The organism is Cellulomonas sp. Leaf395, from assembly GCF_001424125.1.
GTDB lineage: Bacteria > Actinomycetota > Actinomycetes > Actinomycetales > Cellulomonadaceae > Cellulomonas.
This window is the reverse complement of the sequence record NZ_LMQI01000001.1, coordinates 281,940-511,737: the sequence shown is the minus strand read 5'-3', so window position 1 is coordinate 511,737 and position 229,798 is coordinate 281,940. Positions and strand designations below refer to the sequence as shown.

Genomic DNA, 229,798 nt, shown 5'->3' with positions numbered 1-229,798 from the left:
GCAAGGCGTACGCCAACCGCGGTGGCGAGGACGAGATCGCCAGCGCGCGTCTCGCCTACGACGAGCTGATTGCCCTGGGTGTCCCGGAAGCCCGCGCCCAGCGCGTGCACGACCTTGTCGTCGCCCTCGTCCGGCACGCCCCGAACCCGTCGGACTTCGACTGCGCGGTCCTGTGCGACGCCGACCTTGCGATGCTCGCCACCGAGCCGCAGAAGTACAAGGCGTACGTGCAGGACATCCGCACCGAGTACTCGCACCTTCCGGTCGAGGACTACGTGCGCGCGCGCGTCCGCATCATCCACAAGCTCCTCGCCCGGCCCTCGCTGTTCGTCAGCCCGCTCGGGTCGGCGTGGGAAGAGGCCGCGCGGCAGAACCTGTCGGGCGAGCTCCAGCGGCTGGAGAAGGAGCTGCGCGGGATCGACGCCGCCGCTGCTGAGGCGGCCTCGAACCACACGGGTCGCGGCACCGTCGACGAGAGCTCGAACGCCGCTCGCACCTGAGGTGTCCCGGACCGGCACCGCTCGATGCCGTCGCCGGGGCTGAACGCGCAGGTCGCCACCGCAGGGCGTGGGCACCCCCGTCGACCCGCCCACAGCCCACCAACGCGATCGCCCCTCCCCCGGCCTTGCCGACCGACGATCGTCGCGAGACGCGTCCTCCTAGCGTCGGGAGGCATGAGCCGGGACCGCCCGGCCCCCTCACCGATGGAGGTCCTATGAGCAGGTACGAGGTCGACAGTGCGCAGGTCGCGACGGCGGCGGCGAGCGTCCAGGCGCGCGCTGGAACGATCCGCAGCGAGGTCGCCGCGATGCACCGGCAGCTGGCCGAGCTGCAGGGGTCGTGGCGCGGCGCGGCGGCGACGGCATTCACCGGGGTGCTGGCCGACTGGACGGCCACCGAGACCCGCCTCGACGCCTCGTTGGAGCAGATCGTGGCGGCCATGCAGTCGGCGGCGCGCACGTACGCCGAGGCCGAGACGCAGGCATCCCGGCTGTTCACCGTGTAGCCACCACCGTGTGAACCACGCGGGGACGCGCCTACGCTCGGGCGGTGACCGTGCTCGTGGACCCCCCGATGTGGCCGAACCACGGCATGCTCTGGGGGCACCTGGTCAGCGACTCGTCGCTGGAGGAGCTGCACGCGTTCGCCGCCCGGGCGGGCATCCCAGAGCGCGGGTTCGACCGGGACCACTACGACGTGCCGGACCAGCGGATCGAGGAGCTGGTCGCGCTCGGGGCGGAGCTGGTGAGCGCGAAGGAGCTGATCCGTCGGCTGCGGGCGTCCGGTCTACGGGTGCCGGCACGGGACCGCGGGCGGCACGGATAGACGTCGCGGGCACCGGCTCGGTTCGCTTTTCGGGCTCGGGACGTTCCGCACGGAGAACGATGCGTCACGCGCCCGTCGTGGGTGGCTCCGCCGGCCGCCGCGGAGCGGTCAGCTGCGCAGCGACCGCCCCGACGTAGCGCGCGAACGTCGAGCGGTCCGGGGCGGGGAACGGCTCCTCAGACACCAGCACGTGGTGCATGGCGGCGGTGAGGACGAAGGCGAACGCTTCGACGTCCACGTCGTCCCGCACGTCGCCGTCCCGCTGCCGCGCTGCGAGGAACTCCCTCATGACGGTTGCCCAGGACCGCGTGGCGCCCGCGTCGACCGCAGCCTGGAGCACCTCCGCGCGCCGTGACCACTGGCTCACATGGAAGACCAGACGTGGCGCGTCGGAGGCCGCGTTGAGGTCGGAGAACTCCATCAGGCGCTCGGCGAGGTCGCCCCCCGGGCGTGCGGCCCACTCGTCGACCTGGCGAGCCAGGTCCGCGATCGCGCGCCACGTCAACTCCCGCAGCAGGTCCTCCCGCGAGGTGAACGCCTTGTAGGACATGCCGACGGCCATGCCCGCCTCGGTCGCCAGCGCGCGCATCGTCAAGCCGTCCACACCGTCGCGGGCGACAACCGCCCTGGCGTGCGACAGCAGGGTCTCGCGCAGGGCGCCGACGTCGAGCGCGGGTCGAGGAACCATCGGTCTCCCAATTCCGTTGACGCCCGAATCTAGCATGAACTAGCGTTCATGAACGCGAGTTCACGGAATGCGTGCGGCCGTGCATCGCCCTGGAACGACGCACGCGAGGAGGGATGTCCAGTCATGACGACCGCAGAATCTCAGGTTGCTGAAGAACGCTCGACCGATGGCGGAGCCGGGAGGCGCACGGACCTGGCGACCGGACGGCCCGTGCGGACGTGGGCGCTCGTGGCATGGGTCGCGCTGGGAGGAGCCACTGGCGCGCTGGCGGTCATGTCGAACGGCGACGACGACGGCCCCTCGGCCACGCAGCCGGTGACGATCATCGGTATCGCCGTCCTGAGCTACCTCGCGGCGTCCGTCGTCGGCCGCCGCCGGTTCGGCTGGGTCGCCGCGGGCATCTTCGCGGTCCTCGTGGTCCTGGCCGACCTGGCGGACATCCCGAAGACGGTCGTCTTCCTCGTCGCGGCCGTGCTGCTCACCGTCGTCGGTCTCGTGGTCCGACCCAGAGCCACGGTGCCCCAGGCACTGGCGCTGGTCGGCTACCTGGGCGCCGCAGCCGGTGCCCTCCTGCTCGCGCCCCGCATCGGGCTCGCGATCGCCGGTATGGCCCTGGCGGTGCACGTGGTCTGGGACGTCATCCACTACCGCCGCGAGGCGGTGGTCGACCGGTCGCTCGCGCTGTGGTGCATCGGTCTGGACCTCGTCGTCGGCGGCACCTGCGTCATCGCCGCCGTCGCCGGGTAGGGTGCCGGCCGGAGAGCGCCGCACGGGCGATCGACTGCGTCGCGATGCCCCGCAGCTCGAGCGTGGTCCGCGCCCGTGCGGCGTACTCTCCCTGACATGCCGCAGCACCGTCCGCTGGACCAGTCGTCGAAGCTCAAGAACGTGCTCTACGAGATCCGCGGGTCCGCCCTCGACGAGGTCGTCCGCCTCGAGGCCGAGGGCCACACGATCCTGCGGCTGAACACCGGCAACCCCGCCGCGTTCGGGTTCGAGGCACCCCACCAGATCGTCCGGGACGTCATCGCCGCCATCCCCCACGCGCACGGCTACACCGACTCGCGCGGCATCCTGTCCGCCCGCCGCGCCGTGGTCACCCGGTACGAGACGGAGCCCGGCTTCCCCGAGATCGACGTCGACGACGTCTACCTGGGCAACGGCGTCTCCGAGCTCATCACGATGGTCATGCAGGCGCTCCTCGACGAGGGCGACGAGGTGCTCATCCCCTCGCCGGACTACCCGCTGTGGACCGCGATGACGTCGCTGTCCGACGGCGTCCCCGTGCACTACCGCTGCGACGAGTCCGCCGGCTGGGAACCCGACCTGGAGCACATCCGCTCGCTCGTGACCCCGCGCACCAAGGCGATCGTCGTCATCAACCCGAACAACCCCACCGGCGCGGTCTACTCGCGCGAGGTGCTCGAGGGCATCGCGGCGATCGCCCGCGAGCACAGCCTCCTGCTGCTGTCCGACGAGATCTACGACCGCATCCTGTTCGACGGTGCGCGGCACATCCCCATGGCCACGGTCGCCCCGGACCTGCTCTGCCTCACGTTCAACGGCCTGTCCAAGACGTACCGCGTGGCCGGCTACCGCTCCGGCTGGCTCGTCGTCACCGGCCCCCGGGAGCACGCGACGGGCTTCCTCGAGGGCATCACCCTGCTGGCGTCCACCCGCCTGTGCCCCAATGTCCCGGCCCAGCACGCGGTCCAGGCCGCCCTCGGCGGGATCCAGAGCATCGACGCCCTCATCGCACCGGGCGGCCGCCTGCACGAGCAGCGCGACGTGGCGTGGCGAGGGATGACCTCGATCCCCGGCGTCGACTGCGTCCGCCCCGACGGCGCCCTCTACCTGTTCCCCCGGCTGGACCCGGACGTGCACGAGATCCGCGACGACGCCCGCCTGGTCTACGACCTGCTGGTCAGCGAGCACATCCTGCTGGTCCAGGGCACCGGCTTCCACTGGCCCACCCCGGACCACCTGCGGATCGTCACGCTCCCGGAGGCACGAGTCCTGGCCGAAGCGGTCGAACGCATCGGCAACTTCCTGTCGAGCTACCGCCAGTAGCCCCGACGCCCGTCTTCGCCCGCGGTCGGGGCGCCGAACTCGTCAGTCGCGGCCGAGCTCGACCGTTGCAACCGACGAGTTCGACGCGGACCGACTAGTTCGGCGCGGACCGACGAGTTCGGCGCGGGGGGATCAGTTCGGCGCGGAGGGACGAGTCGGCGGCCCGCTGGATCCGAGGCTCCGGACAGCGAACGGGCCGGCCACCCGAAGGTGACCGGCCCGTCCAGAGACTGCTAGCGCCTCAGCTGCGGATCAGAACCCGCCGCCGAAGTCCTCGCCGCCACCGCCACCGGCCGGCGCCTGGTTGCGCTCCGGCTTGTCGGCCACGACGGCCTCGGTGGTGAGGAACAGCGCGGCGATGGAGGCCGCGTTCTGCAGGGCGGAGCGCGTCACCTTCACCGGGTCGTTGACGCCCGCGGCGAGCAGGTCCTCGTACGTGTTGGTCGCGGCGTTGAGGCCGTGACCCACGGGGAGGTTGCGCACCTTCTCGGCGACGACGCCACCCTCGAGACCGGCGTTGATCGCGATCTGCTTGAGGGGAGCCTCGATCGCGAGCTTCACGATCGCGGCACCGGTCGCCTCGTCGCCCTCGAGCTTGAGGCCCTCGAACGCGGTCTTGCCGGCCTGGATGAGCGCCACGCCACCACCGGCGACGATGCCCTCCTCGACGGCCGCCTTGGCGTTGCGCACGGCGTCCTCGATGCGGTGCTTGCGCTCCTTGAGCTCGACCTCGGTGGCCGCGCCCGCCTTGATGACGGCGACGCCACCGGCGAGCTTGGCGAGGCGCTCCTGGAGCTTCTCGCGGTCGTAGTCCGAGTCCGAGTTCTCGATCTCGGCGCGGATCTGCGAGACGCGGCCCTGGATCTGGGCGGCGTCGCCGGAGCCCTCGACGATGGTGGTCTCGTCCTTGGTGACGACGATCTTGCGCGCCGTACCGAGAACCTCGAGGCCGACCGTGTCGAGCTTGAGACCGACGGTCTCAGAGACGACCTGGCCACCGGTGAGGATGGCCATGTCCTGCAGCATCGCCTTGCGGCGGTCGCCGAAGCCGGGCGCCTTGACGGCGACCGACTTGAACAGGCCGCGGATCTTGTTGACGACGAGCGTGGCCAGGGCCTCGCCCTCGACGTCCTCGGCGACGATGAACAGCGGCTTGCCGGCCTGGATGACCTTCTCCAGGAGCGGCAGCAGGTCCTTGACGTTCGAGATCTTCGACTCGACGAGCAGCACGTAGGCGTCCTCGAGGACGGCCTCCTGGCGCTCCGGGTCGGTCACGAAGTACGCCGACAGGAAGCCCTTGTCGAAGCGCATGCCCTCGGTGAGCTCGAGCTCGAGGCCCAGCGCGCTGGACTCCTCGACGGTGATGACGCCTTCCTTGCCGACCTTGTCGAGCGCCTCGGCGATCAGGTCGCCGATCGCCTGGTCGCCGGCGGAGATGGCGGCCGTGGCGGCGATCTCCTCCTTGGTCTCGACGTCCTTCGCCTGCGCGAGCAGAGCAGCGGTGACGGCCTCGACGGCCTTCTCGATGCCCTTCTTCAGCGCGATCGGGTTGGCGCCGGCCGCGACGTTGCGCAGGCCCTCGCGCACGAGCGCCTGGGCGAGCACGGTGGCGGTGGTGGTGCCGTCGCCCGCGACGTCGTCCGTCTTCTTGGCGACCTCCTTGACGAGCTCCGCACCGATCTTCTCGAAGGGGTCCTCGAGGTCGATCTCCTTGGCGATGGAGACGCCGTCGTTGGTGATCGTGGGGGCGCCCCACTTCTTGTCCAGGACGACGTTGCGGCCCTTCGGGCCGAGGGTGACCTTGACGGTGTCGGCGAGGATGTTGAGTCCCCGCTCGATGCCGCGGCGGGCCTCCTCGTTGAAGGCAATGATCTTGGCCATGGGGCTGTGATCCTTCACTGGGTTCGGGTCGGCCGAGGGTGCCCGCGACGGACGGGACGCCACGCGCGGTCTTGTCCCGCGTGCGACGGCCCTCACCGGACGGCCGGGATGATTCTGTCACTCTCCACCGGAGAGTGCTAAGTCCAATGGTTAGCACTCGACCCCCGAGAGTGCAAGCAGCGTTCGCCCAGGGCGCCACCGCACGACGCCTCGATCACCTCGCTCCAGGCACGTGCACGCACCTGACGCGGCTATCGTGCGCGTGTGCACGATCACGACGAGGAGGTCGACGACCACGGCCGACACGCCGTGGTCACTGTCGCGCGCGCGCACCGCCGTCGTCGCACGAGCGGGCTCGTCGCCACCGCGCTCGTCGCCGTCACGACCCTGCTCGTCGCCACCGCGCCCGCGGGAGCGCTCGCCACCGAGGCCCACGCCGAGCCGGTCGTGATCGCTGAGCGGACCGTCCCCGAGTACGCGGCCATCCCGCTCTACCTCGAGGGCCTCACCACGATGCCCGGCGGTCGACGGCTCCCGCTCGAGGTCGGCACCGACGCGACGTTCCTGGCCGGCACGCACGTCGTCGACCCCGCAGCCTCCACCCTCGCGCGCGTGGTCGCGGGAGCGGCGGCGAGCGAGCGCGGACCGACCGTGAGCGCCGCCGCCTCCGTCGCGGGCCGGCAGCGAGCCTGGCTGGCCGAGGGCACGGTCCCCGGCACCGGCGGACCGTACGAGGACATGTCGCGTGCCGCCCTGCTCGACCTGCACGCGCTCCTGCTCCCCGACGGTGCGGCGGTGGCGGCCTGGTCCGAGAAGTGGCGGTACGTGTGGCCGCGCGACGCGTCGTTCGTCGCCGTCGCCCTGGCCCGCACCGGGCACGTCGACGACGCCCTCGAGATCCTCGGATTCCTCGACCGGGTCCAGTCGCCCGACGGCTCGTTCCAGGCGCGCTACCTGCCCGACGGCTCAGGCCCGCCGGACGACCGCGGCGTGCAGACCGACGGCACGGGCTGGGCGATGTGGGCCTCCGGGCTCGTGCTCGCGGAGATCGACGACGCCGACGAACGTGCGGCGGCCGCGGAGCAGCTCCTGCCGATGGTGCAGCGCTCCGCCCGGCACGCGATCTCCCTGGTCGCGCTCGACGGTCTGCCGCCGGCGTCGCCCGACTACTGGGAGGTACCCGAGGACACGCTGACGCTGGGCACGGTCTCCCCCTTGGTCGCGGGGCTCCAGCAGGCCTCCGTCGTCCTGGCCCTCGCCGACGAGGATGCGCTGGCACGGTCGGCGTTCGACGCCTCGATCCGCTCCAAGGTCGCCGTGATCGAATCGTTCGGCGCCACCGGGTTCGCGCGGTACGCCGCCGGGGGCCACGCGGACGCCGCCAGCGCGTTCCTGCTGCCGCCGTTCCTGAGCAGCGCGGTTCCCGGTGTCGAGGAGGCGTGGCGGGCGTCGGCCACGACAATGGTGCGGCCGGCGAACGGTCTCGCGCCGGGCGCGGGGTGGCGCGACGACGGCGTCTCGTGGACCCCGCAGACCTCCCTCTACGCGTGGGTGGCGGCCGAGGACGGCGACGTCGAGCTCGCCGACGGCTGGCTCTCGTTCCTCGACAGCCATCGCACCCGGTCGGGGTCGCTCCCGGAGAAGGTGCTCGCCGACGGGTCCCCCGCCGCCGTGGCGCCGCTCGGCTGGAGCGCGGCGTGCGTCCTGCTCGCGCTCGACGCGCTCGAGTCCGCACCCGCCGAGTCCTGACACGCCGACGGGCCGCGCCCCCGGGGTGGGGTGCACGGCCCGTGCGACGACGGTCAGATGGCGCGGACCTGCTCGGCCTGCGGCCCCTTGGTGCCCTGGCCGACCTCGAACTCGACGTCCTGGCCTTCCTCGAGGGACCGGTAGCCGTCCGACTGGATGGCGCTGAAATGCACGAAGAGGTCCTGGCCTCCCCCGACCGGGGTGATGAAGCCGTACCCCTTCTCCGCGTTGAACCACTTGACGATGCCCTGAGCCATGCGCACTCCTCGACGTCCGGTGCCGAGCGCTCCGCCGGCGCTCGGTGCGCGAGAGCCTAGTGTCCGCGTTCGGGCTCCGACCAGGGCCGATACGGGTGGGTCAGGCGTCCGGGTCGCTGACCAGCAGCACGGAGATGCCCGCGTTGTCGCCTGCCTGCAGGACGACCTCGGTCAGGCCGAGGGTCTGGGCGACCAGGTCCGCTGTCGGCCTCAGGTCCTCCGACGTGTAGGAGACGGTCGAGGCGTCGACGGTCGGCTCCGCGTTGCCGGTGGTGACCGCGGTGAAGCCTGCGGCGGTGAGCTCCGCTGCCTGCTCAGCGGCGAGGCCACCGATGCTGGCCGCGTTGAGCACCTCGACCGGCGTGCTCAGCACAGGGGCGGGCGCGACCGGCTCGTCGACGGGCGCCGTCTCGGTGTCCGTCGGGACCTCACCCTCGGTCGCGGCGTCCGTCGGGGTGTCGTCCTGCGCCTCGGGCGCGGTCGAGGTGCCCGGGAGCGAGGGGAGGTTGCCGTCTCGCGCCGCGAGGTTCACCAGCGCGAACGCGAGCACGGGCAGGAGGGCAAGGACGACGAGGAACTTCCACCACCTGCTCCAGGCGGACCGGGGTGCGCGATGCACCCCCCGGGGGACGTCGGGGTTCGACGGGACATCGAACTCGTCCTCGGGGTAGGAGTACTCCGCCTTGCTCACGCCGGACAGGCTAACGGCTCAGATAGTGCGAACGGGTCCACCTCGAGCACGACGTGTGCCGTGTCACGTGCGAGGACGTCGGTCGCGACCGCCCACCGGGCGGCGGATCAGACGTCCCCGAGCCGGCGGGCCGTGCGGGCGCGCTGCCGGGAGGAACGCATCCGACGCAGCCGCTTGATGAGCATCGGGTCGTGCGCGAGGGCAGCCGGGTCGTCGATCAGGGCGTTGAGCACCTGGTAGTACCGGGTGGCCGACATGTCGAACAGCTCACGGATCGCCGACTCCTTGGCACCTGCGTACTTCCACCACTGCCGCTCGAACGCGAGGACCTGCTCGTCGCGCTCGGAGAGTCCCGCATCCGAGGCCGGGTGGATGCTGCGGGGCTGCTCGAGCGATCCGATGACGATCGTCGCGGCGTCCATGCGTCCTCCTGTGCTCTCGTGGTGCTGCACTCTTCCGACGGCCTGGGCGGTGTACCGCCGGCGACCTCGGTCATCGTACGACCGTAATGACACGCATGTCATTCCCGACGGCGCGTCGTCCCCCGTGTGCCGCGACCGGCCATCAGGAGGACGCGCGACGGCATCGGCACGGGCTCCGGCGACCGCCCTTCGGTACCCTCGCCCGCGTGACCGTCGCACCCCTGGACCAGCTCGTCGCCCCCGACTGGGCGGTGGCGCTCGCGCCCGTCGAGCCGCAGCTCCGTGCCGCGGGCCAGTTCCTGCGCGACGAGGTGGCCGCCGGGCGCGGCTACCTCCCGGCCGGCGACGCCGTCCTGCGCGCGTTCCGCCGGCCCCTGGCCGACGTGCGGGTGCTGGTCGTCGGTCAGGACCCCTACCCCACGCCGGGGCACCCGATGGGGCTGTCATTCTCGGTGCAGCCCGACGTCCGCCCGCTGCCGCGCTCGCTGACCAACATCTTCACCGAGCTGGTGGCCGACGTCGGCGTCGCGCCTCCGCGCAACGGGGACCTGTCCCCGTGGGCGGACCAGGGCGTGATGCTGCTGAACAGGGTGCTGACGGTCCGTCCCGGCGCGCCGGCGTCGCACCGCCGGCAGGGGTGGGAGGCGGTGACCGACCGGGCGATCGCAGCCCTCGTCGAGCGCGGTGGACCGTTGGTCGCGGTGCTGTGGGGGCGCGACGCGCAGTCGCTGAAACCGGCTCTCGGCGACGTGCCGACGGTCGAGAGCGTTCACCCGAGCCCACTGTCCGCCAGCCGCGGCTTCTTCGGCTCACGGCCGTTCTCGCGCGTGAACGAGCTCCTGGTGGCACAGGGGGCGCAGCCGGTGGACTGGTCGCTCGGGTGAGCGTCGGGGCAGGATGTCCGTCGTGCTAGACGCCCCGACCCCCCGCTGGTCCCGCTACGTCGCCATCGGCGACTCGTTCACCGAAGGTCTCTGGGACGACCCCGACGGCCGTGAGGCTCCGCAGCGCGGCTGGGCCGACCTGCTCGCCTCGCACCTGTCCGCTCGCCGCAGCGCCGCGGGCGAACCGCCGCTCGAGTACGCGAACCTGGCCATCCGGGGGCGGCTGCTGCGCCCGATCCTCGTCGAGCAGCTCCCGGCGGCGCTGGCCCTCAAGCCGGACCTGGTGAGCCTGGTGGGCGGCGGCAACGACCTGCTCCGGCCCGGCGCCGACGTCGACCGGATGGCGCGCAACCTCGAGGCGGGCGTCGTCCGGCTGCGCGAGGGCGGGGCCGACGTGCTGCTCGGCACCGGTGTCGATGCCGCCGACAGCCCGCTGGTGCGAGCGATCCGGAGCCGCGTCGGGATCTACAACTCCCTCATCTGGTCCATGGCCCGTCGTCACGGCGCGTACGTGGTGGACCTGTGGGGCATGCGCTCCCTGCGCGACTGGCGGATGTGGGCCGAGGACCGCATCCACCTGACCACCGACGGGCACGCCCGCGTGGCTCAGGGTGCCCTCGTCGCGCTCGGCCTGACGCCCGACGACGCCGCCTGGGACGACCCCCTGACTCCCCTGCCGCCCACGCCACGGATGCAGCAGGCCCGCCAGGACGCCGCCTGGGCGCGCGAGCACGTCTACCCCTGGGCGACGCGGCGACTGCGCGGAAAGTCGTCCGGGGACGACCGGGCGCCCAAGCGCCCCGACCTGTCGCCGGTGGAGTGAGCGGAGCGCGCGGCCAGTTGACCCGTCGGTCGGCGCCGTCCTCCATGATCGACGCATGACCGAGCACCGCGGCGACGCGACTCCCACGACAACCACGATGACGGTCCGCGGGGAGGACTGGTACGCGCGGGACCTGTCCGGCCAGGAGTTCCGCAACGTCGAGTTCGTGGACCTCGACCTCACCGAGTCGTTCGGCGTCGGCGCCGTGTTCGAGGAGTGCGTGTTCCGGCACGCCAAGCTCAACGCCTCCGTGCACACCGACGCCGCGTTCATGAACTGCACGTTCGTGCGGTCCACGTTCTTCGACGTGCGGTTCGAGCGGTGCAAGGTGATCGGCTCCCGCTTCGAGGACTGCACGTGGGACATCGCCAAGGTCGAGGGCGGCAACTGGTCGTTCGTCTCGCTGGCCAAGGCGGACCTGCACTCCGCGTCATTCACCGGCGTACGCCTGCGCGAGGCCGACCTGACGGGCGTCCGCGCCACGGGCGGCACGCTGCGCGACTGCGACCTGTCCGGCGCGTGGCTGGACCGGGCCGACCTGACCGGGTGCGACCTGCGCGGCAGCGAGCTGACCGGGATCGACCCCTCGGCGGTGACGCTCGACCGGGCGATCATCACGCTCCCGCAGGCCGTGACGATCATCGAGTCGATGGGCCTGGACCTGCGGGTGGAGTGACGGCACGGGCCGTGCGACCACCGGCCGCGCGCCTGGTCACGACTCGAGAGAGAGGCCCTCGAAGCTGGCGACGATCGTCGGTCGGAGGTCACCCTCCGGAGGTACCCATGATGCCGGGTCGAGGTCCACCTGCACCCCGGAGCGGATGTCCTTCACCTGCGGCGCACCGCCTCCGACCGACGGGAACGCCACGAACGGGATGCTCCGGCGGTCGGCGAAGCGGATCTGCTTGCCGAACGGGGTCGGTGACGGCGCGACCTCGCACGCGATCCCCCGGGCACGCAGCTGGTGGGCGAGGTCGACGCTGGCCGGCCGCTCCTCCTCCGAGACGAGAGCGACCAGCACGGCACTCGGCACGGGCCGGGTGCTGGAGAGCAGCCCGCGCGCCACGAGCGGAACCACGCTCCGCGAGACGCCGAACGAGATGCCGACGCCGGGGTAGGTGGTCTTCCCGTCGGTCGCGAGCGCGTCGTACCGCCCGCCGCCGCCGACCGCCTTGAGGTGCTCGAACCCCTGCATGTAGATCTCGACGACGGTCCCCGTGTAGTAGTCCAGACCGCGCGCGATCCGCAGGTCCGCGACCACCCGCACGTTCTCGGTGGTCACCGAGCGGGACGCGCTGATCACTGCGCGCAGCTCCTCGAGCCCGGTGTCCAGGAGCTCGGACCGGACACCCAGGGCCATGACCTGATCCACGAACGACTCGTCCGCGCTGGAGATCGTGGCGAGCTCCAAGGCCCGTCCGGCCGTCCGCTCGTCGAGGCCCACCTGCTCCACGAGCAGCCGGACCACCTCGGACCGGTCCACCTTGTCGAGCTTGTCGAGCATCTTCAGCGTCGAAGGGATGTCCTCGACGCCGATCCCCTCGAGGTAGCCCTGGATCAGCTTGCGGTTGTTGAAGCACAGGGTGAGGGGCGGCAGCGGGAGCCGCGCGAGCGCCTCGACCATGACCGTGACCACCTCGACGTCGTGGTGGAACGGAAGGTGGTCGACGCCGATGATGTCGACGTCCGCCTGCGTGAACTGGCGGAACCGACCCTCCTGGGGGCGCTCGCCCCGCCACGCCGGCTGGATCTGGTAGCGGCGGAACGGGAAGGTCAGGTGACCCGCGTTCTCGACCACGTAGCGTGCGAGCGGCACGGTGAGGTCGAAGTGCATCCCGAGCGCTCCGCGACCGCTCGCCGAGTCGTCGGGACCGTCGGCGCTCAGCCGGTTGAGCAGGTAGATCTCCTTGTCGATCTCCCCGCCCTTGGCCAGCCGGTCGAGCGGCTCGACGACGCGAGTCTCGATGTTGGCGAAGCCGTGGAGCTCGAAGGTGGACGCCAGAGCGTCGATCACTCCGCGCTCGACGACCCGTCCGGCAGGGAGGAACTCGGGAAACCCGCTCAGCGGGTCGATCTTGGCCATCTCATCCTCACGGCGTCGATCCCGCCCTCGCCGGACGGGGGTTCACACGATGGAGCCCCCTATCGGATTCGAACCGATGACCCCCTGTTTACAAGACAGGTGCTCTGGCCGACTGAGCTAAGGAGGCGGGCGCGCCCAGGATAACCGGGCGCCCCGTGCTGGGGCGCCCGGTCATCACGGGTCAGGACTTGGCGGCGTCGACCGCCTGCTTCAGCGCGCCGGGGGTCTGCCACCCCTCGAACGGCTCACCGTTGATGAGCACGGCGGGCGTGGAGAGCTTCGGCAGGTCGGTGCCCGCCTGGTTGGTCGCCGCGGCGCTCCACGGGGCGAAGGTCCGCCAGGTGCCCTCGACGGACTCCTCGTCCTGCGTGGCGAAGGTGCCGTCCACCGTGTCCGTGAAGGTGGCTGTGACCTCAGCCGGGACGCCGAGGTCCTCGGCGAGCTGGGCGATCTCGGCGTCCGTCAGACCCGAGGTGCCTTCCTCCGGCTGGTCCTTGTACAACGCGTTGACGAACGCGGTGAAGTGCTCCGGGGACTTGTCCGCGACGATCGCCGTGGCGTTGACCGTGCGGGTGGAGTACGAGCTGCCCGCGGAGAGGTGGTCGAGGATCGCGACGGGGTGGTACGAGATGGTCACGCCGCCCTCTTCCAGCATCGCGTCGAGGTCGCCGGCGTTGGTCTCGTCGAACTGGCCGCAGAAGGGGCACATGTAGTCGAAGTAGATGGTGAGGTCGACGTCGCCCTCACCGGCCGTGCCGACGCCGTCGGCGCCGGGACCGCTGACGGGGATCCCGCCCTTGTCGTTGGCGGGGGCCGGTGCGGTGACGTCGTCGAGCGCGGGCGCGATGACGTTCTCGGCGCCCTGGCCGTAGGCGACGTTCGAGTTGGCGGCCTCGTTGGCCTTGTTCTGGTTCAGGATCGAGAAGACGACAGCGACGAGCGCGACGACGGCGACGACGAGGCCGCCGATCGCGAGGAGCCGGTTCCGCTTGGCCTTGCGCTCCTGCTCCTTGCGCATCTGCGCGGCCTTGGCGCGGGCTTCGTCGCGTCGGACTGCCTTGGTGGGACGCGGGTCGTTGGTAGGCATGGGTGCTCCTGGTACGTGGGTCGGACAGCGGTTGACTTGGCCGGGCTGGGCGTCAGGCCACTGCCGGCGGGCCCCGTCGCGCGATGCTGCCCACGAGCACCCGGTCCGTCCACGCGGGAACGGACCGGCCCGGCGCGAGCCGGACACGGACGCCGCCGTCGACCGGCAGCGGCCGCACGGTACGCAGCGCGCCCCGCAGCGCCCGGCCGACCAGCAGCCGCACCTGCCGCGCGGCCCGGACGAGCAGGGCCGACAGCCCGAGACCGCACGCCGTGATCAGGAGGTACAGGGCGGCGACGGGGGCAGCCACGCTGAGCAGGACGACGGCGCCCTGCGACATCGTGCCCAAGCCGTAGGCGCCCTCCGGGCAGTCCGCGGCGTCGCGGAGGACCGACAGGCGCAACCCGAGCGGGCCGAGGACGCCGCCGGCGCTCACGCAGTCGTGCAGCAGGACCCGGCCGTGCACGGCGACGACCGCGGCGAACCCGGCGAACGCGGCCGCGGCGACCAGCGACAGGCGCGGCGCGGCCAGGTGCGGCCCTCGTCGCGCGGTCATGCGGCACAGCGTAGGGGGCGCTGCTGTGGGTCGACGTGTGCTCACGAGGATCGGGGGGTCCGGACGACCTCGACGTCGAACCCGAACGACCGCTTCCACTCCTGCGCCAGCCGCCCGCCGGCCCGCCGCACGATCCCGCGCAGCCACCACTCCTCCGGGTCGATCCCCGGGAACGCGTGCTCGACGAGCAGCGGCTGGAACCGTGCGTCGATCGCCATGACCTGGCGCCGGAACCCCTCCATCTCCGGGTAGCCGGTGAGACCCGGGTGGCGCATCGCGGCCTCGATCGTGGTGCGGGACATCGCCTCGTTGCCGTACGCAAACTCGTCGCCCCGGTACCCCCGCTCGCACTCCGCCACGAAGCTCGCCCAGCGTTCGAGCAGTTCCGCGGGGGTGTCGTCGCGCCACACGCCGCGAGCGCGGACCACCGCGGTGAAGGCGTCGTCGAACGCCGTCACTTGGCGATCTCGCGCAGGAAGTACTCGTAGCCCTCGTCGGGACGGAAGTAGGCCACGATCACGTCTCCGCGGAACACCCCGAGCGCTCCGGTGCGGCGGTCGTAGCGGACCACGTCCCCGTTGCTGCGGCGTCCTGCCACGACCTCGGGACCTGGCTCTACCCCTGCCTCTGCGGCCATGTCTGCGCCTCCCCCGGTCACCGAGCTTTCACCCCAGAGTGTGGGGGAAGGACACGCCAGGTCCCGCATCGCGAGACAGGAAACGGTGCCGAATCGGTCAGGGCAGCACCGGGGTGGGTAGCGGCGCCCAGGTGATGGGCTCGCCGGTGAGGATCTGCGCGAGAAAGACGGCGGACGCGGCCAGGAGGACGACCGTCGCGACGAGGGCACCGAGGCGCCCCGGTGCCACGACGGCCAGCACGCGCCGGGCACCGGTGCGGGTCATGAGTGACAACGGCCCCCACCAGACGACGGCTGCGCCGAACAGGACGAGCCCTCCGACCAGGATCGTGGCCGTCAGGCCCTGCGGCTCCTGGCCGGACGGCGAACCACCCACGACCCAGTGGTCGTTGCCGATGAGCCACCAGGACACCCCGAGCAGGATGATGACGACGCTGCCGGCGACCACGAGCGACGGCACCAGCCCGACGACCGAGCGCAGCAGGTGCCACGGGGCGGTCGCGAGGGCGACGGCCCCGTCCGAGCGTCGGACCCCGGCCCGCTCCCGCCGCCCGTACATGGCCTCGACCGCGGAGCCCACCGTCCGCACGACCACGACGAGGAGCACGAACACCACGAGCGCGACGCCGGGGTAGAGCGCCCCCGCGGAGCCCAGGAGCAGCGCGGCCGCGAGCAGGGTCCCCCAGCGCCGCAGGGCCGGTGGGCGCTCGTAGCCGGACCCCTCGGGCTCGGGCTTCTCGGACGCGTCGAGGTCCTCCTCGATCCAGTCGACGCTCTCCGGGTCCTCGTCCCAGTCCTCGTCCCCGTCGCCGACAGCGTTCGGGTCGAACGCGCGTGTGTGCCCGTCGTTCACGGCGACGACGGGCGCGACGGCGGCCACCGGTGCCGCCACCGGCGCGACGGCCACGCTCGCCGGCTCCGGACCCTGCACGGCGGTCGCGGCGCGGTCGTCGGCGGTGAGCACCGTCGTGCCGGTCTCGTCGGCGATCGGCTCGCCCTCCGCGACGACCAGCGTGAGCGCCGCCACCACGTCGTCCGGGGACGTGCGGTCGGCCGCGGCAGGCGCGAGCGCGCCGCGCAACGTCGTGGCGGTGAGCGACCCGACGCCGTCGAGGTCCACGTCGCCCGAGCGTGCCCGCGCCAGCACGGCTTCGAGCGGGCGGGTGCCGAACGGTGGCCGGCCGGTCGCGGCGAACGCCAGGATCGCCGCCCAGCCCCAGAAGTCGGACGCGTCGTCCGGCTCGGCGCCCTCCAGCAGCTCGGGCGCCAGGTACCCGGGGGTGCCCAGGACCAGTCCGTCGGCGGTCAGCTTGGAGTCGTCGGCGGCCTGCGCGAGGCCGAAGTCGATGAGCACCGGGCCGTCATCGCCGATGATGACGTTGGAGGGCTTGAGGTCACGGTGCACCACCCCGGCACCGTGCACCGCGACGAGCGTGTCCCGCAGACCCTCCGCCAGGCCGAGCAGCTCCTCGGCGTCCAGCGTGCCGCGCTCGCGCACGTGCTCCTCGAGGTTGTCGCCCGACACCAGCTCGGTGACCAGGAACGCCTCCGTGGAGTCGGCCTCGGCGTCCAGGACCGCGGCGACGCCCGGGTGGCGGAGCTTCTGGAGGGCGTGCACCTCACGGCGCAGCCGGTCCCTGGTCGCCGCGTCGGAGCCGACGTGCGGGTGCAGCAGCTTGAGCGCGACGGCGTCGCCGCCACCGTCGACCGCCCGGTAGACGGTCCCCATCCCGCCCGAGCCGAGGGGGGCGACGATGGTGTACCCGCCGATCTCCGACCCCGGCTCCAGACCGATCCGCTCCATCCCGGCACCGTATCCGCGCCCCGTGGACGCCGCTGGGCAACGCGCGGTGCGACCTGCACGGATAGGGTCGGACCCGACCCGAGGAGTTGATCCCTTGCCTTCCGACGCGCCCGCGCACGGCTACGACTTCGTCGTCGTCGCGAACCGTCTGCCCGTGGACGTGAGCCTGGACGACGACGGCGAACCGACCTGGACCCGATCCCCCGGCGGTCTCGTCACGGCCCTCGCGCCCGTGATGGCGAGCACGAGCGGCGCGTGGGTCGGCTGGGGCGGCTCGCCGGACCTCGAGCTCGAGCCGTTCGACGTGGACGGCACCGAGCTGATCCCCGTGGTGCTCACCGAGGACGACCTGGAGAAGTTCTACGAGGGCTTCTCCAACGACACCCTCTGGCCGCTCTACCACGACGTCATCGAACCCCCGGCGTTCCACCGCCACTGGTGGGACTCCTACCAGAAGGTGAACCGGCGCTTCGCGCAGGCGGCCGCGGACCAGGCCGCGCAGGGCGCGACGGTGTGGGTGCACGACTACCAACTGCAGCTGGTCCCGAAGATGCTCCGGGAGCTGCGGCCCGACCTGCGCATCGGGTACTTCCACCACATCCCGTTCCCGCCGCTGGAGCTGTTCGCCCAGCTGCCGTGGCGCGTGCAGGTGATCGAGGGTCTGCTCGGTGCGGACCTGGTGGGCTTCCAGCGAGCAGGCGACGCGGCGAACTTCGTGCGGATCGTCCGTCGGCTCACGGACCTCACGACGCGCGGCCAGATGGTCACGCTGTCGGAGGCCGAGGGGCACACCGGGCGCGGTCGGCACGTGCGAGCCGCGGCGTTCCCCATCTCGATCGACTCGCACGCGTTCGACGCGCTGGCCCGCACCGACGCCGTCCGCGAGCGTGCCCTCCAGATCCGGCGCGAGCTGGGTGACCCCGAGTTCCTGCTGCTCGGCGTGGACCGGCTCGACTACACCAAGGGCATCCGGCACCGGATCAAGGCGTACGGCGAGCTCCTGCTGGACGGCCGGCTCTCCCCGCAGAGCACGACGCTCGTCCAGGTGGCCAGCCCGAGCCGGGAGAACGTGGGCGCGTACCAGCAGCTGCGCGACGACGTGGAGCTCCTGGTCGGGCGGATCAACGGCGACTACGGGCAGGTGGGCCACGCGCCCCTGCAGTACCTGCACCAGTCGTTCCCCATGGAGGAGATGGCGGCCCTGTACCTCGCGGCGGACGTCATGCTGGTGACCGCGCTGCGCGACGGCATGAACTTGGTGGCCAAGGAGTACGTCGCGGCCAGGTCCGACGACCGCGGAGCGCTGGTGCTCTCCGAGTTCACGGGCGCCGCCGACGAGCTGACGGGATCGGTGCTGGTGAACCCGCACGACATCGACGGGATGAAGGACGCGATCACGTACGCCGTGCACATGGACGCCCGCGAGTCCCGCAAACGCATGCGCCGGCTGCGGAGGCGTGTGCTCGGGCACGACGTCGTCGCCTGGTCCGAGGACTTCCTCGCCGCCCTCAACGCCGTCCCCGTGCGAGCCTCCCGTGACTGACGCGCTGACGGACGCGCTCACGGTTCTTGCGGGCGACACGGCGCGCCGCCCGCTCCTCGTGGCCCTCGACTTCGACGGCACCCTCGCCCCGCTGCAGGACGACCCGTCCGCGTCGCGCATCCTCCCGGCCGGCGTGGAGGTGCTCGCCCGGCTGGCGGGGACCCCGGGGGTCGCGCTCGCGCTGGTGTCCGGTCGGGCCATGCACGACCTGCACGTCCTGGCGCACGTGCCCGGCGGCACGTTCCTCATCGGCAGCCACGGGGCCGAGCGCGCGCGGGTCACCACGTTCGGGCTCGACCGCGACGTCGTCCAGCTGACCGACGAGCAGGCCGACCGCTTGGCGTACCTCGGCGCGCAGGCCGCACGGATCGCCCGCGGCCGGGACGGTGTCTGGGTGGAGACCAAGCCGACCGCCGTGGTCGTCCACACTCGCCTCGCGGAGGCCGTCGACGCCGAACCCGCGGAGCAGGAGGCGATCACCCTCGGGGAACGGCTCGGCTCCGGCGTCCTGCACGGCAAGGACGTCGTCGAGATCTCGGTCCTGCGCGCGAGCAAGGGCGAGGCGCTCACGGCGCTGCGCGACGAGCTCGGCGCACCGGTGGTCCTGTACGCGGGCGACGACGTCACCGACGAGCACGCGTTCGAGGCTCTCCGCGACGAGGACGTGACGGTCAAGGTCGGCCACGGGACGACCTCCGCGCGGTACCGCGTCGACAGCCCGGAGGACCTCGTCGAGGCGCTCGCCGTGCTGGCCGACGGACTGTAGGGGGCCCTCACAGTCCCCTGCTGGTCGACCCCCTGGTCGAGGCGTAGCGTGCGCCTCATGCCCGGCCGGATGCGTGAGGTCGAGCTCGTCGAGGCTGCGGACGAGCCCGTACGGTCCCGCTCGGCCCCGGACCCGGCACCGTGGCCTCCCGCGGCACGACGGATGTCCGTCGAGCTCGACGACGACCCCGGTGACGAGCGCCCCGACGACGTCCTGACCGCGCGGACCTGGCTGCGGCGGCACGCCCACTGGATCGGCGGAGCGGTCGCGGTCGTCGTCGGCACGCTCGTCGTCACCCAGGTCACGCTCGACCACCGTGAGGCCACCCGCGTGGCGGCGCTCGCCGCCATCCCGGGCGTCGTGCCGCCGGTGGACGCGTCCATCGGGGTCCTGTGGCGTGCCGACCCCCTGCTCGCGCCCGCGCTCCGGTCCGGCGCGATGGTGGACGGTGTGCTCGTCGGGGGGACGCAGGACGCGACCGGCGCCCCGGCGATCGTCGGTCTCGACCCCGACACGGGCGTCGTCGCGTGGCGCACCCCCGTCGACCTGCCCACCCCGCAGCCCACCCCGACGAGCGCGTCGCCGGAGCTGTGGATGTCGTGCAACGACCTGCCGAGGGACGGGTCGCACGTGGCTGCGTGCATCGCGCAGCAGGTCGGCGAGGAGGTCCGGGGCATCCCCTCGTCGTCCGTCTGGGTGCTCGACCCGTCCCGCGGTGAGCTGCTGTCGGAGCGCGAGGTCGACGGGGGCTGGGGGCTGACGTTCGCGGACGGCGCGCTCGTCGTCGCGCAGCCCGTTTCCGCCGACGGCAAACCCGCGCGCACCGACGCGGGCTCGGTCCGCTGGAAGGTCAGCGCCCAGGACGTCGTCAGCGGCGAGCCTCGGTGGACGTGGACCACCCCCCCGACGGACGTCGTCGGCCGCGAGGACGGTCCCGAGGGGGCGCCCCACACCGCGACGGCGTGGTTGCAGTCGTCGTCGGACGACCACGTCGTGCTCGGCGTCGACAACCACGCCTGGGTACTCACCGTCGACGGCGAGCCGCTCCTGGACGTCCCCCTCGACCCCGCGTCGTGGCTGGAGACGGCCCGCGCCGGGGTGTTCATCGAGAGCACGTGGACGTCGTCGACCTACAGCGGCACGCTGCTGCTCCCCGACGGCTCCCGGGTCCCGATCGACGAGACCGCGGGCTGGCTCGCCGTCGACGACGGGTCCGCCCCCGACGTCATGTTCACCGTCGGGCAGGCTCCCGGCGGCGCCGACGGCCTCAGCGGACGGTCGGCGCGCACGGGTGACCGGCTCTGGCACGTCGACGGGACCATCGTGACGAGCCTCCTGCTCGACGGCACCGTGTACGTCGCGACGTCGGACACCCTGGTCGCGGTCGATGCAATGACGGGTGAGGTGCACTGGACGACCGAGATCGACCACATGCCCCAGCAGCTGTCGACCGACGGGCGCTACCTGCTGGTGCCGGGTCTCGGCGTGACGCTCGAGGCGTACACGCTGACCGACGGCGGGCTCGCGTGGACCGCGGACCTCGCTGACGCCGTCCGCGGGGACAGCGCCGGGCAGTCGACGGTGTTCGTGCGGGGCTTCCAGTCGGGCTGGCACGACCCCCGGCTCTACGTGTGGACGGACACCGGATCGATCGCAGTCCTGGGCTGACCATGACCGTCGCGCACGCGCACCTCGCTCCCGTCGAGCTCGACGACCCGACCGACGCCGGCCCGGCGGACGCCGGCGCACCATCCGGTCGCCTGCCGGCCTGGGTGCGGCGGCACGCGGGGTGGGTGGCCGGCGCGAGCGCGGTCCTCGTCCTCACCCTGGTCGGGGTGCAGTCGTCCCTCGACGAGCGCGAGCGCGAGCGGCTGGCGTACCTCGCCGACGTGCCCGGGGTGCTCAGCCCCTTGCACGACCCACCCGCCGCGCTCCGGACGTGGACTCCGAGCGCGGGCGCTCTGGTGGCGCAGGACCCGACCGGCCACTGGGCCATCGGCGCCCGGTACCACCTCGGCGGCGTCGACCTGCGCGGCACCGACCCGGACACCGGCGACGTCCTGTGGTCCGTGCCCTTCTCGCTCGACGCCGCCCTGCCGCCCGGCGGCCGCTCCGAGTTCCCCTCGGTCTGGGTGCGCTGCACCACGACGACCTCCCCCGACGGCCCTCGGGCGGTCTGCGCCGCGGAGGTCTCCCCGGCGCGCGCCGACGGTGCCGTCACCCCGCTGCTCGTGCTCGACCCGGCCTCCGGCAGGACGCTGGCGACCCCCAGCCTCGAGGCCGGTGCACTGTGGTCGGCGACCGGGTCGTACCTCGTCGTCGCGAGACCGCATCGCGACGCCGCCGGCGCGGTGCGCTGGATCCTCTCCGCGACCGACCCCGCGACCGGCGCGCTCCGGTGGCAGCGACGGACACCCTGGGTGCCCGAGGTGCACGAGGTCCGGTTCGGCGACCAGGTGATCCGCTCCCAGTCCGACCTGACCAGCGACGACGACCGGGTCCTCCTCACCGACAGCGGGCACGCGTGGCTGTTCAGCGCGGACGGTGAACCGCGCGGCGACGTGACGGTCCAGACCGACGGCTGGGCCGAGCTGGCGCGCTCCGGCGCGCTCGTGTGGACGCCGTGGCAGACCTTCGCGGTCCCTGCGGGCGTGCTGGTGACCCGCGACGGCACCCGCGTCGCGGTCGGCGAGCGGCCCGCCCGGCTCGCGGTCGACGACGGCAGCGCCCGCGACGTCGTGCTGCTCTCCGAGCGGAGCGCCAGGGGCGAGGCCCCGCAGGACGGCACGCTCGTCGGTCGCGACGCCACCTCCGGCGAGGAACTCTGGCGCCTCACCGGCACCACCGGCGAGCCGCTGCTCGTCGACGGTGTCGTGCACGTCGCCCAAGGTGACGGGGTCCGAGCCGTCGACGCCCGGACGGGCGAGTCCCGCTGGCTCGCGCACGTCGGCGCGCCACCCGTCTACCTGGGCACCGACGGCTCGCTCGTCGTGGTCGTCACCGCCGACCGCACGCTGCGCGGGCTGCGCAGGGCCGACGGGCAGCTGGCGACCGTGGCCGACGTCGCGCGGCACCTGGCCCTCGACCCGGGCGGTGTCGACCAGGTCAGCGAGTACGCCGGTCGGCTGCTCGTCCGGTTCCGGGACGGGACGGGGATCGTCGTGGGGTAAGGCGAGGTGAGCAGGGTGAGATGGGCCGAGACAGGGCGTCAGCCGCTGTGGCGTTGCCCACACCGGGGTGTGGACCGTCCACACCCGTGTGGCATGATGACCGCGGGTCGTCGGAGGTTTCCCCTTTCTGCGCCCGTGTCATCGAGGACACTCTTGACACTCTTCACTACGGATCGTCCGGCACGTACCTGCCGGTGAAGGGATTGATCAATCATGGCAACGGTCACTTTCGACAAGGCCTCCCGGGTCTATCCGGGCACGGAGCGCCCCGCGGTCGACGCGCTCGACCTGCACATCGAGGACGGCGAGTTCCTCGTCCTCGTCGGCCCCTCCGGTTGTGGTAAGTCCACCTCGCTCCGCATGCTCGCGGGCCTCGAGGACGTCAACGCGGGCCGCATCCTCATCGGCGACCGCGACGTCACCGACGTCCAGCCGAAGGACCGGGACATCGCGATGGTGTTCCAGAACTACGCGCTGTACCCGCACATGACGGTCGCCGACAACATGGGCTTCGCGCTCAAGATCGCCGGCACCCCGAAGGCGGAGATCCGTCAGCGCGTCGAGGAGGCTGCCAAGATCCTCGACCTGTCGCAGTACCTCGACCGCAAGCCGAAGGCCCTCTCCGGTGGCCAGCGTCAGCGCGTCGCCATGGGCCGCGCCATCGTGCGTTCGCCCCAGGTGTTCCTCATGGACGAGCCGCTGTCGAACCTCGACGCCAAGCTCCGCGTCCAGACCCGTACGCAGATCGCGTCGCTGCAGCGTCGTCTCGGTGTCACCACCGTCTACGTCACGCACGACCAGACCGAGGCCCTCACCATGGGTGACCGCATCGCGGTCCTCAAGGACGGTCTCCTGCAGCAGGTCGGCACGCCGCGTGACATGTACGACACCCCGGCCAACGTCTTCGTCGCCGGCTTCATCGGCTCGCCGGCCATGAACATCGGCACGTTCCCCGTGCTCGACGGTGTCGCCAACCTGGGCCGCGCCCGCATCGCCGTCCAGCGCTCGGTCATCAGCCAGTTCACCGACGACGACAAGAACCACGTCACCGTCGGATTCCGCCCCGAGTCGCTCGACGTCGTGCCCGACGGCACGCCGGATGGCATCCCGGTCATCGTGAACATCGTCGAGGAGCTCGGCTCCGACGCGTTCGTCTACGGCTCGCTGACCAACGAGTTCGGCCACGCCGACGCGGTGCACTCCGGTGCCGGCGATGCTCAGGTCATCGTGCGCGTCGACCCGCGCCAGGTCCCCGGCAAGGGCGAGACGATCTACGTCCGGATCCGCGAGGGCGAGACGCACCTGTTCCACGCGGGCTCGGGCGCGCGCATCGAGCACTGACCTTCGCACCACCCGACAGGGCGGTCCCGGCCTCGGCCGGGACCGCCCTGTTGTCGTCGGCTGACGCCTCGCCACACCTGGTCCGGCTCCTTGTCGCTCTCGTCAGGCTGCCCGTCGGCGTTCTCTGAGAGGATCGAGTCCATGAGCCCGACGCCGCAGCGCCTGCAGATCACCGCGGCCTCGCCCGACCCCGCACTCCTCGACCTGCCGTGGCACATCCCGCTCGAGGACTGGCCGGCCGAGACGCTCGCCGCCCTCCCCCGCGGCATCTCCCGGCACATCGTGCGGTTCGCCAAGATGTCCGGCCGGGTCATCGCCGTGAAGGAGATCGGCGAGACGGTGGCCTATCGCGAGTACGAGCTGCTGCGCCAGCTCCGACGCCTCGACGTCCCGAGCGTGGAGCCCGTCGGCGTCATCACCGGCCGCTCCGACCCCGACGGCGAGCGACTGGAGGCTGTGCTCATCACCAAGCACCTCTCGTTCTCGCTGCCGTACCGCGCGCTCTTCAGCCAGTCGCTGCGCCCCGACACCGCGACCCGGCTCATCGACGCGCTCGCGGTCCTCCTCGTCCGGCTGCACCTCGTCGGCTTCTACTGGGGCGACGTGTCGCTGTCGAACACCCTGTTCCGCCGGGACGCCGAGACGTTCGCCGCGTACCTGGTCGACGCCGAGACGGGCGACCTGCACGACAAGCTCTCCGACGGCCAGCGCGGCTACGACCTCGAGGTCGCGCGCGTCAACATCATCGGCGAGCTCATGGACCTGCAGGCCGGCGAGTTCCTCGAGGAGGACGTCGACGCCGTCGCCATCGGAGACGCCCTCGCCGAGCGGTACGGCGAGCTGTGGCGCGCCCTGACGGAGTCCGAGTCGTTCACGTTCGGGGACCGCTGGCGGGTGCAGGCCCGCATCGACCGCCTCAACGACCTCGGCTTCGACGTCGGCGAGCTCGACATCACCACGGACGTCGACGGCACCAGCGTGCGCATCCAGCCGAAGGTCGTGGACGCCGGACACCACTCCCGTCGGCTCATGCGCCTCACCGGGCTCGACGTGCAGGAGAACCAGGCCCGCCGCCTGCTCAACGACCTCGACGAGTTCCGTGCCGCCACCGACCGGCAGCGCGAGGACGAGTCGTTCGTCGCGCACGACTGGTTGACGGACATCTTCGAGCCGGCCGTCCGCAGCGTCCCCCGGGACCTGCGCGGGAAGCTCGAGCCCGCGCAGATCTACCACGAGCTGCTGGACCACCGCTGGTACCTGTCCGAGCAGCAGGGCCACGACGTGCCCATGAAGCAGGCCGCGAAGAGCTACGTGAAGAACATCCTGCCGACGCGTCCCGACGAGCAGTCGATCCTCGGCGTGCAGGCGGGCGAGATCCCGGACACGGACACGTTCCCGGTGGTCGACCCGGACCAGATCATCGGCTGACCGGGCGAGCTAGACAGCGCGCTGGCGGGCCACCTCGAACAGGGCGATGCCCGCGGCCACGCCGGCGTTCAGCGACTCCACGGCCGACGCGATCGGGATCGACGCGATGGCGTCGCACTGCTCGCGGACCAGCCGCGACAGACCCTTGCCCTCGGAGCCCACCACCAGCACCAGCGGGTCCGTGGCGTACGGGAGGTCGGTGATCGACACGTCGCCGCCGCCGTCCAGCCCGACGACGAACACCCCCGCCGACTTGAGCCCCTGCAACGTCCGCACCAGGTTGGTCACCCGGGCGACCGGGACGCGCGCCGCCGCACCCGCGGACACCTTCCACGCCGACGCCGTCACGCCCGCCGCCCGCCGCTCCGGAACGAGCACGCCGTGGGCGCCGAACGCCCCGGCGGACCGCAGCACCGCCCCGAGGTTGCGCGGGTCGGTCACGCCGTCGAGCGCCACGATCAGCGCCGGGCGGTCGGACTCGGCGGCAGCGTCGAGCAGGTCGTCGTCGTCCGCGTACGCGTAGGGCGGCACCTGGATGGCGACGCCCTGGTGCACGGACCCGTCGGTGAGGCGGTCCAGCTCGGAGCGGCTGACCTCGAGCAGGGGGTAGTTCGAGTTCCCGGTGGCGCTGATGATCTCGCGCGTGCGGTCGTCGGCCTCCAGGCGGGAGGCGATGTACACGGTCGAGACGGGGATGCCCGCGCGGAGCGCCTCGACCACCGAGTTCCGGCCGGAGACGATCTCGTGGGTCGAGCTCTTGCGCCCGCCCTTGGACCCGGCGGCGCTGCGGCTCGCTCCGGCCGACTGACGGCCGGACGTGCCACGGGTGCCCGCGACCGCCCGGCGCTCTGCGGCGAGCTTCGCCTTGTGCGCGGGGTGGTACTCGCGGTCCTCCGCCTTCGGCGTCGGCCCCCTGCCCTCGAGGGACCGGCGGTTCTTGCCGCCCGTCCCCGCGCTGGCGACCTTCTTCGAGCTGCCCTTGCGGACGGCCCCGCGACGCTCAGAGTTTCCGGCCATGTTCAGTTCTCCTTCTGATGGTCGAGCTGCGGGGTCTGATCCGGCGCTCCACGACGGGTGCGCACGCTGATCAGCTCCCCTCGGTGGTGTGGTCTCCTGCGGGCCGGTGCACCGCGATCAGTCCTCGGTCCGCGCGGCCAGTGACCAGCGCGCGCCGGACGACGAGTCCTCCACGACGATGCCGGCCGCGGCGAGGCGGTCGCGGATCGCGTCGGACGTGGCGAAGTCCCGGGCGGCGCGCGCCTGGGCCCGGGCCTCCAGCTCGGCGGCGACCACGGACTCCAGCGCCCGGGCGTAGCGCGCGTCGCTGCCGTGGGCGCGCCACTGGCTGCCGCCGGGGTCGAGGCCCAGGACGTCGAGCATCGCCCGCAGCACCACCATCGCGTCGCGGGACTCGTCCAGGTCGCCGCGCGCGAGCGCGGAGTTGCCGGTGCGCAGGTGCTCGTGGACGACCGCGAGCGCGGCGGGCACATTGAGGTCGTCGTCCATCGCGGCGACGAACTCGGCGGGCAGCTCGACGCCTGCGACCTCGGCGTCGTCGGCCACACCCACCTTCTCGGCGGCGCGCTCGACGAACCCCGCGAGCCGGTCCCAGGTGGCCTCGGCCTCGCGCAGGGTGTCGTCGGTCCACTCGAGCATCGAGCTGTACTGCACCGCTGTCATGGCGTAGCGCAGGACGGCCGCGCGCTCCTTGGCCAGCACGACGGTGACCAGCAGCCCGTTGCCCAGGGACTTGCTCATCTTGGCGCCGCTCTGCGTCACCCAGCCGTTGTGCAACCAGTACTGCGCGAACCCGTAGCCGGCGGCGCGCGACTGGGCCTGCTCGTTCTCGTGGTGGGGGAAGCGCAGGTCGAGCCCGCCGCCGTGGATGTCGAAGGACTCCCCCAGGTACCGCTGCGCCATCGCCGAGCACTCGAGGTGCCAGCCGGGCCGGCCGCGGCCGAACGGGGTGTCCCAGGAGGCCGTCCCCGGTTCGCCGGGCTTGGCGGCCTTCCACAGCGCGAAGTCGCGGGGGTCGCGCTTGGCGTCGTCGTCGACGGTGCCGTCCGGCGCGGGGATCATGTCGTCGACCCGCTGGTTGGTCAGTGCGCCGTACTCGGGGTAGCTGCGCACGTCGAACCACACGTCGCCGGGGCCGGTGGTGTACGCGTGACCGGTCTGGACCAGCCGGTCCATCAGCTCGATCATCGCGGGGACGTGGCCGGTCGCGCGCGGCTCGTGGCTGGGCGGCAGCACACCGAGCGCGTCGTAGGCCGCGGTGAACGCCCGCTCGTTCGTGGTCGCCCAGGCCCACCACGGCTCGCCGGCGTCGGCGGCCTTGGCCAGGATCTTGTCGTCGATGTCGGTCACGTTGCGCACCAGGGTGACGCGGTGCCCCGTGCGACGCAGCCAGCGCACCAGCACGTCGAACGCGATGCCCGACCGGAGGTGCCCGATGTGCGGTGGCGCCTGCACCGTGGCCCCGCACAGGTAGATGCCCACCTCGTTCGGCACGAGTGGGACGAAGTCACGCACCGTCCGGGTCGCGGTGTCGAAGAGGCGCAGGGTCACCGGTCAAGGCTACCGGCGCGGAACCCCCGCGCCTTTCACGGGGTCAGCCGAAGGTGTGCTGCTCGCCGCGGTACGTGGGGACGGTGGTCTCGATCGTGGTGCCGCGGACCAGGTGGACCTGCTCGAAGCGCTCCATGACCTCGCCGGACTTGGCGTGCCGGAACCAGACCCGGTCCCCGACCCGCAGGTCCGCTCCGCTCGAGAGCCGCAGCGGCGTCTGCACCTCGCCCGCGCCCTCGCGGCTGGTCAGCGCCAGCCCGGTGGGCCAGACGGGCCGGGGCTGGCGGGACTTCGTGGCGGGACCGGACGCGATGTACCCGCCGCCGAACGCGGTCGCGAAGCCAGGGCCGGGGACGCGGACGACGTCGAGCCCGAAGAACGCGGCCGGTCGAGGGGTGAACGAGCGGTACGCGTCGAAGAGGGTCGGCACGAACAGGCCGGAGCCGGCGGTGACCTCGGTGACGACGGGGTCGGCGGCGCTGGAGGCCACGGACCCGGAGCCGCCGGAGTTGACCAGTGACAGCTGGTGACCGGCGGCGGACTGCACGGCGTCGACGACGGCGGCGCGACGGACGGCCAGGTCCCTGATCGACAGCCGTTTGACCGCGCGGACGGCGGGCGAGGAGTCGGGCAGCCCGGCCACCTGTGCCTCGTAGAACATGACTCCGACCACGTCGACTCCGGACCGACGGGCGATCAGGGCGGCGAGCGCGCCGGCGTCGGCGGCGGAGTGCACCGGTGAGCGCCGGACGCCGAGGTGCGCGGCGATCGGACCGATCTTGACCCTGAGCGAGGCGTCGACGTCGAGGCACAGGCGCAGGGTCGTGCCGTGGGCGTCAGCCGCGCGGGCGGCGAGCTCGACCTGGGCCGCGTCGTCGACCATGAGCGTGACGGCCCCGGCGGCGGCGGGGTCGGCGGCGAGGGCGTCGAGCGCGCCCGTGTCGACGCTCGGGTAGCCCAGCAGGACGTCGTCGACGCCCTGCGACACGAGCCAGAGCGCCTCGCGCACGGAGTAGGCCATGACGCCGGCGAACCCGGGGAGCGCCAGGACGCGTTCGAGGACGTGCCGGACCCGGACGGACTTGCTGGCCACCCGGATCGGCGTCCCGCCGGCCCGCTCGACGAGGTCGGCCGCGTTGGCGTCGAGCGCATCGAGGTCCACCACGACCAGGGGCGCGGCCAGGCCCCGCGTCGCCTCGTCGAGACGCTCGCCGAGGGTGCGGGTCATGCGTCTGCTCCAGCGGTCAGGACGGGCTCGTCGCGCCTCACGACGCCGAAGCGGCCGGCGAAGACCGCCACGGCGATCACCAGGACGGCCGGCACGGCGAACCCCCATCGAAGGTTGGACTGGCTCCCGATCACGCCGACGAACACCCCGCCCAGGACGGCACCCACGTAGTTGAAGCCGTTCAGTCGCGCGACCACCGCGTCCGCGTGGCCGGGCGCCAGCTCCCCGGCGGCGGAGAAGCACAGGGGCGCGATCAGGCCCAGGCCCGCACCGGCGACCGCGAAGCCGAGCACGGCCTGCTCGGGCGCCTGGCTGGTGATCACCAGGAGCAGCCCGGCGGCACCGACGAGCGATGCGACCCGCACGACGGCCGCCCGGCCCCAGCGACGGACGCACGGGTCACCGGCGAGGCGCGAGACGAGCGTCATGGCGAGGTAGGCCGCGTACCCGAGCTTGGTGATGGTCCCCGTGGTGTCGAGCACCTCGTGCATGAAGATCGGGCTCCACGTGGAGATCGCCTGGTCGTTGACGTAGTACGCCACGACCCCGAGCCCCAGGAGCACCAACGGCGCCCACGGGATCACGGGCTTGACCGGGTCGATGCGCGGCTCGGCAGGCGTGGCGACCGCGCCGGCGGGAGCGACCCTCTCGCGCCAGGCACCGCGCCACACGGCGACCGACGTCAGGGCGGCGACGATCGTCCCGAGGAGCAGCGTGAGCGCGACGGGGTCGGTGGAGACACGCCCGGTCGAGACGGCGATGAGGACCGTGCCGATGATCCCGCCGATCGACCACGAGGCGTAGAAGCCGGTGAGCAGCGACTTCCCGTAGACGCCCTGGATGGCCACCGCCTGCATGTTGGTGCCGGCGTCGACCATGCCGAGCCCCGCGCCGTACAGGGCGAAGCCGCAAGCCAGCACCGCGAACGTGGGCGCGACGGACACCACGACCACGGCGGTCGCGACCACCACCAGCCCTGCGCCGAGGACTGCCCGACTACCTCCGGGGGTCCGCGCGATCCGGTCGGCGGCGAGCGTGCCCACGCCGGCCATCACGCAGACGCCGAGGATGACCGCGGAGATGGTGAGGTCGTCGATGCCGTAGCGGTCCTTGAACGAGTCGAGGCTCGTGAGGATCATCGCGAAGACGAAGCCCTGGGAGGCGAACCCGGCGGAGACCGCGATCCGGGCGCGCCTGGCCGGCGCCGCCGGCGGGACGCTCACGCGAGAGTCGCGGCGGCGTCAGCCTCGAGCGAGGCGGGGATGGCGACAGTCGCGAGGAACCGGCCGAAGCCCTGCAGCCCGTTGCGGGCCGCTTCGCTGTCACCGTCCACGAGCCAGGCCAGGGAGAACCCGTCGACCACCGCGACGATCGTGCGCGCGAGCGTCCCCCGCGGGACCGACCAGCTGACGTGCGCCGACCGCTCCACGAGGTCCAGGACCTGCTCGGCAGCCGCCCACTGGCCGCGGTACTGCTCGATGGCGACCTGGTTGAGCTCGGCGTGCCGCAACGAGGACGTCGTCAGCTCGTAGCTCAGCAGCTGCGGACCGCGGGACTCGCGGATACCTGTCCACAGGGCGTCGATGACGCTCTCGATGACGGACTCGGGGTCGGTGGCCTCCAGGGGCAGCTCCCCGAGGCTGCGTTCGAGGTTGGCCGACGTGATCGCGTGGGCCATCGCGCGCAGGAGCTCGTCCTTGTCCTGGAAGCAGTAGTGCACCACCCCCAACGAGACCCCTGCCTCTGCGGCGACAGCGCGCACCGTGGCAGCATCGATGCCGTCCCGGCTCGCGACGGCGAGTGCAGCCTCGATCAGCTGCTCGCGCCTCTCGGCCACAGGCAAGCGGTTCATGACAGGGTTCCCCTCCCTCGAGCGACGGCCCCACCGGCCGACCATCGCCGGTGGGCGAGGCCGACGCCTCCCCCAGTGCACAGTTCAATAGCACTTGTCACGATAGTCAAGGACTTGACGCACTTGACTTGGACAATCGACCAGGACAACCTTTCACCATTATGGGACGACTCCGCGCATCCGTCGACTGGCAGAACTGGGCTCGCACCGCTCGTGCGACGCCTCGCCGGGTGCTGCAACCGCGTGACCTGGAGGAACTATCCTCCGCCGTGCGCGACGGCGCCGCCGACGGCCTCCGCGTCCGCGCTGTCGGCGGCGGGCACTCGTTCACCCCTGTCGCGGTCACCGACGGCGTCCACCTCCGCCTCGACTCGTTGGACGCGCTCGAGCGTGTCGCGCCCCAGGAGGACGGCACCACGCACGTCACCGTGGGGGCCGGCATCCGTCTGGGCGCGCTGAACGCCCTCCTGGCGGACCACGGCCTGGCCATGCGCAACCTCGGCGACATCGACAAGCAGTCGATCGCCGGGGCCATCTCGACCGGCACGCACGGCACCGGCGCGCAGCTGGGCGGACTGTCCACGCAGGTCGTCGGCGCCCGGCTGGTCATGGCCACGGGCGAGGTCGTCGAGACCTCCCAGGCGATGCGGCCGGAGCTGTTCGAGCTGGCCCGCCTCGGCCTCGGCAGCGTCGGCGTGCTCGCCGCCGTGACCCTCGAGGTGGTCCCCGCGTACCGCCTGGAGGCCCGCGAGGAGCCGTGGCCCCTGGAGGACGTCCTCGAGCAGCTCGACGGACCCGACGGCCTGGTCGAGAGCAACGACCACTTCGAGTTCTACTGGTTCCCGCACACGCGTCGGGCGCTGACCAAGCGCAACAACCGCGTGCCCGACGACGTGGTGGTCCCCTTGCCGCGGCTGCGCGGGTGGGTGGACGACGAGCTCCTGTCGAACGCGGTGTTCTCGGTGGCCAACAGCATCGCGACCCTCGCACCGTCGACCACGGCGTCGATCAACGGGCTCGCCGCACGCGCGCTGTCGTCGCGCCGGTACACGGCACCGTCGGCGGACGTGTTCGTCTCCCCCAGACGGGTGAAGTTCCGCGAGATGGAGTACGCCGTCCCGCGCGACCAGCTGGTCCACGTGCTGCGCGAGATCGACACCTGGATCGAGTCGAGCGGTGAGCGCGTGCCGTTCCCCGTCGAGGTGCGGTTCGCGGCGGCGGACGACCTGTGGCTCTCGACGGCCCACGACCGCACGACCGCGTACGTCGCGGTGCACCAGTACCTGCGGCTGCCGTACGCGCGGTACTTCGCGGCCGTCGAGCGGATCGTCGCCCAGGTGGGTGGCCGGCCGCACTGGGGCAAGATGCACTGGCTCGAGGCCGAGCAGCTGGCGGCGCTCTACCCGCGCTTCACCGACGCCCAGCGCGTCCGCGCGGAGGCCGACCCCGAAGGCGTGTTCAGCAACGAGTACCTGGACCGCCTGCTGGGACCTGCGCACCGCGCGGCGTAGCCCTGCGCGGGTAGTCGGTACCGCGCGGCGTAGCCCTGCGCGGGTAGTCGGTACCGCGCGGCGTAGCCCTGCGCGGGTAGTCGGTACCGCGCGGCGTAGCCCTGCGCGGGTAGCGGACACCTCGCCGTCTTACCGTTTCGCGACGGTCGAGCCGCGGATCACCAGGCGTCCGGCCACGTACTCGGTCCCGGACCCGGTGTCCACACCGTCGAGGGCGGCGAACACCCGCTGCGCGGCAGTCCGTCCGAGCTGCTGCAGGTTGGCGTCGATGCTGGTCAGCGCGGGCCGCGAATTGGTGGTCAGCACCTCCCAGTTGTCGAACCCCATGACCGCGAGGTCGTCGGGGACGGTCCGGTGCAGGTCGCGGGCGGTGTCGAGGGCGCCGCGGGCGATCTGGTCGGAGCCGCACAGGATCGCGTCGATGTCGGGGTGCCGGGCCAGCAGCACGGCGGCCGCGTCGCGACCCCACCCCTCGGACCACTCGCTGTACATGACGTCGCCGACGAGCTCGAGCCCGGCGGCGTGCAGGCCGTCGCGGACGCCGTCGGCGCGGTCACGGGCGGCGGCGTAGGCGCGCTCGCCGGTGATGTGCGCGATCCGCGTGCGCCCGCACGCGAGCAGGTGCTCGACGGCGATGCGGCCGGCGCTCACGTTGTCTGGGGTGATCGACAGGTCGGACGGGTCGTCGGACGGTGCGTACGCGTAGACGACGGGGACGGGGATGGCGTGCCCGAGCGACGGACGCGGGTCGGTCTGCCGGCCGACGACGATGAGCCCGTCGACGCGGCGGCTGAGCAGGGCCCGCAGGTGGTACTGCTCGCGGATGGAGTCCCCGCGGGCGTCGCAGAGGAAGACGTTGACCTTGCCGGCGCCGAACGCGTCCTCGGCGCCCATGAGGATCGGGATGACGAACCGGCCCTCGAGGTCGCTGGTCAGCAGACCGACGGTGCCGGTGCGCCCGGCGAGCAGCCCCCGGGCGAGCGGGTTGGGGCTGAACGAGAGCCGTTCGGCCGCCTCCACGACGCGCTGCCGGGTGGTGTCCTTGACCTGGTCGCGCCCGTTGAGCGCCTTCGAGGCGGTCGCGACGGAGACGCCGGCGAGGCGCGCGACGTCGGAGAGCGTCACGGCGCGAGCTTGGTCGGCGCGGGCCACCGGGACCACCTCCTCGTGGGCGAATGCCGTTCGTGATCGAACTGTAACCGCACGAACCCGTTGACGCGCCACCCCTGGCCGCCCTATGTTCAGAAAACCTTTTCGGCTCGTTTCGGGATCGGGTCGGTTCCACGAGGAACCTCTAGGCGTGCACGTCAGGACGCCACAGGTACCAGGAAAGACCGACTGCAGCGCCCTCTCCGATCCGCAGGCGCCGACAAAGGGTTTCGCCCCATGAACCCCGGGGTGCCGACGACGGCACCCGCTCGACGAAGAGCACGAGGAGACGCCCATGAGGATCACCCGCACCCGGTCGGCAGGCACCCGCCTGGCCGCCGGGATCGTGACGGCCGGCTTGCTGGTCGGCCTGGCGGCGTGCAGCAGCTCGGACGACACCGACGGCGACGATGGTGGTTCCGCCGTCGAGGCCGGGCCCGACGGTACGGACGACGGCACCACGCTGACGCTGTGGACCCGCGCACCGCTGGAGAAGCAGGCCAACCTGCTGGTCGACGCCTACAACGAGTCGCACGAGAACCAGGTCGAGCTGACCGTCGTCCCGAACGACGACTACGTCGCGAAGGTCGGCGCCGCCGCCGGCTCGGACGGCCTGCCCGACCTGTTCGCCGCCGACATCGTCTACGTGCCCAACTGGGTGCAGCAGGGCCTGTTCCAGGACCTCACCGAGCAGATCGACGGCCTGGACTTCAAGGACGAGATCAACAAGGGCCACCTGGCCGCCGGCACCGCCGACGGCAAGGAGCACGTGCTGCCGTTCGTCCTGGACCTGTCGATGCTGTTCTGGAACAAGGACCTGTTCGCCGAGGCCGGGCTCGACCCCGAGAAGGCACCCGCGAACATGGCCGAGTACGCCGAGGCCGCCAAGGCGGTCCAGGCGCTGAACAAGCCCGACACGTACGGCACGGCGACCGGCCTGAACTGCGGCGGCTGCCTCGTCTTCACCTGGTTCCCGTCGGTCTGGGCCGACGGCGAGGAGGTCATGAACGAGGACGGCACCGAGTCGCTGCTCAACAGCGACACCGCCAAGGAGATCTACTCCACCTGGAAGGACCTCTGGGACTCCGGCGCGGTGCTGCCGTCGTCCGAGGACGAGGCCGGCCCGACGTGGACCGCCGGCTTCACCGAGGGCAAGGTCGGCCTCATGTTCTACCCGGCGACGCTGCTGTCGTCGACCACGGGCTTCGACGTCGGCGTGGCCGGCATCCCCGGCCCGGAGGGCGGCGCCTCGACGTTCGTCGGCGGTGACGGCATCGGAGTCTCCAAGGACTCCGAGAACGCCGCTCAGGCCTGGAACTTCCTGTCCTGGATGATGTCCGAGGACGCGCAGGTCGAGGTGCTGGCCAAGAACAACGACGTGGTGTCGCGCGCCGACCTGGCGGACAACGAGTACGCCGCCAAGGACCCCCGCCTGGTGACCATCAACGAGGTCGCCGGCCAGGGTGACACCCCCGTCGCGCTCAACTTCCAGCAGGCGTTCAACGCCCCGAGCAGCCCCTGGCTGACCCTGGTGCGCGGCGCGGTCCTCGGTGACGGAGCGAACGTCGACGCGGACAACGACGAGATCACGGCGGTGCTCGGGCAGTAGCCCGAGACCGGTGGGGTGCCGCAGCGCTGCAGTGCTGCAGGGCACGGCGCACCGCGCGCAGCGGCACCCCACCTCCCCCGCCCGAGACACCCGCACGAGAGGCACCCCGATGACCGTCCAGACGGCCACCTCCCCACCCCTGCGCGCACCGCGCCCACCACGCAGCCAGCGCAAGAGCAGCCACCGCCTGCGCGGCTGGGCCTACGCGTCGCCGACCGCCCTGTTCGTCCTCATCCTCTTCGTGGTGCCGTTGGTGCTCGTGTTCCGGATGAGCGCGTCGGACTGGCCGCTGCTCTCGGGTGACCAGGGGATCAACTTCCCCGACAACTTCACCGCCGCGGTGGACAACCGGTTCTTCGTCGACTCCGTGGTGTTCACCCTGAAGTACACGATCCTGGCGACGATCCTGCTGATCGCCCTCGGTCTGGGCCTGGCGCTGATGGTGCAGGAGTCGTCGCGCTGGAAGGGGCTGCTGCGCACGTCGTTCCTGGTGCCGAGCGCCCTGGGCCTGGCGTCGGCGTCGCTGCTCTTCTACGTCCTGTACTCGCCGCTGGCCGGACCGCTGGCGCCCTTCATGGAGCGGATGGGCTGGAGCTTCCTCGGCTCGCCCGACGCGGCCCTCGCCTCGACCCTGTTCCTCATCGTGTGGCGGTACGCGGGCTTCTACATGCTGCTCATGCTCGTCGGCCTGCAGTCGATCCCCGGGGACATCTACGAGGCGGCCCGCATGGACGGCGCCAACCGGTGGCACACGTTCAGCAAGATCACGATCCCGCTGCTCAAGCCGACTCTCGCGCTGACCACGATCCTGTGCGTCACGGGGTCGCTGCTGGCGTTCGAGCAGTTCTACATCCTCACCAAGGGCGGCCCGGACAACAGCACCATCACCGTGGTCCAGCTCATCTACTCGGTCGCGTTCCAGGGGCCGAACGACCTGGGCGTCGCCGCGGCCCTCTCCGTGATCGTCCTGGCAGCGCTCGTGCTCATCAACGTGGTCCAGCTCCGCGCCTTCCGCGGCTCGGACGAGAGCTGAGGGGCCGACGATGACCATCGCCAGCGTCCAGAACCACCCCGACTCCGACGTCCCGCTGATCCCCCCGACGCACCGCAAGGCGCCGCCGACGACGATCGCCGGCCTCGCGCTGCGCACGCCGTTCTGGGTGTTCTCCGGCGCGCTCGCCGTGATCTTCCTGTTCCCGCTGGTCTGGACGTCGGTGGCCTCCGTGTCGCCGCACCCGGGCACCGGGCAGGTGGACGGCTGGGGCTTCGGCAACTACGTCACGCTCGCCAACTACCAGGCGGGCATCTGGCAGTACCTGGCCAACTCCGTGTTCGTCTCGGGCCTGTGCGTGGTGCTCACGCTGCTCATCTCCACGCTCGGCGGGTACGCGTTCGCACGGTTCCGGTTCCCCGGCCGCAACGCGTTGTTCCTGCTCACGCTGGCCATCCTCATGGTCCCGTACGCGACCCTGCTGATCCCGCTCTACGTCCTGCTCAACACCTTCGGGCTCCAGAACTCGCTGGTCGGTGTGGCCCTGGTGCTCACCATGTTCCAGCTGCCGTTCTCGACGTTCATGATGCGGATCTCGTTCGAGTCGGTCCCGCGGGAGCTCGACGAGGCCGCGATGGTCGACGGCTGCACGTCGTTCTCGGCGCTGTGGCGGGTGCTGCTGCCGGCGGTCCGTCCGGGCCTGATCACGGTGGGGCTGTTCGCGTTCCTCGCGGCGTGGAACGACTTCTTCGCCCCGCTGATCCTCATCAACGACTCGAACAAGATGACGCTCCCGCTCGCGGTGTCGAACCTGCGCGGTCAGGTGCAGGGCGTCGTCGACTACGGCGCCACCGAGGCGGGCGTCGTCGTGCTGGCGCTGCCCTGCATCGTGCTCTTCCTCCTGCTCCAACGACACTACGTGCGCGGCTTCATGTCGGGTGCGCTCAAGGGATGACGATGACCAGTACCACGACCGCCGGCTCCCCCACCACACCCATCGCACCGGTCGCCCCCTCGCACGGCACCCTGCGCCCGCTCGGGCTCGGCGACGTGCAGATCACCGGTGGCTTCTGGGCGCAGCGGCAGGCCGTCAACGGCTCCGCGAGCCTCGCGCACATCGAGCACTGGATGGAGCGGGAGGGCTGGACCGGCAACTTCGACACCGCGGCGGCAGGCACCCTGTCCGACCTCGACCGCGGCGGCCGTGAGTTCTCCGACTCGGAGGTCTACAAGCTCCTCGAGGCCATGGCGTGGGAGATCGGCCGCACGGACGACGCCGCCCTCGACGGCCGGTTCCGCGCGCTCGTCGGACGCGTCGCCGCCGCCCAGGAGGCCGACGGCTACCTGAACACCACCTTCGGCCGGCCGGGGCAGCGTCCGCGGTACTCCGACCTGGAGTGGGGCCACGAGCTCTACTGCTACGGCCACCTGTTCCAGGCGGCTGTGGCCCGGGCCAGGACACGTCCCGACGCGGACGACGGCCTGCTGGAGATCGCCCGTCGCGCCGCCGACCACGTGGTCGAGGCGTTCGGTCCGGACGGCATCGCGTCGGTCTGCGGGCACGCCGAGATCGAGCCCGCCCTGGCTGAGCTGGGCCGTGCCACCGGAGACCGCCGCTACCTCGACCAGGCCGCGCTGTTCGTGGAGCGCCGTGGCACCGGGACCCTCGCCGACATCGAGCTGGGCCGGGCGTACTTCCAGGACGACGTCCCGGTGCGGGAGGCGACCGTGCTGCGCGGGCACGCCGTGCGGGCCAACTACCTGGCCGCCGGTGCGGTCGACGTCGCGGTCGAGACCGACGACACGGACCTGCTCGACGCGCTGACCACCCAGTGGGAGAACACCGTCGCGCGCCGCACCTACGTCACCGGTGGGCAGGGCTCGCAGCACGAGGGCGAGGCGTTCGGCAACGACTTCGTCCTGCCAGCGGACCGGGCGTACTCCGAGACGTGCGCGGGCATCGGCTCGGTGATGTTCTCGTGGCGCCTCCTGCTGGCCCAGGGTCTGCCCCGGTACGCGGACCTGGTGGAGCGCACGCTCTACAACGTGGTCGCCACGTCGCCGTCCCACGAGGGCACCGCGTTCTACTACACCAACACGCTGCACCAGCGGGTGCCCGGGAGCGTCCCGCCGACCGACGTCGCGAGCCCCCGGGCGTCGTCCTCGCTCCGCGCACCCTGGTTCGCCGTGTCCTGCTGCCCGCCGAACGTTGCCCGCACGCTGGCCAGCCTGGCGGCGTACGTGGCGACCACCGACGACGACGGCCTCCAGCTGCACCAGTACGCGCCCTCCCGCATCCGCACGACGCTGGCGGACGGGCGGCGCGTGGAGCTCGACGTGGAGACCGCCTACCCGCGCGACGGGGTCGTCCGCGTACGGGTGGCGACCACGGAGGACCGGCCCTGGACGCTGACGCTGCGGGTCCCCTCGTGGGCCGACGGTGCGGAGCTCCGTACTCCCGACGGCGTGCAGCGGGCGCCCCTCGGCACGGTCGCGGTGCACCGACGGTTCGCCGCGGGCGACGTCGTCGAGCTGCACCTGCCGATGGACCCCCGGGTGTCCAGCCCCGACCTCCGCATCGACGCGGTCCGCGGCTGCGTGGTGGTCGAGCGCGGTCCGGAGGTGCTGGCCCTGGAATCGGTCGACCTCGACGGCGCCGACGTCTCGACGGTGCGGCTGGACCTGAGCGCCGGACTGCGCGAGGTCGACGGGCAGGTGCTGGCCACGCTCGTCACCGCCGCCCCGACCGACGACGCCTGGCCCTACGGCTCCCCGCCCCCGCGGGCGGACGAGCCACGGACCGTGGCTCCCCTGATCGCCTACCACGACTGGGCGAACCGTGGACCGTCGACGATGCGGGTGTGGCTGCCGCTGGCGTGACGCCGGGAGGACGTCACCCGACGGGGTGATCGCCGCGCTCGGACCGGTCAGGCTCTGGCCCTGGGGCCTGGGTCAGGTGCAGAGTGTGCCGGTGGCCCACACCAGCAGGGCCGTCGTCGCGAGCGCGTACGGCGGTCCGGAAGTCCTCCGCCTCGTCGACGTCGATCCGGGCGACCCCGGGCCCGGCAACGTGCTCGTCGAGGTCCGGGCCGCGGGGGTCAACCCGACGGACTGGAAGGCCTACGCGGGCGTGTACGGCACGAACCCCGCGAACCTGCCCATGCGGCTGGGGTACGAGGTCTCCGGCGTCGTGAGCGCGGTCGGCCCCTCGGTGCGCTGGCTCTCCCCGGGCGACGAGGTCATCGCGTGGCGGGTGACGGGTGGCTACGCGGACCGGATCGTCGTCTCGGAGCAGGTCACCGTGCGGCGGCCGGCCAAGCTCGACTGGCCGGCGGCCGCCGGGCTGCTGCTTGCCGGTGCCACGGCGGTCCACACGCTCAGTGCGACCGGCGCGCGCGACGGCGACGTCGTGCTCGTGCACGGCGGCTCGGGCGGGGTCGGCCGCATGGTCGTCCAGCTGGCGGTCCTGCGCGGTGCCCAGGTGATCGCGACGGCGTCGCCGCAGCACCACGGCGACCTGCGCGACCTGGGCGCGAACCCGGTCGCCTACGGCGAGGGTCTGCTCGAGCGGGTGCACGAGGCGGCCCGGCAGACCGGCGAGGTCACGGTCGCCATCGACACCGTCGGCACGGACGAGGCTCTGGACGCGTCGGTCGCGGTGGTCACCGACCGCGATCGCATCGCGACGATCGCCGGGTTCGGGCGCGCCGGTGAGCTGGGCATCAGAGCGCTGGGCGGCGGACCCGGTGCTGACCCGGGGACGGCCGTGCGCGAAGCGGCTCGGGCGCAGCTGGCGGAGCTGGCCGCCGACGGCACGCTCGACGTCCGCGTCGCGCGGACCTATCCACTCTCGGACGTCGCCGACGCCCACCGTGCCGGACAGGCGGGACACACCGCGGGGAAGCTGGTCCTGGTGCCCTGACAGAGGGCTCCGACAGGCCCTCAGAACGGCAGCGGCGGCGGCGTACGGGTGATCTCGCGGCGGCGCTGGTCGTCGAGCGCCCGCAGGCCGGCGCTGGTCGCCTCGAGCACGTCGAGCGGGACGCGGACCCGGATCCGGACCGCCTGGGCCCCGTTGTCACGGATCGGGAGATGAGCCGGTGTGAGCGCTCCCACGATGGGGAGCCGCTCGGTCTTGGCGTCCGACGACTGTGTCACGCCCGGGACGGTACTGGACTGGGGGGCAGGACGCTACCCCAGAATTCGGACACGCCGCGGGCCGTGGGCACACGCCGGGCCGCTATGCGGTACCGATCTCTACCGCGAGGGCACGGAGCTCGTCGAGGACCCTGCGGACCACGAGCCGCTCGGCGCGGTCGCGTCGCAGGAGCGCGTCGATCCGCCGGCCCGCCCGGACGCCGACGAGGGGAACCAGGCGCACGCGTCCCTCGCCACCGAACGTGTATCGCGGCAGCAGCGACACCCCGTGACCGGCCTCCACCAGCGCCTCGACCACGTGGAAGTCGTTGACGCGGTGCACGATCCGGGGCGCCGACCCCGAGCGCGCACCGACCGCGCCGAGCACCGTCGCGACGGGGAACCCCTCCCGCACCGCGATCCACGGCAGGTCGCGCAGGTCGTCTGGGTGGACCTCGGTGCGGTGCGCCAGCGGATGGTCGATGGGGACCGCGACGTCGAGGGGCTCGCGCAGCAGCGGCACCACCTCGACCGCCCCGCCGCCGGCCCAGCCGAGCCCGTCGTCGGGCCGGTGGGCGACGACGACGTCCATCCGGTCCGTCAGCGCCACGAAGTCGTCCTGCGCGACGTCCTCGTCGGTGCACTCGAGCGTGATGCCGGCGAGCAGGGGTGACCGGGCGACCCGGGTGAGCAGGGCGGGCAGCAGCAGCTGGGCGCCGGTCTGGAACGCGGACACCCGCACGACGCCCTGCGGCCGCACCAGGAACTCGTCGCACGCGGCGCGCGCCCGTTCGAGGGCGACCGCGACGTCCATCGCGGCCTCGGCCAGCGCCTCGCCAGCCGGGGTCAGCCGAAGGCCGCGCCCCACCCGCTCCGTCAGGTGCACGCCGACCTCGCGCTGCAGCAGCGCGACCTGCTGCGACACCGCCGACGGCGTGAGGTGCAGCACCGCCGCGGCGGCCGTCACCCCACCCTGGGTGCCGATCGCGCGGAGCGTCTCGAGCGTGCGCGGATCCATGCAGTGACGCTACATCGTCACGTCATCACTATTCGATGGTGCTGCACGATCAGAGGTCGCATGCTCGGAGCCATGCCCACCCGCGACCGCCTGATCGCCGCCCTCGTTGCGGTGCTGTGGGGTCTGAACTTCCCGGCCATCCACCTGTCGCTCGAACAGTTCCCGCCGTTCTTCCTGGTGGCCCTGCGGTTCGCGCTCATCGCGATACCGACCGTGCTGCTGGTTCGCCCGCCCACCGCGCCCTGGCGCTGGATCGGCCTCTATGGACTGGGGTTCGGCGTCCTGCAGTTCGTGTTCCTCTACCTGGCGATGTCCACCGGCATGCCGGCCGGCCTGGCGTCGCTGGTGCTCCAGTCCTCCGCGCCATTCACGGTGATGCTCGCCGGGGTGTTCCTGCGGGAGCGGATCACCGCGCGGCAGGGTGCCGGGATCCTGCTCGCCGTCGCCGGCCTGGCGGGGATCGCCGTGCACCGGGCGGGGCTGGCCGGGGGCGCGACCCTGATGCCCGTCCTGCTGACCCTTTGCGGCGGGCTGGGCTGGGCGATCGGCAACCTGGGCAGCCGGCGCGCGATGCAGGCTTCACCGGGCGAGCCGTTCCGGCTCCTGCTGTGGATGTCCGTCGTGCCGCCGCTGCCGATGCTGGCGCTTTCCCTGGTCGTCGAGGGCCCCGCGGCGATCGCCGGCTCGTTCCATGGGCTGACCAGCACCCAGGGGCTACTCGCGCTCGGCGGCCTGCTCTTCACGGTCGTCGTCGCGACGCTCGTCGGCAGCGGGCTGTGGACCGCGCTCATGGGGCGGCACCCGTCGAGCACGGTGGCGCCGTTCTCGATGCTCGTGCCCGTGGTCGGCATCGCCGCGTCGTGGCTGCTGCTCCGCGAACGCACGTCGCCGACCGAGCTGGCCTGCGGTGCGCTGGTGCTCACGGGCGTGCTGCTGGGCAGCATGGGGCGGCGGCGCGAGCCGCGGACGACGCAGCGGCGTCAGCCGGAGGAGCTCGCGACGAGCGCCGTCGCGATCGCTGCGACGCCCTCGCCGCGACCGGTGAGCCCGAGCCCGTCGGTGGTGGTCGCGGAGACGCTCACGGGCGCCCCGACGGCCTCGGAGAGCACGGCCTCCGCCTCCGCTCGCCGCTGACCGATCTTCGGACGGTTCCCGATCACCTGGACCGTGACGTTGCCGATGGTGAACCCCGCGTCGCGCACCCGCCGGGCCGCCTCGGCGAGGAGCGTGGCACCGGCAGCACCGGCCCACTGCGGCTCCGACGTGCCGAAGTTCGACCCGAGGTCGCCCAGGGCCGCCGCGGAGAGCAGGGCGTCGGCAGCAGCGTGCGCGGCGACGTCCGCGTCGGAGTGCCCGGCGAGCGGTCGCTCCCCCGGCCATGCGAGCCCCGCGAGGTGCAGCACGGACCCGGCCTGAGGGTTCGCGTCGTAGGCGTGCACGTCGACGCCGATCCCCGTGCGGGGCAGGGTGCTCACTCGTCCTCCGTCGGCAGGGCGGCGACCGCGAGGTCCCGCGCGGTCGTGATCTTGGCGGCCCGCTCGTCGCCGGCGACCACCCACACGGTCTCGCCGAGCCGCTCGACCAGGCCCGCATCGTCCGACGCGGCCAGCGCCTCGTCGTGCGCGTCGTCGGCGCCGTGGGTGTGCGCCCGCAGGAGGAGCTCCAGGGCAAACCCCTGCGGTGTCTGGACGGCGCGCAGCTCGCCGCGCGGGACGGTCTCGAGCACCGGCTCGACGGTGACGCCGCGGTGCGGGGCGACGCGCTTGATGGTGTCCGTCACCGGCAGACCGGGGACCACCGCGGGGTGCCCGTCACGCACCGCCTCGATGACGCGGGCGACCAGCGACGGTGGCGCGAGCGGGCGGGCCGCGTCGTGCACCAGGACCACGTCGACGTCGGAGGCCCGCGGGTCCGCGGCCAGCGCCGCGAGACCGGCAGCCACCGAGGCCTGCCGGGTGGCACCTCCGGCGACGACCAGCAGGACGATCTCGCCGTCGGGGCCGTCGGGGCCGTCGAGGCCGTCGAGCTCGCGTGCGATGGCGTCGAGATGGAACGCGGGTGCGGTGACCACCAGCACCCGGACGCGATCGTCGCCCGCCGCACGCGCTGCCAGCAGGTTCCGGGCAGCGTGTGCGACGAGCGACTGTCCTCCCAGAGGCACCAGTGCCTTCGGGAGGGAATGACCGAGCCTGCTGCCGCTCCCGGCGGCAGTCAGGACTGCAGCGACGCTCACCGTGCTGGTGACGTCAGGACGCGAGGACCTCGTCGAGGATCGCTTCGGCCTTCTCCTCTTCGGTGTGCTCGGCGAGTGCGAGCTCCGAGACGAGGATCTGGCGGGCCTTGGCGAGCATGCGCTTCTCGCCCGCCGACAGGCCGCGGTCGGCGTCCCGGCGCGACAGGTCGCGCACGACCTCCGCCACCTTGATGACGTCGCCCGACGCGAGCTTCTCGAGGTTCGCCTTGTAGCGACGCGACCAGTTGGTGGGCTCTTCGGTGTACGGCGCCCTCAGGACCTCGAACACCTTGTCGAGACCTTCCTGACCGACGACGTCACGTACGCCCACCAGGTCCACATTCTCAGCCGGGACCTCAATGGTGAGATCTCCCTGAGCGACCTTGAGCTTGAGGTAGAGCTTGTCCTCTCCGCGGATGGTCCTGGTCTTGATCTCTTCGATCAATGCCGCACCGTGGTGCGGGTAGACAACGGTCTCCCCAACAGTGAAAGTCATCTGCAGGTGTCCCCTTTCGCAGAGGGGTATCTTATCACGGCGTTTTTCGCCTTTTGCCGCGTGGATATCGCCATCTGCGCAGGTCACAGGCAGGTCCGTGACCCCGCCCGCGACGAGGGTCGGCCCGAGCCGGTCACGCGTCCTGCAGCCCGGTGCAGGCGTGCGCGGCGGCTAGGCTGTGGCCCGGCGGAGATGCTCCGTCCACCAGCCCAGCCCCGCCCGCAGCGCCCGACGTCCCGAGGAGTCACCGTGACCTCGCCCCGCCCCCGCACTCTCCGGGCCGCCGCCCTCGTCGTCGGGGCCGCCGTCGCCGGGCTCACGCTCGCCGGCTGCTCCGCCACCAACCCGATCACCACCCAGGACCAGTACTCCGCGTCCGACGGGGTCACCTTCTCGCTCGGCAACGTGCGAGGCAGCAACCTCCACGTGCTCGTCGCGGCGCAGGGCGACCCCGGGACGCTCCAGGGCGCGCTCATCAACGACGGCCGCGAGGACCGCTCGGTCACCCTCGCGATCGGCGACGAGGAGACGACCGTCGAGCTGGGCCCGAAGGAGACGGTGCTCCTCGGGGTGAGCGACGCCGGTGAGGAGGGCTACGCCGAGGTGACGTTCCCCGCCGTCGACGCCCCGCCGGGGGGCCTGGTGGCGGTGACAATCTCGACGCCCGAGGACGGCTCGATCGACGTCGAGGTGCCCGTGCTCGACGGCACCCTGCCCGAGTACGCCTCGCAGGTGCCCACCGCCCCCACCGAGGACTGACCACGACGCACCGAAAGGGGGCCGTCCGGATCGGACGGCCCCCTTCTTCGTGGGCGGGATCAGCCGAAGCGCCCCGAGATGTAGTCCTCCGTGGCCTGCACGCGCGGCGAGGAGAAGATCGTCGCCGTGTCGTCGATCTCCACCAGCCGGCCCGGCTCGCCCGTGGCGGCCAGGTTGAAGAACGCGGTCCGGTCGGAGACGCGAGCGGCCTGCTGCATGTTGTGCGTGACGATGACGATCGTGTAGTCGGCCTTGAGCTCGGCGATGAGGTCCTCGATCGCGAGCGTCGAGATGGGGTCCAGCGCCGAGCACGGCTCGTCCATGAGGAGCACCTGCGGCTTGACCGCGATGGCGCGGGCGATGCACAGACGCTGCTGCTGGCCGCCCGAGAGCCCCGAGCCCGGCCGGTTGAGCCGGTCCTTGACCTCGTTCCAGAGGTTGGCTCCGCGCAGCGAGGCCTCGACGACGTCCTGGGCGTCTCCCTTGGAGATGCGCTTGTTGTTCAGCTTGATGCCGGCCAGCACGTTCTCCGCGATCGACATCGTCGGGAACGGGTTGGGGCGCTGGAACACCATGCCGACCTGCCGGCGCACGGCAACCGGGTCGATGTCGGACCCGTACAGGTCGACGCCGTCCATCGCGACGCTGCCCTGCACGTAGGCACCCGGGATGACCTCGTGCATGCGGTTCAGCGTCCGCAGGAAGGTCGACTTCCCGCAGCCCGACGGGCCGATGAACGCGGTCACCGAGCGGGGCTCGACCGCCATCCCCACGTCGGCCACGGCCCGGAAGTCGCCGTAGAAGATGTTCAGGTCCTTGACGTCGATGCGCTGTGCCATGGGTCTGTCTTTCAGCCGAGGTTCTTGGGGGCGAAGAAGCGGGTGATCAGGCGGCCGATGAGGTTGAGCAGCATGACGATGATGATCAGCGTCAGCGCCGCGGCCCAGGCCCGGTCGTAGTTGATGGTCGGGATGCACTCGAGGTCGCCGGGCGTGCAGGGCACGAGGCCCTGCGAGTACTGCCGGTAGACGTAGACCGGGAGCGTCATCATCCGGCCCTCGAAGAGGTTGAAGTTGATCGAGTCGATGACGCCGACCGTGATGAGCAGCGGCGCGGTCTCGCCGATGATGCGGGCGATCGCGAGCGTGATCCCGGTACCGATCCCGGCGATCGAGGTGCGCAGGACGACCTTGATGACCACGAGCCAGCGGGGCACGCCCAGCGCGAGGGCGGCCTCGCGCAGCTCGTTGGGCACCAGCCGCAGCATCTCCTCGCACGAGCGCACGACGACCGGGATCATCAGCACGCTGAGCGCGACGGAGCCGACGACGCCCATGCGGACGCCCGGCCCGAGGACCACGGCGAACAGCGCATAGGCGAACAGGCCGGCGACGATCGACGGGATCCCTGTCATCACGTCGACGAAGAACGTCACCGAGCGGGCGAGCGAGCCGCGGCCGTACTCCACCAGGTAGATGGCGGTGAGCAGGCCGATCGGGACCGAGATGAGCGTCGCGAACAGTGTGATCTCGAGCGTGCCGATGATCGCGTGGTAGATGCCGCCCGCGTCCATGCCGCCGTACACCCCGCGCATCGAGTGCGTGAGGAAGTAGGCGTTGAAGCGCTCGATGCCGTTCACGAGCACGGTCCAGGAGACCGAGATCAGCGGCAGCATCGCGAGCACGAAGGCGCCGTAGATCAGCCCCTTCATCAGGCGGTCCTTGCGGTGCCGGCCCTTGTCGACCTGGCGCAGGAGCGCACGCAGCTCGGCGTTGCCCTCCGGGAGCGTGGTGGCGGTCATCAGTTGGCTCCCGAGAAGTCCTTGCGGCGCGCGACGATCGCGCGGGCGGCCATGTTGACGACGAGCGTGATGACGAACAGCGCGAGGCCCGTGGCGATCAGCGCGGAGACGCCCAGCGGGTTGGCCTCGGGGAACTGCGCGGCGATGTTGGCCGCGATCGTCTGCTGCTGGCCGGCCTCGAGCAGCTGGAACGAGTAGAGGAACCCGGGCGACAGGATCATCAGGACCGCCATCGTCTCGCCTAGGGCGCGACCGAGGCCGAGCATCGAGGCGGACACGATGCCGGAGCGGGCGAACGGCAGGACCGCGACCCGGATCATCTCCCAGCGCGTGGCCCCCAGAGCGAGCGCCGCCTCCTCGTGCAGGCGAGGGGTCTGAAGGAACACCTCGCGGCTCACGGCCGTGATGATCGGCAGGATCATCACCGCGAGGACCAGGCCCACGGTCATGAGCACGCGGGCGGTGGGCGAGACCGTCCCCGCGAAGAACGGGATGAAGCCGAGGTACTCGTTGAGCCACGCCCAGATCGGCTTGACCATCGGCGCGAGCACCAGGCCGCCCCACAGGCCGTAGACCACCGACGGGATCGCCGCGAGCAGGTCGACGAGGTAGCCGAGGCCCGAGGCGAGCCGGCGCGGCGCGTAGTGCGAGGTGAACAGGGCGATCCCCAGCGCGATCGGCGTCGCGATGACCAGCGCGAGGGCCGCGGCGAGGACCGTGCCGAAGATCAGCGGGCCCACGAAGTCGAGGAGCGAGGTCGCCTCGCCCATCCACGAGACCTCCTCGGTGAGCTCGGCCGCCGGCGTGGTCAGCGCGGGCCACGCGCGCAGCACCAGGAAGGCGGCGACCGCGACGAGCACGACGAGGATGAGCGCGCCGGCGCCGGTCGCGGTCCACCGGAACAGCCGGCTGGCGCCCTTGTCGGCCGCACGCGTGCGACGGCGGCGACCGGGGCGAGGAGGCGCGGCATCCTCGGCCGGTCGCACGCCGTCCTGCGTCGGCGGGCTCTGGGTGCTGGTCACTTCTCTCCTGCTGCTCGTGGTGGGTGGTGCGCCGCCGGCGGCGGACCCGTCCTCCCCCCCGGGGGCGGGCCCGCCACCGGCGGGGGTGGTGGGGGCGGTTTCTCGACCCCCACCGGGTGGGACGTCAGGCCGCTGCGGTGATCGAGTCGATCGCTGCCTGGACGTCGGTGCGGAGCGCGTCGGAGAGCGGCGCGGAACCCGCAGCCTCTTCGGACGCGGACTGGCCCTCGGCGCTCACCACGTAGGTGAGGAAGCCCTTGACCAGGTCGGCCTGCTCGGCAGTGGCGTACTCGAGGCACGCGACCGAGTAGGACACGAGGATCAGCGGATAGGCGCCGGCCTCCGTCGTCTCACGGTCGATCTTGACGACGATGTCGCCGTCAGCGCGCTCCTCGTCCCGCGGGGAGGCGTCCACCGCGGCCGCGGCACCCTCCTCCGACGGGGCGACCCACTCCTCGCCGACCTTGATGCTCGCCACGCCGAGCGTGCCGACCGCCGAGTTGTCCGCGTACGTGATGGTGCCGTCGCCACCCTGGACCGTCTGGATGACGCCGGACGTGCCCTGGGCCGACTCGCCTCCCTCGATGGGCCAGTTGCCGTCGGCCTCGTACGCCCACACGCCGCCGGAAGCCTTCTCCAGGTAGTCCGTGAAGTTCTTCGTCGTGCCCGACTCGTCCGAGCGGTGCACGGGCGTGATCGCGGTCGCCGGGAGCGTGGCGTCGGGGTTCTCCGCCGCGATCTCGGGCGCGTCCCACGTGGTGATCTTGCCGTCGAAGATCCCCGCGACCGTGGCCGCCGAGAGGTTGAGCTCGGTGATGCCCTCGAGGTTGAAGACGACCGCGATCGGGCTGATGTAGACCGGGATGTCGATGGCGCCGGTGGTGCAGACGCCCTTGGCCTGCTCGAGCTCCTCGCTCGTCAGCGCCGAGTCGGTGCCGGCGAACTGGACCGAGCCGTCGAGGAACTGGGTGCGACCGCCGCCGGAGCCGACGGGGTCGTAGTTGACGTTGACGTCCGGGTTGGCGCTCTGGAAGCCGGCACGCCAGGCGTCCATCGCCTTCTCCTGCGACGTGGCGCCGGCGCCGTTCAGGTCACCGCTGAGCGTGGCCGCGTCGGGGGCGGCTGCGACCTCGCCGGACCCGGTGGGGTCGTCCGATCCGCAGGCCGCGAGGGAGAGGGCGACGGCGCCGGTGAGGGCGATCGCGCCGATCCGGCCGTGGAGGGAGAGCTTCACTGTGTTCCGTCCTGTCGATCAGGTGCGCACCGATGCGTGCGCGGCGATGCTGACCGTAGGAAGTGGACGTGACCGGGTGGACGGCATCCGGTGAACCCCAGGTGAACGGTGGCCGACGAGTCGGACGGCCACCGTCGTGGCAGGTGAGCGCGCCGGACAGCACAGTGCCCCGCGCGCCGGGGGGGCGGGCGGGGCACCGTCGACGAGGTCTACTGCTCGCCGTCGTCGGTGAGCTTGTAGCCCAGACCCCGGACCGTCAGCAGGAGGCTGGGGTTGGCGGGGTCGGTCTCGATCTTGGCGCGGACCCGCTTGACGTGGACGTCGAGCGTCTTGGTGTCGCCGACGTAGTCCGAGCCCCAGATGCGGTCGATCAGCTGGCCGCGCGTCAGCACCCGGCCCGCGTTGCGGAGCAGGAGCTCGAGCAGCTCGAACTCCTTGAGCGGGAAGGCGACCAGCTCGTCACGGACCCGGACGGTGTGCCGCTCGACGTCCAGCCGCACGGGTCCGGCGACCAGCAGCTCGTCGTCGTCCTGCAGGTCCAACGGCACGGGAGCCCCGAGCCCGACCACGACCGACCCCCGACGGCGCAGCACCGCGCGGACGCGTGCAAGCAGCTCGCGCGACGAGTACGGCTTGGTGACGTAGTCGTCGGCGCCCAGCTCGAGGCCGACCACCTTGTCGATCTCGTCGTCCTTGGCGGTGAGCATGATGACGGGGACGTCACTGACCAGGCGCAGGCGGCGGCACACCTCGGTGCCGGACAGCCCCGGGAGCATGAGGTCCAGGAGCACCAGGTCGGCGCCGTGCTCGTCGAACTTCGTGAGCGCCTCCGGGCCGGTCGCGGCCGCGACCACGTCGAAGCCCTCGCGCTCCAGCTGGTACGTCAGCGGGTCCCGGTAGGACTCCTCGTCCTCGACGAGCAGGATCCGGGTCATGACGCGCTCCGGCGCACGTGCGCTCCTTCGGTGGCCGTGAGGTGCAGCCCTGGCAGCCCGGTCACGGTCGAGGCCGTGTCACCCTCCGCGCGCGGCAGGCGCAGCGTGAAGGTCGACCCGCGGCCCGGCTGCGACCAGACGGTGACCTCGCCACCATGGTCCGCCGCGACGTGCTTGACGATGGACAGGCCCAGACCTGTGCCGCCGGTGTCGCGTGAGCGTGCGGGGTCCACACGGTAGAAGCGTTCGAACACGCGCTCCTGCTCGGCCGCGGTGATGCCGATCCCCTCGTCGACCACCGMGATCTCCACCAGCTCGCCGTCGGTGCGTACGCCCACGCCGACGTGCGACGCCTCGCCGGAGTACGCGACGGCGTTGTCCAGCAGGTTGCGCACGGCGGTGACCAGCAGGTCGTGCTGGCCGAGCACGTGGGTGCCACGCACCCCGCCGATGTCGAGCCGGACGTGCTTGGCCTCGGCGGTCGTGCGGGCGCGGTCGACGGCCTCGACGAGGACCCTGTCGACGTCGACCAGCCCGACCTGGCCGAGCGCCCCGGCCACCTGGAGCCGGGACAGCTCGATGATCTCGTGCACCAGAGCCGACAAACGCGTGGCCTCCGCCTGCATCCGACCGGCGAACCGGCGGACGGCCTCCGGGTCGTCGGCGGCGTCTTGCACCGTCTCGGCGAGCAGCGCGAGCGCACCCACCGGGGTCTTGAGCTCGTGCGACACGTTGACCACGAAGTCGCGCCGGATCGCCTCGAGACGTCGCGCCTGGGTCAGGTCCTCCGCCAGCACGACGAGGTGGTCCGCGCTGACGTGCGCGACCCGCACCTGGACCATCAGCACACCCGGGCCCACGGGACCGCGCGGCACCTCGAGCACCTCGTCGCGGATCACCCCGTCGCGCCGCACCAGCGCGATCAGGTCACGGATCGCCGCCGGCGCGATGCGACCGTCGCGCACGATGCCGAGGGCGTGGGCCGGCGCGCTCGCCCGCACCACCTGGTCGGACTCGTCGAGCACCACTGCGGCCGAGCGGAGCACCGCGAGCGTGCGCACCAGGCCGTCGTCGAGCGCGGGCCGCGGCGGCTCCGGCGCACCGCGCTGCGACCGCTCGCTCCATCGGAACGCCAGGGTCGCCCAGACGCCCACCAGCAGCCCGAGGCCGCCGGCGAGGAGGAGCATGAGCCCGTCGATCCCGTCCACGGGACTCACCCTAGGACGCGCCGAACGGTGCGCCGCGCCGATGTGGCCCCTGCGCGCCACGCCGCCGTCGAGCGTTCACCGACCGTTCACCCGGGGCCGCTCGTGCGAGCGGGCCCCGGGTACCCGACCGGTCTCAGCCGAACGTCTCCTTCAGCAGCGACTTCTCGGCGTCCGTCAGGTTGGTGGCGACGAGCGTGCTGTGCAGACCGTGCATCCGCTCGCCCAGGCGGTCCATGTCGGCGCCCTCGGTCACGGCGCACAGGAGCGACGTCCCCTCCGTGATCTGCCCGCGGATGTTGTCCAGGTCTGACTCGGTGATGCCGACCGCCGAGACGGCCTTCGCGATCGCCCCGGCGGCCGCACCCACGGCCGCACCGAGGAGAGGCACGAAGAAGAGGCTGCCGAACAGCAGACCCCAGAACGCGCCCCAGCCGGTACCGCGCACCTTGTCGTCGTGCGAGTGGTGCATCTCGGGCTTCGCGGCGCCGACCGGCCAGCTGATGACCGCGTGGTCGTCGATCTTGACCAGACCGTCGCTCGCCGCACCCTTCAGCGCCGCGACCGCCTTCTGCGCGCCGTCGGCGGTCTCGAACTTCCATGCCGTGAATGTCGTCATCGTCACTGCCCTTCCTGTCGGTCGATCTGTCGAACTGAGCTCAGCGGTTGGCCCGGGCGACCTCGTCACCGTGGACGGTCAAAGCCCACAGGATGAAGAAGTCCAGGACGATGGCGGTCAGCGACCACCACGGGGTGATGGGCAGCGACACGAACTGCGCGAGCAGGTTGACGATCACCAGCACGACCGCGAAGACCCGCGCCCAGCCCCGGCCGGCGAACAGCGCGAACCCGACGAAGAGCAGCAGGACACCGAGCGCCATCTGCACCCAGCCCCACGTCGAGACGTCCACGACCGCGATCCCGTTCGGTGACCACGAGACGACCGTCTTCGGTGAGAACGCCGCCACCGCCCCGGAGATGATGTTGAACAGTCCCTGGACCATGATCGCGAACGCCGCGAACCACACCCAGCCGACCCAGGCGGTCACCCTCTGTGCCATCGTGCAACTCCTCTTGATGGGTTGTCAGATCCCTGCGATGCCATCGTCGGTCATCGTGGCCCGATGACCAGCAGCAGGACCGAGACGACACTATGTCGTGCGGCTCGGGGCCGCGCTCGACGCACGCTCACGGCGGTCGGCACCGACTCACCCATGGACGACCCCCTGTGCTGGAGACGATCTCCTCGCAGGTTAGGGCTTCGCGCGGCCCGGCAGGGGACGAATCCGCCACGGACCGCCCTTGCGAGCCGGTCCCACCTCAACGGCCGTCGTCCGTTCACCTGCACGCGCCCGTCCGTTCACCTGTCGATGGCAGCCTGACGAGGCGCGCGGCACCTGCCGTCGCGGCACGAGAGGGAGCACATGCGGGACATCTTCGACGCCGAGCTGCAGCAGCTGGGCGAGGACCTGGCGGCGATGAGCGGCCGGGTCGAGCACGCCATCACCAACGCCGGCATCGCGCTGCTCACCGCGGACCTCGCGCTCGCGGAGTCCGTGATCGCCGACGACCTGGCCATCGACGCCATCGAGCGCGACCTCGACGAGCGCTGCGTCCTGCTGCTCGCGCAGCAGCAGCCCGTCGCCACGGACCTGCGGATCGTCGTGTCGGCCCTGCGGATGAGCGCGACCCTGGAGCGCATGGGCGACCTGGCCCGGCACGTCGCCCAGGTGGCCCGCGGCCGGTACCCCCGGCACGCCGTGCCGCAGGCCCTGTCCGGCACGTTCGCCGAGATGCACGACGCCGCCGTCCGCGTCGCCCGACGCACCACCACGCTGCTGAACAGCCGCGAGATCCAGCTGGCCGAGAGCATCGAGCAGGACGACGACCTTCTCGACGAGCTGCACGAGGACACGTTCGCGGCCCTGCTGGGCGGGTCCTGGGCCGGTTCCACGCAGGAGACCATCGACGTCACGCTGCTCGGCCGCTACTACGAGCGGTTCGGCGACCACGGCGTCTCGGTCGCGCGCCGCGTGACGTACCTGGTGACGGGCGCGGCCCGCCAGGAGCTGGACCGCACCGCCGGCTGACGCCTCTCCACACAGCAACGTCCGCACTCCTGAGGTTTCCCACCTCAGGAGTGCGGACGTCGTGGTCTGTTGCGGGTCAGCGGCCCTGGTTCGCTACCGCCTTGATGGCCTCCGCGGCGGCCTCCGGGTCGAGGTACGTGCCGCCCGGGTTGGTGGGCTTCAGCGTCTCCTCGTCGAGCGTGTACAGCAGCGGGATGCCGGTGGGGATGTTGATGCCGGCGATGGTGCTGCTGTCGACGTCGTCGAGGTGCTTGACCAGGGCGCGGATCGAGTTGCCGTGCGCCGCGACCAGGACGGTCTTGCCGGACTGCAGGTCGGGGATGATGTCCGACTCCCAGTAGGGCAGCGCACGCTCGAGCACGTTCGACAGGGCCTCCGCGCGCGGGATCGGCTCGCCGGCGTACCGCGGGTCCGTGTCCTGCGAGAACTCCGAGCCCAGCTCGATGTCCGGCGGCGGGAAGTCGTAGGAGCGGCGCCAGAGCATGAACTGCTCCTCGCCGTACTCCTCGAGCGTCTGCTTCTTGTCCTTGCCCTGCAGCGCGCCGTAGTGGCGCTCGTTCAGGCGCCAGGAGCGCTTGACGGGGATCCAGTGCCGGTCGGCGGCGTCGAGCGCGAGGTTGGCGGTCGTGATGGCCCGGCGCAGCAGCGACGTGTGCACGACGTCGGGCAGCACGCCCGCGTCCGTCAGCAGCGTCCCGCCGCGGACGGCCTCCGCGGTGCCCTTCTCCGAGAGGGGCACGTCCACCCAGCCGGTGAACAGGTTCTTGGCGTTCCACTCGCTCTCGCCGTGGCGGAGCAGCACGAGGGTGTAGGTCATGGGTCCATCCTGCCGCAGTGGTCTGCAGACGTCCCGGGACGTCCGACCCACGGTCACGACCGCACGCGCGACGCCCGCTCCTCGCCGGCCACCGAGTACACCTTGAGCATCTGGTCCGCCGTGGTCTCCCAGCCGAACCGCTCGGCCACCTGCCGCGCACCCACCGCGTACCGTGCACGGTCCTCGGACGAGGCCAGCACGTCGGCGAGGACGTCGGCCCACACCTCGGGGTCGTGCCCCCGGACCAGCCGGCCCGACACGTCGTGGTCGACGATCGTGCGCAGCCCTCCGACGCACGCCGCGACCACCGGGACACCGCTGGCCTGGGCCTCGGCGGCGACGAGGCCGAACGACTCGCTGCGCGACGGCATCGCGACCACATCGGCCGCGTGGTACCAACGCGCGAGGGTCTCGCGGTCCGCCGGCGGGTGCACGACGACGTCGTCGGGGACGCCGCTCAGGGCCGCGAGCGCCTGGAGCTCCTTGACGGCGCTGGACCGTCCCGACGGGCCGCCGAGCACCACGAGGAGCGGGACCGGCCGGCCGGTGGCCCGCAGCACGCCCAGCGCGCTGACCAGCACGTCCGGGGCCTTCAACGCCTGGACGCGGCCGGCGAAGAGCACGATCTGGCGGTCGGTCGGCAGGCCCAGCGACCGCCGCGCCTCCAGACGGTCGCCCGGCACGAAGCGGTCCAGGTCCACACCGGGCTCGACGACGTGCACGCGGGCGGGGTCCGCGCCGTAGAGCTCGACCAGCTCCTCGGCCTCGACCGGGGTGCTGGCCACCAGCGCGTCGGCCTCCTGCACCAGCTGCTCCTCGCCGACCACGCGCTGGGTGGGCTCGGCCGTGTCGCCGGGGGCCAGGGACGCGTTCTTCACGCGCGCCAGCGTGTGGGCGGTGTGCACCAGCGGCACCTCCCACCGGTCGGCCGCGATCTGGCCGACCTGGCCGGACAGCCAGTAGTGGGAGTGCACGACGTCGTACCAGCCGGGCCGGCGCGCCGCCTCCCAGCGGAGCACGCCTGCGGCCATGCCGCACAGGACGCCCGGCAGGTCGTTCTTGTCGAGCCGCTCGAACGGGCCGGCGGGCACGTGGTGCACGAGGATCGGCGGCGTCACGCCGGGGCCGACCTGGTCGGCCAGCAGGACCGTGCGGGCGGCGTCCCCGACGATGGGACGCCCGAGCGCGTCCGCACCGGGCAGCAGCACCGTCTCCGGCTGGTCCGACGACGTCGCGCGCGTGAAGATCTCGACGCGCGCGCCGCGGGCCGCCAGGGCGCGCGCCAGCTCGAGCACGTACACGTTCATGCCGCCCGCGTCGCCGGTCCCGGGCTGGTCCAGAGGGGACGTGTGCACCGAGAGCATGGCGATACGCGGGGCGTGCTCGAGGGTCACGGGTGCTCCTGTTCGCGGACGGGTCTGCCCCCATTCTCCCGCACGGAGCAGCCGCAGGCGCGTCGCGGCCGGTGGGGGGTCAGCGCACGACGAGCAGGCGGGGTGTGGCGATCCACGGCAGGTAGGTGGGGTCGCCCGCAAAGGTGACGATGACCAGGGATGCCCTCGTGCCCTTCGGCAACGTCACGACCGCCGCGCCGCGGGGGTCCAGGGCGGCCGTCGCCTTCCGGACGCCGTTGACCCAGACGTCGACCGTGCCGGTGGGGGTGACCCCCTCGACGCCCGCGACCCGCACCTGGACGTCCTTGGGGTCGCCGCGGCGCACCGTCCAGTCGGTGCCGTCGGTGCGGACCGTCGGCACCGCCCTCGTCACCGTCAGCGACGCCGCTGCAGACGTCGAGCCGAGGACCGGCGGGGCGGCCGTCGGGGCGCCCCCGTAGACGGCGGTGACCGTGAACCGACCGGTGGCGACGTCCGCCGGGAGGCGGACCGTCGCCGTGCCGTCCGCGGCGAGCGGCACGGTGGCCACCGGCGTGCCGTCGACGAGCACCTGGACCGACCCGGTCGGCGACCCGCCCGTCACCTGGACCCTGGCGGTCACCGGGCTGCCGAGGACCGCGATGGACGACGAGAGCGACAGAAGGGTGGTCGACGCGACGGGCGGCGCCATCGAGTCGCCGACGACATCGGCCAGCAGGGGTCCTACGTCGCTCGCGTTGCCGGCGTCGTGGGTGCCGTCGCGCGTGGTCTCCGTGAGCCCGGCGATCCCCACGAGGGTCAGCGGGACGACGAGAGCCAGGGCGGCGAGGCCGGCGGGAACGGCGTTCCTGCGATCGGCTCGGCGCACGGTCACTCCCTGGTGACGTGGCCGGGCCCCAGTGCGCAGCCACTGGACGCGGGCTCCTACCAGGCCACGTTGCCTCGTCGACGCCTGCGACTGTTCGTCAGCGAATCACACAATGAGCTTCAGGGCGATCAGTCGCCGTTCGAGGCCGTCCGGCGGGGGCAGCACGCGGCTCAGCCCGTCGCTGAGTCTCCCGCACGGACCGGTCCCTCCCGGGCCGTCAGGCGGGCAGCACACAGGTGGGCGACGGAAGCTCGAGCGTGCTGACCACCGTTCCGTCGGCGGCGAGGACAGCCAGACCACCGGACACCTGCTCCGCGACGACAGTCCACCGGTCGACCACCTCGAGGTGCCGCGGCCATGCACCCGGCAGCGCGTCGTCGGCGACCGGCTCGAGCAGGCCGTCGGCGCGGATGGCGAACCGCGCGAGCACGTCCGACGCCCGCACCCCGACCAGCAGCCGGTCGCCGTCCCGGACGACGTGCGACGGCAGCCGGCGCTCCGCCGCGGGAACGGTCGTCGCCGGCACCGTCTGCACCAGCGTCCCGACGCCCCCACGCCATGCCAGCACCCGGACCGTGACGTCGAGCTCGCCGACCACGTAGGCGAACCGGCCGTCGGCGCTGAACGTCAGGTGCCGCGGCCCCTTCCCCGCAGGGAGAACTGCAGCGACGCCGTCCTCGACCAGCCGACCCTCCTCGCGGCGGTAGCGGCGGATCTCGTCGGTGCCCAGGTCCACCACCAGCACGAACGCGCCGCTCGGGTCGAGGGTGACGAAGTGCGCGTGCGGCGACTCCTGCCGGTCCTCGTCGGGACCCGACCCCACGTGCCCGAGCACCTGGGCCGGGCCGAGCGTCGCGAAACCGCCGTCCGCGTCGAGGGGCAGGACGCCAAGCGTGCCCGACGTGTAGTTGGCGACGAGCAGCGCGTCGCCATGGGCGTCCAGCACCAGGTGGCAAGGGTCGGCGCCACCCGACGGGACCGTCGCCCGGTGCACGAGCGTGTCGCCGACCACGTCGAACGCGCTGACCGTGCCGTCCGTCTGCTCGTTCACCGCGTACAGGACGGTGCCGCGCAGGGCGAGGAAGCTCGGCGACGGCGTCTCGACGGCCTGGCGCGCGTTGCTCAGCGCACCGGTCGCGGGATCGAGGTCGACCCGCCAGATCCCCTCCCCCTGACCGACGGGCGTCCCCGCGCCGGCGACGGGATAGGTACCGATCCACAAAAGTGTCTGCTGTGCGCTCACGGTCCCGGAGCCTACGGCGACACCCGTCCGCTCGCCCGTGCCGAACGCTGCTCATGCTCCGTCACGCCGGCTGACCGACCGGGACGTCCGCGTGATCGCGCGCCTGACCAACCGAACGGGTCAGGCGGTCTGGGTGCGGAGCCACTCCGCCGGATCTGTGAGGACCGTGGACAGGGCGGCCAGTGCGCCGCCGGTCATCGCCGGATACTGGCCGGCGCAGGCCCGGGAGACCTCCAGCGGCGACCAGGGCGCGAAGATCACCAGCTCGTCGAGCCGGGCGGCGACCTCGTCGTGCACGTGGTCGTACAGCTGGCCGAAGGTGCCGCCGAGCACCACCTCGCCGACGTCGACCACGTTCGCCACGTTGGCCAGCGCGACGCCGAGCGCGCGGGCGGCCTGCGCGACGGCGGACGCGGCCCGCTCGTCGCCGGCGTCGAGAGCGTCGAGCAGGGCGTCGAGGCGGGCGGTCGACGGCAGGCCCGCCGCGCGGAGCATGGCGTCCTGGCCGGCCAACGCCTCGAGGCTGCCGTCGGAGGCGTGCGGCCCGCGGAAGGCGTCGACGACGATGTGCCCGACCTCGCCGCTCCAGCCATGCCGGCCGGGGAAGATCTCGCCGTCCAGGACGATCGCGCCACCGATGCCGACCTCGCCCGAGACGTACGCGAAGCTCGGTGAGCCGCGGCGCGCGTGCGCCTCGGCGCGGGCGGCCAGGTTGGCCTCGTTGGCGACGCGCGGTGGGAACGCGCCGAGCGCCGGATGGGCGGACAGGGCCGCGACGACGTCGACGTCCCGCCATCCGAGGTTCGGCGCCACCCGCAGCGGACCGGTGACGCGGTCGACCAGGCCGGGCAGGGCAAGGACCGTGCCGGCGACGCGGACCCCCCTGCCGCACAGGCCGTCGATGACGGGAGCGACGAGCGCCGCGAGCCGGTCCAGGACGGTGCCGGCGTCGGCTCCGCGCAGGTCGTCGAGCTCGACGTGCTCGGCCAGCACGTCGCCGGCGAGGTCGATCGCGCGGACGCCCAGGTAGTCGACGTTGATCTCCATGCCGACGCCCCCGACCGTTCCCTGCGCGGGGGCCAGCGGGACGGCGGGGCGGCCCGCGCGCTGCGTCTGGGTCGGGTCGAGCTCGCGCACGAGGCGGGCCTCGATGAGGTGGTCCACGAGCCCGGAGACGGTCGCCCGGGCGAGCCCCTCGGAGGCGGCCAGCTGGGCCCGGGACGGCGGCTGCACCGCGTCGACGATGCCCCGCAGAGCGACCCCGAGGTTCTGGTCGCGCATCTGCGCCTGCCGGGCCACGCGCGACGGGTCGCGGGGTCCGGGTGTCGGCATGCGCTTGACCCTACCGGTTTCTCGGGATAAATTCATCCGGCAAACTAAACCGGATTCATCTCGATGAGGAGACGCGTGATGGCAGCGCAGCCCACCCGTGCAGACAAGTTCTCGTTCGGCCTCTGGACGGTCGGCTGGAACGCCCAGGACCAGTTCGGCTCGGCATCGCGCCCGTGGCTGGACCCGGTCGAGTCGGTCCACAAGCTGGCCGAGCTGGGCGCAGCGCACGTGACGTTCCACGACGACGACGTCGTCCCGTTCGGCTCCGACGACGCCGAGCGCGACAAGATCCTCGCCCGCTTCAAGGGCGCCCTCGACGAGACCGGCATCACCGTCGAGATGGTCACCACCAACACGTTCAGCCACCCGATCTTCAAGGACGGCGCGTTCACCTCGAACGACCGCCGCGTGCGCCGCTACGGCCTGCGCAAGGTCGTCCGCAACGTCGACCTCGCCGCCGAGCTGGGCGCGGACACGTTCGTCATGTGGGGTGGCCGCGAGGGTGCCGAGTACGACTCGGCCAAGGACCTCAACGCCGCGCACGACCGCTACGCCGAGGGCATCGACACCGTCGCCGCGTACATCAAGGAGAAGGGCTACAAGCTGCGCATCGCGCTCGAGCCCAAGCCGAACGAGCCCCGCGGCGACATCCTGCTGCCGACGATCGGCCACGCGATCGCGCTCATCGACCGCCTGGAGCACGCGGACATCGTCGGTCTCAACCCCGAGGTCGGGCACGAGCAGATGGCGGGCCTCAACTACACGCAGGGCATCGCTCTCGCGCTGTGGGCGGGCAAGCTCTTCCACATCGACCTCAACGGTCAGAAGTCCATCAAGTACGACCAGGACCTGGTCTTCGGCCACGGCGACCTCTTCTCCGCGTTCGCCACGGTCGACCTGCTCGAGAACGGCTTCCCGTCGGGGGGTCCGACGTACGACGGCCCGCGTCACTTCGACTACAAGCCGTCGCGCACCGAGGACTTCCAGGGAGTGTGGGACTCCGCGGCCGCCAACATGGCGACGTACCTGCTGCTCAAGGAGCGCGCGCAGGCGTTCCGCGCCGACCCCGAGGTGCAGGCGGCATTCGAGGAGTCCGGCGTGCTGGAGCTCTCGCAGCCGACGCTGGCCGAGGGCGAGACCCTGGCCGACCTGCTGAACGACCGCTCCGCCTACGAGGACCTCGACGTCGACGACGTCGCCGAGCGCGGCTTCGGCTTCGTCCGCCTCAACCAGCTGGCCCTCGAGCACGCCCTCGGCGCCCGCTGACCCGTCGCTCCCCCGGCGCCGCCCGCACCTGTGCGGGCGGCGCCTCCCACCCCTCTCGTTGCGTCCGCACTCCGTCGGGTTCCCACCCGCACGAGTGCGGACGTTGCGGGTTCGCCTGGAGGTACACATGGCTCTCGTCGCCGGCATCGACTCGTCGACGCAGTCCTGCAAGGTCGTCGTGCGCGACGCCGAGACCGGTGCGCTCGTGCGCACCGGGCGCGCGTCGCACCCCGACGGCACCGAGGTGGCGCCCCGGCACTGGTGGGACGCCCTGCAGTCCGCGATCGCCGGTGCGGGGGGTCTCGACGACGTCGCGGCGGTCTCGGTCGGCGGCCAGCAGCACGGGATGGTCGCGCTCGACTCCGGCGGCGAGGTGGTCCGTGACGCGCTGCTGTGGAACGACACGCGATCGGCACCGGCCGCCCTCGACCTCATCGAGGAGCTGGGTGGGCCGCAGGCGTGGGCCGACGCGGTCGGCTCCGTGCCCGTCGCGTCCCTCACCGTGACCAAGCTGCGCTGGCTGCGGGACGCCGAGCCGGAGAACGCCGCCCGCGTCGCCGCCGTCGCCCTCCCCCACGACTGGCTCACCTGGCGCCTCGCCGGGGCAACCGGCCTCGACGCGCTCGTGACCGACCGCTCCGACGCCTCCGGAACCGGCTACTGGTCCCCCGCGAGCGAGGACTACCGGCACGACCTGCTCGAGCTGGCGCTGGGGCACGACGCGCTCGTCCCCCGCGTGCTCGGTCCGGCCGACGCGGGCCCCCGGACCGTCGGCGGCGCCATCCTGGGACCCGGTGCGGGCGACAACGCCGCTGCGGCCCTCGCCCTGGGTCTGTTGCCAGGAGACGTCGCCGTGTCCATCGGCACCTCCGGCGTGGTGTCGGCGATCGCGTCGGCGGCGACGGCCGACGGATCGGGCCTGGTCACCGGGTTCGCCGACGCCGCCGGCGGGTTCCTCCCGCTCGCCTGCACGCTCAACGCCTCACGCGTGCTGGACGCCGCCGCCCGGATGCTCGGCGTCGACCACGCCGGCCTGTCCGCGCTGGCCCTGTCCGCACCCGCAGGCGCCGACGGGCTCGTCCTCGTGCCCTACCTGGAGGGTGAGCGCACCCCCAACAAGCCCGACGCGACCGGGGCGCTGCACGGCCTGCGCCTGGGCAACACGACGCCGGCGCACGTCGCGCGCGCCGCGGTCGAGGGCATGCTGTGCGCGCTCGCCGACGGCATCGACGCCCTGCGCGCGCAGGGCGTCGCGGTCGAGCGGCTGTTCCTCATCGGCGGAGGTGCGCAGTCCGCCGCCGTGCGGGAGATCGCGCCGTCGGTGCTCGGGCTCGACGTCCGCGCCCCGACGCCCGGCGAGTACGTCGCCGACGGGGCCGCCCGCCAGGCCGCGTGGGTGCTCTCCGGGTCCGCGACGGCGCCGTCGTGGAGCTCGGCCTCCGAGGCGACGGTGTTCACCGGCGAGCCGGTCGCGCGGGTCCGCGAGCAGTACGCCGCCGTGCGCGAGCTCACGGGCGTCCGACCCGCGTGACGGCATGACGAGAGCCCGGCACGGGGGGATGTGCCGGGCTCTCGTCGTGCCTGCGATGCGTCAGTGCGACGCGTCGTACGCGGCCTTGACCTCAGCGGAGATGCGGCCACGCTCGGACACGTGGTGCCCGTGCTCCTTGGCCCACTCACGGATCGCCTGGGCGTCGCTCGACGACGAGCGCCGCCCGCGAGCCGACGACGACTTCGCGGCGGTGCGGCCGCCGACCTTGCGTGCGTGACCGACCCACTGGGCAAACGCATCACGCAGCTCGCTCGCGTGACCGGCCGTCAGGTCGATCTCGTAGGTGACGCCATCGAGCCCGAACGTCACGGTCTCGTCTGCAGTTCCGCCGTCGAGGTCATCGACCAGCAGGACCTGGACCTTCTGCGCCATTGCGTACTCCATCTGACAGATGCGAGGGGGAAGAATGCTGTCCCGTTCACTATCGCATCGGCGCATTAAGGCGTCAAACCGCCGGAGGCGTTTCCTCTTTAATGCGTCGGGCCGCTGCAACTTCTGACTGCCGTTCGGCGGCGTCCATTCTTGCCATTGCCTGCCGCTCGGTGCGGTCGGCATTGACCAGGGCGCGGATGGCGAACCAGAACAGCAATCCCACGCCGATGGACGGGAGCAGGGCCGCCAGGGCTGTGAACAGGGGGTTCATGAGCCGAGCGGCTTCACGAGCGGGAACAGGATGGTCTCGCGGATTCCGAGCCCGGTGAGTGCCATGAGCAACCGGTCGATGCCGACCCCGATGCCACCCGTGGGCGGCAACGCGTACTCCACCGCCATGAGAAAGTCCTCATCGATGCGCATCGCCTCGTCGTCGCCCGCAGCCGCCAGCAACGCCTGCGCCTCGAAGCGCTTCCGCTGGATCACCGGGTCGACGAGCTCGGAATAGCCGGTCGCGAGCTCGACCCCGCGCACATAGAGATCCCACTTCTCGACGACTCCCGGGATGCTGCGGTGCTCGCGCACGAGCGGGCTCGTCTCCACGGGGAAATCACGCACGAATGTGGGCGCAAACAGATGGTCACCCACCTGGTTCTCCCACAGCAGCTCGACCAGCTTGCCGTGGCTGACGCGCTTCGGGTCCGCCTCGACCCCCAGCTTGTCCGCGTACACCGAGAGCACGTCGAGGCTGGTCTCCGGCGTGATCAGCTCACCGAGCGACTCCGACAGCGACCCGTACATGCTCAGCTGGGCCCACTCGCCCCCGAGGTCGTACTCCTCGCCGTCGGGCATCACCACCACGGAGGTGCCGAGCACGTCCTGGGCCGCCGTCTGCACCAGGTCCTGGGTCAGCGCCGCCATCGTGTCGTAGTCGCCGTAGGACTCGTACGCCTCGAGCATCGCGAACTCCGGCGAGTGCGTGGAGTCGGCACCCTCGTTGCGGAAGTTGCGGTTGATCTCGAACACCCGCTCCATGCCGCCGACCAGGGCCCGCTTGAGGAACAGCTCGGGCGCGATCCGCAGGTACAGGTCCAGGTCGAACGCATTCATGTGCGTGACGAACGGCCGCGCCGTGGCACCGCCCGGCTGCGTCTGCAGCATCGGCGTCTCGATCTCGATGAAGTCGCGGCCGTGGAGGTTGTCCCGCAGCGACCGCATCAGCGCCGGGCGCTGGCGGGCCGTCTCGCGGGCCTTCGGGCGCACGATGAGGTCGACGTAGCGCTGCCGGACCCGCGCCTCCTCGGTAAGCTCCACGCCCTCGTACAGGTTGGGCAGCGGACGCAGCGACTTGGCGGCCAGCTGCCACTCGTCGGCGAACACCGAGAGCTCACCGCGCCGGGACGCGATCACGCGACCGTGCACGAACAGGTGGTCGCCCAGGTCGACGTCGGTCTTGAACGCCGCCAGCCGCTCCTCGCCGACCGCCGCGAGGCTGAACATGGCCTGCAGTCGGTTGCCCTCGCCGTCCTGCAGGGTGGCGAAGCACAGCTTGCCGCCGATCCGTACGAACACCACCCGGCCGGCGACACCGACCTCGTCGTCCGTCTCCTGCCCCGGCTCGAGGTCCGGATGCTCCGCGCGCACCTGCGCGATCGTGTGGGTGCGCGGCACCCCGACCGGGTACGCCTCGACGCCTGCCGCGAGCAGCCGGTCCCGCTTCTCGCGCCGCACCCGGATCTGCTCGGGTACGTCGTCAGTGGCCGGGGTGCTCTGGGGGGTCTCGCTCACCGGGTGATCTTACCGGCGCTCTCCTGTGAGTCCGGGCTCGAGGTCGAGGGCCAGGTCGAGGATCGGCGACGAGTGCGTGAGGCCGCCCACCGACAGGTAGTCGACCCCCGTCGACGCCACCTCCCGGGCGCGGTCGAGCGTCAGGTTGCCCGTGGCCTCCAGCTCGACGCCCGCGTCGACGGCTCGCACCGCCGCGACGACCTCGGTCAGCAGCGGCGTCGGCATGTTGTCCAGGAGCAGGAACCGCGCGCCGGCCGCGACGGCTTCCAGCGCCTGGTCGAGCGTGTCCGCCTCGACCTGGACGGTCACGTCGGGGAACCGCTCCTGGACGGCCGCGACGGCCGCGGAGACGGATCCCGCGGCGACCACGTGGTTGTCCTTGACCATCGCGACGTCGTACAGCCCCATGCGCTTGTTGGTGCCACCCCCGCAGCGCACCGCGTACTTCTCCAGCGCCCGCAGCCCGGGAGTCGTCTTGCGGGTGTCCAGGACGAGCGCGCCCGTGCCCTCCAGCGCGTCCGCCCAGCGGCGTGTGTGAGTCGCGACGCCCGACGCCCGCGACGCGAGGTTGAGCAGCGTCCGCTCCGCGACGAGGAGCACCTGCACCGGACCGGTCAGCACCGCCAGCACGTCACCGCGCGACACCCGGGTGCCGTCCGGGACACGCTGATCCACCGTCGGGACGGGCAGCCCGAGTCGTGCGGCAACCTGTCCGACAACCTCGGGGGCCACCACCAGACCCGCGACGACCCCGTCCTGCCGAGCCACGAGGTCCGCGGCACCGACGGCCTCCGGCGGGATGGTCGACTGAGTCGTCACGTCCCGGCCCGGCGCCGGACCGAGGTCCTCGTCGAGGGCGGTCGTCACGATCCGCGCGATCCATGCAGGGTCCAGTCCGGGCTCGATCACGCCGGTCACGCTAGCCTGCCCCGCCGACCGGATCAGGTCAGGGGTGCGCGGCGTGAGACGAGGTCGCCCTTGGCGTCCAGCGAGAGCTCCAGGCGCACCCGCCACGACGGCTCCGTCTCCGGGAAGTCGCTGCGTGCGTGCCCGCCGCGGCTCTCCTCGCGCTCCAGCGCGGCAGCGGTCAGGACGGTCGCCACCTGGTGCACGTTCGTCGTCTCCCACTCGGCCACCTGCGGTGCGGCCAACCGTCGACCCTCGTCGGTGCGCAGGTGCGCGTCGGTCGGTACCGCCGCGAGCGCGGCCACCGCCCGGCGCAGACCGTCGCCGGAGCGCAGCGGGCCGGGGCCGTCGGACGCGATCCGCTGCACCCGGGCGCGCGAGGCGGCCGCGACCAGGGCCTCGTCACCGGGTCGCTCCACGGGCTCGAGCCGACTCAGCGCGCCCTGCTGCACCTGCGCGGCGATGTGCCGAGCCGCCCGCGTGGCGAACACCAGGCCCTCGAGCAGGGAGTTCGACGCGAGCCGGTTGGCGCCGTGCACGCCGGTGCACGCGGTCTCCCCCACGGCGTACAGGCCGGGCAGGCTGGTGCGCCCGACCAGGTCCGTGATGACACCGCCCGAGTGGTAGTGCTGCGCGGGGGCGACGGGGACCAGGTCGTTGGTCATGTCGATGCCGTGCTCGAGCAGGCGGTCGTTGATCGTCGGGAACCGCGCGCGCAGGAAGTCGTCGCCGAGATGCCGGGCGTCGAGCCAGACATGGTCGGACCCGGTCTCCTTCATCCGCCGCACGATCGCGTGCGCGACGACGTCCCGGGGCGCCAGCTCGGCCATCGGGTGCACGTCGGGCATGAACCGCACGCCGTCGGTGTCCAGCAGCAGCGCACCCTCGCCGCGCACCGCCTCGGACACGAGCGTCAGCTGCCCCTTCACGCCCGAGCCGAGCCAGAGCACGGTCGGGTGGAACTGCACGAACTCGACGTCGCCCACTGCGGCCCCGGCGCGCAGGGCCGCGGCGATCCCGTCGCCGGTCGCCTGCGCGGGGTTGGTGGACGAGCGGAAGACCTGGCCGATGCCACCTGTCGCCAGCACGACCGCGCGGCCCAGGGCGGCACCGACGCCGTCGCGCTGGCCCTCGCCGATCACGTGGAGCGTCACGCCGCACGCACGGCCGGGCTTGCCGTCCGGTCCGGGCGGCCCCGTGAGCACGTCGAGGACGAGCGCGTGCTCGATGACCTCGATGCCCGGGTCGTCGCGCACCGCCTCGATCTGCGCGACGAGCGCGCGGGAGATCTCCGCCCCCGTGGCGTCGCCCCCCGCGTGCGCGATGCGGTCGGCGTGGTGCCCTCCCTCGCGGGTGAGCGAGATGCTGCCGTCGGCGCCCGTGTCGAACACGGCACCGCGCGCGACGAGCTCGCGGACGCGCCGCGGCCCCTCGGTGACCAGCACCTCGACCGCGCGCGGGTCGCACAGGCCTGCGCCGGCGACCAGGGTGTCCTGCAGGTGCGCGGCGGGCGAGTCCGACGGGTCCAGCGCGGCCGCGATGCCACCCTGGGCCCACACGGTCGACCCCGACGCGAGGATGTCCTTGGTGACCAGCAGCACCCGGGGCACGCGGGTGCGCAGCTCGAGCGCCGCGGTCAGGCCCGCGATGCCGGAGCCGACGACGACCGCGTCGGCCTCGACCGTCCAGCCCGGTTCCGGGGCAGCCAGCCGGGTGGCGAGGCGGGTCACCGAGCGACCGTCGCGCGACCCTCGGCGAGCGGCAGCCCGCTCGGCTGCAGCCCGTCCCAGTCGTCCGGGACCTGGCCGGGGTCGTCCCCGACCGACACGATCCGGTTGGCGTCGTCCACCAGCACGACGTGCGGCTCGTAGGTGCGGGAATCCGCGTCGGACAGCTGCCCGTACGCGATGAGGATGACGACGTCTCCGGGGTGCACCAGGTGCGCGGCGGCACCGTTGATGCAGACCTGCCCCGACCCCGGCTTCCCGGCGATCGCGTACGTGGTCAGGCGGGCGCCGTTGGTGACGTCGACGACGTCCACCTGCTGGCCGGGCAGCACGTCCGCCGCGGCGAGCAGGTCGGCGTCGACCGTGATCGACCCGACGTAGTGCAGGTCCGCCTGGGTGACGGTGGCGCGGTGGATCTTGCCGGTCATCATCGTGCGCACCAAGGACGTCACGTGCCCACCTCCACGATCGCGTTGTCGATGAGGCGCGTGGTCCCGACGGTCGCGGCGACGAGCAGCAGGGCCTCGCCGACGAACTCCCTGGGCACCTCGGCGAACGTCTCCGGGTCCACCAGCGCGACGTAGTCCACGTCGGTCCCTGCGAGCGCCGCCCGGGCCGCCCCTCGGATCTGGTCCGCACTGCCCGTGGCGAGCAGCGCGCGGGAGAGTCCGAGCGCCCGGCGGCGCTCGTCGTCGGTCAGGTAGGCGTTGCGGCTGGACAGGGCGATCCCGTCGTCGTCGCGGACGATCGGCGCGGCCTCGACGGTGACGGGAACGTCGAGGTCGCGGACCATCCGACGCACCGCCGCCAGCTGCTGCGCGTCCTTGGCCCCGAACAGCGCCACCCCGGGGCGCGTCAGGTGCAGGAGCTTGAGCACCACCGTGAGGACACCGTCGAGATGGCCCGGCCGGCTGACCCCTTCGAGCACGTCCCCGATGCGCCCCGCGCTGACCCGCACGACCGGGTCGCCGTCCGGGTACACGACCTCGGGACCGGGGGCGAAGACGATGTCGTCGGGCCCGAGCAGCCCCGGACCGGACAGCAGCGCGAGGTCGCGCTGCAGGTCACGCGGGTACCGGGCGAGGTCCTCGGACGGGGCGAACTGGAGCGGGTTGACGAAGATCGTCACGACGACCGCGTCCGCCAGCTCCCGTGCGCGCGCGACCAGCGAGAGGTGTCCGTCATGCAGGGCGCCCATCGTCATCACGACCGCCCGCCGGTGCGGGCGGGCGGAGTGCGCGGTCCCCGCGAACCCCTCGGTGCGCGGCACCGCCTGCACGTCCTGCACGGCGAGCGCCGCGGCGAGCGCCTCGCGCGTGTGCACGAGGGTCGGCGTCGTGGTCTGCGTGGTCATTCGTCCTCCTGCGGGTCCGGCCCGTCCTCCACCTGCAACGCCCCGGCATCCTCGTTGATGCCGTCCAGAAGCTCCTGGGCGGCGGCCGGCGAGATCAGGCCCGCCGCCAGCGCGCGCCCGGTCGCCGAGCGCGCCAGGGCACGGTATCCCGCGACGACGTCGACCGCCCCCGTGGTGGCCGCGAACGTGGTGAGCGCCACACCGTGCTCCCGGACCGTCCCCGCGTCGCCGCGTCGCACCGGGCCGGTGAGGGCGGCGATCGCACCGGACCCGCCGGCCGACTCGGCGCGCAGCGCACCGTCGAGCGCCGCGTCCAGCAGCGGACCGAGCATGCGACCCGGGTCGCCGACCCCGGCGGCAGCGAGCGCCTGCGCGGCCTGCGCGACGAGGACGACCAGGTGGTTCGCTCCGTGCGCCAGGGCCGCGTGGTAGAGACCGCGCGCCTCCTCCGCCAGCACCACGGGCTCACCGCCGATCTCCACGACGAGGGCCTGGCCGATGGGCAGCACCGGCGACGGAGCCGTGACCGCGAACGAGCAGCCCACGAGCCGCGCCAGGTCCAGCGACGTGCCCGTGAACGTCATCGCCGGGTGCAGCGCCAGCGGGATGACCCCCGCCGCGCGCGCCGGTGCCAGCACGTCGACCCCGAACCGGCCCGACGTGTGCACGACGATCTGACCCACCTGCCACGCGCCCAGGTCCGCCAGACCGCGCACCAGGTCCGCCAGCGCATCGTCGGGGACGGTGAGGAGCACCAGCTCGGAGCGGCGGACCACCTCGGGGATGTCCAGCACCGGGACGCCCGGCAGCAGGGTCGCCGCACGCTCGCGGGACGCCTCGGAGATGGCCGACACCGCGACCACCGGGTGGCCCGCACCCCGTAGCGCGCTGCCGAGCACCGCGCCGACCCGGCCCGAGCCGACGACGCCGACGCCGAGCCGGCCCGGGCGGGTGGCCGGGTCCGGTGGAGTCACGCGCCTGCTCCGGCGGTCGGCGGGGTCGGGTGCGCGGTGGGTTCGGACGCCCACTCCGGCGTCGTCGGTCCCGTCGTCGGCTCCGGGCGCGGGGCGTCCGTCGCGGGGACCGTCGTGGCCACCGGGTCCGGGGCGTCGAGGGTCGGTGCGCCGACCGCGCGCATCCACTGCTCCGGCGTCGCGGACGCCCGCGCGGAGCGGGCTCGCTCGGCCTGCTCGTCGAGCAGCGCCCCGGCGACGCCCGCATCGAGGTGGTGGACCCGCGGGGAGACCGGGCCGGGCGTGGTGTGCAGGACGAACGACGCCAGCCCGAGCCGACGCTGGACGGGACCCTGCGCGAGCCCGAGGGACTGCGTGCGCTCGTGCGGCACCACGTCGACGCTTCGCCAGATCCGACCCGACCGCGTCACCAGCGCCCGCTCGGTCACCCGCACCCCGTGCCGCCGCCAGCCCACGGGATCCACCCAGCGGGCCCGGCGCGGGGCCGGGGTGAACCCACCGTCGTCGTCCATCCCGGTCAGCGCGGCCTCGACGAGCGCCGCCGGGTCCTGCACGCCCAGGTCCGGAAGCACCAGCCAGAGCGCCGTCATCGCCTCGCCGCGCGTCGCCACCGGGTGCAGCACCGTGTCGCGCTGCTGCTGGTCGCCCTGGCCGTAGCCGGCGACGTTGATCTCGACGCGCCACCAGTCCGGGCCGCGCCACAGCGGACCCTGCCGCAGCCGGATGGCCTGCACCCGCCCGGGCGGCACGGTCTGCGCGCGCGACTCCGTCAGCCCGTGCCGCAGCCGGATGCCGTCGGGCGAGATCGCGGCGCGGAAGTTGGCGCCCTGGTTGATCCGGCTCCACACGAACGTGACGCCGGCGAACAGGGGCGCGAGCAGCACGAACGCGGCGCTGATGTCTCGGGACACGATGGCCAGCGTGATCGCGCCCGCGATCAGCAGCAGCATCATCGGCACGGCACCGGAGCGCAGCGTGGCGCTCACCAGTCGACCCATCGGCAGCTCGTAGACCTGACGCTCGGGAGCGACCTCGAACGGCACGGGAGCCGGCTGCGTCGCGGTCGCGTCGACCGGCGTCGCCACCGCCGCGGCTCCCGGTCGCGGACCTGGTCGCTGCAGACCGGCTGCGAGAGCGAGCAGCTCGGCGCGCAGGGCCTCCGCCTCCGCCTCGCGCAGGAACGCCAGCGACACGGCCGAGCCGCTGCCCCCGGCCACCTCCAGCTTGAGCTCGGCCAGACCGACCAGCCGGGCCAGCAGGGGCTGCACCACGTCGACGGCCTGCAACCGGTCCAACCGCGCCTGACGCTGCTGCCGGAAGAGGATGCCGGTGCGCAGGTGCACGGCCTCGTCGGTGACCGCGAACCGGGTCACCCGCCACGCGACGGCCGAGTACCCGAAGCCGATGAGCCCGATCAGCAGGATGCCGCCGATGAGCGCGAGGAACGCCGTCCCGTGCAGGAGGTCGATGGCCTGCTCGATGTTCTCGCCCACCTGGAACCACCCGATGGCCAGCACCGCGACCAGGACCTTCCAGCCCTTGAGCGCCGGGGTGACCGGGTGCATCCGCCGCCAGCCGGTGACGTCCTCGTCGCTCACGCTCTCGACATCGGAAGCGCTCGGCGTGCTGGGTGTACCGGGCGCGCTGGGTGTGCCGGGCACGCTGGTCACAGCCCCGCCAGCCGCGCCTCGCCGCGGGAGGCCATCCGGTCGCGCAGGCGCGCGGCCTCGTGCGGCGGGAGGCCGTCGATCGACGCGCTCGTGGCGGGCGACGCCGTGTGCAGCTGGACGGACGCGATCCCGAACTTGCGCGCCAGCGGCCCCGCGTTGACGTCCACGTACTGCATGCGGCCGTACGGGACCACGACGAGCGAGCGGAACATGATGCCCCGCCGCACCAGCAGGTCGTCGGCGCGCTCCGCGTACGCCATGGCGCGCACCTGTCGCGGCACCAGCCACACGATCCACCCGACGAGCAGCGCCACCAGGGCAGGGAACACCCAGACCCAGGGCTCACCGACGACGACCGCCATGACCACCAGCAGCGCGAGGACCGGCCCGAGCACGATGGCCGTGACCGTCAGGCGCGCCCCGACGAGCCGGCTCGACACCGGCGTCCACGTGACGTCGGTCGGGTCGAACGGCTCGCGGGAGCCGGGGACGGCGTCGGAGGTCATGGGGTCATCCTTCCACCCGCTCAGGGAGCGCTCGGATCCGCCGCCGGGCGCTCGCGCGCCGCCTCGGACCCGGCCTCGGGCGGAGGCACCCGGCAGAACCACTCGACGACCAGACCGACGACGGCGAGCACCACGGCGCCGGCCGTCGCGATGCCGGCGGCGATCGCGCGCGACCCGTTCCCCGGCACGCTCAGGTCGGTGACCAGAGCCAGCACCTGGCCGCCGTACCACCCGGCGAGGAGCGCGCCGGTGTAGCAGGACGCCTTCGCCAGCACCGCGGTCCGCGCCGCCCGGATCGGGTTCAGCAGCGGCCGCTTGCCGCGCAGGAACTGCCGGACGGCCCACCCCATGGAGAACACGACCCCGGCGATGAGCAGCTCGACGGCGACCACCAGGGGCGGCACCGACGGGGGCATCCCGCCGCGGTCGGCGACAGCTCCGAGCACGATCCACGTGACGGCGGCCGCGACCGCCGTGACCAGCAGGAGCGTCTGCCAGCGCGTCCGGTGCATCACGTGTCCTGGGCCTCCGGACCCGCCTGCCCGGCCGGCACGGCGCCGGTGTCACCGCTGACCGCGTGGATCGGGGTGGTGAGCCAGTCGAGCGCCAGCCAGCGCACGCCGTCGCGGTCGGGTGCGGTCGCGGCCAGGGCACCGACCGGTCCCCCGCCCAGCCCCGGCAGCACCGCGTCCGGCTCGACCTGTGCCCACGGCTGCAGCACGAACGCGCGCTCGTGCGCTCGCGGGTGCGGGAGCTCGAGGTCGTCCGTCACGGCGAGCACCGAGCCGTACAGCACGATGTCGATGTCCAGCGTGCGAGGACCCCACCGCTCGTGCCGCTCACGCCCGTGCGCCTGCTCGATCGCCTGCACGGTCCGCAGCAGAGCCCGCGGGGCGAGCGTCGTCTGTGCCAGGACCACCGCGTTGAGGTAGTCGGACTGCTCGGGCCCACCCACCGCGGACGTGCGCGCCAGCGCCGAGACGTCACGCACCTGGATCCCCGGGGTCCGGGCCAGCTCGGTCACGGCCTCGCGGAGGGTGTCCTGCGCCGGCCCCAGGTTGGCGCCCAGGGCCAGCACCACCTCGACCGGCCCGTCGGGCTCCTGGTCGAGGGCGTCCGTGACCAGCTCGCCGACGACGACCGCCGCACCCGGCTGGATCGGCTCGAGCTCGGTCGACGGGCTGTCCGGCCCTGCCGAGAACGCACCCGGCGCGGGGGCGACCGACTCGCCCCAGGTGCCGGCCGCGAGCACCGGCGCCCCGGGTGCCGGGGTCACCGGGAACGCCGCCGTCGCCGTCGGCAGCGGGCGCGACACCGGGGCGGCCTCCGCGACCGCGCGAGCGACGTACGGCTCCGCGGCCGGCAGCTTGGTGCGGTCACGGTGGATGGCGACGACCACGTCGTCGAACGGCACCTGGATGGGTGCGTTCGGCTTGTGCACGGCCACGTCGACCGCCTGCACGACGCCCGACGCCAGGACGGTCGCCGCGATGCGCTCCGCGACCGTCTCGATCAGGTCGACGGGCTCGCCCGCGAGGACCGCCGCGACCTTCTCCGCGAGCTCGCCGTAGTTCAGGGTGTGGGCCAGGTCGTCGCGCGCGGCTGCCCGGCGCGTGTCGAGGTGGACGACGACGTCCGCGACGAACGTCTGGCCCTCACGCCGCTCGTGCTCGAACACGCCGTGGTAGCCGAAGGCTGTGATGCCCGACAGCCTGATCTGGTCGAGCCGGCGCCCGCTGGTGTCCAGCGCGTCCTGTCGGCTCTCGTCGTGCATGGTCACCGCGTGCTCCCTCCGGTTCTCGCGTCCTCGTCCACTGCCAGCTCGTCGTCGGTCTCCGACCCGTCCGCGCTCTGCCCCTGCTGCCACGCGGCGGCGACTCGCACCGCGTCGGCCGAGCCTGCCACCTCGTGCACCCGCACGCACCAGGCTCCGGCGGCCGCCGCCAGCGCAGACACCGCGGCGGTCGCCCGGTCCCGTGCGAGCGGTGGTGCCGGCTCGCCGTCCGGGCCCGCCAGCAGGTGCCCGAGGAACCGCTTGCGGCTGGCACCGACCAGCACGGGGAACCCGTCCGCCACCAGCTCCGGCAGCCGCGCGAGCAGCGGCCAGTTGCTGCTCCCCGCCTTCGCGAAGCCCAGACCGGGGTCGAGCACCACCTGCTCGTCCCGCACCCCGGCCGCACGCAGCGCAGCGACACGCACCGCGAGCTCGCGCCGCACGTCGGTCACGACGTCGTCGTAGTCGTCGAGGTCGTCCATCACGTCGGCGTGCCCGCGCCAGTGCATGGCGACGTACACCGCGCCCGTCCGGGCCACGACGCCGTACATCTCGTCGTCGGCCAGTCCGCCGGACACGTCGTTGATGAGCGAGGCACCGCGCTCGACGGCCGCCTGCGCGACCACCGCGCGCGTCGTGTCGATGCTCACGGTCGCCCCGTGCCGCACCAGCTGCTCGATCACGGGGAGCACCCGGGCCAGCTCGTCGTCGACGGCCACCCGGCGCGCGCCCGGCCGGGTCGACTCCCCGCCGACGTCCAGCAGGTCCGCCCCCTGCTCGACCAGCTCCAGGCCGTGCGCCACCGCCGCGCCGGGCGTGAACCAGCGGCCACCGTCCGAGAAGGAGTCCGGGGTGACGTTGACGACGCCCATGACGAGAGTGCGACGCAGAGCGTGCAACCGCTCGGACAGCGGTGCCGGACGGGCGGAGGTGCCGGGACCAGTCACGGTGTGAGCCTAGGGGCCGACGCGTCGGTCGATCAGTGCCCGAGCACGAGGCTCATGGCCTCGGCTCGCGTGGCGACGTCGCGCATCTGCCCCCGGACCGCGGAGGTCACCGTGCGCGACCCGGGCTTGCGGACGCCGCGCATCGACATGCACAGGTGCTCGCACTCGACGACGACCAGCACACCGCGCGGCTCCAGCTCGGCGACGAGCGCGTCGGCGATCTGCGACGTCAGCCGCTCCTGCACCTGGGGCCGGCGCGCGTACACGTCGACCAGCCGGGCCAGCTTGCTCAGACCCGTGATGCGACCGTCCGTGCCGGGGATGTAGCCGACGTGCGCGACGCCGTGGAAGGGCACTAGGTGGTGCTCGCAGGTGGAGTACACCTCGATGTCCTTGACCAGCACCATCTCTTCGTGGCCGATGTCGAACGTGGTGGTCAGGACGTCGCCGGGCTCCTGGTAGAGGCCCGCGAAGATCTCCCGGTAGGCCCGGGCGACCCGCGCCGGGGTCTCCCGCAGCCCTTCGCGGTCGGGGTTCTCCCCCACCGCGAGGAGCAGCTCCCGGATGGCGGCCTCGACGCGGTCCTGGTCGTACTGGCCCACGGCTGCACCGGTGAACGTCACCGGTCCGATGCCGGTCGGGACTCCGTTGCCCTGCGCAGCTGCGTCCACGTGCTCCCCTACGCGTCCGGCGTCTGCGACGGCGGGACCTGGATGATGTGGTCCGACGGGAAGCCGAACGCCTCGGCCGCCTCGTCCTCCGGGATGATCGGGTGGCCGTTCAGCGCGGCCAGCTCGCTGGGCGTCATGACCGGCGGACGCTCCGAGACGGCGCGCTGCTCGCTGGACAGCCAGACCTGGCGCGGCGGGCGCTTGGTGATCGGCGCGAAGATCGTGGCCAGCTGCTCCTGGTTGAGCGTCTCCTTCTCGAGCAGCTCCAGCACCAGGGCGTCGAGGACGTCGCGGTACTCGACCAGGATCTCCCAGGCCTCGTCGTGCGCGCGCTCGATGAGGGCGCGCACCTCGAGGTCGATCGACGCCGCGATGTCCTCGGAGTAGTCACGCCCATGGCCCATGTCGCGGCCCATGAAGACCTCGCCGGAGGCCTGGCCGAGCTGGATCGCCCCGAGCCGGGCGCTCATGCCGAACTGCGTGACCATCTTGCGTGCCGTCGCCGACGCCTTCTCGATGTCGTTGCTGGCACCCGTCGTCGGGTCGTGGAACACCAGCTCCTCGGCGACGCGACCGCCCATGGCGTAGGACAGCGTGTCCAGCAGCTCGTTGCGGGTGGTCGAGTACTTGTCCTCGGTCGGCATCACCATCGTGTACCCGAGCGCGCGACCACGCGGCAGGATCGTCACCTTGGTGACCGGGTCGGTGTACCGGAGCGCCGCCGCGACCAGGGCGTGACCGCCCTCGTGGTACGCGGTGATCTTGATCTCCTTGGAGTTCATGATCCGCGTGCGCTTCTGGGGTCCCGCGATGACGCGGTCGATCGCCTCGTCCAGCGTGTGGTCGGTGATGGTCTGCTGGCCGGTGCGGGCCGTGAGCAGCGCCGCCTCGTTCAGGACGTTGGCAAGGTCGGCGCCCGTGAACCCGGGGGTCCGGCGGGCGACGACGTTCAGGTCGACGTGCGGCGCCATCGGCTTGCCCTGCGAGTGCACCGTGAGGATCCGCTCGCGGCCCTTGAGGTCCGGCGGGTCCACCGCGACCTGGCGGTCGAAGCGACCAGGGCGCAGGAGCGCGGGGTCGAGGATGTCGGGGCGGTTGGTGGCCGCGATGAGGATGACGTTCGCGTTGACGTCGAAGCCGTCCATCTCGACCAGCATCTGGTTCAGCGTCTGCTCGCGCTCGTCGTGCCCGCCGCCCATCCCGGCGCCACGGTGGCGGCCGACGGCGTCGATCTCGTCGATGAAGATGATCGCGGGGGCGTTCTCCTTGGCCTGGTTGAACAGGTCACGGACACGGCTGGCGCCGACGCCGACGAACATCTCGACGAAGTCCGAGCCGGAGATCGAGTAGAACGGCACGCCCGCCTCACCGGCGACCGCGCGGGCCAGCAGCGTCTTGCCCGTCCCCGGAGGGCCGTACAGCAGGACGCCCTTGGGGATCTTGGCGCCGACGGCCTGGAACTTGGCCGGCTCCGCGAGGAACTCCTTGATCTCCTGGAGCTCCTCGACCGCCTCGTCGACACCCGCGACGTCCGAGAACGTGACCTGCGGGGACTCCTTGCTGACGAGCTTGGCCTTCGACTTGCCGAAGCTCATGACGCGGGAGCCGCCACCCTGCGAGTTCGACATCAGGAACCAGAAGATGGCCAGGATGATGATCAGCGGGAGGACGAAGCTCAGGAGGCTCGCCCACCACGCGGTCTGCGGCACGAGCGAGGTGTAGCCCTTGTCCGGGTCCGCCTCCGCGATCGCGGACACGACCGCCTCGCCCTGCGGCACGACGTAGTTGAACTGGACCAGCTTGCCCAGGTTCTCGTCACCCTTGGTGAAGTCCTCCGTGAGCGTCAGGTCGACCCGCTGGACACCCTCGGTGATCTTGGCCTGCTCGACCTTCCCGTCCTCGATCAGCGCCATGCCGTCCGAGGTGTCTATCTTGCTGATCTTCGGGGCGGCGAGGGTGGACGCGCCGATGTACAGCAAGACCACGGCAATGACGACCCACAGGATGGGGCCACGGGCTAGGCGCTTGACGTTCATGGGCGATCGGGGCATAGCCCCTCAACCTCCGCTCGCGGGACTGGTGGCCTCGAAGTTACACGGAGTTCCTGAGGGATCTGGACCGTGTTCACCGAGGGCGCACTCCGGTAGGGAGACCGCTCAGGCGCCGTAGACGTGCGGGGCGAGCGTGCCCACGAACGGCAGGTTCCGGTACTTCTCGGCGTAGTCCAGGCCGTAGCCGACGACGAACTCGTTCGGGATGTCGAACCCCACGTAGCGGACGTCGACGTCGACCTTGGACGCCTCGGGCTTGCGCAGCATCGTCGCGATCTCGACCGTAGCCGGGCCGCGGGAGCGCAGGTTGGACAGCAGCCACGACAAAGTCAGACCGGAGTCGATGATGTCCTCGACGATGAGCACGTGGCGGCCGGTGAGGTCCGCGTCGAGGTCCTTGAGGATCCGCACGACGCCGGACGACTTGGTGCCCGAGCCGTACGACGAGACCGCCATCCAGTCCATCTGCACCGACGAGTGCAGGCGGCGCGCGAGGTCCGCCATCACCATGACCGCACCCTTGAGGACGCCCACCAGGAGCAGGTCCTTGCCCTCGTAGTCGGCGTCGATCTGCGCCGCGATCTCGTCGAGCCGCTGGTGCAGCTGCTCCTCGGAGAGCAGCACCCGCTCGAGGTCGTCGCCCATGTCCGCAGGGTCCACCGCAGTTGCTCCTCTTGATCAGCGCCCGTACTGCACCAGTCACAGTGCCTCCCGCTAGGCGGGGGCCGGGCCAAGGGCAAGCCTGCCACACGCCCGCACGGCCGCGACCCCGCCCGGGAGGGCGACCGGACCCTGCCCGTGCCAGTCCGTGACGAGGGCGTCGACCGCCAGGACGTGCGTCCGGCGCAGGGAGCCGGCGGGGCAGCCGGCGGCGATCGCGGCCGACCGCAGCGCGCGGGAGCGCAGGGCGGGTGGGGCCGTGTGCAGCGTGTCGACGTCCAGGCCGTCGGCCGTTCGCGCGGCAGCCAGCAGGTCCTCCGCCAGCGCGTCGAGGAGGTCCGCGTCGTCGCGCAGCTGCGCGGCGGACCGGGCCAGCGCTTCGGCCACCCCCGGCCCGAGGACGCGTTCCAGCGTCGGCAGCGCGTCATCGCGGACCCGGCTGCGCAGCGATGCGTCGGCGTGCGAGCCGTCGTTCGTCGGGTCGTGCCAGGGCCGCAGGTGCAGCGCCGCGCAGGCGGCCAGCGTGTCGGCGCGGCGCAGACCCAGCAGGGGCCGTCGGAACCGACCCCGGATCGCCGGCATGCCGGAGAGCGCCCGGGCACCCGACCCGCGCGCGAGCCCCAAGAGCACCGTCTCGGCCTGGTCGTCGAGCGTGTGACCGAGCAGCACGACCGCCGCGCCGAGCTCGTCGGCGACCTGGTCCAGCGCCGCGTACCGGGCGTCCCGTGCAGCCGACTCGCCGCGCCCGTCCACCTCCACAGCGACCACCACCGCCGGCAGCCCGAGACCTCGGCAGACCGTCGCGGCGTCGTCGGCCACCTGCGCCGACCCCTCCTGCAGGCCGTGGTCGACGACGACCGCGTGCGCGCGCCACGGCGTCCCCGTCCGCGTGGACCGCTGCGCGACGAACGCCGCCCCCGCCGCGAGCGCCAGCGAGTCGGGACCGCCCGAGCACGCGACGAGGACCAGCGCGTCCGCCGGCAGGTCGGCGACGGTGGCGGTCACCGCCGAGCGCACTGCCGCGACCTCGCGGGCGGGAGCGTTCATGCGGTCACCCGTGAACTCTGCGCACCCAGGCGCTCGGATCGACGATCTCCTCGGGCAGCGGCAGGTGGTCGGCCGACGACCACACCGCGTTCAGCCCCTCGAGCCCGACGTCCTTGCGCACGGCCCGGACGAACGCGGCACCGTCGCGGTACTGCGCCAGCTTCGTGTCGAGGCCGAGCAGCCGGCGCAGCACCCGGTCGACCCCACGAGACCTCGACGCCGCGTCGCGTCGCGCCTCGAACGCCTTGCGGATCTTGCGCACGCTCGGCACCACCCGGGGGCCCACCTCGTCCATCGCCACGTCCGCGTGGCCCTCGAGCAGCGCCATCACGGCGCCGACCTCCTCGAACACGACCCGCTGCCGCGCCGAGAGCAGGTCGAGCACACCCACCCCGTCGTCGGCACCGCCCGTGACGGCCCGCGCCACCGCCTGCAGCAGCTCCCCCACCCGCGGGACGAGGGCCTTGTCGGCAGCCAGGTCCGTCAGCAGCTCGGCGGCCCGCGTGCGCAGGTGGTCCGCGAGCCATGGCGCCGCGGCGAACTGCAGCGCGTGGGTCTGCTCGTGCAGCGCCACCCAGAGGCGGAAGTCGGACGGGTCCACCTTCAGCCGGCGCTCGTGGTGCAGGACGTTCGGCGCGACGAGGAGCAGGCGGCCGCGTCCGTCGGTCGACGTGAACGGGTCGAACTGGCCGAGCACCTTGCCGGCGAGCAGGGCCAGCACGCTCCCGACCTGCACCGCCGCGGCAGAGCGGGCCGCGGCCGACGGAGCCGCCCCCGCCAGCGGCCCGGTCATCGCGGCGAACACTTCTGCGTTCGCCTGCGCCCAGCGCGGCCGGTCGACCACGAGGACCGTCGACACCTGCTCCGGCGCCGTCCCGTCCGCGGCCGCGAGGCCGGTGATCGCCGAGGCGTGCACGGCCGCGCGGGCCGCGGCGTCGCGCAGCTCCTCGACGAGCGCGGTCAGCTCTGCACGGTCCGCCACCGGTCCCGGCGCAGCCAGCCGGCCGGCGATCCGGGTGGCGAGCTCCCAGTCGACAGGTCCTTCGGGGGTGGTGTCCACCCGGTCAAACTAACTGCAGCCGCACCCGGACAACGCGGTGACGAACGAGTCGATGGCCGCGCGGGGGCCCCACTGGCCGCCGTCGGGGGTGGCGTCCGCGAGCACGACGAAGACCAGCTGACGCGCGTCGACGTCGAGCACCGTGCCGGCCAGCGACGTCACGTGCGGCAGGCTGCCGGTCTTGGCGCGCACGAGCCCACGGGCCGGCGACTGCGAGTAGCGGTCGCTCAGCGTGCCCGTCAGTCCGGCGATGGGCATGCCCGTCGCGACGTCCCGCAGCACGCCGTGGGCGGGGTCCGTGGCCAGCCGCAGCAGGCCGAGCAGGAGGTCCGGCGGCAGGACGGAACCTGCCCCGAGACCCGACGCGTCCGACAGGTGCGCGCCGGCGGTGTCGACGCCGGCGACGCCGACCGCGTGCAGGACGGCCGTCGTCCCGCCCTCGAACGACGCCGGCAGCCCCTGGTCGATCGCCACCAGCCGGCTGACCACCTCGGTGATCGCGTTGTCCGACGTGTCCAGGAAGTGGTGCACGATGCCGTCGAGCGTCGCGGACTGCACGACGCCGATCTGCCGCCCGTCCGGCTTCGCCGTCCGTCGCGGGGTTCCGTCGACCGCGATCCCGGCCTCTGTCAGCCGCTGCGCGAACGTGTTGGCGGCCGCTTGCGACGGGTCCGCGTACCTGGGCGGGTACTCGCCGGGGCGGATCTTCGCGGTGTCGACGGCGAGCGCCGTCACCGGCGCGACGAACCCCGCCGCGACGTCGGCCAGGTTCCACGTGGGGCTCAGCGTCGGGCCGGAGAACAGGAAGTCGTCGAAGCCGAGGCTCACCGTCGTCACGCCCTCGAGCTGCAGCTCCTTGGCCACCTGCGCGGCCAGGTCGGCCAGCCCGGCGTGGCCCTCCACCGCCGTCGGGTCGCCCGCGCCCGCGGCGAGCATCATGTCGCCGCCGCCGACGAGCACGATGCTGGCGCCCGAGCCACGCACGACGCTCGTCGGCAAGGTCACGTCCGGACCGAGGGTGCTCAGGGCGGCGACGGCCGTGACCAGCTTCGCCGTCGACGCCGGGGTGCGGCCGTCCGCCGGCAGGTGTGCCCCGAGCACGTCACCCGTCAGCTGGTCCGCGACCACCACGCCGACGCTGGCACCCATGCGCGGGTCCTTGACCAGCCCGTCGACCAGCGCCTGCACGTTCGCCGCCGCAGGGACCGGCGCCTGCGGGTCGAGGTTGGCCAGCGCGGGGACCGTGTCCACCGGCTCGACCGCGCCGGGGGCCGTCGGGAAGGGCAGCGGGTCCGGCGGCAGCTCCTCGAGCGTGACCATCCCGGGGGCGACGTCGTACGCGTCCGCCGTCACGTACGCCCCGCCCGCGAGCACGAGGACCAGCGCGGTGATGCCGACGACTCTCGCTGCTGTGGTCATCGTCACCCGCCCCGCTCATCACCCCGGTGGGACGCCCCGTCCCGCGGTGCGTCAGACTACTGTCCGAGACAAGGGCGCCCCAGACACCCCGGCGCGCCGCACGACGACGAGTGTCGCGACCGCGGGTCCCGTAACCTGGGCGCGGACGTGGGGCGGAGGAGCAGCTGTGGAGTTCGACGTCACGATCGAGATCCCGAAGGGTCAGCGCAACAAGTACGAGGTGGACCACGCCACGGGGCGCATCCGCCTCGACCGGATGCTGTTCACCTCGACCCGCTACCCGGACGACTACGGCTTCATCGAGGGCACCCTGGGCGAGGACGGCGACCCGCTCGACGCGCTGGTGCTGCTGGAGGAGCCGACATTCCCCGGCTGCCTCATCCGCGCCCGTGCGCTGGGCATGTTCCGCATGCGCGACGAGGCCGGCGGCGACGACAAGGTGCTCTGCGTCCCGACGGGCGACCAGCGCGCCGCGTGGCGCCAGGACATCGACGACGTGTCCGACTTCCACCGCCTCGAGATCCAGCACTTCTTCGAGGTCTACAAGGACCTGGAGCCCGGCAAGTCGGTCGAGGGCGCCCACTGGGTAGGCCGCAGCGAGGCGGAGGCAGAGATCGAACGCAGCCGCCAGCGCGCCATCGACACGAACTACTACAACCACTGACCTCCGCTCCACCCACAACGTCCGCACATTCGAGCGTCCTGACGCTTGAATGGGCGGACGTTGTGCTTGCTCCCGTGGTCGTCCGCAGATTCGGTGGTCCTGGCGCTCGGATGCACGGACGCTAGAAGAGGCTGACGGGCAGGGGTTTACGGGCGGCCCGCGAAGGGCATGGTCTTGCCCCAGCGCATCGAGGTCGTGCGCAGGGGGTCGCCGGGCTTCGAGGCCTCCATGATCTGGCCGCCGCCGGCCCAGATGGCCACGTGGTAGATCGCGTCCGGGTTGTTCGGGTCGGTGGACCAGAACACGAGGTCGCCGGGGCGAAGCTCGTTGTAGCTGATCTTGAGGACCTGCTTGTACTGGTCGCGGGTGGTGCGCGCGAGGTTGACGCCGGCGGTGCGCCACGCGCTCATCGTCAGGCCGGAGCAGTCGTAGCCGTCGGGACCGACGCCGCCCCAGATGTACGGCAGCCCCGTCTTCGTCTGCGCCCAGGCGAGCGCCGCCGCTCCGCCGCCTGCCGATCCGCGGGAGCGGCCGGTGCCCAGGCCGTACGGGTTCGACGGCGCGGGCGCCGTGACCGGAGGAGCGGTGACCGGCGGCGGGTTGGTCGTGACCGGGGGCGGGTTCGTGGTGACCGGGGGCGGGTTCGTGGTGACCGGCGGCGGGTTCGTGGTGACCGGGGGCGGGTTCGTCGTGACCGGCGGCGGGTTGGTGGTGACCGGCGGTGTGGTCGTGGCGGGCGGGTTCGTCGTCGCCGGCGGGGCCGTGGTCCCGCCACCGCCCGCCGGAGGTGCGGTGGTGGTCGGCGGCGCGGCGACCGGTCGCAGGGCGGCCGCGCGGGCGGCGGCCTCCTCGCGCTCGCGGCGCTGCTGGTCGACGAAGTCCTGGCGGGCGCGCTCGACCTCGGCGCTGGTCTGGCGGGCGGCTGCCAGGGCGGTGATGAGCCCGTCGCGCTCGGCGGTGGCGGCGGTCTGCGCGGCGGCGGCGTCCGTCTGCGCCTGCTCGGCGGCGGCCAACGCGTCGGCGGCCGAGGCCTTCGCGGCCTTCGCCGCCTCGGCGGCCTCGGTGGCGCGCTCGGCGAGCGTGGTGGCGACGAGCTGGGTCGCCCGGTACTCCTGGACCGCCTCGTCGGCCTTGCCGCTGATGCGGTCGAGCGCGGTCGTGCGGCGGGCGACGTCCTGGAAGCCGTCGGACGACAGGAGCGCCTGGAGCAGGTCGGTCGAGCCGCCGGACCGGGCGACCTCGCGGGCGATGGCGACGAGCTGGCGGCGGGCGTCCTCGGCGGTGGCTGCCGCCTCCGTCGAGCGGGCAACGGCGTCGTCGGAGGCCTGCTGGGCGGCGTCGGCGTCGACGACGGCCCGGTTGTACGCCTCGCCTGCCTGCTGGACCTTGAGCTCGGCGGCGTCGGTCTGCGCGCTCAGCTGGGCGAGGCGGACCTCCATCGAGGCGACGGAGCGCTCCGCGGACTGCACCGCGCCCTGCGCACGCTCGACGTCCTGCGCGGACGGGGGTGTCGGGTCGGCGAGCGCGCTGGAGGCGCCCGACGCGAGCAGGGTGGCGACGAGCGCGCCGGCGACCAGGCCCCGTGAGGCCCTGCGCATGGTCGTGCTGTGGCTCACCTGGACGCCCTCCCCGACGTGGAATGACCGGCCTTCCGGCGGCTGTTCTCGGGGGACGCTACCGGCGGAAACCTCAGAAGAGAACACGTGTCACACCAGTCCCACGAGTCACATCGATGTGCTTTGGGACGAACCGGACAGGATCAGGCAGAGATCACCCGTTTGCCGCGATGACACCTGATGAGAAGCCCGATGGTCACATTCTGAGACGGCTGTTTCAGTCGTCGGACGGATCCGCCTACTCTCAGCCCATGTCCCGCCGAATGTGTCGCTGACCCAGCGCACGCTCGGCTGTGCCCGCGGGCAGGTCGCCCACCCGGCGCCTCGACGTCCCGCCCGAGCCATGGCTCGATCCGTGCGCCACTCCACCCCTCCGCGGGACGGATGTCGGCTGCCCGAAGCCCTCCGCGGATCCCAGAGATCCCTTATCGACGACGGAGCGCAGAACGATGAGCAACGAGAGCTGGAACTTCGAGACCCGCCAGATCCACGCCGGCCAGACCGCGGACCCCGCCACGGGCGCCCGCGCGCTGCCGATCTACCAGACGACGTCGTTCGTCTTCGACTCCGCGCAGCAGGCCGCCGACCGGTTCGCGCTCAAGGAGCTCGGCCCGATCTACACGCGCATCGGCAACCCCACGCAGGAGGTCGTCGAGAACCGCATCGCGGACCTCGAGGGCGGCGTCGGTGCGCTGCTCGTGTCGTCGGGCCAGGCCGCCGAGACGCTCGCCATCCTCAACATCGCCGAGGCCGGCGACCACATCGTCGCGAGCCCGTCGCTCTACGGCGGCACGTACAACCTGCTGCACTACACGCTGCCCAAGCTGGGCATCCAGACGACGTTCGTCACGGACCCGCATGACGCGCAGGCGTGGAAGGACGCGGTTCAGCCGAACACCAAGCTGTTCTTCGCGGAGACGATCCCCAACCCGAAGGCGGACATCCTCGACATCGAGCTCGTCGCGGGGGTCGCGCACGAGTCCGGCGTCCCGCTGATCGTGGACAACACGGTGGCGACGCCCTACCTGATCAACCCGCTGGCGTGGGGCGCGGACATCGTCGTGCACTCGGCGACGAAGTACCTGGGCGGTCACGGCTCCGCGATCGGTGGCGTGATCGTCGACGGCGGCTCGTTCGACTTCGCGCAGCACCCCGAGCGGTTCCCCAACTACAACACCCCCGACCCGTCGTACAACGGGCTGGTGTTCGCGCGGGACCTCGGCGTCGGCGGCCTCTTCGGTGTCAACCTGTCCTTCATCCTCAAGGCGCGGGTCCAGCTGCTGCGCGACCTCGGCTCGGCGATCTCCCCGTTCAACGCGTTCCTCATCGCGCAGGGCATCGAGACGCTGTCGCTGCGGATCGAGCGGCACGTCGAGAACGCGGAGAAGGTCGCTGCCTGGCTGGAGGCGCGTGAGGACGTCGGCACCGTGCACTACGCGGGGCTGGAGTCGAGCCCGTGGCACGCCGCGCAGCTGAAGTACTCGCCGCGCGGAGCCGGCGCGGTGCTCGCGTTCGAGCTCGAGGGCGGCACCGAGGCCGGTCAGGCGTTCGTGTCCGCGCTCGAGCTGCACTCGAACGTCGCCAACATCGGGGACGTGCGCTCGCTCGTCATCCACCCGGCCTCGACGACGCACAGCCAGCTCACGCCGGAGGAGCAGGCGCTGTCCGGCGTGACCCCCGGCCTGGTCCGGCTCGCCGTGGGCATCGAGCACATCGATGACATCCTGGCTGACCTGGATGCAGGGTTCCGCGCTGCGAAGGGCGCCTGACCGAACATGAGCACGACGCCGCCGAGACCGTCGGACCCCGTCGCGGGGACCGACGGCTCGGCGGTGCACCCTGAGAGGACGCGCGTGCCCGACCTGACCACCCTGCCCCCCGTCCGACCGCGCACTCTCGGGTCCCGCACCCCCGCGGCCGACCGGCCACCGGTCCCGGCGAGCGCGGCCTGGCGGGAGGGCCACCCCGTGGGGCGTCGGCAGTTCGCGGACCTCGGCCCGCTCAAGCTCGAGTCGGGCGGGCGGCTCCCGGCCGTGCGGCTGGCGTACGAGACGTGGGGCGAGCTGAACGAGGACGGCACCAACGCGGTGCTCGTGCTGCACGCGCTGACCGGCGACTCGCACGTGACCGGCGAGGCCGGCGACGGGCACCCGACACCGGGCTGGTGGTCGTCGATGGTCGGGCCGGGAGCGCCGATCGACACCGACCGCTGGTTCGTCGTCGCACCCAACGTGCTCGGTGGCTGTCAGGGCTCCACCGGACCCGCATCGCCGGGACCCGACGGCACGCCGTGGGGCAGCACGTTCCCCCTGCTGACGGTCCGCGACCAGGTCGCCGCCGAGATCCGCCTGTCCGACCTGCTCGGCATCGACGCGTGGTCGCTCGTCATCGGCGCGTCGCTGGGCGGCCTGCGCGTGCTGGAGTGGGCGGCCAGCGCCCCCGAGCGCGTGGAGGCCATCGCGGCGATCGCCACGGCCGCGCAGACCTCCGGGGACCAGATCGCCGGGTTCCACACCCAGCTCGCCGCCGTCCGCGCCGACCCGCGTTACCGCGACGGCGACTACTACGACGCAGCCGACGGCGACGGTCCGCACGTCGGCCTCGGCCTGGCGCGACAGATCGCGCACCAGACCTACCGCAGCGCCAAGGAGCTGGACCAGCGGTTCGGGCGCATCCCGCAGGGCGGCGAGCAGCCGCTGGAGGGCGGACGGTTCGCGGTGCAGTCGTACCTGGACCACCACGGCGACAAGCTGAGCCGCCGGTTCGACGCGAACACCTATGTGGTGCTCACGCGGACGATGATCACGCACGACCTCGGCCGCGACCGCGGAGGAGTCACGGCCGCGCTGGGCTCGATCACCGCGCGGGCCCTCGTCATCGCCGTCGACTCCGACCGGCTCTTCCCGCCCGCGCAGTCCGAGCGGATCGCGGCGGGCATCCCCGGCGCCGAGCCGCTGCGGACCATCCACTCCGACTACGGCCACGACGGCTTCCTCATCGAGGAGGACCTGGTGGGTGGTTACGTGCACGAGTTCCTCGAGCGGGGCGCGCGCGACTGAGCACTGCGGCACCATGGGCGCTATGCCCTCCGCCGATCTCGCCGACGCCAGCACCGCCCTGCACGCCCAGTGGGACCGCCTGCGGTCCTGGGTCGCCGACGTGGTCGACGACGACGTCGCCGACGACCCGTCGGTGCTCGACGGCTGGACCGTCGCGGAGCTCGTCGCGCACCTGGGCCGCGCGATGGAGGCGCTCGCGGTGTGCGTGCCGCTGCCCGAGGGCACCGTGCCGTTCACGCTCGGCGAGTACGTCGGCACGTACGCCGACCGCGCCACGGACATCGCGGAGACCACCCGGAAGCTGGCGGCCGAGATCGCGCACGACCCGATGTCCGAGGTCGACGCCCGCGCCCGCGCAGCGTTCAAGAAGCTCGACGAGCTGGGCCCGGACGACCTCGTCGTGCAGGCCCGCCGCGGTCCGGTGCTGCTCAGCACGATGACCGTCTCGCGGGTGCTGGAGCTGGTGGTGCACGCCGACGACCTCGCGCGGTCGGTGCGACGCGGTCCGGACCCCGTGGACCCCGGCGCGCTCCAGCTGGTGGCCGACGCGCTCCTCGAGATCGTCGTGGCCCGCGGCGGCTGGAGCCTCGAGATCGCCGACGCCCGCCTGTGGGTCCGGCTCGCGGCCGGCCGCCAGGTGTACGACGTCGACGAGCTGGCCCTCGCCCTGCACCCGCGCTACACGTCCGACGGGGTGCCGGACCTCGGTCGGATGCTGCCCATCCTGTAGCCCGTCCCACGGCCGGGCGTACCGTCGACGGATGCCACTGCGGTCGGTCACGGTCCGGGTGGGCGATCTCCAGGTCGCCTATCGGCGCGCGGGCACCGGCCCGCCCCTGGTGCTCCTGCACGGCGCGTCCCACGACGGGCGGGCGTGGGCGCCGCAGCTCGACGGCCTCAGCGACGAGCTCACCGTCGTGGCCTGGGACGAGCCTGGCGCCGGCGGCTCGTCCGACCTGCCCGCGGGGTTCGGGCTGGTCGACTACGCCCGCTGCCTGGCGACCCTCATAGCGTCGCTCGGGCTCGGTCCCGCGCACGTGGGTGGGTTGTCCTGGGGCGGGACGGTCGCGCTCGAGCTCTACCGCCACCACCCGGATCTCGTCGCGACCCTCGTCCTCGCCGACACCTACGCCGGCTGGGCGGGTTCGCTGCCGGCCCAGGAGGTCCAGGCGCGGCTGGCCTGGGCTCGACGGATGGTCGCTGTGCCGCCCGAGGAGTTCGAACCCACCATCCCAGGTCTGTTCTCCGGAGACCCGCCGGCCGACGTCGTCCCCCTGCTCCGCGCGATGGCCGCCTCCGTGCGCCCCGCGACCCTGGGCGCGCAGCTGGAGGTCATGGCGAGGGCCGACCTGCGGGACCAGCTCGCCGACGTCGCGGTACCCACCCTGCTGATCTGGGGCGAGCTCGACGCCCGCTCCCCGCTGGACGTGGCCCGCCAGCTCGAGCGGGCGATCCCCGACACCGAGCTCGTGGTCATCAAGGGCGTCGGGCACGTCACCAACCTGCAGGCCCCGGAGCAGTTCAACGCCGCCGTCCGCCGGTTCTGCCGCGCGCACCAGCCGGGCGGACGCACCTGAACGTGCCGGACGGCGGGTTCGGTCCCCTGCCGGTTACGTTGGGCCCGTGATCGCCGCCTACGCCGCCCGGTTCTCGTCCGACGACCCCGTCAGCGCGCTCGAGGTGGGTGAGCAGCCGGAACCGGAGGCACGGGAGAACTGGTCGGTCGTCGACGTGCGCGCGGCCGCGCTCAACCACCACGACGTGTGGACGCTGCGGGGGGTCGGGATCCGGGCCGAGCAGCTGCCGATGATCCTGGGCACCGACGCCGCCGGGGTGACCACCGACGGGCGCGAGGTCGTCGTGCACGGCGTCATCGGCGGGGCGAGCGGGCACGGCGTCGGGGCCGACGAGCCCCGCAGCCTGCTGTCGGAGCGCTACCCGGGGACGCTCGCGGAGCAGGTCGCGGTGCCCACCTGGAACCTCGTCGACAAGCCCGCCGCGCTCTCGTTCGTCGAGGCCGCGTGCCTGCCGACCGCCTGGCTCACCGCCTACCGGATGCTCTTCCGGTCCGGTGGCGCGACCCCGGGACAGCGGGTCCTCGTGCAGGGCGCCGGCGGCGGGCTGGCCACCGCGGCGATCCTGCTCGGTGCGGCGGCGGGGCTCGAGGTGATCGTGACCAGCCGTTCCGAGGAGCGCCGGACCCGTGCGCTGGCCCTCGGTGCTGCGGCCGCGGTGGAGTCCGGCGCACGGGTGCCGCGGGCCGACGTGGTCCTGGAGAGCGTCGGGAAGGCCACCTGGTCGCACTCGGTCCGGTCCGTGCGGCCGGGCGGGACCATCGTCGTCGCCGGTGCCACCAGCGGGGACGCCGAACCGGCCGAGCTCACGCGGATCTTCTTCCAGGAGATCACCGTCGTGGGCACCACCATGGGGACGCGCGACGACCTCGGGCACCTGCTCGCGTTCGTCGCCCGGACCGGGGTGCGGCCGCTGGTCGACTCGACGTTCGCGCTGACCGACGCACGCGCCGCCGTGCAGCGGCTCGTGGACGGCGACCAGTTCGGCAAGATCGTGCTCGAACCTTGACGGGCGAGGTGTGGACCGAGGACATCCTCGGTCCGGACTACCAGGTACGGACCCTCGCGCTGCAGCCCGACGACGAAGGCGACGTCGTCGCGAGCCTGGTCCGGTACGCGCCCCCGGCGACCCTGCCGCTGCGGCCGTCCCGCGCGGTCCTCTACGTCCACGGCTGGTCCGACTACTTCTTCCAGACGGGCCTCGCCGAGTACTGGCACACACGCGGGGCCGCGTTCTACGCGCTCGACCTGCGCAAGTACGGCCGCAGCCTGCGACCGGGCCAGACGCCGGGGTACGTCGCGGACCTGCAGACCTACGACGAGGAGATCGAGGCGTCGCTCGACGTCATCGCCGGTGACCTCGGTGCGCGTGCACGCGCGATGGTGATGGGGCACTCGACCGGCGGGCTCGTCGCGGCCCTGTGGGCGAACCGGAACCCGGGGAAGCTCAGTGGCCTGGTGCTCAACAGCCCGTGGCTCGAGCTGCAGGGTTCCTCGGCGCTCCGGCACATCAGTGCGCCGGCTGTCGCGCAGATCGCCCGGTACCAGCCGAAGGCACCGCTGCCCAACATCGACCCCGGCTACTACGCGCGGACCCTGAGCGCCGCCAGCGGCGGGGAGTGGACGTACGACACCACGTGGCGGCCGAACCCGTCGTTCCCGGTTCGCGCCGGCTGGTTGCAGGCGGTCATGGCCGGGCACGCGCGGGTGGCCCACGGGCTGAGCATCGAGGTCCCGATCCTCATGTGCGCGTCGAGCCGGACGGTCATCAGCCCGCGGTGGAGCGAGGACATGCGGCACGCCGACGTGGTGCTCGACGTGGAGCTCCTCGCACGCCGGGCCGTCCAGCTGGGGTCGCACGTGACCGTCATCAGGATCCGCGACGGGGTGCACGACCTTGCCCTGTCCGCACGGCCCGTGCGCGACCGCTTCTACGCGGAGATCGACCGCTGGTCCTCCGCGTACGGGTGGGCCTGACCCTACGGACGCAGGACGCCCGTGGCCTCGGCGAGCGTCGGTCCGCCCTCGCCGAGCCGCCAGGCGCGCCAGCCGTCCACCGGGTTCTCCGCGCTGACGGCCGCCGAGGCAGCGTCGTCGGGCTCGGCGTACAGCTCGCCCGTCGGAAGCTCGATGAGCCCGTCCGCACGCAGCGTCGCGAGCAGGCGCTGGCCGCGGCGGGCGCGTACCCAGACGAGGGTCGTGATGGCGCGGCGGCTCTTGGCGAGGGTCGCCAGCTCGGGCAGGGCGCGTGGGCCGTCGGGCGAGGCATCGCGGACCGGGGCGACCTCCCCGGAGGGCGGTCCGGCCGGGGCGGGCGACTCCGGCACCGGCGGGCTGGTCGTCGGGAAGCTCGAGGAGATGGGCAGCGGGGCGAACGGCCGAGGACCGGTCACCGGCTCGATGCGCTCCCGCGGCGGAGTGCGGGGCACCACCTGGTCGGCGGCCGACCGCAGCCCGAGCACCGGGGTCAGCGTGGTGGGTGCGTCCTGGACCGTCGACGACGTGCGCGGCTTGTCCGCCGCCGGCTGCACGACGGGCGCCGGTGCCGGGTTCGGCGGGGTAGGCCGAGAGACGGGCCGCGGGTTCCCCTGCGGTATCGGCGCCGTCACCGGTGCGCGCAACGGCGTCGGTGCGGGCACCACAGGCGTCGCCGGACGCGTGACGGCCCGCAGCTCACCCGTGGCGGGAGTGCGCGCGGGCGGCGCGGGCGGGACCTCCGGCTCGTACTGGCCGCCGCCCCCTGCGAATCCCTCGCTCGACCGGACCAGCCGCAGCGCGGTCGGCTCGACGGAGCGGCGCGCACCCTCGTGCGTCGCCAACGGCGAGACGTCGAGGAGCCGACGGTCGTCCGCCCCGCGCACCACGCCGACCTGGAGCACGTCGACGTGCCGTCCGGGGCTGCGCAGGAAGCCGAGCGTGTCACCGGCCTCCGCGGCGACCTCGGAACAGAGCAGCACCAGCCGCACGCCGTCGCGCCGGTTGGTCTGCGCGCCGAAGGCCGCCTGCTCACGGAATGCGGCGAAGTCGACGGCGAACCGGCTGGGGTCCGGGTGGTAGGCACGCGCCAGGTCCGTCGTCGTCATCCGCGACGCCGCCCCGGCGTGCCGCAGCGCCGAGATGACCGCGTCGTCGTCGACCACCTGCACCACGTCGACGACGACCGCGCGTCCCGTGGCGTCCAGGGCGAGCAGCTCGGGCAGGTCGGCGTGATCGGGTGCGTTGGTCCGGGATCGGACGGCGAACAGGGGCTCACCGGCGATCGCGGCGAGGTGGTGGAGGAGCAATGAGGCGCACTCCTGGGCGAACGATCCGGTCAGCGGCTGCATCGGCTGGACGAGGCGCGGCCGGCCGTCGTCGAGCTCGAAGAGAGGCATCTGTCCCGGCCTTCCTGGGCACGCCGCCGCCAGCTGCACGTTCCCGATGTCCACCCGCGCGCCCCGACCGGCACGCGTGCGACCACACTGTCCCACAGCACGCTCAGCCCGTCAGCCCGTCTGCTTGGTGCACCCCCACGAGATCGGTCACATCACCGGCGCGTACCAGTTCTCGGGCTGCCGCCGTCCGACCGGGCGCCGTCGTCACTCGTCGGTGAGCGCCGCCTCGACCCGGTCGACCTTGCCCGTCAGCTCGCCGGAGCGGCCCGGGCGGATGTCGGCCTTGAGCACCAGGCTGACCCGGTTGCCGTGCCGGCCGACCGCCTCCGTGGCGCGCTTGACCACCTCCATCACCTCGTCCCACTCGCCCTCGATGGTGGTGAACATGGCGTCGGTGCGGTTCGGGAGCCCGGACTCGCGGACGATGCGCACGGCATCGGCGACGGCGGCGGTCACGGACTCGCCCGCACCGAGCGGGGCGACGGAGAAGGCGACGAGCATGCGACCAGCCTAGGGGCGCGTGTCGACCGCGGGGCGTGCGGGCAGGTGTGCCGCCAGCAGCTCCGCCAGGTGCACGCCCTGCACGTGGGCCAGCTGGTCGGCCTGCGTCCGGCAGGAGAAGCCGTCCGCCAGGTAGACGTCTCCGGGTGCCGCGTCGCGCAGCGCCGGGAGCAGCGCGTTCTCCGCCACCGCGACCGATACGTCGTAGTGCCCCTTCTCCATGCCGAAGTTGCCGGCCAGCCCGCAGCACCCTGCGAGCGCCGAGAACTGTGCGCCGGCGTCGGTGAGCAGGCGACGGTCGGCGGTCCACGTCATCACCGAGTAGTGGTGGCAGTGCGGCTGGACGACCGCGGTCACGTCCGAGAGGTCCGGCACCTGCCAGCGGTCGCCGGGGCCGATGGGGGCGGGCGCGGTGAGCAGCTCCGCGAGCGTGCGGGTCTCCCGCGCGACGGCGACCGCGCGGGGGTCGTCGGGCAGCAGGTCGCGCAGGTCGGAGCGCAGGACGGCGGTGCACGACGGTTCGAGCCCGACGATCGGGATGCCGTTGACCGCGAACGGTCCGAGCACGCCGAGCAGGTGGGTCAGCTGCTTCTTCGCGCCGTCGAGCTGGCCTGTGCTGATCCAGGTGAGGCCGCAGCAGGCGTCGTCCTGCGGGACCAGCACCTCGTAGCCGGCGGCGGTGAGCACCGCGACGGCGGCCTGCGCGACGGACGGGGCGAGGGTGTCGGAGAAGGAGTCGGTCCAGAGCACGACCTGCGGCTTGCGCCCGCGGGACCCCGCGCCCCCGTCCACGGCCTCCACCTCGTTGCGTCCGCGGATCTGGTCGTCCTGGCGCTCGCTCCCTCGGACGCTGCGGGTGAGGGTGACGCTGCCGCGGCCGGCGCCGCGGACCCAGGCGCGGAACGGCGTGCGCGCGAACGTCACCATCTGGCGGCGGGTGTCCATCCCGCCACCGGCGAGCACCGCGGTGGCGACCGGCCGGATGCCGAGCGCGGCGTTGGTGAGGGCCGCCAGGCCCGGGACCCGGGTGATCAGCCGCGCCCAGCGGGGCAGCCAGCCGAGCGCGTAGTGCGACATCGGACGCAGCTTCCCGCGGTAGGTACGGTGCAGCACCTCGGACTTGTACTGGGCCATGTCCACGCCCGCGGGGCAGTCCGACGAGCACGCCTTGCAGGACAGGCACAGGTCCAGGGAGTCGTGCACCTCGGGCGACGACCAGCCACCGGACACGAGCGTGCCGTTCGCCATCTCCTGCAGCACGCGCGCGCGGCCGCGGGTGGAGTCCTTCTCGTCCTTTGTCGCCAGGTACGACGGGCACATGAACCCGCCGGTCGCGGTGCTGTCCGCGCGGCACTTGCCGACGCCGACGCAGCGGTGCAGCGCGGTGGTCAGGTCGCCCGCATCGTGCAGGAACGAGAACCCGTGCCCGTCGGCCAGCAGCGGGCGGGCCCACGGGCGGCGCAGGTCGGCGTCCACCGGGCGCGGGCGGACGAGCACGCCGGGATTGAGCAGGTCGCGCGGGTCGAGGAGGTCCTTGAAGGCGCCGAACAGGTCGATGGCCTTCGCCGAGTACATGACCGGGAGCAGCTCGGAGCGAGCCCGACCGTCGCCGTGCTCACCGGACAGCGATCCGCCGTGCGCGGCGACGAGCGTCGCAGCGTCGGTCATGAACGCTCGCAGCGGGTTGCCCGAGCGCTCCAGCGGGATGTCGAGACGCAGGTGGACGCACCCGTCGCCGAAGTGCCCGTACGCGAGGCCGTCGACCCCGTGCGACGCCATGAGCGCCTCGAGCTCGCGCAGGTACGCGCCCAGCCGCTCGGGCGGGACCGCCGAGTCCTCGAACCCCGGCCACGCCTGCTCGCCCGACGGTGTCCGCCCGCCGAGGCCCGCACCGTCCTCGCGGATCCGCCACATCGCGGCGGCCTCCGGACCGGGCGGGAAGAGGCCCACCGCGGTCGTCCCCGAAGAGGCGGCGAGCGCGTGCGCCCGGTCCAGGGCCTCCTCGAGCGAGTCCCCACCGACCTCGACCATGAGCCACCCACCACCGGTGGGCAGCGGGGGCACCGCCGCGGCGCCGCGGACCCGTCGCACCACGTCGACCAACCGGGAGTCCATGCCCTCGACCGCCAGCGGGGCGTGGGCGAGCAGGGCGGGGACGGCATCGGCGGCGGTCGGCATGTCCGGGTAGCCGAGGACGACCAGCACGGGCGCGGCCGCGATCGGGACCAGACGCACCGTCGCGCCGAGCAGCGTGCCGACGGTCCCCTCCGTCCCGACCAGCGCCTTGGCCAGGTCGGTGCCCTTCTCGGGCAGCAGATGCTCGAGGGAGTAGCCGGAGACCTGTCGGCCGAACCGGCCCAGCTCGGTGCGCAGGATGTCGAGGTGTCCTCGGACGAGCGCGTCGAGCCCCGGCACGACGTCCAGCGCGCCGGCACCGGAGCGTGCCTCGAACCGTCGACCCGTGCCGTCCACCACGTCGAGGGCGAGCACGTTGTCCGCGGTCCGCCCGTACGCGACCGCGCGAGGACCGCAGGCGTTGTTGCCGATCATCCCGCCGAGCGTCGCGCGCGCCTGGGTGGAGGGGTCGGGCCCGAACCGCAGACCGTGCGGTGCGGCGGCCTTCTGCAGGCTGGCCATCACGACGCCCGGCTCGATCCGGGCCGTGCGCGCGGCAGGGTCGATGTCGAGGATCCGGTTCACGTGCCGCGAGAAGTCGAGCACCACGCCGGTCCCGACCGCGTTGCCCGCGACCGACGTTCCTCCGCCGCGCGCGGTCAGCGGGACGCCCAGGGTGCGGGTGACCTCGAGCGCGGCGAGCACGTCGTCGGTGTCCTGCGGGAACGCCACGACCTGCGGGACCACGCGGTAGTTCGACGCGTCCGTGGAGTACTCGGCGCGACGCCGGGTGCTGTCGTCGACCGCTCCGCGCAGCGCGGACCGCAGCGCCTGCACGACGTCGGCGCTGTCGGGCATGCGCGGATCCCCTGTCACGGACTCGGTCACGGCCACCACGGGGGCAGTCTCCCATCGGAAACCGGCTGCACAGCGCAGCAGGCTCAGGCGAGCGAGGCGGCCAGGGTGATCTCCGTGCCCGTCAGGGCCTTGCTCACGGGGCACGTGGTCCTGGCGTTCTCCGCGGCGGCGAGGAAGCCGGCCTCGTCGAGACCCTCGACCTCGCCGCGGACCGTGAGCGCGATCGTGGTGATGTGCAGCCCGCCGGCCGGGTCGGGACGCAATGTCACGTCGGCACTGACCTCGAGGGCGACGGGCGTGCCGCCGGCCGCCGCGATGACGCCGGACAGCTGCATGGCGTAGCAGGACGTGTGAGCGGCCGCGATGAGCTCCTCGGGGCTCGTGCCGTCGGCCTCCTCGGCGGTCCGCTTCGGGAACGTGACGTCGAACGTGCCGGCGCCGGAGCTGGTGAGCTCGACCTGCCCGCTGCCCTCCATCAGGGTGCCGTTCCAGGCGGTCCGAGCGGTGCGCGTGGACATGGTGCTCCTTTGCTGTGGGCGGTACGGGCGGATGCCCGCACCCCCCACGCTAGGCAGCCGCGGGGCTCAGCGCGCGCGTTCCAGGTGCCCGGTGACGATCTGCGCGGGTGCGCCGGCCTGGCGCAGCGCCCACGCGGCGCGGGCGTGCAGCGCACGGCGCTGGTCGGGTTCGAGGCCGTTGTAGAGCGCCTCGCGCACCAGGTCGTGACCGAACACGAGCCGGTCGCCGCGGGCCCGGACCACGCCGGCGGCCAGGCCGTGCCGCAGGGTGCGCCAGCAGTCCGCGACCGGGTCGCCGGCCAGCGAGGCGAGGTCCGCGATGACGAACGACGTGCCCAGCACGGACGCCTGGCCGAGCAGGGCGAGCACGTCGGGGCCGAGGTACTCGACACGTTGGCGGACCACCTCGTCGAGCGGGGTCATCCACCGGGTGCCGGCAGAGTCGAGCACGCCGTCGGACGCCACCAGCGCCCCCGCAGCCCGGGCGGTGCGCACGACGTCCGCGATCAGCCGCGGGTTGCCGCCCGTGGTCGCGAGCGTGCCCCGCAGCGACGGGCCGACAGGCCCGCCGACGAGGTTCTCCGCCAGCTCGACGGTCGCGCGGGCGCTGAGCGGACGCAGCTCGAGGTACCGGGCGCCGGCGCGCGTCCACGCGGCGACGAGCTCCGCGAGCTCGGGGCGGTACGGCACCGGCCGCATCGTGAGCACGACGAGCGCCCGCGGGACCGCGCCCTCGTGGGCCAGCTGGAGAAGGACCTCCAGCGACGGGGCGTCCGCCTTGTGCACGTCCTCGAGCACGAGGGCCCAGGGCCGGATGTCACCGTGGCGGCGCAGGAGGGCGGCGAACAGCTCCGCGGCACGGTCGTACCGGGCGACAGATCGTGCCGGGTCGGCGTACATCGCGTCGAGAAGGTCCGCCAGCTCGGTCTCGACCGGGCTCCTCCCGGCCCCGTGACCGGCGGCGGACGACCGCACGAGGAGCGCGTCCGACAAGAGCGCGAACGGCCAACTACGCACGTCCGAGGCCTGCGCGCTGCGCAGCTCGACGTCGAGGAGCCGGGCGGAGCCGCGCAGTGCATCGACCAGACCGGTCTTGCCGACACCTGCCTCACCCTCGAGGAGCACCGTCACACCGACACCGTCGGCAGCCGTCGACAACAGGTCGTCGAGGTCGTCGAGCTCGGCGGCACGGCCGACGAGAGGCCACGTCCGCCCCGGCTCGGCCGAGGTGCTCATGCGCCCGATCGTAAGGCCGCGACGCGGGTGCAGGACGGACCGTGCGCAGACCGGGATCAGCCGACGTACTCCCAGTGCCACGCCTCGGGCTTGCTGCCCCCCCGGGCGGCCCACGACGGCAGCTCCCAGCTGAGGTCGGGCGCGTTCGCGGCCATCCACCGGTGCTGCTTCGTCCCGAAGGACTCGATGCCACCGCCGAGGTCCACCGCGACGCCGCTGCCGTGGTTCGACGTGCCCGGCGCGGCGCACAGGTAGCCCTTGGTGCGCTTGCACGCGATCTGGCCCGCGTAGGACCGGTAGGAGTCGCTGATGACGAGGTCGGTGCCGAACTGGGCGCGGTAGGCGGAGTTCAGGACGTCGAGCTGTTCGGCGGCGTCGCACCGTAGGCGCACGCTCGCATCGAAGCTGACGCCGCAGAGCGCGGAGTCCGGGATCCTGCCGTTGGAGTACCCGAGGAGAGACTGCTTCCACGCGGCCCGCTGCGCTTCCTGCGCGGCTGCGGCGGCAGCAGCGGCGTCGGCGGCGGCCTGCGCGGCAGCGGCGGCAGCAGCGGCCTCGGCGGCGGCCTGCGCGGCAGCGGCGTCCGCGACGCGCTTGGCCTCGGCACTCTGCCGGACGGTGGTGGTGAGGGTCGCGACCGTGGCCACGGCCTCCCGCAGCTCGGCGGTCGTCGCGTCCTCCTTGCCGCTGGCCGGCGGGACCAGGGGCACCGGTGCCGGCGCGGGCGTCTGCTCGAACACGGAGGCGGGGTCGATGGGGGCCGCCGGGTCGACGGTGGTCGCCGGGTCGGTGGGGGCCGCGGGGTCGGGGGTCGGAGCGGCGGGGGTCACGACCTCCGTGTCGGGGGTTTCCTCACGCTCGCCCGAGCGGGACGCAGCCCGGGGGGCGGTCACCTCGTCACCCGTCGCCTCGACCACGAGCTCGTCGAGCCGGGCGGTCGCGGCCTGGAGCGCCTCGAGCTCGGCAGCGTCGATGGCCACCTCGGCACCCTCGGCCTGCGCGGTCTGAGCGACCTCGATCGCGTCGGCGGCGACGTCGACGGCTCCGGCCCTCGCGCGCTCGACCTGCGCCGCCTCCGGCGCGAACGCGGCGGGCATGAGACCGGTCCCGCCGTCGCGAGCGTTGGCGGACACGGTGACCATGGCGCACATGCTCAGCGCGAGCACCGTGACCACGGCCCCCTGCGCGAGGCGCACGGGATGCGTGGCCGCACGCGTGGGCGCAGGGCGCGACACGGCGTGCCGGCCACTCGTGGCTCGACCTCGGAAGGGAATCTTGTAACTCACGCGTAACACGTTAAGTTCATCGGACGACCGTCCAGGACACTTGAGGCCTCTGAGCGGGGGAGATCTCGTGAGGATTTCGTTACGGCTCCGTCACATAATTCGGGCCTCGCGACGGATACGATGCCGCCGTGCCCCCAGAATCGCCCCGCGACCAGGCTGCGGACCCGTCGGCCCAGCCGTCACCGGTGCGCGGGCTCGACGACCTCTACGACATCGCCCGGCTGGCCGACCGGCTCGGGGTCGAGCACGCCACCATCCGCGTGTGGCTCTCCCGCAAGGTGCCGTGGCTCCCGCAGCCCGACGGGCGGCTCAACGGCGGCGCGGTCTGGCGCGCGACCACCCTCGAGGGAATCGAGATGCGCCGCGAGCGGGGTCGCCCCGGCCGCAAGCCGAGGTTCGTCCCGGACCCGTCGGCGGCCGACGTGCCGCGCACCGGGATGATCCCGGTGGTCGTCGTGACCGGGTCCAGCAACTAGGTCTGGCCCGCCCTCCCTCCGGCGGGTGCCGATCGTAGGCTCGAGGCATGGACGAGGGCAGCAACAGCCCTGACCCGGCACGCGCCGCCGACGTGGTCGACGCGATGCGGGAGCTCGCCCGCGAGCGGTTCCTGCCCGCGGAACAGCGCGCCCGTGCGCACGAGGACCGCCCGCTGCCGCTTTGGCACGGACAGACCAGCTCCCAGCCGAGCACGGTCGCGGCGATGCTCCGGCTGCTCCAGGTGCCCGTCGGCGCACGCGTCCTGGACGTCGGCTCCGGCTCGGGCTGGACGACGGCGCTGCTCGCGCGGCTGGTCGGCCCGGACGGGGTCGTGCTCGGTCTCGAGCTGGACCCGGAGCTCGCCGTGTGGGGCGCGACGAACCTTGCCGCCTGCGACCTGCCCTGGGCGCGGATCGAGCCGGCGACCCCCGGTGCGCTCGGGCGGCCGGTCGACGGCGGGTGGGACCGGATCCTCGTGTCGGCGTCGCCACGGTCCCTGCCGAGCGTCCTCGTGGACCAGCTCGCCGAGGGTGGTCGCCTGGTGATCCCGGTCCGCTCGACGATGCACCTCGTGGAGCGCACCTCTGGCCAGACCCGTATCACCACGCACGGCTCGTACACGTTCGTGCCCCTGCGCTGAGGCGGCTCCGGTATCCGGACGAACCAGCGGATTCGCCAGAACGTGACGAATGGCGTACCTGCCAGTAACGTGCACCGGGCGTGCGCCAACTTGTGACTGCCGTCACGATTCGCTGCACGCATGTCGATTCTCCTCGAAGCCAGGGATGCGCACATGCCACGTCGACCCGTCCTCGCCGCCGTCACCGCCGTGTCCGTCGCGGTCACCACCGCGTTACTGGGTGCAGGCGGCGCATCGGCGGCACCTCCGCCGGCGGACGGCCCGACCGCGGGCAACGCGAAGGCGATCGACGGACGGCTCGACGGCAAGCTCGCCCGCGACCTGGTCCGGGCCACAGGCACTGTGACCGCCTTCGTCCAGCTCGACGCGAAGTCCGGCAGCGACGTGACAGCCGACGGTGGCTCCCCCGCCGAGGTCAAGGCGGCCGCCGCCGACACCGAGGCGCTCGCCGACGAGGTGGTCCCGCAGCAGGCCACCGCCCGCTCCGCCGCCACAGCCGCCCCGAAGCAGATCGCGACGCTCACCAATCTCGTTTCGGGCACGCTGGTCACCGGAGACGCCGAGCAGGTCCGGGCGCTGGCGGACTCCCCCGACGTGGTCGCCGTCTACCGCGTCACCCCGAAGACCCTGGACAACGCGCACAACGTCGAGTTCACGCGCGCGCTGAAGGTGTGGCAGGACACCGGCGAGACCGGCGCGGGCGTCCGCATCGGTGTCATCGACACCGGCCTCGACTACACGCACGCCGACTTCGGCGGCCCCGGCACGGTCGAGGCCTACGAGGCGGCGTACGGCGCCGACGGGTCGGGTCCCGTCCCCGAGGGGTCGTTCGACCCGGCCAAGTTCATCGGCGGGTACGACTTCGCCGGTCCGCTGTACGACGCGGACCCCGCCTCCGGGCTCCCGGGCGCGACCACGGTCCCGACACCCGACGACAACCCGATCGACTCCACCTACCTGTCGGACAACAGCGGCCACGGCACGCACGTGTCGGGCTCCGCGGCCGGCTACGGCGTCGTTCCCGAGGGCACGACGTTCGACGGCGACTACAGCGGGCTGACCGACGTCTCCGACTGGCTCGTCGGCCCCGGCACCGCACCGGGTGCGGGGATCTTCGCACTCAAGGTGTTCGGTGACATCGGCGGTTCGACCAACCTCACCTCCCTCGCGCTCGACCGTGCGGCGGACCCGAACGCGGACGGCGACCTGAGCGACCGGCTCGACGTGGTCAACATGTCGCTCGGCAGCAGCGGCTCCCCCGCCGACGACCCGGACAACCTCCTGGTCGACGCGCTGGTCGCGCTCGGCACCGTCATGGTCATGTCCTCGGGCAACTCCGGTGACATCACCGACATCGGCGGCAGCCCGGGCAACGCCCCGAGCGCCCTGACCGTCGCCAACTCCGTCGGCGCCCCGCAGACGTACGACGGCGTCGAGGTCACCGCGGCCGCCGACCCCGCCCTCGTGGGGCTGCACTCCGGTCAGAACTCGGTCGCCTACGGCGGCGCGGACGTCACGGCACCCGTCGGCAACCCCGGCAGCAACTTCGACGGTTGCACCGCGTTCACCGCGGCCCAGGCCGCCGCCGTCACCGGCAAGGTCGCCTACCTCTGGTGGAACGACGACGACGCCGCCCGACGCTGCGGCTCGGTCGTCCGGTTCAACAACGCGACGGCCGCCGGCGCGGTCGGCGTGCTTCTTCCCACGGAGCTGACCCCGTTCGCCGCCGGCATCTCCGGCAACGCCGCCATCCCCGGCTTCCAGATGACGGCCGCGACGACGGACGCGCTGCTCCCGGAGATCCAGGCCGGCACGCTGACCGTGCACATCGGCCCCGGACTGTCCGGCACCGTCGTGGAAGACATCGCCGGCGACATGCTGAACTCCAGCTCGTCACGCGGCGTGCACGGCTCCCTCGGTCACGGCAAGCCTGACGTCGCCGCTCCTGGCACGCAGATCCTGTCCGCCGCCTCGGGTGCCGGCAACCAGTCGAACTCCCTGTCCGGCACGTCGATGTCGAGCCCGCACGTCGCGGGTATCGCCGCCCTCGTCCGCGCGGCCCATCCCGGCTGGGAGGCCGCGCAGGTCAAGTCCGCCGTGGTGAACACCGCGACGCACGACATCTGGACCGGCCCGGACGGCAGCGGCACGGCCTACGGCCCGGAGCGGGTCGGCTCCGGCCGTGTCGACGCGTTCGACGCGGTCAGCACCGACGTCATCGCCTACAACACGCAGAACCCCGAGCAGACCTCGGTCACCTGGGGTGTGGTGCCGGTGGGTGCCACCACGGTCACCGCGGCGAAGACCGTCACGGTGAAGAACTTCGGCACCACCAGCCAGCGGTACACCACCTCGGTGTCGAGCTCGTCGACCTCCGGTGGCGCCACAATCACGGCCTCCCCGGCGTCGATCACGCTGCCGCCCGGGAAGTCCGCGGTCGTCACGCTCACCCTCACGGCGGACCCGACGACGCTCCAGCGCGAGCTCGACCCGACGTCGGAGGCCATCCAGTCCGGCGTGCCGCGTGAGTACGTCTCCGAGGTGTCGGGTCGCCTGGTGCTGACCTCCGGCTCGTCGCAGCTGCGGGTCCCCCTGCAGGCGGCTCCCCGGCTGGTCGCCGACCTCACGGCGTCCCCGGTCGCCTTCGCCGACGCTGCCGCTCCGACGGCGGACCTCGCGATCAGTGGTCGCGGTGTGGCGTCGGGCGGCTGGTACTCGCTGACCACGCCACTGAACCTCGGCGCCACGAGCCCCAAGCTCGAGTCCGTCGCAGGGCTCGTCACCTCGCCGTCGGCCACCGCCGCCGGTGACATCCGGTACGTGGGCTGGGCCTCGACGGCACCCACGATCGCCGCGGCCGGCGGTGACCCGTCCACGGGCCTGCTGGGCATCGGCATCGCGACCGACGGGGAGTGGGCCACGCTCGGCCGCTACGTGATCCCCGTCATCGACATCGACATCGACGGTGACGGCGCGTACGACCTGGAGACGGTCGTGCAGAAGTACAACGCCGACTCCGACGTCACGATCGCCGCGACGTTCGACTACACCACCGGCGAGAACCTCGACGTCCAGCTCATCAACGGGTTCTCCGGCAGCATCGAATCGGGCGTGTTCGACAACAACGTCCTGGTCGCCCCGATCGGGCTCGACTGGGCCGGGATCCCCGCCGGGTCCACACCGACCATCGACGTGTGGACCTACTCCGACTACGCGTCGGACGACTCCGGCGTCCTCGACACGGCCGAGTCGTTCACGGTGAACCCGTACGACCCGCCGTTCTGGTTCGACAACGACATCCCGGACTCGTTCTCCACGCTGGGGGGCGGCGGAGCCACCATCCCGGTGCACAAGGGCACGGGCGCTGCGGACGGTCAGCTGCTGGTGCTCCAGCACCAGAACGGCGACCCGGTCTCCCGGGTGCAGCTGGTGGACGTCACGGTCCCGGCGGCGACGCCGACGACCACGACGCTGGCCGTCACGGGCGGGAAGAAGGCGGGCCAGCAGCTCACGCTCACGGCCACCGTGGCACCGGCAGAGGCCACCGGCACCGTGACGTTCCTCGACGGGCAGACCGAGATCGGCTCGTCGGCCGTCACGGCCGGCAAGGCGACCGCCAAGGTCACGCTCGGTGCAGGTGCGCACTCGCTGAGCGCGACCTTCGCGCCGGACAGCGGGCTGTTCGCGCCGTCCACGTCGGCGGTCGTCCCCGTCGACATCAAGAAGTCGGCCTCGACGGCGGCCCTCACGTTGTCGAGCAACTCGGCCCCGTTCGGAACGGTCACCACGGCCACGGTCGTCGTGACCGGCTCGTCGGCGGCGCCGACCGGCACCGTCGAGATCAAGGAGAAGGGCAAGGTGCTCGGCTCGGGGGAGCTCACCGCGGACGGCCTCAAGGGCACCGCGACGATCGCCCTGCCGGCGGACCTTGCCGTCGGGACGCACCAGCTGACCGCGGTCTACGCGGGCAGTGCGGACGTCACGGGCTCGCAGACCCAGCGGTCCTACCGGGTGACCCCCGCGACGCCGTGATGGGGCAGACCGTGCAGCGCTGAGCCACCGGCTCATCTGACGTGGGGCCGCGTCGACCTCCTGGTCGGCGCGGCCCTCGTCTGTCTTGTGCCGACCCTCCTCCGACCGGGCGACACGACCGGTCTCAGGTTCAAGCGCCGGGCCCCCGGCGTCGATAGAGCGGCATGGGATTGTTCAGACGCGCAGCGAGGCCGTCCGACGGCCAGGTGGTGCCGCACCCCCACACGCCCGCCGACGAGAGGCGCTCGGTCCAGGTCGAGCCGCTGAACGCCGCCGAGCAGGTGTGGGCCGCGCAGCACCGCGAGATCATCACGGGCCTGTGCGCGGGCACGGTCGACACGCAGACGCTCGGCGACCTCTTCGACCGGGTGCAGGCGATCTGGCTGCAGTCCGACGAGCGCTCCCGCGGCGTCCCTGGTGCACGCGTTCGGCGTCTCGCTCGGTGACCTCGTCGCGCAGCGCGTGCCAGGGCTCCTGTGGGGCTCGGCCCGCGGAGCGAGCGCCCCCGAGCTGGTGCTGACGCACTCGGAGATCGACCTGGTCGTGTTCCCCGTCGCCGCGGTCGCCACGTCCTGGGGCGAGGCACCCGTCGGCTGGGTGGCCGAGTACGTCGAGGAGGCCTCGGGCGGAGCGCTCGAGATCATTGCCGGGGCGCACCAGCCGCACTGACGACCTCGGCCCGCCGCCAGAGCGCGCGGTCCGGGGCGAGCGACATCGGCACGGCGACTGCCGCGACGGTCAGCGGCCACGCCCAGTAGTCCAGGCCGATGAACAGCCAGATGCTGCCGTGCATCAGCGTCACGGAGACGACGAACAGCAGCCGGGTGCGTCGGACCGCGAGCCACAGCGGTGCGGTCAGCTCGAGCAGCAGGGCACCACCGGCCAGCGAGGCGCTCACCCAGCCGTACTGCGCCACCGCGTGGGCCAGGTCCTCGGCGACGGGTCGAGCCCCGCCCGACAGGTGTGCCGACAGACCCAGGCGCAGGACCCACGTCATGTTGTCGCTGAACACCCATCCCGGCCCGCTGTGCACCAGCTTCTGCGCGCCCGAGACGAAGTACGCCATCGCCAGCACCGCGAGCGCCGCCCGGGGTGGCCACCCGTAGCGGACCCGGACGTCGCGCCAGCCCGAGGCGTGCGGGGTCGACGCGAACAGGAAGACCGACGCCACCAGCACCGTCAGCACGTCGTTGTGCATCACCTTCCCGGAGCTGCCCCACAAGGCCGTCAGCGAGGTGAAGGCGATCCACAGCCCGATGAACGCCAGGTGCGGCCGCACTCGCGCGAAGACCAGCAGCGCACAGGCGAGGCCGACGACCTGCACCGCGACGAGCGCCGCGGGCGTCGGGGTGCCGGTGTACCAGCTCATCACCGTCAGTCCGTCCCGGAGCGCGGCAGGGCGCTCGGCGATCAGGCTCCAGTCGCGGGTGGCGAGCCGCAGGGCGATGACGGCCGCCAGGAGGATCTGGATCTCCGCCACCCGGAACCCCGGACCGGGCGCCACCAGTCGTTCGTCGATCCGTGACCAGAGCCGCCTCATGGGTCGACGCTCACGATCGTCGTCCGGTCGACGTCGGCCCACGTGCGGGCGTCCTCGTCGTACTCGCGCGCGATCCTGTCCAGCCGCACGGACGCGACCGTCGCCGGGTCCACGCCCGACACGGAGAGCCACGCGAGGACCATCTCTCGCTGGACCTCCTCGGACTCTCCCGGGAGGTCCCCGAACTGTCGGTCGGTGGTCACCACGACCGGGTTCGTCTCCGAGACCAGCAGGGGTTGATCGGTACCGTCCCGATGTTCGGCGACCAGCTCGAGCCTGGTCTGGTCGGCGGTCCTGGTCTCGCTGAAGAGCCGGAACGCGGTCAGCGGCCACAGCTCCAGCTGCCCGACGGCGACGACGGCCATCACCGCCAGGACGGACCACGTCACGGCGCGGCCGACCCGGGCCTCGCGCTTCTGCTCCGCGGACTGCTCCTGATCCGACACCACCGGGCTCCTAGAAGAGAACGTCCGGCTCGGGCTGCACCACAGCCGCCGGCACCAGTTCACCGTCGCGCACACCCCGGGCCGCGATGCCCGCGAGCTCGTCGGCACGCTCGTTGAACTCGTCCCCCTGGTGCCCGCGCACCCAGACGAACGAGACCGCACCGGGCCGCGCGGCGATGGCGGCCTCGATCGACTGGATCAGGGCGAGGTTCTGCACCGGACCGCCGCCCGCCGTCCGCCAGCCCTTGCGCTTCCAGCCGGCCACCCAGTCCGACGAGCACTTGATGGCGTACTGCGAGTCGGCCTGGATCACCAGCGGCTTGTCCCCGGGGTGCGAGCGGATCGCCTCGAGCACGGCCATCAGCTCGGCGATCTGGTTGGTGCCGGACGGGTGGCCGCCGCTGGCGCTGGAGCCGTCGTGGTTGGCCCAGGCCCACCCGATGGCGCCGCCGGGGTTGCGCAGGCAGGAACCGTCCGTGCTGACCGTGATCACGGAACGTGATTCTGCCGTGCCTCAGACGGCGGGACGACCAGCGGCGATCGCCCGAACGGGGTCGTTCGGTGCACACCCGCTCACGTCCGCGGCGGGATCGACCGATGTGTCCCCATGACGACGTTCGAGGACACGGACCTGTTCAGCGAGGCGTTCCACGACTTCCGCAGCGTCGGAAGCTCGAGACGTCGCCCGGCGCTCGTGACCCCCGTGGTGATGGTGGCGGCCGTGCTGCTGGTGGTCGCGGGCTTCGTGTGGGCGCGGAGCGGTCCGCTGCCCGCGGACCCGGCGGTCGACGCCTCGACGCTCCTGACCCAGTTCGCCGCCGAGCAGACCTCCCGGGACCGGTTGTCGTCGGACGACCTGAGCGGCCTACGCGTCGACGCGAGCACCACCCGGTACCTCACCGAGACGTCCACGGGCCGGCACTACGCCGCCGTCGGCACCTCGGGCACGCTCTGCGTAGTGACCGTCCGGTCGGGCGAGCTGTCGGCGATCAGCTGTGCAGCTCCCACGTCGACGGCTCACGTCGCCGTGGACGACACGCTGCTCGTGGTCGCGTCGACGGGGCCCGTCCCGGCCGCCGCGAACGGCTGGCGCGAGGCGGGCCCCGACGTCTTCGTGAACGACTGAGGACTCACTCGGGCAGACGGAGCCGCGCGCCGAGGGCCGCGGCACCGATGACCGCACCCGCGCACGCGAGCACGATGTCCTTCAGCACGTACTGGGCCGTCAGGGTGGGCCCGCCGGCGGGGAACAGCTCGCTGTAGAAGAGCACGAGCGGCGACATGATGCCGACGAGCGCCCCGGCGAGGATCACCAGGCCCGTCCGCAGGAACAGGCCCGTGACCAAGGTCAGGCCGATGACGGTCTCCATGATCGCGGTCAGCAGCAGGGCCGCCGTCGGGCCGACGAGCCCGAACGTGAGCGTGCCGATGGTCCGCTCGGCCAGCTCCGCGGCCGGGCTCATGCCGGGGAAGAACTTCAGGATGCCGAAGCCGAGGAACACCAGCCCCAGGCTGATCCGCAGCGCGGTGATGGAGTGGCGGGTGAGCACCGTCGCCAGGCCGGCGACCGCGCGGGTGACCATCGAAGGGGCGGGCGCCGCGTCGCGGACGAAGGTGTTGCTCGGCACGGGAACCGATGTTCCGGCAGCGGGTCGCGCGCTCGAGGTCTGGGTGGGGGTGGAGGACATGGTCGTGCCTTTCCGGTCAGCACCCGCGGTCGGGGTGCGGCGCCGGTCTCGTCGCCGGCGGGACGTGGCTACCGGTCGGTAACCACGTCACAGCAGGAGGACGGACACCCCTGTCTGATACGCCCGGCTTCCACCCGTTCGGCCCATTTCACCCGTCCGGGTGACCCCGTCAGCCCAGCGCGAGCGCGTCCACCACGCGCTTCACGCTCGACGAGAGACCCCATCGCTCGGCCAGAGCGACGAGCGTGTCGGCGTCCGCGACGACGTGCGGCAGCCGGTCGTCGACGTCCCCGACGGGTGCGTCCGGCGCGACCCGCACGACCGCCGGCGCGACCGTCAGGTAGTCCGCAGCCTCCACGAGACGCTTCCGCTGCGTCGCCGTGAGGCCGGGGTCGCCGGCGTCGCGCGCGGCGAGGATGCCGGCCAGCGACCCGTACCGGTGGATCAGCTGCGCGGCCGTCTTCTCCCCGATCCCCGGCACGCCCGGCAGCCCGTCGCTCGGGTCCCCGCGCAGCACCGCCATGTCCGCGTAGGCAGGTCCCGACGGGACCGCGTACTTCTCCTGCAGCAGCGCCTGGTCGACCGCCATCAGGTCCTTGATGCCACGGATGGTGTAGAGCACGCGCACCGGGACGGAGTCGTCGACCAGCTGGAACAGGTCCCGGTCCCCCGTGATCACCTCGACGGCGGCGGGGTCCTTCTTCGCCACCTCCCGTGCGACCAGGGTGCCGATGACGTCGTCGGCCTCGTAGCCGGGCACGCCGATCCGCGCGATCCCGAGCGCCGCCAGCACCTCGACGATGATCGGGACCTGCGGCGCCAGGGTGTCCGGGATCTCCTCGGCGCCCGTCGTTCCCGGCACCTCGACCGCCACGCGGTGCGCCTTGTACGACGGGATCGCGTCGACCCGGAACTGCGGGCGCCAGTCGTCGTCCCAGCACATGACGAGCCGCGTCGGGCGGTGGGCGGTCACCAGGGTCGCGATCATGTCCAGCAGCCCGCGGACCGCGTTGACGGGCGTCCCGTCCGGCGCCTTCACCGAGTCGGGGACCCCGAAGTACGCCCGGAAGTACAGCGACGCGGTGTCCAGCAGGAGCAGCTTTTCAGTGCGTTCGGCCATGGGCCGAGTCTGGCAGGAACCACCGACCAGAGGTCGTCCGGAGGGAGGACCGGCTCCGGCGCACGACGACGGCCGGTCGACGTCCCCTCCGACGTCGACCGGCCCCCGTGCGCGTCCTCCCGGGGGTCAGCCCACCGCGGAGAAGTCCAGCTGGTCGTCGACCACCGCGATCACGCTCCACGTGACCCCGTCCGCGTCGGCGAGCTCGTACGACGGCACCAGCACGGACGCACCCGTCGGCAGCGTCGTCAGCGCGACCCCGAGCCGGGCCGAGACCAGCGTGACCTCCTGCACCGGCCACGCCAGCGGGCTGCCGGGGCTCGGAGTCGGGGGGACGGTCGGCTCGACCGGCATCGACGAGACGGAGTCGTCGGCCCGCACGCCCTCAGCCGCGAGCGGCATCACGCCGCCGCCGCCCGACGCGCCGAACCGCGGGTCGCCCAGCCGGGCGACGGCCTCGGTCGGGCTGACGACGTCGTAGCTGCCCAGCTCGACCAGCGGGGCCAGCGGCGCGTACAGCGACTGCACGCCGTCGGCCACGAGCGTGACGCTGGCGGTGACCCCCGTCTGCTGGCCGTCGAGGACCTGGCTGGCCGTGACGTTGGTGACCTGGACGCTGCCCGGGTCGGTCGAGGCCGTGAACTGGTAGCCCGCGGGATCGACGCCGACGGACGACAGGGTGTCCTTCGCCTGCGCGATCGCCGCGTCACCCGTCGGGGCGGGCTCCGACGTCGTGCACTCCGCCGGCGGGTCGATGATCGCGGGCTCCGGCACGGCGACGGCACCCTCGACCGGGTCCTCGGCGGCCCCCGTCTCCGGCTCGCCGATGCTGTCGGGCGCGGACCGCACGCAGTTCCACGGGTCCCTCGTCGGGTCGTAGTAGGACAGGCTCGCGAGGCCGTCCGCCGACAGTGACACCGACGCACCCGAGCCGTCGTTCGGGCCCACGGACCACGTGCCGTACTCGAGGCGCGGCTGCCCCGCGACCCCGAGCGTCGCAGCCGCCGCCGCGACCGTCGCCTCCGAGTACGTGCCCGCCGCGTCGAACCCCCACGCGGCGCCCGAGCCACCCTCGCCGGACAGCCCGCTCGCCGTGAACACGGTCCGGCCACCCCACCACGGGTACATCAGCTTCGCGTCGGCGGCCATGCTCGTCGCGGCGTCGTCGGCCATCGGTGCCATCTCCTGCGCCGCCGCGTCCGGTGCCCCGCCGTTGTCCAGCGAGATCGCCGGCGCGGCCGTGACCGTCTCCGGCGCACTGTTCAGGCCGTACGCGTAGCTGGCGCCGCCGACGACGGCCACGCCCGCGACCGCGGCCGCGACCTGCAGCCAGCGCGGTGCGCGACGGGCCCGGCGAGCCGCGAGCTCGTCACCCGGCGTCGTGACGGCCACCCCCGTCCGGTCCGACACCGCCGCGTACAGCGCGGGCAGGTTCGGGTCCACCCCCGCCGCCGGGTCCGCCGCCTGCAGCCGTGCGAACGCGACGTCCGGCCCGCCGGCGTCCGGGGTCTCCGCGCGCCCGGCGGCCTCGACCCCCGTGCCGTCAGGGGTGGCGTCCGGCGTGCTGCTGCCTGCCTTCTCGTGCTCGGTGCGGTCGTCCACGGCCCTGCCTCCTGGTTCGGGTTGCCTGTACCCCTCCTGTGTCCCGACCAGCCGCCCCCTTGCACCCGGGCCGCCCGCGAGATCGGCAGTCTGCGACGAGATCGGCAGTTTCAACTACCGATCTCGTCGGAAAGTGCCGATCTGGGCTGACGGTCGGGCGGGATCCGGGGGGCGCGGTCCGGAGGACGGGGTCAGGCTTCAGCCGATGCCCACGCCTCGCGGAGGCGGGCTCGGGCGCGGCTCAGTGCGGCGTCGGCGCCGCCGCGGCCGATGCCCAGCACCTGGGCCAGCGCGTCGCCCGTCAGGCCCTCCCACGCGTTCAGCAGCAGGATCTCCCGGTCGCGTGGGCTCAGCGCGCCGAGCACCTCACGCACGCGCTCCTCCTGGACCGCGCGGACGGCCGGGTCGTCGGAGTCGACGTCGTCCGGCACGTCAGCGACCGGGACGGGGCGGCCCTTGCGGCGGTGGTTGGCGACGACGAACCCCGCGGTGCGGTACAGCCACGGCAGCTCGGCGCCGTCCGGCACGTCCGCGCGACGGCGCCATGCGACCGTGAGCACGTCCGCCGCCAGGTCCTCCGCGTCGTCGCGACCCGCGCGACGGACCACGAACCGGTGCACCGCGGTGGCGTGCTGACGGACGAGCGCCTCGAACCAGGCCGCGTCGTGGACGGAGCCCACCGGTTCGTCGGTCGGCGTCCGGTCGCCGTGCGCGAGCGACGTCTCGCTCTCCGGCGTGCTCGGTATCGGCGACGGCACGGTGCTCCCAGGGTGGTGTCGGTCGAAGGCCTACACCTGCACTCTGTCGCGACGACCCCGGATCTTGCAGCAGGGTGCGAGAAATCGCCGCCGCGAGCTGTCAGAGGCCGTCGGCGACCACCGCGGTCACGCGGAGCCAGGCGTCGCGCGTCGTCGTGCTCAGCGCGTCGTAGTCGATGGGGCCACCGGCGACGAGCGCCTTGTCGTGCGGCACGTCGAGCACGGCCCGGGTGAGAGCTCCGAAGTGGGAGCGGAGCCGCTTCTGGAGGTCCTTGTCGACCTTCGGCTCCGGGGCGGACAGGACCGTGACCGCGCGTCGGACGGCCTCGTCGTGCCCGGTGGCGCGGAGCGCGTCGAGCGCCCACGCGGCCGACTGCGCGGTGTCCTCGCGCACCGTGGAGACGACCACGATCTGATCGGCCGCGCCGACCGCGGCCTGCCAGTTCGAGGCCCGCATGTTGTTGCCGGTGTCGATGACGAGGACCCGGTAGAAGCGGGAGAGCACCTCGTGCAGCGACGTGAAGGAGTCCGCGTCGACGGACGACCCCGACGCGGAGTTCTCGTCGGACGCCAGGACGTCGAACTGCTCGCTGGGCTGCGTGCGCACGAACCCGTCGAGGTCCCCGATGCGCACGGCGCCCGCGGGCCCGAGCGCCGGCAGGGCGTTCAGGAGGTCGACGGCCGTGCGGGTGTGGTCGGCGTGCGAGGAGCGCCACCCGAGGGTCCCGCGGGTCTCGTTGTTGTCCCAGGCCAGCGTGTACCCGCCGCGCTGGAGGCCGAACGTCGCCGCGAGCAGCATGGTCGCGGTCGTCTTGTGGGCGCCGCCCTTGGGGTTGATGACCACGATCGTCTTGGGGCCGTCGAGCGTCCGCCGCACGGAGGCCGCGGCGATGCGTCGCTGACGCTCGTCGCGCCCGGGTCCCGGGGAGATCCCCCCGAAGGTGAGCCGCCGGATCCCGGCCCGCCAGCCGTGCTCGGCCGGTCCGCCGGCGGCAGCCGGGTGGCGTGCGGCGAGGAGGTCGTCGAGCGTCGGGAGCGGCTGGGCCGGTCCCGACGGAGTCGTCCCCGTCCCCGTGGCCGGGTCGATGTCCGGGGAGGGCGGGTTGACGGTCGTCGCGCGCGTCGCCGCAGGTCCGCGCGTCGCGGTCGGTGTCGGGCCGCTGGCGGGGCCGGACGATGCCGGGACCGGGGAGATGCCCGCGGACGGCGTCGACGACGGCGGCGCCGGGTCTCCCGCGGACGGTGGCGGCGACGGGGCGGTCAGCAACGCGGTGGCCGACGGCGTCGGCCGTCTCGCACCCGACGCGTCGGCCGTCCCGGCGCGAGCAGGACCGGGCTTCGCCGCGGAGTCGTCGGCGCCGGGCTCGGCGTCGCGGGTCGGGCCGTCGCCCTCAGTGTCGGGATCGTCGAGCGCACCGGGCGCCTCGTCCACCAGTCCGTCCGCGTGGATCACGAGCGACCAGACCCCGTCGGGGTCGCGCACCTGCACGGGTACCGGCCGCCCGACGGACCCCGCGAGCTCCGCGATCCTGGTCGTGATCGCTGCACCCGCCTCGGCGAGGTTCGCCATCCGCACCCGCTCGACGACGCCGTCGATGGAGATCTCGCCGGTCCCGTCCTCCCGCACCTCGGCCCGGATGTCGGGCAGTCGGGTGGTCGTCGTCGACGCGTTCTTGCCGTCGGTGCCGTCACTCATGTTGTGGTTGCCCCTCGCTCCCGGTAGTCCGCCCACGAAACTACGCTGCGCAGGCCCGGCGTGCACCGTGGAACCGCAGGCCAGCGCAGTACGGATGGTGCCACGCCGCCACGCGAGCAGCCGTGAGCACCGGTGAGCACCCGTGAGCAGGGCGCGACGGGCCGGTGCGTGAGATCCGGCACGTCCGGAAAACCCGGGCGTGTCGACGCGACGCGCCCCTCACTCGTAGGTGTGGACCTCGAACCAGACCGTCTTGCCGTCGGCATGGAGCTGCGTGCCCCAGGCCGACGAGAGCGCCTCGACGAGAGCCAGTCCGCGCCCGCTCGGGGCGGTCGGCTCGGGGTGCCCGACCGTCGGGGTGCCGCCACCGCTGTCCCGGACGCCGACCCGCACGACCTCGCCGTCGATGCGGACCTGCACGCGCACCGACCCGGAATGGGGACCGTGCACGACGGCGTTGGACACCAGCTCGCCCGTGAGCAGCTCGACCACCTGGTTCGACGCCCCGCCGACCCCGGCACCGGCGATGGTCCGCATCACCCAGTGCCGCGCGGTTCGGGGTGCGGAGCGCTCGGCGTCGACGACGAGCTCGTCGTCGACGACGTGCGCGTCTCGACGGCGCGCGCTCTTGGCACTTCGGAGGTCCCGCACATCACCCACGCGCCCAGCCTGCCCGACCTGGTCCGTTCCTGCTTGGGGGGACCGCCGACGCGTTCGGGTGAACGGCCTGACCAAGCCCGGACGCTCGGCCCCTAGGACAGCTGGCTGACCAGGCCGACGAGGTTGCCCTCGGAGTCGCGGACGAAGGCGTGCCACTCGTCGGTCCCCGCTGGGCCGAGGGTGTCGTCCTCGTGGCGGAAGATCACGCGCGGCTCCGACACCACGACGACGCCCTGGCCGCTCAGCCGGTCGACGGTCGCGGCCACGTCATCGACCCGCAGGTAGAGCAGGGCGGACGGCGCACCCACGTCGAGCAGCAGCCGGACGCCGTCGAGGTCGAAGAACAGCAGGCCCGGTGGGTCGAACCTCGCGGTCGGCGGGCGGCCGAGCAGGTCGGCGTAGAACGCGGCGGCGCGGTCGAGGTCCTCCGCGTGCTGGGCGACCTGCACGAGTCCCATCCGCCCATCGTGCCCCGTCGGCTCCGTCTGAGGTACCTCAGACGAGGAGCTCAGGACCTCAGGCGCCCGACCACCCACCTCAGGGCCCCCCTGGGTCAAGCTGGTCCTCAGAATCAGGTGACCTGCCCGATCCGGGTATCACCGCCTCACGACCAGAGTCTTCCTTGTCTACGAGAGCCGGGCAGATCGTCCGGCGTTCATGAGGAGGACACCATGCCTGACTTCTGGGGACCTGGCCTCGACGCCGAGCTCGCCTACCGTCACGAGCGCCTGTTCACGGCGCTGCGCCACACCCCCTACGGGGACACGCACGACCAGCGCGGTGGCGACCACGACGACCTGCTCGCGGCCACGACGATCACGAGCACGGGCGCTTCGGTGACCACCGCGCCCACGTCGGCACTCACCCCGGCGCCCTTCCCGAGCGGTGCCCAGCGGACCCCGCGCCCGCGGATGCGTGCGGCGCGTGGGTGGCTGCTGCGAGGATCGGAGTCATGGCACGTGGCTCGATGAGCACACCCTTCGTCGCCCGCGCGCAGCAGGTCGACCAGCTCTCGCTGGCGCTGCAGCGCGCGGGCGTCGGCGAGCCCGCGACGGTGCTGATCGGTGCCGATGCGGGCGTCGGCAAGACCCGCCTCCTGCGGCACGTCGCCGAGCTGGCGGACGCGGCCGGCGCACGGGTCGTCGTGGTGCACTGCGTCGACCTCGGGGAGATCGGGCTGCCGTACCTGCCGTTCGCGGAGGCGCTGGCCCAGCTCTACGCGCTCGACCCCGAGACGGTCGGCGCAGTCGTGGCCAACCGCCCCGCGCTCGCACGGCTGCTGCCCGGGCCGTCCGGCTCGGGTGCCGCCCCCGACGACCAGTCGAACCGGCTCCAGCTGTTCGACGGGCTGGTCGAGGTGCTCGGCGCGGTCGGCCGACCGGGGCACCCGCTCCTGCTGGTGCTCGAAGACCTGCACTGGGCCGACGCCTCCAGCCGGGACGTGCTGCGCTTCCTCGTCTCGCGGCTGCGCGACCAGCACCTGCTCGTGGTTGCCAGCTACCGGACCGACGATCTGCACCGGCGCCACCCGTGGCGGCCCGTCGCGACGGAGCTGAGCCGCCACCCCCGGGTCGAGCGGCTCGACCTGTCGCCGTTCACCGACGACGAGCTGCGCGAGTTCACCACCGCCCTGAGCGGCACCCCGCTGACGGAGTCCACGCTGCGCCGCGTCATCGACCGCTCCGAGGGCAACGCGTACTTCGCGGAGGAGCTCCTGGAGGCCGGGGCCGAGGCCGACGAGCTGCCGTGGTCGCTCGCGGACGTCCTGCGCGCCCGCCTCGAGCTGCTCGACCCGTCGGTCCAGAGACTCGCGCGCATCGCGTCGGCCGCGGGCCGCCGGGTGTCGGAGCCGCTCCTGCGTGCAGCTGTCGCCGCCGACGGGGACCCGCAGCTGACGGTGCCCGGTGGGCCTGGCGAGTTCGACACGGCGCTGCGCGAGGCGGTGACGCACCACGTCCTGGTGGGCGAGGACGAGCTCATCGCGTTCCGGCACGCCCTGCTGGCCGAGGCCGTGTACGCGGACCTGCTGCCCGGCGAGCAGTCGTCGCTGCACCGCGCCTACCTGCGCGTCCTGCGGGACGACCCCACGCTCGGACCGTCGTCGCAGCTGGCGTCGCACGCCCTGCGCGCCCCGGACCTGCCGACGGCCCTGCGGGCGTCGCTCGACGCGGCCACGCAGGCGCACGAGGTGCTCGCCCCCGCGGAGGAGCTGCGGCACCTCGAGGTCGTCCTGCGGCTCTGGGAGGCGGTGCCCGAGGTGACCGCGACACTGGGCAGCGACCACATCGACGTCCTGGCCTCCGCTGCCGCCGCCGCGAGCCGGGCCGGGCAGGTCGACCGAGCCGTCCAGCTCGCGCGCGCCACCGTCGAGGAGACCGCGTCCGACGTCCCCCGCCAGGCCGGCCTCCGGACCAGCCTCGCGCGGTACCTGCTGGGCGTGGAGAGCGTGCACGACGCGCTCGAGCAGGCGTCGCGAGCGCTCGCCGACCTGCCGGACACCCCGACGCCGGACCGCGCGTGGGCGCTGGCCACCTACGCGCGCGGCGCCCTGAACGCGGACCTCGACGACGAGGCGGTGGCGAGCGCGACCCAGGCCGTCGAGCTGGCGCGCGCGATCGGGGCGGCCGACGCCGAGTCGGACGCACTGACCACGCTCGCGGTGCTCGTGGTGGACGACGAGCGCCGGGCCGCCGAGCTGCTGCGCACGGCGCTGGCCCGCGCCCGGGAGGCCTGCGACTACGCCACCGAGCTGCGCACCATGTACAACCTGGCGAGCAACCGGTACTATGCCGGCGACCTCGCGGGGGCCACGCAGGTGACGGCTGACGGGGTCGAGCGGGCCAGGTCGCTGGGCATGACGTGGAGCGTCTACGGGGTCGAGCTGCACATGTTCACGCAGCTCATCCGGTACGTGTCGGGCGACCTGACCCCGGCGGCGATCGGCCTGGTCCCGGACGAGCTGGCCGACACGCTGATCGCGTTCAACCTGTACGCGGCCGTGGCCCGAGGGGACGCCGACGCAGCCGAGCGCGGTCACGCCCTGGAGCCCAGCTGGTCACGCGACGGGCTCATCGCGCTGATCGCGGGCGGCTGCACCGTCGACGCACACACGTGGCGCGGGGAGCTCGACGAGGCGATCGCGCTCGCCCTTCGCCTGCTCGAGCACCTGTGGCGTGCATGGTCGGACTACTTCCTGGGTGGAATCTGGCTGGTCGCGCTGGCCTTGAGCGCACTGGCGGACGCGGCATCGCAGGACCGGCTGCTCGGGCGCGACGTCTCGGAGCGGGTGGCACTGGGCGATCGCCTGCTGGAGCGCGCGAGGACGACGGCGGAGCGTGGACGGCCACGTGGCGGACGGCTCGGTCCCGAGGGCCGGGCGTGGCTGGCGCGCGCGCACGCCGAGCACTCGCGGCTCACCGGGATCAACGACGTGGACCTGTGGCGGGCCACCGTCGCGGAGTTCGACTACGGGTATCGCTACGAGGTGGCGCGCAGCAGGTTCCGGCTCGCGGAGGCGCTGCTCGAGGCGGGCGACCGCGACGCCGCACGTGACGAGGCCGGGCTCGCACTGACGCACGCCGACGAGATGGGCGCCATACCGCTGGCGACCGCCGTCCGCGGGCTCGCGCGGCGCGGCCGGCTGGACCTGCCCGGCGTCCGGCTCGGGGGCGTCGACGTGCTGACCGCCCGGGAGGCCGAGGTGCTCGCCCTCGTGGCGCAAGGTCTGTCCAACCGACAGATCGGCGAGAAGCTCTTCATCTCCGGCAAGACGGTGTCCGTGCACATCTCCAACCTGCTGGCCAAGCTGGGCGTCTCGGGCCGAGCGGAAGCCGTGTCGGTGGCCCACCAGCGAGGGCTGATCGGTGCGGGCTGACCTGGGCAGGGACGACAGCCACCCCCTAGGTTGAAGTGCATGTCTCCGTCGAAGACCCCCGCGGTCGAGCTCGAGGTGCGCGGTCGGACGGTCCGGGTCAGCAGCCCGGACAAGATCTACTTCCCGGAGCGCGGGCTGACCAAGCTCGACGTCGTCCAGTACTTCGTGTCCGTGGGCGACGGCATCCTCGGTGCGCTGCTGTACCGGCCGACCACGCTGGAGCGCTGGCCGAAGGGCGTGTTCGAGGGCGCCAAGCTGGCCACCCGGATGGACTCGACCGGCGACGCGTTCTACCAGAAGCGCGCCCCGCAGGGCGCCCCGGAGTACGTGAAGACCGCCCGGATCGCGTTCCCCAGCGGTCGCACGGCCGACGAGGTAGCACCCAGCGAGCTGGCCGTCGTGGCGTGGGCCGCCAACCTGGGCACGCTGACGTTCCACCCGTGGCCGGTCCTCGGCGACGACGTCGACTCCCCCGACCAGCTGCGCATCGACCTGGACCCTCAACCGGGCACCGACTTCGACGACGCCGCCCGCGTCGCACCCCGCGTCCGGGAGCTGCTGGCCGAGCACGGCCTGGAGGGCAGCCCGAAGACGTCGGGCGGTCGGGGCATCCACATCTTCGTGCCCATCGAGCCGCGCTGGTCGTTCGTCGAGGCGCGCCGGGCCACCATCGCGTTCGGTCGTGAGCTCGAACGGCGGATGCCCGCCGAGGTCACCATGAAGTGGTGGAAGGAGGAGCGCGGCCAGAAGATCTTCGTCGACTACAACCAGATGGCCCGCGACCGGACGATCGCCTCGGCCTACTCCATCCGCACCAACCCCCGCGCCACGGTCTCCGCCCCGCTGCGCTGGGACGAGGTGGCGGACGTACACCCGAACGACTTCGACGTGACGACGATGCCGGCCCGGTTCGCGGAGGTGGGGGACCTGTTCGCCGCGCTCGTCGGGCACGCGACCCCGCGGGGCTCCATCGAGTCGCTGCTGGAGCTGGCCGAGCGGCAGGAGCTCGAGGAGGGTGAGGGCGACCTGCCCTACCCGCCGGAGTACCCGAAGATGCCGGGCGAGCCCAAGCGCGTGCAGCCGAGCAAGGACCGTGACCGCCCCCGCTGAGCCCGCAGGCGCCGTCGTCTATGCCTCCGCCCGGGGGCGCTGGATCCTGTTGGCCACCGTCCTCGGCTCCGCCATCGCGTTCATCGACGCCACGGTGGTGACGATCGCGCTCCCCACGATCGCCGAGGACCTCGACGCCAGCACCGCGGACCTGCAGTGGACCGTCAACGCCTACGCCCTCACGCTGGCCGCGTTCCTGCTGCTGGGAGGCTCGCTCGGGGACCGGTTCGGGCGACGCAGGGTGTTCCTGGTCGGGGTCGTGTGGTTCGCGGTCGCGTCGCTGCTGTGCGCCGTCGCGCCGACGATCGGGGTGCTCAACGCCGCCCGCGCGTTCCAGGGCGTCGGTGGAGCACTGCTGACGCCGGGGTCGCTGGCCATCATCCAGGCGACGTTCACCGGACCGGACCGCGGGCGTGCGATCGGTGCGTGGTCCGGGCTCGGGGGCATCGCGGGGGCGGTGGCGCCGTTCCTCGGCGGCTGGATCGTCGAGGTCACCACGTGGCGCTGGATCTTCGGCATCAACCTGCCGCTCGCCGCGGTCGTCGTGTGGGTCTCCCTCCGGCACGTGCCAGAGAGCGCGGACCCGACGGCCGTCAAGAAGCTCGACGTCGCGGGGACGGTCCTGGGCGCCCTCGGCCTGGCCGGTCTGACCTACGGGTTCACGGTGTGGACCGAGCGGGGCGCCCCGGACGCCCTGGTGCTGGGCACGCTGGCGCTCGGCGCCCTCGCGATGGTCGGTTTCGTCGTCGTCGAGTCTCGCGCCACCGCTCCCCTGCTCCCGCCGGCGCTCTTCCGATGGCGGCCGTTCGCCGGGACCAACGCCGCCACCCTGCTCATCTACGCGGCGATCTCGGGGTTGTTCTTCTTCCTCGTCGTGACCTTGCAGGTGGTCGCCGGCTACTCCCCGCTCGCCGCCGGCCTGGCCCCGCTCCCGGTGACGGTGCTCATGCTGCTGCTGTCCCCGCGGGCGGGTGCGCTGAGCACGATCGTGGGCCCGAAGATCCCGATGACGGTCGGCCCGCTCGTGTGCGCGGTCGGCGCGGTGATGCTCGCCGGGATCGGCCCCAGCTCGCCCTACCTGACGCACGTGCTGCCCGGGGTCGTGGTGTTCGGCCTCGGCCTCTCGGCGACCGTCGCGCCGCTCACGACCACCGCGCTGGCCGCCGCCCCTGACCACCTGGCCGGCGTGGCGAGCGGCGTCAACAACGCCGTCGCGCGCGTCGCTGGTCTCCTGGCAATCGCGGTGCTGCCGCTCGTCGCCGGCGTGGGGTCGTCGCTCACCGACCCCGTCTCGCTCGAACCCGCCAACCGCCTCGCGATGGTGGTGTGCGCCGGGCTGCTGGCGGGGGGCGCGGTGATCGCGCTGCTGACCGTGCCGTCCAGCGCGGAGGCGGTGCGACCGGTGGACGTGACCTGAACGCTCAGCCGCGGAACTCGAAGTGCCAGTACTCCGGGTTCGAGCCGTTCCGGCCCGCCCACGACGGCGACACCCACCCGTACGCGGGTCCGTTGGCCACCAGCCAGTCGCGCTGCGGGGTGCCCCAGCCGTACTCACACGGGAGCTCGGGCACGTCGAGGGCGAGGCCGGTGCCGTGCGACGACGTGCCCGGCGTGGCAGCGACCGACCCGAGCGCGGCGCGCATCGCCACCTGGGTGTCGTAGTCGCGGTAGGTGAGGTCGAGGTCGAGGTGGTGCCCGAACTGGGCGCGGAACCCGGTGTTCAGGCGCTCCAGCGCCGCCGCCGCCGCGTTGGTCAGGTAGTACGGCGTGCCGCGCGGGTCGACGTCCCACGAGATCGCGGTGAGTGCGTCGGGGGGCAGCCTGCCGTTCGACCCGTCGCCTCCCGCCGTGGCAGGGGAGGTGTAGAACGGCGGACCCGTGTAGGTCGTGTCGCACGAGGGCGCGGCGGCGCCGCCGGTGGAAGGTCTCGCCGCGGCGCCGCCGGTGACGGGTCTCGCCGAGGGTCGGGGCGTGGTCGCCCGGGCTGCGTCGGCAGCAGCCGCGGCCGCCGCAGCAGCAGCCTCGGCCTGCAACCAGGCCTCGTGCGCGGCGGACACCGCGGCGGTGGCCGCGGCGAGGGTGGCGGCGACCGCGCGGAGCCCCGTGGCGCTGCGGGCGCCGGTCGCCCCGGCTGCGGCTGCCGGGTCCGTCGCCGCCGGGTCCGTCGCCGCCGCCGGGTCGGTCGCGGCCGCCGAGTCGGTCGTCGCTGCCGGGTCCGTCGGGGCTGTCGGGTCCGTCGTGGCGAGGGCTGCATCGGCATCTGACAGGATCGCGACGAGCGTCTGTCGCACCGCGTCGTCGGCGACGCGGTCCTGGGTCGCGGCGAGAGTCGTGCGCCCCAGCTCGGCGGCTGTGGCGAGCGCGGCGCGGGCGTCGACCCGGACGGTGGCGGCGTGGACCGCGGCGGCGTCGGCGGCCAGCGCCTGGAGGGCATCGGCGTCGCGCACCTGCGCCTCGAGGGCGTCGGCCGCACGTTCCTGCGTCGCGGCCTGCTCCGCGGCCACGCGATCCTCGTGCTCCGACCAGGCCCACGCACCACCGGCACCGCCGACCACCAGCACGGCGGCGACGACAGCGACGATGCTGCGCGGCGGTCGGCGAATATCGAGCTCCCCTACGTGCGACGGTTCTGCGACCCGCCAGCAAGGCTAACCGCCACCCCGACACCCCCGCAGAGCTCGCCGAACTCGTCAGTGCTCGCCGAACTCGTCAGTCCCCGCCGAACTCGTCTGTTGCAACGCACGATTTCGGGCGGAGGTGACGAGCTGGCGCGCGGGCTCAGCGGCACCCAACGGCCATCCGGTGGAACCGCGTCGACGCGCTCAAGGGCACCCCGCAGCGCGCCGATCCGCCCGCATGACTGATCTGCTCCCGACGCTGTCCGTCCCCGCGTCCGGCGCACACTCCTCCACGCCAGCAGGCCACGCCATCGTCCCCGGGGTCAGGCCCCTCACCGCCGCCGAGGTAGGTCATCTCGACCGGGCCCGCGCCCACCTCCGGGCCAGCGGCGTCGACCTGACGGACCCCGCGGCCGTCGGCGCCCTGCTGCACGCCACGCGGACGCACTGGGCGGCCGAACCCGGCGCGCCGGTCCCGCACTCCATGGTCATGGCACTCGGCGTCGGGGTCGGCGACCTGGTCGTGGCGCGCGTCCCGGACTCCCGGTGGGCTCTGCGCACCGCCGGCGCCGCACCCACCCCCGCGGTCGTGTCGCTCTCGGGCGAGGATGCCGCGCTGCCGCTTGCCGACGTCGCGACGCGCTGGCGGACGGGCAGCACGCCCACGTGGGTCGCCGAGTATGTCGCCGCAGCCGCCGCGCACCTGGCGGCGCCGACCGGGCACGGCGTGCCGACCCCGCGCGTCCCGACGCGCACGGCGGACGACTTCCGAGCGGACGAGCCCGCGACGCTTTCCGCCAGGGCGACCGCAGCCCAGCCGGCCAGCGCGACCGCAGTCCTGCCCGCCGTCGAGGCGACCGCAGCCGCTGCCACACCTCCCCCACCGCCTGCCGCACCGCCGGCACTCCCCGCGTACCGGGCACCCGCCGACCTGCCGCACCCGCCGTCGGCGGCCGCGCAGGACATCGCCCTGGGCGTGCTCGAGCAAGCCCTCGAGGTCGCGCTCGCGCAGGGGGGCGCAGCCGCACCGTTCGCGGTCGTCGACGGCAGACCCGCGCAGAGCCACCAGCCCCACCGGTTCGAGGGCGACCCCGCTCTGGCGTTGCAGGAGGCCCGCGCGTGGGTGCGCAGCACGGGGGCGGCGCGTGCGGCGGTCGCCTGGTTCGGGCAGCTGCCGGAGCAGGAGGGCGACGCGGTGTTCGTCGAGGCGTCGGACACGGGGGCACCGAGCCTCGTCATCGCGCACCGCTACAGCGCCGCGTCGCGCGGCGAGGGCCGGACGCGACCCGCGCTGCCCGTCGGTGACCCGCTGATCCTGGGCCAGGGCGAGCCGCTGCTCTGACCCCGTGGGACCGTGGGGCTGGTCCGGACCAGCGACCTGAGAGGAAACCATGGGCGTCCCCGTCACCGCTGTCGACCCCCGCCTGCCCACCGTCACCGGGCCGCCGTCCGCCGCCGCGACGGCGTTCGACCCCACGGCCGACGTCCGCGCGGAGCTCGACCGCCAGATCACCGCGTACGTCGAGCTGGGCATCGCCACGCTGCTCGATGAGGACCCCGCCGCGTTCCGTGCGCGGCTCGCACCGTTGGCGGAGGTCGCCACGACCCCCAAGGCACCGCCCGCCGTCGAGGGCGACGACGTGCCGTTCGTCCTCGTGCTCCCCGGCCTGGACCTCAACGACGTCGCCCCCGCGATGCGCCGCGGCACCCGCCTCGGGGTCAGCGTCATCGACCGCGACGAGGCCCCGACCTACCGGTCCCTGCCTGGCCTCGAGGTGCCCGCGGTGCCGTACCTGCTGTGGGGTGTCGACACCGGGTCGGACCTCTGCAACGTCCGGCCCGAGGACGCGCTCGTGACGATCACCGGCCGCGGGCGCACCCCGCTGACCATCGACGAGGGCGTGGCGCTCGTCGTGGTGCGTCCCGACATGCTGCGCCCGAACAAGTGCTTCTCCCTGCTGGCGTCGCGCACGGGCACCAATCAGCGGGTGCCGGCGGTGTGGATCAGCGAGCGCCGGGCGAAGCTGGGCTGGTGCTGGGACCGCAACCCGCACACGTGGCTCGGCACCGCGTCCGCCACCGACCGTGTGGTCCGCTCCGACGCGTAGCTAGGGTGGCCAGATGCGCTTTCGCAGCACGATCCGGCTGGCGGGCACGTCCGCGACGGGCATCCCGGTCCCCCCGGAGACGGTCGCCGCGATGGACCGCGGGGCGCGGTTCCCCGTCGTCGTGACGATCAACGGCCACTCGTACCGCAGTACCGTGACGCCGTACCGCGGCGAGACGATGCTGCCGCTGAGCGCGGAGAACCGCGCGGCCGCCGGGGTCGAGGCCGGCGAGGAGGTCGACGTCGACATCGAGCACGACGACGCCCCGCGCACGGTCGAGGTCCCCGACGACCTCGCGACCGCCCTGTCCGGTCCTGCCCGCGCCGCGTTCGACGCCCTGTCGTTCAGCAGGCAGCGGGCGATCGTCGAGCCGATCGAGGCCGCGAAGACCGCGGAGACCCGCGAGCGCCGGATCGCGAAGGCCGTCGCCGAGCTGAGCTAGCCAGACGTGCACGCGTGGCGCGCCGCCGCACGACCGGAGGACATCCTCGTCGTCGGGGCTGACCACGCCTCTCGACGGGCGGCGGCGGCCGGCCGCCGCTAGCGTCCCGGGATGCGCAGACTCGTCATCGCCGCCCTGGTCACCGCGGGACTGGCACTGGTCACCGGGTGCTCGGTGTGGCCCTTCGACCCGAACCCGCGCCCAGACGGCGTCTTCGAGGAGACGGACGACCGCGAGGAGCCGGTCACGGTCGACCGCGGCTTGGCGGACGAGGCCGTGCTCTCGCTGACCGGCCGCGCGTCGTCGATCACGCTCGGCACCGACGCCGCTCCGGGCGACCTGCTCGAGGTCAGCGCCACCGACCCCGACTCGCGGCCGGAGACGGAGCAGTCCGACGGCACGCACGTTGTCGTCCTGGACGGCGGCGCCGCGGTCGTCCGGCTGGCCGACGACGTCGCGTGGACGGTCGACCTGACCGCCGGCGCCGACACCGTGGACGCCGACCTGGGCGACACGAGCGTGACGGGGATCGTGCTCGACGGCGGTGCTCGCAGCATCGAGCTGACGCTGCCGACCCCCGACGGGAGCGTGCCGGTCGAGCAGCGCGCCGGCGCGGACCACCTCGTCATCCACCTGCCGGACGGCGTCGGTGCGCGAGTGCTTGTCACGTCCGGGGCGGGTGGGGTCGAGATCGACGGCGAGACCACCCAGGGCATCGGTGCCGGGACGGTCCTGACGTCCGACGGCTTTGACGAGGGCGACGACCACTACGAGATCACGGTTGCGGGCGGCCTGGGGAGCCTCACGATCGACCGGACCTGACCGTCAGGTCTGCGCGCGGACCGGGTACCAGCGCGACCCGAACCTGCGACTCACGGTCCGTCCGCTGATGTCCGCCAGCTCGTCGAGCCGCGCCAGCACCGCCCACCCGACGCGTCGCGCGGTCTGGTCGTCGTCGGCCTGGAACCGCACGGTCACCCGCGCCTGACCGCGCACGACGGCGACATCGTGGGCCTCGACGGTGGTCATGGCCTCGGCGACGGCGACGGCCTGCGGCAGCACGTCGGGCGCGGCGACGCCGGGCTGCAGCAGGCCGATCGTCGCGGTCACCCGGTAGGAAGGCATCGCGTCAGCTCGTGATCTCTGCCCCGCGCATGAGGGCGGTCAGACTCGGTCGAGGGCGACGAGGTCCGGCTGGATCGGCAGCGCGATGACCCCGGCCGTCACGATCGGCACGCCGAGGAACACCTGCAGGGCGACGGTCCATGGGCGTCACCGTAGCTGGCGGCCGTCGGCGGGCGTCGCCTGGTCCGGGCAGCACCGCCGTGTCGGTCACGCGCCGATCGTGGCAGGTCGGAGCGCTGCCTGTTCCGGGGATGACGGCGACGCGGCACCGTCGGCCGTGCCAGGCTCCCGCGGCGAGCGCGAGCGAGAACAGCACGGGGCGTCCCGCCCCACACGGCGGGACGCCCGCGGGCTCCGGAGCGATGATCAGGTGGTGTAGCGCAGGGCGTCCTCGCAGAACTGCATGGCGGTCCTCCCGCCGACGTCCTTGGTCACCGTGAAGGAGAGCTCGGTGTCGGTCGCCGGGTCGTAGACGACGGTGAACTCGCTGCGGCCGACGTTCAGGCCACCCTGGATGCCGTCCGCGCTGTACACCTTGAAGAAGAACGCGCTCCCGACGCGGATGGTGAGGATCCCCTCGTCGTCCGCGGTGATCGAGAGATCCTTCTCGTGCCACCTGTTCACCGCGGTCCAGTACAGCCCTGTGTCGACATTGGTGTACGTCGAGCTCTGCTGGCCGTCGACCGTGTAGTAGAAGAGTCCGTTCCCCCCTCGTTCGCGCACCACGAAGTCCGCGGAGCCGACGTAGTGCGACTCGATCGTGATGTCGTCCGACGTGTCGGCGGTTCCCCCGTCGCACACGTCGATGGCTGTGTCGTCCCACGTCTCCTGCCAGGTGTCGATGGGCGGGGTGGCCTGACCCGGCGCTGCCACGCCGACCAGCGCGAGCGCCAGCACGCCGACGGTGCCCATACGGATCACGCCTGCACGGAAGGTCTTGCTCATGGTTTGCCTCCGTCATCGCGGAGGTCGGTTCCTCGACGGGGCGTCCGACAACGCGGAACTACCCATCTGTCGCGCCGGAAGCCAGGACCTCGCACTCGGCTGCTCCACCCGGTTGGCCGCGGGTGACGGCGGCGGGCAACGGCGGCGACGGCGTCTCGGCGGCGAGACGATGGCGACCAGGTGTCCGAATTGTCACGATCGTCGACACCGTACTCCGCACTGCCGAGAGCGCGCCAGCCTGCACCGCTGAGGTCAGACGGCGGCCCTCTCGGCGAGTGAAGGTGCGGCCGACGACTGCAGCGCGATGCCGACCCCGGGTCCGTCCGAGGTCGGCATCGGTGTCTGCCGAGCTGCTGCGCAGCAGGCCGTGCCGGTCGCGCGGAGCGGTCAGACGACGCCGAGGGCCAGCATGGCGTCGGCGACCTTGATGAACCCGGCGACGTTCGCGCCGACCACGTAGTTGCCGGGCGCCTCGTACTCGTCGGCCGTCGCGAGGCACCGGTCGTGGATGGAGTGCATGATCCCGGCCAGGCGCTGCTCGGTGTACTCGAAGGTCCACGAGTCGCGGCTGGCGTTCTGCTGCATCTCGAGCGCGGACGTCGCGACGCCACCGGCGTTCGCGGCCTTGCCGGGGGCGTAGAGCACGCCGGCCTCCTGCAGGAGCGCGGCGGCCTTCGGGGTGGTGGGCATGTTCGCGCCCTCGGCGACGGCGACCAGGCCGGACCCGATGAGGGCGAGGGCATCGTCCTCGTCGAGCTCGTTCTGCGTGGCGCAGGGCAACGCGATGTCTGCGCCGACCTCCCACACCCGGCGGCCGGGCACGAAGGTCGCGGACGCGCCGCGCCGCTCGGCGTAGACCGACACGGGGAGGCGGTCGGCCTCGCGGGTCTGCTGGAGCAGGGCGAGGTCGATGCCGGTCTCGTCCACGACGTAGCCGGTGGAGTCGGAGCACCCGACGACGTTCGCGCCGAGCTGCTGGGCCTTCTGGATCGCGTACTGGGCGACGTTGCCCGTGCCGGAGACGAGCACGCGCCGGCCGTCGAACGACTGGCCCTTGGTCATGAGCATGCGCTCGGCGAACAGGACCGTGCCGTAGCCGGTCGCCTCGGTGCGCACGAGCGAGCCGCCCCAGGTGAGGCCCTTGCCCGTGAGCACGCCGGACTCGTAGCGGTTGGTGATCCGCTTGTACTGGCCGAACAGGTAGCCGATCTCGCGGCCGCCGACGCCGATGTCGCCGGCGGGGACGTCGGTGTGCTCGCCGATGTGGCGGTACAGCTCGGTCATGAACGACTGGCAGAACCGCATGACCTCGCCGTTGGAGCGACCGCGCGGATCGAAGTCGGAGCCGCCCTTGCCGCCGCCGATGGGCATGCCGGTGAGCGCGTTCTTGAAGACCTGCTCGAAGCCGAGGAACTTGATGATGCCCAGGTACACCGACGGGTGGAAGCGCAGGCCGCCCTTGTACGGGCCGAGGGCCGAGTTGTACTCGACGCGGAACCCGCGGTTGATCTGCACCTGCCCGGCGTCGTCGACCCACGGCACCCGGAAGATGATCTGGCGCTCGGGCTCGCACAGCCGGCCGAGCACGGCGGCGTCGACGTACTGCGGGTGCTTGCGCAGCACCGGCTCGAGTGAGTCGAACACCTCGTGCACTGCCTGGTGGAACTCCCGCTCGCCCGGGTTGCGCTGCAGCACCTGGTCGAGGACGGTCTCCAGCTGGTCCTTCATCTGTCCACTCCGCTCGTCGCGCGCCCGTGCGGCCGCACGTCATCGCGTGCACGGACACTTCCTGCAGTCCAGGTTGCGCCGGTGCTCGAGGTCTCGCCCGGGCCCTAGGTCCCTCGCGGGGCCCGTGCCGCTGTGACGTTCGCCGCTCCGGGGCGGTCGCGCGGTGTGTCAGGCGCGGCTCTGGGCCAACCAGGCCTCGTTGACGGAGCGGCGGATCGCGACCCGTTCCCGGGTCTGGGCGACGATACCGACCAGAGCCAGCACGACCAGCAGCAGGTACCAGCCCCAACCTGCGTCGGCTGCGCGGCTGACGTCGCCGTCCGTGAAGTCGGCGGAGTTCAGGGAGCCCACCAGCAGCATCAGGCCGGCGACCACGGTGACAGCACCCGCGAGGGAGCTGGCCACCGCGAGCACGATCATCGGCATGTTCCCGAGGACCGCCACCAGACCGAGGGCCGCACCGACGGCGACTCCCACGAGGATCGCGACCCAGTTCCAGTCGATCCCCAGGGCGACGACCGTGCCGGCACCGATCGCGTAGCCGAACGCTGCCATGGCCAGGACTACGGCCACGGCGTAGGAGAAGTAGGCGAGCACCGCGAAGATCAGGGCGAAGACGAACCCCGAGACCCAGCCGAGCACCGTGCCGAGGAAACGCTCGTCTGCGAGCTCAGCGAACAGCCCTGCCCCGAAGGCGAACCCGGCGAAGAATCCCCAGATCGGCAGGACGAGCCGCAGCACGAACTGGCCCGCGAAGAGCATGGCGCCCCCGGCGAGGATTGCGAGGATGCCCAAGAGGATGTCAGCCATGCCTGCAATGTAGGGGGTTCCTGCCCTCGATCCGTGCGACGACACGGACGGTTGCGCGACGAAGGCCCCGCGCCAGCGATTCCGCTGGTCACAGGGCCTTCGACGTGGAGCGCCTAGAGGAGTCCGCGGAACGCGAACCGGAACGTCAGCTCGGTATCCGTCGGCAGTCGGTACTCGGGATGGGTCTGCGCACCCCAGGAGTCGTCGCCGCCGACCCCGCGGCGCTGGAGCGCCGGCCGCAGGACCGTCTGGTAGATCGGCGGCAGCTCGGTGTGGTGCGCGGCGTTCTCGATCTCGAACGGCGTCCAGGGCAGCGCCGACAGCTCCATGCCGTGGTCCGACTCCACCCGCAGACCAGCACCTTGCTCGTCGGTCACGGTGGCCCAGCGCACGCCGGTCCGGCTGCCCGCCTCCTGCGGACGCAGGTACGGCGTGAGCGCGGTTCGGACGTCGGCCTCCCACACACCCAGCCGAGCGCCTGCTCGACGGTCGACATAGGACTCCTCGGGCCCGTCCCCGTACCAGCGCAGGCGGTGGAACGCCTTGTCGGTCGCCAGGAGGAGACCGAGCTCCGGCATGTCCGACAACCCTGCGCCGGGTCGCACCGTGAGGCTCACCTCGACGCGACCGTCACCATCCACCAGGTAGGAGAGCTCGCACTCCCCCGCCGGTGCGGTGGGCAGCTCGTACCGGAAGCGGACGCGCACGCCGTCGTCGGTCTGCTCGACCGCGGGCTCGTCGGGGCCGCGGACGGCCGTCGCATACCGGCTGGCGACGAGCCACGCGCCATCTTGCGCGGGGGCGCCCCACCCGCGCTCGTTGGAGGTGGGCGCGTGCCAGAAACTCGGCTGGGGGACCGAGCGCAGCAGCTCGCGGCCGCCGTCGTGCGACAGCCCGTAGCGGTACGAGACCAGCCCTCCGTGCAGCCGTGAGAACAGGACCGTGAAGTGCCGCCCTCGCACGCCCACGTTGTGGATGCCGTAGACGACCTCCGGCGCGGCGGCCCGGCGTGCCGGCGCGGAGCCCGCGACGACCACGACCGTCTGCTCGTGCGCCACCTCGTGCCCGGCCGACGCCCAGCGGGTGGTGCGACGCAGCCGGAAGGACACGTCGACGGTGTACTCCCCTGGTGCGGTCGGCACCGTGACGGGAAGGGCGTAGACCTGCGAAGCCCCGGGTGGGACGGCAGTCTCGAGCACCTCCTCCTGGAGCACCCGGCCCTCCCGGGCCACGGTCACCACGCACTCGTGCGCCGACGACGGGGTGGCGAGGTGACGGTTCTCGACCGTGACCTTGTCCTCGCTGACCGTCAGCCGGTAGCCCTGATAGAGGTAGCGCACCTCCTGGGCGATCGGCTTGAGGGTGCGATCGGCGAAGACGATGCCGTTGCCGCTGAAGTCCGAGTCGTGCGGCGCGTCACCGAAGTCACCGCCGTACCCGAAGTACTCGCGACCAGCGGAGTCGGTGCGCCGCAGTGCCTGATCCGCGAAGTCCCAGATGAAGCCCCCCTGGAACAGCGGCTCACGGTAGGCGAGGTCGACGTACTTGTGGACTGCTCCGAACGAGTTGCCCATCGAGTGGGCGTACTCGCACAGCAGGTAGGGCTTGTCGCGGTGCGTCGCGAGGAACTCCTCGATCTCGGCGGCCGGCGCGTACATCCGCGAGACGACATCGGTCGTCTGCGGGTGCCGCGGGTCCCAGTGGACGCCTTCGTAGTGCACCGGCCGGGAGTCCTGGCGACGGAAGTACTCCGAGACCTCCAGGATGTCCGTCCCACCGAACGACTCGTTGCCGCACGACCACATGACGACGCTCGGGTGGTTCTTGTCCCGCTCCAGCATGCTTGCGGCGCGGTCGAGCAGGGTGGGCAACCACTCGGGGCGGTCCCCGGGCAGCGCCTCCTCGACCCCCGCCCCACCGAACCGCACCCGGTCCCACATCCCGTGCGACTCGAGGTTCATCTCGTCGATGACGTACAGGCCGTACTCATCGCACAGCTCGTAGAAGTACGAGTTGTTCGGGTAGTGGCTGGTCCGCACCGCGTTGATGTTCAGCCGCTTCAGGAGCCGGATGTCGGCCTCCGTCTGCTCACGGGTCATGACGCGACCCTGCAGGCCGAAGTCGTGCCGGTTCACCCCGTTGAAGACCACGCGGGACCCGTTGACCTTCAGCAGGCCGTCCTCGATGCCGAACCGGCGCACGCCCACCCGTACAGGGACGTGCTCGGTCAGGCGGCCCGACGCGTCGTGCACGTCGAGCGTGAGGTCGTACAGGTGAGGGTCCTCCGTGCTCCACAGCCGCGGGTTCTCGATGCGGACGACGAGCTCGTCGTCGCCATCGAGCTCTCCGGCACCGTCGATCCCTGCGTCCACCCGGCCTTCGCCGGCCAGCACGACGCGCACGCGCACCGTCGCCTCGGAGAGGTCGTCGGCGACGTCGGTCACCACTCGGACGTCCTCGACGTGCACGCTGGGCCGGCGGTACAGGACGACGTCCCGGAACAGGCCCGAGAACCGGAAGAAGTCCTGGTCCTCGATCCACGACCCGGCGCTCCACCGGACCACCTGCGCCACGATGAGGTTCTCCCCGTCGACCAACGCGTCGGTGAGGTCGAACTCCGACGGAGTGAACGAGTCCGTCCCGTAGCCGACGTAGGCGCCGTTCAGCCACACGGCCACGGCGCTCTCCGCGCCGTGGAAGCTGACGCTCAGCCGCTCGCCATCCTCGAGCGGGTGCTCGAGGGTGAACGTGCGGCGGTACGTCGCCACGGGGTTGTACCGCTGGGGCACCTGCCCGGGCTCGAGCTGCTCGTAGCCGTCCCACGGGTACTGCACGTTGGTGTACTGCGGGCGGTCGTAGCCGAGCAGCTGCAGATGGGCGGGTACCGGCACGTCGTCCCAGCCGGAGTCGTCGACGTCCACCCGCTCGAAGCCGGGGACGACGAAGGCAGGGCTCTTCGCGTAGTGCAGCTTCCACAGCCCGTTGAGCGACTGCTCGAAGGAGCTCGTCCCGGTCGCCGCCTCCTGCGGGGAGGCGAACCACCGGTGGTCGGAATGCGGGTCGAGCCTGTTCTCCTTGACGTACTCGGGGTCGGCGATGCGGTCGAGGTCGAAGGTCACTTGATGGCCCCCGTGACGCCCTCGGCAAAGTGGCGCTGCAGCGCGAGGAAGACGACCATCGTCGGCACCGACACGATGAGCACGGCGAGCATGAGGCTTCCGTAGTCGGTGACGTACCCGGCGCGCATGTTCGAGAGCAGCATCGGCAGGGTCTGGTACGCGTTGTCGACGAGAATCACCTTCGGCCACAAGAAGTTGTTCCACGAGAACAGAAAGGTGATGACACCCGCAGCAGCAAGGGTTGGCTTCATCGTGGGCAGGTAGATGCGCGCGAAGATGCTCACCTCGCCCAGCCCGTCGAGGCGCGCCGCCTCGATGATCTCGTGCGGGAACGAGCGCGATGCCTGCCGGAACAGCAGGATCAGGAACGGCGTCGCGACCAAGGGCAGGATGACCGCGAGCGTCGAGTTCACCATTCCCAGATCCGCGAAGAGGCGGAACAACGGGATCATCGTTGCCGCGAACGGGATCATGATCGCCAGGAGCAGGAAGGCCATGACACTGTCCTTCGCCCGCGAGTGGTAGATCTCGAACGCGTACCCGGCGATCGAGCACAGAATCAGGGCGAGCACGGTCGTCGCGATGGCATTGACCGCCGAGTGGTAGGACGCCGACCACAGGGGTTGGGAGCTGACGAGCGTCTGGAAGTTCTCGACGAGGTGGCCGCCCGGCAGCAGCTTGGACGCCACGACGTCGTTGCTCGTGTTCGTCGCCGAGACAGCCATGAAGTAGAGCGGGAAGACCGACAGAACGACGGCGACCGACAGGAACACGTATGCGGGGATCCGGCGAAGTGTTGTCCTAGTCACGCTTGTCGCCCACCTTCATTTGAATGGCGGCCAGCACGGCCACGATGATGAGGATCGCGTAGGAGATCGCAGCCGCGTATCCGAAGTTCGGGCTGTTCCGGAACGACACGTTGTACAGGTAGTGCGACACCGTCATCGTCGTGTTCCCGGGGCCACCGTTGGTGAGGTTGTACGACTCGTCGAACATCTGCAGCGTTCCATTGGTCGACAGGATCGCGCAGAGCAGGATGATGGGCTTGAGCTGCGGCATGGTCACGTACCAGAAGGTCTTGAACCCGTTTGCACCATCGACGCGGGCAGCTTCCAGAGTCGACCGGTCGATGTTCTGCAGGGCGGCCAGGAAGAAGATCATGTTGTAGCCGGTCCAGCGCCACAGCAGGCCCAGGATGATCACCATCCGGGCGGTGCCCGTCTGGCCGAGCCAGTTGACGGGATCATCGAGGATCCCGAAGTTTATGAGCAGGTCGTTGGCGAGGCCGTCCGTCGCGAACATCTGCCGGAACACCAGCGAGTACGACACCAGGCCCACCGCGCACGGCAGGAAGATCGCCGTCCGCCAGAATCCCTTGTACTTGAGCCACGGCGCGTTGAGCAGGTTCGCCAGCACCATCGCGAGCACCAGCATGATCGGCACCTGGATGATCAGGTAGATGAACGTCGTGGCGAGCGTCAGCCGGAACGTCTCGTCCTGGAACAGCCGCTGATAGTTCAACAACAGCGGGTCTGCCCAGCTCAGCTGGGTCCCGCGTCCCGTCTGAAAAGACAGGAGGAGCGCCTCGAACATCGGCCAGAAGTTGACCAGCACGATGATGAATGCGGCGGGCACGATGAACGCCCACCCGGTCAGGCTGCGACGGCGCTGTATCGCCGACAGTGGCGTCTTGGGCAGCCTGGTTGGACGGGACTTCTTCGTCCCTTGAGGGGGCGCGTCCGGCGCGCGGCCCTCGGTTGGTGCGGTGGGAGCAGACACGCAGCATCACCTCTTCTTCGTGGTGACGGACAGGGCAGAGTGCGGGCGGCGGAGCCGTGGACTGGCCTCCGCCGCCCGCCCTAGCATCACCCCATGGCGAACTCGACGGTCTGCTGCGCCTCCTCGAGCGCGGCAGCCGGGTCGGTGCCGTTCATGATGTTGGTGATGGCGACGCTCACGGCGTCACGACCCTCGTAGTAGTACGCGCCCGTGTTGTTGCTGGGCACCTCTGCGGCGAACTTCAGGACGTCGGCGTAGATCGCCTGCCCGCCGTAGAACTCCTGCGGCTCGTTGTAGACGTCCGACTCACCCGCAGGAAGCCAGTTGGCGAGCGCGCCGGACTTCGGGAGGATCGTGTCGTAGAAGTCGGTCGAGCCGGCGAACGTCGCGTTCAGGAAGTCGCTGGCGAGCGCTTCGTTGCCATTCGGAGTGATCGCCCAGGACGAGCCGCCGTTCGCCGTGTAGTTGGTCGCGCCGTCGACGCCATCGAGCTTCGGGACGTTGGTGACGGCCCACTTGCCGGACTGGTCGGGGGCGGACTGGATGGACCCGGAGATCCAGATGCCGTTGACGACAGCGGCCGTGTTCGAGTTCACGATCGTGTTGATGTACTCGTCCCACGAGTTGACCTCGACATAGATGCCGGCGTCGACCATCTGCCCGTACATGTCGATCGCGGCCAGCAGCGCCTCGTTGTCGGTGATCGTCGGCTTGCCCTCGTCGTCGAACAGGCTCGCTCCTGCGCTCTGCAGCATCATCATGATCGTGTCGGCCGAGCCGGCCTGGCCGGTCAGCATCGGCTTGCCCGTCTTGGCGAGCACGTCCTTACCGATCGTGAGGAACTCGTCCCACGTGATGTCGGTGAAGTCGTCGACCGTGTAGCCGGCCTGCTCGAGGATGTCCGTCCGGTACGCACCGATCGCGGTCCCGTTGTCGAACGGCACCCCGTAGTTGACGTCCTCGTACGTGGAGTAGGCGACGACGGACTCGGGGAACTCGCTGAAGTCCACGTCGGAGTCCGCGAAGTCGGCGAAGATGTCCGGGTAGTTGATGACGTTCTTCTGGAATGCGTTGTTCTGCATGAGGAAGATGTCGGGCAGCTGGTCGGTCTCACCCGACTGGGCCAGCGTGGTCAGCTTGGTCTGCACGTCGTCCCACGGCGTCTCGACGATCTCGAGCTTGAAGTCCGGGTTGTCCGCCTGGAAGACCTTCTCGGCCTCCTCGAGGGCGTAGATGTTGAACGCCGGGTCCCATGCCCAGACCGTCAAGGTGTTGTCGCCGCCTTCACCGCTCCCGCTGGCCCCGTCGCCGCTCGCAGCGTCGTCGTCCCCGCCGCTGCATGCGGCGAGGGCGAGGCTCAACGACAAGACGGCGCCCAGCGCGCCGAGCGTGCGTGTCTTCTTCATCGGGTGATCCCTTCGTGCTGTTGGTCGTCCCGTGGACCGTCGCCGGCTCTCGCCGAGCCGCCGGCTCCCGCTCGCCCCACGCTACGTCGCGGCGGGTGAGCGGGATAGGTCGACTGTGCTGTTTGGAGGTCGTGCGCCGTGCTGAGGGTCAGTCGGTTACCAGCTCCGCGCCACAGGGGTCTCGTCCACACCGACCACGAGCAACAACGGCGTCACTCGACCCTCTCTAGCGTTTGGTGACGTCACCATAGCAGCGAGTTCCGATCTGCTCGGCGACGCTTTGGTAACGGTCCGGCATGCATTCTGGGCCATTGGTGACGTCACCATCGCCCTTTCCCACTAGCATCGCGCCATGACAACCGCGTCAGCACCTGGCCGCCGCCGCTCAGGTCCCTCGATCGGCGACGTCGCCCGCCTCGCGGGCGTCTCACCCCAGACAGTCTCGCGCGTCTCGACGGGCGCCGAGTCCGTCCGACCGAGTACCCGCGCACGCGTCATGCAGGCCATGGACCAGCTCGGGTACTCGCCGAACCGGGCGGCGCAGGCGCTGCGGAACGGCACGTTCGGCGCCATCGGCGTGCTCTCGACCGGCTTCCAGCGCACGGGCGAGGCCCTCACCGCCGAGGCCCTTGTCGAAGCCGCCGCGCTCGAGGACTACTCGGTCACGCTCCTGCACGTGCGCAACCCGGCTCGGGAGAGCTGGGAGAGCGCAGCACATCGCATCTCGCACCAAGCCATCGACGGCCTCGTCATCATGCGGGCCGAGCAGGCGTCGCCGGCGACGCTGGCGCTCCCCGCCGGCATGCCGGTGGCGGTGTCCTTCTCCAAGTTCGCGGGCCACTACCCCACCGTCAGCGCCGACCAGGTCCAAGGCAGCGAGGATGCGGTCCGCCACCTGCTCGGCCTGGGCCACCGCACCGTGCACCACCTCGCTGGGCCGCAGGACTCGGAGCACGCCCTGGTGCGCAGCGGCACGTGGCGCCGCTGCCTCCTGGAAGCCGGGATGCGTCCACCCGAGCCGGTGTACGGGGACTGGAGCGCGCGCTCCGGCTACGAGGAAGGCAAGCGGCTCGCGGCCGACCCCGAGGTGACCGCCGTGTTCTGCGGCAACGACGAGATGGCGCTCGGCCTCGTGCGGGCGCTGCACGAGCAGGGCCGCCGCGTGCCTGACGACGTGTCCGTGGTGGGCTTCGATGACATCGCCGTCAGCGGCTGGACCACACCGCCCCTGACGACCGTCCGGCAGGACTTCCCCGCCATCGGCCGTGCGCTCATCAGCCTCGTCGTCGGTCAGCTCCGGTCACGGTCGCTCCCGCCGCCCGCCTTGACGGTGATTCCCACGGAGCTCGTCGTCCGGGCGAGCACCGCCCCCCCGCCGCGCTGAACCGCGGTCCGGCTCACGCACAGCAGACCGACGACCGCGCGCACCCCGCGATACGCAGGACGACGACGGTGACTGCGAGCGCGGACGGGTCATACCCTGGCCAGGGAGGCCTGAGGTAGCAGGAGGCACCATGCCGTCGGTACGCCGCATGCAGGGGACTCCACCGTGACCGGCGCTCGGCTGCTCCTGGCAGCCTTCGACGCGGGCGGCACCGTGCCGCCGATGCTCGGTGTCGCCGCGGAGCTGGTGCGCCGCGGGCACGAGGTCGTCGTCCTCGCAGATCCCACCGTCGGGCCGTCGGCTCGGGCTGCGGGATGCGCGTTCACCCCGTGGACGACCGCGCCGCACTTCGACTCCGTTGCCGACCAGACGGCCGCCTTCGCCGCGCTCGAGCACGGAAGCCCACGTGAGCGGGTCCAGACGGCTCGACGGTTCGCCAGCGGTGACGCCACTGGTCGCTTCGCCGACGACGTTCTGCGGGCGGCACGGACGCACTCGCCTCACGCCCTGGTGGTCGAGTCGATGCTCCCGGGGCTGCTGATCGGGGCGCTGGCGTCGGGTCTGCCCTGCGCCGGACTGATGGCAAACCTCTATGTGCGGCCCGTGCGGGGCCGGCCACCGCTGGCGACCTCGTGGTCACCCGGGGTCAGCCCCTTGGGACGGCTGCGGGATGCGATGGCCCTCGACGGCGCCCTGCTCGCGACCAGGCTCATGGCCCGGCCGTTGAACACGGTGCGGGCCCGGTACGGCCTGCCGCCCGTGACGGACCTGTTCGGGCAGATGGACCAGCTCGACCGCCTGCTGGTGCTGAGCAGCCCGGGCTTCGACTACCCCGCCCCGCTCCCGGCGAACGTCCGCTATGTCGGGCCACAGCTCGACGACCCGGACTGGTCCAGCCGGGCGGAGGACTGGCGTCCGGACGGAGACGGACCGCTCGTGCTCGTCGCGATGAGCTCGGTGTACCAGCGACAGACCGCCATGCTGCAGACCGTCGCCGCAGCGCTCGGCTCGCTGCCGGTACGTGCGGTGATCACCACCGGCAAGGCAGTGCACCCGCGGGACGTTCCCGCACGCCACAACGTGAGAGTTGTCGCCGCCGCACCGCACCGGGAGGTCCTGCGCGAGGCGGCGGTCGTCGTCACCCACGCCGGACACGGCACGGTCATGAAGTCGCTCGCCGCCGGGGTACCGCTGGTCTGCCTACCCATGGGGCGCGACCAGCGTGCCAACGCCCGGCGTGTGGTTCGCCTCTCCGCCGGCGTACAGCTCACCCGCCGCCCGACGGCCGGCCGCATCGCCTCCGCCATCCGGTGCGTGCTCGACGAGCCCACCTTCACCGCCAACGCCCACGACGCAGCCCAGATGCTTGCCGCCGAGGCACGCGTGCAGCCCAGCGCGGCAGACGAGATCGAGGCGCTGGCGGACCAGTCCTACGACGCGGTGTAGCCGCCGTCCACCAGGTGGTAGCTCCCGGTGATGAACGACGCCGCATCGCTGGCGAGGAAGGCCACCAGTGCGGCGACCTCGTCCGGCCGCCCCAACCGCCCGAGCGCGTGCTTGCCTGCGAGGAACTCCCTGGTCGGCAGGTCGAGGCTTGTCTCCACCATCGGCGTCGCGATGAATCCGGGGCCGACGGCGTTCACCCTCACACCGTGCGCCGCATACTCGAGCGCGCCGTTCTTGGTCAGCCCGAGCAGGCCGTGCTTGGCCGTGACGTAGGCCGAGGACATGCCGAACCCGACCATCCCGAGGATCGAGGCCATGTTCACGATCGACCCGCCGCCGGCCGCCACGATGGCAGGCAGCTCAGCCTGCATGCAGTAGAAGACGCTGTTGAGGTTGACGTCGATGACCCGGCGCCAGCCCTCCACGCTGTAGTCGGCGGTCAGTGCGATCTCGCCGCCGATCCCCGCGTTGTTCACAGCGATACGAACCGGGCCGAGCTCGCCGGCCGCTGCGACCATCGCCCGGCATCCCTCCGGATCGGTGACATCCCCGATGAACGCCGATGCCACACCGCCCGCTGCGGTGATCGCTTCCGCGACAACCGCTGCGCTGTCGGACATGTCGGCGACGAGCACCCGCGCCCCGTTGGCTGCCAAGAGCTCAGCCGTCGCCTTCCCGATACCTGATCCGCCGCCGGTGACGATCGCGGCTCTCTCGAACACGTCGTAGGTAGCCATACGTTCGAACGTACGCCTGGCCGCCCCGCCGTCCAGGGTCGAAGGTCCCCTGTCAGCAACGCATGTCCGGTCGACCGCGAAGCCGACCGGGCACGACGATCATCAGTCCTCGCGGGACTCCTTGACCCGGGCGACGAGCTGCGTGGGGCTGATGTAGCGCAGGGCCACGATCAGGATCACCATCATCGTCGCCGTGTACACGACCGCCATGGACGAGATGAGCTGACGTGCCTCACCGCCTCCCGCGGCGGTCATGGCCCGGTAGATGGCGACCACGAGCGTGTCGGACTGCGGTCCGGACACCAGGAACGTGAGCTCGAACATCCCGACCGTGCGGACCAGGACCAGGATCGACGCGGCCAGCACGCCAGGGATGAGCAGGGGCAGGAGGATCTTGGTCAGGATCTGCCGCATGTTCGCCCCGGACATCCGGGCGGCGTTCTCGATGGTCGGGTTGATCTGCTCGATGAACGGCGTCATCGTGATGATCACGAACGGGATGGACGGCACCAGGTTGACCAGGATCACCGCGGTGAGCGTCCGACCGATTCCCAGGTTGTACATCACGGTCGCCAGGGGGATGCCGTAGGTGATCGGCGGCATCAGCACGGGCAGCAGGAACAGCAGGGTGATCGTCCGCTTGAACGGGAAGGTGCGCCGCGCCAGCTGGTAGGCCGCCGGGACGCCGACGAGCGTCGAGATCACGATGACGGTGAGTGCCACCGTCAGGGTGACGCCCATGATGTGCGCCATCCCGAAGCGCTGCCAGGCGTCGGTGTACCAGCTGGTCACGAAGTTCTCGGGGAGCCAGCTGTCGAACCACGGCCTGCCGAACGAGTCGACGACGACGCTGGTGAGGATGCCGACGAGGAAGATGAAGAACGCCGCGGTGCCGGCCCAGACGATCCAGGTCGAGGGTGCCGCGACGAGCGACTTCTCGCCGGGCGCGCGGGCGCCGGACCGCCGCCGGGGGTCTGGAGGTGCGTCGGGAGACTCCGCCGGCGGGGAGGGCACCGTCTGCGTGGCCATCAGCCCTTGCCTCCTGTCGAACCCTTGTACATGAACGAGCGCCAGACCAGCACGACGGCGATGACGACCAGCTCGACGAGGCCCATCATGATGGCGATCGTCGAGGCCATCGGGTAGTCGTTCTGCTCGCCGAACGCTCGGAACGCCATCAGTGCCATCACGCGGGTGGAGCCCATCGCGTCACCGACCAGCCGGGCGGACGGGAACACGCTGAACGCCAGGACGAAGGTGAGGATGAAGGTCGTCGCCAGCCCGGGAGCCAGCAGCGGCAGGATCACGCGCCGGAACCGCTGCAGCCAGTCCGCCCCCATCGTCTTGGCCGCGGCCTCGATCGACGGGTCGATCCCTGACAGGTACGACGAGATGAGCAGGAACGCGAACGGGAATCCCGAGATGATCAGCGAGAAGACCACGCCGAGATAGTTGTTCACCAGGGCCAGCGGAGCGTCGATCAGGCCGATGTCCAGCAGGAACCGGTTCAACCAGCCCTGTCGGCCGGCGAAGATCAGTAGCCCTTGAGCGGTCAGCACCGTGCCGAGGGTGATCGGCAGAACCAGCAGGATGGTCAGGAACTTCTTCCCGACGAACTTGTGCCGGAGCTTGAACGCGACCGGCACCGCGACGACGACGTTGAACAGCGCGACCGGCAGCGCGAGGCGCATCGTCAGCCAGATGGAGTCGAAGATGAACGGGTCGTTGAAGAACGCGATGTAGTTGGCGAAGATGCTCGTCCCCCACTGCGCCTGCGTGGCCGCCGAGGGTTGGAACGTCAGGCCGATCCCGTAGGAGAACGGGTAGATGAACAGGGCCACCGCGAAGATCAGCGCCGGCACCAGCATCAGGAGCGACGAGTCGATCCCCCGCTCGGCCAACCGGTGCCGCAGGCTGGCCGTCGACTTGGTCGTCTGGCCGCGGCTCACTGCCGGACCTCCGCCAGCTCCCGCTCGTCGACCGACAGGGAGTCCAGGTCGATGGCCTCGCTCGGGAAGACGAGCACGCGTGCCGGGTCCGCCGTCAGCTCGACGGTGCTGCCGACGACCGGCGGGTGGTCGGAGCGCACGTGCAGGCTGCGGCCGGTGGCGGTCGTGACACCGACCGCGAACTCCCGGCCGTGGTACTCCACGACCGTGACCGTCGCGCTGACGGTGTTGTCACCGCGAGCCGACGCCGTGGGCGGGACGACGAGGAGGTCCTCGGGCCGGATCGCCGCGCGGACCCGTGCGCCGACCGCCACCGGCTCGCAGGCCGTCCCGCGCAGGGAGAGTGCGTGGTCGCCGATGGTGACGGCGGAGCCGTCGACCGCGGTGACGGTGAGGTCGATCAGGTTGCGGTAGCCCATGAAGTCGGCCACGTGGGCGTTGGCCGGGCTGTTGTGCAGCTCCTCCGGCGTGCCGATCTGCTGGACCCGGCCCTCGCGCAGCACCACGAGGCGGTCGGCCATCGAGAGTGCCTCTTCCTGGTCGTGCGTCACATAGAGCGTCGTCAGGCCGAGCGCGAGGTGCAGGCGCCGGATCTCGGTGCGCATCTCGAGCCTGAGCTTCGCGTCGAGGTTGGACAGCGGCTCGTCCATCAGCACGAGTCGCGGTTCGACGACGACGGCACGCGCGATGGCCACCCGCTGCTGCTGGCCCCCGGAGAGCTGGCCGGGCAGCTTGGTCGCGTGCTGCTCGAGCTTCACCAGCGCGATCGCCTCGGCGACGCGTCGCTTGATCTCGGGCTTGGGCACCTTGCGCATCTGGAGCCCGAAGGCGATGTTCTTCTCCACCGTGAGGTGGGGGAACAGCGCGTAGTTCTGGAACACCATGCCGAAGTCGCGCCTCTCGGCGGGGAGCAGGTCGACGCGCTCGGCGTCGATGAGGATCTCTCCGTGCGTCAGGGGAAGCAGTCCGGCGATGCAGTTGAGCGCCGTGGACTTCCCGCAACCCGACGGCCCGAGCAGGGCGATGAACTCGCCCTGCCGGATCGTCAGGTTGAGGCCGACCAGCGCATCCTGACCACCGAAGCTGCGACCGACGTTCTTCAGCTGAAGAGAGTCGAACGTGCTGGTCGAGTGGGACATGGGCTACTTCACCTCGAACTTGCCGGAGCCGACCTCGCGGTCCCAGATGTCGAAGGCCTTGACCAGCTCGGCCGGAGGCAACGGGGTGGCCTTCGGCTTCTCCTCGATCAGGTCGTCGTACCAGTCGCGGCCGAACTCCGCGATGATGTCCTGGCTTTCCTGCGGCGCCAGGTCGAGCGTCGCGCCCTCGATCGACGGTCCGGGGTAGAAATAGCCGGCGTCGTAGGCCATGGCGTTCGTCTCCGGCTCGAGCATGTACTGCAGGAGGTTGAGGATGGCCGACACCTTGTCGGGGGTCTGCCCGACCGGGATCGCGGCGTAGTGGGCGTCCGTGACCCAGGTGAAGTCGTCGAACGGCGCGGCCTCGATGGTGGCGGGCTCCGTCGCGAGGGCGCGGGGGTTGATGTCCCAGCCGGTCGTCGTCGGGATCAAGGCCCACGTGCCGTCAGCCATGTTGGTGACGACCTGACCGGTGCCGGTCGGGTAGCTGTCGATCGTGGTGCCCAGCTCCTTGAGGTAGGCCCACGTCTTGTCCCAGCCGTCAACCGGGTCGGACGGGTCCGTGTCGCCGAGCATGTACGGCAGGCCCTGCAGGAAGGTGCGACCCGGGCCGGAGTTGGCGGGCCGGGCGTAGCCGAACTTGCCGGGGTTCGCCTTGGCCCAGTCGAGGAGTTCCTGGGGGTCGGTCGGCACATCCTTGACGACGTCGGGGTTGTACTGCAGCAGCGGTCCCGACGGGTAGTACGTCGTGACGACGCCGAAGCCCTCGGCGAGCTCCTGCATGTTCGCGGCGGGCTCGATGTAGTTGTCCATGTTGGTGATGCGGTCGCCGAAGTCGTCGACGATGGGGATCCAGAGGTTCTGCTCGATCCCGGCCGACAGTCCGTCGGTACCCGACATGACGAGGTCGATGGACAGGCTGCCCGAGTCGACCTGCGGCTTGATGGTGCCGACGAGGTCGGGTGCGCCCGCACTCTCCCAGGTGACCGCCGAGATGATGTCAGGGTTCTCGGCGATGAACGCGTCGACCATCGGGCCGGTCAGCTTGACGTTGCCGGCGACGTCCATGATGTTCAGCGTCACAGGTGCCGACGGCTTGTCGGGGACGCCACTGGTGTCGCCGGACTCGCTGGCGGCGGGGGCCGGGGCGGCCGGGGTGTCGGCGTTCGGAGCGCTGCACGCGCCGAGCATGAGGGCGAGACTCGCAAGTCCGGCAACGACGGCCAGAGGTTTCGCTGTGCGCATGGGGCCTTCTTCTCTCTGTGATGTCCGAGCGCCATCGCTCGGACCGGGGTCGCAGATCTGATCGGTAGCTAGGCGGTCGCCAGGTCGGCGAGAACTCGCCGGACCGGACCGCTGGAGTCCCGCACGACGAGCCGGAACGACAGGTCGTGATGGTGCGCCGGGACGGCTGACGGATCCCGCACGAGCTGAACCAGCATGTCGACGCTGGCCCGCCCGCACGTCACGAGCGGGATGCCGACGCTGGTCAGCGACGGGGAGGTGAGGGAGGACATCGGGATGTTGTCCACCCCGACGACGCTGATGTCGCCCGGGACCGCGACGCCGCGCTGGCGCAGGAGGTCGAGCAGGCCGAACGCGAGAAGGTCGTTGTAGGCCAGCACTGCCGTGGCGCCGCTCGCGATGACGAGGTCGGCGGCGGCTATCCCCCCGGAGACGTACGGCGGGAAGGAACCGAGGTTGACCAGCTCGATGTCGGGGTGCTCGGCCGCGACGGACTCGAGGGCCGACAACCGCTCGGTGTTGGACCACGACGTCACCGGCCCACCGACCCAGGCGATCCGCCGGTGACCGAGGGCGCGCAGGTGCACCATCGCAAGCCGGATGCCCTCGACGTTGTCGATGGCCACGGTGGGCAGGTCGCCGCACCGGCGGTTGATGAGGACCATCGGGATGTCGAGCGCGACCTCGACGATCACGCCCTCGGGGCCACGGGGTGCGCACAGCACGAGTCCGTCCACCTGCTTGGACATGTCGCGGGCGAGCTCGGCCTCCTGGCTCGGGTCCTCGTCGGAGTCGGCGACGATCACGGCAAAGCCTGCGGCGCGTGCCCGGCTCTGGACGCCCTTGGTCACCGAGGCGAAGAACGGGTTCTCCAGGTCGGGGACGATCAGCCCGATGATGCCGGTGCGGCCCGTCACCAGACCGCGCGCGGCCTGGTTGGGGCGGTAGCCCATCCCCTGTGCCGTCGCCAGGACCTTGGCCCGAGTCTCCGGGGCGACCTCGTCCGGCTTGGCCAGGGCGCGGGACACGGTGGAGACCGAGACTCCGGCCACCCGGGCGACGTCTCTCGCTGTCACTGCCACGTTCTCCACCTCCATTGGTGTCGAGCGGCCACAGCGTCGTGGCTCGTGATGCGACTCTGCGTAGTATGCAAAGGCTTGCGGCAATCCGTCAAGGGTGCGTCACGAATACGCCACGTTGTGCGCGCTGACCTGCTGTGACACCACCTTGCAACTTCACTTCGCGTGCTCAGTGGATTGCAGAAGCGGCGAGGAGGCCCGCGCGCTCGACTCCGTGCGCGATGAGCCGTAGCGCAGGCCGTCCGCGTCCAGTCGAGGATCAGCATTGAAGCGCGGCCGAGGGTGGGTCTCGGTGGCCTTCTCACCTCGGCGTCACACGACGTGGTACCCCAGGTGGCACCCGCCCGCCGCGACCGCCGCTACGGCGTGACGAAGCGCTCGCCGAGCTGCCGACGAGACGTGACCTCGAGCTTCCGGAAGACCTTGCGGAGGTGGTAGTCGACGGTGTGCGCGCTGATGAACAGCGCCGCAGCGATCTCTGCGTTCGTCTGTCCTTCGGCGGCGAGATGTGCGACCGCCGACTCCTGCGGGGTGAGCCCGTCACCGCTGCTCGGTGCTTCGTGCGAGACGCGCTCGCCGGTGGCCTCGAGCTCTCGGCGTGCTCGGTCCGCGAACGCCGCCGCGCCCGCCCGCTCGAAGATCCCGAGTGCGGTGCGCAGCTCGTCGCGCGCTTGTCGCCGTCGTCGCTGACGGCGCAGCCACTCCCCGTAGAGCAGATGTGCTCTGCCGTGGTCACCCAGCGCGGTCGATTCCTGGAGGTGCTTGATCGCGCTGCGGTAGAGATCCTCTGCTGCGTCGTCGCGAGCCAGCAGAGCCGCGCAGCGGTCGGACACGCCACGCACCCATGGGGTGCCGCTGACGGCAGCCATCATCGCGAGTCGTTCCGCCGAATCCTGGACCGCCTCGACATGACCGCTGCGCACGCCCGCCTCGATGTACTCGGGCAGCTGTTGGTACGTCACCTGGAGGAAGGGTTGCTCGACCATGGGGCGGAAACGATCGAAGGCGTCGCGGTAGTGCCCCTCGGCGATCTCGCGAATGCCGAGCCCGGTCATCGCCATGGTCCAGGCGCCGCCAAATCCGCTTGTCCGGGTTGCCTCGGCGATGGCCTCGACCTGCGCCTTGGGAGCGCCGGACCACGCCAGGTAGGACGCATTGACCACCTGCTCGGCGTCGTAGCCGATCGCTTGGCGCAGGTCGCGCACCTGCTCGACGTAGCGACCGGCCGCCAGTGCGTCACCCCGCACCAGCTCGGCGAGGCTGAGCACCCAGAGGGCCGTGTCGAGCGCTCGAAGGGCTCCGGCTTCACGCGCTGCACGGGCCATGCGCTCGAGTAGCTCGATGCACGCGCGCTCGTCCCACAGCGCAATGCTCAAGGAGACGCCGAGCGAGACGTGGGCGAGCAGCTCGTCGGCGGGTGCGTCGCGCAGCACCTGCAACGCCGCGCGGATCTGCGGAGCGGACTCGGCGTACGGGCTGAGAATGTGGGCGGCCAGCGCACGCCGCAGGACCGAGCCGGCCCCGTCCTGAAGTCGCTGCCCGAGCTCGGGCAGCGTTGCCCCTGTCATCGCCCACTCGGCCGTCAAGGCCAGCTCGAACGCGCGGAGCAACGTGTGTTCCTCGAGCTCGGGAACGATCCCGTGGAACAAGTCGGCGGCCTGCAGCAAGGTTGCCGTGGCACCGGCGACGCCGTCTGGGTCGCCGACGAACAGGGCAAGCAGGGTCCGGAGGGACAGCACACGTCCCTGGCTGACCGGGTCGATCTGGGTGGGGTCGACCCGGTCGAGGAACTCCAGCGCGAGCTGCGCGGCCCCCGCCGAGGCCGCCGCCTCCGCCGCCTCGATGAGCCGACCGTCCCGCGAGGGTCCGTCGGGCGTCAGGTCAGCAGCTCGGGCGAGCAGACGGGCTCGTGACGCGGTCCCACCGCGCCCACCGGTCTTGTCCGCGGCCTGCACCATCCGCGCGGCGACGGACTCGTCGGTTCCGACGACAGCGGCCGCCGCGTGCCACACCGCGACGTCGGCGTGGCCGTTCTCGTCGGCGACGTCCCGAAGCACCCCGTGCAGCCGGCGGCGCTCCGTCGACGGCATCCCGTTGTAGACGGCCGACCGGACCAGCGGATGGCGGAACCGAACCGTGTCGCGGCCGGCGGCGAAACGCTCAGCACCCTCGGCCGCATCTACCGCGAGGCCGAGCCGCTCGGCCGCCTCGCCGATCAGGACCGCGTCACCACTGGACTCGACGGCAGCAACCCGCAGCCACTGCCGTGCGGACCGGGGCAGGGCATCGACCTCGCGCCGGTAATGGGCCTCGAGCCGCGTGCCGACGGGCACCGGGTCCGGCGTCAGGGTCGAGGTGGTGAGCTCCCTCGCGCTGACCTCCCGGCCCAGGTCGATCAGGCTCAACGGGTTGCCCACGGACTCCCGGGCGATCTGCGCGGCGACGTACGGATCGAGCGGTTCCGCTGCGAACTGGTTCAGCAGGTGGACCGCCGACAGCGCGTCCAGCCCGCTGAGCTCCAGTCTCGCCACGCCGGCGGTGACCCGCTCAAGGCGCTCGTCCGGTCGAGTGGCCAGGATCAGCGCCAGAGACTCGGCCTTCAGCCGGCGCGCCACGAACGCCAGGACCTCGAGCGACTCCGCGTCGAGCAGGTGCGCGTCGTCGACCACGCACACGATCGGCTCGCTCTCGCCGGCCGCCGCGAACAGGGACAGCATTCCTAGACCGACCAGGAAGCGGTCGGGCGGCGGACCGCTGTCGAGGCCGGCCGCGATCCGCAGCGCGGCAACCTGCCGGTCCGGGATCTCGGGCAGGTGGTCCCGGAACGAGGTGCCGATCCGCTGCAGGGCCGCATACGGCATCGCGTCCTCGGCCTCGTAGCCATCCGCGCGCACGATCCGCATCCGCTGGGCGTGCTGCACCGCTTCGCCCAGAAGGGCTGTCTTCCCGATCCCTGCCTCGCCGCGGACCAGCAGCGCGCCAGCGCGCCCGTTGCGCGCGGAGCCGATCAGAACGCTGAGGAGCTCGAGCTCGCTGGAACGTCCAAGGAGCGCCGGCGGGTCACTGTCGATGCCGAGACATTAGCGAAGAACCCCCCGTCGGCGCAGGCGTCTGGTACTGCGACCTGCAACGACGCGGAACCCGCCACGTGCCACCGTCGTCACGACCACGCGCTGCACGTGGTGCGGGAACCGGACATTGCGGCGAACCATCGAGGCATCCCGACCTCCCGGAGGTGCCTCATGCCATTCGTCATCGCCGATGACGGCGCGCAGATCTTCTACAAGGACTGGGGGACCGGCGGCACGCCGGTGATCCTCAGCCACGGGTGGCCGCTGAACGCGGACGCCTGGGACGCCGCTGCTCTGTTCCTCGCCGCGAACGGACACCGTGTGATCGCCCACGACCGGCGCGGCCACGGCCGCTCCAGCCAGACGTGGAACGGCAACGAGATGGACACCTACGCCGACGACCTCGCGTGCCTCATCGACTTCCTCGACCTCACCGACGTCACGCTCGTCGGACACTCCACCGGCGGCGGCGAGGCCGTGCACTACATCGGCCGGCACGGCACGGCGCGCGTGGCCGGTCTGGTGCTGGTCTCCGCGGTACCGCCGCTCATGCTGGGTTCCGACGACAACCCGGGCGGCCTGCCGATCGAGGTGTTCGACGGCATCCGCGCAGGAGAGAGCGCCGACCGCTCGCAGCTGTACCGGGAGCTGGCCGACGGGCCGTTCTTCGGGAACAACCGCAACAACGACGTCTCGCAGGGCGTCCGCGACGCGTTCTGGCTGCAGAGCATGGCCAGCGGCCACCGCGGCGCCTACGAGTGCATCGCGGCATTCTCGGCCACCGACTTCCGCCCGGATCTGGCCAAGGTCGACGTCCCGACGCTGGTGATCCACGGGTCCGACGACCAGATCGTGCCGTTCGAGGTGGGCGGCAAGCGGTCCGCCGCCGCCATCGACGGCGCCACCTTGACCGTCTACGAGCACGGCGCGCACGGGCTGCCCGACACCGAACGGGACCGCCTGCACACGGACCTGCTCGCCTTCGTCGACTCACTGACCGCCTGAGAGAGGACGCACCATGACCACCATCGTGCTCGTGCACGGCCTGTGGATGACCCCGCGCAGCTGGCGCGGCTGGAAGGAACGCTTCGAGGCCGCGGGCCACACGGTCCTGGTCCCGGCGTACCCGGGATTCGAGATCGAGGTCGAGGCACTGCGGGAGAACACCGACGTCATCGCGAAGCTCACCGTGCCCGAGACCGTGGACCACATTGCCGCCCAGATCGAGGCGCTGCCCGAACCGCCGATCATTGTGGGTCACTCCTTCGGCGGGACCCTCACGCAGCTCCTGCTCGCGCGGGGGCTCGGTTCTGCGGGCGTCGTCGTCGACTCGGCACCCACCGAGGGTGTCCGCGTCAACCCGCTGTCGCAGGCCAAGTCGCTGTTCCCGGCGCTGAAGAACCCCGCCAACTACCACCGGGCCGTCGGGTTCACGCCCGAGGAGTTCCACTACGCGTTCGCCAACACGCTCTCGCGTGAGGACTCCGACGCCGTCTGGCAGGAGTTCGCCATCCCTGCGCCTGGCAACTGGGTGTGGGCCTACGGCCTGCTCGCCAACTTTACGCCCGGCCACCAGGAGACCTGGGTCGACTACGACGCCGACCGGGCGCCGCTGCTGTTCATCGGCGGCGAGGAGGACCACATCATGCCGCCGTCGGTGAACAGGTCGAACGCGAAGCACTATGCCAAGTCGCCCGCGCTCACCGAGTACCACGAGTTCCCCGGCCGATCCCACTGGATCTGCGCCGAGCCGGGCTGGGAAGAGGTCGCCGACTTCGCCCTGGCGTGGGCGCTCGAGAACGCGCGCCCCGTCTCCGTCCCGTTGGCATAGCCCGGACCCCCGATTCGACGAGCAGCTCATGCGTGTGACCCGAATCGGGCCCGTCGACCTCCCGAAACCATCCCGCACCACACCGTGAAAGGAACAATCGTGACCAGCATCAGACGCAAGCTCAGCGCGGCGGCCCTCGCCATCGCGACCACCTTCTCCATCGCCGCCCTCGGCGGCGCGGCGCTCCCCGCGGCCGCGACTGCGCCCGCTGCCCACGTCCAGACCACGACATCACCGAAGCCGACGGTCGTGCTGGTGCACGGGGCGTTCGCGGACTCCAGCGGCTGGAGCCTGGTGGCGACCGGTCTGCAGGCGAAGGGCTACCCGGTGATCGCCTTCTCCAACCCGCTGCGCGGCGTGGCCTACGACAGCGAGTACCTGCGGCAGTTCCTCAGCACGATCCCGGGACCGATCGTCCTGGTCGGCCATTCCTACGGCGGCGCCGTCATCACCAACGCCGCCACCGGCAACCCGAACGTGAAGTCCCTTGTCTACATCGCCGCCTACGCCCTGGACGAGGGCGAGTCGGTCCAAGCCGCCAACACCCTCGGCGGAGGCCACACCGAGGTCACCGACCACCTCGTGGTGCGCCCGTTCCCCGGAGCGACACCCGGAGACGCCGACGCCTACATCGACCCCGCGTTCTTCCCCCAGCTGTTCGCCGGGGACCTGCCCAAGGTCGTCGCCCAGAACATGGCCGGATCCCAGCGACCCGGAGCGTTCGCGTCCCTGGTCACCCCCTCGGGCGTGCCCGCCTGGAAGACGATCCCCAGCTGGTACCTCGTCGCCAAGCAGGACAAGATCATCCCCCCGGAAGCCGAGCGAGCCATGGCAGCCCGCGCCGGAGCCACGACCGTGGAGATCAACAGCTCCCACGTCCCGATGATCAGCCACCCCCTCGCCGTCCTCGCCCTCATCCGCGACGCAGCAAAGTAGGTCGGCCGACCTTCAGCATCGCGCCGGCCGCGCCGGCGACGACCGATCATTGTGCAAGGTCTTGCGGTGGCGACCTCAGGGTCGCCACCGCGGACCGTTTCACCACGCGCCAGCGAGCCGCTCAGAGCGTCTCGCCCCGAATTCGGTAGAGCCTCGCAACGGACGCTTCGAGCCTTCCCCGGTGCGGTGCGGCCGCTGGCCCGCGCGCGAGCTACACGCGGTGTTTGTCGTCGGACGGGCCTGGCACCCGGTCGGCTCCCGAGACCGTCGCGGACCTCCACACCTGCCCGGCGCCCGCGGTGCCGGCGCAGCGACAAGGTCGTCACGCGTGGGCCGCCAGCAGCGTGCGCACGAGCGTATCGGCCACCCAGTCCCGATAGTCCGCTGGGCTCCACCCGCGCTCGGTGACCAAGCTGTCGTAGTTGGCTCGCGAACACACCGTCACGAGAATGTCGGCGGCCTGCTGGGTCGAGAGTTCCCCGCGCAAGCTCCCCCGCTCGGCCAGTTGCGTGGCCAGCTGCCGCATGCCCTCCAGGCGGCGTGCCGCATACCCTTCCCGGACCTGCGCGAGCTCAGGGACGCTTGACGCCGCTTCGTCGAGGACCTGCAGCAGCGCCCCGGCCCGGGCATACACACCCGGCTGGGTCGCGGCGTACAGGTGGAGCTTGCGGGCCGGGTCCTTCTCCTCGATCACTCGTCGGATGCCAGGCCGCTGCTCGACGGGGAGCTCGGCGTTGACCATCCCGCCCGCCAGAGCGCTCTCGACGACCGCGGCGAGCAGTCCCGCCTTCCCGGGCGCCGCCCGGTAGATCGTCTCGACGGCCACGCCCGCCTCCGAGGCGATCCGCGGAATGGTGGCACCGGCGTAGCCGCGAGCGAGGAACACCCGGTGCGCCGCCTTCAGAACGCGTGCCCGGGTGAGCGCGGCTTGCGCGCGTCGCGATGTGGCGTCGTAGCGGCGCCGCGGCCTTGTGCTCTCTGACATTGAGGAGAATACTACTGGCATCAAATGGTCGGCGCGACCAGCGCCACGCCACAGGTGAGGAGCAGACCGTGTCCGAGACCGACATCAAGGCCATCACCGCGGGGATAGACATCGCGAGAAGCCCGTCCCACGTCTTCGGCTACATCACCGACGCAAAGCACCTCCCCGAGTGGCAACCCGACGTGCGCCAGGCCGCCTACGACCTGCCCACCGCCGTCGGCATCGGCGCCCGAGGCCAAGAAGTCCGGCACGTGATGGGAGCCGACCGCCCCATCACCTGGGAGGTCACCGAGTACGATCCCCACCGCCGTTACGGGGTACGAGGAGTCGACGGCCCGGTTCGGAGCCGCGTCACGATGGACCTGATCCCCACCGCCGACGGAGCTGGGACACATCTGGCGTACGGCATCGACTTCACGGGCCACGGGATCGGCAAGCTGATCGCGCCGCTCGCGCGTAGCGCTGCTCGCAAGGAGCTGGTGACCACACTCGAGAGACTCAGGCTCCAGCTCGAAGCGGACTGAGCTTCCCCAAGGATCCCCAACCAGGGCGGCGCCCACCTGCAGGAGTAGCGCGAGAAGCGGTTTCATGACCTTCTCACGTACGGTCAGATGTCGTGCCGGTCCGCAGCGGGCAGCTGTGGACGTCTCTGCAGGTCAGCGAGTTGAGCCGTTTCTGACGAGAAGTTCCACGAGCCTGTCGAATGCCCGACGTGGGCCCCGCATACCCCCTGCTGTGGCACCCGACGGTCGTCGCGCGGCCCCACGACAATGACCCTGTCCGCAGCGTTTCCGCTGGTGACAGGGCCTTCGTGGTGGAGCCGCCTAAGAGAATCGGACTCTTGACCTTCTCATGACGACGTGGGGACCGCCTTCTCCGGCGGTCACATGCTCGTGCGGTCGACACCGAGGATGCTCGCCCGCACAGGCGACCTCGCGCGAGGACGTCCCCGGTCCTCGCCGTGTTGTCGGGAAGCCCGATCGGACTGTCGACGGCAACTACGTCGACCGGTGGGTCGGCCCTGACGGCGTCGGTCAGGGCCGCGAAGGTCTGCGCAGGGAACACCTGTGCGTCGGCGCCGTCGAGCACGATGCCGATCAGCCGATCTTGCAGGCATCCACCACGGGGTGATCTGTCTCACCTTCGGGCCGATCGGGTGCGTTCTGGTCTCACCATGAAGAGCAAGCGGCCCTGCGCCCCGCTGGCCGCCCCTCGTGGGAGGTGTGCCATGGCCCAGGACGACACGACGCTGCACTGCCGCGAGTGCCGGACCCCCTACCCCGTCGGTCGACTCGCCCGCGAGTGCGAGCTGACGCACGGCGTCCGTCTCGTGTACGACAACTCGCATTTCTGGATGGGTTCCGGCGACGCCGGACCCCGCTACTCCCAGGCCCGCGGCTGACCGGCGCCAGTCTCTTCAGTCCTGGCCGTTCGTGGCTGCCGGAACCATGAAGCTCGGGCTCACGTCCGGCGGCGTCACCCACTGAGCATCCACGCGGCACACGTGTAGCTCCTTGAGAAGCCGTTCGCCGAGTGCCACGTGCTGATCGACCCGACGGCGCAGTGGAGCCACCCGACGTGCCGACCGAGGTCGGTGCGGGACCTTGGTGTAGGCGTCCGAGCTCATACGCAAAGCCGTGAGCGGCTGCGATTGTCCGGACGGCGTCCCACCTCGGCGCGGAGAGGCGTTTCGATGACCTTCTCACCTCGGTGAGAAGGGCCATGCCGGTCCGCAGGGGGCAGGTGCGGACGTCTCTGCAGGTCAGGAAGCCGTGCCGCTACTGACGAGAAGCTCCACGAGCCCGTATGACGCCCGCCCCTGGCCCCGCTTGGCGCCATCGTGGCTACCAGGGGTGGTTGCGCGCCCCCCACGACAAAGGCCCCGAACCAGCGTTTCCGCTGGTCACGGGGCCTTCGTGTCGGAGCCGCCTAAGAGAATCGAACTCTTGACCTTCTCATTACGAGTGAGACGCTCTGCCGACTGAGCTAAGGCGGCGTCGTCGGGACCCATGGACCCCGGCGAGCCCGCTTACTGTACCTGGCTGACCCCCGGCGCTCCAAAGCGAGGGCTGCACGCGACCGCGGCAGCGGCGAGCGCCACGACGTCCTCGGCGATCGCAGCCTGCCAGTTAGGAAACCGGTCGACCGCCCACGCCCGCCACGCCGCTCCCCCGTAGGCACCGGCGAGCCCGCCGACGGCACCCACGAGCGCGTGCGGGACGGGGTTCGCGTGGGCGCGTGCCGCGAGCATGGACGCTCCGATCGCGCCGGACGTCGCCCGGACCAGGGCGCCGCCGTGCTCCAGCCGACTCGGTGCGATCGGGAGCTTGTCGCTCACCAGCTCGGCGACCACCCCCACCGCGGCGGCCGCCCGCACCAGTGCTCCTCGGTCGCCGGTGATCGTCGGACCCGCCGGCCCGAGGGACGAGCGGGCGCCGGCGGCCCATCCGAGCAGCAGCGAGCGCACGACCAGGGCTGTCATCCCGACACCGTCACCCGGGACGGCGCTCCCGGCAACCTGGGTCAGCAGCGGGTGCCCTCCGCGGGGACTGCGCCGGTCAGCAGGTAGGCGTCGACGGTGTTGGCGATGCAGTCGTTCGAGGAGCCGTACGCGGTGTGCCCCTCGCCCTCGTAGGTCAGCAGGACCGCCGACGACAGCAGCTCTGCCAGCTGCTCGGCCCACTGGTAGGGCGTCGCCGGGTCGTTCGTGGTGCCGACGACGAGGATCGGCGCAGCGCCCTCGGCGGCGTAGGAGTCGAGACCGCCGACCTCGGGGACCGGCCACTGGGCGCACACGGTGCCGCCGTAGCCGAAGAAGTACCCGACCGTGGGGGCGGCGGCCTGGATCTGGGCCGCCTCGGCGCGCATCGCGTCGAAGTCCGCGGACGCCCGGCTGTCGAGGCAGTTGATGGCGTAGAACGCGACGAGCGAGTTGGTGCTGTACGTCCCGTCCGGCTGGCGGTCCGAGTACTGGTCGGCCAGCTGGAGCAGCAACGAGCCGTCGTTCTGGTCGATCGCGGCTGTCAGGGCTTGCGTCAGGAGGGGCCAGTACGACTGCGAGTACAGCGGGAGCGCGATCCCGTAGAACGCGAGCGACCGGGTCAGGGCGCGGTCGGTGCCGGTGGGCAGGGGGTTGGCCTCCGCCCGCTCGAACAGCTCCGTGATCTGCGCGAGCCCGTCGTCGACCGACCCGTCGAGCGGGCAGCGCGGGCCGGCCTGGCAGTCGGCGATGTAGGCGCGCAACGCGTTCTCGAAGCCGACGGCCTGACCTTCCGACGCCTCCGCGGACGGCAGGTCGGGCGGGAGAGCACCGTCGAGCACGAGCCGGCCGACCTTCTCCGGGAAGAGCGAGGCGTACGTGGCACCGAGCGCGGTGCCGTAGGAGAAGCCCAGGTAGGTGAGCGTGTCGTCGCCGAGCGCCGCGCGCAGCACGTCGAGGTCGCGGGCCGCGCTGATGGTGTCGACGTGGCCGAGCGCCGCACCCGTGTTCTGCTCGCACGCGGCCCCGAGCTCGCCGTAGATGTCGATGACCTCCTGGATCCCCGCGTCGGTCGAGTAGTCGGGGTCGTAGGCGATGAGCTCGTCCAGCGCGGGGTCGTCGATGCACTCGACGGGGCTGGAGCGCTGCACGCCGCGCGGGTCGAACCCGACGAGGTCGAACTGGCGGGTGATGTCCTCGCTCACCATGCCCTTGACCTGGGCGACGAAGTCGACACCCGAGGCGCCGGGGCCACCGCGGTTGAGCAGCAGGGAGCCGATCGGCTCACCGCCGGTCGCCCTGGCGCGGGCGAGCGCGATCCCGATCGACGGTCCCGCGGGGTCCGCGTAGTCCAGCGGCACCTGGGCGGTGGAGCATTCACCCTGCTCGCACGCGGTCCACTCCAGCTGCTGCGTGTAGTAGCTCGCGAGGTCGCCCGTCGCCTCCGCGCTCGGCGAGTCGGACGTGGTCCCGGGGACCGGTCCGGCCGCCTGGTTCTTGGGCGCCACGCACCCGGCGAGCAGCACGACGACGATGAGCACGGCAGCGATCAGCGCGACAGCGAGCCGGCTCCGCGGTTCGCGTCCGACGCTCGTGGGCGCGACGAGGCGGGCGGAGAGCGGCATGCGCACACGGTAGCCGCCGATGCTGGGCGTCCGGCCTCGCGTCCGCCGGCTGCATCGGACCGTCACCCGATCTGCACAGGGGGACCGTCATCCCTGCGGGCGGAGCGCCACCGCCATCGCCTCGACCGCGAGCAGCGGGGCGACGTTCCCGGCCAGGCGGGTGCGGGCCTGTCCGACGGCATCCATGCGTCGCAGGGTCTGCTCCGGGGTGCTCGACTCGGCGAGGACGCGCACCGACTGCTCGTGCTCGACGTTGACCAGCTCGACGCCCGCCCCCAGCTGCACGACGAGCACATCGCGGTAGAGCGACAGGAGGTCCACCATCGCGCGGTCCAGCACGTCGCGCTGCGCCCGGGTGGCCCGGCGCTTCTGGTCCTCCTCGAGCTGACGGACCTGGGTGCGCAGTGTCGGCGGCAGCGTCGCTGCACCTTCCGCGCCCATCGACCGGAGCAGCTCGGCCTTCTCCTCGGCGTCCCGCTGCTCCGTCGCGGCCTTGGCGTCGGCCTGCGCGGTCTCGACGAGCTCGCCGGCCGCGAGCACGGCGTCGCCGACCCCGCGGATCTTCGCCGCGATGCCCAGCACCGCGGACCGTCGGGCGCGCGCCTCGGGGTCCCGGGCGAGCCGACGAGCGATCCCGACGTGGCTCTGCGCCGCGCGGGCCGCGACCGCCGCGACCGCCGGGTCGATGCCGTCCCGCGACACCAGCAGGGCGGCGACCGCGTCGACCGGCGGCACGCGCAGCGCCACGGCACGGCTGCGGGAGCGGATGGTGACCAGGACGTCCTGCGGGCTCGGCGCGCACAGGACCCAGACCGTGCGGCCGGCCGGCTCCTCGATGGCCTTGAGCAGCGAGTTGCCGCTGGTGTCGTTCAGGCGGTCTGCGTCCTCGATGATGATCACCCGGTGCCGGCCTTGCGACGGCGACCGCTGCGCGAGCTCCACCAGCGGGCGGGCCGTCTCGGCGCGGATGAAGACACCCTCGGTGGCGACGACCGTGACGTCCGGGTGCAGCCCACGCAGGGTGGTGGTGCAGTCGTGACAGGTGCCGCAGCCGCCGGTCGCGCACTGCAGCGCCGCGGCGAACGCCCGGGCCGCGTTGGACCGCCCCGAGCCCGGAGGACCGGTGAGCAGCCACGCGTGGGTCATCGCGGCCGGGTCCTCGATCGCGTGCCGCAGGACCTCGACCGCGGGCTCCTGGCCGACGACGTCGTCCCAGACGCTCACGGTGCCACCCCGAGGAGGGTGGCGACCCGGGAGCGGATCTCCGACGCGAGCTCCTCGACCGGACGCGTCGCGTCCAGGACGAGCCAGCGCCCCGGCTCGGCCTCGGCGCGTCCGAGGAACGCCTCTCGGGTGCGCCGGTGGAACTCGTCGCCCGCCCGCTCCAGCCGGTCCGGGTCCCCGGTCAGCCGCGCCTTGCCGGCGACCGGGTCGAGGTCGAGCAGCACGGTCAGCGCAGGGAGCAGTCCGTCGACGGCCCACAGGGAGAGGCGTTCGACCTCGTCGGCCCCCAGGTCACGCCCGCTGCCCTGGTAGGCCACCGACGAGTCGAGGTAGCGGTCGGTGACGACCACGGCCCCGCGGGCCAGCGCCGGGCGGACGAGCGAGGCCACGTGGTGCGCGCGGTCGGTGGCGTAGAGCAGCGCCTCCGTCCGGGAATCGACGTGGTCGCCGTGCAGGACGGCGTCGCGCAGCAGGAGACCGAGCTCGGTGCCGCCCGGCTCCCGGGTCAGGACGACCTCCCGCCCCAGTCCCGTCAACCAGTCGCCGAGGAGGCGCGCCTGCGTCGACTTCCCGGCGCCGTCGCCCCCTTCGAACGAGAGGAAGAGGCCAGGAGGGTGGGTGGTCACGTGCGTCAGGGTAATCGCCGGGTCCGACGTCACTCCCCCGGGTACGTCACGCCGACCAGCGAGCGGATCGTGTCCATCGTCCGCAGCACCTCGAGGGTGTTGTCCCACGTGAGGCGCGGGCTCTCGGTCGCGCCGGCGGCGACCTGGCGGGCGACCTCCGCGGCCTCGTACTGCAGGCCCTTGGTGCCGGGCTGGTCGAAGTCCCACACCCGCCCGTCGAGGCGCTGCACGCGGAACGACGTCGGGCCGTAGAAGCTGCCGCGGACCCAGATGTTGCCCTCGGTGCCGGAGATGGTCGCGATCGTCGGCGTCTTGGCCCACAGGGTCGTGGACAGGGTCGCCTGCGCGCGCTCGCCGTAGGACAGCACGATCGAGATCTGGCCGTCGACACCGGTCGGCGTCAGCTGCCCGACCGCCTGCACCGCGTCCGGGACGCCGAGGAAGTCGTGCGCGAACGACACCGGGTAGACGCCGAGGTCGAGCAGGGCGCCGCCGGCCAGGGCGGGGTCGAACAGCCGGCTCTTCGGGTCGTACGCGAAGGCCTGACCGTGGTCCGCCGACAGGTTGATGATCTCGCCGATCTCCCCGGCGTCGATGACCTGGTGCAGCGCGTAGACGTGCGGCAGGAACCGCGTCCACATCGCCTCCATCACGAACACCCCGGCTTCACGGGCGGCGGCGAAGACCTCCTCGGCCTCCCCGGCGTTGCGGGTGAACGCCTTCTCGACGAGCACGTTCTTGCCGGCGCGGATGGCCAGCAGGGCCTGCTCCTTGTGCTCGGAGTGCGGCGTCGCGATGTACACCGCGTCCACCTGCGGGTCCTCGACCAGCTCGCGGTAGCCCACGTGGGTGGTCGGGATGCCGTGCGCCGTGGCGAACCGCTGCGCGCGGTCCCGGTTGCGGGAGCCGACGGCGACCAGCTGCGCGCGCGTGTGCGCGTTCACGGCCGAAGCGAACGTCGCGGCGATGTTGCCCGCGCCGAGGATGCCCCAGCGGATCGGTGGTGCAGAGCGGGGGTCTTCAGCGCGGTCAGCCATGAGCGACAACCTAGCGCGCGACCGGCGACCGGTCCGCCCGGGTCCGGCAGTCATCTCCCGACGACGGCCTCAGCTCGCACGAGATCGTCAGTTCGCGACGAGATCGTCAGCTCCAACTGACGATCTGGTCGCAAAGTGACGATCTCGCGGCGCGGCGCGCTGGTGGGCACTGCGCTGTGCGGAGTGGGTCGGGTGGCGTTGACGTGGGCTGCGTGGACCTTGTTGGGTGGCGGGGTGCCGGCTGTCCCCGATCGTCTCGCCGCGTGGGGTCAGCAGCTGGTGGAGACGCACGACAGGTTGCGGGACGAGCTGGACCGGCTCCTCGACGGGCTTGACGAGACGTCCGAGCTGACGCCCGACCTCCGGACCCATTGCGTGGCGTTCTGCAGCGCGGTCGGGCGGCACCACACCAGCGAGGACCGGACTGCGTTCCCGGCGCTGGCGGCGCAATACCCGGAGCTGCGGGACACCCTCGACGGGCTCGCTCGCGACCACCACGTGGTCGCGGGCATCCTGCGGAGCATCGACGCCGTGCTGACCGACAGCGACGACCTCTCGCGGGCGCGCCGCGAGATCGACGGGCTCGCCGCGATCCTCGAGTCGCACTTCCGCTGGGAGGAGCGCGCGGTCGTCGCGGCGCTGGACGGAATGACCGACCACGGCGTCGACGCGGAGCGGTTGTTCGGCCGCGACGTCTGACGGGCCACGACGGATCCGACCGGACCCGTTGCGTCCGGACGACACGGTTCCGGACCGGGCCTACTTCTTCGCGGCGGCCTTGCTCTTGGCGGGCGCCCGTCGAGCAGGTGCCTTCTTCTTCGCGGGCGCCGACGCACGCTTCTCGACCAGCAGCTCGATCGCCTGCTCGCGCGTGATCGTCTCGGGCGTGAGGTCGCGCGGGAGGGTCCGGTTGGTGACGCCGTCGGTGACGTAGGCGCCGAAGCGCCCCTCCTTCACGACGATCGGCTTCTCCGACGTCGGGTCGTCGCCCAGCTCACGCAGCGGCGGCGCCGCAGTGGCGCCACGGCCCCGCTTGGGCTGCGCGTAGATGGCCAGCGCCTCCTCGAGCGTCGTCGTGAAGAGCGCCTCCTCGGAGGCGAGCGTGCGCGAGTCCGTGCCCTTCTTCAGGTACGGGCCGTAGCGGCCGTTCTGCGCGGTGATCTCGGTCCCGGTCTCCGGATCGACGCCGACCACGCGGGGCAGGGACAGCAGCGTGAGCGCCTCGTCGAGCGTGATCGTCTGCAACGACATCGACTTGAACAGCGACGCCGTCCGCGGCTTCGGGGCGGCGGCCAAGGCACGCTTCTGCGCGGCGGCCGACAGGGACGTGTCGATCTCCGGGTCGGGCAGGATCTCCGTGACGTACGGGCCGTAGCGGCCGTTGCGCGCCACGATGGGCGTGCCGGCGACGGGGTCGGTGCCCAGCACCTGGTCACCCTCGGGCTGCGTCTCCAGCAGCTCGCGGGCCTTGGCCACGGTCAGCTCGTCGGGCGCCAGCTCCTCGGGCACGGACGTGCGACGAGTGGTGCCGTCCTCGGCGGGCTCGGCCGCCGAGTCCTCGAGGTACGGGCCGTACCGGCCGACGCGCAGCACGATGCCCTCGCCGATCGGGATCGAGTTGACCTCGCGGGCGTCGATGTCGCCGAGGTTCGCGACGAGGTCCCGCAGGCCCTCGCCCTCCTCGTTGCCCGTGCCGTCGCCGAAGTAGAACCGGGACAGCCACGCCACCCGGTCCTTGTCCCCCGCCGCGATGGCGTCGAGGTCCTCCTCCATCTCGGCGGTGAAGTCGTAGTCGACCAGCCAGTCGAAGTTCTCCTCGAGCAGGCGCGTCACCGCGAACGCGAGCCACGACGGCACCAGCGCCTGCCCGCGACCGGTCACGTACCCGCGGTCCTGGATCACGGAGATCGTCGCGGCGTACGTGGACGGCCGGCCGATCCCGCGCTCCTCGAGCGCCTTGACCAGCGAGGCCTCGGTGTAGCGGGGCGGCGGGGACGTGCGGTGGCCGTCGGCGGTGAGGTCGGACGCGGACAGCGGGTCGCCCTCGGCCATCTTCGGCAGCCGGGCGTCGTCCTTCTCGGCCGTCGCCGCCGGCTCCTCCGCCTCCTCGGCGTACCGCGAGACGTCGCGACCCTCCTCGTACGCGGCCAGGAACCCGCGGAACGTGATGACGGTGCCGGACGCGGAGAACAGCACGTCGGTGCCGTCGGAGGCCGTGGCACCGAGGCGGACCGAGGCCGTCTGCCCGCGCGCGTCGGCCATCTGCGACGCGACCGTGCGCTTCCAGATCAGCTCGTACAGGCGGAACTGGTCGCCCGAGAGCTCCTTGGCCACCTGCGCCGGCGTCCGGAAGTGGTCACCGGCGGGCCGGATGGCCTCGTGGGCCTCCTGGGCGCCCTTCGCCTTGCTCGCGTACACGCGCGGCGCGTCGGGGATGTACTCGGCGCCGTACAGCTCCGAGGCCTGCCGACGGGCGGCGTCGATCGCCTGCGAGCTCAGCGACGAGGAGTCCGTACGCATGTACGTGATGTAGCCGTTCTCGTACAGGCCCTGCGCGGTGCGCATGGTCTGCCGGGACGCCATCCGCAGCTTCCGCGACGCCTCCTGCTGGAGGGTCGACGTGGTGAACGGTGCGGCCGGGCGGCGCGTGTACGGCTTCGTCTCGAGCGACGCGACGGAGAACGCGGAGTCGGCCAGTCCCGCGACCAGGGCGGTCGCGCGCGCCTCGTCGAGGTGGGCGACGTCGGCACCACGCAGCTGCCCGGTGTCGAGGAAGTCGCGCCCGGTGGCGACGCGGCGACCGTCGACCGACGTCAGCCGTGCGCTGAAGGACGGCTCGGCCGTGTCCTCGACGGCGAACGTCCCGGTCACGTCCCAGTAGTCGGCGGCGACGAACGCCATGCGCTCACGCTCGCGCTCGACCACCAGCCGGGTCGCGACGGACTGCACGCGCCCCGCCGACAGGCCCTGGCGGACCTTGCGCCACAGCACCGGGCTGACCTCGTACCCGTACAGCCGGTCGAGGATGCGGCGCGTCTCCTGGGCGTCGACCAGCCGGTCGTCGAGCTCCCGGGTGTTCTCCAGAGCGCGCTGGATGGCCTCGGGGGTGATCTCGTGGAACACCATGCGCTTGACGGGCACCTTGGGCTTGAGCTCCTGGAGGAGGTGCCAGGCGATGGCCTCGCCCTCGCGGTCCTCATCGGTGGCCAGGAAGAGCTCGTCGGAGTCCTTCAGCAGCTTCTTGAGCTCGCTGACCTTCTTCTTCTTGTCGGCGTCGACCACGTAGTACGGAGCGAAGCCGTTGTCGACGTCCACGGCGAACTTGCCGAACGGGCCCTTCTTCATGTCCGCGGGGAGCTCGGAGGGCTGCGGCAGGTCACGGATGTGCCCGACGCTCGCCTCGACGTCGTACCCCTCGCCGAGGTACCCGGCGATCGTGCGCGCCTTGGCGGGCGACTCCACGATCACGAGCTTGCGCCCTGCAGACATCGATCAGGCCCTTCTCAGACGGCGACGGGTCGGTCGACCCGTTGCGACGTGGGGGACTCTACGGCGTGTCGTCAACCCCGCGGCAATCTCGATGCCGCGGCCTGGCGCAGCACCAGCATGATCGCGAATGCCAGACAGGACGCCATCAGGACCCCCGCGGCGCCGCCGAAGTACGCCGTGAACTTCTCCGCGCGGGCGTCGAGATCCGCCAGGTTCTGCCACGTGTGGGACAGCGCGACGACTGCCGCCGCGCCCGCCCCGGCCCCGACGACCACCAGCCCTGCGACGACGCCCCGCATGGTGGCCGGCGTCGGCGGTGGGTCGCCCGCGAGCCGGAGCGCACCGGTCGCCGTCGACGGCCACGCGGGGGTCAGGGCCACCATCGCGCACGCGATCGCGGTCCACGCGAGGACCACGAGGACGGCCGCGACGACGTCCGACGGCCGGTGCCACTGGCCGATGAGCGTCGAGACGCCGGTGGCCGTCGTGTAGCCGGCACCGAGCACCGCGGCCCACGGCCTGACCCGCGGCGGCACCACGAGGAGCAGCGCCGCCGAGACGGAGGCCGCGGCGGTCGTGTGTCCGCTGGGGAGGGTGTTGCCGTAGTCGGCCTCGACGCCGAGGTCCGGGCGGTACAGCACGAAGTTCTTCAGCAGCTGCGTCGTGAGGTTGGCGCCGATCATCAGGACGGCCACCTGGATGGCGAGCGACCAGCGGCGACGCAGGGCGGCGATGACCATCGCCGCGACGAGGACGACGGCCATGAACCCGACGGACACCACGTCCAGCACTCGCTCGGCCACCCGCCACAGCTGCGTCTGGCCGTACAGGGCGCCCTGGAACGCCGCGTTCTCCACCTGCTGCCCGGCGAGCGTGTCCACGAACACCCGCCACAGCACGAAGACCCCCGCGAACGAGAGCACAGCCACGCCGATCGCCACCGCGACCACGACCACGCGACGGTCCCGGGCGTCGGGGTCCCGACGCTCGGTCGCGGGGAGGGTCGGGGCGTCGCTCACCGGACAACGGTAGGTCACCCGCACCAGTGCGGCGGGTCCTTGGCCGACGTGCGGGCGGACGGGTCACGGGACGGGCGTCGGCTCCCCCGGCCCGACGACGACGGCGTGCCGGCAGCGGCCGAGGCAGGCCCGCACCTCGTCGTCCGCGTTGATGCACAGCAGGCATCCGCCGCGCCGCTCCAGCTCCCACCCGGCCTCGTCGATCGCGTCGGCCGCCTGCCCGCTGCGCAGGCTCACGGCCGCGAGATCGAGCACCACCATCGACGCCGACATCGACAGGGCTCCCAGCAGGTCACGGAGCCGGCCCACGTCGGCCCGGCCGAACGATCCCGCCGGTCGCACGTTCGCGGTCAACCACACAGGCGTGAGGGGTGCGGGTGCACTCGCTGCGGTGGCATGCAGGCTCATGGCTGGCCTCCCGGCTCCGTCCGTCACGCGGTACTCCGCGTGCTCGATCCCCACTTCACCCACCGTGCCTGTGGAAAGCCTGGATGTGACCGTCTCTTTACCTGTGGAGGTCGACGGTCACCACCACGCGATGAGGCTCCGGGGCGTGCCGCCGACGTGTGAGCCGAGCCCGACGCGCAGATACGTGCGCCTGAGGCGCGAGGCAGGGCTCCGCGCGAAGTCCGCCGAGCAGCCCGAGCTCGCGTTGCGTGAGAGCTGGTCGTCCTGCCACGTCACCGCGGCGGACGGCGAGACGGTGGCGATGGGCCGGGTGCTCGGGGACGGCGGCTGGTACTTCGTCGTCGCTGACATGGCCACCGCGCCCGGTCATCAGCGGCGAGGTCTGGGGCGTGCGGTGCTCGACCACCTGCTCGCGGACATCCGACTGCGGGCGCCGGCAGACGCGTACGTGACGCTGACGGCTGACGCGGCGGGTCGCCGCCTCTACGAGCAGGCGGGCTTCACGGCGTTCACTTCGGACCAGACGGGGATGCAGATCGTTCTCTGAGCACGAGCCCGTTCGATCCGGCTGCGTCGCAGATCCCTGCGCACGCCCGAACGGCCGCCCCGCCCCCGGCGAGCAGCCCTGTGGAGAGGGAGCCGGGGGCAGGGCGGGGATCAGCGGACCGACAGCTCCACGGGCACGGGCTGCGGTTCGAAGCCGGCTKCCGTCACTGCGGCGGGGTCGTGCCGCAGGCACGCGACGGAGCGGCGCGGGTCGTCACCCTCGACCAGCGGCGCGACGAGCTCCGGGGTGATCGCAGCGCACGCGTCGAACACGAAGGCGCAGCGGTCCCGGTACGGGCAGCCCGTGGGCAGGTTCGACATGTCCGGGGGTGAGCCGGGGATGCCGGTCAGCTCGCGGCGCGGACCGCGCAGTGGCGGGAACGAGTGCAGGAGCGCGTCGGAGTACGGGTGCCGCGGGCGGCGGTACATGTCCTGCGCGGAGGCGTCCTCGACGATCTCGCCGGCGTACATGATCGCGATGCGGTCGGCGATCTCGATCAGCAGCGACACGTCGTGCGTGATGAAGATGACCGAGAACCCGAGCCGGTCGCGCAGCTCCGCGATCTGCTCGACGATCTGCCGCTGCATGACCACGTCGAGGGCCGTCGTCGGCTCGTCCATGATCAGCACCTGCGGGTCCAGCGCGAGGGCCATCGCGATCATGACACGCTGCCGCATGCCGCCCGAGAGCTGGTGCGGGTAGTCGCGCAGCCGGTCCGCGGAGATGCCGACCAGCTCGAGCATGCCCGCGGCGCGCTCCAGGGCCTCGTTCTTGGTCACGCCGGGCAGGTGCGCGCGGATGGCGTCGGCGATCTGCCGGCCGATCCGGTACACCGGGTTGAGGGAGTTCATCGCGCCCTGGAACACGATCGCGAGGTCCTGCCAGCGTGTGGCCCGCAGGTCGGCGTCGCTGAGCGTGAGGATGTCGGTCTGCTGTCCGCCGCGGTCGGTGAAGATGACCTCGCCACCGGTGATCAGTCCTGGCGGGGGCAGCAGCCGGGTGGCCGCGTACGCGAGCGTCGACTTGCCGCAGCCGGACTCGCCGGCCAGGCCGAGCACCTCGCCGCGGTTGAGGGTGAGCGAGACCTGACGCAGCACGTGAGTCGGGTCCTCGTCGTACCCGTAGTCGACCGACAAGTTCTTGATCTCGAGCACGGGATCGGTGGCGGCGGCGTTCGCCCGGAACGCGCGCTGGGTGGTCACGGCGCCGGTGCTCATGCCCTGTCCTCCTTGGCCTCGTAGACGACCGGCGTGAAGCCGATGCGGGGGCGGATCTTGCGCTTGCGCATCGACCGGGCGTTGAGGCCGACCGACCGCAGGCGCGGGTTGACGAACTCGTCGATCCCGAAGTTGATGAGCGTCAGCGCCATCCCGAACAGCGCGATGAGCAGACCGGCCGGGACGAACCACCACCACGCCCCGCGCTGCAGGGCCAGCTGCGCCTGGGCCCAGTAGAGGACCGTGCCCCAGTTCCACTCGTCGGTGGGGGTGATGCCGACGAACGAGAGCGTGATCTGCGACAGGACCGCGAAGCCGACGGTGCCGACGAAGCCGGCCGCGATGATCGCCGTGAGGTTGGGCAGGATCTCCGCGGTGATGATCCGCCACGTGCTCTCGCCGTTGGCGCGGGCCGCCTCGACGAAGTCCCGTTTCCTGAGCGAGAGCGTCTGCGCCCGCAGGACACGGGCACCCCACGCCCAGCCCGTCGCGGCGATGACCAGCGCGACGGTGAGCCCGCCCGCCGACGGGAGCTGCCCGGCGATGATGATGATGAGCGGCAGCTGCGGGATGACCAGGAACACGTTGGACAGCGCGGACAGGGACTCGTCGCCGAACCCGCCGATGTAGCCCGCGGTGACGCCGACGAGCACGCCGATCACCGTGGCGACCGTGCCGGCCACGAACCCGATCACCAGGACGCTGCGCGTCCCGAGGATCAGCTGGCTCATGACGTCCTGCCCCTGGTGGGTGGTGCCCATGAGGTGCTGCCACGAGGGCGGCTGCAGGATCGCCGACGAGCGCTCGTTCGGGTCGTACGGGGCGATCCACGGCCCGATGAGCGCGATGAGGAAGAAGAACCCGAGGATCACGAGACCGGTGAGGGCCTTCGCGTTGCGCATGAACAGGAACCGGCGCTTGCCCTTGCGGGGCGTCGTGGCGTCCGGCGTGATCTCCAGGTCCTCGTAGAACGCGGCTTCGACGGTCATGTCAGCCCTCCTGACGCGTGCGGGGGTCGAGCACGCCGTAGGCGACGTCGGCGGCCATGTTGGCGAGGAGCACGGCGAACGTGATCACCAGGAAGCACCCCTGCATGAGCGGGTAGTCCTTCGCGTTCACCGCGCTGAACAGGTAGTAGCCGATGCCCTGGTAGGAGAAGACGATCTCCATGACCAGAGTGCCGCCGACGATGAAGCCGAGCGACAGCGCGAAGCTGGACACCTGCGGCAGGATCGCGTTCCGGGCGGCGTAGCCCATCATCACGGTCCGCTCCTTGAGGCCCTTGGCCTGCGCGACGGTCACGTAGTCCTCGGAGGACACGGTGACCATCATGTTGCGCATCCCGAGCATCCAGCCCGCGATCGACGAGACGACGATCGTCATGGCGGGCAGGAAGCCGTAGTAGATGACGGATCCGATGAACTCCCAGGACAACGTGGGCACCAGGCTGCGGTCGTAGCTGCCGCTGGCGGGGAACCAGCCGAGGGTCACCGAGAACAGCGAGATGGCGATCAGAGCGAGCCAGAAGTACGGCACCGCGGAGAAGAACGTGGACAGCGGCAGCAGCCCGTCCATCCAGGTCCCGCGGCGCCACCCGATCCCGGTGCCGACGAGCGTGCCGAGCGTGAAGCTGATGATCGTCGCGATGCCGACCAGGCCGATGGTCCACGGCAGGGCCTGCCGGATGACGTCGACCACGGGCGCCATGTAGGTGAACGAGATCCCCAGGTCACCGTGCAGCAACAGTCCCCAGTAGGCGACGTACTGGTCCCACAGCGACATGTCCTCGTCCAGCCCGAACAGTGCCCGCAGCGCCTCGGCGGCGTCGGGGCTGATCCGACCCTGGTTCTTGGCGATCAGGGCGCTCACGGGGTCGCCCGGCATGATCCGCGGGATGAAGAAGTTGATGGTGATCGCCGCCCACGCGGTGATCGCGTAGAAGACGATGCGTCGGGTGAAGAACCTCATCGGTCGCCCTCCGTGATCACATCGAGCAGCGCCGCGTCGACCACCGGCCGCTCCCCGTACGCATCGAGGACCGAGCCCAGCGACGGGCGGTCCGCGCGGTCCGAGTAGCCCCAGCACGCGGCCTCGCGCCCCTCGCCCACGGCGATCAGCGGCGGCACCTCGGTGCGGCACAGGTCGGTGGCGAACGGGCAGCGCGGGTTGAACCGGCAGCCGGTGGGCGGGGCCACCAGGCTCGGCGCCTCGCCACGAGCACCCCGGGCGCGGGACTCCAGGTCGTCCGGGTCCGGCGCGGAGCGCACCAGCAGCTGCGTGTACGGGTGCTTGGGGTCCTGCGTCACGGACTCGGAGTCGCCCGTCTCCACGATCCGGCCGGCGTACATGACCATCGTCCGGTCGGCGAAGTAGCGGGCCGACGCGATGTCGTGCGTGATGTAGAGGATCGCGAGCTGCAGCCGGTCCCGCAGGTCGCGCAGCAGGTTGAGGATGCCCAGACGGATCGACACGTCGAGCATCGAGATGGGCTCGTCGGCGAGCAGCACCTCGGGCTCGGCCGCGAGCGCGCGGGCGATGGCGACGCGCTGGCGCTGGCCGCCGGACAGCTCGTGCGGGAACTTGTCGATGTACCGGGCGGCCGGGCGCAGCTGGACCCGGTCCAGCAGCTCGTCGAGGGCCGCCTCGAGCTCGACCCCGCGCAGGCGACCGCGGTGGATCTTGAGGCTGCGCGTGAGGGTGTAGCGCACGGTGTGGACCGGGTTCAGCGACCCGAACGGGTCCTGGAAGATCATCTGGACCTTGCGCACGTAGCGGTGGAACGCCGTGCGGTTCTTGGCGGTGGCGTCCTGCCCGTGCAGCAGGATCTGCCCGCCCGTGACGGGCATGAGCTGCGCCAGGAGCCTGGCGATCGTGGACTTGCCGGAGCCCGACTCCCCCACCAGTGCGACCACGCGGCCGCGGTACAGCTCGAGGTTGACGTCGTCGACCGCGTGCACGACCTTGCGGTTGCGGGTGCCGCGCACGGGGAAGTGCTTGCGCAGGTCGATCGCCTGCAGCACGGGGGCGTCTGGGGGGTCTTCGTGCGGGGAGCTCATCGGGTCACCTTGGGGTCGTGTGTGCGGGCCTGGCACGGGGTGCGACGGGCGGGGAGGGCCGCCCGTCGCACCCCGTCAGCTCACTCGGTCGGGACCAGCTTCGACAGGATGAGCGCGGCCTGCGGACCCGTCGGCTGCGGGTTCGCGTACGGGTCCTCGTCGGTCGGGAAGCCCGTGTAGTTCACCGTCGAGTACTGCGCGACCGCGGGACGGGACCAGATGACGATGCCGGGGACGTCCTCCACGAAGCGCTTCTGGACGATGTCCAGAGCAGCCGCGCGGGCGGCGTCGTCGGTCCCGGCCTTGAAGTCGGCCAGCGCCGCCGTGACCTCGTCGTTCTTGTAGCGACCGAAGTTCCACGTCGCCGACTCACCCAGCGGCACGTAGGACGCGCCGTCCATGATGTTGGAGTACATGTTCCACGGCGTGCTGCCCCCGTCGGTCCAGTGCAGGGACGCCTGGAAGTTGCCGAACGGGATGATGTCGTTGAACCAGGTGTCCTGGACGACACCCTCGACGCTGGCCTCCGCACCGAGGGCTGTTGCACCCTCGCTGATGATGCCGAGAGCGTCCAGGTAGTCGGTCCAGCCCGTCGGGTTCTGCAGCGTGAAGGAGACCTTCTCGCCGTCGGGGTCGACCAGCGCGTCGCCGTCCCAGGTGTAGCCGGCGTCCGTGAGGACCTCCTTGGCACCGTCGACGTCGACCGTGAGCTCCTGGTCGGCGAACTCGTCCGAGATGAACGCGTCACCCGACGGCTGCGGCAGGCCGGTCACGCTCGTGATCTGCGGCCACACGCCGTACCCGGCGGTCTGGGAGATGTCCGCGCGGTCGACGACCATGTTCAGCGCCTTGCGGAACGCCACGTCGTTGAACGGCTTGGTCTCATTGTTCAGGTACAGCACGTCGACGCCGAAGCCGCCGCCTGCGACCTGGTGGAAGTTCTCCGGGTCCTTGGCGATGAACGTGTTCTCGAAGTCCGGGATGAACGTCCAGCCCCACTGCGCCTCACCGGTGGTGAGTGCCGTGGTCAGGCCGGCGTTGTCGTTGAACGTGTCGTACCGGAGGGTGCTCACCTTCGGGGTCTCGCCCCAGTAGTCGGTGTTCGGCTCGAGGGTCACGGCCTGCGGCGTGAACGACTTGAGCTTGAAGGGGCCGGTGCCGATCATCTCGTCGTCGGTCCACGTCACCGCGTCCTCGCTCTCCCACAGGTGCTTGGGCACGATGAGGAGCTTGAGCAGCTTGTCGCGGTTGACGTACTGGCCGGACTCGAAGTTCACCGTGACCGTGTTGCCGTCGACCGTGATGTCGCCGTACTGGTCGGGGAAGTCGGTGTTCAGCTCCTTGTTGTCCTTGCGGAGCTGGATCGAGAAGGCGATGTCCTCGGCGGTGAAGTCCGTGCCGTCGGACCACTTCACGCCCTCACGGGCCGTGATGACGGCCTGCGTCGAGTCGGGGTTCCACTCGACGGACTCGGCGAGCCATGGCGTCGGGGGGTCCGTCGGCTTGAGCTCGTTGACCTGCATGAGCGACTCGTAGACGGCGAACGCGTACCCGAGCGAGAGCGACGCGGAGCCAGTCGCGAGGGGGTTCTGGTTCGGCTGCTGCGGGCCGTTCGGCATGCCGATCGTCAGGATCTTGCCCGAGCTGCCCGTGGCGGTGTCGTCGCTGCCGTCACCACTCCCGCCGGAGCAGGCGGTGGCGAGCAACGCGAGGGTGGCCGCCGTAGCGACGACCGTCGAGAGCTTGCGGATTCTCACGAGTGCCTCCTTGCACTGATGCGGAAAATGCTGGTCGGTCCGGTTCGACGGGACTGCGGATCGCCGGACCGGGACTTGCGAGGGCCGTGCTTATGCCGACGCGTGGCTGAGCACGGCCACGTCGACGCTGAGGCGCAGGTCGCTCGAGGAGCGGCCGACGCGGATCGGGTAGGTACCGGCCGGGGTCACCCAGCCGGGCAGTGCGCTGTCCCAGGTCCGGAACGCCTTGGCGTCCACCCGGACCTGGACATCTGCGTGCGCGCCGGCGGCGGCGTGCACGACGCCGAACCCGCCGAGCCAACGGACGGGACGCGTCTCGTCCGCGCTGGGCGGCTCGACGTAGACCTGGACCACCTCGCGTCCGTCGCGGGGTCCGGTGTTGGCGACGCGGACGTCCAGCACGACGGACCCGTCGGCCTCCACGGAGTGGGACACCGCCTCGTACTCCCAGGTGGTCCAGCCGAGCCCGTGCCCGAACGGCGCCGCGGGGGTGCGGTCGAGCCGGAGCCACGAGCGGTACCCGACGTGGACGCCCTCGTGGTAGTCGATGACGCCGTCGACGGGGACCGCGTGGGGCACGGGCACGTCGGACTCGTGCGCGGGGAGCGTCCAGGGCAGCCGGCCGGTCGGCTCGGTGATCCCGGTGAGCACGTCCGCGAGCGCGTCGGGCCACTCCTGGCCACCGAGCCACGCCCACAGGACGCACGGCACCTCGTCGAGCCACGGCAGCAGCACGGGGGCGCCCGCGTTGACGACGACGATCGTGCGGGGGTTCGCGGCCAGCGCGGCCTTGACCAGCTGGTCCTGGGTGCCGGGCAGCGCGAGGCTCGTGCGGTCGTACCCCTCGGACTCGATCTCCTCGTTGGTGCCGACGACCACGATCGCCAGGTCGGCAGCCGCGGCGGCCTCGACGGCGACCGCGAGCAGCTCGTCCGGCGAGGTGCCGGGGACGCGGTGCACCAGCTCGGCGCGGGCGAAGCTGGAGTACCCGACGGGGTGGACGGCCTGCACGAGCGCGTCGATCTCGACGGTCGTCGGCTCGGTCACCTCGACGACCAGCGTCGCCGGGACGGGCTGGTTGACGCTGGAGTCGAGGATGACCTCGGCGCCGACCACCTGCTCGCTGGTGGAGAGCACCTGCCCGCCCACCGTGATCCGGTGCCTGCCGACGGTGCCGACGCCGACCTCGTGCCGGCCGGGCTCCTCGAGCCGGACGGTGGTGCGCAGACGCAGCGCGACCGCGGCGCCGGGCACCTCGCGCAGCCAGCCGTTCCACTCGGTGACGTCGGTGGTGACCAGCACGGTCCCGTCGGCGTCGACCAGCTCGCCGAGCGCGCCCGCGTGGCCGTCGGGGGTGGTGCAGCGCCCGGCCAGGTCGAGCGCGGGCGGCAGCAGGCGGGACACCGCGCCGGGGTGCACGTCGACCTCGACCTCGCCGAACGCGTGGCGGAGCGCGGCCTCGGGCGTCGAGGCGTGGTCCGGTCGCACGTACGCGGAGCCGCCGCCCTGCACGAACGGGTGGACCGCGTTGGGGCCGAGCAGCGCGATCCGGGTGACGTCGTCGGGGACGACGGGCAGGGCGTGCTCGTCGTCGCGGAGCACCACCATCGAGCGGGAGACCAGGTCGCGCAGCACGCCGCGCACGTCGACGTCGGCCACGTGGTCCCGTCGTGCACCCGCGGGCTCGAACCCGTCGAGGGCGCCGACGCGCTGGGCAAGCCGGAGCAGTCGGAGCACCTTGGCGTCGAGGAGGCTCTCGCTGACGTCGCCCGCGCGGACGGCGTCGAGGAGCCCGTCGCCCCAGGGTCCGTCGGGTCCGGGCATCTGCAGGTCGAGGCCGCCCTCGGCAGCACCGGCGACGGACGTGGTGGCCACCCAGTCGCTCATCACGACGCCGTCGAAGCCCCACTCGTCCTTGAGCACCCCGGTGAGCAGCGGGCGGTGCTCCGCAGCGGTCGCGGCGGTGGTGCCGTCGTCGATCCCGGAGTACGCGCTCATGACCGACCACGCCTGGGCCTCGTGCACCAGCTGCTCGAACGGCGCCAGGTACACCTCGCGCAGCGTCTTCTCGTCGACGCGCGCCAGGTAGGTGGTGCGCTGCGTCTCGGAGTCGTTGGCGACGAAGTGCTTGACGCACATCCCCACGCCGCGGTCCTGCGCGGAGCGCACCACGTGCACCGCGATGGCGCCGGTGAGCAGCGGGTCCTCGGAGTAGCACTCGAAGTGCCGGCCGCCGACCGGGGTGCGCTGCAGGTTCACCTGCGGGGCGAGCACGACGTCGACCCCGTGCCGGCGCGCCTCGGCGGCGAACACGTGACCGAGCTCGTCGGCGAGGTCCACGTCCCACGTCGCGGCGAGCGCGCTGGGGGCGGGGAATGACGCGGAGGTCTCGTCGGCGGAGTCGGAGACGCCGCGGACGCCGGCGGGGCCGTCGGAGACGTGCATGGCGCGCAGGCCGATGTGCGGGATCGCGGTGGTGGACCACAGGCCGGCACCGACGACCAGGCGCGTCTTCTCCTCGAGGCTGAGGGCAGCCAGGAGGGCGGCGAGGGAGGTCGAGGGCCCGTCAGCCGTGGGCGGCTGGGTGGCTGTGTCGAGTGACACCGCGTGTTCTCCGATCAGACGTCGTCGTCTACTGCGGAGGAACCTACGCGCAACTTACTTACATGTCAGTAAGTGAATGATCACAGTATGGTCTCGGTCGAAGGCGACCGATCTAAGGCACTTACTAACTTGTCAGTAACTGACGCCGTCGCAGTATGGTTCGGTCATGGACGACGCCGTTCCCCCCGCCGCAGCGCCACAGCGCCGCGCACGGCAGCCTCGCCAGGCCACCACCGAGCGACGCGCGGAGATCCTGCGGGCAGCGGCCCACACCTTCGGGTCCAAGGGGTACAAGAACGGCTCGCTCGCGGAGGTCGCCGAGCAGGTCGGCATCACGCACGCCGGCGTCCTGCACCACTTCGGCTCCAAGGAGCAGCTGCTGGTCGAGGTGCTCGAGTTTCGCGACAAGGAGGACGTCCGGGACCTCGAAGGTCAGCACATCCCGGACGGCATCGAGCTCTTCCAGCACCTCGTGCGCACCGCCCGGATGAACGTCGACCGGCGCGGCATCGTCCAGGGGTACACCGTGCTCACCGGCGAGTCCGTCACCGAGGACCACCCGGCCCGCGGGTGGGTGACCAACCGATTCACGGTCCTGCGCGGGGAGATCCAGGCCGCGATCATGGAGGTCGGCGGCGGGGACGTGCCGCAGGACGTCGCCGCGCAGGCGGCCAGCGCGATCATCGGCGTCATGGACGGCCTGCAGGTGCAGTGGCTGCTCGACGACAGCGTCGACCTGCCGGCCGCCACCAAGTTCGCCATCGAGGCGATCCTGACCGCGGCGCTGCTGGGCACGGGACGACCGCACCCGCTCGTCTGAGCGCTCAGGAAGTTCACAGGTTCGTTCCAGGCGTGTGCCAGCCAGGGACGCAACGGTGAGGTCATGACATCGACCACCACCACCCGTCGCCCGGAGGCCCTGTCCCGCGCTGACGGTTCCCCTGTCCGCGCGCTGGTGGTCGACGACGAGCCGACCCTCGCCGAGCTGCTGTCCACCGCCCTGCGCTACGAGGGCTGGCAGGTGGACCACGCGCTCAACGGGCACGCCGCCGTCCGCGCTGCCAAGGCGCTGGACCCCGACGTCATCGTGCTCGACGTCATGCTCCCCGACCTGTCCGGAATCGACGTGCTCCGCCGCGTCCGCACGACCCACCCGAACGTCCCCGTGCTGTTCCTCACGGCCAAGGACGCCGTCGAGGACCGGATCGTCGGCCTGACCGCCGGTGGCGACGACTACGTGACCAAGCCGTTCAGCCTCGAAGAGGTCGTCGCCCGCCTGCGCGCGCTGCTGCGCCGCACCGGCGCCGTCTCGGCGCGCGAGGAGGCCATGCTCGTCGTCGGTGACCTGACGATGGACGAGGACAGCCACGAGGTGACCCGCGGTGGCGAGGACATCCGCCTCACCGCCACCGAGTTCGAGCTGCTCCGGTACTTCATGCGCAACCCGAAGCGCGTGCTGTCCAAGGCTCAGATCCTCGACCGCGTCTGGCAGTACGACTTCGGCGGCCAGGCCAACATCGTCGAGCTCTACGTGTCCTACCTGCGGCGCAAGATCGACAAGGGCCGCTCGCCGATGCTGCACACCCTGCGCGGCGTCGGGTACGTGCTCAAGCCAGCTGCGTGACCCGGGCGTGAGAGTGGCCGCGCGCCCGCGGTGGACGCTGCGCCGACGGCTCGTCGTGGTCGTCGTCGCGCTCGTCGCCGTCGTCGCGGCCGCCATGGGTACGTTGTCGACCCTCGCGCTGAGCACCTCCTTGACCACGCAGCTCGACGAGAAGCTCACGGCCGCCCACCGGCGCACGGTCGACGCGCCCACCGTGGGTTCCCGCGTCTCCGGCGAGGCGTTCGGCCCGGCGCCGCAGCCCGCCGGCCCGTACCGGCCCGGTCAGGACGCCGGCACGGTGACCGTCGAACAGCCGGCGGGCACGGACCCCGCGGACCTCACGATCGACCAGGCGTACTACATCGCCGACGACGGCACCCCCACCGCGCTGGACGACGCCCAGGTCTCCCAGCTGCTCGCGGTGCCCACCGACGGCGAGCCCGTCGCCCTCACGCTCAGCGGACTCGGCGGCCACCGCGCGATCGCGAGCATGACACCGGACGGCGGTACCGCCGTCACCGCCCTGCCGACCACGTCGGTGACCAGCACGCTCACGTCGTTCGTCGCCGTCGAGGTGGTCGTCGCCGCACTCGCGCTGCTGGTCGCCGCGGCCGCCGGCATGGTGCTCGTGCGCCGCGAGCTGCGACCCCTCGATCGCGTCGTCGGCACCGCCAACCGGGTCGCCCGGCTCCCCCTCGACCGGGGCGAGGTGGTGCTCGCCGACCGCGTGCCCGCCCAGGACACGGACCCCGCCACCGAGGTCGGACAGGTGGGTGCCGCCCTGAACGAGCTGCTCGGGCACGTCGAGCAGGCACTGGGAGCCCGCCAGGAGTCGGAGTCGCAGGTGCGCCAGTTCGTCGCGGACGCCAGCCACGAGCTGCGCACCCCGCTGGCATCCATCCGCGGGTACGCCGAGCTGGTCCGCCGCTCCCCCGACGAGGTGCCCGCCAGCGCCCTGCACGCCATGGCCCGGGTGGAGTCCGAGTCACAGCGGATGACGGTCCTGCTCGAGGACATGCTGCTGCTCGCCCGCCTGGACGCCGGGCGGCCGCTGGTGTCGGAACCCGTCGACCTGACCGTGCTCGCCATCGACGCCGTCGCCGACGCGCACGCCGCCGGGCCGGACCACGACTGGCGGCTCGACCTGTCCCCGCAGGACGCGGTCGTGGTCGGCGACGACCACCGCCTCCGCCAGGTGCTGGCCAACCTCCTGTCCAACGCGCGGCTGCACACCCCCGCCGGCACCGCCGTGACCGTCCGCGTCCGCCGCACCGGCGACCGGATCGTCCTGCAGGTGACCGACGACGGCCCCGGCATCCCGCCCGCCCTGCGCGAGAGCCTGTTCCAGCGGTTCACCCGGGGCGACGCCTCCCGCAACAGCGCCACCGGGTCCACCGGCCTGGGCCTGGCGATCGTGCACGCGGTCGTCACGGCACACGGCGGCACCATCACGGTGTCGAGCGGCCCGGGCACCACGTTCACGGTCACCCTCCCAGCCGCCACCTAGCCCGCACCGTCCGCACATCAACGCGTCCCCACGCTCTTTCGCGCGGACGTTGCGGTCGCGTGGGAGCGGCGGGAGCCTGGACGGGTCCCGACGATGTCTCCGAGGAGTGGTGATGGCGGATCTCAGCAAGGCGTTCAGCGGGTTCTCGACCGACGACGTGCCGGCGGCGAAAGCGTTCTACGGCGACGTGCTCGGGCTCGACGTGACCGAGGAGAACGGGATGCTCTTCCTGCACCTCGACGGTCACGAGGTCCTGGTCTACCCGAAGGGTCCAGCCCACGAGCCCGCCAGCTACACGGTGCTCAACTTCCCCGTCGAGGACGTGCCCGGCACCGTGGCGGAGCTGCGGGAGCGCGGGGTGCCGTTCGAGAAGTACGCGGGCACGCCCACCGAGACCGACGACGACTTCGTGTTCCGCGGCGGCGGCCCGCTGATCGCCTGGTTCACGGACCCCGCGGGCAACATCCTGTCGATCATCGCGGCCAGCTGACCCGGTCATGCCCGCCGCGGCGACGACTACGCCGCGAGGATCAGCGTGACCGCCACGATGCCGAGCAGGTGGTAGCCGCCCGTGATGAAGCCGAGGCGGAACGGGTGCGGGGTGTGCGGGGTCAGGGCGTTGTTCACCGAGACGGCCAGGGCGATGCCGAGACCGACCACCAGACCGAGGACGAGGGCGTCCGTCAGCTTCTCGGTCCCCGTGGCGCCGACGAGGACCGCCATCGCCACCGTGACCAGCAGGCTGCTGACCAGCGGGACCACGTAGTACGCGGCCGAGAACCTCTCGCCGCGCTCCCTGGTGTGCCCGATGGCGGTGTCCCAGGCCACGCCGAACAGCGGCGTGAACCAGAGGGCGCCGAGCAGGTAGTAGGCGAGGGTCGCGATGCCGATCGCGAGCCAGCTGAGGTCCGCGAACGCGGCGGCGTAGGTGGTCGTCACACCTGCCATCGTCCGGAGCGACGGCACCGAGGGTCTTGGAGAAACCCGACACGTCCGGCCATCGTGGGTGCATGCCGTCCGGCACCGAGCGCCCCATCCGTCCCGACGAGACCTCCGGCGTGCTCCACCCGGACAACCTGACGCGGTACGACGCGCGGTGGATCGACCCCGACCCGGCCGTCCGCGACGTGGTCGACCAGTACTGGCATGTGCGCTGGCGACTGGATCCGGACGAGTCCATCGCCCAGACCATCGTCGACCTGCCCGCGGTCACCCTGACGATCGAGACCGGCGACGTCCCGGCGGCGCTCGTCGTCACCGGTCTGCACCACGGCGCGTGGCGACGGCGCATCTCGGGCTCCGGGGACGTCTTCGCGATCCGCCTCCGCCCGGCAGGCCTCGGCGTCCTCGGCTCGCTGCGCCCCCACGACGTCGCCGACGCGGAGGTTCCGCTGACGGCCGGGCTCGACGACCGGCTCTATGCCCTGATGACACGCCTCGCGGACGAGCGCTCGGCCGAGGCTCGGGCACGAGCCGCCGACGTGCTGATCGCGGACCGGCTACGCGACCACCCACCGCCGGCGGCGCACCTGCTGGCCAACCGGGCCCTGGACGAGCTGCGCGCCCGCGCGTACCGCCGGACCGGAACCCCGCTCGCCGCGCACCTGGGGGTCAGCGAGCGCTCCGTCCAGCGAGCACTGGCAGCGACGCTCGGCATCGGCCCCAAGCAGGCAGCCCGGCGGATCCGCCTCCAGGAGGCCGCGCGGGCCGTCGCGGTGCACGGCGACGACCTCGCGCAGATCGCCGTCGAGCTCGGCTACGCCGACCAGGCCCACCTCACGAGCGACTTCCGCGAGGCGACGAGCACCACGCCGGGCGCCTACCGACGCCAGCTCCAGCGGCTGGCGACGGGGTCACGGCCGGTGCAGCGTCAGAGCGGGAACGCGTTGTAGACGTCGACGATGTCCGCGACGGGGGCGGTCGCCTGGAAGACCGTGGTCCCGTTGACCCAGACCGCCACGCCGGTCCCGTCGCCGGCGTCGGCGATCGAGTACGTGCCGGCCACGGCCCCGCCGGCGGTGACGTCACCGCTCTGCGGGAGGGTCGGTCCCGTGGGAGACGCGGACGGGTCCGGGGTGGCGGGCGCTGCCGGGAACGCGGCGACCAGGGTGGCAGCGAAAGCGGTGGCCTCCTCCGGTGTCTCCCACTGGCCGGAGCGGACGGTGACCGTGCCGTCGCCGCCGTCCGTGTAGGTCTCGGTGTAGGCCTCGATCGCGCCGGCCGCCTGCCACTCGGTGTCCGGCACCGAGGTCGCGAGCGCGTACTGGAGCACGGTCGGCGGCAGCGCGACGGCGAAGGCGGTGGTCGCGGGCCGGGCGGCCGCCTCGACGGTGGGCGTCGGCGAGGGCAGCAGGATGGTCGTCGCGACGGCCGGTGTCGCGTCCTCGGTGTCGTCGCCGGAGCTTCGGACGATCCCGACGATGATCGCGGCGATCACGAGCACGGCGACGCCGATGATCGCGGGGATCAGCCACCGGGGTCGGCCGGACGCTGCCGACGCTGTCGACTCCGGGTCAGGCTCGGTCGCGGCTGCGGGTGTGGCCTGCTGCGCGGCGAACGCGGCCGGGATGCCGGCGCGCGGTCCCGCTGCCGGTTCGGCGGGCGGCGTCGTGGAGATCGGCGCGGTGGGGGGCTTCGGCTGCGTCGAGTCCCAGCTCGAGATGGGCGGCGTCGGCGGACCGGCAGGTCGCTCGGGGCCGGGACGGCCGGTGTCGCTCATCGGGGCTCCCCCTTGCATCACGTCGCCCGAACCCTCGCCGGACGCCCCGCAGCCTACCGACGGAAAGTCAGCCGACCACGTCACGACGCCGGAACGCGGCGAGCCCGACCGTGGCCAGCGCGACGGCGATCACGGCGAGCACGAGCACGGGCGGCCAGTCCATGGCCTCCGCGGGAAGCTGCGGCGTGTAGGTGAACGGCGACAGGGCGTCGGCGCCGTCGGGCCGGAGCGGGGCGAACAGGCCGACGACGCCGACGTACGTCACGTAGGCCCAGACCAGCCCGAACGCGCGCGGGGCGACGCCCAGGACGACGACCGCGACCCCGAGGACGATCCCCACCGCGGGGAGCGTGACGGCGGTCGCACCGATCAGCTGCCCGACGGCGTTCTCGCCCAGCGACGCCGTCGCGGTCAGGCCCATGAGCACGCCCGTGACCAGCATCATCACGGTGGCGGCACCTGCGGCGACGCCCACCTGCGACCCCAGCCAGCGCACCCGCGACACAGGCCCGGCCAGCACCATCGCGCCGCGCGTCGCGGTCTCCTCCGTCCGCGCCGCACCCACCGCGGTCGCCGCGTACGCGCCCGCCATGACCGCCAGGAAGACCGTGTAGAGCGCGAAGGCCGACGCCGCGGCGCCGTTGGGGCCGGTTGGGAACATCTGCGCGAGCTGCGGCTGGTCGGCCACGAAGTCCACGATCTCGTTCGCCAGGAGGCCGACGAACACGCCCATCACCACGATCCCGACGCCCCACGACGCGATCGCGCCGGACTGCCGCCGCAGGGTCAGCGCGACCATCCCCGACAGCCGTGCCGACGCCCGCGGACGTCCGAGCCGCTCGGCGAGCAGGCCCGTGCCCAGGTCGCGCCTGCCGACGAGCCAGAACGCGACGGCCACGAGGACAGCTGCGGCGACGACGCCGATCGCCAGCGGCCAGAACCGCTCGTCGACGTAGGCGCGCGTCGCCTGCGCCCACCCGAACGGCGACAGCCACGTCAGCACGCTGGTGCTCTCCGGACCTCGCACGTCGCCGATCGCCCGCAGCAGGAACGCGACGCCGAGCGCCGCCATGCCGAGCGAGCTGGCCGCCCGCGCGTGCGCGGTCAGCTGCGAGGCGACCGCGGAGATGCCGGCGAAGACGAGCCCGACCATGACGATGCCGCCCGCGAGCGCGAGCGACCCGACGGGGTCGAGTCCCGTCGTCAGCAGCGCCAGGAACGTCAGGCCGCCGACGACGACCGTCGCGACCGCGGCCGCGACCAGACCGGCGACCACGGGCGCGTCACGACCCACGGGTGCGGACCGCACGAGCTCGAGCCGACCGTCCTCCTCCGCCGCCCGCAGGTGCCGCGTCACGGTCAGCAGGGCCATGATCGCGACCGGGATCATGATCCAGAGCCCCAGCTCGTTGGCCGTCATGGCGCCGACCGTGTAGTCGTCCAGGCCGTAGCCGGGTCCCGCGAGGGCGGTCGCCGCGGGCGACGAGATGAGCTGCGCCCGGGCGGCCCGCGACTCGGGCGTCGAGTAGAGCCGTGACAGCGCGTCGACCGACACCTGCGTCAGGCCGGCGACCGCGACGGCCCAGATCGCCGTGCGCCACCGGTCCAGGCGCAGCGCGGCCCGCACCAGCCCACGGGTGCCGGCGAGCTCGCTCGAGCGGGGAGCGACGGCGGTGGTCGTCGTGCTCATCGTGACTCCTCGTGCACGCCCAGGGTGGCCAGCTCCTCGCTGTACTCGCGCAGGAACAGGTCCTCGAGGGTCGGTGGGTGCGCGGTGAGCGACCGGACGCCGAACCCGGTCAGCCGCGCGAGCACGTCGTTGAGCGAGGCGGTGTCGACGTCGACCGTCAGGTGGCCGTCGTCGCGCTGGACGTGGTGGACGCCGTCGAGCAGGGCGAGGGTGCGCTCGGCGTCGTCGGCGTCGCGGAGCCCGGCCGTGACGGTGGTGCGGGTGAGGCTGCGCAGCTCCTCCAGCGACCCGCTCTGTACAGCGCGGCCCTGCCGGATGATCGTGACGCGCCGGCACAGGGCCTCGACCTCGGCAAGGATGTGGCTGGACAGCAGCACGGTCCGTCCGTCGGCGGCGGCCTCCTGCACGACCTGCTGGAACACCGCCTCCATGAGGGGGTCCAGGCCGCTGGTCGGCTCGTCCATGAGCAGCAGCTCGACGTCTGCTGCGAGGGCGGCGACGAGGGCGACCTTCTGCCGGTTGCCCTTGGAGTAGGCGCGGCCCTTGATCCGGGGGTCCAGCTCGAACCGCTCGATGAGGGCGTCGCGTCGCGCGGGGTTCAGCCCGCCGCGCAGCCGCCCGAGCAGGTCGATCGCCTCGCCGCCGGACAGGTTGGGCCACAGGTTGACCTCCCCGGGCACGTACGCCAGGCGGCGGTGCAGCGCGACGGCGTCGCGCCACGGGTCGCCGCCGAGCAGCCGCACGTCGCCGGCATCGGCGCGCAGGAGCCCGAGCAGCACGCGGATGGTGGTCGACTTGCCCGCGCCGTTGGGGCCGAGGAAGCCGTGCACCTCCCCCGTGCGGACCGTGAGGTCGAACCCGTCGAGGGCGCGCTTGGCGCCGAACGACTTGACGAGTCCGCTGACCGCGATGGCGTCGGTCATGGCTTCTCCTTGTACTCCAGGTAGGCATCGAGGTACGAGCTGTCGGTGAACAGCCCGTGCGTGTACAGCTCGAGTCCCGCGAGCATCGCGCGGTCGTACAGCTGGGTGATCGCCGCGGCCGGCGACTCGGTGGGGGCGATCCCGTGGCCGGCGGCGGCGTCGAGCTGTGCCATGACGAGGAGCCCGACCTGCGTGGCCACGACCTGCCGGGCGCGCCCGGCGGGGTCGGCCGACGACCGCACGGTGCCGGCCTCCTCGCCGGCCTTCAGGTAGGCCACGGCGTCGTCGACGAGCCCGTCGACGAAGTGCCCTGCGAGGGCTCCCCCGTCCAGGAGGCTGCGCACGATGTAGGCGAACAGCGGGGCGTACTCCTGCACGCCCGCCAGCAGCCCGATGGTCTCGCTCGGCGACGCGAGGCTGATCGCGGCCGACTTCTGCTCGCGGATCACGGTCAGGACGTGCTCGTCGCACGTCGCGCGCAGCGCGTCCTTCGAGCCGAAGTGGTGGATGACGAGCCCGGCGCTGACCCCGGCGTCCTCCGCGATGGTGCGCACGGGCGCCCGGAAGCCGTCACGGCCGAAGCGTGCGACGGCCGCGTCACGGATGCGGGCGCGGGCGGTGAGGTCCTCTGAACGCACGTTTACTACGTTAAACGTCCGTTCAGCCGTGGCGCAAGGGGGTCGTGTCGGAGCCTGCGGCTAGCGTGCGGCGCGTGACCTCGACCTCCCCGAAGCGCTCCGAGCGCAGTCCTCGCCCGGCGTTCCGCTGCACCGAGTGCGGCTGGACCGCGAGCAAGTGGGTCGGCCGCTGCGGCGAGTGCCAGGCGTGGGGGTCGGTCGCCGAGGACACCGGCCCCGGCGGCGGCGCCCCGCGCACGGTCGCCACCTCCCCCACGCGCTCACCGGCGCGTCCGATCGACCAGATCGACATCGAGACCGCGCGCGCCCGGCCCACCGGGGTCGACGAGCTGGACCGGGTGCTCGGCGGCGGTCTCGTCCCCGGGGCGGTGGTGCTGCTGGCCGGCGAGCCGGGCGTCGGCAAGTCGACCCTGCTCCTGGACGTCGCCGCGAGGGCGGCCCGCACCGGTCGCAAGGTCTTGTACGTGACCGGCGAGGAGTCCGCCGCGCAGGTGCGCCTACGGGCCGGGCGGATCCACGCGCTCGACCCGCAGCTGCTGCTCACCGCCGAGACCGACCTGGGCACGGTCCTCGGGCACATCGAGCACGTGGACCCCGACCTGCTCGTGCTCGACTCGATCCAGACCATCGCGTCGGCCCAGGTCGAGGGGACGGCCGGTGGCGTGTCCCAGGTGCGGGAGGTGGCCAGCGCGGTGATCCAGGCGGCCAAGTCGCGGGACCTGCCGGTCGTGCTCATCGGGCACGTCACCAAGGACGGCTCGGTGGCCGGACCCCGGACGCTCGAGCACCTGGTGGACGTCGTCTGCCAGTTCGAGGGCGAGCGGCACTCCCGCCTGCGGATGCTGCGCGCCACCAAGAACCGCTACGGCCCCACCGACGAGGTCGGCTGCTTCGACCTGTCGGAGACGGGGATCGTCGGGCTGGCGGACCCCAGCGGGCTGTTCATCTCCCAGGCCCTGCACGCCGTCCCGGGCACCTGCCTGACCGTGACGCTGGAGGGACGTCGCCCGCTCGTGGTCGAGGTGCAGTCACTCGTCGCGCCCAGCGCGGTGCCCAACCCGCGGCGGACCACGAGCGGCGTCGACAGCAGCCGGCTGGCGATGGTGCTCGCCGTGCTCCAGCGACGGCTCGGTGCACGGCTGGCGGACCAGGACGTCTACGTGTCGACCATCGGCGGCGCGCGCGTGATGGAGCCGGGCGCTGACCTGGCCCTGGCGCTGGCCGCCGTGAGCTCGCGGGAGAACGTGCCGCTGCCGCGCGGGCTGGTCGCCATCGGCGAGGTCGGGCTGGCCGGGGAGATCCGGACGGTGTCCGGAGTCGGTCGGCGGCTGGCGGAGGCGGCACGGCTCGGGTTCACTCGCGCGATCGTGCCGGCCGGCGCGCTGGACGGCGCGACGCCACCGGCGGGGCTGACCGTCCTGACGGCCGCAGACCTCGGCGAGGCCGTCACCGCAGCCGGGCTGGTGCCGGACCTGGCGTCGGCCGCGCGTCGCTGACGCCCCGGTCCTGGCGCTCACCACGCCTCCGCGCTCCCCGCGCCTTTGCTCGCCCTCGCCGCACGAGGCGCTCAGCGCGCCGATACCCACGAGTCCTCGACCGACGCGTGGGCGCGGTGAGAATCCTGACATCAATTCTCTTGACCGGTACAGAGATCGGGGTTACTTTATCGGTACAGAAGAACCGTGAGCCGACAGGAGACTCTGATGTCGATGGACACCCCGCAGTTCGGGCTGCTCTTCGGAGTAGCCGCCGCGCAGCACGAGGTCGAGAGCGCCCGTCCGTGGGCGCCCACGGTGGACAAGCTCGTGCGCCCGCGTCGCACGCACGCACCCCGGACCCGACGCACCCTTGCCGGAGCGCTGCACCACCTGGCCGACGCGGTCGCCCCCGCGAGCACCTGCGAGGTCGGTCACCCGGCGAGATGACGTTCACCCCTCTGGGACCCGTCCCGGCGACCTACCCTGTCCCGCATGGAGCGGAACAGGGTGGTGTCGTCGTGTCCCGGGTGACGCTCCAGACGATCGCGGACCGCGTCGGCGTCAGCCGGATGACCGTGTCCAACGCGTTCTCCCGCCCGGACCAGCTCTCGGCGGAGATGCGCCGCACGATCCTCGCCGCCGCGGCGGACCTCGGGTACGTCGGTCCCGACCCGTCGGCCCGGGCGCTTGCCCGCGGGACGACCGGCGCGGTGGGTGTGCTGCTCACCGAGTCGGTCGGGACGGCCTTCCTCGACCCCATGGCGGCCGCCTTCTTCGGTGCGGTCGCCGAGGAGCTGGCCCCCACGGGCATGGCTGTCGTGCTCCTGCCGTCGACCGGCTCCGAGGGCACGATCCCTGCCCGCGACATCCCGATGGACGGCGCCCTCGTCTACGGCTGCGCGGGCGACTACCCCGCGGTCGACTGGCTGGTGAAGCGCAAGCTCCCGCTGGTGTTCGTCGACGGCGATCCCGTCGAGGGAGCGTCCAGCGTCCTCCTGGACGAACGTCACGGGTCGCGGCTCGGCGCCCAGCACCTCCTCGACCTGGGACACCGTCGGATCGCCATCCTCACCATGAGCAAGGACGCGACGCCCCGCTGGGCACCCGACGCCGCCTCGATCAGCTCGAACTTCGTCGCCCGGGAGCGCCAGGCCGGCTGGGTCGAGACCCTCGCCGGCGCCGGTGTGACGCCGATCGTCATGGGGGTCCATGACAACGTCGAGCCGGACGTCTCCGAGGGGGCGCGGGCGCTGCTCGCCGGCCCGGACCGCCCGACCGCGGTGCTGTGCTTCTCCGACCTCATGGCTGCCGCGGTCGTGCACGCCGCCGAGAACGCCGGGCTGCGCGTGCCCGAGGACCTGTCCGTGGTCGGCTTCGACGACTCCCCCCTCTCTCGCCGGCTGCGCCCCGCGCTGACCACGGTGCACCAGGACTTCGACGCCAAGGGCAAGGCGGCAGCGGCGGCGCTGACGTCGTCGATCAGCCGCTTCCGCGCCGGCGTCGCCCCGGCGCCGGAGCAGCACCGCATCCCGGTCGACCTGGTGGTCCGCGACAGCACCGCGCCCCCGCCGAGCACATGATCCGCGTCGAACGGGCGAACGCGTGATGGCGAACGGGTCCGACATGCGGGTCGCTACGACCGCAGTCAGCCCTCGTCGTTACCATGCAACCGTGCCCCACTCGCACGCTCCCGATGACCTCCTGAGGTCGACCCTCGCCGCCGTCGCGCCCGGCGGGGAGCTTCGCGACGGCTTGGAACGGATCCTGCGGGGTCGCACGGGCGCGCTGATCGTCCTCGGCTTCGACCAGACGGTCGAGAGCATCTGCTCCGGCGGCTTCGTCCTGGACGTGGAGTTCTCCGCCACACGCTTGCGTGAGCTGGCCAAGATGGACGGTGCCGTCGTGGTCGACGCGGGCATCTCCCGCATCCTGCGCGCGGCCGTCCAGCTCCTCCCCGACGTCACCATCGAGACGTCGGAGTCCGGCACCCGGCACCGCACCGCGGAGCGCGTCGCCAAGCAGACCGGCCTCCCGGTCGTCTCGGTGTCCGCCTCCATGCGGATCATCGCGCTGTACGTGGGCGGCCAGCGGCACGTCATAGAGGATTCGACCACCATCCTGTCCCGCGCCAACCAGGCCCTGGCCACCCTGGAGCGGTACAAGTCGCGGCTCGACGAGGTCAGCGGCACCCTCTCCGCGCTCGAGATCGAGGACCTGGTCACGGTCCGCGACGTCTCCGCCGTGGTGCAGCGCCTCGAGATGGTCCGCCGCATCTCCGAGGAGATCGAGGGCTACGTCGTCGAGCTGGGCACCGACGGTCGCCTGCTGACGTTGCAGCTCGACGAGCTGGTGGGCGGCATCGGCTCCGACCGGGCGCTGATCATCCGCGACTACGTCGACACCAGCCGACGCGAGGTCGACTCGGTCCTCGACGAGCTGGCGGAGCTGGACTCGACCGAGCTGCTCGACAACGCCCGCATCGCGAACGTGCTTGGTCTGCCCGGGGGTGGCGACGCGCTCGACGCGGCCGCCGGTCCGCGCGGCTACCGCCTGCTGTCCAAGGTCCCGCGCCTGCCTGGTGCCATCGTCGACCGCCTGGTCGCGCACTTCGGCGGGCTCCAGAAGCTGCTCGCAGCCGGCATCGAGGACCTGATGGCCGTCGACGGCGTCGGCGAGCAGCGCGCTCGGGCCGTCCGCGAGGGACTGTCCCGGCTCGCGGAGTCGAGCATCCTCGAGCGGTACGTCTAGCCCAGTCCGACTCAGCCCAGTCCGAACACGGCCGGCGGTGCACTCACCCCGGCGAGGTTCAGCTGTGCGGAGTACGTGCCGGCGCCGGGGGCGGGCAGGTCCGGCGGGCAGCCCTCCGCGGAGCGGATCCTGTTCCACGCGAACGGCGTCGTGTCCGTCCCGCCGCCGGCGAGCAGCAGCGTGCGGGTCTCGGTGCCGGGCACGATGCAGTCGCGGTTCGACCACACGCGGTCAGTCCCGGACGTGATGACGATCTCGCGCTGCGCCTCGCCGGCGTCCACCAGGCATGGCTCCTCGCCGGTGTTGGTGACGGCGACGGTGAACGTCGCGCTGACGCCCGGCGCGAACGAGGCGGCATCCGGAGTCATCGCGAGGGCCAGTGCCGTGGGCGCACAGTCGGCCACCCCGTCGCTGTCCGTCGGCGTCGCGGTCGGCTCAGGCTCGACGGGCGCGGACGACGTGCTCCCCTGGCCGGCCGGGTCCTCCCCCGAGTCGCGGCCCACGAGCAGCCAGACGACGACCGCGACGATGATGAGCGGGATGCCGAGCACCAGGAAGCGACGCACCCAGTAGACGCGGGCGGGAAGGGGTCGCGACGGGCTCATGCATCCTCCGGACCGGTTCGGCTGCGCCGCACGATCGGCGCGCGACCACCGTAGAGGGCAAGCTCGCGGACGGCCCGGCCGACGCGCGCGGATGCTCGCAGTGCGAGACGGACGACCCCGGTCCGGCGACTGCGCGGCGCGGCGACGCGTGGGGCAGGATGCTGCGGTGCCGCCCACCACCACCCAGCTGCGCGAGCCGGTGCTCGCCTGGTTCGGCGTGCACGCGCGCGACCTGCCGTGGCGTGCCGCGGACCGGACGGCGTGGGGGGTGCTGGTCAGCGAGGTGATGCTCCAGCAGACGCCCGTGGTCCGAGTGGAGCCGGCGTGGCGGTCGTGGATGAGCCGGTGGCCGACACCCGCCGACCTGGCGGCGGCGTCGACGGCGGACGTGCTGCGGGCGTGGGACCGGCTGGGGTACCCGCGGCGGGCGCTGCGGCTGCAGGAGTGTGCGCGGGTGGTCGTCGACCGGCACGGGGGCGTGGTGCCCTCGTCGGAACCGGAGCTCCTCGCCCTGCCTGGCGTCGGCTCGTACACGGCGGCGGCGGTGCTCGCGTTCGCCTACGGCCGCCGGTCGGTGGTGCTCGACACCAACGTGCGCCGCGTACTGGCCCGCACGGTCGACGGGGTCGCGCTGCCCGCACCGAGCCAGACGGTCGACGAGGTGCGCCGCGCGACCGGGTACGTCCCCGACGACGACGCGACGGCCGCCCGGTGGGCAGCAGCGTCGATGGAGCTCGGTGCACTGGTGTGCACCGCGCGCTCCCCGCGCTGCGAGGCGTGCCCGGTGCAGGACGTGTGCGCCTGGTTCGCGGCGGGCAGGCCGGCCGACGAGCACGTGGGCCGCCGCCGCTCCCAGACGTTCGACGGCACTGACCGGCAGGTGCGCGGGCGGGTGATGGCGCTGCTGCGCGACGCCCTCGGTCCGGTGCCGGCCGCCGCCGTCGACGCCGTCTGGCCCGACGCCCGCCAGCTGGCCCGGTGCGTCGACGGGCTCGTCGCCGACGGCCTGGTCACCCGCGCCCCGGCCGCGAGCGACGACGACCCCCCGACGTACCGGCTGCCGTCCTGACAAGGGGTCGACGTGGCAGCATTCGCGGCATGCTGACCGCGTACGACGTCCTGAACCAGAAGTTCTCCGCCACCAAGTTCCGTGAGGGCTACGACCAGGACGAGGTCGACGGCTTCCTCGACCGGGTGATGGCCACGCTCCAGGGGCTCGAGCGCGGCGAGAGCGTCCCCGACGCCGTGACGGCGGAGGAGGTCGGCACCGTCACGTTCCAGTCGTCGAGGTTCCGCGAGGGCTACGACCAGGACGAGGTCGACCGCTTCCTCGACCAGGTGCGCGAGCAGCTGACCACCCAGGTGCCCGAGGACGTCCCGGTGTGGCAGCCGAGCGCACCCGTGGTCTCCAGCGCCCCGATCTCCGCGACCGCCCTGGTCGTGCAGCTGCAGACGGCCTACTCCACCCGGCCGCCGGGGGCGCCCGACGTCGTGACCGTGCAGCTCCCGGACGGTCAGGTGCGCTCCGTCATCGACGTCCGGAGCACACCGTCCGGCGTCGAGCTGGTGCTGGGCTGACCTCGCGGGCTCAGTCGAGCTCGATGAGCATCCGCGTGTTGCCGAGCGTGTTCGGCTTCACGCGCGCCAGGTCCAGGAACTCCGCGACACCGTCGTCGTGCGAGCGCAGCAGCTCGAGGTAGACGTCGGGCGTCACCGGTGTCCCCTCGATGACGTGGAACCCGTGCGACTCGAAGAACGCCACCTCGAACGTCAGGCAGAACACCCGGCGCAGCCCCATCTCCCCGGCACGTCCGAGCAGGGCGTCGAGCAGGGCGTGGCCCACCCCGGCGCCGCGCCAGGTCCGGTCGACGGCGAGGGTGCGGATCTCGGCGAGGTCCTGCCACATGACGTGCAGCGCGCCGCACCCGATGACGGTGCCGTCCTGCGCCTCGACCACGAGGAACTCCTGCACCGCCTCGTAGTACCCGACCCACTCCTTGGCCAGCAGGATGCGCTCGGCGGCGTAGGGCTCGACGAGCGCGCGGATGGCGCGCACGTCGGCGGGTAGAGCGGGGCGGACACGAAAGCTCACCGCGACAACCTACTGGCGAGCCAGGTTCCCCAGTGCGGGCGTACCAGCCGCGAGCGCCGAGCCCGACCGCGAGAACGCCGACGGGCTACCCCGAGACCCGTGCGCGGACGCGTCGGGGATGCGGCGGCTCGGCCGCGTCGAGCAGCCCGGTGGCCGTGATCTCGTCGACCACGAGGTCTGTCACGACCCCCGCGCGCAGGGCGGCGAGCAGCGGTGCGACCTTGTTGTCGCCGGCCACCACGCAGACGCGTCGCGGGATCCGCTGCAGCTCGACGGGTGTGGGTCCGGTGGCGCGCTCGTTCAGGTGCACGTCCTGCCAGGAGCCGTCGGCGCGCAGGAACACGGTGCAGACGTCGCCGACGACGCCCTCGTCGTGCAGGTTCCGCACGTCCGCGTCGTCGAGGTAGCCCGCCGAGTAGACGTGCGACGGCACCGCCCCCGCGACCGCGCCGACGGAGAACACGGCGATGTCCGCGCGGCGCTGCATGTCGAGGACCCGTCGCACGGAGCGCTCCCGCCACATGGCTGCCTTGGTGTCGGGGTAGTCGAAGAACGCGGGCACCGAGAAGTGGTGCACGGCGGCGGCGAAGGCGGTTCCGAACGTCGAGATCAGGTCGCTGGCGTACTCGATGCCGCTGGTGCGCATGTTCGCAGCACCGTTGAGCTGGACCACCGCGGAGCCGCGTGTCGGCTTGGGCGCCAGGTAGCGGGAGACGGACGCCAGCGTGGTCCCCCAGGCGACGCCGAGCACCATGTCGGAGTCGAACCACGAGGACAGCAGGCGGGCGGCGGTGATCGACACCTGGTCCAGGCGCTCGATGTGGCTGGCCGAGTCGGGCACCGGGACGACGTACGTGTCGATGCCGAACGCCGCGGCGATCGTGCGTCCGAGGCCCGGTGCACGCGTGCTCGCCGGCCGCAGCGTGATCTCGACCAGACCCGACTGCCGGGCGCGCTTGATGAGCCGGGAGACCGTCGAGCGCGAGGTGCCCAGGTGGCGTGCGATGACCTCCATCTTGATGTCCTGGAGGTAGTACATCGACGCCGCCCGCAGCACGTCCTGCTCCCGTTCGATGTACATCGGGACCCCCTCCGGTCCACGCTCGACGGTGCACGTTTGTGCAGCCCTGTTGCGCGTACGTTCGCCTGGTGACGACGATAGCGAGCAAGCCCGCACCGGGCGAGCCGGATCCAGCACCACAGAGCGCGACAACCACCGGGGGTACGACGGATGAGGACGGCGCCGCTGACGGCCCAGGCACGACAGGACGCACTCGACGCGATGCGGCGGAGTGCTGACCGAGGGAACGAGCTCGACGTCCTCGTGATCGGAGGAGGCGTCACCGGCGCGGGCATCGCGCTCGATGCGGTGAGCCGCGGACTCTCCACCGCGATCGTCGAGGCCCAGGACTGGGCCAGCGGTACGTCGAGCCGGTCCAGCAAGCTGGTGCACGGCGGGCTGCGCTACCTGCAGATGCTCGACTTCCACCTGGTGCGCGAGGCGCTCACCGAGCGCGACCTGCTGATCAACCGCCTGGCACCGCACCTGGTCAAGCCCGTGAGCTTCCTGTACCCGTTGGAGAACCGCATCTGGGAGCGCGCCTACGTCGGCGCCGGCGTCGCCCTGTACGACACGCTCGCGTCGGTCACCGGGTCGAAGCGCGCCCTGCCCATCCACCGGCACCTGACCCGCAAGGGCATGGAGCGGCTGTTCCCGGACCTCCGTCACGACGCCGCCATCGGTGCGGTCCGGTACTGGGACGCCAGCGTCGACGACGCCCGCCTCGTCGAGACGCTCGTGCGCACCGCCGTCAGCTACGGCGCGCACGCGGCGACCCGCACCCAGGTGGCCGACCTGCAGACCACCACCGGCGGCGCGGTCACCGGCGCCGAGGTGGTGGACCTCGAGACCGGCGAGCACATCGACGTCCGTGCGCGGGCCGTCATCAACGCCACCGGCGTCTGGACCGAGCAGACCGAGTCGCTCGCCGGTGCCGAGGGCGGCCTGCGCGTGCTCGCCAGCAAGGGCATCCACATCGTCGTGCCGCGCAGCCGCATCTCCGGCGACGTGGGGCTGATCCTGCAGACCGAGAAGTCGGTCCTGTTCATCATCCCGTGGTCGCGGTACTGGGTGATCGGCACCACGGACACCCCGTGGGAGCAGGAGCTGATCCACCCCGTCGCGACGAGCGCCGACATCGACTACGTCATCGAGCACGCCAACACGGTGCTGTCCCGGCCGCTCACGCGCGAGGACATCATCGGCACCTGGGCGGGGCTGCGTCCGCTGCTCCAGCCGCAGGTCAAGGCCGGCACCAGCTCCGCCAAGGTGTCGCGCGAGCACACGGTCGCCGCCCCCGCGCCGGGTCTGACCGTCATCGCCGGCGGCAAGCTCACCACCTACCGAGTGATGGCCAAGGACGCGGTCGACTTCGCCATCGGCAGCCGCGCCACCAGCCTGCCGTCCATCACGCACGACCTCCCACTGGTGGGCGCCGAGGGCCTTCAGGTGTTCCAGCGCCAGGCCCGGGCGATCAGTCAGCGATACGGCTGGTCGCGGCCCCGTATGGAGCACCTGCTGCACCGCTACGGATCCCTGCTGGGCGAGCTCATCGACCTCGTCGACGCCGACCCGAGGCTGGCCGACCCGCTGAAGAACGCCGACGCGTACATCGGCGCAGAGATCGTCTACGCCGCCAGCCACGAGGGTGCGCTGCACCTCGACGACGTCCTCATGCACCGCACGCGGCTCAACTACGAGCAGGCCGACAAGGGCCTCGGTGCCATCGAGGAGATCGCCGACCTCGTCGCGCCGGTGCTCGGCTGGGACGAGCACACCCGCAGCCGCGAGATCGAGGCGTACCGCGCACGGTGCGAGGCCGAGGACGCCGCAGCGCAGGAGCTCGACGACGCGGAGGCCGTCAAGGTCCGCCTGCGCGCCGCGGACCTGTCGCCGATGCTCCGGGACGGCGGCGTCGACGCCGGCACCAAGCCGGGATCACCCGCCGGGAAGGGGTCCTCCGGACCCGTCGGGACCTGAAGACTCCCCGCGGCCATCCGCGGGGCGCACGTGACAACGATGTCCGTCAGAAAGGGTCGACAGTGGACTACACAATAGGTGACGCCTTCATCTCGGAGCTGTTGGGCACCGGGATGCTGATCCTGCTCGGCGCCGGAGTGGTCGCGAACGTCATCCTGCCGAAGAACAAGGGCTTCGACGGCGGCTGGCTGCTCATCAACTTCGGATGGGGTCTCGCGGTCTTCTCGGGTGTGTACGTCGCGTACAAGTCGGGGGCGCACCTGAACCCCGCGGTGACGATCGGCATCTGGACGAGCGGCGCGGACGAGTTCGCCAAGGGCATCCCCGTGACCGCGGCGAACGGCTTCCTCTACGTCACAGCCCAGATGGCCGGTGCCGCACTAGGCGCGGGTCTCGCGTTCCTCGCGTACAAGAAGCACTTCGACGAGGACGCCGACCCGGGCACCAAGCTCGCCGTCTTCTCCACCGGCCCCGCCATCCGCACCTACGCATGGAACTTCATCACCGAGGCCATCGCCACCTTCGTCCTCGTCTTCGTCATCCTCGCGTTCGCGAAGACTCCCGCCGCTCTCGGCGCGATCCCCGTTGCGCTCCTCGTGATCGGTATCGGCGCCAGCCTCGGTGGCCCGACCGGCTACGCCATCAACCCGGCACGTGACCTCGGTCCGCGCATCGCGCACGCCCTCCTGCCCATCCGGGGCAAGGGCTCGAGCGACTGGGCGTACTCCTGGGTGCCGGTCCTCGGCCCTCTCGTCGGCGGTGCGATCGCCGGCCTCGCGGCATCCGCTTACATCGTCTGACGCACAGCACGCAGCCGTCCCCGTCCGGGCGGCGCTCCCAACCCTCTGCGAGCGCCGTCCGGGCCACCCGAACCATCCGGAGGAATCTTCACCATGCCCGACACCAAGTACGTCCTCGCCATCGACCAGGGAACCACGAGCTCCCGCGCGATCGTCTTCGACCACTCCGGCCACATCGTCGAGTCCGGGCAGATCGAGCACGAACAGATCTTCCCGCGCGCCGGCTGGGTGGAGCACAACGCGGAGGAGATCTGGAAGAACGTCCGTGAGGTGGTCGGTCTCGCGCTGACCCGCGCCAACCTCACCTACAAGGACCTTGCCGCCGTCGGCATCACCAACCAGCGGGAGACGGCCGTCGTCTGGGACCGGACCACCGGCAAGCCGGTCTACAACGCGATCGTCTGGCAGGACACACGCACCGACAAGATCGCCGAGGAGCTGGGGGCGCTCGGGGGCGGCGCGGACCGGTACAAGGCGAAGGTCGGCCTGCCGCTGGCCACGTACTTCTCCGGTCCGAAGATCAAGTGGATCCTCGACAACGTCGAGGGTGCCCGGGCCAAGGCGGAGGCCGGTGACCTGGCGTTCGGCAACACCGACTCGTGGGTGCTGTGGAACATGACCGGCGGGGTCGACGGCGGCGTGCACGTCACCGACCCGACCAACGCGTCGCGCACCATGCTGATGAACCTCGACACCCTCACGTGGAACGAGGAGATCGCGAGCGACATGGGCATCCCCCTGTCGATGCTGCCGGAGATCCGGTCGTCGTCCGAGGTGTACGGCAAGGGTCGCGAGGGCGGCATGGTCCCGGGCGTGCCGATCGCGGGCATCCTCGGCGACCAGCAGGCCGCCACGTTCGGGCAGGCCTGCTTCGAGGTGGGGCACGCCAAGAACACCTACGGCACCGGCAACTTCATGCTCATCAACACGGGCACGGAGCCGATCCCGTCCAAGAACGGCCTGCTCACCACGGTCTGCTACAAGATCGGCGACCAGCCGACGGTCTACGCCCTCGAGGGCTCGATCGCCGTGACGGGCTCCTTGGTCCAGTGGCTGCGCGACAACCTCGGGCTGATCTCGTCGGCGCCGGAGATCGAGCAGCTGGCGGGCACGGTCGAGGACAACGGTGGCGCGTACTTCGTGCCGGCGTTCTCGGGCCTGTTCGCGCCGTACTGGCGGTCGGACGCGCGCGGCGCGCTCGTCGGCCTCACGCGGTTCGTCAACAAGGGGCACATCGCCCGGGCCGCGCTGGAGGCGACGGCGTTCCAGACCCGCGAGGTCCTGGACGCGATGAACGCCGACTCGGGTGTCGACCTGACCGAGCTGAAGGTCGACGGCGGCATGATCGCCAACGAGACCCTCATGCAGTTCCAGGCCGACATCCTCGGCGTCACCGTCATCCGCCCGCAGGTCGCGGAGACCACCGCCCTCGGCGCCGCCTACGCGGCCGGCATCGCGGTCGGCTTCTGGAACGGCGAGCAGGACGTCATCGACAACTGGGCCGAGGACAAGCGCTGGGAGCCGCAGATGGACGACGCGGAGCGCGACCGGCAGTTCCGGCTCTGGAAGAAGGCCGTCACCAAGACCTTCGACTGGGTCGACGACGACGTGGTCTGACGATCGACGGGCGAGGGCCGGGGTGCGACGAGGCACCCCGGCCCTTGTCTTGCCCGAGGCGGTGGTCGACGGTGCGCGCCAGGTGTCGGTTACTGGTCGGTGGCATCATGGCCGGATGACGGACCAGGACGACGGCGCCCGGGTGGATCCGCGAGTTCTGCGCACGCGACGGCTGCTCCAGGATGCCCTGCTCGCGCTCGCACGGGAACGCACCTTCGACGAGATCTCCGTCGCCGACGTCGCCGACCGTGCCACCGTGAACCGCAGCACCTTCTACCAGCACTACCCCGACACGGACACGCTGCTGGCCGACGCCCTCGACGCACGGGCTGCCCTCGTCGGCGCCGACCTCACGGACCTCCGTCCGGGTCTGCCCCTCGAGACGCCTCCCGACGTGCTGGTGCGCTACGCCACGCACGTCGCCGAGAACGTCACCCTGTACCGCAGCGCGCTCGGCGAGCACGGCTCTCCCGTCGCCGTCGCACGGCTACGCCGACGCGTCAACGCCCTCGCGCTCGCCGGCCTGGAGCTGCACGATGCACCCCCGGCCCTGCCCGGCCTGCCCCGGCCGATCGCTGCGGCCGCGCTGGCCGGGTCGGTCATCGGCGTGCTGATCGCATGGCTGGAGCGCGACCCGCTGCCTCCCGCGCAGGATGCGGCCACCTGGGCGTGGTCCGCGATCAGCGGCTGGCCGATCGGCGTCGACTCCTGACGTCCGCACGTTCGAGCGTCCCGACGACCGGATGTGCGGACGCAACCGTCGGGGTCAGGTGAAGTAGGCGCCGCCGTTGACGTCCAGGACCGCGCCGGTCACGAACGACGCGCCGTCCGAGGCGAGGAAGGTCACCGCGTCGGCGATGTCGTCGGGAGCGCCCGCGCGGTTCAGCGCGGACGCGGCGACGGCGGCCCGCTGCGCGGGCTCGGGCGTGTAGGTCGCGTGCAGCGGTGTGCCGCCGACGAACCCCGGCGCGACCACGTTCACCGTGATCCGGCGCGGCCCCAGCTCTCGCGCCATCGCCCGGGTGAACCCCTCGAGCGCGGCCTTGGCGGTGGTGTACGCGACCATCCCCGTGCCGCCGCCGCTGCGCGCCGCCTGGGCGCCGATGGTGATGATGCGGCCGCCGTCGGGCATCACCGCGAGCGCGGCCCGGCTGGCGTAGAACGCCGACGAGAGGTTCAGGTCCAGCACCCCGTGCCAGTGGGCGTCGTCCATCGCCGGGACGGTGCGCCTGTCGACCGGTCCGCCCACGTTGTTGACGAGGATGTCGATCCCGCCGCCGAGCGCCGAGGCGGCGTCGCTGACCGCCTTGTCGACGTCCCAGCTGCGTCGGGAGTCCACCTGGAAGGACGCCGCGATCTGGCCCGTCTCCTTGATCTCGGCGACGACGGCCGTGGCGTCGTGCGACAGGTGCGTGACGGCGACGTCCGCTCCCGCTCTGGCGAGCGCGAGGGCGACGGCGCGGCCGATCCCCGACGCGCCGCCGGTGACGAGCGCACGCCGGCCGGTGAGCGCGTGCTCCACCTCGGTGCCTTTCTGCTGGTCCGTTGTCCCGCACCGTACGGGAGCGGTTCGTGCCGCTCAACACCTAGATGTCCGGATCGTCGGTCGGCTCACGAGTCGGTGGCTCCGGGTAGCGTCCTGCCCCATGCGTCTGGCCACCTGGAACATCAACTCGATCCGTGCGCGAGCGGACCGCGCGCTCGCCTTCCTGGAGCGGACGGGCGTCGACGTCCTGGCCCTGCAGGAGACCAAGTGCAAGGACGACCAGTTCCCGCGCGAAGGTTTCGAGGCGCTCGGCTACGAGGTGGCGACGACCGGGTTCAGCCAGTGGAACGGCGTCGCGATCGTCTCGAAGGTCGGCATCGAGGACGTCGAGGTCGGGTTCCCCGGGATGCCCACCTGGGGCGACCCGGCGGCGGCCGAGGCCCGCGCGCTCGGGGCGACGTGCGGCGGCGTGCGGGTGTGGAGCCTCTACGTCCCCAACGGCCGCGAGCTCGAGGACCCCCACTACGCGTACAAGCTCGACTGGCTGGGCCGGCTGCGCGATGCCGCCCACGGCTGGCTCGCCGCCGACGCCGAGGCGCAGGTGGCCCTGGTGGGCGACTGGAACATCGCCCCGCTGGACACCGACGTCTGGGACATGGGCTTCTTCGCCGGGCGCACGCACGTGAGCCCGGCCGAGCGCGACGCATTCACGGCCCTCGCCGACGCCGGGTACACCGAGGTCTCCCGCGTCCACGTCCCCGCCGAGCACACGTACACCTACTGGGACTACCAGCAGCTGCGGTTCCCCCGGAACGAGGGCATGCGCATCGACCTCACCTACGCGACGCCCGCGCTGGCCGCACGGGTGAGGGGTGTGACCATCGAGCGCAACGAGCGCAAGGGCAAGGCGCCGTCCGACCACGTGCCGGTGGTGCTCGAGATCGCCGACTGACGCCGTCCGGGCGGGGTGATGTCGGTGGAAAGCGCCCTCGTGGTGGGTGCGCGGTGGGCTAGCGTGCGCGCATGAGCAACGAGCCCGGGGGGCCGGCTCCGGTTCCCGACCCCTACGCCGTCCCCGACCCGGCACCGACGGTCCCCGTCGCGCCCGGCGGGCACGAGGCCGTGGCACCCAGCGGGTACGAGGCGGTGCGGACGCCGGTCGGGGAGACCGGGCCGATGAACCCCTACGGTGCGCCGCCCACGCCCCCCTCGCCGTACGGCCAGCAGACCGAGGCGGCGGCAGCGGGATACGCGACCCCCTACGGCCAGCAGCCCGGGCCCGGGCAATACGGGGCACCGGCGCCGCAGTACGGCGCTCCGCAGTACGGGGCACCCGCACCGCAGTACGGTGCTCCGCAGTACGGCGCACCCCAGCCCCCCTACGGCGCCCCCGGGTACGAGCAGGCGCCGTCGCCCTACGGGGCGCAGCCGTACGAGGTGCAGCCGTACGGGTACGGCCAGCCCTACGCGCCGCCGCCGACCGAGGGCATGGCGATCGCGTCCTTCGTCACCAGCACGGCCGGACTGCTGATCTTCGGCGGGCTGCCCGGTGCGGTCGGTCTGGGGCTGGGCATCGCGGCGCTGCGCCGCATCAAGGCCTCGGGCAAGTCGGGCCGCGGGTGGGCCATCGCGGGCATCGTCATCGGCGCGGTCGGGATCCTCTGGATGCTCGCGATCGCCGCCTACATCGTGTTCGTCATCTGGCTCATCGGCAGCACCGGAGCCTCCTCCGGCATGTGGGAGGAGTTCGAGCAAGGGTTCGAGGAGGGCGTCGAGGAGGGCGCGACCGGCTCGGACACGGGTTCCGAGCTGCCGGACTTCGCGCTCCGGACCGACCTCACCGCGGGCACGTGCCTGACCACGGAGCCGTGGGAGTACGACATGGCGGACACCGACCCCGTCGACTGCGCCCTCCCGCACGACGCGGAGGTCGTCGGCCTGATCACGATGTCCGGCCCGGTGAGCCTCAACCCCGACGACGAGTACGACACCGCGTTCAACGACGCGTGGGGCGAGTGCGACGCCCTCACCGAGTCCCTCGTCCCCGGCTACTTCGACGACGGCAACGTCGAGCTGTTCTACCCGCACCCCGACGACTTCGCGGGCGGTGCCACGTACGCCTACTGCGTCTACTACGGCGACGAACCCGGCATGACCGGGTCGGCGGTCGTCGGGACCCTCGAGCTCGCGGGCGCTGGGGTGTAGTCCTGAGCGACCACCGCAACCCCTACGCCCACCCGGCGGTGCACTACGCCCCCGGGTGGGTGCCACCGCGCGCCCGGCTCGAGCCGACGGCGGTCTGGTCGCTGGTCATGGGGCTCTTCGGGCTCGGTCCGGCGGCCCTGGTGCTGGCGGTCGTGGCGTTCCGTCGCCTCGCGTCGCGCCACACCCGCGGGCGTGGTCTGGCGATCGCCGGCGCGGTCCTCGGCGTGCTCGGCACCGTGGCCCTCGCCGTCGGGGTGTCGGTCGCCGTGCTCACCATGATGGCCACCCGCCCTCTGCCCGCCGACGTGCCCGCCGCGCGGGAGGCTCGCGCGCAGCAGCTGGTCACGGGCAACTGCGTCCTGTCGGTGCCCGCCGACGGGCGCGTGGACAACGTGCGAGTGGTCCCCTGCGCCGAGCCGCACGAGGCCCAGGTGGTCACCGAGTTCTCGTTCGCCCCGGATGCGGTGTGGCCGGGCCAGCAGTCCGCCGACGCCCGGGTGGCCCGCGCGTGCGTGCTCGACACCGACGAGGTCGCGGCAGGCGTGCGCACGGTGACGTGGTCGCCGACCGAGCGCTCCTGGGAGGACGGCGACCGCGTGGGACTGTGCCTGGCGGTCCTCGACGGTGGCGGGGTCACGGGATCGTTCCTGGACGGCACGGCGCAGGTCCCCTGACACTTACCGCGCGGTAGGGAATCGGTTAGGGTGGCGGCGACGCACCCCACCGAGGAGGTACCCGGCAATGTCGCAGGTCTTCGACGTCGAGCATGTCCTGGCTCAGCTGACGCTCCAGGAGAAGGCGTCCCTGACGTCCGGCTCCGACTTCTGGCACACGCAGGGCGTCGAGCGGGTGGGCGTCCCCGCCGTGATGGTCGCGGACGGTCCGCACGGTCTGCGCAAGCAGGCCGAGGACGCCGATCACCTCGGTCTGGGCGACTCGGTGCCCGCCACCTGCTTCCCCACCGCGGCGGCCCTGGGCTCGTCGTGGGACGTCGATCTGCTCACCCGCGTCGGCGAGGCGCTCGGACGCGAGACGCGCGCCAACGACGTCGCCGTCCTGCTGGGCCCGGGCGTCAACATCAAGCGCACGCCCTTGTGCGGTCGCAACTTCGAGTACGTCTCCGAGGACCCGGTGGTCGCCGGCGAGCTGGGCACCGCGATCGTGCGGGGCATCCAGAGCCAGGGCGTCGGGACGTCGCTCAAGCACTACGCGGCGAACAACCAGGAGTCGGACCGCATGCGCGTGTCTGCCCAGGTCGACGAGCGCACGCTGCGCGAGATCTACCTGCCGGCGTTCGAGCGCGTCGTCACGAAGGCCCAGCCGTGGACTGTGATGTGCGCGTACAACAAGGTCAACGGGACGTACGCGTCCGAGCACCACGAGCTGCTCACCGCGATCCTGCGCGACGAGTGGGCGTTCGAGGGCCTCGTCGTGTCCGACTGGGGTGCCGTGCACGACCGGGTCCCCGCGCTCGCGGCGGGGCTCGACCTGCAGATGCCTGCCGTGGGTCCGCGTCCCGATGACGAGGTCGTGGCGGCCGTCCGCGACGGGTCGCTCGACGAGGCCGTGCTGGACGTCGCCGCGCGGCGCGTGCTCCAGCTCGTCGCGAAGGGCCTGCCCGCCGTGTCATCACCGGACACGTTCGACGTCGACGCCCACCACGCGCTGGCCCGCGAGGCCGCCGCCGCCGGTTCCGTGCTGCTGAAGAACGACGGCGGTCTGCTCCCGCTGGCCTCGACCGAGGGCGTCGTCGTGATCGGCGAGTTCGCCCGCACCCCGCGCTACCAGGGCGCCGGCTCGTCGCAGGTCAACCCGACCCGGCTCGACACCCCGCTCGACGCGCTGCGGGCGGCCGGCGGCGAGCTGCCGTTCGCGGCCGGCTTCACCATCGCGGGCGGGCCGGACGGCTCCGATGACGACCTGCTCGCCGAGGCCGTGTCCGTGGCACGCGACGCCGAGACCGTCGTCGCGTTCCTCGGTCTGCCCGGCCCCGACGAGTCCGAGGGCTACGACCGGCCGCGGCTCGGCCTGCCCGACAACCAGGTGGCGCTGCTGCGGGCGGTCGCCGCGGTCAACCCCCGGGTCGTCGTCGTGCTCGCCAACGGGTCGGCGGTCACCGTGACCGGCTGGCGCGACCTGGCCCCGGCGATCCTCGAGACCTGGCTCGGTGGGCAGGCGGGCGGGTCGGCCGTCGCGGACCTGCTGCTCGGCGTCCGCACCCCGTCCGGCAAGCTCACGGAGACCATCCCGCACCGCATCGAGGACACCCCGGCGTTCGGGAACTTCCCCGGTGAGGCCGGCGTCGTCCGCTACGGCGAGGGCGTCCTGGTGGGCTACCGCTGGTACGACACCCGCGCGATGGACGTGGCCTACCCGTTCGGCCACGGGCTGTCGTACACGACCTTCGCCTACGACGGCATCACCGCCTCGGCCGCCGGCACGGACGTCACCGTGCGCGTCACGATCACCAACACCGGCCCTGTTGCGGGCGCCGAGGTGGTCCAGGTCTACGTCCGCGACCCCGAGGCGTCCGTGCTCCGTCCGGTTCGCGAGCTCAAGGCGTTCGCCAAGGTGACGCTCGACGCCGGCGAGTCACGGGAGGTGTCCTTCGACCTGACCGCGCGGGACCTGTCGTACTGGCACCCCGGGCTGCACCGCTGGGTGGTCGAGGGCGGCGAGTTCGTCGTCGAGGTCGGTGCGTCGTCGCGCGACCTGCGCGGATCCGTGTCGCTGGACGTCGAGGGCGAGCCGCTGTGGGGCGAGCTCACGGTGATGTCGACGATCGAGGAGTGGCTCGCGCACCCTGTCGGAGGACCGCTCCTGCAGGCATCCCTGGCTCCGACCGCTGACAGGCCCCCGCTGGACGACACGATGCAGGCGATGATCCTGCAGATGCCGGCCAAGGTGATCGCGGACCTCGGCCTCGCGGGCTTCGACCGGGACACCCTCGACACCCTGGTCGCCAAGGTCACCGCCGGCTGACCGCGCCGAGCTCGTTGCTCGCGGCCGAGCTCGTGCGTCGCAACCGCCGAGCTCACGTGAGCAGGGTGGCGATGTAGGCGCGCAGGGTGGCTGCCATGTCCGGGCGGGTGGCCGGGGTGTCGACCGACAGCAGCCACTGGATCTGGAGGCCGTCCATGACCGCGACCGTGAGCCGGGCGGCGGTCAGCGGATCGATGCCCGGCCGGAGCCGGCCCTCGTCGCGCCGACGGCTGAACTCGGCGACCGCGCGGTCGACCACCCGGCGGTAGCGCTCCTGGAAGTAGGCGTGCGCGGGGTGGTCGGGTGACGTGGCCTCCGCCGAGAGCGTCGCGAAGAGCTCGACGATCCCGGGGCGCGACGCGTTGCGCTCGACGATCCGCGCCAGTGCGTCGACGTAGTCGTGCCCGGCGGCCAGATCGGCCTCGAACGCGGCGTCGTCCACCTCGTCGCGACGCTCGAGCACCGCCGCGAGCAGGACCGCCTTGCTCGCGAAGTGGTGCAGCAGGCCGGGGTGGGAGATGCCGACGCGCGACGCCACCTCGCGCAGGGACGCCGTGCGGTACCCGACCTGGCCGAACAGCTGCATGGCGACGTCGAGGATCTCCTCGCGCGTGGCGCGGCCGTTCGCGTAGCCGCCCGATCTCGTGCCGGTGGGGGCCTCGGTCGTCATGGCCCCAGGATGCCAGGCTCGCCCCCCGCGTAGGTCACACCCGGCGCCGGCCCGCTGGGCACGGTGGTCGCGATCGCCGGACGGGTCAGCTGCTCACCACCAGGCCGTCCTCGCCGCGGTCCACCACCACGGTGTCCCCGTCGTGGATCTGGCCCGCGAGGATCTGCCGGGCCAGCCGGTCGCCGATCTCGCGCTGCACCAGGCGTCGCAGCGGCCGCGCCCCGTACGCGGGGTCGTACCCCTCGAGCGCCAGCCACTCGCGCGCCGCCGGCGAGACGTCGAGCGTGAGCCGGCGGTCCTTGAGCCGCTTCGCCAGCGCCCCGACCTGGAGCTCCACGATGTGCCCGAGCTCGTCGAGCGAGAGCGGGTCGAACAGGACCACGTCGTCGAGCCGGTTGAGGAACTCGGGCTTGAACGACGAGCGCACCGCCGACATCACCGCGTCGCGCTTCTCCTCGGCGGACAGCGTCGGGTCCGCCAGGTACTGCGAGCCGAGGTTCGACGTGAGCACGAGGATCACGTTGCGGAAGTCGACCGTCCGGCCCTGGCCGTCGGTCAGGCGGCCGTCGTCGAGCACCTGGAGCAGCACATCGAACACCTCGGGGTGTGCCTTCTCGATCTCGTCGAAGAGCACCACCGAGTACGGCCGACGGCGGACGGCCTCGGTGAGCTGACCGCCCTCCTCGTAGCCGACGTACCCGGGAGGCGCACCGACGAGCCGAGCCACCGAGTGCTTCTCGCCGTACTCGGACATGTCGATGCGGACCATGGCGCGCTCGTCGTCGAACAGGAAGTCCGCGAGCGCCTTGGCCAGCTCGGTCTTGCCGACGCCGGTGGGACCGAGGAACAGGAACGAGCCCGTCGGCCGGTCCGGGTCGGAGACGCCCGCGCGGGAACGGCGGACGGCGTCGGACACGGACGCGACGGCAGGTTTCTGCCCGATCAGGCGCTCGCCCAGCACCTCCTCCATGCGCAGCAGCTTGGCGGTCTCTCCCTCGAGCAGCCGGCCCGCCGGGATGCCGGTCCACTGCGCGACCACCTCGGCGACCTCGTCGGGACCGACCTTCTCGGCGATCATGGGCGGGCCGTCCGGGGCCGCATCGTCGGAGGCCTCGTCGGCCTCGGCAGCGGCGATCTGCGTCTGCAGCGCGGGCAGCTCGCCGTACTGGATGCGCGCGGCACCGGCCAGGTCGCCCTCGCGGAGCAGCCGCTCGGCCTCCGAGCGCAGCGTGTCGAGCCGGGCCTTGAGGTCGCCGACGAGGTTGTGCCCCGCCTTCTCCTTCTCCCAGCGCGCGGTCAGCGCGGCGAGCTCCTCCCGGCGGTCCGCCAGGTCCTTGCGGCGCCGCTCCAGGCGCTCCTTGGACGCGGGGTCGTCCGACTCGGAGAGCACGACCTCCTCCATCTCGAGCCGGGTCACGGCGCGCTGGAGCTGGTCGATCTCGATCGGGGACGAGTCCAGCTCCATGCGCAGCCGCGACGCGGCCTCATCGACCAGGTCGATGGCCTTGTCGGGCAGCTGGCGACCGGTGATGTACCGGTCGGACAGGGTCGCCGCCGCGACCAGCGCGGAGTCGGCGATGGTCACCTTGTGGTGGGCCTCGTACCGTTCCTTGAGCCCGCGCAGGATGGCGACGGTGTCCTCGACCGACGGCTCGCCGACGAACACCTGCTGGAACCGGCGCTCCAGGGCGGGGTCCTTCTCGACGCGCTCGCGGTACTCGTCGAGCGTCGTGGCGCCGACCAGCCGCAGCTCGCCGCGGGCCAGCATCGGCTTGAGCATGTTCCCCGCGTCCATCGCTCCCTCGCCGCCGGCACCGGCGCCGACGACGGTGTGCAGCTCGTCGATGAACGTGACGACCTCGCCGTTGGAGCCGGTGATCTCCTGGAGCACGGCCTTGAGCCGCTCCTCGAACTCGCCGCGGTACTTGGCGCCGGCCACCATCGCGGCCAGGTCGAGCGCGACCAGCTTCTTGCCGCGCAGCGACTCGGGGACGTCGCCCGCGACGATGCGCTGGGCGAGGCCCTCGACGACTGCCGTCTTACCGACGCCGGGCTCACCGATGAGGACGGGGTTGTTCTTGGTGCGGCGGGACAGCACCTGCACCACGCGGCGGATCTCCGAGTCGCGGCCGATGACGGGGTCGAGCTTGCCGTCGCGGGCGCGCTGCGTGAGGTCGACGCCGTACTTCTCGAGCGCCTTGTAGGTGCCCTCGGGGTTCGGGGTGGTGACGCGCGCGGACCCGCGCACGGTGGGCAGCGCCGCGGCGAGCGCGTCACGGGACGCACCCTGGGCGCGCAGCGCGTCGGCGATCCCGGACTGGCCGGCGGCGAGGCCGAGCAGCAGGTGCTCGGTGGAGAGGTAGTCGTCGCCGAGCGCGCGGGCCTCGGAGGACGCCGCCTCGAGCGCGGTCGACGTGGCGCGCGACGCGGACGGCTGCGCGACCGTGGAGCCGCTGCTGGTCGGCAGGTTGACGAGCATGCCCCGGACGGACCGGCCGAGCGCGGCGCGGTCCGCGCCGACGGCGTCGAGCAACCCGTTGGCGACGCCGCCCTCCTGCTGGAGCAGTGCGTTGAGCAGGTGTGCGGGCTCGAGCTGCGGGTTCCCGGCGGCCGACGCCTGCTGGATGGCGTCGCCGAGGGCCTCCTGGGACCGGGTGGTGAACTTGGCGTCCACATGACCTCCTGTGTCTTTGCCTGTGATCAGCGTCTGCTCAACGCAACGACGGCCAGAGTTGAGTCTATTCCACTCAAGTCTGTTGGCCAGCCGGGGGCGGTGCCTCGTGGCACGATCGCGCCATGACCGACGACGCCCCCGACGTGCTCGGCCCCGGCTGGACCGCGCGCACCCTGCCCCTGCGTCCCGACGGCGGCTCCCCCGACCCCGTCGCGACGCTCGTGCACCGGACCGGATCCCCCAGCCGACGCGCGCTGCTGTACGTGCACGGCTTCGTCGACTACTTCTTCCACACGCAGTTCGCGGACGCCCTCGCAGCACACGGGTACGACGTCTACGCGCTCGATCTGCGCGACTACGGCCGGTCCATCCGCGACGGCCGACCGCCCAACCACGTCACCGACCTGGGCGCGTTCGCGGAGGAGATCGACGCAGCGATCCGCATCATCCGCGCCGACCACGACGAGGTCGTCCTGCTGGGCCACTCGATGGGCGGGCTGGTCACCTCCCTGTGGGCCGACGCGCGCCGCGGGGAGGGGCTCATCGACGCGCTCGTGCTCAACAGCCCCTGGCTGGAGCTGCGCGGCTCGCGGTTCGAGCGCACCGTGTTCACCCGCGTGCTGGACGTCGTCGGCAAGGTCGCCCCGAACCTCGTCGTCGGCAAGATCGGTCCGTTCTACGGGCGCGCACTGCACCAGGGCACCGGCGGCGAGTGGGCCTACGACCTTGCGTGGAAGCCGATCGAGGGATTCCCGGCCCGCGCCGGGCTCGCCCGGACCATCCGCCGCGGCCACGCACGGGTGGCCGCAGGACTCGCCGTCGACGTCCCGGTGCTGCTGCTCGCCTCGGACGCCTCCGGCCCGGACGACGCGTGGCACGACGCCCTGCTGACCACCGACTCGGTGCTCGACGTGGCGGACATGAAACGGCTGGCACCGAAGCTCGGGCCGGACGTCAGGTTCGTCGAGATCCCCGGCGGCGCCCACGACCTGGCGCTGTCCCCCGCGCCCGCGCGGGACACCTACGTCGCGGAGGTCCTCGCCTTCCTGGACGCCCGGCTGCCGTGACCGCCACCATCGAGCGCGCTGTCGGGCGCGCCCGCTTGCGAGCACTGCGTATCGCCGCACGCTACCGCCGCACCCCGGTGGGCCTGCTGGTCCAGCGCACGGTCGACGGTGTCGTGGCCATCGAGCCGTTCGACCGGGCGATGACGCTCGCGGCGCAGTCGTTCGTGTCGATCGTCCCCGTGATGATCGTGGTGTCCGCCCTCCGGCCCTCACAGCCGGGGTTCGGCGCGTTCATGGCCGAGAGCATGGGACTGTCGAACGCCAGCCGTGACGCCCTCGCGGGCAGCGTCACCGCCGGCGCCACCGTGGGCAGCAGCGTCGGGGTGCTCGGCCTCCTCGTGGCGCTGGTCAGCGCCACGAGCTACTCGCGGGCCCTCGAGCGCATGTACGCCAAGGTGTGGCACGTCAAGCGGCCCGGTCTGCGCACCGCGTGGCGGTGGTTGGCGACCGTGCTGGCGGTGATCCTCGCCGTCGTGGTGCTGGAGCTGACCCGGGAGGCCACCGAGGGGACACCGCTGCCCGGAGTGTGGGACTTCCTGGTTCGCCTGGTCGTCTGGACGATCGTGTGGACGTACGTTCCTTGGGCGCTCCTGCGTGCCGAGGTCCCGCTACGGGCACTCGCGTTCACCGGTACCGTGACGGCTGCGCTCGTGAGCACGCTCAGCCTGGTCGGCATGATCTACCTGCCGATCGTCCTGGAGACAGGCGCGAACCAGTTCGGGGTGCTCGGGCTGGTGTTCGCCTACATCAGCTGGCTGTTCGCGTTCAGCTTCGCACTGGTGCTCGCCACCGTGGTCGGCCGCGCGTGCGCCGAGGACGAGGGGGCGCTCGGACGACTGGTCCGCGGGCGTCGCAACGACGCCGCCACGGAACCGCGCATCGTCACGGACTGACTCCGCCCGCCACAGGCTTCGGCTCCGGCTCCGCGGGCGCCACCAGCAGCGGCCGGTTGGTGACCACGAGCCAGGCCGCGAGCGTCGCGAGCAGCAGCGGGATCAGCAGCGCGACCTGCGGCACCACGGCGATGGCCATGAAGATGCTGAGCCACCCGTTGCGGGTGGCCGCGACGACGATGCCCACGACGGCGGCCCCGACGGCGAGCCCCAGCGGCACCCCGTCCCAGAACGTGGTGATCGCGAACCCGAGCGCGACGCCGACGAACAGCGCCGGGAAGATCCGGCCGCCGCGGAACCCGGAGGTGGCGGCGACGAGCAGCGCCAGCAGCTTGATGCCGGCCATCGCCAGGAATCCGAGCGCGGTGGTCGTCGCCGCCAGGCCGGGCAGCTCCTGCATCTGCGTCAGGCCCTTGAACAGCGTGACCTCACCGCCGAGGGCGCCCAGCAGACCGAGGATCAGCCCGCCGGTGGTGAGCATGAGCACGGGGTGGCCGATGCGCCGGAACAGCCGGTGCATCGGCACGAACAAATACACCGCGACCAGGCCGAGGAGCGCGGAGGCGACGGAGATGACGACCGCGAAGCCGAGGTCCTCCAGCCCGCCGTAGGTGTAGGTGGGGACCGCGACGGCCAGGTCCATGTCCTCCAGCTGCATCATCGTCAGGGAGCCCGCGGTGGCCGCGACGAGCGGCGGGAACAGCCGGTCCCAGAGCGGGATGCGACGGTCGCCCGGGTCCAGCTCCGAGAACAGCAGGGCCGCCGCGACGGGCGTGCCGAACATCGCGCCGATCGTCCCCGCGACGGCCATCATCAGCCAGATCGGGGCGTTCACCTTCGGCAGGAACCGCATCCCGAGCGCGACCGCGAGACCCACGTTGATGCCGATGATCGGGTTCTCCGGGCCCAGGCTCACGCCGCCCGCGAGCATCAGCACGAGAGCCAGCGCCAGACCCGGCAGCACCCGCAGCGGCAGGGGGTCCGCGACGAGCTCGAGGGTCGCCGGGTCCGGGCCCGCGTGCCCCGGCACGTACCGGACGACGAGCCCGATGAGCAGGCCCGTCGCCGTCAGCACCCCGATGATCCACACGGCGGAGTCCGACGTCAGCCCGACGGCCGCGCTCAGGTCGTCCCAGACCCAGTGCTCGATCGCACCGGCCAGGCGGCTGAGGCCGAGCAGCGTCAGGGCGCTCCCGATCCCGACGACGACGGCCGGCACGGCGAGCTTGAGGAGGTTCAGCACCGGCACCCGGAACGGTTCGGCCGCAACCGTCGGCGAGGGCTCGTGCGAGGGCGTCGCGCCGGCGACGTCGGGTGCGTCCGGGTCCGCCATGTCACGTGAGTAGCACACCCGCTGCGCGATGTCTCCTGTCCGGGTGCATCTGCGCCGGTCAGCGCGCGTCCGACAGTGCCCTGGTGTTGGCTGTCCGCATGACCACGCACCGTGAGGCCTGGCCCACCGGCACCCCGGCCTGGGCCGACATCACCGTCCCCGACCTGACCGTCGCCCGCGCGTTCTACGGTCCCCTGTTCGGCTGGGAGTTCGAGGCGGGCGGCCCCGAGCTCGGCTACTACACGCAGGCGTTGCTCGACGGCCGCCGCGTCGTCGGCCTCGGCGAGCCCATGGGCGACGACCCCGTGCCGCCCCCGGCCTGGTGCGTCTACCTCGCCGCCGACAACCTCGCCGCGACGGCCGAGGCCGTCCGGGACGCGGGCGGTCAGACGGTCGTCCACCCGATGACGATCATGGACTTCGGCAGCATGGCGATCTTCGTCGACCCCGCCGGGGCCGTGTTCGGCATCTGGGAGCCCGCCGACCACACCGGCTGGGACGTCGTCGACGAGCCCGGCTCCATGGTGTGGTGCGAGGTCATGGTGCACGACCAGCCGACGGCGGTCGCGTTCTACCAGCGGGTGTTCGGGTACACCGTCGAAGACCTCAGCGCCCCCGGCTTCACCTACGCGTCGCTGTCCCTGGACGGCCATCCCGCGGCCGGCGTCGGGGGCTACGGCGCCCAGGCGGGCGTCGGCGCCCCGGCGGCGTGGACGATCTACTTCGCGGTGACGGACACGGACGCCGCGGCCGCACGCGTGGCCGAGCTGGGCGGCGCGGTCGTCAGCGCGCCGACGGACAGCACGTTCGGGCGCATGGCGATCGTGTCCGGGCCGTTCGGCGAGGTCTTCGCGCTCATCGGACCGGTCGCTGGGTCCTGAGCTGACGGCCTCTCGAGCGGACCGGGTGCACGCGGCCGCGGACAGCGGCGCCTAGGCTGGCGGATCGTGAGCCTCCCGTCCGACGCGTTCCGGCACGTGGCCGCGCGCCCGCACGAGCCGCTGCGCACGTTCCACCCGCGCCGCGCTCCCCTGAGCCGCGAGCGCGAGGACGCCCTCGAGCACCTGTGGCCACAGCTCGGGTTCTCGGTGCACGACCCGGCCTCACCGATGCCGCGGACCGCTGACGGGCTCCTGGACGCAACGGCGCTCTTCGGTCGGTCCGCGCCGCTGGTGCTCGAGATCGGTTCGGGCATGGGTGAGACGACCGCCGCGATGGCTGCCGCAGACCCGTCACGGGATTATCTCGCCGTCGAGGCGCACCTCCCGGGCGTGGCCCACCTCCTGGGGCTGGTCGACCGCGCCGGGCTCACCAACGTCCGGGTCGCCCACGGCGACGCGCTCGACCTGCTCCGGACCGCTCTGCCCGCCTCACCGTCACCCGGCACGGGCGACGGGCCCCGTCCGGGGCTGGACGCCGTGCACGTGTTCTTCCCCGACCCGTGGCCCAAGGCCCACCACCACAAGCGTCGGCTCGTCCAGCCGTCGCACGTCGCGCTGCTGCGCTCGCGGCTCCGGGTCGGCGGCACCCTGCACTGCGCCACGGACTGGGTCGACTACGCGGACGCCATGCTCGAGGCGCTCACGGCCGACCCGTTCCTCGAGAACACCGCCGACGGGTTCGTCCCACGGCCCACTCACCGGCCGACCACCAAGTTCGAGCAGCGCGGCCTCGACCTCGGCCACGAGGTCCGTGACCTGGTCTTCCGGCGGGTCCGATGAGCACCTTCCGGATCGCTCTGGTCCCCGGGGTCAACCCGGACCGCTGGCTGCGCGTGTGGCAGCAGCGGCTGCCGGACGTGCCCGTCGAGCTGGTGCACACCTCCCCCGCCGAGGCCGTACCGCTGCTGCGCACCGGCGCCGCGGACGTCGCCCTCGTGCGGCTGCCGGCGGTCGGCGACGACCTGTCGACGATCCCCCTGTACACCGAGGCCACCGTCGTCATCGTGCCGAAGGACCACGTGGTCACCGTGGTCGACGAGCTCGACGCTGCGGACCTCGACGACGAGACCCTGGTCGTCCCCCTCGACGACCAGCTGCACTGGACCGACCCGCCGGGCACCCCGTTCGGGGGCGATCCCGTGCCGACGACCGCGGACGCGGTCGAGCTGGTCGCCGCCGGCGTCGGGGTCCTCGTGCTGCCGCAGTCGCTCGGCCGCCTGCACCAGCGCCGCGGCCTCACGGCACGCGTCGTGCGGGACGCCCCCGGGTCCGCCGTCGGCCTCGCCTGGGTCACCGACCGGTACGACGACCTCACCGAGGAGTTCATCGGCATCGTCCGCGGCCGCACGGCGACGAGCTCCCGCGGCCGTGGAGCCCCGCCGCCTCCCGAGCCGACCAGCCGAGGTCGCAAGCCCGGCGGGTCGAGCACGGGCACGTCCGCGTCCGGCAAGGGTGCCGGCGCACCAGCCAAGGCCGGGTCAGGCAAGGGCGGATCGACCAAGGGCGTGTCGGGCAAGAGCGCGGGCAAGGGTGGGTCCGGACGGTCGTCATCGGCCCACTCGTCGTCGCCGAAGAAGCCCAACCCCCGCAAGCCCCGCCCGGGCCGCTGAGCGACCACCGCCGCCTGCCCGCTCGACCCGCCTCCTGCCCGCGACCCAGCCACGAGTGCCGCCATCAGGTGCTGCAACGTCACCTATGGCTCGTTCGCGCGGGATGGTTCACGACGGGACGCCCGCGTCGGCAGGGCGTTGGCGAGTGGATCAGCTCGTGCCGGATGCCGCCTTGCGGTCTGCGTCAGCCTTGCGGTCCGCCTCGCGCGACTCCTTGAGACGCTCCTCCAGGCGGACCTGGGCGGCGATCTCGCGCTCGCGGACCAGCCAGTTGGGCGGCTCGGCCTGCAGCGCCTCGATCTCCTCGGTGGTCAGCGGGTCGGTGATCCCACCGCGGGCCAGCCCGCTGATCGAGATGCGCAGCCGGCCGGCGATAACGCTGCGCGGGTGCGGCCCGTCGCGGCGGAGGTCCACCAGCCACTGCGGGGGCGTGCGCTGGAGCTCGGTCAGCTCGTCGCGCGTGATCATCCGGTTCTGGAAGTCCTCCGGGGTCGCCGGCAGGTACACGTCGAGCTTGGCGGCGGCGGTGGACGCCTTCATCTCCTGGGACTTCTTCGCGGGTGTCACGCGTCAAGGGTAGGCCCCGCCACCACACGACGACGTCCGAGGAAGTGCGCGCTCTGGCAGGCACTTCCTCGGACGTTGCGGGTCACCACCTGTTCTTTGTGGTCGCGCCCACCCTTCGCTCCACTCCAGCTCAGCGCTCCGGCAGAACGGGGTGCGTGTGCCAGATGCGCTCGATGTAGTCGCGCATGCTGCGGTCCGAGGAGAAGAAGCCCGAGCGGGCCACGTTGAGGACCGCCGACCGGGTCCACGCCTCGGTGTCCGCGTAGGCCTCGTCGACCCGCTCCTGGGCGTCGATGTACGCCTGGTAGTCGGCCAGCACGAGGAACCGGTCCTCGGAGAGCAGGTTGGACACGATGGGCTCGAACGTCGCCCGGTCCCCGCCGGAGAACGTCCCGGACGCGATGAGGTCGAGCGCGTGCCGCAGCGAGCGGTTCTCCTCGTAGTAGGAGGTCGGGTGGTACCCGCGGTCCACGATCTCGGCGACCTCGGGCTCCAGCAGACCGAACAGGAAGAAGTTGTCGTCGCCCACCAGCTCGCGGATCTCGACGTTCGCGCCGTCGTCGGTGCCGATGGTCAGGGCACCGTTGAGCGCGAACTTCATGTTTCCGGTGCCCGACGCCTCCTTGCCTGCCAACGAGATCTGCTCCGACAGGTCGGCCGCGGGGATGAGCTTCTCCGCGAGCGTCACGTTGTAGTTGGCGGGGAACGCCACGGTCAGCCGGCCCTGCAGCGCGGGGTCGTTGTTGACGACGCGACCGACGGCGTTGATCAGGCCGATGGTCTGCTTCGCCATCTTGTAGCCAGGGGCCGCCTTCGCGCCGAAGGCGAAGGTGCGCGGCGTGACGTCCTCGATCTTCACGGCACCCGAGGTCACCCGGTCGTACAGCGTGACGACGTGCAGAAGCTTGAGCGTCTGCCGCTTGTACTCGTGCAGCCGCTTGACCATGACGTCGAGCATCGTGTCCGGGTCGAACGTGATGCCGTCGCGCGCCGCGAGGACGTCGACCAGCCGGAGCTTGTTCGTGCGCTTGACGGTCCGGAACGCCTCCCGGAAGCCGGCGTCGTCGGCCAACGACTCCAGCTCCTTGAGCTTGCCCAGGTCCGTGACCCAGCCGTCGCCGATCGCCGAGGTGATCAGCTCCGACAGCCCCGGGTTGGCCAGCCGCACGAACCGTCGCGGGGTGACGCCGTTCGTGACGTTGGTGAACTTGTCCGGGAAGTGGTCGGAGAAGTCGTGCAGGACCTTGTCCTTGAGCAGCTGCGAGTGCAGGGCGGCCACCCCGTTGACCTTCGATCCGGCGACCGTGGCCAGGTACGCCATCCGGACCGCGCGCTCGGGGTACTCGGCGATGATCGACATGCGGCGCACGCGCAGCTCGTCGTCCGGATAGGCCACTCGCAGCTCGTCCATGAAGAGCTCGTTGATCTTGTAGATGATCTCGAGGTGCCGCGGCAGCAGCTTGCCCAGCAGCTCCACCGACCAGACCTCCAGGGCCTCGGGCAGCAGGGTGTGGCACGTGTACGCGAAGCACTTCTGCGTGACGGCCCAGGCCTCGTCCCACTCCCAGCCTCGCTCGTCGACGAGGATCCGCATGAGCTCGGGGATCGCGATGACGGGGTGGGTGTCGTTGAGCTGGAAGATGATGCGGTCGGGCAGGTTGCGCAGGTCGAAGTCGCGCGGCAGGACCTGGTCGAGGAAGTCGCGCAGCGAGCACGCGACGAAGAAGTACTGCTGCTGGAGGCGCAGCTCCTTGCCCTGCGGCGTCGAGTCCTCCGGGTAGAGGACCTTCGAGATGTTCTCCGCGAACGTCTGCGCCCGGACGGCCTGCGCGTAGTCGCCGGCGTTGAAGATCTCCAGGTCGAACGCACGCGTCGCGCGAGCGCTCCACAGCCGCAGGGTGTTCACGCGGCCGTTCTCGAAGCCGGGGACCATGTAGTTGTAGGGAACACCGAGGACGCTCCAGCCCGGGACCCAGCGGGACCGCGTGACACCCTCGTCGTCGTACTGCTCGGTGTGCCCGCCGAAGTCGACGGTGACGGCCGACTCCGGGTGCGGGAACTCCCACGGCGACCCGAGCGCCAGCCAGTTGTCGGGCTTCTCCACCTGCCAGCCGTCGACGAACGTCTGGCGGAAGATCCCGTACTCGTAGCGGATGCCGTAGCCGATGCACGGGACGTTCATCGTGGCGAGCGAGTCGATGAAGCACGCCGCGAGCCGACCGAGGCCGCCGTTGCCGAGGCCGGGCTCGACCTCCGCCTCGCGCAGCTCCGCCAGGTCGATGCCCAACGACGCCAGCCCTTCCTCGACGACCTCGTCCAGGTCGGCGGCGAGCAGGGCGTTGTCCAGCTGCCGGCCCAGGAGGAACTCGGCCGACAGGTACGCGACCGACTTCGCCTGGATCTTGTACTGGTGGCGCAGCGTGGCCAGCCACCGGACCATCAGGTAGTGGCGCACGGTGCGCGCCATCGCGAGGTACTTGTCGTTCACCGAGGCGCGCGTCAGGTCGGTGCCCTGCCCGAAGTTGAGCTCCCGCAGGAACTCCCTGACAAACCCGTCCACGGTGTGCTCGGGGGTGGCGATGGGAGTCGTGTTGTCCGTCACCCTCGCCACGGTAGCGGGCGACCCGGGCCAGAGCGCACTCGTGCGATCACTCGTAACAAACGGACTGGTCACACCCTGGCGGCGCGTACGGCCAGTCCCTACTGTGAGGCTCAAGGGCCGGGAGCAGTCCTGCGACCGCCACCGACGAAGGAGCGCGTGCGCGCATGGTCGTCTTTCTCATCCGGGCCTGCATCTTCCTGGCGTCGGCGGCTCTCGGGCTGTGGATCGCGTCGTTGTTCGTCGACGGGTTCACCGTGACGGCGTCGGGGTTCCTCGTCGCCGTCGTCGTGTTCGCGGTCCTGCAGAGCATCCTCACACCCTGGTTCCAGTCGGTGACCCAGAGGCACGCGAATGCGCTCACGGGTGCGGTCGGCCTCGTCACCACGGTCGTCGCGCTGTTCGTCGCGACGCTCGTCGGGGACGGCCTGACCATCAGCGGGACCAGCGCGTGGGTCGTCGGCTCGCTCACGGTCTGGATCGTCACGATGCTCGGGACGCTGATCCTCCCGCTGATCTTCCTGCGCAACCGCGTGGAGAAGCGGCGAGCCGCCGCCTGACGGGTCAGCGTGTCGGGCGCACCAGCGGGAACAGGATCGTGTCGCGGATGCCCAGCCCGGTGAGGTTCATGACCAGCCTGTCGACGCCCAGGCCCATCCCGCCCGTCGGCGGCATCGCGTACTCGAGGGCGGTGAGGAAGTCCTCGTCCACCTGCATCGCCTCCGGGTTGCCCGCGGCGGCCAGCAGCGACTGCGCGACCAGGCGGCGGCGCTGCTCGAGCGGGTCGACCAGCTCGGAGTAGGCGGTGCCCTGCTCGGAGGCGAAGATCACCAGGTCCCACTTCTCGGCCAGCCGGGGGTCGACGCGGTGCTCGCGGGTCAGCGGCGAGTTCTCCTTGGGGAAGTCGGTGTAGAAGACGGGCGTCGTCGTGGTGCTCTCGCAGAGCAGGCCGTAGATCTCCTCGAGAACCACCGCCCAGCTGGCGCCCGGCTCCAGCTCGAGCCCGAGGGCGTCGGCGTGCCGGCGGAGCACCTCGACGGGCGTGTCCGCCGTGATCTCCTCCCCGAGCTTCTCCGAGACGGCCTGGCAGACGGTCTTGACCGGCCAGGTGCCGGACAGGTCGTACTCGGTCACCGTTCCGTCGGCGTCCGCACGGCGCGCGATCGGTGACCCGTACACCGCGGTGGCAGCCTCCTGGATCAGCTCCTGCGTGGTGACGCGCATGGTGTCGTAGTTGCCGTACGTCTCGTACATCTCGAGCGACGTGAACTCCGGGTTGTGCTTGAAGTCGACGCCCTCGTTGCGGAACTGCCGCCCGATCTCGAACACCTTCTCCATGCCGCCGACGACCAGCCGCTTGAGGTGCAGCTCCGTGGCGATGCGCAGGTAGAGGTCCATATCGTAGGCGTTGATGTGCGTCTCGAACGGGCGGGCGTTGGCACCGCCGTGGATGACCTGGAGCATCGGCGTCTCGACCTCGGCGAACCCGCGGGCGTGCAGCGAGTCACGGATGCTGCGCACGATCGTCGCGCGCGTGTAGGCGATGTCCCGCGCGGCCGGCCGGACGATCAGGTCGACGTAGCGCGCGCGCACGCGGGCCTCGGGGTCGGTCAGACCCTTGTGCTTGTCGGGCAGCGGGCGCAGCGACTTGCTGGTGATCTGCAGCGACTCGGCGCGCACCGAGAGCTCGCCGCGCTTCGTCGTGACGACCTCGCCGGTGACCCCGAGGTGGTCGCCGAGGTCGACGTCGTGGCGCCACAGCTCGAGGTCGGCCGCGCTCACGACGTCCGCGCCCACCATGACCTGCAGGTCGCCGCTGCCGTCCCGCAACGTCCCGAACCCGAGCTTCCCGCCGTCCCGCATGCGGATGAGCCGTCCCACCACCGACACCTGCCGTCCGGTGGCGGTGTCCGGCGCGAGCTCGCCGGCCTCGGCACGGACGGCCGCGAGCGTGTGGGTCCGCGGGTACGTGACCGGGTACGGGTCGATGCCGCGGGCGCGCAGCCGGTCCGCCTTCTCGCGGCGCACACGCTGCTGCTCCGGCAGCCTGTGCGCGGACATCGCCTCCTCGACGGCGTCGGGGGCGACGGGGATCTGCGCCGCGACCTGCGCCGCGTAGTCCTCCCCCGCGCGGTCCAGCGCGCCGGTCTCGGCCGACCGTCCCCGCCGGTTGAGGAGCTTCAGGGACGGGCGCGTGAGAAAGCCCTCGGCGCTGCCCGCCGCCGTCCCGACCCGGGGCAGGTCCGAGGTGTACTCGAAGCAGATGAACCGGGGCTGCCACTCGGGCTGGTACTTGGCGTTGGAGCGGTAGAGCGACTCGAGCTGCCAGTTCCGGCTGGCCAGCACCAGCGACTGCCGCCACAACCGTGCGATGGGTCCGGCACCCACCTCTTCCCCCCGCTCGAACGCCTCCCGGAACATCGCGAAGTTCAACGACACGCGCCCCGCACCGAACGCGGTGGCGCGCTCCGCGAGCGAGGCGATCATGAGCTCGACCAGGCCGTTGTCCGCGGTCGGGTCCCGACGCATCAGGTCGAGGGACACGCCCGTGCGGCCCCACGGGACGAAGCTGAGGAACGCGCGCAGCTGCCCGTCGACGTCGTGCGCCTCCACCAGCACGCAGTCGGCGTCCAGCCTGTCGCCGAGCCGGCCGAGCGCCATCGAGAAGCCCCGCTCGTCGCCCCCGTCACCACGCCACTGCGCCGCCGCCGCGTCCAGCGCTGCGAACTGCGCCGCGTCCAGGGACCCGTGCTTGGTCACGCGGGTGGTGTACCCCTTGCGCTGCAGCCGGGTCACCGACTGCCGGACCGCCTTCATCCCCGGGCCGGTCAGCGAGAACGTCCGCATGTCGAGGATCGCCTCGTCGCCGATCTCCCACGCCGACAGCCCCGCCTCCGTGTAGGCCAGCGCCCCCGTCGTCCCGGCGCCCATGACCGCCAGCGACCAGCCGTTGAGCCGCGCCTGCCGACGCCACTGCTCGATCGCTGCGGGCCAGTGCAGCGGGTCCCCCACGGGGTTGCCGCTGGCCAGGCTCACCGAGCCGACCACCCGGTACGACACCCCGGCCCGCGCAGTCGCCGCGTCCCCCGACTCCCACACCACCGACTTGTCCCGGCGCGTGGCGAAGTAGCCGAGCGAGTCCTCCGACCCGAACTCCCGCAGCAGCGTCCGGACCCGCGCCTCGTCGGCCGCGTCGAGCGTGCGTGTGTACGACGGCGAGCGGAACAGCAGGATCGTGGCGCCGATGACCGTCGCCGCGCCGAGGAGGTTGATGATCCCCCGGACCCACCAGGGGGCCGTCGCGGCGCTCGCGCTGTCCACCTTCCCGAGCTCGCCGAGCATCGCGTCCCAGACGAAGTACGCCGCCGACCCGCTGTCGGGGGCGTCCCCGAACGTGGTGACCAGCCACGCCCCCACGAACAGGGTCACCGCTCCGCCGACCAGGAACAGTGCGAGCGCGCGCCAGAAGCTCCCGCGCACCGTCCGCGCGCTGAACTGCGGGCGCGCCCGCAGAGCGATGACCAGACCACCGGTGACCAGCACCAACCCGGCCACGTTCAGCCAGGAACCCCCGTCGACGAGGTCCCCGATCCGGCCCACCTGCGGCAGCAGCAGCCACCAGACGACGAAGATCCACCACGCGGCGCGCAGCCGGCGGTGCAGCGCCGCGGCGATGCAGGCCAGCAGCGCTGCGTAGACGATGTTGGGGATGATCGGGATGGTGAGCATCGAGACGGCGTCGTCGGGCTGCGCGAAGTAGCGCCGGAACGACGGGACGGCCGCCGAGACCAGCACCAGCGCGCAGGCGACGAACATGACCGCGGCGAAGCGGTCCGGCCACCGGTCGTCCAGACGCGTCGGCTGGCCCACGGCCGGTCGCCGGTCGACGGCCTCCGGGACCGCCTCGGTGCTCGTCACGACGTCGGTCATGTGCCCCTCGTTTCCCGAGGCGGCCTGCGCCGCGTGCTCGTCGACCCTCGCCCCCGCAGGCGCGCTCAGTCGCTGCCGGAAGCCTGTGTGGAACATAACGGGGGCGCAGGGCGAGGCGCCAGGCTCGGTCACGGCGCCGACAGGGACGGCAGTCGCGAGACTGAAGGCGCGGAGCCCGTGAGCACCGCGCCGTGTGCGGTGCTCCGAACGCCGAACAGCATCCCGTGTGCCGCCCGGGCGACAACCTTGACCGGTGGCGCCGGTGCGGAGAACAATCGGGGCAAACCTCGCGAAAGGTGCTCACGGCGCTACACCCTCGCTGAGCGCGAAGGAGAACCTCGTGAGCAGCCGAACACTTGGCGCACTTCTGGCATCCGTGGCGCTCGTCGTCGCTGCCGCGGCACCCGGGTCCGCGTCACCCGGGATGGCCCAGGTGCGTGCAGGCGTCGGGCAGGAGAGCTGCCCTCAGGAAGTCGTCGGGCCTGATGGCGGCTGGTACAAAGTGGAGGACCTGACGTCCGTCACCGAGACGGTCGCCGTTCCGGAGGGCTACGACGTGGACGCGCTCTGCTACAAGGCCGCGACGATCGTGAGATACGGCGCGGACTTCGTCGTCAACGGGGACGGCACGGTGACAGTCACCTCGACGGTCGTCAACAAGCGGGGACTGCCCCAGGCAATCAGCCACGTCTCGCTGCACCTCGTCGCGGCGGGCACGGGCCTGACGCCGAACGAGTGCGTGTCGCAGCCGGCCGGGCCGATCACGCCGAGCTCGGCCGGGTGGCAACTTTACGGCGCCGCTGAGTTTGTCGAGGGGGGCCTGAGCATCAGCTCCCAAGACTTCGTCGCGGGTGGCATCTCGGCTATCACCGACTTCTCCCTCCAGGACGCCCTGAACCTAGGCTTCGAGGCCGACACCACGTCGGTCGAGGGCGTGCAGACGGTTGAGATCGTCCTGACCACCCCCGAGGGCGACCTGCACTACAACCGCATCGCTGACAACTTCTACAGCTGGGACCCGCTGCTCCCGCCCAACCCAGGGGTGGGCTACCCCTACGTGGGCACGCTGCAGGATGCACTGGACACGGCGGGCAACCTGGCCGTGACGTCGGTGACGTTCGTGTTTTCCACGGACAGCTTCAATGGGGTTGTGCTGACGAGCCTGTCGTTCAACTGCCGAGAGTTCACCTTCGATACGAACGTGTCCGAACCAAGCTGACCGACCCTCACGCCGCTCGTGCAGCGTGACGCCAGCGTGCGAAGAGTCCAGGGATCGGCCGCGTCAGTGCCTGCGGGCGCCCGCGCCGGAGCAGCCGGCGCCGTGATCCCTTGAGCGGGAGGCCGACGGCGCCACATGGACATGGAGTGGTCGGATCGTCGTCGCGCCCGCGGGATCAGCCGAGCGGGCGGCTGCTCGAGCGCACCGCCGCGACGAGCGCGACGGACACCAGGACCACGGCAGCGATCCACAGGACCGGCGCCGGAGTCGGCTCGACCCACGACGCACCGTAGCCGGCGCCGCGCGGCCGACCCGCACGCGCGGTGGTGTACGACGAACGAGGGCCCGGCCGATGGCCAGGCCCTCATGTCGAACAGCTGTGCGCCCGAAGGGACTCGAACCCCCAACCTTCTGATCCGTAGTCAGATGCTCTATCCATTGAGCTACGGGCGCATGACCCCGCAGGGCCGGAGACGACGATACAGGCCAGGAGCCCGGCATCCCAAACCGGATCGACGTGAGCCGTCACACGCTCGTGGCAGGATCGCGCCCATGTCGTCCACGGCGAACCGCATCGGCACGGGTGGCGGCCGGTGGGGCATGCGGGCGGACGTGCTGCGGCACGGCGACGGCCACGACAGCAGCCGGGTCGGTTACGTGGAGCTGTTCTTCGACCTGGTGTTCGTGTTCGCGGTCACGCAGCTGTCGCACAGCCTCATCACGCACCCCGACCTGACCACGCTCCTGCACACCCTGATCCTGGGCTGGGCGGTGTGGTGGCTGTGGATCGACACCACGTGGGTGACCAACTGGCTGGACCCGGACCAGGTGCCGGTCCGAGCCATGCTGCTCGTCCTCATGCTGCTGGGCCTGTTGATGTCGAGCGCCATCCCGGAGGCGTTCGAGGGCAAGGCGCTGCTGTTCGCGGTCCCGTTCGTGCTGATCCAGGTGGGGCGGACGCTCTTCACGGTGTGGGCGATGGGCCGGCACTGGCCCGAGAACGCCGAGAACTTCGTGCGGATCACGGTGTGGCTGAGCGTCTCCGGGGCGCTGTGGATCGGCGGGGCGCTCGCCGACGAGCAGACACGGCTGGTGCTCTGGATCGTCGCGGCACTGCTCGACATGGCCGGTCCCCGCGCGCTGTTCTGGGTGCCGGGGCTCGGTCCGACCAACCCGCACACCTGGTCCGTCCGTGGCTCGCACATGGCCGAGCGGGTGTCTCTGTTCCTCATCATCAGCCTGGGCGAGTCGATCATCGTGACCGGCACCGCGTTCGCGGAGCTGGAGGTCGACGGAGTGACCGTGCTGGCGTTCCTGGCCGCGTTCGTCAGTACGGTGCTCATGTGGCTGCTGTTCTTCGACCGGTCCGAGCAGTCCGCCACCGCCTACTTCTCGTCGCGGACCAACCCGGGGATGGTCGCGCAGACCGCCTACACGTACGTCCCGTTCCTGCTGATCGTGGGCATCGTGCTCACCGCGGTCGCCGACGAGGTGGTTCTCCTGCACCCCCTCGGGCACACCGACACGTGGACCGCGGGCCTCATCTGCGGCGCGGCGGCCGTGTATCTGCTGGGGAACGCGTTCTTCCGACGAGCCACCGGTGGTCGGTGGTCGGTCACGCACCTGGTCGGCGTCGTCGTGGTGCTGGCGGCGTTCCTGCTGAGGGACGCGCTGACGCCGCTCGCACTGAACTGGGCGTCCAACGGGGTGCTGCTGGCGGTCATCGTCGGCGACGTCGTCTTGAGCCGGCGGGCCGGGCACAGCAACAGCCCGGACCCTGAGGGTTCGGGCTGTTCTGAGAGCGGAGACGGTGGGATTTGAACCCACGGAAGGCTTACGCCTTCACGACCTTAGCAGGGTCGCGCACTAGACCGGGCTATGCGACGTCTCCAGGACCAGCACAGGGTACCCGTGCCGGTGGCCCACCACCAAAGCGGCCTCTGACCTGCTGCTACGCCTTGGGCGTCCACTGGTTGGCCCGGACGTTCTGCGCCGCCAGCCGCGCCGACTCCTCCAGGCGGGCCGCGCGGGTCGCCTCACGCTTGGCCTGCACGATCCACTCGAGGATGGCTCGCCGGGCCGAGGGCGGGAACGCGTCGAAGTTCTGCCTGGAGCCGGGGTAGCGGTCGAACGCCGCGCCCAGGTCGTCAGGGACGACCAGGTTCTCGACGTCGTCGAGCAGCGTCCAGGAGCCGTCGGCCTTGGCCGCGTCGATGACGGCGCGGCCGGCCGGTGTCATCCGGCCCTCGGCCTCCAGCCGGACGATGCGTGCCTTGTTCGTCCGCGCCCAGCCGCTGCCCGCCTTGCGACGCGTGAACCAGAGTGCCCGGCGCTCGTCGTCGAGCGTGCGTCCCGCCGAGTCGATCCAGCCGACGCAGAGCGCCTCCTCGACGGCGAGCTCGTACTTCACGGACGGCTTGCCGGTGGGCGCCTTCCACGACACCAGCCACGCACCGGTCTGCGTCGCGTGGTTCGCGAGCAGCCAGTCGCGCCACTGCTCCACCGTCTCCGCGTGCACCTGCGGGGCGTCGTCCCTGCCTGCCATGCGTCCTCCTCGTCAGTCGCTGCGTGAGGCGGCTTCCCGGGCCGCCGCGGCCGAGTCGCGCGTGCGTTCCGCGCGGTGGAGCTCGCGTTCCGCCGTGGCGAGCTCGCGCTCGTCGGCACGGAGCGTCTGCTGCGCGGTGCCGACCTCCTTGTCCGCGACCGTGGCGGCCTTCCCGGCGGCGGCGAGCCGGCGGCGGGCCTCCGCGAGCGCGCGCACCAGGTCGTCTTCCTCCTGGTGGGCGCGCGCGGCGGCCTCCTCGGTCCGCGCGACCTCGGCGGCGCTCTCCTCGCGAGCCGCGACCGCCGCGTCGTGGCGCCGCCGCGCCTCGGTGGCCACGCGTTCCGCCTGTTCCCACGCGGCTTGGGCCTCGTCGCGGGCGCGCTGCTCGCGCTCCTCGCGGCGGCGTCGGCGGTCCCGCTCCGCGGCGGACTCCCCGGTCGGATCGGCCCTCTCCGACTCCCCCACCAGCCGGAGCTTCCCGCGCGCGGGGGTCGCCTTCGGGGGCTTCGGTGGGCGTGGCGGTGCGGGGGCGGGTGTCGACGCCTCCGCATCGGGCGTCTCCGCGCTGCCGAACCCCGCGTACTCGCGTGCGGCGGTCAGGCGTCCCGAGACCACCTCGCGGGCGACGGCCGGGTCGGCCAGAGCGGCCGTGAGGGTGGCGTCGAGCTCCTGCACCACGGCGTCGCCGATCTTCTGCCCGGTCGGCTGCGCGAGCTTGCGGGCACGAGCGACCAGCGAACGGACCAGCTGACGCCGCTGCTTCGACAGCTCACGTAGGGCGGGCCCGTCGAGGGACTTCTCGGCCTCGCGCAGACCTTCGCCGAGGGCGACGATCTGCGTGGCGAGGTCGGCATCGTCGCGCACGAGCAGGTTGACCAGCCACGCGGAGACGGTGGGCTTGCGGAGCTCACCGATGGCCTCGGCCAGCGCACGGTCCTTGTCCGCGCGGGCGGCCTTGACCGCGGCGTCGCGCCGGGCGATGAACTCGGCCGGCGCACCGGAGTACAGGTCGTCGACGACGTCGTCGAGCTCGCTCATCGGACCCCTCCGGCAGTCGGGTGCACGGTCTGACCCTGCCACGCGGGCCTCCGTCCGCGCACCGGTGTCGTCCCAGGTCGCGCGCGGGACGGGTCGCGGTGATTATCTGGGACGACGGATCGAGCAGCGGTCCGATGCGCGGCCCCCGGAGATGACGATGGTCGACGACGCCGTGCGACTTCAGCCGTTCGGTGGGACCGGTCCGTCGACCCTCGACGTCCCGCGGTCGGTCGACGACGCCCTGCGCGCCGTCGTCGGCTGGCCGGACGATCTGCTGCCCGGCCAGGGCGCGACGCGCGAGCTCTGGGAGCTCCTGGCGACCCTGGGCGCCGCCGACCTCGGCGTCGCGCGCGCGGTCGAGCCGCACCTGGACGCCCGGGCGATCCTCGCGCAGGCCGGCGCGCCCGCCCGCGACGGCCGGACCTGGGGGGTGTTCGCCGCCGAGGGGCCCGGTGTGCGGCTGGATGCGGTCGAGGTCGGCGAGGGCTGGCGGCTGGGCGGGACGAAGCCGTGGTGCTCGCTGGCCGGGAGGCTGGACGCCGCGCTGGTCACCGCCCACCTCGCCGACGGCGGGCGCGCACTGTTTGCGGTCGACCTGCATGATCCCGGGGTCCGGGTGCTCGACCAGGTGTGGGCGTCCCGCGGGTTGACGGAGATCCCCAGCACCGCGGTGGCGTTCGACGACGTCGCCGCGACACCCGTCGGCGCGCCCGGCTGGTACCTGGACCGTCCCGGGTTCTGGTGGGGCGGCATCGGGGTGGCCGCCTGCTGGTTCGGCGGGGCCGTCGGGATCGGTCGACGCGTGCACGCCGAGACGGCGCGGCGCGACGACCCGCTGCTCGCGATGCACCTCGGTGCGGTCGACCACCGGCTCGAGGACGCTCGGCGCGCGCTCGCCGAGGCCGCGTCCCTCGTCGATGGGTACGCGCTCGACGCGGTGCAGGGCCGCGTCCTGGCCAAGCGCGTCCGGGCGACCGTCGCGGGCGTCTGCGAGGACGTGCTCGCGCGCGCGGCGCACGCTCTCGGCCCTGCTCCCCTGGCGCTCGAGCCCGAGCACGCCAAGCGGGTCGCCGACCTGCAGGTCTACGTGCGCCAGCAGCACGCCGAGCGTGACGACGCGTCGCTGGGGCGGTCGCTGGCGTCGGAGGGACCGCCGTGGTGACGTTCGACGGTCGCGCGCCCGGCACGCCCGCCGCCGTGTGGTCCGCCGACTCTCGCTTCCGGGACCTCCCTGCGCTCGCCCTGCGACGGACGGGACGCACGGTGGTCGTCGCCGCGCACCCCGACGACGAGACCCTGGGCGCCGGCGGCATCCTGGCCGAGCTGGCCGACGCGGGGCACCCGGCCGAGGTGGTGGTCGTCTCCGACGGCACCGCCTCCCACCCGGGATCCCCGACCCTCGACGCGGACGCGCTCGCCGGGCGCCGGTGGGCGGAGGTCGTCGAGGCGGTGCACGAGCTCTCGCCCGGCTCGACCATCACGATGCTGGGCCACCCGGACGGCGGCCTGCGCGAGGAGCGCGACGCGGTCGAGGCCGACCTGCGTGCGCTGCTGACCGACGGGCCCCCGGTCGACCAGCTCGTCGCGACCTGGCGCGGCGACGGGCACCGGGACCACCGGATCGTCGGCGAGGTCTGCGCGACCCTGGCCGACGAGCTCGGCTGCACGTTCCTGGAGTACCCGCTGTGGCTGTGGCACTGGGCCACCCCGGACGACTCCCGGGTGCCCTGGGACCGGCTTCGGGTGGTCGAGCTGGCGGACCGGTCGGTGGTCCGCAAGCACCGGGCCGTCGCCGCGCACGCCACGCAGGTCCGGCCGCTCTCGGCGGACCCCCGCGACGCGCCGACGCTGCACCCGGCGTTCCTGCGCATGTTCGACCGCGACGTCGAGGTCGTCGTCGCGCAGGAGCCCGCCCGGCCCACGCTGACGGGAGAGTTCTTCGACGCCACCTACGACCGGCACGACGACCCCTGGGGGTACACCGACCGGTGGTACGAGGAGCGCAAGCGCGCCCTCACCCTGGCCTCGCTCCCGGACCGGCGGTACCGGGACGTCCTCGAGGTCGGCTGCGGGATCGGCGTGCTCACCGCGCTGCTGGCCGAGCGCGCGGACCACGTGCTCGCCGTCGACGTGTCGGGGGCCGCGGTCGAGCGAGCCAGGGAGCGCGTCGCTACCCTGACGCAGGTGGACGTGCAGGTCGCCGACGTAGCCGACGCCGTGCCCGCGGGCTCGTTCGACCTCGTCGTCCTGTCCGAGGTGGGCTACTACGTCGACCGCGCGACGCTGGACCGGGTGCTCGCCGACCTGCGGGCCCGCCTCGCGCCCCGCGGCACCCTCCTCGCCTGCCACTGGCGCCACCCGGTCGACGCGTACCCCCTGACCGGCGACGAGGTGCACCGGGTGCTGCGCCGGACCACCGACCTGACGCTCCTGGCGGAGCACCGCGAGAAGGACTTCCTGCTCGACGTGTACGGCGACGACGCCCGATCGGTGGCGCAACGGACGGGGCTGGCATGAGACCGCGGATCGAGCACGTGGTCGTCGTCGTGCCGGCTCGCGACGAAGAGGCGCTGGTCGGTCGGTGCCTGGGTGCGCTGCAGGCAGCCCGGCAGGCGGCTCGGGCGGTGCTGCCCGGCCTCACGGTCGATCTGGTCCTCGTGCTCGACCGATGCACGGACGGCACCCGGTCCGTCGCGCTCGGGCACCTCGACGTGCGGCTCGTGGACCTCGACGCGGGCCGGGCCGGTGCCGCGCGCGCCGCGGGCGTGCGCGACGCCCTCGACCGTTCGACCTCCGACGCCGACCGCACGTGGCTGGCCAGCACCGACGCCGACTCCGTCGTCCCGGAGGGCTGGATCCTGGAGCAGGTGCGGCTGGCGGACGCGGGTGCCGACGTCGTGGTCGGCACCGTCCGGCCCGACCCCACCGACCTCACCCCGACGCAGGTCGCCGCGTGGCGCGCGACCCGCGTCCCCGGTCGACCCAACGGGCACGTGCACGGCGCCAACCTGGGCGTGCGGGCAGACGCCTACCTGCGAGCGGACGGCTTCCCCGACCTGCCCGAGCACGAGGACGTCGCCCTCGTGGCTGCGCTCGCCGCGTCGGGGGCGCGCGTCGTCGCGACGGACGCCTGCGACGTGCTCACCTCCGGGCGCCTGATCGGCCGGACGCCCGGCGGGTACGCCGGTTACCTGCGCTCGGCGTTCGGTGCTGGGGAGGACTCGGTGGCCGACGAGGCCGAGTCGGCGTGAGCCAGCTCGAAGAGCACCTTGCGCTGCTCGACGGACGCCTCGGTCAGCCGCACCCGGACGTCCTCGCCCAACGGCAGCGAGACCCCCTCGATGCGTCCACGGACGGCCGGGTCACGCAGCTGGACCACCCCGGTGTCGCGGTCGGCACGCACGTCGACGACCGCACCGTCGAACACCTCGCCCTCCCGCCCGGTCAGCAGCGCCGCCTCGACCAGGTCCAGGCAACCGCGCTCGTACTCGGCGGCGCGCTTGTCCCCTGACGCCATGAGGCCCGGCAGCTCCGGCAGCGCGTCGCGGACCCAGTCCGGCACCGGGCGGTTCGCGCACAGCGCGAGGCACGTCTCGCCGACGAACCGGTCCACCAGCCGGCGCAACGGCGCGGTCGTGTGGGCGTAGGGCGCGGCGATCGCGGCGTGCATGGTGGCCGTCGGCACTTCGCCGTCGAACGCCACGTAGGCCGCTCCGCGCAGCAGCGAGGTCGCGTCGGTGAGCAGGGCTGCGTGGGCGGGCTCCCCCGCGTCGAGGTCGCGGATGATGTCGCCCGGGGTCGCGCCCTGTGGCCACGGCACGCCCAGCGCGTGCGCGGACAGGCGCAGCCGCTCGACGTCACGGGGGTCCGAGTCCGGCAGCGTCCGCACGATGCCGATGCGGCCGTCCAGCATGAGCCGGGCCGCGCACATGCCGGTGAGCAGCGAGATCTGCGCGTTCCACTCCTCGACCGGCAGCGTCGCGCGGCTGCCCAGGGTCCACACCCCGTCGGCGCCCTGCTCGACCACCTGCTCCGGGGTCGGCAGCGTGATCCCACCACGCGCACGTTCCGCGGCCTCCCGGAGGATGCCCACCTCTCGCAACAGCTGGAGCGTCTCGTCGGCCGTGCCCTCGTCCAGGGCCGTCTGCGCACCCGTGTACGTCAACTGAGCCCGGCTCTGGACAGAGGCACGGCGCACGTCGACGTCGACGGGCGCTCCGTCGGCGTCGAGGTCGATCGTCCACAGCAGAGCCGGCGACACCTGGTCCGGCAGCAGGCTCGCGACCCCCTCCGACAGCAACGGCGGGTGCAGCGGTGTCCGACCGTCCGGGGCATAGAGGGTCTCGACGCGCGCGCGGGCCTCGTCGTCGATCGCGCCGCCCGGTGACACCCACGCGGCGACGTCGGCGATCGCGTACCGCACCCGGAAGCCGTCGTCGCGGCGCTCGATGTGCACCGCCTGGTCCAGGTCCTTCGAGCCCTCGGGGTCGATGGTGACGAACGGGATGTCCGTGGCGTCGGACCGCTCTCCCTCAGGCGCGCCGGCCGCGGCGGCCTTCGCCTCGTCGAGCACGTGCGGCGGGAACTCCGCCGGCACGCCGAGCTCCACACGCAGGGCGTCGAGGCCGCGCCGCACCAGCACGTCGACGGCTTCACCCTGCGCCTCCTGCGGCGGGCGGGCGTGCAGCTGCACGTGGCGTCGGGGCACGGCGCGAGCCTAGGTGCGGCCCGGCGGCGGCGCCCGTCGGACGCGGACTGGTCGTCAACCCGACCGGCGACGTGCGCCGCGTTTGCACTAAGTGCATCGATGCACTTAGTGTCGCCAGATGCTCGAGGACCCGCCGGTGGCCGGCCGCCGCGCCGCGCTGCGCGAGCGCCACCACCGCTCGATCGTCGACGCCGCCGCGACGCTCATGCGTGAGACCGGCGGGACGACGTTCACGGTCGACGAGCTCGCGCGCCGTGCCGACGTGTCCCGGCGAACCGTGTTCAACCACTTCGACTCCCTGGACGACGTCGTCACGACCGTCTGCGGCGAGATCCTCGGCACCGTCTTCGACAGCCTCGAGGCGCACACCGCGGCGTCCACCGGCGCCACCATGTTCGACGAGCTGGCGCACGCGCTGACCGCGACCGACCTGGTGACGCCGATGGCGTACCTCACGCGCGTGCTCCGCGGCGGCGGCGACGAGCTCACGCCACGCCAGGCGGCGATGGTCGGCCAGGCTCTCACCGACGTCAGCCAACGCATGTCGGCCGAGCTCGTACGTCGGCACCCCGACGCCGACCGGCTCGACGTCGACCTGCTCGTCGGCTCCCTGATGAGCGGGGTGCTCGTCCTGCACCGACACTGGTGCTCAGCAACCGGTGGCGGCGACGACACGCGCTCCCGGGACGTCTGGGCCTACCTCGTCGAGCGACTGCTCACGGCGGTGCGCACCGGCCACGCCGACGCACCGGCGTCCGGCCGAGCGGCACCGGACAACCACCCACGGCCCGCACCCGCACCGATCCTGACGTCCCTCCCCGACCGGAAAGACCACCATGGCTGAACTCCTCTACCGCCTCGGCCGCAGCGCCGCCCGCCACGCGCGCGCCGTCGTCGCCACGTGGTTCGCGGTCCTCGTCGCCGTCGGCGTCGCGTTCGTCGTCGCCGGCGGCACGCTCGCCACCGCCTTCTCGATCCCCGACACCCCGACCGCCGAGGTCACCGAGATGCTCGCGACCGAGCTCCCCGAGGCCTCCGGCGGTTCCGGCACCATCGTGTTCTCCACCCAGGACGGTGAACCGTTCATCGCCGAGCAGCAGGCCGCGATCTCCGAGCAGGTGGCGGGTGCGGCTGACATCGCCGGCGTCGAGGCGGTCGTCGACCCCTTCGCCACCCAGGCGGAGCTCGACGAGCAGCGCCAGCAGGTCGAGGCCGGTCAGGCGCAGCTCGACGAGGGCAAGAAGCAGCTCGAGGACGGTCAGGCGCAGCTCGACGCGGGCACGGAGCAGCTCGAGGCAGGTCAGGCGCAGATCGATGCCGGACAGGCACAGCTCGACGCCGCCCGCGCGCAGGCAGACGCAGCCGGAGCGGCCGGCGCCGCGCAGGCGGCGCAGCTGGACGCCCAGCAGGCGCTTCTCGACGCTCAGCAGGCGCAGCTCGACGCCCAGCGTGCCGCCGCGGAGGCGCAGCAGGACGCCATCGACGCCGGGACCGCCGAGCTCGAGACGCAGGAGCCGCAGCTCGAGGCAGGCGCCGCCCTGCTCGACATGGCCGCGGAGGTCCGCCTGGTCTCCGAGAACGGCAGCGCCGCGGTCGCACCCGTGACGTTCAACGTCGCGGCGATGAACCTTCCGCAGGAGACGAAGGACGACCTCATGGCCTCCTTCGAGCCGATCGACGGAGTCGAGACCGACTTCTCCGCCGAGATCGCGGGCGGCGTGCCCGAGCTCCTCGGCCCCGGCGAGGTCATCGGCGTCGTCGTGGCGGGGATCGTCCTCGTGATCATGCTCGGCACGTTCGTGGCCGCCGGCCTGCCGATCCTCACCGCGCTCGTCGGTGTGGGCATCGGTGCGCTGGGCGCGATGTCGCTGTCCGGCGTCGTGGAGATGGTGTCGGTCACCCCGATGCTCGGCGTGATGCTCGGCCTGGCCGTCGGGATCGACTACTCGCTGTTCATCATCAACCGGCACCGGCGTCAGCTGAAGCAGGGCTACGACGTGCACGAGTCGATCGGCATCGCGAACGGCACCTCGGGCAACGCCGTGGTGTTCGCGGGTGCGACGGTCCTCATCGCGCTCCTCGCGCTCAACATCACCGGCATCCCCTTCCTCGGGCTCATGGGCACCGTCGGAGCGTTCTGCGTGCTGGTCGCCGTCCTCATCGCGGTGACGATGACGCCGGCGCTGCTCGCCATGATCGGCACCCGCGTGCTGAACCGCCGCGAGCGGGCAGCGCTGACCTCGGCCACGGACGTCGACGGCGGCGTCCTGCCGGCGGCGGCGTCGGCGAAGCCGCTGCGCCCGATGTCGACGCCCGGTGCCGTGCTGCGTGCCCTGGCGTGCGTCGCTGCGCTCGTCGTCATCGCGCTGCCGGCCTTGGAGCTGCGTCTCGGCCTGCCCGACGGTGCGACCGAACCGCACGAGTCGACGCAGTACCGCGCGTACACGACCATCGCGGAGCAGTTCGGCGAGGGTCAGAACGGGACGCTCCTCGTCGTCGCGTCGCTGCCCGAGGCGCCCGCCGAGGGCGAGGAGACGGCCACGCAGGCCGAGATCGCCCAGCAGATCTTCGAGCAGGACGACGTGGTCGCCGTCGCGCCCTTCGGCACGTCCGAGGACGGCACGACGATCGCGTTCCAGGTCATCCCCGCCGAGGGGGCGACGAGCGAGTCCACCGAGGAGCTCGTCAACACGCTGCGCGACCTGACCCTCGACGGCGGTGTCGAGATCGGGGTCGCCGGCCAGGCCAGCGGCAACATCGACGTCTCGGCCACGCTTGCCGACGCGCTGCCGGCGTACCTGCTCGTGGTGGTCGGGCTCTCCCTGGTCATCCTGGTGCTCGTGTTCAGGTCGATCTTCGTGCCGGTCGTCGCGACCCTCGGATTCATCCTGTCGTTCTTCGCCGCGCTCGGCGGGGTCGTCGCGATCTACCAGTGGGGCTGGCTGTCCGGCGTCTTCGGCGTCGAGACACCCGGCCCGGTGCTGAACTTCCTGCCGACGATCCTCGTCGGCATCCTGTTCGGCCTCGCGATGGACTACCAGCTGTTCCTCGGCTCCGGCATGCGGGAGGCGTATGCGCACGGCGCTCCCTCGCGCATCGCCGTCGTCCAAGGGCTGCGGGCCGGGAGGTCGGTCGTCACCGCCGCGGCGATCATCATGATCGCGGTCTTCGGCGGGTTCGTGTTCTCCCACTCCGCGATGATCCGACCCATCGGGTTCGCGCTCGCGTTCGGCGTGCTTGTCGACGCGTTCGTCGTCCGCATGGTGCTGATCCCGGCGCTCATGCACCTCGCCGGGGACTGGGCGTGGTGGCTGCCGCGCTGGCTCGACAAGGTCCTGCCGGACGTGGACGTCGAGGGTGCCGCCCTGGAGCGTCGCCACCCGCACGAGCACGAGATCGCGCAGGGAGTCGCACGGGAGACGGCGGCCGAGCCGACCGCCTGAGCAGTCGACGGGAGAACCTCCGGTTGGGTTGGGCTTGTCGAAGGCCCATACCCACCGGAGGGCCTCTGTCCTCACGCTGAGGCCGAGCTCGACTGGCGAGGTCGCCATCTGCTCATCGGCCATGTCCTGGACCCGCTTGCCGGCCAACTGGTTCGGGCCAGCAAGACCACCGCGGGTGCGCTAACGCACCCGGCCCGGTGAGCTTGCCCACGTTGACGTCAAGAAGCTCGGACGGATGCCTGACGGCGGTGGCTGGCGTGGACGAGGCCAGACTCGCGACGCCCACACCACCCGGAAGCCGTCGTCGCGGCGCTCGATGTGCACCGCCTGGTCCCGGTCCTTCGAGCCCTCGGGGTCGATGGTGACGAACGGGATGTCCGTGGCGTCGGACCGCTCTCCCTCAGGCACGCCGGCCGCGGCGGCCTTCGCCTCGTCGAGCACGTGCGCCGGGAACTCCTCGGGCACGCCGAGCTCCACGCGCAGGGCGGCGAGACCGCGCCGCACCAGCACGTCGACGGCTTCGCCCTGCGCCTCCTGCGGCGGGCGGGCGTGCAGCTGGACGTGGCGTCGAGGCACGCCGCGAGCCTGCGGCGGCCCGACGCGCACGTGCTACGGAAGTGATCACCCACCTTTGTCCACAATGTCGGAAATGAACCATCCACGCATTGGTGTGATGTCAGACACATTGAGCGCACAATTCCGTCGGAGCTCCGACTGCCGCATTTACGGCAATACCGGGCACGATGTCGACATCTTCACTGGTCACATCGCCGGGGACCGCTCCCAGCCGGCTCCCAGGCCACTCATAGGGTCACGATCCGCATGAACCCGGGCCCACGAACCGGGAGAAACGCCCGATAAGACCGCTAATACTTGCTGTTCGCGCAGTTGCCCCATGCGCCTTTCGAGGGTGCTTGTGCGACCTTTGACCCGATCTCTGGAGCCACTGATGAATGTCGTCCGTCGACCCCTCCTGCTCGCGTCCGTGCTTGTCGCGGGGCTCTTCTCCTCCGCCGCGGTCCCGCTTGCCGCCTCGGCCTCGACCCCCGTCGCAACAACGTCCACGACGTGTGCACCCGCGGCCGTCAACACGCTGGTCGAGGGCCAGTCGCTCACGGCCGGCAAGGTCCTGACCTCCGCGAACGGCCGGTTCAAGCTCACCATGGCCGCCGATGGCTCGCTGACACTGGCGAACACCTCCACGGGCGGCCGTCGCTGGGTGCAGCAGGGTGGCGCGGGCGCGCACCTCGACCTGCGGACCGGTGGCAAGCTCGTACTCGTCAGCGCGAGCGGGTCCACCATGTGGTCCAACGGCGTCGCGGCGACATGCTCGGCGGTCTGGGTGCACGACGAGGGGTACATAGTCTCCAGCCACGGCACCGTGGTCGACTGGAAAGCACCGAGGAGCACGGCCACACTCACCGTCCCCCCGGCGCTCGCCCCGGCACCTGTGCCGACGCCCATCCCGACCACGACGCCGACGCCCGTCTCGGGCCGTGACGTCACGCAGCTACCGTTCTCGTCAGCCGCGCCCTGGAACACCTCGATCGGATCCGGCGCCACGTTCGAGTCCGCGTCCGGCCCGATGACGAGCAAGTTGTCGCTGACCACGCCGACGGTGAACTCCGCACGGTGGTCGATCGCAGTCTTCTACGCCACGACGAGCGACCCGATCGCCACGGTCACCAACCCGAACAACGGCCAGGTCGTGCAGGTCCGCGTGCCCCGCAACACGGCTCCGACCTACGGCACCGACAAGCACGTCGGCGTCATCCAGCCCGACGGCGTGACCGCCTACGAGTTCTACAAGATGACCAACGTCGGCACCGACCAGTGGACCTCGACCCGCATCGTCAAGCAGGACCTGCGCTCCGACGGCCTCAGAGACGGTTCTCGTGCGTCCGGCGTGTCGTTCTTCGCCGGCCTCATCCGCACGCAGGAGCTGAAGAAGCTCTCGATCAACCACACGCTCGCGCTCGGGCTCTCCGACGCCCAGCTGAAGAGCGGTCCAGTCTGGCCGTCCCGCACGCAGGACTCCAACGGCACCACGGCGTACTCAGGCTCGATCCCGATGGGTCAGCTGTTCTCGATCCCGAGCTCGGTGGACCTCAGCAAGCTCCCCCTGACGGCCGAGGGCAAGGCGCTGGCCCGGGCGCTGCAGAACTATGGCGCGCACGTCCTTGTGCGCTCGTCCACGCAGGCGCTGTTCTGCGAGCACACATGCGACGCCACGCAGGCGGCGAACATCAACAAGGACTGGAAGATCCTGTCGCCTCTGATGCGAGCCGTCACGAACAACTCCGCGACTAACGTCGGCGGCGGAGGGACGCCACTGGTGCCTGCTCTGCCGTCGGCGGGCTAACCCGCTCCGCAACGAGACGGGCCCGCTCCCTGCGTGGGGGCGGGCCCGGCCGTTCGTCTCCCGCTACCCGGCCGAGGGTGAGGCAGCTTCGAGCCACGCTCACGACGCCCGCACCACATCCCGCGCGCCACCGACCCCGACACGGTCGAGCTCATCATCGAGCTGCGCGGCAAGCTGACCGCCGACGGCCTGGACGCCGGCCCGCACACCATCGCCAGGCACGTGACCTGG

The 229,798-nt window shown here is 72.2% G+C and carries 210 protein-coding genes, 4 tRNA genes and 2 pseudogenes (2 of these 216 only partly in view); 90 read left to right on the top strand and 126 right to left on the bottom strand.

All coding sequences use genetic code 11. The features are described 5' to 3' along the window. The 3 genes from ASG23_RS02435 to ASG23_RS02425 form a co-directional block, all read left to right on the top strand. Nucleotides 1-500, top strand: partial view of an HD domain-containing protein gene (locus ASG23_RS02435; RefSeq protein ID WP_056019525.1) — the 3' portion only. Its footprint begins 268 nt before the window's first position; only the last 500 of its 768 coding nucleotides appear in the window; the start codon falls outside the window, past its left edge; the stop codon is at nt 498-500. 215 nt (nt 501-715) lie between these two features. Then, the gene (locus tag ASG23_RS02430; protein ID WP_056019522.1) at nt 716-1,006 is read left to right on the top strand and encodes a WXG100 family type VII secretion target; all 291 of its coding nucleotides are present in this window, start codon (nt 716-718) and stop codon (nt 1,004-1,006) included. 44 nt (nt 1,007-1,050) lie between these two features. Next, nucleotides 1,051-1,326 carry a DUF4031 domain-containing protein gene (locus tag ASG23_RS02425; RefSeq protein ID WP_056019519.1) on the top strand — a complete coding sequence of 92 codons (276 nt, stop codon included), beginning with the start codon at nt 1,051-1,053 and terminating at the stop codon, nt 1,324-1,326. 64 nt (nt 1,327-1,390) lie between these two features. On the opposite strand, the gene ASG23_RS02420 is transcribed toward ASG23_RS02425, so the two are convergent. Continuing rightward, a complete protein-coding gene (locus ASG23_RS02420; protein ID WP_056019516.1) occupies nt 1,391-2,014 on the bottom strand; it encodes a TetR/AcrR family transcriptional regulator in 624 nt (207 codons plus the stop codon). Between the two features lie 228 nt (nt 2,015-2,242). On the opposite strand from ASG23_RS02420, the gene ASG23_RS02415 reads away from it, so the two are divergent. Further along, nucleotides 2,243-2,761: a hypothetical protein gene (locus tag ASG23_RS02415; RefSeq protein ID WP_157465482.1), complete on the top strand. Its 519-nt coding sequence runs from the start codon at nt 2,243-2,245 to the stop codon at nt 2,759-2,761. A gap of 96 nt (nt 2,762-2,857) precedes the next feature. Continuing rightward, nucleotides 2,858-4,084, top strand: a complete 1,227-nt coding sequence (locus tag ASG23_RS02410) for a pyridoxal phosphate-dependent aminotransferase (protein ID WP_056019510.1) — start codon at nt 2,858-2,860, stop codon at nt 4,082-4,084. Between the two features lie 252 nt (nt 4,085-4,336). Here ASG23_RS02410 and groL read toward each other — a convergent pair whose 3' ends face one another. Then, entirely contained in the window at nt 4,337-5,965 is a 1,629-nt protein-coding gene (gene groL, locus ASG23_RS02405) for a chaperonin GroEL (protein WP_056019508.1), read from the bottom strand. A gap of 264 nt (nt 5,966-6,229) precedes the next feature. Between groL and ASG23_RS02400 the strand changes: the two genes are divergently transcribed. Then, on the top strand, nt 6,230-7,714 hold the full coding sequence (locus ASG23_RS02400) for a hypothetical protein (RefSeq protein WP_056019506.1): 1,485 nt from the start codon (nt 6,230-6,232) through the stop codon (nt 7,712-7,714). Between the two features lie 53 nt (nt 7,715-7,767). Here the strand turns inward: ASG23_RS02400 and ASG23_RS02395 are convergent, their stop codons facing one another. The 3 genes from ASG23_RS02395 to ASG23_RS02385 form a co-directional block, all read right to left on the bottom strand. Further along, nucleotides 7,768-7,971 (bottom strand): cold-shock protein, encoded by a 204-nt coding sequence (locus tag ASG23_RS02395; RefSeq protein ID WP_056019503.1) that lies wholly within the window; start codon nt 7,969-7,971, stop codon nt 7,768-7,770. A 100-nt stretch (nt 7,972-8,071) separates the two neighbouring features. Continuing rightward, on the bottom strand, nt 8,072-8,662 hold the full coding sequence (locus tag ASG23_RS02390; RefSeq protein ID WP_056019500.1) for a LytR C-terminal domain-containing protein: 591 nt from the start codon (nt 8,660-8,662) through the stop codon (nt 8,072-8,074). 107 nt (nt 8,663-8,769) lie between these two features. Then, on the bottom strand, nt 8,770-9,084 hold the full coding sequence (locus ASG23_RS02385) for a DUF3263 domain-containing protein (RefSeq protein WP_056019497.1): 315 nt from the start codon (nt 9,082-9,084) through the stop codon (nt 8,770-8,772). Nucleotides 9,085-9,290: 206 nt separating this feature from the next. On the opposite strand from ASG23_RS02385, the gene ASG23_RS02380 reads away from it, so the two are divergent. From ASG23_RS02380 to ASG23_RS02370, 3 genes are read left to right on the top strand one after another with little or no spacing between them, the layout of a single operon-like run. Continuing rightward, on the top strand, nt 9,291-9,968 hold the full coding sequence (locus tag ASG23_RS02380) for a uracil-DNA glycosylase (protein ID WP_056019495.1): 678 nt from the start codon (nt 9,291-9,293) through the stop codon (nt 9,966-9,968). A gap of 13 nt (nt 9,969-9,981) precedes the next feature. Beyond that, a complete protein-coding gene (locus ASG23_RS02375; RefSeq protein WP_056019493.1) occupies nt 9,982-10,791 on the top strand; it encodes an SGNH/GDSL hydrolase family protein in 810 nt (269 codons plus the stop codon). Nucleotides 10,792-10,846: 55 nt separating this feature from the next. Then, complete coding sequence (locus tag ASG23_RS02370; protein WP_056019490.1) at nt 10,847-11,467, top strand: pentapeptide repeat-containing protein; 621 nt, start codon at nt 10,847-10,849, stop codon at nt 11,465-11,467. Nucleotides 11,468-11,503: 36 nt separating this feature from the next. On the opposite strand, the gene hisS is transcribed toward ASG23_RS02370, so the two are convergent. From hisS to ASG23_RS02340, 7 genes are all read right to left on the bottom strand, one after another. Further along, nucleotides 11,504-12,874, bottom strand: a complete 1,371-nt coding sequence (gene hisS, locus ASG23_RS02365; protein WP_056019489.1) for a histidine--tRNA ligase — start codon at nt 12,872-12,874, stop codon at nt 11,504-11,506. Between the two features lie 50 nt (nt 12,875-12,924). Then, nucleotides 12,925-13,001, bottom strand: a tRNA-Thr gene (locus ASG23_RS02360). 54 nt (nt 13,002-13,055) lie between these two features. Then, a complete protein-coding gene (locus ASG23_RS02355) occupies nt 13,056-13,961 on the bottom strand; it encodes a DsbA family protein (protein WP_056019486.1) in 906 nt (301 codons plus the stop codon). 52 nt (nt 13,962-14,013) lie between these two features. Then, nucleotides 14,014-14,517 carry a hypothetical protein gene (locus tag ASG23_RS02350; RefSeq protein WP_056019483.1) on the bottom strand — a complete coding sequence of 168 codons (504 nt, stop codon included), beginning with the start codon at nt 14,515-14,517 and terminating at the stop codon, nt 14,014-14,016. A gap of 41 nt (nt 14,518-14,558) precedes the next feature. Further along, on the bottom strand, nt 14,559-14,975 hold the full coding sequence (locus ASG23_RS02345; protein ID WP_056019480.1) for a hypothetical protein: 417 nt from the start codon (nt 14,973-14,975) through the stop codon (nt 14,559-14,561). Next, complete coding sequence (locus ASG23_RS19755) at nt 14,972-15,115, bottom strand: hypothetical protein (protein ID WP_157465481.1); 144 nt, start codon at nt 15,113-15,115, stop codon at nt 14,972-14,974. The genes ASG23_RS02345 and ASG23_RS19755 overlap by 4 nt, the downstream gene beginning before the upstream one ends. Nucleotides 15,116-15,251: 136 nt before the next feature. After that, a complete protein-coding gene (locus ASG23_RS02340) occupies nt 15,252-16,958 on the bottom strand; it encodes a serine/threonine-protein kinase (protein WP_056019477.1) in 1,707 nt (568 codons plus the stop codon). A gap of 94 nt (nt 16,959-17,052) precedes the next feature. On the opposite strand from ASG23_RS02340, the gene ASG23_RS02335 reads away from it, so the two are divergent. The 6 genes from ASG23_RS02335 (at nt 17,053) to ASG23_RS02310 (ending at nt 25,206) form a co-directional block, all read left to right on the top strand. Further along, on the top strand, nt 17,053-18,501 hold the full coding sequence (locus tag ASG23_RS02335; protein WP_056019474.1) for an alpha,alpha-trehalose-phosphate synthase (UDP-forming): 1,449 nt from the start codon (nt 17,053-17,055) through the stop codon (nt 18,499-18,501). Continuing rightward, complete coding sequence (gene otsB, locus ASG23_RS02330; protein WP_056019471.1) at nt 18,494-19,267, top strand: trehalose-phosphatase; 774 nt, start codon at nt 18,494-18,496, stop codon at nt 19,265-19,267. The genes ASG23_RS02335 and otsB overlap by 8 nt, the downstream gene beginning before the upstream one ends. Nucleotides 19,268-19,324: 57 nt before the next feature. Continuing rightward, complete coding sequence (locus ASG23_RS02325) at nt 19,325-20,935, top strand: outer membrane protein assembly factor BamB family protein (RefSeq protein WP_157465480.1); 1,611 nt, start codon at nt 19,325-19,327, stop codon at nt 20,933-20,935. 2 nt (nt 20,936-20,937) lie between these two features. Continuing rightward, nucleotides 20,938-22,437 (top strand): outer membrane protein assembly factor BamB family protein, encoded by a 1,500-nt coding sequence (locus ASG23_RS02320; RefSeq protein WP_056019465.1) that lies wholly within the window; start codon nt 20,938-20,940, stop codon nt 22,435-22,437. A 213-nt stretch (nt 22,438-22,650) separates the two neighbouring features. Further along, nucleotides 22,651-23,778: an ABC transporter ATP-binding protein gene (locus tag ASG23_RS02315; protein ID WP_056019462.1), complete on the top strand. Its 1,128-nt coding sequence runs from the start codon at nt 22,651-22,653 to the stop codon at nt 23,776-23,778. 141 nt (nt 23,779-23,919) lie between these two features. Next, a complete protein-coding gene (locus tag ASG23_RS02310) occupies nt 23,920-25,206 on the top strand; it encodes a DUF4032 domain-containing protein (RefSeq protein ID WP_056019459.1) in 1,287 nt (428 codons plus the stop codon). 9 nt (nt 25,207-25,215) lie between these two features. Here the strand turns inward: ASG23_RS02310 and rlmB are convergent, their stop codons facing one another. The 5 genes from rlmB to ASG23_RS02285 all read right to left on the bottom strand — a co-directional run bounded on the left by rlmB (nt 25,216) and on the right by ASG23_RS02285 (nt 30,854). Next, nucleotides 25,216-26,223 carry a 23S rRNA (guanosine(2251)-2'-O)-methyltransferase RlmB gene (gene rlmB, locus ASG23_RS02305; RefSeq protein ID WP_056019457.1) on the bottom strand — a complete coding sequence of 336 codons (1,008 nt, stop codon included), beginning with the start codon at nt 26,221-26,223 and terminating at the stop codon, nt 25,216-25,218. A gap of 117 nt (nt 26,224-26,340) precedes the next feature. Then, complete coding sequence (gene cysS, locus ASG23_RS02300; RefSeq protein WP_056019454.1) at nt 26,341-27,774, bottom strand: cysteine--tRNA ligase; 1,434 nt, start codon at nt 27,772-27,774, stop codon at nt 26,341-26,343. 43 nt (nt 27,775-27,817) lie between these two features. After that, nucleotides 27,818-29,002: an alanine racemase gene (locus tag ASG23_RS02295; RefSeq protein WP_056019451.1), complete on the bottom strand. Its 1,185-nt coding sequence runs from the start codon at nt 29,000-29,002 to the stop codon at nt 27,818-27,820. After that, entirely contained in the window at nt 28,999-30,225 is a 1,227-nt protein-coding gene (locus ASG23_RS02290; protein WP_056019449.1) for an MFS transporter, read from the bottom strand. Before ASG23_RS02290 ends, ASG23_RS02295 begins: the two co-directional genes overlap by 4 nt. Next, nucleotides 30,222-30,854: a TetR/AcrR family transcriptional regulator gene (locus tag ASG23_RS02285; protein ID WP_056019446.1), complete on the bottom strand. Its 633-nt coding sequence runs from the start codon at nt 30,852-30,854 to the stop codon at nt 30,222-30,224. Before ASG23_RS02285 ends, ASG23_RS02290 begins: the two co-directional genes overlap by 4 nt. Before the next feature lie 161 nt (nt 30,855-31,015). Here ASG23_RS02285 and ASG23_RS02280 point away from each other — a divergent pair, with 161 nt between their 5' ends. Continuing rightward, entirely contained in the window at nt 31,016-32,365 is a 1,350-nt protein-coding gene (locus ASG23_RS02280) for a D-arabinono-1,4-lactone oxidase (RefSeq protein WP_056019442.1), read from the top strand. Between the two features lie 129 nt (nt 32,366-32,494). Here ASG23_RS02280 and ASG23_RS02275 read toward each other — a convergent pair whose 3' ends face one another. Beyond that, entirely contained in the window at nt 32,495-33,490 is a 996-nt protein-coding gene (locus ASG23_RS02275) for a LacI family DNA-binding transcriptional regulator (RefSeq protein WP_235520812.1), read from the bottom strand. A 319-nt stretch (nt 33,491-33,809) separates the two neighbouring features. Between ASG23_RS02275 and ASG23_RS02270 the strand changes: the two genes are divergently transcribed. The 5 genes from ASG23_RS02270 (at nt 33,810) to ASG23_RS02250 (ending at nt 40,036) form a co-directional block, all read left to right on the top strand. Then, entirely contained in the window at nt 33,810-35,123 is a 1,314-nt protein-coding gene (locus tag ASG23_RS02270; RefSeq protein WP_056019436.1) for an ABC transporter substrate-binding protein, read from the top strand. Between the two features lie 109 nt (nt 35,124-35,232). After that, nucleotides 35,233-36,156 carry a carbohydrate ABC transporter permease gene (locus ASG23_RS02265; RefSeq protein WP_056019433.1) on the top strand — a complete coding sequence of 308 codons (924 nt, stop codon included), beginning with the start codon at nt 35,233-35,235 and terminating at the stop codon, nt 36,154-36,156. Nucleotides 36,157-36,166: 10 nt separating this feature from the next. Then, entirely contained in the window at nt 36,167-37,069 is a 903-nt protein-coding gene (locus ASG23_RS02260) for a carbohydrate ABC transporter permease (protein WP_082515680.1), read from the top strand. After that, nucleotides 37,066-38,994 (top strand): glycoside hydrolase family 127 protein, encoded by a 1,929-nt coding sequence (locus ASG23_RS02255; protein ID WP_082515678.1) that lies wholly within the window; start codon nt 37,066-37,068, stop codon nt 38,992-38,994. The genes ASG23_RS02260 and ASG23_RS02255 overlap by 4 nt, the downstream gene beginning before the upstream one ends. A 91-nt stretch (nt 38,995-39,085) precedes the next feature. Beyond that, nucleotides 39,086-40,036, top strand: a complete 951-nt coding sequence (locus ASG23_RS02250; protein ID WP_056020685.1) for a quinone oxidoreductase family protein — start codon at nt 39,086-39,088, stop codon at nt 40,034-40,036. 20 nt (nt 40,037-40,056) lie between these two features. Here the strand turns inward: ASG23_RS02250 and ASG23_RS02245 are convergent, their stop codons facing one another. Together ASG23_RS02245 and ASG23_RS02240 are read right to left on the bottom strand one after the other, a co-directional pair. Beyond that, entirely contained in the window at nt 40,057-40,272 is a 216-nt protein-coding gene (locus ASG23_RS02245; protein WP_056019429.1) for a hypothetical protein, read from the bottom strand. Between the two features lie 82 nt (nt 40,273-40,354). Beyond that, nucleotides 40,355-41,269 carry a LysR family transcriptional regulator gene (locus tag ASG23_RS02240; RefSeq protein ID WP_056019427.1) on the bottom strand — a complete coding sequence of 305 codons (915 nt, stop codon included), beginning with the start codon at nt 41,267-41,269 and terminating at the stop codon, nt 40,355-40,357. Nucleotides 41,270-41,341: 72 nt separating this feature from the next. On the opposite strand from ASG23_RS02240, the gene ASG23_RS02235 reads away from it, so the two are divergent. Next, a complete protein-coding gene (locus ASG23_RS02235; RefSeq protein ID WP_056020682.1) occupies nt 41,342-42,403 on the top strand; it encodes an EamA family transporter in 1,062 nt (353 codons plus the stop codon). Here the strand turns inward: ASG23_RS02235 and ASG23_RS19385 are convergent. From ASG23_RS19385 to ASG23_RS02225, 3 genes and pseudogenes are all read right to left on the bottom strand, one after another. Next, nucleotides 42,325-42,672: pseudogene (locus ASG23_RS19385) on the bottom strand (2-C-methyl-D-erythritol 2,4-cyclodiphosphate synthase); the annotation flags it as partial. The gene ASG23_RS02235 and the pseudogene ASG23_RS19385 overlap by 79 nt on opposite strands. A 68-nt stretch (nt 42,673-42,740) precedes the next feature. Next, nucleotides 42,741-43,502 carry a 2-C-methyl-D-erythritol 4-phosphate cytidylyltransferase gene (gene ispD, locus ASG23_RS02230; protein ID WP_056019424.1) on the bottom strand — a complete coding sequence of 254 codons (762 nt, stop codon included), beginning with the start codon at nt 43,500-43,502 and terminating at the stop codon, nt 42,741-42,743. 13 nt (nt 43,503-43,515) lie between these two features. Next, the gene (locus ASG23_RS02225; RefSeq protein ID WP_055916922.1) at nt 43,516-43,998 is read right to left on the bottom strand and encodes a CarD family transcriptional regulator; all 483 of its coding nucleotides are present in this window, start codon (nt 43,996-43,998) and stop codon (nt 43,516-43,518) included. Nucleotides 43,999-44,247: 249 nt separating this feature from the next. On the opposite strand from ASG23_RS02225, the gene ASG23_RS02220 reads away from it, so the two are divergent. Further along, complete coding sequence (locus ASG23_RS02220; RefSeq protein WP_056019421.1) at nt 44,248-44,757, top strand: hypothetical protein; 510 nt, start codon at nt 44,248-44,250, stop codon at nt 44,755-44,757. 59 nt (nt 44,758-44,816) lie between these two features. On the opposite strand, the gene pstB is transcribed toward ASG23_RS02220, so the two are convergent. The 8 genes from pstB to ASG23_RS02180 all read right to left on the bottom strand — a co-directional run bounded on the left by pstB (nt 44,817) and on the right by ASG23_RS02180 (nt 52,015). Then, nucleotides 44,817-45,596, bottom strand: coding sequence for a phosphate ABC transporter ATP-binding protein PstB (pstB, locus tag ASG23_RS02215; protein ID WP_056019419.1), 780 nt, complete (start codon nt 45,594-45,596; stop codon nt 44,817-44,819). An 11-nt stretch (nt 45,597-45,607) separates the two neighbouring features. Beyond that, nucleotides 45,608-46,558: a phosphate ABC transporter permease PstA gene (gene pstA / locus ASG23_RS02210; RefSeq protein WP_056019416.1), complete on the bottom strand. Its 951-nt coding sequence runs from the start codon at nt 46,556-46,558 to the stop codon at nt 45,608-45,610. Then, a complete protein-coding gene (gene pstC, locus ASG23_RS02205) occupies nt 46,558-47,580 on the bottom strand; it encodes a phosphate ABC transporter permease subunit PstC (protein WP_056019413.1) in 1,023 nt (340 codons plus the stop codon). Before pstC ends, pstA begins: the two co-directional genes overlap by 1 nt. A gap of 124 nt (nt 47,581-47,704) precedes the next feature. Beyond that, nucleotides 47,705-48,814, bottom strand: coding sequence for a phosphate ABC transporter substrate-binding protein PstS (gene pstS, locus ASG23_RS02200; protein ID WP_056019410.1), 1,110 nt, complete (start codon nt 48,812-48,814; stop codon nt 47,705-47,707). Nucleotides 48,815-49,023: 209 nt separating this feature from the next. Then, a complete protein-coding gene (locus ASG23_RS02195) occupies nt 49,024-49,749 on the bottom strand; it encodes a response regulator transcription factor (protein WP_056019406.1) in 726 nt (241 codons plus the stop codon). Then, nucleotides 49,746-50,957: a sensor histidine kinase gene (locus ASG23_RS02190; protein ID WP_056019403.1), complete on the bottom strand. Its 1,212-nt coding sequence runs from the start codon at nt 50,955-50,957 to the stop codon at nt 49,746-49,748. The genes ASG23_RS02195 and ASG23_RS02190 overlap by 4 nt, the downstream gene beginning before the upstream one ends. A 133-nt stretch (nt 50,958-51,090) precedes the next feature. Further along, on the bottom strand, nt 51,091-51,573 hold the full coding sequence (locus ASG23_RS02185; RefSeq protein WP_056020678.1) for a DUF1269 domain-containing protein: 483 nt from the start codon (nt 51,571-51,573) through the stop codon (nt 51,091-51,093). Between the two features lie 40 nt (nt 51,574-51,613). Next, entirely contained in the window at nt 51,614-52,015 is a 402-nt protein-coding gene (locus ASG23_RS02180; RefSeq protein WP_056019400.1) for a DUF7144 family membrane protein, read from the bottom strand. A gap of 363 nt (nt 52,016-52,378) precedes the next feature. On the opposite strand from ASG23_RS02180, the gene phoU reads away from it, so the two are divergent. Then, a complete protein-coding gene (gene phoU, locus ASG23_RS02175; protein ID WP_056019397.1) occupies nt 52,379-53,044 on the top strand; it encodes a phosphate signaling complex protein PhoU in 666 nt (221 codons plus the stop codon). Nucleotides 53,045-53,120: 76 nt separating this feature from the next. Here phoU and ASG23_RS02170 read toward each other — a convergent pair whose 3' ends face one another. From ASG23_RS02170 to ASG23_RS02150, 5 genes are all read right to left on the bottom strand, one after another. Continuing rightward, nucleotides 53,121-53,861 (bottom strand): phosphoglyceromutase, encoded by a 741-nt coding sequence (locus ASG23_RS02170; RefSeq protein ID WP_056019393.1) that lies wholly within the window; start codon nt 53,859-53,861, stop codon nt 53,121-53,123. A 53-nt stretch (nt 53,862-53,914) separates the two neighbouring features. Beyond that, nucleotides 53,915-55,255, bottom strand: coding sequence for a glycosyltransferase (locus ASG23_RS02165; protein WP_056019390.1), 1,341 nt, complete (start codon nt 55,253-55,255; stop codon nt 53,915-53,917). A 79-nt stretch (nt 55,256-55,334) separates the two neighbouring features. Next, nucleotides 55,335-56,102: an Ig-like domain-containing protein gene (locus ASG23_RS02160; RefSeq protein WP_157465479.1), complete on the bottom strand. Its 768-nt coding sequence runs from the start codon at nt 56,100-56,102 to the stop codon at nt 55,335-55,337. 217 nt (nt 56,103-56,319) lie between these two features. After that, on the bottom strand, nt 56,320-57,345 hold the full coding sequence (locus tag ASG23_RS02155) for a lactonase family protein (RefSeq protein WP_056019384.1): 1,026 nt from the start codon (nt 57,343-57,345) through the stop codon (nt 56,320-56,322). Nucleotides 57,346-57,465: 120 nt separating this feature from the next. Further along, on the bottom strand, nt 57,466-58,677 hold the full coding sequence (locus ASG23_RS02150) for an ROK family protein (protein WP_056019381.1): 1,212 nt from the start codon (nt 58,675-58,677) through the stop codon (nt 57,466-57,468). Between the two features lie 78 nt (nt 58,678-58,755). Between ASG23_RS02150 and xylA the strand changes: the two genes are divergently transcribed. Both xylA and xylB read left to right on the top strand, forming a co-directional pair. Further along, on the top strand, nt 58,756-59,943 hold the full coding sequence (gene xylA / locus ASG23_RS02145) for a xylose isomerase (protein ID WP_056019378.1): 1,188 nt from the start codon (nt 58,756-58,758) through the stop codon (nt 59,941-59,943). A gap of 127 nt (nt 59,944-60,070) precedes the next feature. Continuing rightward, the gene (xylB, locus tag ASG23_RS02140; protein WP_056019375.1) at nt 60,071-61,474 is read left to right on the top strand and encodes a xylulokinase; all 1,404 of its coding nucleotides are present in this window, start codon (nt 60,071-60,073) and stop codon (nt 61,472-61,474) included. A gap of 60 nt (nt 61,475-61,534) precedes the next feature. Here xylB and ASG23_RS02135 read toward each other — a convergent pair whose 3' ends face one another. The 19 genes from ASG23_RS02135 to dacB form a co-directional block, all read right to left on the bottom strand. Further along, a complete protein-coding gene (locus ASG23_RS02135; RefSeq protein WP_056019372.1) occupies nt 61,535-61,867 on the bottom strand; it encodes a histone-like nucleoid-structuring protein Lsr2 in 333 nt (110 codons plus the stop codon). Nucleotides 61,868-61,940: 73 nt separating this feature from the next. After that, complete coding sequence (locus tag ASG23_RS19380; protein WP_082515674.1) at nt 61,941-62,138, bottom strand: hypothetical protein; 198 nt, start codon at nt 62,136-62,138, stop codon at nt 61,941-61,943. Beyond that, nucleotides 62,135-63,655 carry a lysine--tRNA ligase gene (gene lysS / locus ASG23_RS02130; RefSeq protein ID WP_056019369.1) on the bottom strand — a complete coding sequence of 507 codons (1,521 nt, stop codon included), beginning with the start codon at nt 63,653-63,655 and terminating at the stop codon, nt 62,135-62,137. The genes ASG23_RS19380 and lysS overlap by 4 nt, the downstream gene beginning before the upstream one ends. 9 nt (nt 63,656-63,664) lie before the next feature. Next, the gene (nadC, locus tag ASG23_RS02125) at nt 63,665-64,561 is read right to left on the bottom strand and encodes a carboxylating nicotinate-nucleotide diphosphorylase (RefSeq protein ID WP_056020673.1); all 897 of its coding nucleotides are present in this window, start codon (nt 64,559-64,561) and stop codon (nt 63,665-63,667) included. A 35-nt stretch (nt 64,562-64,596) separates the two neighbouring features. After that, nucleotides 64,597-66,291 (bottom strand): L-aspartate oxidase, encoded by a 1,695-nt coding sequence (locus tag ASG23_RS02120; protein WP_056019367.1) that lies wholly within the window; start codon nt 66,289-66,291, stop codon nt 64,597-64,599. Then, nucleotides 66,288-66,740, bottom strand: coding sequence for an aspartate 1-decarboxylase (panD, locus tag ASG23_RS02115; RefSeq protein WP_056019364.1), 453 nt, complete (start codon nt 66,738-66,740; stop codon nt 66,288-66,290). The genes ASG23_RS02120 and panD overlap by 4 nt, the downstream gene beginning before the upstream one ends. Then, nucleotides 66,737-67,642 (bottom strand): pantoate--beta-alanine ligase, encoded by a 906-nt coding sequence (panC, locus tag ASG23_RS02110; protein WP_056019361.1) that lies wholly within the window; start codon nt 67,640-67,642, stop codon nt 66,737-66,739. Before panC ends, panD begins: the two co-directional genes overlap by 4 nt. Continuing rightward, nucleotides 67,639-68,616 (bottom strand): Rossmann-like and DUF2520 domain-containing protein, encoded by a 978-nt coding sequence (locus ASG23_RS02105; RefSeq protein WP_056020671.1) that lies wholly within the window; start codon nt 68,614-68,616, stop codon nt 67,639-67,641. Before ASG23_RS02105 ends, panC begins: the two co-directional genes overlap by 4 nt. Next, nucleotides 68,613-70,214 (bottom strand): PH domain-containing protein, encoded by a 1,602-nt coding sequence (locus ASG23_RS02100; protein ID WP_235520810.1) that lies wholly within the window; start codon nt 70,212-70,214, stop codon nt 68,613-68,615. The genes ASG23_RS02105 and ASG23_RS02100 overlap by 4 nt, the downstream gene beginning before the upstream one ends. A 68-nt stretch (nt 70,215-70,282) precedes the next feature. Beyond that, a complete protein-coding gene (locus ASG23_RS02095; protein ID WP_056019358.1) occupies nt 70,283-70,792 on the bottom strand; it encodes a PH domain-containing protein in 510 nt (169 codons plus the stop codon). Nucleotides 70,793-70,812: 20 nt separating this feature from the next. Continuing rightward, nucleotides 70,813-71,304, bottom strand: a complete 492-nt coding sequence (locus ASG23_RS02090; RefSeq protein WP_056019354.1) for a DUF3180 domain-containing protein — start codon at nt 71,302-71,304, stop codon at nt 70,813-70,815. Continuing rightward, nucleotides 71,304-72,566, bottom strand: a complete 1,263-nt coding sequence (folK, locus tag ASG23_RS02085; RefSeq protein WP_056019352.1) for a 2-amino-4-hydroxy-6-hydroxymethyldihydropteridine diphosphokinase — start codon at nt 72,564-72,566, stop codon at nt 71,304-71,306. Before folK ends, ASG23_RS02090 begins: the two co-directional genes overlap by 1 nt. Before the next feature lie 2 nt (nt 72,567-72,568). After that, nucleotides 72,569-73,438: a dihydropteroate synthase gene (folP, locus tag ASG23_RS02080; RefSeq protein WP_082515672.1), complete on the bottom strand. Its 870-nt coding sequence runs from the start codon at nt 73,436-73,438 to the stop codon at nt 72,569-72,571. A 107-nt stretch (nt 73,439-73,545) separates the two neighbouring features. Next, a complete protein-coding gene (gene folE, locus ASG23_RS02075) occupies nt 73,546-74,145 on the bottom strand; it encodes a GTP cyclohydrolase I FolE (RefSeq protein WP_056020665.1) in 600 nt (199 codons plus the stop codon). 47 nt (nt 74,146-74,192) lie between these two features. After that, nucleotides 74,193-76,220 (bottom strand): ATP-dependent zinc metalloprotease FtsH, encoded by a 2,028-nt coding sequence (gene ftsH, locus ASG23_RS02070; RefSeq protein ID WP_056019349.1) that lies wholly within the window; start codon nt 76,218-76,220, stop codon nt 74,193-74,195. A 120-nt stretch (nt 76,221-76,340) separates the two neighbouring features. Further along, nucleotides 76,341-76,895: a hypoxanthine phosphoribosyltransferase gene (gene hpt / locus ASG23_RS02065; RefSeq protein ID WP_055916816.1), complete on the bottom strand. Its 555-nt coding sequence runs from the start codon at nt 76,893-76,895 to the stop codon at nt 76,341-76,343. A 54-nt stretch (nt 76,896-76,949) separates the two neighbouring features. Beyond that, nucleotides 76,950-77,942, bottom strand: coding sequence for a tRNA lysidine(34) synthetase TilS (gene tilS / locus ASG23_RS02060; protein ID WP_056019346.1), 993 nt, complete (start codon nt 77,940-77,942; stop codon nt 76,950-76,952). 4 nt (nt 77,943-77,946) lie between these two features. Continuing rightward, a complete protein-coding gene (locus ASG23_RS02055; RefSeq protein WP_056019343.1) occupies nt 77,947-79,002 on the bottom strand; it encodes a zinc-dependent metalloprotease in 1,056 nt (351 codons plus the stop codon). Between the two features lie 9 nt (nt 79,003-79,011). Continuing rightward, nucleotides 79,012-80,421, bottom strand: a complete 1,410-nt coding sequence (dacB, locus tag ASG23_RS02050; protein WP_056020662.1) for a D-alanyl-D-alanine carboxypeptidase/D-alanyl-D-alanine endopeptidase — start codon at nt 80,419-80,421, stop codon at nt 79,012-79,014. Nucleotides 80,422-80,587: 166 nt separating this feature from the next. On the opposite strand from dacB, the gene ASG23_RS02045 reads away from it, so the two are divergent. Continuing rightward, a complete protein-coding gene (locus tag ASG23_RS02045; protein ID WP_055916810.1) occupies nt 80,588-81,085 on the top strand; it encodes an inorganic diphosphatase in 498 nt (165 codons plus the stop codon). A 146-nt stretch (nt 81,086-81,231) separates the two neighbouring features. Here ASG23_RS02045 and ASG23_RS20655 read toward each other — a convergent pair whose 3' ends face one another. Then, entirely contained in the window at nt 81,232-82,701 is a 1,470-nt protein-coding gene (locus ASG23_RS20655; protein ID WP_056019339.1) for a C40 family peptidase, read from the bottom strand. A 449-nt stretch (nt 82,702-83,150) separates the two neighbouring features. Here ASG23_RS20655 and ASG23_RS02035 point away from each other — a divergent pair, with 449 nt between their 5' ends. From ASG23_RS02035 to ASG23_RS02010, 6 genes are all read left to right on the top strand, one after another. Then, a complete protein-coding gene (locus ASG23_RS02035) occupies nt 83,151-84,470 on the top strand; it encodes a bifunctional o-acetylhomoserine/o-acetylserine sulfhydrylase (protein WP_056019337.1) in 1,320 nt (439 codons plus the stop codon). 84 nt (nt 84,471-84,554) lie between these two features. After that, on the top strand, nt 84,555-85,760 hold the full coding sequence (gene metX, locus ASG23_RS02030; RefSeq protein ID WP_442856799.1) for a homoserine O-acetyltransferase MetX: 1,206 nt from the start codon (nt 84,555-84,557) through the stop codon (nt 85,758-85,760). A 22-nt stretch (nt 85,761-85,782) separates the two neighbouring features. After that, nucleotides 85,783-86,490, top strand: a complete 708-nt coding sequence (locus ASG23_RS02025) for a maleylpyruvate isomerase N-terminal domain-containing protein (protein ID WP_056019333.1) — start codon at nt 85,783-85,785, stop codon at nt 86,488-86,490. A gap of 31 nt (nt 86,491-86,521) precedes the next feature. Further along, nucleotides 86,522-87,337: an alpha/beta fold hydrolase gene (locus ASG23_RS02020; protein WP_056019330.1), complete on the top strand. Its 816-nt coding sequence runs from the start codon at nt 86,522-86,524 to the stop codon at nt 87,335-87,337. Between the two features lie 46 nt (nt 87,338-87,383). Continuing rightward, nucleotides 87,384-88,343: a zinc-binding dehydrogenase gene (locus tag ASG23_RS02015; RefSeq protein ID WP_056019328.1), complete on the top strand. Its 960-nt coding sequence runs from the start codon at nt 87,384-87,386 to the stop codon at nt 88,341-88,343. Then, the gene (locus ASG23_RS02010) at nt 88,340-89,311 is read left to right on the top strand and encodes an alpha/beta hydrolase (protein ID WP_056019327.1); all 972 of its coding nucleotides are present in this window, start codon (nt 88,340-88,342) and stop codon (nt 89,309-89,311) included. The genes ASG23_RS02015 and ASG23_RS02010 overlap by 4 nt, the downstream gene beginning before the upstream one ends. Before the next feature lie 2 nt (nt 89,312-89,313). Here ASG23_RS02010 and ASG23_RS02005 read toward each other — a convergent pair whose 3' ends face one another. The 6 genes from ASG23_RS02005 to ASG23_RS01980 all read right to left on the bottom strand — a co-directional run bounded on the left by ASG23_RS02005 (nt 89,314) and on the right by ASG23_RS01980 (nt 97,132). Further along, entirely contained in the window at nt 89,314-90,708 is a 1,395-nt protein-coding gene (locus tag ASG23_RS02005) for a hypothetical protein (protein ID WP_056019324.1), read from the bottom strand. 204 nt (nt 90,709-90,912) lie between these two features. Next, entirely contained in the window at nt 90,913-91,209 is a 297-nt protein-coding gene (locus tag ASG23_RS02000) for an MTH1187 family thiamine-binding protein (RefSeq protein ID WP_056019320.1), read from the bottom strand. A gap of 9 nt (nt 91,210-91,218) precedes the next feature. Next, the gene (locus ASG23_RS01995; RefSeq protein WP_056019317.1) at nt 91,219-94,182 is read right to left on the bottom strand and encodes an FAD-binding and (Fe-S)-binding domain-containing protein; all 2,964 of its coding nucleotides are present in this window, start codon (nt 94,180-94,182) and stop codon (nt 91,219-91,221) included. A gap of 83 nt (nt 94,183-94,265) precedes the next feature. Beyond that, nucleotides 94,266-94,700, bottom strand: a complete 435-nt coding sequence (locus ASG23_RS01990; RefSeq protein ID WP_056019314.1) for an OsmC family peroxiredoxin — start codon at nt 94,698-94,700, stop codon at nt 94,266-94,268. 66 nt (nt 94,701-94,766) lie between these two features. Further along, nucleotides 94,767-95,936, bottom strand: coding sequence for an AAA family ATPase (locus tag ASG23_RS01985; RefSeq protein ID WP_056019309.1), 1,170 nt, complete (start codon nt 95,934-95,936; stop codon nt 94,767-94,769). Between the two features lie 56 nt (nt 95,937-95,992). Then, nucleotides 95,993-97,132 carry a M15 family metallopeptidase gene (locus tag ASG23_RS01980; RefSeq protein ID WP_157465478.1) on the bottom strand — a complete coding sequence of 380 codons (1,140 nt, stop codon included), beginning with the start codon at nt 97,130-97,132 and terminating at the stop codon, nt 95,993-95,995. A gap of 218 nt (nt 97,133-97,350) precedes the next feature. Between ASG23_RS01980 and ASG23_RS01975 the strand changes: the two genes are divergently transcribed. The 5 genes from ASG23_RS01975 to ASG23_RS01955 all read left to right on the top strand — a co-directional run bounded on the left by ASG23_RS01975 (nt 97,351) and on the right by ASG23_RS01955 (nt 103,040). Next, the gene (locus ASG23_RS01975; RefSeq protein WP_157465477.1) at nt 97,351-97,698 is read left to right on the top strand and encodes a hypothetical protein; all 348 of its coding nucleotides are present in this window, start codon (nt 97,351-97,353) and stop codon (nt 97,696-97,698) included. Between the two features lie 47 nt (nt 97,699-97,745). Then, nucleotides 97,746-98,339, top strand: coding sequence for a protein-L-isoaspartate O-methyltransferase family protein (locus tag ASG23_RS01970; protein WP_056019302.1), 594 nt, complete (start codon nt 97,746-97,748; stop codon nt 98,337-98,339). A 153-nt stretch (nt 98,340-98,492) separates the two neighbouring features. After that, nucleotides 98,493-102,371: a S8 family serine peptidase gene (locus tag ASG23_RS01965; RefSeq protein ID WP_056019299.1), complete on the top strand. Its 3,879-nt coding sequence runs from the start codon at nt 98,493-98,495 to the stop codon at nt 102,369-102,371. A 164-nt stretch (nt 102,372-102,535) separates the two neighbouring features. After that, on the top strand, nt 102,536-102,817 hold the full coding sequence (locus ASG23_RS01960) for a hypothetical protein (protein WP_157465476.1): 282 nt from the start codon (nt 102,536-102,538) through the stop codon (nt 102,815-102,817). Further along, entirely contained in the window at nt 102,789-103,040 is a 252-nt protein-coding gene (locus tag ASG23_RS01955) for a DUF3806 domain-containing protein (RefSeq protein ID WP_056019291.1), read from the top strand. Before ASG23_RS01960 ends, ASG23_RS01955 begins: the two co-directional genes overlap by 29 nt. Here the strand turns inward: ASG23_RS01955 and ASG23_RS01950 are convergent. Genes ASG23_RS01950 through ASG23_RS01940 form a run of 3 tightly spaced genes read right to left on the bottom strand, consistent with a single transcriptional unit; the run spans nt 103,012 to nt 104,850 of the window. Further along, nucleotides 103,012-103,911, bottom strand: a complete 900-nt coding sequence (locus tag ASG23_RS01950) for a hypothetical protein (protein ID WP_056019288.1) — start codon at nt 103,909-103,911, stop codon at nt 103,012-103,014. The two genes, ASG23_RS01955 and ASG23_RS01950, sit on opposite strands and share 29 nt — an antisense overlap. Next, a complete protein-coding gene (locus ASG23_RS01945) occupies nt 103,908-104,357 on the bottom strand; it encodes a hypothetical protein (protein WP_157465474.1) in 450 nt (149 codons plus the stop codon). Before ASG23_RS01945 ends, ASG23_RS01950 begins: the two co-directional genes overlap by 4 nt. Nucleotides 104,358-104,367: 10 nt before the next feature. Further along, nucleotides 104,368-104,850, bottom strand: coding sequence for a ribonuclease H family protein (locus ASG23_RS01940; protein ID WP_056019282.1), 483 nt, complete (start codon nt 104,848-104,850; stop codon nt 104,368-104,370). A gap of 114 nt (nt 104,851-104,964) precedes the next feature. On the opposite strand from ASG23_RS01940, the gene ASG23_RS01935 reads away from it, so the two are divergent. Then, nucleotides 104,965-105,483 (top strand): hypothetical protein, encoded by a 519-nt coding sequence (locus ASG23_RS01935; RefSeq protein ID WP_056019279.1) that lies wholly within the window; start codon nt 104,965-104,967, stop codon nt 105,481-105,483. Nucleotides 105,484-105,487: 4 nt separating this feature from the next. On the opposite strand, the gene ASG23_RS01930 is transcribed toward ASG23_RS01935, so the two are convergent. The 7 genes from ASG23_RS01930 to ASG23_RS01900 form a co-directional block, all read right to left on the bottom strand. Then, nucleotides 105,488-105,985 (bottom strand): DoxX family protein, encoded by a 498-nt coding sequence (locus ASG23_RS01930; protein ID WP_235520808.1) that lies wholly within the window; start codon nt 105,983-105,985, stop codon nt 105,488-105,490. A 229-nt stretch (nt 105,986-106,214) separates the two neighbouring features. Further along, nucleotides 106,215-107,165: a 5'-3' exonuclease gene (locus ASG23_RS01925; protein WP_056019276.1), complete on the bottom strand. Its 951-nt coding sequence runs from the start codon at nt 107,163-107,165 to the stop codon at nt 106,215-106,217. Nucleotides 107,166-107,291: 126 nt separating this feature from the next. Next, complete coding sequence (locus ASG23_RS01920) at nt 107,292-108,767, bottom strand: hypothetical protein (protein ID WP_056019273.1); 1,476 nt, start codon at nt 108,765-108,767, stop codon at nt 107,292-107,294. 191 nt (nt 108,768-108,958) lie between these two features. Next, complete coding sequence (locus ASG23_RS01915) at nt 108,959-109,525, bottom strand: sigma-70 family RNA polymerase sigma factor (protein ID WP_200941487.1); 567 nt, start codon at nt 109,523-109,525, stop codon at nt 108,959-108,961. Between the two features lie 100 nt (nt 109,526-109,625). Beyond that, a complete protein-coding gene (locus ASG23_RS01910; RefSeq protein WP_056019270.1) occupies nt 109,626-111,221 on the bottom strand; it encodes a MinD/ParA family ATP-binding protein in 1,596 nt (531 codons plus the stop codon). Between the two features lie 219 nt (nt 111,222-111,440). Beyond that, on the bottom strand, nt 111,441-111,881 hold the full coding sequence (locus tag ASG23_RS01905; protein ID WP_056019267.1) for an ATP-binding protein: 441 nt from the start codon (nt 111,879-111,881) through the stop codon (nt 111,441-111,443). Between the two features lie 92 nt (nt 111,882-111,973). Beyond that, nucleotides 111,974-112,339, bottom strand: coding sequence for a VOC family protein (locus tag ASG23_RS01900; protein WP_056019264.1), 366 nt, complete (start codon nt 112,337-112,339; stop codon nt 111,974-111,976). A gap of 213 nt (nt 112,340-112,552) precedes the next feature. Here ASG23_RS01900 and ASG23_RS01895 point away from each other — a divergent pair, with 213 nt between their 5' ends. The 4 genes from ASG23_RS01895 to ASG23_RS01880 are packed head-to-tail and all read left to right on the top strand — an operon-like array spanning nt 112,553 to nt 118,282. Then, on the top strand, nt 112,553-112,852 hold the full coding sequence (locus tag ASG23_RS01895) for a hypothetical protein (protein ID WP_056019260.1): 300 nt from the start codon (nt 112,553-112,555) through the stop codon (nt 112,850-112,852). Further along, nucleotides 112,849-115,755, top strand: coding sequence for a helix-turn-helix transcriptional regulator (locus ASG23_RS20765; RefSeq protein WP_056020647.1), 2,907 nt, complete (start codon nt 112,849-112,851; stop codon nt 115,753-115,755). The genes ASG23_RS01895 and ASG23_RS20765 overlap by 4 nt, the downstream gene beginning before the upstream one ends. A 39-nt stretch (nt 115,756-115,794) precedes the next feature. Continuing rightward, on the top strand, nt 115,795-116,865 hold the full coding sequence (locus ASG23_RS01885) for a DNA polymerase domain-containing protein (protein ID WP_056019258.1): 1,071 nt from the start codon (nt 115,795-115,797) through the stop codon (nt 116,863-116,865). Next, complete coding sequence (locus ASG23_RS01880) at nt 116,849-118,282, top strand: DHA2 family efflux MFS transporter permease subunit (protein ID WP_056019257.1); 1,434 nt, start codon at nt 116,849-116,851, stop codon at nt 118,280-118,282. The genes ASG23_RS01885 and ASG23_RS01880 overlap by 17 nt, the downstream gene beginning before the upstream one ends. A gap of 4 nt (nt 118,283-118,286) precedes the next feature. On the opposite strand, the gene ASG23_RS01875 is transcribed toward ASG23_RS01880, so the two are convergent. Then, nucleotides 118,287-119,426 carry a M15 family metallopeptidase gene (locus tag ASG23_RS01875; RefSeq protein ID WP_056019254.1) on the bottom strand — a complete coding sequence of 380 codons (1,140 nt, stop codon included), beginning with the start codon at nt 119,424-119,426 and terminating at the stop codon, nt 118,287-118,289. Nucleotides 119,427-119,721: 295 nt separating this feature from the next. Between ASG23_RS01875 and ASG23_RS01870 the strand changes: the two genes are divergently transcribed. The 4 genes from ASG23_RS01870 (at nt 119,722) to ASG23_RS01855 (ending at nt 122,855) form a co-directional block, all read left to right on the top strand. Beyond that, the gene (locus ASG23_RS01870) at nt 119,722-120,825 is read left to right on the top strand and encodes a hypothetical protein (RefSeq protein ID WP_056019251.1); all 1,104 of its coding nucleotides are present in this window, start codon (nt 119,722-119,724) and stop codon (nt 120,823-120,825) included. 49 nt (nt 120,826-120,874) lie between these two features. Continuing rightward, nucleotides 120,875-121,591: a DUF5701 family protein gene (locus ASG23_RS01865; protein ID WP_056019248.1), complete on the top strand. Its 717-nt coding sequence runs from the start codon at nt 120,875-120,877 to the stop codon at nt 121,589-121,591. 13 nt (nt 121,592-121,604) lie between these two features. After that, nucleotides 121,605-122,033, top strand: a complete 429-nt coding sequence (locus ASG23_RS01860) for a YdeI/OmpD-associated family protein (RefSeq protein ID WP_056019245.1) — start codon at nt 121,605-121,607, stop codon at nt 122,031-122,033. 111 nt (nt 122,034-122,144) lie between these two features. Next, the gene (locus ASG23_RS01855; RefSeq protein ID WP_056019242.1) at nt 122,145-122,855 is read left to right on the top strand and encodes a hypothetical protein; all 711 of its coding nucleotides are present in this window, start codon (nt 122,145-122,147) and stop codon (nt 122,853-122,855) included. Between the two features lie 3 nt (nt 122,856-122,858). On the opposite strand, the gene ASG23_RS01850 is transcribed toward ASG23_RS01855, so the two are convergent. The 8 genes from ASG23_RS01850 to ASG23_RS01815 all read right to left on the bottom strand — a co-directional run bounded on the left by ASG23_RS01850 (nt 122,859) and on the right by ASG23_RS01815 (nt 132,945). Continuing rightward, nucleotides 122,859-123,158, bottom strand: coding sequence for a hypothetical protein (locus tag ASG23_RS01850; protein WP_056019239.1), 300 nt, complete (start codon nt 123,156-123,158; stop codon nt 122,859-122,861). Between the two features lie 366 nt (nt 123,159-123,524). After that, nucleotides 123,525-124,103 carry a hypothetical protein gene (locus ASG23_RS01845; RefSeq protein WP_157465473.1) on the bottom strand — a complete coding sequence of 193 codons (579 nt, stop codon included), beginning with the start codon at nt 124,101-124,103 and terminating at the stop codon, nt 123,525-123,527. 387 nt (nt 124,104-124,490) lie between these two features. Beyond that, nucleotides 124,491-125,831 (bottom strand): NADP-specific glutamate dehydrogenase, encoded by a 1,341-nt coding sequence (gene gdhA, locus ASG23_RS01840; RefSeq protein WP_056019233.1) that lies wholly within the window; start codon nt 125,829-125,831, stop codon nt 124,491-124,493. Nucleotides 125,832-125,999: 168 nt separating this feature from the next. Then, on the bottom strand, nt 126,000-126,641 hold the full coding sequence (locus ASG23_RS01835; protein WP_056019230.1) for a hypothetical protein: 642 nt from the start codon (nt 126,639-126,641) through the stop codon (nt 126,000-126,002). Between the two features lie 113 nt (nt 126,642-126,754). After that, entirely contained in the window at nt 126,755-129,760 is a 3,006-nt protein-coding gene (locus ASG23_RS01830) for a glycoside hydrolase family 2 TIM barrel-domain containing protein (RefSeq protein ID WP_056019227.1), read from the bottom strand. Next, entirely contained in the window at nt 129,757-130,569 is an 813-nt protein-coding gene (locus tag ASG23_RS01825; RefSeq protein WP_056019224.1) for a carbohydrate ABC transporter permease, read from the bottom strand. The genes ASG23_RS01830 and ASG23_RS01825 overlap by 4 nt, the downstream gene beginning before the upstream one ends. Continuing rightward, nucleotides 130,562-131,395 (bottom strand): carbohydrate ABC transporter permease, encoded by an 834-nt coding sequence (locus tag ASG23_RS01820; RefSeq protein WP_235520806.1) that lies wholly within the window; start codon nt 131,393-131,395, stop codon nt 130,562-130,564. Before ASG23_RS01820 ends, ASG23_RS01825 begins: the two co-directional genes overlap by 8 nt. 230 nt (nt 131,396-131,625) lie before the next feature. Then, nucleotides 131,626-132,945 (bottom strand): ABC transporter substrate-binding protein, encoded by a 1,320-nt coding sequence (locus ASG23_RS01815; RefSeq protein ID WP_056019219.1) that lies wholly within the window; start codon nt 132,943-132,945, stop codon nt 131,626-131,628. A gap of 352 nt (nt 132,946-133,297) precedes the next feature. On the opposite strand from ASG23_RS01815, the gene ASG23_RS01810 reads away from it, so the two are divergent. After that, entirely contained in the window at nt 133,298-134,329 is a 1,032-nt protein-coding gene (locus ASG23_RS01810) for a LacI family DNA-binding transcriptional regulator (protein WP_082515668.1), read from the top strand. A gap of 165 nt (nt 134,330-134,494) precedes the next feature. Further along, nucleotides 134,495-135,775: a glycosyltransferase gene (locus ASG23_RS01805; protein ID WP_056019216.1), complete on the top strand. Its 1,281-nt coding sequence runs from the start codon at nt 134,495-134,497 to the stop codon at nt 135,773-135,775. Here the strand turns inward: ASG23_RS01805 and ASG23_RS01800 are convergent. The 7 genes from ASG23_RS01800 to ASG23_RS01770 form a co-directional block, all read right to left on the bottom strand. After that, nucleotides 135,760-136,512: an SDR family NAD(P)-dependent oxidoreductase gene (locus ASG23_RS01800; protein ID WP_056019212.1), complete on the bottom strand. Its 753-nt coding sequence runs from the start codon at nt 136,510-136,512 to the stop codon at nt 135,760-135,762. The two genes, ASG23_RS01805 and ASG23_RS01800, sit on opposite strands and share 16 nt — an antisense overlap. 102 nt (nt 136,513-136,614) lie before the next feature. Then, on the bottom strand, nt 136,615-137,541 hold the full coding sequence (locus ASG23_RS01795; RefSeq protein WP_082515666.1) for an ABC transporter permease: 927 nt from the start codon (nt 137,539-137,541) through the stop codon (nt 136,615-136,617). Next, complete coding sequence (locus ASG23_RS01790) at nt 137,541-138,461, bottom strand: ABC transporter permease (protein ID WP_056019209.1); 921 nt, start codon at nt 138,459-138,461, stop codon at nt 137,541-137,543. The genes ASG23_RS01795 and ASG23_RS01790 overlap by 1 nt, the downstream gene beginning before the upstream one ends. Further along, a complete protein-coding gene (locus ASG23_RS01785) occupies nt 138,458-139,600 on the bottom strand; it encodes an ABC transporter ATP-binding protein (protein WP_056019206.1) in 1,143 nt (380 codons plus the stop codon). The genes ASG23_RS01790 and ASG23_RS01785 overlap by 4 nt, the downstream gene beginning before the upstream one ends. A 3-nt stretch (nt 139,601-139,603) precedes the next feature. After that, on the bottom strand, nt 139,604-140,845 hold the full coding sequence (locus tag ASG23_RS01780; RefSeq protein WP_157465472.1) for an extracellular solute-binding protein: 1,242 nt from the start codon (nt 140,843-140,845) through the stop codon (nt 139,604-139,606). 68 nt (nt 140,846-140,913) lie between these two features. Continuing rightward, nucleotides 140,914-141,927 carry a LacI family DNA-binding transcriptional regulator gene (locus ASG23_RS01775; protein WP_056020631.1) on the bottom strand — a complete coding sequence of 338 codons (1,014 nt, stop codon included), beginning with the start codon at nt 141,925-141,927 and terminating at the stop codon, nt 140,914-140,916. 356 nt (nt 141,928-142,283) lie between these two features. Then, nucleotides 142,284-144,995, bottom strand: coding sequence for an ATP-binding protein (locus ASG23_RS01770; protein WP_082515664.1), 2,712 nt, complete (start codon nt 144,993-144,995; stop codon nt 142,284-142,286). Nucleotides 144,996-145,166: 171 nt separating this feature from the next. Between ASG23_RS01770 and ASG23_RS01765 the strand changes: the two genes are divergently transcribed. The 3 genes from ASG23_RS01765 (at nt 145,167) to ASG23_RS01755 (ending at nt 147,762) form a co-directional block, all read left to right on the top strand. Beyond that, complete coding sequence (locus ASG23_RS01765; RefSeq protein WP_056019200.1) at nt 145,167-146,000, top strand: alpha/beta fold hydrolase; 834 nt, start codon at nt 145,167-145,169, stop codon at nt 145,998-146,000. A gap of 13 nt (nt 146,001-146,013) precedes the next feature. After that, on the top strand, nt 146,014-146,826 hold the full coding sequence (locus ASG23_RS01760) for an alpha/beta hydrolase (RefSeq protein WP_056019197.1): 813 nt from the start codon (nt 146,014-146,016) through the stop codon (nt 146,824-146,826). Nucleotides 146,827-146,925: 99 nt separating this feature from the next. Beyond that, complete coding sequence (locus ASG23_RS01755; protein WP_056019194.1) at nt 146,926-147,762, top strand: alpha/beta fold hydrolase; 837 nt, start codon at nt 146,926-146,928, stop codon at nt 147,760-147,762. A 322-nt stretch (nt 147,763-148,084) separates the two neighbouring features. Here ASG23_RS01755 and ASG23_RS01750 read toward each other — a convergent pair whose 3' ends face one another. Next, nucleotides 148,085-148,747, bottom strand: a complete 663-nt coding sequence (locus ASG23_RS01750; RefSeq protein ID WP_162242649.1) for a TetR/AcrR family transcriptional regulator — start codon at nt 148,745-148,747, stop codon at nt 148,085-148,087. Between the two features lie 68 nt (nt 148,748-148,815). On the opposite strand from ASG23_RS01750, the gene ASG23_RS01745 reads away from it, so the two are divergent. Continuing rightward, nucleotides 148,816-149,271 (top strand): SRPBCC family protein, encoded by a 456-nt coding sequence (locus ASG23_RS01745; RefSeq protein WP_200941486.1) that lies wholly within the window; start codon nt 148,816-148,818, stop codon nt 149,269-149,271. 73 nt (nt 149,272-149,344) lie between these two features. Here the strand turns inward: ASG23_RS01745 and ASG23_RS20850 are convergent, their stop codons facing one another. Beyond that, the gene (locus ASG23_RS20850; protein ID WP_200941485.1) at nt 149,345-149,836 is read right to left on the bottom strand and encodes a DUF429 domain-containing protein; all 492 of its coding nucleotides are present in this window, start codon (nt 149,834-149,836) and stop codon (nt 149,345-149,347) included. Nucleotides 149,837-149,975: 139 nt separating this feature from the next. Here ASG23_RS20850 and ASG23_RS19745 point away from each other — a divergent pair, with 139 nt between their 5' ends. Further along, a complete protein-coding gene (locus ASG23_RS19745) occupies nt 149,976-150,149 on the top strand; it encodes a hypothetical protein (protein ID WP_157465471.1) in 174 nt (57 codons plus the stop codon). Between the two features lie 521 nt (nt 150,150-150,670). Here the strand turns inward: ASG23_RS19745 and ASG23_RS01740 are convergent. The 6 genes from ASG23_RS01740 to ASG23_RS01715 all read right to left on the bottom strand — a co-directional run bounded on the left by ASG23_RS01740 (nt 150,671) and on the right by ASG23_RS01715 (nt 155,738). Next, nucleotides 150,671-150,743, bottom strand: a tRNA-Thr gene (locus tag ASG23_RS01740). A 33-nt stretch (nt 150,744-150,776) separates the two neighbouring features. Beyond that, nucleotides 150,777-151,229, bottom strand: a complete 453-nt coding sequence (locus ASG23_RS01735; protein WP_056019188.1) for a hypothetical protein — start codon at nt 151,227-151,229, stop codon at nt 150,777-150,779. A gap of 41 nt (nt 151,230-151,270) precedes the next feature. After that, complete coding sequence (locus tag ASG23_RS01730; RefSeq protein ID WP_056019185.1) at nt 151,271-152,851, bottom strand: alpha/beta hydrolase; 1,581 nt, start codon at nt 152,849-152,851, stop codon at nt 151,271-151,273. 87 nt (nt 152,852-152,938) lie between these two features. Then, nucleotides 152,939-154,075 (bottom strand): DNA polymerase III subunit delta', encoded by a 1,137-nt coding sequence (locus ASG23_RS01725; RefSeq protein ID WP_056019182.1) that lies wholly within the window; start codon nt 154,073-154,075, stop codon nt 152,939-152,941. Then, complete coding sequence (gene tmk, locus ASG23_RS01720; RefSeq protein WP_056020624.1) at nt 154,072-154,701, bottom strand: dTMP kinase; 630 nt, start codon at nt 154,699-154,701, stop codon at nt 154,072-154,074. The genes ASG23_RS01725 and tmk overlap by 4 nt, the downstream gene beginning before the upstream one ends. Nucleotides 154,702-154,730: 29 nt before the next feature. After that, on the bottom strand, nt 154,731-155,738 hold the full coding sequence (locus ASG23_RS01715; protein WP_056019180.1) for a Gfo/Idh/MocA family protein: 1,008 nt from the start codon (nt 155,736-155,738) through the stop codon (nt 154,731-154,733). A gap of 135 nt (nt 155,739-155,873) precedes the next feature. Here ASG23_RS01715 and ASG23_RS01710 point away from each other — a divergent pair, with 135 nt between their 5' ends. Next, nucleotides 155,874-156,437, top strand: a complete 564-nt coding sequence (locus ASG23_RS01710) for a hemerythrin domain-containing protein (protein ID WP_056019177.1) — start codon at nt 155,874-155,876, stop codon at nt 156,435-156,437. A 60-nt stretch (nt 156,438-156,497) separates the two neighbouring features. On the opposite strand, the gene topA is transcribed toward ASG23_RS01710, so the two are convergent. The 3 genes from topA to ASG23_RS01695 form a co-directional block, all read right to left on the bottom strand. Further along, nucleotides 156,498-159,227 (bottom strand): type I DNA topoisomerase, encoded by a 2,730-nt coding sequence (gene topA, locus ASG23_RS01705; protein ID WP_056019175.1) that lies wholly within the window; start codon nt 159,225-159,227, stop codon nt 156,498-156,500. Between the two features lie 71 nt (nt 159,228-159,298). Then, the gene (locus ASG23_RS01700; protein WP_200941484.1) at nt 159,299-160,246 is read right to left on the bottom strand and encodes a phosphatase PAP2 family protein; all 948 of its coding nucleotides are present in this window, start codon (nt 160,244-160,246) and stop codon (nt 159,299-159,301) included. A 63-nt stretch (nt 160,247-160,309) separates the two neighbouring features. Further along, nucleotides 160,310-160,654 (bottom strand): hypothetical protein, encoded by a 345-nt coding sequence (locus ASG23_RS01695; RefSeq protein ID WP_157465470.1) that lies wholly within the window; start codon nt 160,652-160,654, stop codon nt 160,310-160,312. A 145-nt stretch (nt 160,655-160,799) separates the two neighbouring features. Here ASG23_RS01695 and ASG23_RS01690 point away from each other — a divergent pair, with 145 nt between their 5' ends. Beyond that, complete coding sequence (locus ASG23_RS01690) at nt 160,800-161,201, top strand: GNAT family N-acetyltransferase (RefSeq protein WP_235520804.1); 402 nt, start codon at nt 160,800-160,802, stop codon at nt 161,199-161,201. A 110-nt stretch (nt 161,202-161,311) separates the two neighbouring features. On the opposite strand, the gene ASG23_RS01685 is transcribed toward ASG23_RS01690, so the two are convergent. From ASG23_RS01685 to ASG23_RS01660, 6 genes are all read right to left on the bottom strand, one after another. After that, nucleotides 161,312-162,418 (bottom strand): ABC transporter ATP-binding protein, encoded by a 1,107-nt coding sequence (locus tag ASG23_RS01685; protein ID WP_056019169.1) that lies wholly within the window; start codon nt 162,416-162,418, stop codon nt 161,312-161,314. Beyond that, a complete protein-coding gene (locus ASG23_RS01680; RefSeq protein WP_056019167.1) occupies nt 162,415-163,407 on the bottom strand; it encodes an ABC transporter permease in 993 nt (330 codons plus the stop codon). Before ASG23_RS01680 ends, ASG23_RS01685 begins: the two co-directional genes overlap by 4 nt. A gap of 1 nt (nt 163,408) precedes the next feature. Beyond that, the gene (locus ASG23_RS01675; RefSeq protein WP_056019164.1) at nt 163,409-164,386 is read right to left on the bottom strand and encodes an ABC transporter permease; all 978 of its coding nucleotides are present in this window, start codon (nt 164,384-164,386) and stop codon (nt 163,409-163,411) included. Next, nucleotides 164,383-165,474, bottom strand: coding sequence for an ABC transporter ATP-binding protein (locus ASG23_RS01670; protein WP_056019161.1), 1,092 nt, complete (start codon nt 165,472-165,474; stop codon nt 164,383-164,385). The genes ASG23_RS01675 and ASG23_RS01670 overlap by 4 nt, the downstream gene beginning before the upstream one ends. A gap of 80 nt (nt 165,475-165,554) precedes the next feature. Continuing rightward, nucleotides 165,555-167,231, bottom strand: coding sequence for an ABC transporter substrate-binding protein (locus ASG23_RS01665; protein ID WP_056019158.1), 1,677 nt, complete (start codon nt 167,229-167,231; stop codon nt 165,555-165,557). 90 nt (nt 167,232-167,321) lie between these two features. After that, complete coding sequence (locus tag ASG23_RS01660) at nt 167,322-169,835, bottom strand: beta-glucosidase family protein (RefSeq protein ID WP_056019155.1); 2,514 nt, start codon at nt 169,833-169,835, stop codon at nt 167,322-167,324. Between the two features lie 166 nt (nt 169,836-170,001). Here ASG23_RS01660 and ASG23_RS01655 point away from each other — a divergent pair, with 166 nt between their 5' ends. The 4 genes from ASG23_RS01655 to ASG23_RS01640 all read left to right on the top strand — a co-directional run bounded on the left by ASG23_RS01655 (nt 170,002) and on the right by ASG23_RS01640 (nt 173,435). Beyond that, the gene (locus ASG23_RS01655; RefSeq protein WP_056019152.1) at nt 170,002-170,655 is read left to right on the top strand and encodes a TetR/AcrR family transcriptional regulator; all 654 of its coding nucleotides are present in this window, start codon (nt 170,002-170,004) and stop codon (nt 170,653-170,655) included. A 63-nt stretch (nt 170,656-170,718) separates the two neighbouring features. Beyond that, nucleotides 170,719-171,459 carry a response regulator transcription factor gene (locus tag ASG23_RS01650; protein ID WP_056019146.1) on the top strand — a complete coding sequence of 247 codons (741 nt, stop codon included), beginning with the start codon at nt 170,719-170,721 and terminating at the stop codon, nt 171,457-171,459. 13 nt (nt 171,460-171,472) lie between these two features. Next, the gene (locus ASG23_RS01645; protein WP_235520802.1) at nt 171,473-172,945 is read left to right on the top strand and encodes a sensor histidine kinase; all 1,473 of its coding nucleotides are present in this window, start codon (nt 171,473-171,475) and stop codon (nt 172,943-172,945) included. A 112-nt stretch (nt 172,946-173,057) separates the two neighbouring features. Next, nucleotides 173,058-173,435 carry a VOC family protein gene (locus ASG23_RS01640; protein ID WP_056019143.1) on the top strand — a complete coding sequence of 126 codons (378 nt, stop codon included), beginning with the start codon at nt 173,058-173,060 and terminating at the stop codon, nt 173,433-173,435. Between the two features lie 26 nt (nt 173,436-173,461). Here the strand turns inward: ASG23_RS01640 and ASG23_RS01635 are convergent, their stop codons facing one another. Next, a complete protein-coding gene (locus ASG23_RS01635) occupies nt 173,462-173,884 on the bottom strand; it encodes a DUF1761 domain-containing protein (RefSeq protein ID WP_056019140.1) in 423 nt (140 codons plus the stop codon). A gap of 71 nt (nt 173,885-173,955) precedes the next feature. Here ASG23_RS01635 and ASG23_RS01630 point away from each other — a divergent pair, with 71 nt between their 5' ends. Beyond that, nucleotides 173,956-174,837: a helix-turn-helix domain-containing protein gene (locus tag ASG23_RS01630; protein ID WP_056019137.1), complete on the top strand. Its 882-nt coding sequence runs from the start codon at nt 173,956-173,958 to the stop codon at nt 174,835-174,837. Here ASG23_RS01630 and ASG23_RS01625 read toward each other — a convergent pair. The 4 genes from ASG23_RS01625 to ASG23_RS01610 all read right to left on the bottom strand — a co-directional run bounded on the left by ASG23_RS01625 (nt 174,816) and on the right by ASG23_RS01610 (nt 178,915). After that, nucleotides 174,816-175,664 carry a hypothetical protein gene (locus ASG23_RS01625; protein ID WP_056019134.1) on the bottom strand — a complete coding sequence of 283 codons (849 nt, stop codon included), beginning with the start codon at nt 175,662-175,664 and terminating at the stop codon, nt 174,816-174,818. The two genes, ASG23_RS01630 and ASG23_RS01625, sit on opposite strands and share 22 nt — an antisense overlap. 67 nt (nt 175,665-175,731) lie before the next feature. After that, nucleotides 175,732-177,354, bottom strand: coding sequence for an ABC transporter permease (locus ASG23_RS01620; RefSeq protein ID WP_056019131.1), 1,623 nt, complete (start codon nt 177,352-177,354; stop codon nt 175,732-175,734). Beyond that, nucleotides 177,351-178,277, bottom strand: a complete 927-nt coding sequence (locus tag ASG23_RS01615) for an ABC transporter ATP-binding protein (protein ID WP_056019127.1) — start codon at nt 178,275-178,277, stop codon at nt 177,351-177,353. The genes ASG23_RS01620 and ASG23_RS01615 overlap by 4 nt, the downstream gene beginning before the upstream one ends. Continuing rightward, nucleotides 178,274-178,915, bottom strand: coding sequence for a TetR/AcrR family transcriptional regulator (locus ASG23_RS01610; RefSeq protein ID WP_056019124.1), 642 nt, complete (start codon nt 178,913-178,915; stop codon nt 178,274-178,276). Before ASG23_RS01610 ends, ASG23_RS01615 begins: the two co-directional genes overlap by 4 nt. A 74-nt stretch (nt 178,916-178,989) precedes the next feature. Here ASG23_RS01610 and radA point away from each other — a divergent pair, with 74 nt between their 5' ends. The 4 genes from radA to disA all read left to right on the top strand — a co-directional run bounded on the left by radA (nt 178,990) and on the right by disA (nt 183,141). Further along, nucleotides 178,990-180,411 (top strand): DNA repair protein RadA, encoded by a 1,422-nt coding sequence (gene radA, locus ASG23_RS01605; protein ID WP_056020612.1) that lies wholly within the window; start codon nt 178,990-178,992, stop codon nt 180,409-180,411. Nucleotides 180,412-180,597: 186 nt separating this feature from the next. Beyond that, nucleotides 180,598-180,840 carry a hypothetical protein gene (locus tag ASG23_RS01600; RefSeq protein ID WP_157465468.1) on the top strand — a complete coding sequence of 81 codons (243 nt, stop codon included), beginning with the start codon at nt 180,598-180,600 and terminating at the stop codon, nt 180,838-180,840. A gap of 80 nt (nt 180,841-180,920) precedes the next feature. After that, entirely contained in the window at nt 180,921-181,973 is a 1,053-nt protein-coding gene (locus ASG23_RS01595; RefSeq protein WP_235520800.1) for a LacI family DNA-binding transcriptional regulator, read from the top strand. A 91-nt stretch (nt 181,974-182,064) separates the two neighbouring features. Next, nucleotides 182,065-183,141 (top strand): DNA integrity scanning diadenylate cyclase DisA, encoded by a 1,077-nt coding sequence (disA, locus tag ASG23_RS01590; protein ID WP_056019119.1) that lies wholly within the window; start codon nt 182,065-182,067, stop codon nt 183,139-183,141. An 11-nt stretch (nt 183,142-183,152) separates the two neighbouring features. Here the strand turns inward: disA and ASG23_RS01585 are convergent, their stop codons facing one another. Next, the gene (locus tag ASG23_RS01585; protein ID WP_056019116.1) at nt 183,153-183,746 is read right to left on the bottom strand and encodes a hypothetical protein; all 594 of its coding nucleotides are present in this window, start codon (nt 183,744-183,746) and stop codon (nt 183,153-183,155) included. A 166-nt stretch (nt 183,747-183,912) separates the two neighbouring features. Between ASG23_RS01585 and ASG23_RS01580 the strand changes: the two genes are divergently transcribed. Then, complete coding sequence (locus ASG23_RS01580; RefSeq protein ID WP_235520797.1) at nt 183,913-184,815, top strand: A/G-specific adenine glycosylase; 903 nt, start codon at nt 183,913-183,915, stop codon at nt 184,813-184,815. A gap of 29 nt (nt 184,816-184,844) precedes the next feature. Continuing rightward, complete coding sequence (locus ASG23_RS01575; protein WP_056019113.1) at nt 184,845-185,324, top strand: DivIVA domain-containing protein; 480 nt, start codon at nt 184,845-184,847, stop codon at nt 185,322-185,324. 10 nt (nt 185,325-185,334) lie between these two features. Here the strand turns inward: ASG23_RS01575 and ASG23_RS01570 are convergent, their stop codons facing one another. Both ASG23_RS01570 and ASG23_RS01565 read right to left on the bottom strand, forming a co-directional pair. Continuing rightward, on the bottom strand, nt 185,335-185,838 hold the full coding sequence (locus ASG23_RS01570) for an amino-acid N-acetyltransferase (RefSeq protein ID WP_056019110.1): 504 nt from the start codon (nt 185,836-185,838) through the stop codon (nt 185,335-185,337). A gap of 85 nt (nt 185,839-185,923) precedes the next feature. Then, a complete protein-coding gene (locus tag ASG23_RS01565) occupies nt 185,924-186,919 on the bottom strand; it encodes a sugar-binding transcriptional regulator (protein WP_056019107.1) in 996 nt (331 codons plus the stop codon). A 150-nt stretch (nt 186,920-187,069) separates the two neighbouring features. Here ASG23_RS01565 and ASG23_RS01560 point away from each other — a divergent pair, with 150 nt between their 5' ends. The 4 genes from ASG23_RS01560 (at nt 187,070) to ASG23_RS01545 (ending at nt 192,007) form a co-directional block, all read left to right on the top strand. Beyond that, entirely contained in the window at nt 187,070-188,878 is a 1,809-nt protein-coding gene (locus ASG23_RS01560) for a glycerol-3-phosphate dehydrogenase/oxidase (RefSeq protein WP_056019105.1), read from the top strand. 113 nt (nt 188,879-188,991) lie between these two features. Continuing rightward, nucleotides 188,992-189,678, top strand: a complete 687-nt coding sequence (locus tag ASG23_RS01555; RefSeq protein WP_056020603.1) for an MIP/aquaporin family protein — start codon at nt 188,992-188,994, stop codon at nt 189,676-189,678. A gap of 93 nt (nt 189,679-189,771) precedes the next feature. Next, nucleotides 189,772-191,295 (top strand): glycerol kinase GlpK, encoded by a 1,524-nt coding sequence (gene glpK, locus ASG23_RS01550; RefSeq protein WP_056019102.1) that lies wholly within the window; start codon nt 189,772-189,774, stop codon nt 191,293-191,295. Between the two features lie 115 nt (nt 191,296-191,410). After that, nucleotides 191,411-192,007 (top strand): TetR-like C-terminal domain-containing protein, encoded by a 597-nt coding sequence (locus tag ASG23_RS01545; RefSeq protein ID WP_056019099.1) that lies wholly within the window; start codon nt 191,411-191,413, stop codon nt 192,005-192,007. A 54-nt stretch (nt 192,008-192,061) separates the two neighbouring features. Here ASG23_RS01545 and ASG23_RS01540 read toward each other — a convergent pair whose 3' ends face one another. Further along, nucleotides 192,062-192,817 carry an SDR family NAD(P)-dependent oxidoreductase gene (locus tag ASG23_RS01540; protein ID WP_056019096.1) on the bottom strand — a complete coding sequence of 252 codons (756 nt, stop codon included), beginning with the start codon at nt 192,815-192,817 and terminating at the stop codon, nt 192,062-192,064. Nucleotides 192,818-192,941: 124 nt separating this feature from the next. Here ASG23_RS01540 and ASG23_RS01535 point away from each other — a divergent pair, with 124 nt between their 5' ends. The 4 genes from ASG23_RS01535 to ASG23_RS01520 all read left to right on the top strand — a co-directional run bounded on the left by ASG23_RS01535 (nt 192,942) and on the right by ASG23_RS01520 (nt 197,968). After that, nucleotides 192,942-193,733, top strand: coding sequence for an exodeoxyribonuclease III (locus tag ASG23_RS01535; RefSeq protein WP_056019093.1), 792 nt, complete (start codon nt 192,942-192,944; stop codon nt 193,731-193,733). 71 nt (nt 193,734-193,804) lie between these two features. Continuing rightward, a complete protein-coding gene (locus ASG23_RS20760) occupies nt 193,805-194,986 on the top strand; it encodes a DUF4190 domain-containing protein (protein ID WP_056019090.1) in 1,182 nt (393 codons plus the stop codon). Between the two features lie 38 nt (nt 194,987-195,024). Next, a complete protein-coding gene (locus ASG23_RS01525) occupies nt 195,025-195,660 on the top strand; it encodes a DUF4190 domain-containing protein (RefSeq protein WP_235520795.1) in 636 nt (211 codons plus the stop codon). A gap of 67 nt (nt 195,661-195,727) precedes the next feature. Next, nucleotides 195,728-197,968, top strand: coding sequence for a beta-glucosidase (locus ASG23_RS01520; RefSeq protein ID WP_056019086.1), 2,241 nt, complete (start codon nt 195,728-195,730; stop codon nt 197,966-197,968). A gap of 52 nt (nt 197,969-198,020) precedes the next feature. Here ASG23_RS01520 and ASG23_RS01515 read toward each other — a convergent pair whose 3' ends face one another. Together ASG23_RS01515 and clpB are read right to left on the bottom strand one after the other, a co-directional pair. Beyond that, nucleotides 198,021-198,638 (bottom strand): TetR/AcrR family transcriptional regulator, encoded by a 618-nt coding sequence (locus tag ASG23_RS01515; RefSeq protein WP_056019084.1) that lies wholly within the window; start codon nt 198,636-198,638, stop codon nt 198,021-198,023. 85 nt (nt 198,639-198,723) lie between these two features. Next, a complete protein-coding gene (gene clpB, locus ASG23_RS01510; protein WP_056019081.1) occupies nt 198,724-201,312 on the bottom strand; it encodes an ATP-dependent chaperone ClpB in 2,589 nt (862 codons plus the stop codon). Between the two features lie 122 nt (nt 201,313-201,434). Here clpB and ASG23_RS01505 point away from each other — a divergent pair, with 122 nt between their 5' ends. Both ASG23_RS01505 and ASG23_RS01500 read left to right on the top strand, forming a co-directional pair. After that, on the top strand, nt 201,435-202,379 hold the full coding sequence (locus tag ASG23_RS01505) for an alpha/beta hydrolase (protein WP_056019079.1): 945 nt from the start codon (nt 201,435-201,437) through the stop codon (nt 202,377-202,379). Beyond that, the gene (locus tag ASG23_RS01500) at nt 202,376-203,272 is read left to right on the top strand and encodes a YhjD/YihY/BrkB family envelope integrity protein (RefSeq protein ID WP_056019077.1); all 897 of its coding nucleotides are present in this window, start codon (nt 202,376-202,378) and stop codon (nt 203,270-203,272) included. Before ASG23_RS01505 ends, ASG23_RS01500 begins: the two co-directional genes overlap by 4 nt. On the opposite strand, the gene ASG23_RS01495 is transcribed toward ASG23_RS01500, so the two are convergent. After that, on the bottom strand, nt 203,262-204,605 hold the full coding sequence (locus ASG23_RS01495; protein WP_082515653.1) for an ion channel protein: 1,344 nt from the start codon (nt 204,603-204,605) through the stop codon (nt 203,262-203,264). The genes ASG23_RS01500 and ASG23_RS01495 overlap by 11 nt on opposite strands. A gap of 98 nt (nt 204,606-204,703) precedes the next feature. Here ASG23_RS01495 and ASG23_RS01490 point away from each other — a divergent pair, with 98 nt between their 5' ends. The 3 genes from ASG23_RS01490 (at nt 204,704) to ASG23_RS01480 (ending at nt 207,156) form a co-directional block, all read left to right on the top strand. Continuing rightward, entirely contained in the window at nt 204,704-205,486 is a 783-nt protein-coding gene (locus tag ASG23_RS01490; RefSeq protein WP_056019074.1) for a VOC family protein, read from the top strand. A gap of 66 nt (nt 205,487-205,552) precedes the next feature. After that, on the top strand, nt 205,553-206,326 hold the full coding sequence (gene trmB / locus ASG23_RS01485; protein WP_056019071.1) for a tRNA (guanosine(46)-N7)-methyltransferase TrmB: 774 nt from the start codon (nt 205,553-205,555) through the stop codon (nt 206,324-206,326). After that, nucleotides 206,323-207,156, top strand: coding sequence for a substrate-binding domain-containing protein (locus ASG23_RS01480; RefSeq protein WP_056019068.1), 834 nt, complete (start codon nt 206,323-206,325; stop codon nt 207,154-207,156). Before trmB ends, ASG23_RS01480 begins: the two co-directional genes overlap by 4 nt. 150 nt (nt 207,157-207,306) lie before the next feature. Here ASG23_RS01480 and ASG23_RS01475 read toward each other — a convergent pair whose 3' ends face one another. Both ASG23_RS01475 and ASG23_RS01470 read right to left on the bottom strand, forming a co-directional pair. Continuing rightward, nucleotides 207,307-207,696 (bottom strand): DUF5997 family protein, encoded by a 390-nt coding sequence (locus ASG23_RS01475; protein WP_200941498.1) that lies wholly within the window; start codon nt 207,694-207,696, stop codon nt 207,307-207,309. Nucleotides 207,697-207,853: 157 nt separating this feature from the next. Next, nucleotides 207,854-210,325: a glycogen/starch/alpha-glucan phosphorylase gene (locus tag ASG23_RS01470; RefSeq protein ID WP_056020593.1), complete on the bottom strand. Its 2,472-nt coding sequence runs from the start codon at nt 210,323-210,325 to the stop codon at nt 207,854-207,856. 164 nt (nt 210,326-210,489) lie between these two features. Here ASG23_RS01470 and ASG23_RS01465 point away from each other — a divergent pair, with 164 nt between their 5' ends. After that, a complete protein-coding gene (locus ASG23_RS01465) occupies nt 210,490-210,882 on the top strand; it encodes a phage holin family protein (protein WP_056019062.1) in 393 nt (130 codons plus the stop codon). A 4-nt stretch (nt 210,883-210,886) separates the two neighbouring features. On the opposite strand, the gene lysX is transcribed toward ASG23_RS01465, so the two are convergent. Then, entirely contained in the window at nt 210,887-214,252 is a 3,366-nt protein-coding gene (lysX, locus tag ASG23_RS01460) for a bifunctional lysylphosphatidylglycerol synthetase/lysine--tRNA ligase LysX (RefSeq protein WP_082515651.1), read from the bottom strand. Nucleotides 214,253-214,628: 376 nt separating this feature from the next. Between lysX and ASG23_RS01455 the strand changes: the two genes are divergently transcribed. Further along, a complete protein-coding gene (locus ASG23_RS01455; RefSeq protein ID WP_157465466.1) occupies nt 214,629-215,471 on the top strand; it encodes a hypothetical protein in 843 nt (280 codons plus the stop codon). Nucleotides 215,472-215,851: 380 nt separating this feature from the next. On the opposite strand, the gene ASG23_RS01450 is transcribed toward ASG23_RS01455, so the two are convergent. Next, a tRNA-Arg gene (locus ASG23_RS01450) sits at nt 215,852-215,924 on the bottom strand. Nucleotides 215,925-216,023: 99 nt separating this feature from the next. Here ASG23_RS01450 and ASG23_RS19375 point away from each other — a divergent pair. Continuing rightward, on the top strand, nt 216,024-217,292 hold the full coding sequence (locus tag ASG23_RS19375; RefSeq protein ID WP_162242648.1) for a low temperature requirement protein A: 1,269 nt from the start codon (nt 216,024-216,026) through the stop codon (nt 217,290-217,292). Here the strand turns inward: ASG23_RS19375 and ASG23_RS01435 are convergent. From ASG23_RS01435 to ASG23_RS01425, 3 genes are all read right to left on the bottom strand, one after another. Further along, nucleotides 217,274-217,362: transfer RNA gene (locus tag ASG23_RS01435), tRNA-Ser, on the bottom strand. The two genes, ASG23_RS19375 and ASG23_RS01435, sit on opposite strands and share 19 nt — an antisense overlap. Before the next feature lie 60 nt (nt 217,363-217,422). Next, nucleotides 217,423-218,016, bottom strand: a complete 594-nt coding sequence (locus ASG23_RS01430; RefSeq protein ID WP_056019050.1) for a YdeI/OmpD-associated family protein — start codon at nt 218,014-218,016, stop codon at nt 217,423-217,425. Nucleotides 218,017-218,028: 12 nt separating this feature from the next. Then, nucleotides 218,029-219,054 (bottom strand): hypothetical protein, encoded by a 1,026-nt coding sequence (locus tag ASG23_RS01425; protein WP_056019047.1) that lies wholly within the window; start codon nt 219,052-219,054, stop codon nt 218,029-218,031. Nucleotides 219,055-219,211: 157 nt separating this feature from the next. Between ASG23_RS01425 and ASG23_RS01420 the strand changes: the two genes are divergently transcribed. Genes ASG23_RS01420 through ASG23_RS01410 form a run of 3 tightly spaced genes read left to right on the top strand, consistent with a single transcriptional unit; the run spans nt 219,212 to nt 222,305 of the window. Beyond that, complete coding sequence (locus tag ASG23_RS01420) at nt 219,212-220,216, top strand: acyl-CoA dehydrogenase family protein (RefSeq protein ID WP_056020586.1); 1,005 nt, start codon at nt 219,212-219,214, stop codon at nt 220,214-220,216. Next, on the top strand, nt 220,210-221,571 hold the full coding sequence (locus tag ASG23_RS01415; protein ID WP_056019044.1) for a PIG-L family deacetylase: 1,362 nt from the start codon (nt 220,210-220,212) through the stop codon (nt 221,569-221,571). The genes ASG23_RS01420 and ASG23_RS01415 overlap by 7 nt, the downstream gene beginning before the upstream one ends. Beyond that, nucleotides 221,568-222,305: a glycosyltransferase gene (locus tag ASG23_RS01410; protein ID WP_056019041.1), complete on the top strand. Its 738-nt coding sequence runs from the start codon at nt 221,568-221,570 to the stop codon at nt 222,303-222,305. Before ASG23_RS01415 ends, ASG23_RS01410 begins: the two co-directional genes overlap by 4 nt. On the opposite strand, the gene ASG23_RS01405 is transcribed toward ASG23_RS01410, so the two are convergent. After that, nucleotides 222,242-223,762: an RNB domain-containing ribonuclease gene (locus ASG23_RS01405; protein ID WP_235520793.1), complete on the bottom strand. Its 1,521-nt coding sequence runs from the start codon at nt 223,760-223,762 to the stop codon at nt 222,242-222,244. The genes ASG23_RS01410 and ASG23_RS01405 overlap by 64 nt on opposite strands. Nucleotides 223,763-223,880: 118 nt before the next feature. On the opposite strand from ASG23_RS01405, the gene ASG23_RS01400 reads away from it, so the two are divergent. Both ASG23_RS01400 and ASG23_RS01395 read left to right on the top strand, forming a co-directional pair. Continuing rightward, entirely contained in the window at nt 223,881-224,606 is a 726-nt protein-coding gene (locus ASG23_RS01400; protein ID WP_056019038.1) for a TetR/AcrR family transcriptional regulator, read from the top strand. Further along, the gene (locus ASG23_RS01395) at nt 224,599-227,205 is read left to right on the top strand and encodes an MMPL family transporter (RefSeq protein ID WP_056019032.1); all 2,607 of its coding nucleotides are present in this window, start codon (nt 224,599-224,601) and stop codon (nt 227,203-227,205) included. Before ASG23_RS01400 ends, ASG23_RS01395 begins: the two co-directional genes overlap by 8 nt. Before the next feature lie 180 nt (nt 227,206-227,385). Here ASG23_RS01395 and ASG23_RS20845 read toward each other — a convergent pair whose 3' ends face one another. Then, complete coding sequence (locus ASG23_RS20845) at nt 227,386-227,781, bottom strand: hypothetical protein (protein ID WP_157465465.1); 396 nt, start codon at nt 227,779-227,781, stop codon at nt 227,386-227,388. A 373-nt stretch (nt 227,782-228,154) separates the two neighbouring features. Between ASG23_RS20845 and ASG23_RS01385 the strand changes: the two genes are divergently transcribed. Next, nucleotides 228,155-229,567, top strand: a complete 1,413-nt coding sequence (locus ASG23_RS01385; protein WP_056019026.1) for a hypothetical protein — start codon at nt 228,155-228,157, stop codon at nt 229,565-229,567. A 77-nt stretch (nt 229,568-229,644) separates the two neighbouring features. After that, nucleotides 229,645-229,798, top strand: a pseudogene (locus tag ASG23_RS20840) (hypothetical protein); its annotated part runs 215 nt beyond the window's last position; the annotation flags it as partial.

Excerpts from the sequence above, each read along its gene's own strand:
- ASG23_RS02430 (WP_056019522.1), top strand. The coding sequence starts at position 716 with ATGAGCAGGTACGAGGTCGACAGTGCGCAGGTCGCGACGGCGGCGGCG.
- ASG23_RS02420 (WP_056019516.1), bottom strand. The coding sequence starts at position 2,014 with ATGGTTCCTCGACCCGCGCTCGACGTCGGCGCCCTGCGCGAGACCCTG.
- ASG23_RS02410 (WP_056019510.1), top strand. The coding sequence starts at position 2,858 with ATGCCGCAGCACCGTCCGCTGGACCAGTCGTCGAAGCTCAAGAACGTG.
- groL (WP_056019508.1), bottom strand. The coding sequence starts at position 5,965 with ATGGCCAAGATCATTGCCTTCAACGAGGAGGCCCGCCGCGGCATCGAG.
- ASG23_RS02395 (WP_056019503.1), bottom strand. The coding sequence starts at position 7,971 with ATGGCTCAGGGCATCGTCAAGTGGTTCAACGCGGAGAAGGGGTACGGC.
- ASG23_RS02385 (WP_056019497.1), bottom strand. The coding sequence starts at position 9,084 with ATGGACGCCGCGACGATCGTCATCGGATCGCTCGAGCAGCCCCGCAGC.
- ASG23_RS02375 (WP_056019493.1), top strand. The coding sequence starts at position 9,982 with ATGTCCGTCGTGCTAGACGCCCCGACCCCCCGCTGGTCCCGCTACGTC.
- ASG23_RS02370 (WP_056019490.1), top strand. The coding sequence starts at position 10,847 with ATGACCGAGCACCGCGGCGACGCGACTCCCACGACAACCACGATGACG.
- hisS (WP_056019489.1), bottom strand. The coding sequence starts at position 12,874 with ATGGCCAAGATCGACCCGCTGAGCGGGTTTCCCGAGTTCCTCCCTGCC.
- ASG23_RS02355 (WP_056019486.1), bottom strand. The coding sequence starts at position 13,961 with ATGCCTACCAACGACCCGCGTCCCACCAAGGCAGTCCGACGCGACGAA.
- ASG23_RS02350 (WP_056019483.1), bottom strand. The coding sequence starts at position 14,517 with ATGACCGCGCGACGAGGGCCGCACCTGGCCGCGCCGCGCCTGTCGCTG.
- ASG23_RS02340 (WP_056019477.1), bottom strand. The coding sequence starts at position 16,958 with ATGGAGCGGATCGGTCTGGAGCCGGGGTCGGAGATCGGCGGGTACACC.
- ASG23_RS02325 (WP_157465480.1), top strand. The coding sequence starts at position 19,325 with ATGCCCGGCCGGATGCGTGAGGTCGAGCTCGTCGAGGCTGCGGACGAG.
- ASG23_RS02320 (WP_056019465.1), top strand. The coding sequence starts at position 20,938 with ATGACCGTCGCGCACGCGCACCTCGCTCCCGTCGAGCTCGACGACCCG.
- ASG23_RS02315 (WP_056019462.1), top strand. The coding sequence starts at position 22,651 with ATGGCAACGGTCACTTTCGACAAGGCCTCCCGGGTCTATCCGGGCACG.
- ASG23_RS02310 (WP_056019459.1), top strand. The coding sequence starts at position 23,920 with ATGAGCCCGACGCCGCAGCGCCTGCAGATCACCGCGGCCTCGCCCGAC.
- rlmB (WP_056019457.1), bottom strand. The coding sequence starts at position 26,223 with ATGGCCGGAAACTCTGAGCGTCGCGGGGCCGTCCGCAAGGGCAGCTCG.
- ASG23_RS02295 (WP_056019451.1), bottom strand. The coding sequence starts at position 29,002 with ATGACCCGCACCCTCGGCGAGCGTCTCGACGAGGCGACGCGGGGCCTG.
- ASG23_RS02285 (WP_056019446.1), bottom strand. The coding sequence starts at position 30,854 with ATGAACCGCTTGCCTGTGGCCGAGAGGCGCGAGCAGCTGATCGAGGCT.
- ASG23_RS02280 (WP_056019442.1), top strand. The coding sequence starts at position 31,016 with ATGGGACGACTCCGCGCATCCGTCGACTGGCAGAACTGGGCTCGCACC.
- ASG23_RS02270 (WP_056019436.1), top strand. The coding sequence starts at position 33,810 with ATGAGGATCACCCGCACCCGGTCGGCAGGCACCCGCCTGGCCGCCGGG.
- ASG23_RS02265 (WP_056019433.1), top strand. The coding sequence starts at position 35,233 with ATGACCGTCCAGACGGCCACCTCCCCACCCCTGCGCGCACCGCGCCCA.
- ASG23_RS02260 (WP_082515680.1), top strand. The coding sequence starts at position 36,167 with ATGACCATCGCCAGCGTCCAGAACCACCCCGACTCCGACGTCCCGCTG.
- ASG23_RS02255 (WP_082515678.1), top strand. The coding sequence starts at position 37,066 with ATGACGATGACCAGTACCACGACCGCCGGCTCCCCCACCACACCCATC.
- ASG23_RS02240 (WP_056019427.1), bottom strand. The coding sequence starts at position 41,269 with ATGGATCCGCGCACGCTCGAGACGCTCCGCGCGATCGGCACCCAGGGT.
- ASG23_RS02235 (WP_056020682.1), top strand. The coding sequence starts at position 41,342 with ATGCCCACCCGCGACCGCCTGATCGCCGCCCTCGTTGCGGTGCTGTGG.
- ASG23_RS02225 (WP_055916922.1), bottom strand. The coding sequence starts at position 43,998 with ATGACTTTCACTGTTGGGGAGACCGTTGTCTACCCGCACCACGGTGCG.
- pstB (WP_056019419.1), bottom strand. The coding sequence starts at position 45,596 with ATGGCACAGCGCATCGACGTCAAGGACCTGAACATCTTCTACGGCGAC.
- pstA (WP_056019416.1), bottom strand. The coding sequence starts at position 46,558 with ATGACCGCCACCACGCTCCCGGAGGGCAACGCCGAGCTGCGTGCGCTC.
- ASG23_RS02195 (WP_056019406.1), bottom strand. The coding sequence starts at position 49,749 with ATGACCCGGATCCTGCTCGTCGAGGACGAGGAGTCCTACCGGGACCCG.
- ASG23_RS02185 (WP_056020678.1), bottom strand. The coding sequence starts at position 51,573 with ATGACGACATTCACGGCATGGAAGTTCGAGACCGCCGACGGCGCGCAG.
- ASG23_RS02180 (WP_056019400.1), bottom strand. The coding sequence starts at position 52,015 with ATGGCACAGAGGGTGACCGCCTGGGTCGGCTGGGTGTGGTTCGCGGCG.
- phoU (WP_056019397.1), top strand. The coding sequence starts at position 52,379 with ATGCGGGACATCTTCGACGCCGAGCTGCAGCAGCTGGGCGAGGACCTG.
- ASG23_RS02170 (WP_056019393.1), bottom strand. The coding sequence starts at position 53,861 with ATGACCTACACCCTCGTGCTGCTCCGCCACGGCGAGAGCGAGTGGAAC.
- ASG23_RS02150 (WP_056019381.1), bottom strand. The coding sequence starts at position 58,677 with ATGCCGACACCCGGACCCCGCGACCCGTCGCGCGTGGCCCGGCAGGCG.
- xylA (WP_056019378.1), top strand. The coding sequence starts at position 58,756 with ATGGCAGCGCAGCCCACCCGTGCAGACAAGTTCTCGTTCGGCCTCTGG.
- xylB (WP_056019375.1), top strand. The coding sequence starts at position 60,071 with ATGGCTCTCGTCGCCGGCATCGACTCGTCGACGCAGTCCTGCAAGGTC.
- ASG23_RS02135 (WP_056019372.1), bottom strand. The coding sequence starts at position 61,867 with ATGGCGCAGAAGGTCCAGGTCCTGCTGGTCGATGACCTCGACGGCGGA.
- ASG23_RS19380 (WP_082515674.1), bottom strand. The coding sequence starts at position 62,138 with ATGAACCCCCTGTTCACAGCCCTGGCGGCCCTGCTCCCGTCCATCGGC.
- panC (WP_056019361.1), bottom strand. The coding sequence starts at position 67,642 with ATGACCACGCAGACCACGACGCCGACCCTCGTGCACACGCGCGAGGCG.
- ASG23_RS02095 (WP_056019358.1), bottom strand. The coding sequence starts at position 70,792 with ATGACCTCCGACGCCGTCCCCGGCTCCCGCGAGCCGTTCGACCCGACC.
- ASG23_RS02090 (WP_056019354.1), bottom strand. The coding sequence starts at position 71,304 with ATGCACCGGACGCGCTGGCAGACGCTCCTGCTGGTCACGGCGGTCGCG.
- folK (WP_056019352.1), bottom strand. The coding sequence starts at position 72,566 with ATGCACGACGAGAGCCGACAGGACGCGCTGGACACCAGCGGGCGCCGG.
- folP (WP_082515672.1), bottom strand. The coding sequence starts at position 73,438 with ATGGGCGTCGTCAACGTCACCCCGGACTCCTTCTCGGACGGTGGCCGC.
- ftsH (WP_056019349.1), bottom strand. The coding sequence starts at position 76,220 with ATGAACGTCAAGCGCCTAGCCCGTGGCCCCATCCTGTGGGTCGTCATT.
- tilS (WP_056019346.1), bottom strand. The coding sequence starts at position 77,942 with ATGAACGCTCCCGCCCGCGAGGTCGCGGCAGTGCGCTCGGCGGTGACC.
- dacB (WP_056020662.1), bottom strand. The coding sequence starts at position 80,421 with ATGACCACAGCAGCGAGAGTCGTCGGCATCACCGCGCTGGTCCTCGTG.
- ASG23_RS02035 (WP_056019337.1), top strand. The coding sequence starts at position 83,151 with ATGAGCAACGAGAGCTGGAACTTCGAGACCCGCCAGATCCACGCCGGC.
- ASG23_RS02025 (WP_056019333.1), top strand. The coding sequence starts at position 85,783 with ATGCCCTCCGCCGATCTCGCCGACGCCAGCACCGCCCTGCACGCCCAG.
- ASG23_RS02020 (WP_056019330.1), top strand. The coding sequence starts at position 86,522 with ATGCCACTGCGGTCGGTCACGGTCCGGGTGGGCGATCTCCAGGTCGCC.
- ASG23_RS02005 (WP_056019324.1), bottom strand. The coding sequence starts at position 90,708 with ATGCCTCTCTTCGAGCTCGACGACGGCCGGCCGCGCCTCGTCCAGCCG.
- ASG23_RS02000 (WP_056019320.1), bottom strand. The coding sequence starts at position 91,209 with ATGCTCGTCGCCTTCTCCGTCGCCCCGCTCGGTGCGGGCGAGTCCGTG.
- ASG23_RS01995 (WP_056019317.1), bottom strand. The coding sequence starts at position 94,182 with ATGCCCGACAGCGCCGACGTCGTGCAGGCGCTGCGGTCCGCGCTGCGC.
- ASG23_RS01990 (WP_056019314.1), bottom strand. The coding sequence starts at position 94,700 with ATGTCCACGCGCACCGCTCGGACCGCCTGGAACGGCACCCTGATGGAG.
- ASG23_RS01985 (WP_056019309.1), bottom strand. The coding sequence starts at position 95,936 with ATGAGCACCTCGGCCGAGCCGGGGCGGACGTGGCCTCTCGTCGGCCGT.
- ASG23_RS01970 (WP_056019302.1), top strand. The coding sequence starts at position 97,746 with ATGGACGAGGGCAGCAACAGCCCTGACCCGGCACGCGCCGCCGACGTG.
- ASG23_RS01965 (WP_056019299.1), top strand. The coding sequence starts at position 98,493 with ATGCCACGTCGACCCGTCCTCGCCGCCGTCACCGCCGTGTCCGTCGCG.
- ASG23_RS01960 (WP_157465476.1), top strand. The coding sequence starts at position 102,536 with ATGGGATTGTTCAGACGCGCAGCGAGGCCGTCCGACGGCCAGGTGGTG.
- ASG23_RS01950 (WP_056019288.1), bottom strand. The coding sequence starts at position 103,911 with ATGAGGCGGCTCTGGTCACGGATCGACGAACGACTGGTGGCGCCCGGT.
- ASG23_RS01935 (WP_056019279.1), top strand. The coding sequence starts at position 104,965 with ATGACGACGTTCGAGGACACGGACCTGTTCAGCGAGGCGTTCCACGAC.
- ASG23_RS01925 (WP_056019276.1), bottom strand. The coding sequence starts at position 107,165 with ATGGCCGAACGCACTGAAAAGCTGCTCCTGCTGGACACCGCGTCGCTG.
- ASG23_RS01910 (WP_056019270.1), bottom strand. The coding sequence starts at position 111,221 with ATGAGTGACGGCACCGACGGCAAGAACGCGTCGACGACGACCACCCGA.
- ASG23_RS01900 (WP_056019264.1), bottom strand. The coding sequence starts at position 112,339 with ATGGGACTCGTGCAGGTCGCCCAGCACGCGGAGGACCTCGACCGCGCC.
- ASG23_RS01895 (WP_056019260.1), top strand. The coding sequence starts at position 112,553 with ATGCCTGACTTCTGGGGACCTGGCCTCGACGCCGAGCTCGCCTACCGT.
- ASG23_RS20765 (WP_056020647.1), top strand. The coding sequence starts at position 112,849 with ATGAGCACACCCTTCGTCGCCCGCGCGCAGCAGGTCGACCAGCTCTCG.
- ASG23_RS01885 (WP_056019258.1), top strand. The coding sequence starts at position 115,795 with ATGTCTCCGTCGAAGACCCCCGCGGTCGAGCTCGAGGTGCGCGGTCGG.
- ASG23_RS01870 (WP_056019251.1), top strand. The coding sequence starts at position 119,722 with ATGACTGATCTGCTCCCGACGCTGTCCGTCCCCGCGTCCGGCGCACAC.
- ASG23_RS01865 (WP_056019248.1), top strand. The coding sequence starts at position 120,875 with ATGGGCGTCCCCGTCACCGCTGTCGACCCCCGCCTGCCCACCGTCACC.
- ASG23_RS01860 (WP_056019245.1), top strand. The coding sequence starts at position 121,605 with ATGCGCTTTCGCAGCACGATCCGGCTGGCGGGCACGTCCGCGACGGGC.
- ASG23_RS01855 (WP_056019242.1), top strand. The coding sequence starts at position 122,145 with ATGCGCAGACTCGTCATCGCCGCCCTGGTCACCGCGGGACTGGCACTG.
- ASG23_RS01850 (WP_056019239.1), bottom strand. The coding sequence starts at position 123,158 with ATGCCTTCCTACCGGGTGACCGCGACGATCGGCCTGCTGCAGCCCGGC.
- ASG23_RS01845 (WP_157465473.1), bottom strand. The coding sequence starts at position 124,103 with ATGAGCAAGACCTTCCGTGCAGGCGTGATCCGTATGGGCACCGTCGGC.
- gdhA (WP_056019233.1), bottom strand. The coding sequence starts at position 125,831 with ATGAAGGACCAGCTGGAGACCGTCCTCGACCAGGTGCTGCAGCGCAAC.
- ASG23_RS01835 (WP_056019230.1), bottom strand. The coding sequence starts at position 126,641 with ATGGCTGACATCCTCTTGGGCATCCTCGCAATCCTCGCCGGGGGCGCC.
- ASG23_RS01815 (WP_056019219.1), bottom strand. The coding sequence starts at position 132,945 with ATGAAGAAGACACGCACGCTCGGCGCGCTGGGCGCCGTCTTGTCGTTG.
- ASG23_RS01810 (WP_082515668.1), top strand. The coding sequence starts at position 133,298 with ATGACAACCGCGTCAGCACCTGGCCGCCGCCGCTCAGGTCCCTCGATC.
- ASG23_RS01800 (WP_056019212.1), bottom strand. The coding sequence starts at position 136,512 with ATGGCTACCTACGACGTGTTCGAGAGAGCCGCGATCGTCACCGGCGGC.
- ASG23_RS01795 (WP_082515666.1), bottom strand. The coding sequence starts at position 137,541 with ATGGCCACGCAGACGGTGCCCTCCCCGCCGGCGGAGTCTCCCGACGCA.
- ASG23_RS01785 (WP_056019206.1), bottom strand. The coding sequence starts at position 139,600 with ATGTCCCACTCGACCAGCACGTTCGACTCTCTTCAGCTGAAGAACGTC.
- ASG23_RS01780 (WP_157465472.1), bottom strand. The coding sequence starts at position 140,845 with ATGCGCACAGCGAAACCTCTGGCCGTCGTTGCCGGACTTGCGAGTCTC.
- ASG23_RS01765 (WP_056019200.1), top strand. The coding sequence starts at position 145,167 with ATGCCATTCGTCATCGCCGATGACGGCGCGCAGATCTTCTACAAGGAC.
- ASG23_RS01760 (WP_056019197.1), top strand. The coding sequence starts at position 146,014 with ATGACCACCATCGTGCTCGTGCACGGCCTGTGGATGACCCCGCGCAGC.
- ASG23_RS01750 (WP_162242649.1), bottom strand. The coding sequence starts at position 148,747 with ATGTCAGAGAGCACAAGGCCGCGGCGCCGCTACGACGCCACATCGCGA.
- ASG23_RS19745 (WP_157465471.1), top strand. The coding sequence starts at position 149,976 with ATGGCCCAGGACGACACGACGCTGCACTGCCGCGAGTGCCGGACCCCC.
- ASG23_RS01735 (WP_056019188.1), bottom strand. The coding sequence starts at position 151,229 with ATGACAGCCCTGGTCGTGCGCTCGCTGCTGCTCGGATGGGCCGCCGGC.
- ASG23_RS01730 (WP_056019185.1), bottom strand. The coding sequence starts at position 152,851 with ATGCCGCTCTCCGCCCGCCTCGTCGCGCCCACGAGCGTCGGACGCGAA.
- ASG23_RS01715 (WP_056019180.1), bottom strand. The coding sequence starts at position 155,738 with ATGGCTGACCGCGCTGAAGACCCCCGCTCTGCACCACCGATCCGCTGG.
- topA (WP_056019175.1), bottom strand. The coding sequence starts at position 159,227 with ATGTCTGCAGGGCGCAAGCTCGTGATCGTGGAGTCGCCCGCCAAGGCG.
- ASG23_RS01695 (WP_157465470.1), bottom strand. The coding sequence starts at position 160,654 with ATGAGCCTGCATGCCACCGCAGCGAGTGCACCCGCACCCCTCACGCCT.
- ASG23_RS01680 (WP_056019167.1), bottom strand. The coding sequence starts at position 163,407 with ATGACCGTCGAAGCCGCGTTCTACGAGGACCTGGAGATCACGCCGGAC.
- ASG23_RS01675 (WP_056019164.1), bottom strand. The coding sequence starts at position 164,386 with ATGAGGTTCTTCACCCGACGCATCGTCTTCTACGCGATCACCGCGTGG.
- ASG23_RS01670 (WP_056019161.1), bottom strand. The coding sequence starts at position 165,474 with ATGAGCTCCCCGCACGAAGACCCCCCAGACGCCCCCGTGCTGCAGGCG.
- ASG23_RS01655 (WP_056019152.1), top strand. The coding sequence starts at position 170,002 with ATGGACGACGCCGTTCCCCCCGCCGCAGCGCCACAGCGCCGCGCACGG.
- ASG23_RS01650 (WP_056019146.1), top strand. The coding sequence starts at position 170,719 with ATGACATCGACCACCACCACCCGTCGCCCGGAGGCCCTGTCCCGCGCT.
- ASG23_RS01640 (WP_056019143.1), top strand. The coding sequence starts at position 173,058 with ATGGCGGATCTCAGCAAGGCGTTCAGCGGGTTCTCGACCGACGACGTG.
- ASG23_RS01630 (WP_056019137.1), top strand. The coding sequence starts at position 173,956 with ATGCCGTCCGGCACCGAGCGCCCCATCCGTCCCGACGAGACCTCCGGC.
- ASG23_RS01625 (WP_056019134.1), bottom strand. The coding sequence starts at position 175,664 with ATGAGCGACACCGGCCGTCCCGGCCCCGAGCGACCTGCCGGTCCGCCG.
- ASG23_RS01620 (WP_056019131.1), bottom strand. The coding sequence starts at position 177,354 with ATGAGCACGACGACCACCGCCGTCGCTCCCCGCTCGAGCGAGCTCGCC.
- ASG23_RS01615 (WP_056019127.1), bottom strand. The coding sequence starts at position 178,277 with ATGACCGACGCCATCGCGGTCAGCGGACTCGTCAAGTCGTTCGGCGCC.
- ASG23_RS01585 (WP_056019116.1), bottom strand. The coding sequence starts at position 183,746 with ATGAGCCCGTCGCGACCCCTTCCCGCCCGCGTCTACTGGGTGCGTCGC.
- ASG23_RS01575 (WP_056019113.1), top strand. The coding sequence starts at position 184,845 with ATGCTGACCGCGTACGACGTCCTGAACCAGAAGTTCTCCGCCACCAAG.
- ASG23_RS01565 (WP_056019107.1), bottom strand. The coding sequence starts at position 186,919 with ATGTACATCGAACGGGAGCAGGACGTGCTGCGGGCGGCGTCGATGTAC.
- ASG23_RS01560 (WP_056019105.1), top strand. The coding sequence starts at position 187,070 with ATGAGGACGGCGCCGCTGACGGCCCAGGCACGACAGGACGCACTCGAC.
- ASG23_RS01555 (WP_056020603.1), top strand. The coding sequence starts at position 188,992 with ATGCTGATCCTGCTCGGCGCCGGAGTGGTCGCGAACGTCATCCTGCCG.
- glpK (WP_056019102.1), top strand. The coding sequence starts at position 189,772 with ATGCCCGACACCAAGTACGTCCTCGCCATCGACCAGGGAACCACGAGC.
- ASG23_RS01545 (WP_056019099.1), top strand. The coding sequence starts at position 191,411 with ATGACGGACCAGGACGACGGCGCCCGGGTGGATCCGCGAGTTCTGCGC.
- ASG23_RS01535 (WP_056019093.1), top strand. The coding sequence starts at position 192,942 with ATGCGTCTGGCCACCTGGAACATCAACTCGATCCGTGCGCGAGCGGAC.
- ASG23_RS20760 (WP_056019090.1), top strand. The coding sequence starts at position 193,805 with ATGAGCAACGAGCCCGGGGGGCCGGCTCCGGTTCCCGACCCCTACGCC.
- ASG23_RS01520 (WP_056019086.1), top strand. The coding sequence starts at position 195,728 with ATGTCGCAGGTCTTCGACGTCGAGCATGTCCTGGCTCAGCTGACGCTC.
- ASG23_RS01515 (WP_056019084.1), bottom strand. The coding sequence starts at position 198,638 with ATGACGACCGAGGCCCCCACCGGCACGAGATCGGGCGGCTACGCGAAC.
- ASG23_RS01505 (WP_056019079.1), top strand. The coding sequence starts at position 201,435 with ATGACCGACGACGCCCCCGACGTGCTCGGCCCCGGCTGGACCGCGCGC.
- ASG23_RS01495 (WP_082515653.1), bottom strand. The coding sequence starts at position 204,605 with ATGGCGGACCCGGACGCACCCGACGTCGCCGGCGCGACGCCCTCGCAC.
- ASG23_RS01490 (WP_056019074.1), top strand. The coding sequence starts at position 204,704 with ATGACCACGCACCGTGAGGCCTGGCCCACCGGCACCCCGGCCTGGGCC.
- ASG23_RS01480 (WP_056019068.1), top strand. The coding sequence starts at position 206,323 with ATGAGCACCTTCCGGATCGCTCTGGTCCCCGGGGTCAACCCGGACCGC.
- ASG23_RS01475 (WP_200941498.1), bottom strand. The coding sequence starts at position 207,696 with ATGAAGGCGTCCACCGCCGCCGCCAAGCTCGACGTGTACCTGCCGGCG.
- ASG23_RS01465 (WP_056019062.1), top strand. The coding sequence starts at position 210,490 with ATGGTCGTCTTTCTCATCCGGGCCTGCATCTTCCTGGCGTCGGCGGCT.
- lysX (WP_082515651.1), bottom strand. The coding sequence starts at position 214,252 with ATGACCGACGTCGTGACGAGCACCGAGGCGGTCCCGGAGGCCGTCGAC.
- ASG23_RS19375 (WP_162242648.1), top strand. The coding sequence starts at position 216,024 with ATGTCGTCCACGGCGAACCGCATCGGCACGGGTGGCGGCCGGTGGGGC.
- ASG23_RS01430 (WP_056019050.1), bottom strand. The coding sequence starts at position 218,016 with ATGGCAGGCAGGGACGACGCCCCGCAGGTGCACGCGGAGACGGTGGAG.
- ASG23_RS01425 (WP_056019047.1), bottom strand. The coding sequence starts at position 219,054 with ATGAGCGAGCTCGACGACGTCGTCGACGACCTGTACTCCGGTGCGCCG.
- ASG23_RS01420 (WP_056020586.1), top strand. The coding sequence starts at position 219,212 with ATGGTCGACGACGCCGTGCGACTTCAGCCGTTCGGTGGGACCGGTCCG.
- ASG23_RS01410 (WP_056019041.1), top strand. The coding sequence starts at position 221,568 with ATGAGACCGCGGATCGAGCACGTGGTCGTCGTCGTGCCGGCTCGCGAC.
- ASG23_RS01400 (WP_056019038.1), top strand. The coding sequence starts at position 223,881 with ATGCTCGAGGACCCGCCGGTGGCCGGCCGCCGCGCCGCGCTGCGCGAG.
- ASG23_RS01395 (WP_056019032.1), top strand. The coding sequence starts at position 224,599 with ATGGCTGAACTCCTCTACCGCCTCGGCCGCAGCGCCGCCCGCCACGCG.
- ASG23_RS01385 (WP_056019026.1), top strand. The coding sequence starts at position 228,155 with ATGAATGTCGTCCGTCGACCCCTCCTGCTCGCGTCCGTGCTTGTCGCG.